Below are 170,954 nucleotides of genomic sequence, written 5' to 3' on the forward strand. Positions count from 1 at the left end.
CCTCATGGAAGTCGCCCTCGCTGGTGCCGCCGTCGCCGACCATGGCGAGCGCCACGACGTCGTCGCCCTTGAGGCGCGCCGCATGGGCCAGGCCCACGGCGTGCGGCAGCTGGGTGGCCAGCGGGGTGCACAGCGGCGCTATGCGGCGCTCCCGCGGGTCGTAGCCGGTGTGCCAGTCGCCGCGCAGCAGCGTCAGGGCTTCGACGGGGTCGAGCCCACGGGCGACGGCCGCGAGGGTGTCGCGGTAGCTGGGGAAGAGCCAGTCGCGCTCCTCGAGGGCCAGCGCCGCGGCGACCTCGCAGGCCTCCTGGCCGGTGCTCGACGGGTAGACGGCGAGCCTGCCCTGCTTGGTCAGCGCGGTCGCCTGCACGTTGTACCTGCGACCGCGCACCAGCTCGGCGTACAGCCGCAGCAGCAGCTGCGGGTCGGCTCCGTCCACCGCGTCCGTACCGAGCACCCGGTACGGCTCGGTGTCCGGGAGCAGCGGCGCGGGGTCGGTACGCGGCCGCCACTCCGGGGGCGGAGTGGGTCGGTAGGCGGCACCCGGCCGCTCCTGGACCGTCATGCTGCTTTTCTTCAACGCGAGCACCTCCTCGTGGGAGCGGGCATAAGCACCCGAGAAGAGGCGCGGAGTGTGTGAGGCGCCTCACCTACCGATTGTTCGGTCGTGGGCGCATTTTGGCTACAGGCACCTTCAGCCTGTGGACAAACGGTTCTCCACAGCCTGGGATAGAAGCAGGTCGTCCACGGCAGAGAGGCGGGGGGACATGACAGCTGAACAAATGGCTGACGACGAGGACCGCACGGTTTACGAGGCAGTGCCCGGAGCCGCGCAGGGCCCGCCGCCCCGCCCCCTCGACGCGATCGACCGGGACATCCTCCGCATCCTCCAGACGGACGGCCGGGCGTCCATCCGCTCCGTGGCCGAGCGCGTGCATGTGTCGCGGGCCAATGCGTACGCCCGCATCAACCGGCTCATCGAGGACGGGGTGATCCGCGGCTTCAGCGCCCGCGTGAACCACGAGCGCGCCGGACACGGCGCGTCCGCCTACATCACGCTCAAGATCGTGCAGAACTCCTGGCGCACGGTCCGCGAACAGCTCCAGGAGCTGCCGGGAGCCGCGCACATAGCGCTGGTCAGCGGAGATTTCGACGTGCTCTTGCTGGTCCACACACCGGATAACCGCACCCTGCGCGAGCTGGTCCTCACCAAGCTCCAGTCGATCCCCGAGGTGCTCTCCACCCGCACCCTGCTGGTCTTCGAGGAGACCGACCTGGACCCGGACCGCTCACGGCAGTAGACGACGGCCTAGTCCCCGGCGTCTGCGGCCCGAAGCCCGTCGAAAGCGAGCCGTACGACGGCGTCGGCCACCTGCTCCCGGTCGTAGCCGGTGCCGGCCTGCGGCCGGTACCACTCCACCAGGGAGTTGACCATGCCGAAGAGCAACCGGGTGGCCAGCCGCATGTCCATGTCGGCCCGCAGGTCACCCTCTGCCGCCGCGGCCTTGAGGAGATCGGCCACCCTGTGGTCGAACTCCCGGCGCCGCTCCATGGCCCAGCGCTCGGTCTTGGTGTTGCCCCGCACCCGCAGCAGCAGGGTCACGTAGGGCAGCTCGGCCATCAGCACTTCCACGGTGCGCCGGGTCACGTACTCGACCCGCTCGATGGCCCGGCCGCTCACCGCCCCCGGCTCGCCCAGGATCCCGAAGAGCCCGTCGAGCGCCCGGCTCACCGCACGGCGCAGCAGCTCCTCCTTGCCCGCGACGTGGTGGTATATCGAGGACTTGGAGATCCCGGCGGCCTTGGAGAGGTGCTCCATGGAGGTGCCGTCGTAGCCGCGCTCGTTGAAGACGCTGACGGCGACGGACAGCAGGGTCTCCGGGGTGTAGGTGTCCCGTCTTGCGGTGGTCATCAGCTCTCCCCGTTCTCCCCGTGCTCCCCATTCTCGCCGCTGTCCGCGAACCGCCGGCGGAGCGTCCCGGGGGACGGAGCGTAGCGGCCGGTGGGATACCGGGCGTGCAGTGTGCCGAGAAGGTCGCAGATCCGCCGGAATCCGACCTCGGCGCCCCACTCCAGGGGGCCTGCGGGGTAGTTCACCCCGAGGCGCATCGCGATGTCGACGTCTTCGGCCGACGCGACGCCCCTGGCGACCGCGTCCGCGGCGACATCCGCCAGCATCGCGACCGTACGGGCCACGATCATGCCCGGTACGTCACCGATCACGGACACCTTCTTGCCGGCCGCCTGGAACAGGCCGATCGCTTCCTGGAGGCTGCCGTCAGAGACCGTCTCCGCAGCGGCCGACAGTGCGACACGGGTCGCCCGCGCGTAGTCGAGCGCCAGATCGAAGTAGATGACCTCCTGCTCGTCGTACTCGAGCGAGGTCTCGCCGTCCGCGAGGCACAGCAGCGCGCCGCCCGGCAGCGTGATGCACCCGTCTCCCGGTTCGCGCCGGACGGTGATCCCGGCGTTCTCGAAAAGCCCGACGAGCGGCTCCGCGGGCCCGAGGTCATTCCCGGCGGTGACCTCCCCGGGCGCCTCGGCGGGAGGCGCCGTGTGCGGCTCCGGCAGGGCGGCGCCCTCCGCGTACGGGAACCAGCCCTGGCCCGTCTTGCGGCCGAGCCTGCCCGACTCGACCAACCGCCGCTGGGCGAGCGACGGAGTGAACTTCGGGTCCTGGTAGAAGGACTCCCAGACCGAGCGGGTCACGGCCTCGTTCACGTCCTGGCCGATCAGATCGGTGAGTTCGAAGGGCCCCATCCGGAAACCGCCCGACTCCCTCAGAACGGCGTCGATCGTCGCGGGGTCCGCGCCGCGCTCCTCGTGTATCCGCAGCGCCTCCGCGTAGAAGGGGCGCGCCACGCGGTTGACGATGAAACCGGGGGTGTCGGCGCAGCGGACCGGGGTCTTGCCCCAGGCCTTCGCCGTCGCGTACGCGCGCACGGCGGCCTGCTCCTCGGTGGCGAAGCCGCTGACGACCTCGACGAGGGGGAGCAGGGGGGCGGGGTTGAAGAAGTGCAGTCCGACGAAGCGGCCGGGCACCCGGAGCGCGCCGGCGATCGCCGTGACGGAGAGGGACGAGGTGTTGGTGGCGAGGAGGCAGTCGTCGGCGACGATCTTCTCCAGCGCGGTGAACAGCTCCTGCTTGGCGTCGAGCCGTTCGAGCACCGCCTCGACGACGAGCGCGGCGTCGGCGAGTTCATCGAGGCTGGCGGCCGGGTGCAGCCGCTCGCATGCCGCGTCCCGTGCCGCCGGATCCAGACGGCCCTTGGCGACCAGCCGGTCAAGACGTGCGGCGATCGCGTCCGACGCCTCCTGCGCCCGCCCTGGCAGGACGTCGTAGAGGCGGACGGGGTGTCCCGCGACCAGCGCGACCTGGGCGATTCCCTGGCCCATGGTCCCGGTGCCCACGACGACGACGGTGCGGTCGGGCCCGACGGCGGCGTTTTCGCCGGTGGCAGCGGTCTCGGTGGCGGTCATGGCTGTGATCCTCCCCTACGAGTTGTCCACAGGTTCTGCGGACCCTCTTGTACCGACCGATCGTTCGGTTACTCTAACTCTGTCCGTCTTTCCCTGCCCAGCTCGACGAGGAGTTGGTCTTTCCATGCAGCTGACCGAGACCCACCGGCCGACGCTCGACCAGGCTCTCGAGGTGATCCGCTCCCGGGCGTACTGGTCGCCTCACCCGGAGCACCCCAAGGCCTACGGCGAGACCGGTGCGGCCGATGGCCTCGCGGCCTACCAGGCCCTGCTGGGCCACCGCTTCGAGCTGGACCAGCCCGGCACCGACGGCTGGACGGGCGGCGAGACCTCGCCCTACGGCCCCGAGCTGGGCATCGAGTACCCGCACGCCGACATCGATGTGCTGCTGCCGGCGATGCGCGCGGGCATGGCAGCCTGGCGCGAGGCCGGGCCCGAGACCCGCGCCCTGGTCTGCCTGGAGATCCTGTCCAGGATCAGCGCCCGCACCCACGAGTTCGCCCACGCGGTGATGCACACCAGCGGCCAGGCGTTCATGATGGCGTTCCAGGCGGGCGGCCCGCACGCCCAGGACCGCGGCCTCGAGGCGGTGGCGTATGCCTATGAGGAGCAGCTGCGCACCCCCGTCGCAGCGGACTGGTCCAAACCGCAGGGCAAGCGTGACCCGCTGGAGCTTCGGAAGTCGTTCACCGCGGCCCCGCGCGGTATCTCGCTGCTGATCGGCTGCAACACCTTCCCGACGTGGAACGGCTTCCCGGGCCTGTTCGCCTCCCTGGCCACGGGCAACCCCGTGCTGGTGAAGCCGCACCCCCGTGCCGTTCTCCCGCTGGCCCTCACCGTGCGGATCGCCCGCGAGGTGCTCGGCGAGGCGGGATTCGATCCGAACCTCGTCGCGCTGGCCGCCGAGCGTCCGGGCGAGGGCATCGCGAAGACCCTGGCCGTCCGGCCCGAGATCAAGATCATTGACTACACGGGCTCCACCGAGTTCGGTGACTGGCTGGAGGCCCACGCGCGCCAGGCCCAGGTCTACACCGAGAAGGCCGGGGTCAACTCCGTCGTCATCCACTCCACCGACGACTACAAGGGCATGCTCTCCAACCTGGCCTTCTCGCTGTCCCTCTACAGCGGCCAGATGTGCACCACCCCGCAGAACCTGCTGATTCCGCGTGACGGCATCGCGACGGACGCGGGCGACAAGACCTATGACGAGGTGGTCGCCGACCTCGGCGCCGCCGTGTCCGGTCTCCTCGGCGACGACGCCCGGGCGAACGCGCTGCTGGGCGCTCTGGTCAATCCCGATGTGAAGACCCGGCTGGAGGCGGCGGCCGGTCTGGGCGAGGTGGCTCTGGCCTCGCGCGCCGTCACCAACCCCGAGTTCCCGGACGCCGTGGTGCGTACCCCGGTGATCGTGAAGCTGGACGGCGCCAAGCCCGACGACGAGGCCGCCTACATGTCGGAGTGCTTCGGCCCGGTGGCGTTCGCCGTGGCGGTGGACTCGACCGCGGACGCGGTGGACCTGCTGCGCCGCACGGTGCGCGAGAAGGGCGCGATGACGGTCGGGGCGTACACGACCTCCGCCGACGCCGAGCGCGCGATCGAGGACGTCTGCCTGGAGGAGTCGGCTCAGCTCTCGCTGAACCTCACCGGTGGCGTGTATGTGAACCAGACCGCGGCGTTCTCCGACTTCCACGGCTCGGGTGGCAACCCCGCGGCGAACGCGGCGCTGTGCGACGGCGCTTTCGTCTCCAACCGCTTCCGGGTGGTGGAGGTACGCCGCCAGGCCTGACGACGGGCCACCCCGCCCGGTCCGTGTCCCGCGCTGGTGCGCGGGGCCGGGCCGGGTGCCCGTGACCGGTACCGGCACGCGCCGGGCTCAGGCGTCCAGGTCCCCGGAGATCTGCGCGTATCGCTGGATCCAGGCGTGCATCGCGATCGCCGCAGCCGCTCCCGCGTTGATCGAGCGGGTCGAACCGAACTGGGCGATGGAACAGACCATCGCGGAGTGTCTGCGGGCCTCCTCGGTCAGCCCGGGGCCCTCCTGGCCGAAGAGCAGCACACAGCGCCGGGGCAGCTCGGTACGTTCCAGTGGCACCGCGCCCGGCAGATTGTCGATCCCGATGATCGGCAGGTCCTCCGCCGCCGCCCAGGCGGTCAGCGACTCCGTGTCGCTGTGGTGGCGCACATGCTGGTAGCGGTCGGTGACCATCGCACCGCGCCGGTTCCAGCGGCGCCGGCCGACGATATGGATCTCCTTCGCCAGGAAGGCGTTGGCGGTCCGCACCACAGAGCCGATGTTGAAGTCATGGCCCCAGTTCTCCACGGCCACGTGGAAGTCATGGCGCCGGGTGTCCAGGTCGGCGACGATCGCCTCCCGCGTCCAGTACCGGTAGCGGTCGACGACATTGCGGCGGTCACCGTGGGCGAGCAGCTCCGGGTCGTAGGGCCCGTCCTCCGGCCAGGGGCGCGGATGAGGGCCGACACCGACCTCGATGCCGTAGCCGTCGTCGTACTGAACCGGTTCCTGGGTCTCGCTACTCACCCGACGAGGGTACGTGCGGGCTGCTCATCGGGCGCACCACGCTGCTCGGGCACCCGTGCTCCGCTGCGGCGCAGCAGCCGGTCCCGGCCCAGTGCGGCCCGGCCTCCGAGCCAGAGCAGGAACGCCGTCGGCAGGAACACCGCGTCGGCCGCGATCATCGCGAGCGAGAAGAACGGCAGCCCGAGCAGTACGGCGATCCCCGCGTGCTCCAGCATCATCGCCACCAGCAGGACGTTCTTGACCGTGCGGTTGAAGAGCGTGAAGGGGAAGGCCACCTGGACGACGACCGTGGCGTAGGTCAGCAGCATCACCATCACCCCGCTGCCGGCGAGGATGTCGGAGAGCGCGGGCCACGGAGTGAAGTAGTCCAGCTTGAGCGGGTAGTACAGGGCGCTGCCGTCCTGCCAGCGGGACCCCTGGATCTTGTACCAGCCCGCGGTGGCGTAGATCAGACAGACTTCGGCCATGATCACGCCGAGCGCGGCGTTGTGAGCGAGGTTGGCGAGCACGTCCAGCAGGGTGCGCAGCTCGCTTCCCGGCGCCTTCCGGTTCACCGCCCACCATGCGCCCTGGGAGAGCCACAGCACCCACAGGAGGGCAGGCAGCCACCACTCACCGCCGACCCGGTCGATCAGCGTTCCCACGACCAGCGCCGCACCGAGCAGCAGCCACAGCGCCGGGCCCACCGCTGCGCCCGCCCGCCCCGGCCTGTCCTCTGCGGCGGCCCTCCGGGCACGCAGGGCATCGAGGGACCACACCTGGGCGCAGCGGGTGAGGACGAGGTAGATCGCCATGAGGTGGATGACGTTGTCCCCGCCGTCCCCCATGAAGATGGAGCGGTTCTGCAGCGACAGCACGCCGATCATGAAGACCACGGACATGGCGCGGGTACGCCAGCCGAGCAGCATCAGCGCACTGGAAAGCACGGCGACCGCGTAGACGGCCTCGAACCAGAGCCCGCTGTCGGACCACATCAGCACGGTGAAGGCGTGGTTGTCCGTGATCAGCTGCCGGGCCATGTCCCAGCCCCACGGGCCCTCGGGGCCGTACAGCTCGTGGCGCTGCGGGTACTCCCAGAGCAGGAACACCAGCCAGGTGAGGGAGAAGCCGATGCGGACGACCGCCGTCTGGTACGGCCCGAGTGCGGTCGCCGTCACACGCTGGATGGCGGCGGCCAGCCGTCGCCCGGGTATTCCGTTCCCCTGCCCCCCAAGGACTTCGGGCTCCTCATGAGCTCCACGCGCCTGGGTCACTTGGCCGCCTCCGTGTCATCCGCGCCGCCCTTGGCCTCATTGCGCGCGTCAAGGGCGAGGTCCGCCTCGGTGACCTTCCACCAGGGGAGCGCCCGGTAGTACGCCCGGGTGTCGGCCTTCTCCTTGCTCCACAGCGGGGCCTCCACAGAGCTGGTCGCGGACCGGACCTGGATGCGCTCGATCCGCCCGTCGAGGTCGCGCCGCTCGAGGCGCAGCATCACTATGCGGCGGACATAACGCTCGGAGAGCTGACCGCGCAAGCCGTTCGGCCGGTTGTCGTCGGTGTGGGAGTTGACGTAGAAGTCCCAGCCGCGGCGGAGCTCGTTCTGGTCGGCGTGGCTCGGAAGGAGATTGCCGCGGATCGCCTCACCGTCCTCGGCGGAGAGGTCGATCCATTCCGTCGTCTCGCGATCGCCCCGGGCGTCCACGACCTCGGCACGCACCTGGACCGCGATGTTCTGCTGGAGCGGATTGGGGGCGAAGAGCTTCCAGTTCTGCTCGAACTCGGGGTAGACCCAGGCGTCGACCGTCTCGCCGTGCTGCTTCGTCAGGGTGTTCGAGGGTGCGACATGGAGGAACACCATGCCCAGGTGGACGCAGGCGAGGGCGCCGACGACGGCAAGGGCCACCGCTGCCACCACTTGGTAGGGGAGGGAGAGGCCGGCTATGCCGCCCGGGGCGCCCCCCTCGTCCGGAGGCGCGTCGGACTCGCGCCTCGCGCCGTCGTTGCCGTACGAGTCCATCCCGCCCCGACTCCCATGGGTCTCTTCGGTCCACCGCGGTTATCCACAGGGTTGACACCTTACGGGCCTCAGACTCACCATTGAAGGGATTCAACCGAACGATCGGTCGGTAGGGAGCCCGATGACGGCAGTGACTGCGGACACAACCGCGGCAACGACGCAGCAGGAGCAGTTCGACGCTGCCGTGGCCGCCGACGAGCGCATCGAGCCGCGCGACTGGATGCCCGATGAGTACCGGGCCTCGCTGATCCGCCAGATGGCGCAGCACGCGCACTCGGAGATCATCGGCATGCAGCCCGAGGCGAACTGGATCACCCGTGCGCCTTCGCTGCGGCGCAAGGCGATCCTGATGGCCAAGGTGCAGGACGAAGCAGGCCACGGCCTGTATCTGTACAGCGCGACGGAGACCCTCGGGGTGGGCCGTGACGAGCTACTCGACAAGCTCCACTCCGGCCGCCAGAAGTATTCGTCGATCTTCAACTACCCCACGCTGACCTGGGCCGATGTCGGTGCGATCGGCTGGCTGGTGGATGGCGCGGCGATCACGAACCAGGTCCCGCTCTGCCGCTGCTCCTACGGCCCCTACGCACGCGCGATGGTCCGTGTCTGCAAGGAGGAGTCGTTCCACCAGCGCCAGGGGTACGAGCTGCTGCTGGCCCTTTCGCAGGGCACTCCGGCGCAGCACGAGATGGCGCAGGACGCGGTGAACCGCTGGTGGTGGCCTTCGCTGATGATGTTCGGCCCCCCGGACGACGAGTCGGCGCACTCGGCGAAGTCCATGGAGTGGAAGATCAAGCGGCACTCCAACGACGAGCTCCGGCAGCGCTTCGTGGACATCTGCGTCCCACAGGCCGAGGCACTGGGCCTGAGCCTCCCCGATCCCCAGCTCCGGTGGAACGAGGCGCGGGGGCAGCACGACTTCGGCCCCATCGACTGGGACGAGTTCTGGCAGGTCCTGAAGGGTGACGGGCCGTGCAACGAACAGCGCATCTCCCAGCGCCGCCGGGCCCATGAGGAAGGTGCCTGGGTCCGTGAGGCAGCTGCGGCGTACGCCGCGAAGAAGGAGGCGACGGCATGAGCAGCTCGACCGACTGGCCACTGTGGGAGGTGTTCGTGCGCTCGCGCCGCGGGCTCTCGCACACCCACGCCGGCAGCCTCCACGCCCCGGACGCGGAGATGGCGCTGCGCAATGCCCGCGATCTCTACACCCGGCGCAGTGAGGGCGTCTCCATCTGGGTGGTGCCTTCCGCGGCGATCACCGCTTCCTCGCCGGACGAGAAGGACCCCTTCTTCGAGCCCGCCGCCGACAAGCCCTACCGGCATCCCACCTTCTATGAGATCCCCGAAGGGGTGAAGCACCTGTGACGGCCGCACTCGCACTCGGCGACGACGCCCTCGTGCTCTCCCAGCGGCTCGGGGAATGGGCAGGCCACGCCCCGGTCCTCGAGGAGGAGGTCGCGCTGGCCAACATCGCGCTCGACCTGCTCGGACAGGCCCGGACACTGCTGTCCCTCGCGGGCGACGAGGACGAGCTGGCGTATCTGCGCGAGGAGCGGGCCTTCCGCAACCTCCAGCTGGTCGAACAGCCGAACGGCGACTTCGCGCACACCATCGCCCGCCAGCTGTACTTCTCCACCTTCCAGCGGCTGCTCTTCACCGAGCTGGCCGCGGGACAGAGCGAATTCGAGGGGCTCGCGGCCAAGGCGGTCAAGGAGGTGGCGTACCACCAGGACCATGCCGAGCAGTGGACCCTGCGCCTTGGCGACGGCACCGAGGAGAGCCATGAGCGGATGCAGCGGGCGTGCGATGCACTGTGGCGGTTCACCGGGGAGATGTTCCAGCCGGTCGAGGGCCTGGAGGTGGACTGGGAGTCACTGCGTGCGCGGTGGCTGGAGTCGGTCACGGCCGTGCTCGGGCGGGCCACGCTGACCGTGCCGGACACGGCGGACACCGGAGCCTGGTCGGCCGGTGCCGGCCGGCAGGGTCTGCACACCGAGTCGTTCGGGCGGATGCTGGCCGAGATGCAGCATCTGCACCGCAGTCACCCGGGGGCGTCATGGTGACCGACACCGCGCTGGAGACCGAGCTGCGCAGGCTCGCGGGGTCCGTGCCCGACCCGGAGCTGCCCGTGCTCACCCTGGAGGAGCTGGGTGTGCTCCGGGGCCTGCAGATCCTCGGGCCGGGTCGGGTCGAGGTGGAGCTGACCCCCACCTACACGGGCTGCCCCGCCATCGAGGCGATGTCCTCGGACATCGAGCAGGTGCTCCACGACCACGGCGTCGCCGAGGTGTCGGTGGTCAAGGTGCTCTCCCCCGCCTGGTCGACGGATGACATCAGCCCCGAGGGGCGGCGCAAGCTGGCGGAGTTCGGGATAGCGCCGCCGCGCCACGGTGCGGCCGCGGGGCCGGTGCCGGTCACGCTCACCGTGCGCTGTCCGCATTGCGGGTCCATGGACACGGAGCTCCTCAGTCGCTTCTCCTCCACAGCCTGCAAGGCGCTGCGCCGCTGCACAGCCTGTCGCGAACCGTTCGACCACTTCAAGGAGTTGTAGATGTTCCATCCGCTCCGGGTCACCGAGGTCGAGCGGCTCACGGACGACTCGGTGGCCGTCACCCTCGCGGTCCCCGCCGAGCTCCACGACGCCTTCCGGCACACCCCCGGCCAGCACATCACCGTCCGCCGTACGGGGGCGAACGGCGAGGAGATCCGACGTACGTACTCGATCTGCGCCCCGGCCGCCCCGACCGGCGGCGCACCGGTGCTGCGAGTGGGCATCCGCCTTGTCGACGGCGGGGAGTTCTCCACCTTCGCCCTCAAGGAACTCGCCGTGGGACACACGGTCGAGGTCATGCAGCCGATGGGCCGGTTCGTGCTGGCACCCCGCCCCGGGCACTTCGCGGCCATCGTCGGCGGCAGCGGGATCACTCCCGTGCTGTCGATAGCGGCGACGCTGCTGGAGCGGGAGCCGGAGGCCCGGTTCTGCCTGATCCGCAGCGACCGGACGGCGGCCTCGACCATGTTCCTGGAGGAGGTGGCCGACCTCAAGGACCGCTATCCCGAGCGGCTTCAGCTCGTCACCGTGCTGTCGCGGGAAGAGCAGCAGGCGGGGCTGCCGTCCGGTCGGCTCGACCAGGAGCGGCTGACCGGTCTGCTGCCCTCGCTGCTTCCGGTGGCGGAGGTGGACGGCTGGTTCCTGTGCGGCCCGTTGGGGCTGGTCCAGGGCGCCGAGCGGGCGCTGCGCGATCTTGATGTGCAGCGGACTCGTATCCACGAGGAGATATTCCATGTGGACGAGGTCCCCGCACCTGTTCCCGCTGCGGCGCCTGCGGGCGCCACACTGAGCGCGACGCTGGACGGCCGCTCGGGCAAGTGGCCTGTGCAGGAAGGGGAGTCGCTGCTGGAGACGGTGCTGCGAGCCCGTTCCGACGCTCCGTACGCCTGCAAGGGCGGCGTCTGTGGGACCTGCAGGGCGTTCCTGGTGTCCGGTGAGGTGCGTATGGACCGCAACTTCGCGCTGGAGCAGGACGAGACGGAAGCGGGCTATGTGCTGGCCTGCCAGTCGCATCCCATGACCTCCGAGGTGGAGCTGGACTTCGACCGCTGAGCCAACGGGTGGGCTGGCGGCGGTCGCCGGCCCCGCCCGCGGCATTCCCTTCCGCGTCGGGCTGCTCTATCTTGACGGTCCGTCAGATCTGATGGGTCGGACGGATACAGCGGCCCGGTGCGCGGAGGGACGGGACAGTGGACTTCACCTTCAGCGAGGAGCAGCAAGCCGCCGTCGAGGCGGCCAGGGCCGTCTTCTCGAGCGTGGCTCCTGACGCGGCGCCGAGCCCGGCGCTCACCCCGGGCGCGGTGGCGGAGGAGTTCGACAGGCTGCTGTGGGCCAGACTGGCGGGAGCCGATCTGCTGAGTCTGGTGCTCGCTCCGCAGTACGGCGGAGCGGGCCTCGATCCACTCGCGCTCTGTCTGGTGCTGCGCGAGTCGGCGAAGGTGCTGGCGCGGGTGCCCCTGCTGGAGACCAGCGCGGTCGCCATGGCCGTGGAGCGTTTCGGCGGCCCGGCGCTGAGTGCCGAGCTGCTGCCCCGGGTCGGCCGCGGGGAGCTGGTGCTGACGGTGGGGGCCAACGGCCGCACCGGTCACGATCCCGCCGAGCTCGGCGTCCGGGCCCGCGAGGACGGCGGCGCCTGGATCCTCGACGGAGTGCAGACCGGGGTGCCCTGGGCTTACTGCGCCGACCTGATCGCGATCCCGGCGCACACCGACGACGGGGGAGCGGTCCTCGCCCTGGTGCCCCGCGGGCAGGAGGGACTGTCACTCACCGAGCAGTTCTCCACCAGCGGAGAGCTCTTCGCCGAAGTCTGCCTCGACCATGCGCGGGTCGGCGGTGAGACGCTGATCCGGTCGGAAGGTGCCTGGGAATGGCTGCGCGGGCTGCTCGCCACCGGCACGTGTGCACTGGCCCTGGGGCTCGGTGAGCGGGTGCTGTCGATGACCAGCGAGTACACCGGGAAGCGCGAGCAGTTCGGGTTCCCTGTCGCGACCTTCCAGGCCGTGGCTGTCCAAGCCGCCGACCGGTACATCGACCTGCGGGCGATGGAGGCGACCCTCTGGCAGGCCGCCTGGCGGATCAGCAGCGAAGCGAGCGGTGCACTGCCCGCTTCCGGTGATATCGCGGTGGCGAAGATCTGGGCCTCCGAGGGCGTCCGCCGCGTCGTCCAGACCGCGCAGCACCTCCACGGCGGTTTCGGCGCCGACACCGACTACCCGCTCCACCGCTACCACGCCTGGGCCAAGCAGCTTGAGCTGACCCTCGGCCCGGCCGCGGCCCATGAGGAGGCATTGGGCGATCTGCTGGCGGCCCACCCGCTCGGCTGAGCTGAGAGATCGGGCCCGCGCTACAGCACGAACGCCGGGCTGCCGTCCTCGGTGACCATCGGACGACCGGCGGACTGCCAGGCGAGCATTCCGCCGTCGATGTTCACGGCATCGATGCCCTGCTGGACCAGATACTGGGTGACCTGAGCGGAGCGTCCGCCCACCCGGCACATCACATGGGCCCGGCGGCCATCGGCCACGGCCTCGGTGACCTCACCGAAGCGGGCCACGAAGTCGCTCATCGGGATGTGCAGGGCCCCCTCGACATGGCCGGCCACCCACTCGTCGCCTTCCCGGACATCGACCACCAGACCGTCGGCCGGCACGGACGCGGCTTCGATCGAGGGCAGCGGGGCGAAATTCATGGGTAAGGGCCTTCTCTCGTACCTACAGGGACGTCCCCGGGAAACCTACTGCACCATGCCGGCCAGCTCGGCTTCCCGCTGCGAGACCTGTGCCAGCAGCTGTTCGGCGATCTCGTCGAGCAGCCGGTCAGGGTCGTCCGGAGCCATCCTCAGCATCGCGCCGATCGCGCTGTCCTCCAGCTCCTTCGCGATCACCGTCAGCAGCTCCTTGCGCTGCGACAGCCATTCGAGGCGGGCGTAAAGCTCCTCGCTCTCCGCGATCGGCGAGGCCTCCGGCACCGGTCCGGCGTCCCACTCCCGAAGCAGCTCACCCAGCTCGGCCTCGTCCCCACGGCCATAGGCGGCGTTCACCCGAGTGATGAACGCCTCTCTGCGGGCCCGCTCCTTGTCCTCCTGCGCCAGATCCGGGTGGGCCTTGCGGGCGAGCTCCCGGTACAGCTTGCGCGCCTCGTCACTGGGCCGCACCCGCTTCGGCGGCTGCACCGACTGGTGGTCGGTCAGCATCGCGGCAGCCTCCGGCGAGAGCCCGTCCGAGTCGATCCAGTCATGGAAGAGCTCGTCGACCCCGGGCATCGGAAGCACCATGGCCCGCGCCTCCTGCGCCCTGCGCAGATCCCCCGGGTCGCCGGTACGGGCCGCGTGAGCCTCCGCGATCTGGGCGTCGAGCTCGTCGAGCCGTGTGTACATCGGCCCGAGCTTCTGGTGGTGCAGCCTGGAGAAGTTCTCCACCTCGACCCGGAAGGTCTCCACCGCGATCTCGAACTCGATCAGCGCCTGCTCGGCGGCACGCACCGCGCGCTCCAGCCGCGCCTCTGGTCGCTCACCACCAGCCGCCGTCTGGGCCGACGGGTCAGCCGACGGGTCACCGGGCACGGTCCGCGCGCCATCGGCGCCGTGCTCATCCACGCTGCTCTGCTCGTCCACGCGATGGTCGCCTTGCTCGTCGTCGGCCGGGATCGTCGGCATCCCGGGAGGGTCCTCGGTCACCCGCCCAGCGTATGGCAGACCTCAGCCCGTCCGGCCCAAGGCCGTGTTTCGCACCCCCGCCTCTGACGCCGTGGGCCGACCCGCAAAGATCGCCCGGGCAGGGCATGGCGGCGCAGCACGGCCAGCGTGCGACCGGTCACACGCCCAGCTCCGCGGCTATCCGCCCGCTGCGCACCGCGGCCGTCAGATCGGCGTGGTCCGCCTCCGTGCGGTCCGCGTAGAGCACGGCGAAGGCGGCCACCGCCTCGTCCAGCTCCTCGTTCTTCCCGCAGTACCCGGCGAGCAGTCGCGGATCGGCACTGTGGGCGTGGGCCCGGGCCAGCAACGCGCCCGTCATCCGGGCATAGTCGTCCACCTGGTCGGCCGCGAGGGCGGCCGGGTCCACGCTGCCCTTGCGGTTCCTGAACTGCCGCACCTGGAAGGGCCTGCCGTCGACCGTCGTCCAGCCCAGCAGGATGTCGCTGACCACCTGCATGCGCTTCTGGCCCTGCACCACCCGCTGCCCCTCGTGCACCGGCTCGGGCAGCTTGAAGCCCGCGGCCTCCAGATGCGGCAGCAGCGCCGAGGCACGCGCCTCCTTGACCTGGAGCACCAGCGGCTCGCCCCGGTGGTCGATCAGCAGCACCACATAGGACCGGGTCCCCACACTGCCGGTGCCCACGACCCGGAACGCCACATCGTGGATCGCGTACCGGGCCAGCAGCGGCAGCCGGTCCTCCGAGAGCGTCCGCAGATACTCCCCGAGCGACGCCGCGACGGCACTCGCCTCCCCGTCCGGCACCCGGCGCAGCACGGGCGGTGCGTCGACGAAGTGACGGGCACCGTCAGGGCCTGTGGTCGTCGCCTTCGCCGCGAACCGCGCACTGGTGTTGCTCCTGGCCCGCTCCGAGACGCGCTCCAGGGTGCCCACCAGATCGCGGGCGTCGGTGTGCGAGACCAGTTCCTCGTCCGCGATCGCGTTCCACGCGTCCAGCACGGGCAGCCTGGCGAGCAGTCGCATGGTCCGCCGATACGCCCCGGCCACGTCGAACGCGGCCTTGCGGCAGGTGTCCTCGTCGGCACCGGCCTCACGGCCGGCGAGGACGATGGAGGCGGCGAGCCGCTTGAGGTCCCATTCCCAGGGGCCTGTGACGGTCTCGTCGAAGTCGTTCAGATCGATGACCAGGCGTCCCCGCGCATCGCCGTACAGCCCGAAATTCGCCGCGTGCGCATCGCCGCAGATCTGCGCCGCGATACCGGTGACCGGGGTCGCTGCCAGATCGTGGGCCATCAGTCCCGCCGCACCGCGCAGAAACGCGAAGGGTGTCGCGGCCATCCGCCCCACCCGGATCGGGGCGAGCTGGGCCACCCGCCCGCGGCTGGACTCCTCGACGGCCCGCACCGCGTCCGGCCGCCCCGCGGTGATGATCAGGGTGTCGTGCGACGAGCGCGGGATCCTGTCCCGCAGCGCCTTACCCGCCTGCTTGGCGGTCTCCCGCCCACCGCCTCCTGACCGCACGAAACCGGACACGTCCGGGATCCGCACCCCTCCGGGAGCCGGCCGCTGCACCGGTACCACCGCTTCGATCTCACCCATGGCGGGACCGCCTCCCCCGTCGTCGTACACCAGCGAGTCACCAGCGACTCAACAGCACCTGAACGTCGACCCCGCCTCGATGACCGGCGTCGATGACCTAGAAGGTACCGGCGCGCCAGACGGCCGTCTCCCCCTGTGGACAACCGGCTGTGGACAACCCGGGTCACGGTGGCTCCGCGGCATGAACGCCTGCTCAGCAGCCCCCGTCGACACCGGCGCCACCGGGCAGATGGGCGTCCGCCCACCGCCCCAGCTCCTTCAGAGCGGGTCCAAGCGCGGCCCCTGCCTCCGTGAGCCGGTACGAGACCCTCAGCGGCGGCCCTTCGTCCACCTCGCGCACGGTCAGCCCCGCGGCGCCCAGCTCGGTCAGCCGGTCCGACAGCATGCGCTCGCTGATGCCCGGGATCGCCCTGCGCAGCTCGACGAAGTACACGGGCCCCTGCATCAGCACGGACACGATGGGGCCGGTCCAGCGCTTGCCGAGCAGTCCGAAGACACGCGTGATCGACCCGTCGACCTGCTCGCACGCCGCCGCACACGCGTCGCTGCTGTGATCCGCCATGCCATCAGGGTACTGCCCACTCGTGCGGGGGTGAAAAAAAGTAAGCGAGTATGTTATTCATAGTTACGCACGGAACTTATCGGCACCGTCCGTGCCCTTCGAAGTCTTGCCCCACCCCCTTGTCTGTCGTTGCCGTCTTTGGAGAAACGTCATGGCCACGCTGCTGCACCTTGATTCCGCCCTCTTCCCGCAGGGCTCCGCGTCCCGCGACGTCACCGCCGCGTTCGTGAAGTCCTGGCTGGAGGCCCACCCGGAGGGCAAGGTCGTCTACCGCGACCTGGCAGCGCACCCGCTGCCCCATCTGGATGCCGGCGCCGTGTCCGCGGGGGTCGAGCACCCGCTGCGCGCCGAGCTCGCCGCCGAGCTCGCCGAGGCGGACGCCGTGCTGATCGGCGCCCCGATGTACAACTTCACGATCCCGTCCACGCTGAAGGCCTGGCTGGACCAGGTGATCATCGTGGGCCACAACGCGGGAGTGCCCGACGGCCCTGTGGCGGGCACCCCGGTCACCGTGGTCGCCAGCCGGGGCGGCTCCTACGCGCCCGGCACCCCGCGCCAGGACTTCGAGTTCGTTCAGAACTACCTGGAGAAGGTGTTCACGGGGATGCTCGGCGCGACAGTCGACTTCATCGTCCCCGAGATGACGCTGGCGCCGGTCAAGCCGGAGATGGCCCAGTTCATACCGATCGCCGAGGCATCCCGGGCCCAGGCCCTCGACCAGGCCTCCCAGAAGGCCAGGGACCTGGCCCAGCGCCTAGCCGTCTAGGCCGGACCGGGCTGCGCCGCGAACACCCCAGCCCGGAACGCCAACCCCTCAGAACCCCACCGCGCAGAACCGCACCGCGCAGAAGCCCACCGCGCAGAACCCCACCGCGCAGAACCCGGCCGGGCGCGGGCGCCGAAGGCTAAAGCCCGGCGTCCCGCGCCAGGAGGGCCGCCTGCACGCGGTTCTCGCACTCCAGCTTCGCCAGGATCCGGCTCACATACGTCTTCACGGTGGCCTCGCTCATATGCAGCCTGCGCCCCGCCTCCGCATTGGAGAGCCCCTCACCGAGCAGCGCGAGCACCTCCTGCTCACGGGCACTCAGCCCCGCCACCCGCACCCTGGCCCGCTCACCCCGCGCCGCGGCCCGCCCGGAGGCGAGCTGGTCCACCACATGCCGTGTCGCACCGGGCGAGAGGTAGGCGTCGCCCGCGACGGCCGCGCGCACGGCCCGGATCAGCTCCGCGGGTGCGGTGTCCTTGAGCAGGAACCCGGCACCCCCCTGCTCCAGCGCCCGCAGCACGTTCTCGCGCTCGCCGAAGGTCGTCAGCACGACGACCCTGGTGTTCGGCGCCACCCTGCGCAGTTCGGAGAGTGCGGTCAGACCGTCCATGACCGGCATCTGGATGTCGAGCAGCATCACATCCGCGGCGTGCGTCCGTGCCAGCTCCACGGCCTCACGGCCGTTCGCCCCCTCCGCCACCACTTCGATGTCCGGGTCGGAGGTGAGGATCATCCGGATCCCGGCGCGGATCAGCGGCTCATCGTCGACGATCACCACTCTGATCGGCGTCCCCTGGGACCGGGTCACAGCGTCTCCCCCCGTGCTCACAGCAGTGCAGGCAGCCGGCTAGCGCTTGGCCTCGTACGCCCGCTTCTCCACCAGCTTGCCGTCCTTGAAGCAGAACCGGAAAACCGGTTCGGTCTCCATGCTCTCCCCCGTCTGGGAGGACATGAGCACAAGACAGGACGAGCCGGACGGCCGCTTCGGCCCGGTGCCCTGGAGCCCCATCGTCGCGAAGGTGTCGCCGTCCGGGAGCTGGTTGCGTACGGCCTCCTCCGACATCCCCACGTCGACGGCGTCGTACTCCTCGGGGTCGATCATCCCCTTGTCCAGCGACCCCATAAGGAAGAAGGCTCCGAAGAGGCTCGCCACCACCAGCACCGCGACGGCGGCCACGGCGATCCCGCACCCGATCGCCACCCCGCTGGTTCTGCCCCGGCCCCCGATCCTGCCACCCATGGCCAACTCCCTCTCCGTGACGGTCCAGTCCATGACCGGGACACCGTTGCTGAGAGGGACCGGCGGCTGCTGCCCCCGAAAGCCTTCCACCGTACCGACGATCGGCGCGGCTTCCACCACGCCGTAAGGCAGCACCCCCGCCACCCGGAAGCCGCCGCCGCCGAGCGGCCCCGCGTGCACCATTCCGCCGACCAGCCGGGCCCGTTCGTGCAGCCCGGTCAGTCCCTGGCCGCCGCTGACGACCTCCCCCACGGCGTCCACGGCATCCGTAGCGGGGGCGTTGGCGATCTCCACCACGAACGAGTCCGGCTCATAGCGCAGTTCCACGGCGATCGACGCACCGGGAGCGTGCTTGAAGGCATTGGTCAGCGCCTCCTGGACGATGCGGTACGCGGCGTGGTCCGCCGCCGCAGCGAGCGGTCTTGTCTCGCCCAGTTGCCGCAGCTCCACCTCGTAGCCGGAGCCCACCGCGGAGCCGGGACCCGCCGCCCGAGCCGACTCGACCAGCTCCGCGATACCGGCCGTCCCCCGCGCGGCCCGTCCGGACTCGTCGGTCGCGGGCGCGGACGCCTCGATCCCGTCCCGCAGAATTCCCACGACCTCGCGCAGTTCGTGCATGGCGGTCACCGAGGCGTCCCGCAGCACCCCGACGGCCTCCCGCTGCCGGTCGGTGAGCTCACGGTCCACCTCGAGCGCCCCGGTGTGCACGGCGATGAGCGCGAGCTGGTGCCCCAGGCTGTCGTGCATGTCCTGGGCGATCCGCTGCCGCTCCTTCAGCCGCGCCTGCCCTGCCACCATCTCCCGCTCGCGCAGCAGTCGGACATTGCGGTCCTGGAGGGTTTGCAGCAAGGTCCTGCGCTGGAACCAGTAGCGGCTGGCCAGGCCCGGCACGACCGTCGTCGCCAGGAAGAGCAGGGTCGTCAGCAGCACCATGGTCAGCAGGTAGCTCTTCGTCCAGCCGCCCTCGGCGAGGGTCACGCCCAGACAGAGCAGATAGGCACCGGTGAACGCGGCGAGTGCGCGGCCCGCCCCCGGGATCCGCCGTCCGGCGGACCAGCCCACGATCGCCATCAGCGGGAGGAAGCCGTCGATGACCGGGGTCAACCCGGACACCACGACCAGCCCGCTCACCGGCAGACGGCGCCGCAGCAGCGACAGGACGACAGCCGCGCCCCCTCCGCCGTACACCTCGCCGGCGGACTGCCCCACCAGATCTCCGAGGCACACCACGAGCAGCCCCAGGGTGAACGCGAGAACGGCTTCCCCCGCGATCCTGCGCCGGGACCACTGTCCGGGCTGGGCGAACCAGCGCCAGCCCACGGCTATCGGGGACCGCACCCCGGAAGGTATCCGGGCCGCCCAGGATTTCGTTGACGCGTCCACGCCCGAACCCTAGTCGCCGGTATTCGCGCCCCGCGGCCCACTTTCGTCGCTGCCCCGTTCAACCTTGGTCGCACTCCGACCGATCAGATCCCCACCCGGGAGCCTGAGGTGTCCACTGGCCGCCGGCTCCGTACGACGGGGGCGCCCCTGGACTCGACGTCCCAGACCCAGCCGTCATCGCGCGAGGTGAGGGAGACCGCTGACAGAGCGGGCACGTCCAGATGCCAGAAGGCGGTCGCCGGTACGGACATCGCGTTGACGAGCAGGGCGCGGACGACGGCCGGTTCGGCGATGACCAGGGTGTGCGCGTCAGGGGCGCCGGAGCGAGGAGCGGACGGCAGGCCGCGCAGCCAGGGCAGCGTCCGCCGGCACAGCTGCCGCACGGACTCGCCCCCTGGCGGCGTGGCGTCCGGGTCCGTGAACCATGCGCTGAGCCCGTAGGGATCGGCATCGGCGATATCGCCGATGGTGCGCCCGCGCCAGGTGCCGTGGTCGAGGTCGCGCAAGGCGGGTTCGGGTACCGACTCCGCCTCCAGACCGAGCGCGGCGGCGGCCTGCGCACAGCGCGTCGAAGGGCCGCGGATGACCGCCTCGTACGGGGGCAGCACTGCTCCGCCGATGTCTCCTGGGTCCAGGGGACCGTCGCCGAGGACGGTGTTCCTGGTGGCCCTCCCGGCCGTGGCGTACAGCGTCAGACGAACCGTCATGGAACTGCCTCCTTGGTCAGGTGACCAGCCGAGCCGGCCGGGTGGCGGCGTGCACCAGGTACTCCAGCGGTCCGCGCCGGAACCGGCGCGTCCAGGCCATGGCGAACAGCATGGTCACCACGCTGAAGCAGAGCAGGAGCAGCAGGGCCGCGGAGTTCGAGAACTCGTCGAGATCGTCGATACCCAGCGCCCAGATGGCGATGATATGACCGACATATGCGGTCAGAGCGATGGAGCCGACCGCCGCGACGGGGGCGGACAGGCGCCTGAAGTACGCGGACCGGTCCGCGCCTATGAAGCAGACGGCCATGATCACGAGAGCGAGTCCGGTGCTCCCCAGAATCGACCAAGTCGTCTGGCTGTGCGGTGCCCCCACCAGCAGCCAGTACGGAGTGAGGGCGACGGGATCGCCGACGGTGTCGGACCACCACGCCGAGGAGGCCGAACCACCGTCGGTCGCCGCTGCCACGGCGGACTGCGCACCCGGGACCAGGTGCAGAGCCAGCCAGGAGCCCCCGTACCCGAGCACGGTCAGCGCGCACCCGGTAACGGCGATCTTTGGGATCACCCCACGCCTGGTGAGGTCGAGTTTCGCCACGGCCATGCCCGCGAGAATGAAGGGAAGCCAGGTCAGTACGGGGTACTCGCCGTCGACGAACAGCTCGATGAAGCCGTCGGAGCCGGTGATCCGGGCCAGCGGATCGATGGCGATCACGGTGTCCGCCCAGCTACCGCCGTCGACCACGGCCGCCAGCAGATACCGGACCGGCGGCATGACGAGCGCGGTCAACGCGGCGATGACGGCCAAGGCGCCCGCGGAGAGTCGGTACAACGGCAGGGCGAGGACGAAGAGCATCCCGTAGGCGGCGAGGATCACATCGATCGGTGTGTCCAGGGCGGTCAGGGCGAACCCCATCACGATCAGCACCGCGGACCGGATGAGCACCCGCACCACGGCCTGCCGCCCGGCACGCCCGGTCCTCGACTCCGGCCGACCGGTGAGGATGACCAGGGAGAACCCGGCCAGCACGGCGAACAGGGTGGCGGGTCGGCCGCGCGCCATCTCCAGCGCCCAGCCCTGCACACCTCCCATGGCCGGATCGGGACCCAGATGGGCCGTGAACATCCCGAGGACCGCGAGCCCACGGGCCACGTCGAGACCGATCAGCCGCCCCGTGGAGGACACCCCGCGGGAAGTGGCGCGCTCCGTCCCCGCCCCGGGCTCCTCCCGGGACAAAACGGCCTCCGCTTCCCGCTGCGCCATACGCCTCACGGTCCCCGACCGGCCCCGCACACAACCATCCGGCGACCGTCCGGACCACCCCCGCCACCTGGCTGCCCCACCCCCGCCGCCCGGCGGCCCACCGGCGTGGCCGTCCGCGTGACACGCCGGACCACCGCACGACCCAGGACCACCGCCGAGCCGCAAGCCGGACCACCAGAGCACCCGGACCACCAGAGCACCCGGACCACCACAGCACCGCCCGACCACAGCAGTGCAGACTCGGCACCCCGACCACCACAGCGACCGCGGATCACAGGCACCCGGATCACCGCGGCGCCGGCGGATCACCGCAGCGCCGCCGCCACCAGTCCGCGGATCTCCTGCTCGGACACCCCGCCACCGCCCACCAGGCGGTCGAAGACCAGTCCGTCCACGCACGTCAGCAGAGTGACGGCGCGTGCCGCCGCGTCAGCGAGGCCTTGCGCCGCGAGGAAATCGTGCACGACCTGCCTCCCCGCGTTCTCGCGCGGTACGAGGATCTCCCGCAGTTCGGGTTGGTGGACGCTCTCGATGGCGCACGCGTAACGCGCGAGGGAGCGCCGGCGCCCCTCCCCGGTGAGCCGCTGTTCGACGAGGGCGGCGATCCCGGCCACCAGTTCGTCGGCGCTCCGCGGGACGGGGGTCCGGCTGCCGGCTTCCTGGAGTTCCGCCTGGTCGAGCGCGACCAGGCGCCGGACCAGTGCGGTGAGCAGCGCCTGGCGGGTGCGGTAGTAGGCGGACGTGGTGCCGGGCGGCAGTTTCGCCGCCCGGTCCACCGCACGGTGGGTCAGTCCTCGTATCCCGGCTTCGGCGAGCACGCCGATGGCGGTGTCGGCGAGGAGGGTACGTCGATCGTCAGGCACCCCTCCTTTCTACACCTGTAGAGAGCAGCGTTACTCTCCTTCTACATCCGTAGAAGGAGAGTGCAGGCATGAGCGGAAGTGCCGTCGTGGTCGGGGGAGGCATCGGCGGGCTGGCCACAGCCGTGGGCCTGCGCCGGATCGGCTGGGAGGTGACGGTCCTCGAACGCGCTCCCGTCCTGGCCGACGTGGGCGGAGGCATCTCCCTCCACGCCAACGGAATCCGGGCCCTGGAAGCCCTCGGCGTCGGCGCAGCGGCCCGCACGGCCGCCCGGCCCCAGTACACCGGGGGCACCCGCACTCCCGGCGGCAGCTGGCTGACCCGGTTGGACGGGGCCGCACTCGAGCGGGCTCTCGGTGCGCCGGTCGTCGGCATCCGCTGGGCCGCGCTGCACCGCCTGCTGCGCGAGGCGCTGCCTTCCGAGTGCCTGGTCATCGGCACCGAAGTGGCCGCCCTCGACTCCTCGATCCCGGGCCGGGTGCGGGTGCCGGTCGGGGACAGCGCCCTGGAGGCGGACCTGGTGGTGGTGGCCGACGGAGTGCACAGCCGACTTCGCGGGCGACTCTTCCCCGACCACCCCGGCCCGGTCTACAGCGGATCGACGGTGCTGCGAGGCCTCACCGAACATCCGGTGCCGCTGGCCTCCGACCTCGAACTGACCTGGGGCAAAGGCGCCGAGTTCGGACACATCACCTTCGCCGACGGCCGTGCCGAGTGGCACGCGGTGATCAAGGCACCGCCCGGCATACGCCATGCCGACACCCTTGCCGCGATGCGCAGCCGGTTCGGCCACTGGCACGACCCGATCCCCGCACTGCTGGACGCGACCCTGCCGGACGCCGTCCTGCACCACGACATCCATGAACTGGCAACCCCCTTGCCCGCGTTCACCGCAGGCCGGGTCGTGCTTCTCGGTGACGCGGCACACGCCATGACCCCGAACCTCGGCCAGGGCGCCAGCCAGGCCCTGGAGGACGCGGTCACCCTGGCCGCCGCACTCGCCACCGAGCCCACGGTCGAGTCGGCACTGGCCCGTTACGACGCCGAGCGCCGCCCACGCAGCCAGTCGGTTGCCCGGGCCGCGCGCCAGGCCGGCCGGTTGGGACCGCTGCTGACCCACCCCCTCGCCATGGCACTGCGCAACACGGCCGTCCGGCTGGCACCGTCCGGCGCGACGATCCGGGCCGTCCTGCGGTTCGCCGACTGGACACCGCCGAGCCTGGGCTGACAGCACCCGCCGCACCTTCGACGCGTGTCAAAGAACGAGAACGCGACATCGATCCCGCCTCGCCGAAGCGGCTGCCAGGGAACCCGCCGCCGCGGCGCGTTCATGAGGGGGTCGAGGGCGCGAACAGACAGGTCGGGTGGGCGGCGCAGCAGGTGGGTGTGAGGTATCTCCCCGGACGCACGGCCGGGGGCGATCGACTTCGTCCTCATCCGCGATCGGCACGCCATGGTCCGACCCAGGGAGGGGAGCCGACCGAGAGGGCAAAGCAAAACGGTCGGCATCGTGATCACGATGCCGACCGCTTCATCTGTGCGCGAGGGGGGAGTTGAACCCCCACGCCCTTTCGGGCACTGGAACCTGAATCCAGCGCGTCTGCCTATTCCGCCACCCGCGCATTGGGTGTTGCCGCCTCACCCTCACCTGTCCGGTGCGAGCGCCTTGCGACATGCAGAACATTAGCACGCTGCCCAGGGTCCCCTCACATGCGTTTGTTTCGGCCCCCACCGGTCGAGGAGACGAAGGAAGGAAGAGCGGTGAGACACGAGAGAGCAGGGAGAGACAGGCAGACGGAGAGTGGTCGGGCGGGGGCAGCCGGTGCGCGGGCCGCACGGGAGGGTTTGCCACCTCACACCCGGGGAGCTTCGCGGGTGCGGGACACTGTGAGGAGGCCGCCTCTACGATCCGTGTGACGGTCCGTGTGAGAGGTGACACTCATCGACGGGGCAGACAAGGGGAACCAGCCGATTCCCCCACGCGTGGATACGATCAGTAAGCAGTACCAGGACGGCAACGACGGAGGAGGTGCCCCATGGGAGTCCTGAAGCGTTTCGAGCAGCGACTCGAAGGCCTGGTCAACGGCACCTTCGCCAAGGTCTTCAAGTCAGAGGTACAGCCCGTCGAGATCGCGGGCGCCCTCCAGCGTGAGTGCGACAACAACGCCACGATCTGGAACCGCGAGCGGACTGTCGTCCCCAATGACTTCATCGTGGAGCTGAGCGCGCCCGACTTCGAGCGCCTCAGCCCGTACTCGGGCCAGCTCGGCGACGAGCTCTCCAGCATGGTCCGGGACTACGCCAAGCAGCAGCGGTACACCTTCATGGGGCCGATCAAGGTCCATCTGGAGAAGGCCGACGACCTCGACACCGGTCTGTACCGGGTCCGCAGCCGTACGCTCGCGTCGAGTACGTCACAGTCGCCCGACCGCAGCCCCGCTGGTGGGCCCGTCGGCAGCCCCCAGGGCTTTTCCACAGGCGCCCCGCAGGGCGGGGGTTACGGTTACCCTCCTTCTGCGGCACCTCCCATGCCGTCGGCACCGCCGGCCGGGGCAAACCGGCCGGGCCCAGCGCCCGGACGCCCGGTGGGATCAGTGCCGGGTGCCCAGGTGCGCCGCTGGATCGAGATCAACGGCAATCGCCACCAGATCTCCCGCCCGACGCTGGTGCTGGGCCGCAGCACCGACGCGGACGTGCGGATCGACGACCCCGGCGTTTCCCGCCGCCACTGTGAGATCCGGACCGGCACGCCCTCGACGATCCAGGATCTCGGGTCCACCAACGGCATCGTGGTGGACGGGCAGCACACCACCCGCGCTACGCTCCGCGACGGCTCGCGGATCGTCGTGGGCAACACCACCATCGTTTACCGGCAAGCCGAAGGGTGAAGCGGGGGCAATGTCAGAGCTGACCCTGACGGTCATGCGGCTGGGTTTCCTGGCCGTTCTGTGGCTGTTCGTGATCGTGGCCGTCCAGGTCATCCGCAGCGACCTGTTCGGTACGCGCGTCACCCAGCGCGGCGCGCGCCGGGGCGCTGAAGCGCGCCCGCAGCAGACCGGGCGCCAGCAGCCCGCCGCGCCCCCACAGCAGCGCCAGCAGCAGGCCACCCGCCAGCGCCGCGGGGCGCCGACCAAGCTGGTGGTCTCCGAGGGCAGCCTCACGGGCACCACCGTCGCGCTCCAGGGGCAGACCATCAGCCTGGGCCGGGCCCACGACTCGACCATCGTGCTGGACGACGACTACGCGTCGAGCCGGCATGCCAGGATCTATCCCGACCGTGACGGACAGTGGATCGTCGAGGACCTGGGGTCGACCAACGGCACCTACCTCGACCGGGCCCGCCTCACCACCCCGACCCCGATTCCGCTGGGCGCGCCGATCCGTATCGGCAAGACCGTCATCGAGCTGCGGAAGTAGTACGACAATGAGCGAGCGGAGCGAGCGAACCGCTGCGGTCCCCACCGGGACCGCAGCGGTACCGGCACTGGGCCGGGCCCGGCGGCTCCCGACCGGAGGGTGGGCAGTGTGGCTCGAGACCGGCTGTACCCCGAAGCAGCGTCGACAGGGCAGGTGCGCATGAGTCTGTCACTGCGCTTCGCCGCCGGATCGCACAAGGGCATGATCCGTGAGGGCAACGAGGACTCCGGTTACGCCGGCCCGCGCCTGCTCGCCATCGCCGACGGCATGGGCGGCCAGGCCGCCGGTGAGGTCGCCTCGTCCGAGGTGATCTCGACGCTGGTGCAGCTCGACGACGACGTCCCGGGCTCCGACATCCTCACCTCGCTCGGCACCGCCGTGCAGCGGGCCAACGACCAGCTGCGTGCCATGGTCGAGGAGGACCCCCAGCTCGAAGGCATGGGGACCACCCTCACCGCGCTCCTGTGGACCGGCCAGCGCCTCGGGCTCGTACACGTCGGCGACTCCCGCGCGTATCTGCTCCGCGACGGGGTGCTGACCCAGATCACCCAGGACCACACCTGGGTGCAGCGCCTCGTGGACGAGGGCCGTATCACCGAGGAAGAGGCCACCACCCACCCGCAGCGCTCCCTGCTGATGCGCGCTCTGGGCAGCGGCGACCATGTGGAGCCCGATCTCTCCATCCGCGAGGTCAGGGCCGGCGACCGCTACCTCATCTGCTCGGACGGACTGTCCGGCGTCGTCTCCCACCAGACGATGGAGGACACCCTCGCCAGCTACCAGGGCCCGCAGGAGACCGTCCAGGACCTGATCCAGCTGGCGCTGCGCGGCGGCGGCCCCGACAACATCACCGTGATCATCGCGGACGTCCTCGACGTCGACGGCGGTGACACCCTCGCGGGCCAGCTCACCGACACCCCCGTCATCGTCGGCGCGGTCGCCGAGAACCAGATGCCGCTCGGCGACAACGGCGCCATGCAGACCCCCGCGGGACGCGCCTCCGGCCTCGGCCGCCCCGTCCCGCCGCCCGCCGGCGGCTTCGGCCCCCCCGGCAGCGGCGACGACGCGGGCTACGGCGGAATGCCGCCGGAGGGCAGCTTCGGTTCCTACGCCGACGACGACTTCGCCAAGCCGCGCTCCGGCCGCAAGTGGCTCAAGAGATCCCTGTACGGCACGCTGGCGCTCGCCGTGCTCGGCGGCGGTCTGTACGGCGCCTGGCGCTGGACCCAGACCCAGTACTACGTCGGCAGCAACGGCCAGCACATCGCGCTGTACCGCGGCATCAGCCAGGACCTCGGCTGGGTCTCGCTCTCCGATGTGGAGAAGGACCACCCCGAGATCGAACTCAAGTACCTGCCGCCCTACCAGCAGAAGCAGGTCAAGGAGACCATCGCCGAGAGCAGCCTCGGATCCGCGCGCAACAAGATCGTCGAGCTCTCCACCCAGGCGACCGCCTGCAAGAAGGACGAGCAGCGCCAATCCGCGGCGGACCGTACGCCCAGTACACCTCCCGGCGAGGGGCAGGCCGGTGGCACCACCGGCACCCAGCCCTCCAACCAGTCCGCCCAGACCAAGCCGAACGCAGCCGCTCCCTCTCCGGGCCCCACCCTCTCGGAGGAGGAGCAGAAGCTCGCCACGAACTGCGGCAAGCAGTGAGCGGTACAGCGGTAGACCCGTAGGGGGCCCTTCTCCACCATGAGCGTTGTCACCAACACGACCACCATCGGCGCGATCGAACTGCCGAGCCGCCGCAACACCGAGCTGATGCTGCTCGGCTTCGCCGTCGCGATCCCGGTGTTCGCATACGCCAATGTGGGCCTCGCGCTCACCGGCAAGCTCCCCGCGGGCATGCTCGGATACGGGATCGGCCTCGCGCTGCTCGCCGGCGTCGCGCATCTCGTGGTGCGCAAGTTCGCCAAGTACGCCGACCCGCTGATGCTGCCGCTGGCGACACTGCTCAACGGCCTCGGCCTGGTGCTGATCTGGCGCCTCGACCAGTCACCCCGGCTGAACGCGCTGCCCAGCTTCTCCCCGCAGGCCACCAACCAGCTGATGTACTCGGCGCTGGGCGTCGCGCTCTTCGTCGGCGTACTGGTGCTGCTGAAGGACCACCGCGTCCTCCAGCGCTACACCTACATCTCGATGGCGGCGTCGCTCGTCCTGCTGCTGCTGCCGCTCGTCCCGGGCCTCGGCACGGATGTGTTCGGCGCCAAGATCTGGATCCGGGTCGGTGGCTTCTCCATCCAGCCCGGTGAGTTCGCGAAGATCGTCATCGCGGTCTTCTTCTCCGGCTACCTCATGGTGAAGCGGGACGCACTCGCGCTAGCGAGTCGCCGCTTCATGGGGCTCTACCTGCCGCGCGGCCGGGACCTCGGGCCCATCCTCACCATCTGGGCGATGAGCCTGCTCGTCCTGGTCTTCGAGAACGACCTCGGCACCTCGCTGCTGTTCTTCGGCATGTTCGTGATCATGCTGTACGTGGCCACCGAGCGCACCAGCTGGATCGTCATGGGTCTGCTGATGTCGGCCGGCGGCGCGGTCCTGGTCTCCCAGTTCGCCACTCACGTCCAGTCCCGGGTCGCCGCGTGGCTCGACCCCTTCGAGTGCCTGAAGACGGCACCGCCGAACAGCAACATGGCCTACGCCTGTGACCAGATGACCGAGGTGCTGATGTCCTTCGGCTCGGGCGGCACTCTCGGCACCGGTCTCGGGCAGGGCGACTCCGACCTCATCCTGTTCGCCGCCAACTCCGACTTCATCTTCGCCACAGTCGGCGAGGAGCTCGGACTGGCCGGGGTGATGGCCTTCCTGCTGCTCTACGGTCTGATCATCGAGCGCGGCGTGCGCACCGCCCTCGCCGCCCGGGACCCCTTCGGCAAGCTGTTCGCGATCGGCCTGACCGGAGCCTTCGCGCTCCAGGTCTTCGTGGTCGCCGGCGGTGTGATGGGCCTCATCCCGCTGACCGGTATGACCATGCCGTTCCTCGCGGCGGGCGGCTCGTCCGTGATCGCCAACTGGGCACTGATCGGCATCCTGATCCGGATCAGCGACACAGCGCGGCGTCCCGCGCCCGCTCCCGCCCCGAACCCCGACGCCGAGATGACCCAGGTGGTCCGACCGTGAACAAGCCCCTGCGCCGGATCGCGATCTTCTGCGGCCTCCTCGTCCTCGCGCTGCTGATCCGGGACAACTGGCTCCAGTACGTCCGGTCCGAAGAGCTCAGTAGTCACAAGAGCAACACGCGTGTCCAGATCGAGCGCTATGGCTCCGAGAGCGGCAACATCATTGTCGACGGCAAGCCGATCACCGGCTCCAAGCTGACCGATGACACCTACTTCAAGTACAAGCGCACCTACCTCGACGGTCCGATGTGGGCTCCCGTCACCGGCTATGCCTCGCAGGCCTTCGGCTCCTCCCAGCTCGAGAACCTCGAGGACGAGATCCTCAGCGGCAACGACGACCGGCTCTTCTTCGACCGCACCATGGCGATGTTCACGGGCGACAAGAAGCAGGGCGGCAATGTCGTCACCACGCTGAACGGCAAGGCCCAGAAGGCGGCATTCGAGGGCCTGGGGGACAAGACAGGCGCGGTCGCGGCCATCGACCCCCGTACCGGCAAGATCCTGGCACTCGCGTCGACGCCCTCGTACGACCCCTCCTCCTTCGCCGGCCGTCAGAACGCGGACGGCAAAGCCTGGCAGAAGCTGAACGCCGACAAGGCCAAGCCGATGCTGAACCGCGCGCTGCGCGAGACCTACCCGCCCGGCTCCACCTTCAAGGTCGTCACAGCCGCCGCGGCACTGGAGCACGGCGTCGTCAAGAACATCGACGATCCGACCGACACTCCCGAGCCGTACCTGATTCCGCTCTCGCGCACGCCGATGAAGAACCAGCACGGCGGCTGCGAGAAGGCCAGCCTGAACGACGCTTTGAAGGTCTCCTGCAACTCCGTCTTCGCCAATCTCGGCGACAAGGTCGGCCGGGACAACATGGTCGAGACGGCACAGAAGTTCGGCTTCAACGACCCGAAGATCTTTACCCCGGTGCGTGCATCGGCCTCCGTCTACAACACGAACATGGACCGCGGTGGCAACGCCCAGTCGGCGATCGGCCAGTTCGACACCAGGGCCACCCCCCTCCAGATGGCCATGGTCACCGCGGCGATCGCCAACGACGGCAAGCTGATGAAGCCGTACATGATCGACCAGCTGGAGGCGCCCAACCTGGACGTGCTCGAGCGGACCGATCCGGAGGAGATGAGCCAGCCGCTCTCGGAGGAGAACGCGCAGCTCCTCCAGCAGATGATGGAGAACGTCGTCGAGAAGGGCACCGGTTCGAACGCCAAGATCGACGGTGTCACGGTCGGCGGCAAGACCGGCACCGCCCAGCACGGAGAGAACAACAAGGAACGTCCCTACGCCTGGTTCATCTCCTACGCCAAGACCGACCAGGGCTCCCCGGTCGCCGTGGCCGTGGTGGTCGAGGACAGCTCGGGCACGTCACGTGACGACATCAGCGGCGGCGGACTCGCCGCCCCCATCGCCAAGAAGGTGATGGAGGCGGTGCTCAACGGGAAGCAGTGACGCATGTCACTGATCGACCTGTCACCCCGCCTCATGGGCGCACAATGCGGTACCGGTCGCATATCAGGTCCCGGGCTTGGGCCTATTCCATGCGGCGTGGCCGGTAGCGTATGCGCGAACAGCACACCGCCGGACCACACACACGGGTGCGGTCGGGACTGACGGAGAGGGCTGGAACTGTTATGGAAGAGCCGCGTCGCCTCGGCGGCCGGTACGAGCTGGGCTCGGTGCTCGGCCGCGGTGGCATGGCCGAGGTGTACCTCGCGCACGACACCCGGCTCGGCCGCACCGTCGCCGTGAAGACGCTGCGGGCCGACCTCGCCCGTGACCCGTCCTTCCAGGCCCGGTTCCGCCGTGAGGCCCAGTCGGCCGCCTCGCTGAACCACCCGGCGATCGTCGCGGTGTACGACACCGGCGAGGACTACGTGGACGGGGTCTCCATCCCGTACATCGTGATGGAGTACGTGGACGGCTCCACGCTCAGAGAGCTGCTGCACTCCGGCCGCAAGCTGCTGCCCGAGCGCACCCTGGAGATGACCACCGGCATCCTCCAGGCCCTCGAGTACTCGCACCGCAATGGCATCGTCCACCGGGACATCAAGCCGGCGAACGTCATGCTGACGCGCACCGGCCAGGTCAAGGTGATGGACTTCGGCATCGCGCGCGCCATGGGCGACGCGGGCATGACCATGACCCAGACCGCGGCCGTCATCGGCACCGCCCAGTACCTCTCCCCGGAGCAGGCCAAGGGCGAGCAGGTCGACGCCAGGTCCGACCTCTACTCGACCGGGTGCCTGCTGTACGAGCTGCTCACCGTACGTCCGCCGTTCGTCGGCGACTCCCCGGTGGCCGTCGCCTATCAGCATGTCCGGGAAGAGCCCCAGCCGCCGAGCAACTTCGACCCCGAGATCACGCCCGAGATGGACGCGATCGTGCTGAAGGCGCTGGTCAAGGACCCCGACTACCGCTACCAGTCGGCCGACGAGATGCGCGCCGACATCGAGGCCTGCCTCGATGGCCAGCCGGTCGCCGCGACGACGGCGATGGGCGCGGTGGGCTATGGCGGCTACGGCGGTCAGCGCCCCGAGGACCAGCCGACCACGGCGCTGCGTGCCACCGACCCGGGCGGGCAGACGTCGATGCTGCCGCCGGTGAACCCGGACGACGGCGGATACGGCTACGACGACCGCCCGGACCGCCGCCGTCAGAAGAAGTCGAACACCTCGACGGCCCTGCTCGTGGTGGCGGGCATCCTGGTGCTCATCGGTGCGATCCTCATCGGCAAGGAGATCTTCAGCCAGGACGGCGGCGACGGCAAGGTCAGCGTCCCGAACCTGGTCGGCAAGCCCTTCACCGAGGCCCAGCGGCTCGCGACCAACTCGAACGTCAAGGCCGTACGGGGGGGCACCGCCCGCTGCGACGAGCCGAAGGGCAGCGTGTGCAGCCAGGACCCGGCTGCCACCGACGGCGCCAAGATGAATGAGGGCGAGACCATCAAGGTCCTCCTCTCGGAGGGCGCGCCGCTGGTGGAGGTGCCCGATGTCACGGCCTCCCAGGAGGAGACCGCCACCACGCGCCTGGAGAAGGACGGCTTCGACGTCAAGGTCGAGGAAGTCGAGTCGGAGGAGACCCCCGGCACGGTCATCAGCCAGGACCCCGAAGGTGGCACCAAGGCCGAGAAGGGCACCCAGGTCACCCTGAAGGTCGCCAAGCAGGCCAAGGAGACAGTGCCGCCTGTGGTGGGTCAGCAGTTCGACGCCGCGAAGAGCCAGCTGGAAACCCTCGGCTTCACCGTGGCACGCACCGATGTCGACTCCGACAAGCCCGCGGGCGAGGTCGTGTCGCAGGACCCGGCGGGCGGCTCCAAGCAGGCCAAGGGCGCCACGATCACGCTCCAGGTCTCCAAGGGTCCGCAGCAGCAACCTCAGACGCAGGTCCCCGAGGTACGGGGCAAGCGTCTGGGTGAGGCCAAGCAGATCCTGGCGGGGTTCGGCTTCACGAACATCACGCTCGCCAACGGCAGCTCCCAGGACGACAACGCGCTCGTCGTCCAGATGGACCCGCAGCCCGGCACCCAGGCCGACCCCGCGGCGACGTCGATCACTCTCCAGACGCTCGGCGGAGGCGGCAACCAGCAGGGCGGCAACAACAACGGCGGAGGCTTCGGCTTCGGCGGTTAGCAGCAGCGGAGTGTTCGGCCGTAGGGGCCGTCCGCCCCGGCCGCAGCACAGCACAGAGCCCCGGCAATCCCTACCGGATGCCGGGGCTCTGTGCTGTGCTGCCGCGCTACTGCGGCGTTCTGACGAGGGTAGGCCCGTCAGCGCAGTTCCCGGGGCCTCGTACGGGCGCTGTCGACCTTCTCCGTGCGCTCCAGCTCGCCCCAGACCACATACCGGTAATCGGAGGTGTACAGAGGCGTGCAGGTCGTCAGGGTGATGTAGCGGCCGGGAGCGGTCCTGCCCGACTCCTTAGGCACCGGCTGGAGCACGTCGACGTTGAACTTCGAGGTCTGCTTCAGGTCCTTGAAGACCCGGTAGACGTACCAGGTGTCCCTGGTCTCGAAGACGATCGGGTCCCCGGTCCTGATCTGGTGGATGTTGTGGAACTTGGCGCCGTGGCCGTCGCGGTGGGCGGCAAGGGTGAAGTTCCCCCGCTTGTCGGTGGGCAGCGCCGACTTGATGGGGTCGGTGTAGTAGCCCGCGACACCGTCGTTGAGGGTCTCGGGGTCGGTGCCCTTCTTCACCAGCACCTCACCGCCGCCCATGGCAGGGACGTGGAGGAAGCCGATGCCGTCCTTGGTGTCCAGCTCGCCCGGCCCCTGGGGGACGGCCCAGTTGTGGCGCACCCGGTCGCTCTCCTTGGTGGCCGCGCGGTCCGCGAGGACGTTGGTCCACCAGAGCGAGTAGACGACGAAGAGCGCGAGCAGCACTCCCGCGGTGATCAGCAGTTCGCCGAAGACACTGATGACGCCGGCGATCCGGCTGCGCGCACGTGCCACTGCACCTGCCCCTGTTTCCTGTCGTTCTGGAAATCCGGTCCGGTCACGCCTCAGCCGACGAGCGCATCGGGCTTGCCCTTGCTCCGCGGGCGTTCGTCGACCATCTTGCCCCACACGATCATTCGGTACGTACTCGTGAATTCGGGCGTGCATGTCGTGAGGGTGATGTAGCGGCCGGGGTCGGTGAATCCGGAGCCATCCGGCACCGGAGCGATCACGCTGGTGTTCGAGGGGGCGGTCTGCGGGAGAATGCTCGCCATCTTGTAGGTGTAATACGCGTCTTGGGTCTCGACGACGATCGGATCCCCGGGCGCGAGACGGTTGATGTAGCGGAACGGCTCACCGTGGGTGTTGCGGTGACCGGCGACTGCGAAGTTGCCCTGCTTGTCGGACGGCATGGCCGTCTTGAGGGCCCCGTCCGCGTAGTGACCGACCATGCCCCTGTCCAGCACCGAGTGCTTGTCGATGCCTTCGGCGATCGGGACGACGACATCGAGCTTGGGGATATGCATGATCGCGAAGCCCTGCCCCGGCTCGAAAGCACCCGGCGCACGGCCCTTGGCCCAGTCATCCTGGATCTGGTTGGCGGCGGCATTGGCCTGCTGTCCGGCGAGGATGTTCGTCCACCACAACTGGTAGGTGACGAACAGCAGCATCAGCACGCCGACGGTGATGAAGAGTTCACCGAAGACCCGGCTGGCGACGACCGCGGGGCTGTCCTTCAGGGCCCGGGCGCGCCGGCGCGCCTCGACCCGGGTGAGCGGGGCGCCCTCCTCGCTCGGCACCTGGCCGGTCGCAGTGGACGCCGGCGCGCCGCCGGCCCTGCGCCGACCCTTCGCGGCACGCCGGCGCTCGGCCCGGCCGCCCGGAGGCCGCTCGGGCGACCCGGCTGGGGACTCGGGTACGGACGCGGGCACCTCTGACGTCCAGGGACTGGAACCGGGACCGGCCCGGTGCGCGGCGTGCCTGCCGTGTCCCCCGGTGGTCCGGTGCGCCGCCGCCTCGTCGGCGGGGGCGTACTGCTGCCCGTACCAGTCCTGTTCGTAACCCGGGGAGTCCTCCGTGGCGTACCGGCCGTATCCGGTCCAGTCCCACTGCTCCGGGGCCGGGGAATGCCCGGGAACGCTCCCGTCCCGGAGCCACGGCGCACCCCCCTCGCCGTTCATGCCAGGGCCTTGCCGCCCACCACCGGCGCGAGCCCTGCCGAGCGGCCGACCGCGCCCGTGTCGCCACATTGCTCAAGCCAGTTGGCGAGCATGAGATGACCGTGCTCCGTGAGGACGGACTCCGGATGGAACTGCACGCCCTCCAGTGCCAGTTCACGATGGCGCAGCCCCATGATGATGCCGTCCTCGGTACGCGCCGTGACCTCCAGCTCGTCCGGGACCGTCGTCGGCTCCGCCGCGAGCGAGTGGTAGCGCGTCGCCGTGAACGGCGAGGGCAGCCCCGCGAAGACGCCCTTGCCCTGGTGCAGTACGAAGGACGTCTTGCCGTGCAGCAGCTCCGGCGCCCGGTCGACGACCCCGCCGTAGGCCACCGCCATCGACTGCATACCGAGGCAGACGCCGAAGACGGGCACTCCGGTCGCCGCGCAGTGGCGGACCATGTCGATGCAGACCCCGGCCTGTTCGGGAGCACCCGGCCCAGGGGACAGGAGCACCCCGTCGAAACCGTCCTGCGCGTGTGCGGTCGACACCTCGTCGTTGCGCACGACCTCGCACTCCCCACCCAGCTGGTAGAGGTACTGGACGAGGTTGAAGACAAAGCTGTCGTAGTTGTCGACGACGAGAATGCGCGCGCTCACTGGCCGTCCACCGTCACATCGTTGAACGGAAGCAGCGGCTCCGCCCAGGGGAACACGTACTGGAACAGCACATAGACGACCGCGAGGGCCAGCACGAGCGAGATGAACGCCCGCGCCCATGCGTTGCCCGGCAGATGCCGCCAGATCCAGCCGTACATGCTGTCCCTTTCTTTTCCTCGTACGGAACCAGACTAAAGGGCGTAAGGGGCCCGTGGGTCAGCTGTGGAAAGCTTCCGGCTTGCCATCCGTCACAGGCCGGGTGCCGTCGAGGTATGCCCATACGATCAGCCGGTGGCTGCTTCCCCACTCCGGATCACAGGTGGTCAACGTCAGGTAGCGCCCCGGACCGTCGAACCCCGACCGCTTCGGTACGGGGTCGATGACCGCGACATCACTGGGTACGGTGCGAAACGGCTCCCGTTTCACTCGATAGGTGAACCAGGTCGTCCCGTCCGTGAGGATCACCGCGTCCCCCGGCCGCAGCCTGGGAAAGTCCTTGAACGGGTCCCCATAAGTGCGGCGGTGGCCTGCCACCGCGAAGTTCCCGGTCTCACCCGGACGAGCACTGCCCGGATAGTGACCCAGGCCCTTCTTCAGGGTGCCGGCGGAGGTGCCCTCCAGCACGGGCCAGTCCCATTCCGCCCCGAAGCGGGGTATGTACAGCACGGCGAAAGGCTTGCCCGGTTCGTACCCGCGGGACGGAGCCGAGGGCGCCGGGGTGGTCGACGGTGGCGGTGAAGGCGACGGTTCGAGGGGAAGCCGGGTCCATTCCTCCTGGAGCCGGACGATCTCGTCGTCCGAGGCGTCGGCGGCCTTCACTCCGGTCCAGAGCAGCAGATACGCCACGAAGAGCACGATCACGGCGCCGGCCGTGACGCAGATCTCGCTGAGGGTCCTGACGATCAGTCGCAGCGATCCCGCTCGCACCGGCCGCCCCTCCCCGCTCCCCGGGAGCAAGGTCCTGTCCCGCCCTAGGGGACCGGCTCCGCGTAATGCAGATCCACTGTGCCCGAATAGCCGGGAAGAGTCACCGCATCGCGCTCGTCCACTTTCCAGCCGAGGCCGTACGCCTGCACATAGAGCTGGTAGTTCTGGATCGCGGGCGACGCCGTCAGCGACCGCTTGAGCCGATCCGGGTCGCCTACAGCGGTGATCTTGTACGGGGGTGAGTAGACGCGGCCCTGGAGGATGAGCGTGTTGCCTACACACCGTACGGCGCTGGTGGAGATCAACCGCTGGTCCATGACCTGGATACCCTCGGCCCCGCCCTGCCACAGCGCGTTCACCACGGCCTGGAGGTCCTGCTGGTGGATGACCAGGTCATTGGCCTGGGGCTCCGGATAGCCAGGGGCTGCCTGGGCGTTCGCGGGAGCATCATTGAGGGTGACGGTGACGGCCCGGCCCCGGACCTTCTCGGTCCCCGCGTCCTTCTCAAGGGCCTGGAACCGCTCGTCCTGGGCCTTGGTGGACCCGTCGTCGCGACGGGCGAGTGCGTCGACATCACCGCGGACCGCCGCGGTGGACCGGTCCAGCTCGGCGTTCTTCTCGCTGCGCTGCTGGATCAGGTCGGAGAGCTTCAGCAGCGAGTCGTCGGTGCGGAGGTTGGTGCCCTTGGCGGTGTTGAAGCTGGTGACGAAAATCAGCCCGGCGAGCGCGAAAACGGCAGCGGTCAGCAGCCGGACCGGCCGCGGCGCGAAACGGCGGACCGGCCCTGGGGGAGTGTCGGCGGAATTGCTCAACGTACCCTTACTCCTACGGTGACCGCGGAAGCACTACGCTAACGGACGCCCGGGGGAGGCCGTGAGCCCCCTCGCCCCCGCCCCGGCGCCAGCCACATTTCCCCTGCGCGGTCACGCAGCGCATCGACAGGAGAGTCCCTCGTGCCGAAGTCACGTATCCGCAAGAAGGCCGACTTCACACCGCCGCCGGCGGCGAAGCAGGCGACGAGCATCAAGCTGACGAACCGCAGCTGGGTGGCGCCGGTGATGCTGGCGCTGTTCCTGATCGGGCTCGCCTGGATCGTCGTCTTCTACGTGACCGACGGCCGGCTTCCCATTCAGTCCTTCGGCAACTGGAACATCGTGGTCGGCTTCGGCTTCATCGCCGGTGGCTTCGCCGTCTCCACGCAGTGGAAGTAGCCGCGACCTAGCCGTCGGGGAACCGCCGGGGGGAGCCGCAGAGGGCAGATGTCAAGCTCTGCCCCGACCTTGTCCACAGAGTTATCCACAGCAGTGGGAAAGGTCAGACGATCTGTGGATAACTCTCATCGGACGGTGACTCCAATGTGACTGCGGCGGCCATTCCGGGGAACGGCTCTCCGCCCGCGTGCCCCTTGCCCCTCCTGGGAAATCCCAGATCAGGGACAAGGGGCACAGCTGTTCCCGACAGCCCGCACAAGATCCGCCACACGCTGTGGACAACCATGGGGAAATCTCGCTCAGGTGAGCGACTGGGTCCTCAGGACCACGGTGACGATGATCGCCATCAGCACCAGCGCACAGGTCCCGAACTGCACCAGGGATCGGCGCCGGGCCGGGGCGTGCACCATGCCGAAGGCGATGACTCCGCCTGCGACCAGCCCGCCGATATGGGCCTCCCAGGCGATCCCGCTCCAGGTGAAGGTGAACAGCAGATTCAGCGCGAGCAGCGCGATCACCGGGCGCAGGTCGTAATTCATCCGGCGCATCAGCACGATGGTGGCGCCGAGCAGTCCGAAGATCGCACCGGACGCCCCGAGTGCGCCCTGGTTCGGCGCGGCCAGCAGATAGGTGAGGGCGCTGCCCGCGAGCCCGGAGAGCATATAGAGCGCGAGGAAGCGCACCCTGCCGAGCGCTGCCTCCAGGGGCCCACCGAGCCACCACAGGCCGAGCATGTTGAAGGCGATGTGCCAGATCTCCTGATGCAGGAACATCGAGGTCACCAGGCGGTACCACTCGCCGTCGGCGACACCGACCACCTGCCCGAGCTGCGGACTGAACGCGGCACCCACGAGATCGAGCCGCAGGACCAGGGTCTTGTCGGCGAGCACCGCGAGGAAGACCGCGAGGTTGACGCCCAGAAGGATCTTGGTGACGAGACGGGGGTCACCTGAAATGACGGCGCTTCCCGTGATCGTGCGTGGCCGGCTGGCGGTCGCCGCGTGTCCCGTACCGGATCCGCTGCGCACGCACTCCGGGCACTGGAAGCCGACCGAGGCGCTGACCATGCACTCCGGGCAGATCGGGCGCTCACAGCGCGTGCAGCGGATGCCCGTCTCCCGGTCCGGGTGGCGGTAGCAGCTCGGCAGCCCCTGGGCCGCCTGGTGCTGGTCCGGGCTTCCTGGCGCCTGATCCATGAGGTCCCCTCATCTTCTGGCCCTCGTCCTGCGGGGCCTGCGCAACGCATCGCGCCCCGCTCGTCTTACGGACGAGCGGGGCGGAAAGGTTCCCGTGCGGGAGCCGGGCGCTCCATACGGGCGCCCTGGCCGGTTCAGCCCTCGCGGGTCTCGATCACGACGGACTCGATCACGACGTCGTTGACCGGGCGGTCGGTGCGCGGGTTGGTCTGGGCGGTGGCGATGGCGTCCACGACCTTCTTGCTCGCATCGTCGGCGACCTCGCCGAAGATGGTGTGCTTGCGGGTCAGCCAGGCGGTCGGCGACACGGTGATGAAGAACTGCGAGCCGTTGGTGCCCGGGCCTGCGTTGGCCATGGCCAGCAGGTACGGCTTGTCGAAGGCCAGGTCGGGGTGGAACTCGTCGGCGAACTCGTAGCCGGGGCCGCCGGTGCCGTTGCCCAGCGGGTCGCCGCCCTGGATCATGAAGCCGCTGATCACCCGGTGGAAGACCGTGCCGTCGTACAGCCTGTCCGTGGACTTCTTGCCGGTCGCCGGGTTCGTCCACTCGCGCTGGCCCGTGGCGAGCTCGGTGAAGTTCTTGACCGTCTTCGGCGCGTGGTTCGGCAGAAGCCGGACGTTGATGTCGCCGTGGTTGGTCTTCAGGGTGGCGTAAAGCTGCTCGGCCACGATGTGCCTTCCTTGAGTCTTCTCTGACGTCAACCGATCCTCGCACGGAAGTGCCGTCGGTATGGAAACCGTGACCCAGATGCCTGTCCCGCATGCCGAGTGGGCGCCTGGCAGGCATGATTTCGAAAAGGGCGGAAAGGCGAACTGTGCCCCGCCAGGGACACCAAACCCCTCAACCTGCCACGACCGCCACCGAGGAGGAGGATCCCGTGACCCGCATGGAAAGCGTGCGTGCCGCGACCGATACGGCCAAGGAAGGCGTGCTGCACGCCGCGGAAGTGGTGGCGCCCTACGCCGAAACGGCGAAGGACCAGGCCGCGCAGTACGCGCACGAGGCCCGCGTCTATCTCGCCCCCAGGGTCTCCCGTGCCACCCAGCAAGCCCGTCAGCAGTGCCGCACCCAGTACAAGGCCCATGTGGCCCCGCATGTGCCGCCGAAGGTCGACATCGCCGCTCACCGGGCCGCCGTCATGACCCGGAGTGCCGCGCGTCAGGCGGCGGACTACACGAAGCCCCGGCTCGAGCACGCCGTCGCGGTGGCCCAGCCCGTGGGGCAGGAGGCCGCGGCCCGATCCACAGCTGCCCTGGCCGCGCTGCGCGGCCAGGTGTCGGCGAAAGAGGTCCGGAAGCTGGTGAGGAAGCACGAGCGGCGCGCGAAGGCGGGCCGTGTGGCCAAGGGCGTGGGTCTGCTCAGCGTGGTGGCCCTGGGGCTCTTTGCCGCCTGGAAGTGGTGGGACAAGCAGGCCAACCCGGACTGGCTGGTCGAGCCGCCGGCTCCCACCGAGGTCTCGGCCGACTCCGGCGCGTCCTTCACCTCGGACGACAGGAGCGGCAAGGCGGCGCTGGATCCCGAGGTCCAGGCCAAGGAGGCGGACTCCGAGTCGGGCGGCGAGGACCGTCGCTGACTCCGGCTGACGCCGAGGTCATGGGCGCCGGGAAGGCGGAATGCTTCCCGGCGCCTCATGCCGCCGGGGTGGCGAGCGCCGCGCCGGGCACCGGCAGTGGGCCCTGGAGCAGCGCCAGGCCGTCCGGCGGCTCTGCGCGATAACGCACCGACGGTGAGGTGCCATGGGCCTCTGCCCCGATGCGCTGCTTGATCGTCGGCGGCAGCGACCGGTCCCGTGGCGCCCGTTGCGGTGTCGCCCCCTGCCTTGGTACGCGCCCCGCGCCGGGGGTCTGTGGCTCATATGTCTGTTGCGTCCTTCGCGTCTGTCGCGTCTGTCGCGTCTTTCGCGGAGTGACGCGCTCCCCCGTCTCCACCCGCACCGGCAGCGCGGGCCGCTTGCGGGAGGCGGATGCGGAGCCGGTCAGCCCCAGTGAGGCGAACAGCGCGGCAAGCAGGGAGATGAGAGCGGTCCACAGACTTGTGACCTTGACGGCGGCCATGACCCCTCGCTTTCGGGATAGGGCGTTTTACATACCTTCCTCATGATGTGGACGCATCTCGAGAAGTCGGGGATCTACGCCACGAGTCGAGCGATCTTCAGATGAACACCACCCGTCCGGCCTACGCTCCCCCGCCACCACCGCACGGGTCGAGCATTCCCGCGAGCCCTTCCCCAGGCCCCGTGAACCCCTTGACCTCATTGGCGAGTACGGCTCCTAACACCCCCGCACCACGGGTGCAACCCGGAACGGAGACGGCGTGCTGCGCCGAACGCGGCACGGGCGACGCAGAGGCGACGCAGAGGCGCACAAGGGCGCGAAAAAGCCCCTCCGGCTTACGTTTCCGCAAGTCGGAGGGGCTTTCATCCGGTGGAGCCTAGGGGAGTCGAACCCCTGACATCTGCCATGCAAAGACAGCGCTCTACCAACTGAGCTAAGGCCCCGGAACAGGGAACAGAGTACCGGGTCACCCCCCTGATCCTGCAAAAGGATTGGGACTCCCGGTATCCGACCACTCTCCGTAGGATGCTCGTCAGGTTCGCGGCAGCGAAGCCGACGCATGGGGAAGCGATGGGGAGACGCACATGGACGCAGCACAGCAGGACACGACCGCGAGAGCGAGAGAGCTTCAGCGCAGCTGGTACGGAGAGCCTCTGGGGGCGCTCTTCCGCAGGCTGATAGACGATCTGGGGCTCAACCAGGCGCGGCTCGCGGCAGTGCTCGGGCTGTCGGCACCAATGCTCTCCCAGCTGATGAGCGGGCAGCGGGCCAAGATCGGCAACCCTGCGGTGGTCCAGCGCGTCCAGGCCCTTCAGGAACTGGCCGGGCAGGTGGCCGACGGCAGCGCCAGTGCCGCCGAGGCCACGGCCCGGATGGACGAGATCAAGAAGTCGCAGGGCGGGTCCGTACTCACCAGCACCGGGCAGACCACGACCAGCTCCGGAGCTCCGACCGTGCGCCGGGTGGTCCGGGAGATCCAGTCGCTGCTGCGCTCGGTGGCGGCGGCCGGGGACATCATCGACGCGGCGGACACCCTCGCAGCGACGCACCCCGAGCTGGCAGAGTTCCTCAGGGTGTACGGCGCGGGGCGTACGGCCGACGCGGTCGCCCACTACGAGTCGCACCAGAGCTGAGGACGAGGTCCGGGGGCGCCGAAGCCCCCGGGCAGGGCACGGCATCGGAACAGGGAACCGGGGGCGGGCGCGGCACAATGGGTGAGGTCTTCGCTGGTCGGTACGAGCTGATCGACCCGATCGGCCGTGGTGGGGTCGGCGCGGTCTGGCGCGCCTGGGATCAGCGGCGGCGGCGCTACGTAGCCGCGAAGGTCCTCCAGCAGAGCGACGCCCACACACTGCTGCGCTTCGTGCGTGAGCAGGCGCTGCGCATCGACCATCCCCATGTCCTGGCCCCGGCGAGCTGGGCCGCGGACGACGACAAGGTGCTGTTCACCATGGATCTGGTGAGCGGCGGTTCGCTGGCCCACCTGATCGGGGACTACGGCCCGCTGCCGCCGCGCTTCGTGTGCACCCTGCTCGACCAGCTGCTGTCCGGGCTCGCGGCGGTGCACGCCGAGGGGGTCGTGCACCGAGACATCAAGCCGGCCAACATCCTGCTGGAAGCCACCGGGACCGGACGGCCGCACCTGCGGCTGTCCGACTTCGGTATCTCCATGCGCAAGGGCGAGCCCCGGCTGACCGAGACGAGCTATGTCGTGGGGACGCCCGGCTATCTCGCCCCCGAGCAGATGCTGGGTGCCGAGCCGGACTTCCCCGCCGACCTCTTCGCGGTCGGCCTTGTCGCCCTCTATCTGCTCCACGGCCAGAAGCCCGACGCCCGGGCTCTGGTCGAGCACTTCGCCGCACACGGGACTCCGGGCGCTCCCCAGGGCATCCCCGAGCCGCTGTGGCAGGTACTCGCCAGTCTGCTCCAGCCGGACCCGCAGACGCGGTTCCGTACGGCCACGGGGGCGCGCAAGGCGCTGGCCTCCGCCGTGGAGCTGCTGCCCGAGCCGGGAACCGACGACGAACCGGTCGAGGTCTTCGACCAGATCGGGCCGCTGCCCAGCGGCTTCGGCCCCGAAGGCCCCGAGCGGCCCGCACACCCTGAGCGGTCCGCGCCCACGACCGCGCCCACGACTCCGTCGGCACCGCCGGCGGCTCCCGCCGAGGGCCAGGCCCCCGTGGTCGGCCCGTCGCACACCGGTTCCGCGACGACCGGCTCCGCGGCTGCGCCCGCTCCGCACAACGCGACCGGCCGGCAGCAACCCGTCGACCACGGCCCGCACACACCGCCGCCCGCACCGCCGGCGCCACCCATGCCCGCACCCTCCGAGACGGGTTCCTTCCATCTCGCGCCGCCGCCCGCGCAGCAGACGGCGCAGACCGTGCCGGTGACCTACGGACAGACTCCGACGCGCCCCTACACCGCCGAGGCCCCGCGCCCGCCCGCGCCCATGCCCGTCTCCCCGCCCCCGCGCGTCGACAGCCGCGAGCCCTCCCCGCACGTGCGCCCGGGACCACCCCCGAAGGTGGCGATCCCGGTGCTGCTGGTGGCCCTGGTCTGCTTCGCCGTGGGCATCTGGGCACTCACCCAGGTGTGACGCCCGCCGTCCGGTCCTCAGGCTGCCGGGCGGTGTCTCCGCGCCAGGACCCTCCAGCCTCCGAGAACCAGCAACAGCACGGTCCCGGCCCCGATCCCGGCCACCGCGACGAGCTTCATCGTGTCGCTCCTGGCCGCCCCGGGGCCGCTGACCCCCTTGGCCACCGCGTCCCGGTCGTCGTCGGTGACGGCGAATATCCCGGGCTGTCCGTCGTAGCCGGGACCCTGCTTCGCCTGCCGCGTCACATTCACCCGCAGCGTCAGTGGCACGGCCTTGTCGCCGTACTTCTCCGCGAGTGCCGGACTGAGCGCCGCCGACACGTAGTACCAGCCGGCGAAACGCATACCGCTCGCGCTCTCATTGCTGTCGAAACGGTTCTCGTAGGCCACCGGAGGCAGTGACTTCAGCCCCAGCGACGAGGGCTTTCCGTCGTACGGCCCCGCCGCCTGGAGCACGTAGCCGCGGGCGGGATTGTGCAGTGCCACCACCAGGGCGTCGCTGACGTAGTCGGTGCTCGCCGTGCTCGAGCCCAGGTCGGCGGCGACGAAGAGCTGCTGACCCCAGTCGACCGGCACCCGGAAGTAGCGTGTCTGCCCGGGCTTGATGTCGTCGCGCCACTCGCCCTGCCCGATGCTCATGGCGTCGTTGAAGCCGGTACCGCCCGCCCGCTTCTGCGGGCCGCCCGCGGGCGGTGCGGGGGAGGCCGATGGCCAGTCCTCGGGGGCTTCGGTGGGCCCCGCGGCCTTGAGTGGGGGCTCCTCGTCGTAGCGGATCTCCAGATCCCAGTCGTCCGGTGTGGACGTCGGTTTCGTGGTCCGCTCGACGAGCACGTAGTACGCGCCGCGCTCCTGGCAGTTGGTGCTGTCCGGCTCGATCATCCGATGCGCGTAGGCGGCGATCGGGCGGGTGAAGGTGCCCCCCTCGAAGGACGCGTCCTGCGTGCTGCACTGGGAGTCCGTGCCGCTCTTGAGGCTCACGGTGATGCCGTCGCCGTACTCCACCTTGCCGCCCGCCCTGGGTACGGCCACCACCGAGACATAGGCGTTCGTCCTGGCGTCGAGATCGAGGCGGTAGTAGAGCTTGCCGTCCTTCTTGATGCGATCCCGGTAGACGGAACCGGGCGTGAGCCGCTGGGCGTTGCTGTTGACGGTGGCGCCACGGACCGGCTTGGCCTTGCTGTCGAAGGAGTACGAGCCGGGCGCGTCCGCCGCCTGCGCCGTACCGCCCGGCAGCGCCATCACGGCGCACAACGCCGCGCACCACGCCGCCGTCATCCTGCCCCGGCTGTGGCCCCGGCCCTTGCCGCGCTGCCTCATCGCGCCCTCCCCCATGTCGTGTCCGTGCGGCCGTTCCTGCCCCGCGACGCCCGTGTGCGTACGAGAGCGAAAACGATCCCGGCGATCAGGACGACCGCGCCACCCGCGACCATCGCGGTCATGGTGCCGGTCCATCCTGCCCCGCCCGTCCCGGCGCTGTCCGCGCGGGTGGCCGGCTTCTTCACCGCCACCGGCGCGCCGTACTGCGGCCCCGACTTCGCCTCGCCGAGCACTGCCACTCGCAGCACCACACCGACCTGCGGGTTCTCCGCGATCTCGGCGGCCCGGGAGCCGAGTGTGACGGCGATGTAGTAGTCGCCGTCCTGGTGCACGGGAATGACATTGGGGTGGTGCTCATAGCGGTTGGTCCAGGAGACCGGGACCGTGCCCATCTTCAGCGCGGCCGGCCGTCCGTTGTAGACCGTCCGCTGCCCGAACTCGATGGTGCCGCCGCCCACCGGCGCCCGCGCCGGAGTGAACACGTCCGTGGCACCGTACGACCAGTTCCCCGAGGTTCCCGAAGTTCCCGAAGTTCCCGAAGTTCTCCCGACAGTTGGCTCGTTCGCGAACTCCACGTCGTAGCGCAGCTGCTGCCCCCAGCCGACGTGGACCTTGTACCAGCGTGTCTGCGAAGGAAGTATCCGGTCGCGCCACACGCCCTGACCGATCTCCCTGGCGTCGTTGAATCCCGTGCCCCCCGCCACGTCCTCCGGGTCGCCCAGCGGCATGACCGCGCCCTTGTCGCCCTTGCCGTAGTCCGGTCGCGACTCGGCCGGTGTGACGCCGCGCGCGAGCGGCTTCTCGACTCCGTATGTCAGCTCGAGCGGCCAGCGGGTGGAGTCCGAGCCCGGTGCGCTCTTCCGCTCGACCACAAGCCAGTAACGCCCCGCCCTGTCACAGGTATTGCCACCTCTCGCACTGGGCACTCGTGCGACCGCCGAGGTGAGCGGGGTGGCTCCCTCCACCTGGAAGAAGTGCTCGGTGCTGGACTCGCAGGAGCTGAAAGAACTGCCCGAACCCCCGCTGTCGTACTCGATCCTGGTGCCCAGGGCGTCGAGCTGGTCGATGGCCGACCCGGGTTGCGGCACGGCCGTCGCCGAGAAGTCCGCCGTGGAGACCGCGTCGAGGCCGACCGCGTAGTGCCTCTTCTCGCCCGGCCCGAGGGAGTCCAGGTACTGCCCCGGCGCGAGCACGGGTGCGGCGGCACGCCCCGGTGTGCCCTCGACCGGTTTGCCGCGCAACCGGTAGCCGTCCGCGGACAGCCGCGCGGAGCGTTGCAGCTGCCGGGCCAGAGCCTCGGCGTCGGGTGCCTCGTAGTAACGCCCGTTGCCGGCTTCGGCGATGCACTCCAGTTGCCTGCGGGCGGCGCCGCGCACCTGGAAGCCCACGGTGTCGATGCGCAGCCCGGCCCCCTCGTCGGCGAGCTGCTTCGCGACCTCGCAGGGCTCCGGTGTGCCGCAGGTGTCCTCGCCGTCCGAGACCAGCAGGATCGTGCGGGTGCCGATCTCCCCGCCCGTGGGCTCGGGAAGGTCCTGGGCGGCCTTCTGGAGCGAGAGGCCGATGGGAGTGTCCCCCTTGGGCCGCACGGACCCGACCGCCTGCTTCAGGGCCGCCCGGTCGAGCGCCCGCACGGGCCGGACGAGACGGGTGTCGGTGCAGCCCCGGGGCTGGTCCGCACCGTAGACCCGCAGACCGGTGGGATGCCCGTCGGGGAGTGCGTCCACAACACCGGCGACCGCCGACCGGGCGGCCTCCATCCGCGTCCGCCCCGTGCCGTCGTCATCGGCCATCGAGCCGGACGAGTCGAGAACCATGACAAGTCCGCCGGCCCCGCCCGCCTCCGGCGCCGGGGCTCTTTCGGCGCGTGCTCCCGACAACGCGGCGGCGGGCGGCACTGTGATCGCCAGGGCGAGCAGCGCTCCGGTGGTGAGAAGTGCCGTACGCGTACGGCGCCAATGCCTGGAATGCATCCGCCGATCCCCCTCCACACCGACATCAACTTTGCATACGCAAGCTATTCATTCGCGAAGGTGAACACAAGGCCACAGCGTCACGATCAGGCAACAGAGCGCGCGCACCCCATCCCGCCCCCTGCACCGGAAACAGCGCGGAGCCCCGGCCGCTCAGCGGCCGGGGCTCCGTCACTTCGTTCTTGTCTGGGGCTCACACACCCGAACCTGCGGGCACGGAGTCGGTCGCCTCCGTCCACAGATCCTGCTCGGCGCGATCCGCCTGGATCTGGCGGTACACGAGGAGCCCGCCGATGGCGGCCAGTGCGACCAGGAGAAGCTTCTTCACCGCGCGACCTCGTCTTTCCTTGACGTATGAGGACCTCTGGCGCCCGACTATACACACCGACCGATACCGTTCGGTGACCTGAGTCCGCACCGGCTCCCGGCCAGCGAGCCGCCAATTCCACGGCGGCGACGAGCAGTCGGCCCGACCGACCCGTGGACCGGGAAAGCGGCAGGGCACGCCGGAGAGCCGACGGACGTGCCACTGCACCGGGCACGGGGCGTGGGCCGGCATCCGCGCGGACAGACAGGCGCGCTACTTCGTCAGCTGGTCCGTCAGGTCCTGGACGAGACGCCAGTCGTCGCCGTCCCGCTCGAAGACGAACACGTGGGACCCCACATAGGGCAAGTCCGGACTCAGCTTCCTGCCGTACGTGTCGGAGGTGTACGGAGTGGTGATCTCATTGACGTTCACAATGAATTGGCCGCCTTTTCTCTCCACCCGGCTCACGATGGCTCTGGCATCGGCCTGATTCCAGACCCTGCCGGCCGGCGGGGCTTCCTTCCGCCACAACGCCCCAGGCGCATCCCACGCCGCTGGAAGAACTCCTCGGCAGCCTGCTCGAGAGAATTCCGTTCCGCCTCCCGCTCGGCCGCCGCTGCCTGGCTCTTCACCACCAGCCCGCCGGGCACCGCCACAAGCACCGCCGCGGCCGCGGCCAGTCCCACCTTGTGCTTCTTCTGCACGTTGCTCCCCCACCCCCAGATGCATCGACATATCGATGCATCAATCTCCCGGGAGAGTAACAACGATCAAACCTCCCGCCTCGACAAATCCGCAGGTAGGAGGCTTGATGGCGCGAGCTTGGCCAGCTGAGATCACGTGAGGTCGGCGTTGCGGCTTCGGAGTCGGGCAGTCTGCGGACCTACGGATCCGCCCACCGGCTGATGTCAGCCGGCGACGTCAAAGGCCCCCAACCAAGATCGGTTGGGGGCCTTTGCACTGGTGGGGCTAACAGGATTTGAACCTGTGGCCTCATCCTTATCAGGGATGCGCTCTAACCAACTGAGCTATAGCCCCTCCGCGCTGCGCGCTGACTCCTGAAGGTTAGCGCACGTGGGGGGTAGTCCCAAAATCGGTTACCTACCCCCCGGACCCTCCGCTACTCGTCCTCCGCAAGCGTGAGCTCGATGCCGCCCACGAACCCGGCCGAGATGTTGTAGATGAAGGCTCCCAGCGTCGCCAGGGCAGTGGCGAGCACCACATCGATGACCGCGATCACCGAGGTGAAGACGAGTACGCGCGGCAGCGACAGGAACGCCTCGAGGTCGAAACCGCCGCTCTCCCCGGCATCGCTGACCGTGGTCGCCTCGCTGATCGTGCCACCGACCTCCGAGAAGACACCCATGGCGTCCATGACCATCCACAGCACCGCGGAAGCGACGATCGTGCAGATGCCGATGGCGATGGAGAGCAGGAAGCTCACCTTCATCACCGACCACGGGTCGGCCTTGGCCACGCGCAGCCGTGCCTTGCGCGTCCTCGGCTGAGTGGTCGCTCCCGTACGCGGGCGACGTACCGCGCCCGTGCTCCCGCCCGAGGGGGCCGTCTGCCCGGCCGCCGTGGCCGGCTGCCGACCTTCCTCAGTACCCGGTTCGCCCTGAGGCGAGGGGTACGCCTGGGGTGGGTGGTATGGCTGCGTTCCCTGCTGCTGCACCGGCTGCTCCTGCTCCCCGCCATCGCTCTCGTACGGGGGCTTCGGCCCCCCGGTGTCCGTCACGGTAGCCCCCCGGGGGCCGCCCGGGGAGCCGGGGGCGCCGTTCGGTCCGGCGGCCCCGGCAGCGGCAGCCGAACCGGCGCCCTCGGCTCCACTCACGTCCTACTCCTCGTGCTCGCCGGCCGCGTCGGCCACCACGGCAGCGTCCTCGACCTCGTCGGCGCCATCAGCGCCGTCGACTGCCTCGGCCTCGCGCCCCGCCTCGGCGTTACGCGCGATACCGACCACGGCGTCCCGCTTGCCCAGGTTGATCAGCTGGACGCCCATGGTGTCACGGCCCGTCTCCCTGACTTCGTTGACTCGCGTACGAATCACACCGCCGGACAACGTGATGGCGAGGATCTCGTCGGTCTCCTCGACCACCAGCGCGCCCACGAGCGAACCGCGGTCCTCCACGATCTTGGCGGCCTTGATACCGAGGCCACCCCGGCCCTGGACGCGGTACTCGTCGACGGCGGTCCGCTTCGCGTATCCGCCGTCGGTGGCGGTGAACACGAACGTACCGGGCCGGACCACGTTCATCGAGAGCAGCTCGTCACCTTCGCGGAAGCTCATGCCCTTCACACCGGAGGTCGCCCGGCCCATCGGCCTGAGGGCCTCGTCCGTGGCAGTGAACCGGATCGACTGCGCCTTCTTGCTGATCAGCAGCAGATCGTCATCGGCCGACACGAGCTCGGCACCGATCAGCTCATCGTCGCTGCCGTCCTCCGTCTCCCGCAGGTTGATCGCGATGACTCCGCCGGAACGCGGGGAGTCATAGTCCTTCAGCGGGGTCTTCTTCACCAGACCCCCCTTGGTGGCGAGCACCAGATACGGCACGGCCTCGTAGTCGCGGATCGCGAGGATCTCGGCGATCTGCTCGTCCGGCTGGAAGGCCAGCAGGTTGGCGACATGCTGCCCACGGGCATCGCGGCCGGCATCCGGCAGCTCGTACGCCTTGGCCCGGTAGACCCGGCCCTTGTTGGTGAAGAACAGCAGCCAGTGGTGCGTGGTGGAGACGAAGAAGTGGTCGACGATGTCGTCTTCCTTCAGCTTCGTGCCGCGTACACCCTTGCCGCCGCGCTTCTGGGAGCGGTAGTCGTCGGTCTTGGTGCGCTTCACATAGCCGCCACGCGAGATGGTGACGACGATGTCCTCCTCGGCGATCAGGTCCTCGATGGACATGTCACCGTCGAAGGGCACCAGCTTGGAGCGCCGGTCGTCGCCGAACTTCTCCACCAGGGTGGCGAGTTCCTCGCTGACGATCCCGCGCTGCTTCTCCGGCGAGGCGAGGATCGCGTTGTACTCGTTGATCTTCGCCTGGAGCTCGTCGTGCTCCTGCACGATCTTCTGCCGCTCCAGGGCTGCCAGCCTGCGGAGCTGCATCTCCAGGATCGCGTTGGCCTGGATCTCGTCGATCTCCAGCAGGTCCATCAGCCCACCGCGCGCGATCTCGACCGTGTCACTGCGCCGGATGAGCGCGATGACCTCGTCGATGGCGTCGAGCGCCTTGAGCAGACCGCGCAGGATATGGGCCCGCTCCTCGGCCTTGCGCAGCCGGAACTTGGTCCTTCGGACGATGACCTCGATCTGGTGCGTCACCCAGTGGCGGATGAACGCGTCCAGCGACAGGGTGCGCGGCACACCGTCGACCAGCGCCAGCATGTTGGCGCCGAAGTTGGTCTGGAGGTCGGTGTGCTTGTAGAGGTTGTTGAGGACGACCTTCGCGACGGCGTCCCGCTTGAGCACGATCACCAGCCGCTGGCCGGTGCGGGACGAGGTCTCGTCGCGCACGTCGGCGATGCCGCCGACCTTGCCGTCCTTCACCAGGTCGGCGATCTTCTGCGCGAGGTTGTCCGGGTTCACCTGGTACGGAAGCTCCGTGACCACCAGGCACTGGCGGTTCTGGATCTCCTCGACCTCGACCACCGCGCGCATCGTGATGGAGCCGCGGCCGGTGCGGTACGCCTCCTCGATGCCCTTGCGGCCCACGACCAGCGCACCGGTCGGGAAGTCAGGGCCCTTGATCCGCTCGATCAGTGCGTCGAGGAGCTCCTCGTGGCTGGCCTCCGGGTGCTCCAGCGCCCACTGGGCACCGGCCGCAACCTCGCGCAGATTGTGCGGCGGGATGTTGGTGGCCATACCGACGGCGATACCCGCGCTGCCGTTGACCAGCAGGTTCGGGAAGCGGGACGGCAGGACCGTCGGCTCCTGGTTACGGCCGTCGTAGTTGTCCTGGAAGTCGACGGTGTCCTCGTCGATGTCCCGGAGCATCTCCATCGACAGCGGCGCCATCTTGCACTCGGTGTAGCGCATGGCGGCGGCCGGGTCGTTGCCCGGGGAGCCGAAGTTGCCGTTGGAGTCGACGAGCGGCAGACGCATCGACCACGGCTGCGCGAGACGGACGAGCGCGTCGTAGATGGAGGAGTCGCCGTGCGGGTGGTACGTACCCATGACGTCACCGACGACACGGGCGCACTTGTAGAAGCCCTTCTCGGGCCGGTAGCCGCCGTCGTACATCGCGTACAGCACGCGGCGGTGCACGGGCTTGAGGCCGTCCCGTACGTCCGGCAGCGCACGCGAGACGATGACGGACATCGCGTAGTCCAGGTAGGAACGCTGCATCTCCGTCTCGAGCCCGACGGGCTCGATCCGCATCGGCGGGCCTTCCACCTGGGCTTCGGCGGCTTGGTTGGCTGCGGGGGTGGCAGGGGTCTTCTCGTCGGCCATTGCTGGTCTTCAGTCCTTTCGAGCGGTCAGCTGAGACCGACTCAGATGTCGAGGAAGCGGACGTCCTTGGCGTTGCGCTGGATGAAGGAACGCCGTGCCTCGACGTCCTCGCCCATCAGCACCGAGAACAGGTCGTCCGCCTGTGCCGCGTCGTCCAGGGTGACCTGGCCGAGGACACGGTGCTCGACGTCCATCGTGGTGACACGCAGCTCCTCGGCGTTCATCTCGCCGAGACCCTTGAAGCGCTGGATCGAGTCTTCCTTGATCCGCTTGCCCTGCTGCTTGCCCAGCTCGACGAGCGCGTCCCGCTCACGGTCCGAGTACGCGTACTCGAAGTCGTCCCGGCCCCACTTGATCTTGTAGAGCGGCGGGCGGGACAGGTACACATGGCCCGCCTCGACCAGCGGCCGCATGAAGCGGAAGAGGAAGGTCAGCAGCAGGGTGTTGATGTGCTGGCCGTCGACGTCGGCGTCCGCCATCAGGATGATCTTGTGATAGCGGAGCTTCTCGATGTCGAAGTCCTCGTGGATACCGGTGCCGAAGGCCGAGATGAGGGCCTGGACCTCGGTGTTCTGGAGGATCTTGTCGACCCGGGCCTTCTCGACGTTCAGGATCTTGCCGCGGATGGGCAGGATCGCCTGGTACATCGGGTTCCGGCCGGACTTGGCCGAGCCGCCGGCGGAGTCACCCTCGACGATGAAGATCTCGCACTTGATGGGGTCGTTGGACTGGCAGTCGGACAGCTTGCCCGGCAGCGAGGCGCTCTCCAGCAGGCCCTTGCGGCGGGTGAGGTCGCGGGCCTTGCGTGCGGCGACGCGGGCCGTGGCGGCCTGGATGCCCTTGCGGACGATGTCCGAGGCCTCATTGGGGTTGCGGTCGAACCAGTCGGTGAGGTGCTCGTGGATGATCTTCTGGACGAAGGTCTTGGCCTCGGTGTTGCCCAGCTTGGTCTTGGTCTGGCCCTCGAACTGGGGCTCGCCGAGCTTGACCGAGATGATCGCGGTCAGACCCTCGCGGATGTCCTCACCCGTGAGGTTGTCGTCCTTCTCACGCAGCAGCTTCTTGTCGCGTGCGTAGCGGTTGACCAGACCCGTCAGCGCGGAGCGGAAGCCTTCCTCGTGAGTACCGCCCTCGTGGGTGTGGATGGTGTTCGCGAACGAGTACACACCCTCGCTGTACTGCGAGTTCCACTGCATCGCCACCTCGACGGAGAGCAGCCGATCCTTGTCCTCCGCCTCGATGTCGATGACCGTGGGGTGGATCAGCTCCCCCTTGCGGGAGTTGAGGTACTTCACGAAGTCGACGATGCCGCCCTCGTAGTGGTACGTGACGGTGCGGGCCTTCGGCTCCTCCGCGGCCTCGGCGTCGGGGTCGTCGGCGCCGACCGTCGCCTTCGCCGACTCACGCTCGTCCGTCAGGGTCAGGGTGAGGCCCTTGTTCAGGAAGGCCATCTCCTGGAAGCGGCGCGAGAGCGTCTCGAACGAGTACTCGGTGGTCTCGAAGATGTCCCCGTCGGCCCAGAAGGTCACCGTCGTGCCGGAGTCCTCGACCGCTTCGTGCTTCGCCAGCGGCGCGGTGGGCACGCCCAGCTTGTAGTCCTGGGTCCAGCGGAAGCCGTCGCGCTTGATGTCGACCGAGACCTTGGTCGACAGCGCGTTCACCACGGACACGCCGACGCCGTGCAGGCCGCCGGAGACGGCGTAGCCGCCACCGCCGAACTTGCCGCCGGCGTGCAGCACGGTGAGCACGACCTCGACGGCGGGCTTCTTCTCCACCGGGTGGATGTCCACGGGGATGCCACGGCCGTCGTCGACCACGCGCACACCGCCGTCGGCGAGGATCGTGACGTCGATCCTGCTCGCGTGGCCCGCCAGGGCCTCGTCGACGGAGTTGTCGACGACTTCCTGGACAAGGTGGTGGAGTCCACGCTCACCGGTCGAGCCGATGTACATGCCAGGCCGCTTGCGAACCGCGTCCAAGCCCTCGAGGACGGTGATCGCGCTGGCGTCGTACGACGAGGATGCCTCGCCGTTCCCGCCGGCAGCTGTGGACGGAAGGTTCTCGTTGGGGTTGCCGGAATCGGCCACGAAGCGCCCTTTCTGGCACAGCACGAGCCGTTCTCCGGGCTTTCGGGAGCGGCTGCGTCGTTCGGCATTAATCGACTGTCCCGCCTACACGGCGGGATTACCCACCAGTCTACCGGTATCGCCGACATGAATGGGGGTTTGCGGGTACCTGAGTCCGCATGTGCCGCCCTCAACGGGCGCCGACCGACTCCCCATATCCAGGAAGGGGCTCCAGGAGGCTCACACCGGCGTTGAGCGCTTCGGCCTGTCAACCCGTGGCTACGGTGAGGGACACCTCATGTGCCTCGTAGGTTTCGGGTGGCCTGTCCGGCTGCGGGAAGCCCGTGAAACCCGGCCCGCCTCGAAGCCTCCGAGGACGTCAGGGAAGCCTGAGACGGACACCCGGACACCCGGACGCCGGCAACGGGGCGTGGCACACCGCGAAACCGCCCGCGCCACGGCTGCCGGCAGGCACGCGGGACGCGAGCACCGGGATGCGGGACACCGAGAACCGGCACCGCGCGGAGCGCGGTCTCAGCCGTAGGTGTCGCCCGGCCCCGTACTTCCCGGCGCCCTCAGCGCCCCATAGCGGCGGGCAGGGCCGCCAGGGCCAAGGACCTTGATCAGGCGGACCGTGCCCTGGCCCAGGTCCTCGTTCAGGCGGGCGACCAGCCGGGGCGCCAGCAGCCGCAGCTGCGTCGCCCACGCCGTCGAGTCGCACTGCACCGTCAGCACGCGCTGGTCCGGGTCCTCGTCGTACCGCAGTGGTACGCAGTGCTTCGCCAGGTCCTCGCCCACGATCTGCGGCCAGCGGCCCATCACTCCGCCCACCGCCGCGGGCGTCTCCCAGCCCCGCTCGGTGATCAGCCGGTTGATCGCGGCGCCCAGCGGCAGCGGGTCCCGGCCGTCCGCGCGGGCTCCGGAACGCAGGCCGCCACCCCGCCTGGCCTGCCGTTTCTCCTGGGCCGCCGCACCCCGTGCCCGGGCCTGTTCCTTGGCCGCGCGCAGCGCCACCCGTGCCAGGTCCACACCCGACAGCTCGGGTCCACCGGCAGCCCCGGGCACTCCCGGCGCCTCGTGCTCGCTCATACGCGCTCCACCGCGCCATCCGCCACCACACAGCGCGCCCCGGACAGCACCCCGGGTACATCGTCTTCCACCGCCGCCGTCACCAGGACCTGCTCTCCGGGCGCGACCAGCTCCGCCAGCCGCTCGCGTCGCCGGGCGTCGAGTTCGGCGAAGACATCGTCGAGCACCAGCACCGGCTCGTTGCCCTCCGCCCTCAGCAGGTCGTACGAGGCCAGCCGCAGCGCCAGCGCATACGACCAGGACTCACCGTGGCTCGCGTACCCCTTCGCGGGCAGCTCGCCCAGCTTGAGCAGCAGCTCGTCGCGGTGCGGCCCGACGAGCGTGACACCCCGCTCGATCTCCTGCTTGCGCACCTCGCCGAGCGCGGCGCGCAGCTGCTCGTACAGCTCCTCACGGCCGTGCACTCCACTGCCCGCCGAGCCGCGGTACTCCAGCGCCACCGGCCCGCCCCCCGGGGCAAGCTGCTCATACGCCTTGTCCGCGAGCGGCTGGAGAGTCGCGATCAGATCCAGCCGCTGGGCCAGCAGCTCCGCCCCGGCACTCGCCAGATGCTGGTCCCACACGTCAAGGGTGGACAGATCGGCCCCGCGCCCACCGTGGCGCCGGGCCATCGCGGCCGTCTTCAGCAGGGTGTTGCGCTGCTTGAGCACCCGCTCGTAGTCCGAGCGCACCCCCGCCATCCGCGGCGACCGCGCGGTGATCAGCTCGTCCAGGAAACGCCGCCGCTCTCCCGGGTCGCCCTTCACCAGCGCGAGGTCCTCCGGTGCGAAGAGGACGGTCCGCACGATCCCGAGCACATCACGCGGTCTGACCTGCGAGGACCGATTGATCCTGGCTCGGTTCGCCTTGCCGGGATTCAGCTCCAGCTCGATCAGCTGAGAACGCTCGCCCTGGGTGACGGCAGCGCGGATGATCGCGCGATCCGCCCCCATCCGTACCAACGGCGCGTCGGACGCGACCCGGTGGCTGCCGAGGGTGGCGAGATAGCCGACGGCTTCGACCAGATTGGTCTTGCCCTGCCCGTTGGCCCCGACGAAGACGGTGACGCCCGGGTCGAGCGGGACCTCGACCCGGGCGTACGAGCGGAAGTCGGCCAGCGACAGATGCGTGACGTGCATGTGGTGCGCCGACCTCCCCCGGCTCCTGCTCCGTGCTCATCGACAGGCCGTGCGCAGAAGCGCGCACACAGCCTGTGGATTACTTCTTGACCTCGACCGCGTGCCCGCCGAACTGGTTCCGCAGGGCGGCGATCATTTTCATCTGCGGCGAGTCCTCCTGGCGGGACGCGAACCGCGCGAACAGCGACGCCGTGATCGCGGGCAGGGGCACCGCGTGGTCGATGGCGGCTTCCACAGTCCACCGGCCCTCACCGGAGTCCTGTGCGTAACCGCGGAGTCCGTCCAGGTGCTCGTCCTCGTCCAGCGCGTTGACCGCCAGGTCGAGCAGCCAGGAGCGGATGACCGTGCCCTCCTGCCAGGAGCGGAAGACCTCACGGACGTCCGTGACCGAGTCGACCTTCTCCAGCAGCTCCCAGCCCTCGGCGTAGGCCTGCATCATGGCGTACTCGATGCCGTTGTGGACCATCTTCGCGAAGTGGCCGGCGCCCACCTTGCCCGCGTGCACGGCTCCGAAGTCGCCTTCGGGCTTCAGCGCGTCGAAGATCGGCTGGACCTTGGCGACATGCTCCTCGCTGCCGCCGTACATCAGCGCATAGCCGTTCTCCAGGCCCCAGACACCGCCCGAGACACCGCAGTCGACGAAGCCTATGCCCTTGATGCCCAGCTCGACCGCGTGCCGCTCGTCGTCCGTCCAGCGGGAGTTGCCGCCGTCCACGACGACGTCACCGGGCGACAGCAGCCCCGCCAGCTCGTCGACGACGGCCTGGGTCGCGTGCCCCGCGGGCACCATCACCCACACGACCCGGGGGCCCTCGAGCTTGGCCACCAGCTCCTCGAGGCTGTGGACATCGGCGAGGTCCGGATCGCGGTCGTAACCGATCACGGTGTGGCCTGCGCGGCGGATCCGCTCGCGCATGTTGCCGCCCATCTTGCCGAGGCCGACGAGACCGAGCTCCATCAGTGATTCCTTCAGGTCGTGTGCAGTTCTGTACCCGCGTCCGAGCCTACGCCCGGACGCGGGTGCACACCTGTGGGGTCAGACGCTCGTACGAGGGGCCCCAGGAGTCGGCATCTTCCGGCAACCGCGCAGGTCAGCCGTGATCAGCCGCTGAGCCGCACCGGCATGATCAGGTACTTGTAGGCCTCGTCCGCTTCCGCGTCCACGCCCGGCTTGCCGCTGAGCAGAGCGGGCTTGGTGGAGGTGGTGAAGGAGAGCTGGGCGACCGGGGAGTCGATCGCGCTCAGTCCGTCCAGCAGGAAGTTCGGGTTGAAGGCGATCGAGATGTCATCGCCGTCCAGCCGGGCGTCCACCCGCTCCACAGCCTGTGCGTCGTCGCTGGAACCGGCCTCCAGGATCAGCACGCCCTGCTCGAAGCTGAGCCGCACCGGGGTGTTGCGCTCGGCGACCAGTGCCACGCGCTTGACCGCCTCGACGAACGGAGCGGTCTCGATCACCGCGACCGAGTTGAACTCCGTCGGAAAGAGCGTCCGGTACTTCGGCAGGTCGCCCTCGAGCAGCCGGGTGGTGGTACGGCGCCCGGCGCCCTCGAAACCGATCAGGCCCTCGCCGGCGCCGGAGCCGGACAGCGCCAGCGTGACGGTGTCACCACTCGTCAGTGCCTTGGCGGTGTCCAGCAGCGTCTTGGCGGGCACCAGCGCTACGGCAGAAGCGTCGGGGGACTCGGGCTTCCACAGGAACTCACGGACCGCGAAGCGGTAGCGGTCGGTGGACGCCAGTGTGACGGTGTCGCCCTCGATCTCGATCCGTACACCCGTCAGCACCGGCAGGGTGTCGTCGCGTCCGGCGGCGATGGCGACCTGGGCAGCGGCGGAGGCGAAGACCTCGCCGGGGACCGTGCCGGTCGCGGTCGGCATCTGCGGCAGCGCCGGGTACTCCTCCACGGGCAGGGTGTGGAGGGTGAAGCGGGACGAACCACAGACCACCGTCGCCCGTACACCGTCTGTGGAAATCTCGACAGGGCGGTTGGGGAGAGCGCGGCAGATGTCGGCGAGGAGCCGGCCGGAGACGAGGACCGTGCCGTCCTCCTCGATCTCCGCCTCGACGGAGACCTTCGCGGAGACCTCGTAGTCGAAGCTGGAGAAGCTGAGCGCGCCGTCCTCCGCCTTCAGAAGAAGGCCCGCGAGAACGGGCGCCGGCGGACGGGCCGGGAGGCTCCGGGCCACCCACGCCACCGCCTCCGCGAGTACATCGCGCTCCACCCGGATCTTCACCGGAACCGCCTCCTGCTGTTGCTCGCTCGCCCTGCTGGTCTTCGTGGTCGGCACGGTCGCCGGCCGGAGAGCCGGGTTGCTGCCGGAGACCAGTCTGACGCACCACACCGACACTCGGTGCGGCTCGTGGTCAAGTCGAGACAAGCGATGGCCAGGGGTCCGGCCCCGAGTTGTGCACAGCACCCACTTCGAAGCGGATTCCGGGCTAACTCTAAGTGGGAGTAGTAGTAGGGCCTGTGGAAACCGTGGATAACCCCGTCTGCCCAGGTCAGACCCAGAATTTTGTCCACCGGCCCTGTGGGTGGAGCCCGTGGACAACTGGGGTCGTCTGTGGACGCGCGAAAGTTCTGCACACCCGATACACAGGCCATGGGGAGTTCTCCCCAGCGCTGTCCCCAGCTTTACCCGGGTTCCCCACAGCCCAACCCGGCAGCTTGATGTGACGCCTTTCACTCGGTCCGGTGAGCTCGGGCGTTTCGTTGCCGAACAGTGGACAGGGCTGTGCACAAGTTGTGGGCAACCCGGCCGAGCCTGTGGGCAGGGTGGGGACAAGCCAGATCGCGGCCTGTGGACGCCTGGGTAATCCACAGTCTGTGGACGCCACTTGGCCACAATTCCACAACCAGCTGACCTGGTGTGATGAAGTGTCGGGCATCTCGGCTGTGGACACAATCTGGACAACTTGGGAGTCCCCAGGCTGTGGACGGTGGATCTTCGGTACTTCTGTGGAGAACCGAGCTGCGCCGATGCGTATTCGAACAGCGCCTGGCCGCGCCGAGCGCTCGGGGCGCACCCCGGTCGGGCTCCCGTCCGGGCCGGCGAGGTCCGTTCCTGGCCTCACCCCGTTCCCCGGTCCTGCCCCGGGAACGCCGAAGGGCGCCCCGGGACGGATCCCCGGGGCGCCCTTGGTCGCCGTGCCGCCCCACCCCCTGAGCGGCGGTGCGGCGGCGCTGTCAGCCGTTCTTGATGCGGTTGGTGAGCTCAGTGACCTGGTTGTAGATCGAGCGTCGTTCCGCCATCAGCGCGCGGATCTTCCGGTCCGCGTGCATCACCGTGGTGTGGTCCCGCCCGCCGAACTGTGCCCCGATCTTCGGCAGCGACAGATCCGTGAGCTCACGGCACAGATACATCGCGATCTGGCGTGCCGTGACCAGTACCCGGCTGCGCGAGGAGCCGCACAGGTCCTCCACCGTCAGCCCGAAGTAGTCGGCGGTCGCCGCCATGATCGCGCTCGCGGTGATCTCCGGTGCCGAGTCCTCACCGCCCGGGATGAGGTCCTTGAGGACGATCTCGGTGAGCCCGAGATCGACCGGCTGCCGGTTGAGACTCGCGAAGGCCGTCACCCGGATCAGCGCGCCCTCCAGCTCACGGATGTTGCGTGAGATCCGGGACGCGATGAACTCCAGCACCTCCGGTGGCGCGTTGAGCTGCTCCTGGACGGCCTTCTTACGGAGGATCGCGATCCGCGTCTCCAGCTCCGGAGGCTGCACATCGGTGGTCAGACCCCACTCGAAGCGGTTGCGCAGCCGGTCCTCGAGGGTCACCAGCTGCTTGGGCGGCCGGTCCGACGACAGCACGATCTGCTTGTTCGCGTTATGGAGCGTGTTGAAGGTGTGGAAGAACTCCTCCTGCGTCGACTCCTTGCTCGCAAGGAACTGGATGTCGTCGACCAGCAGGATGTCCACATCGCGGTAGCGCTTGCGGAAGGCGTCGCCCTTGCCGTCGCGGATGGAGTTGATGAACTCGTTGGTGAACTCCTCGGAGCTCACGTACCGCACCCGCGTGCCCGGGTACAGGCTCCGCGCGTAGTGCCCGATGGCATGGAGCAGATGGGTCTTGCCGAGACCTGATTCCCCGTAGATGAACAGGGGGTTGTACGCCTTCGCGGGCGCCTCGGCCACCGCGACGGCCGCCGCGTGCGCGAACCGGTTGGAGGCGCCGATGACGAAGGTGTCGAAGAGGTACTTGGGGTTCAGCCGTGCGTGCGGCTCGCCGGGGCCGGGCGCCGGGGCCGGCTGGGCGCCCAGCGGTCCGGGCGCGCCGCTGCCGGGCCTTCCCGCGATCCCGGCCCCGCCCGGGCCACCGTGCCTGGGGGCCGGAGCCTCCGGCCGCTCGCGGTGCTCGCCGCGCGGCTGGTCGTAGGGTCCGTGGTCGGTCACCGGAGAGCGGTAGTCGTGCCGCTGCTGCTGGGAGTGGGGCCCGGCGTACGGCTCGCGCCACTGCTCCGCCGGAGCGTCGCGGTCCTGGAAGGCGCCGAGCCGCGGCTGCTGCCAGGAAAGGTCCTCCTGGCTGCGCGGCCAGGCCCCTGCTTCGGGGCGCTGCTGGTATTCGGGGTAGGCGGGGCGGACGGTCGGCAGACCGTCGTCGGGCCCTGGCCGGTGCCCGTAGTCCTCGTACCGGTGCTGCGGGACGGGAGGACCCGAGGGAGCCTGCGGGGTCGCGGGTTCGGCCACTGAGTCGTCCACGGTGATCGCGATACGGATCGGGCGGCCGCACTCACGGCTGAGGGTGTCGCTGATCAGCGGGGCCAGCCGACCCTCCAGGACCCGCTTGCCCCACTCATTGGGGACGGCCAGGAGTGCGGTGTCGGCCACCAGCGCGAGCGGCTGGCAGCGCTCGATCCACTGCTTGTCCTTGGGCTCGATGGCCTGTTGGCCGTCACCGAGGAGTTGGTCCAGCACTCGTGGCCACACTGCGGCAAGATCGGCAGGTACGTCAGCCACAAGGCACGCTCTCTCACAGGTCCCACGATTGTGCGGTTCTCGGGACGGGTCGGTCAGGTCCGGCAGGCGGTATGGATGGGAAGGACGGGCACGAAAGGATTTCGAGTCCAGTCACGGTAGTCAGGCGCCCCCGCGCGTTCAAGTTGTTGTCCACAGCCTGTGTACAGCCAGTCTGCCAGTCTGCGTACCGCCCGCCTCGCGATGACCCTGGTTTGACCGAATGGCGTAGTCGCGCGTACCGTAACCAGGTCGAGTTGTCGATGGCTGCTGCCGCCTGCCTCCGATGGGCAAAAGTCACGATCAAGTAGATCATGATCGGTGATTGTGAAGCGGTGCACTCGGGCGTATTGCGAGCTACTCGTGGGCGCACGGTGACAGCCAGGCGATACCCCGCCACCACCCGATTCATTACTGGAGCCCCCGAGTGAGCAAGCGCACCTTCCAGCCGAACAACCGTCGTCGCGCGAAGACCCACGGCTTCCGGCTGCGTATGCGCACCCGTGCCGGCCGCGCGATTCTCGCGTCCCGCCGCAGCAAGGGTCGCACCAACCTGTCCGCCTGATCGCTTACAGGTCATGACGTGCTGCCTACCGAGAACCGGCTGAGGCGGCGCGAGGACTTCGCGATCGCGGTACGGCGAGGACGCCGGGCAGGACGCCCGCTACTCGTCGTCCATCTACGCAGCGGTGCAACGGACCCGCACGCGCCTGGGGAGAGCGCTCCCCCGACGCGTGCGGGTTTCGTCGTGAGCAAGGCAGTGGGTGGTGCGGTCATACGCAACCAGGTGAAGCGGAGACTGCGCCATCTGATACGCGAACGACTCGCCGTGCTGCCCCCCGGTAGCCTGGTGGTCGTACGGGCGCTGCCCGGAGCGGGCGACGCCGATCATGCACAGCTGGCCCGAGACCTGGACGCCGCTCTTCAGCGGCTGCTGGGAGGGGGTGCGCGATGAAGTACCCGCTGCTGGCTCTGATCAAGCTTTACCAGTGGACGATCAGCCCGTTGCTCGGGCCTGTCTGCCGGTACTACCCGTCGTGTTCTCACTACGGATACACAGCTATAGACCGGCATGGCGCGGTGAAGGGCACAGCCCTCACCGCCTGGCGCATCCTGCGGTGCAATCCGTGGTCGCCCGGCGGCGTGGACCATGTCCCTCCAAGAAAACGACCTCGTTGGCACGAGCTGCTGCGCGACTACCTGCGCGGCGGCAAGGGCGGGCAACCCGCTGAGACCAGCCCGGCCGCAGAGACCTCGCCCAATGCTCAAGGAGCCTGATTAGTGGACACGATTGCCAGTCTCTTCAGCTTTATCACCACACCCGTTTCCTGGATCATCGTCCAGTTCCACTCGTTGTACGGGGCGGTCTTCGGCCCGGACACGGGCTGGGCATGGGGATTGTCCATCGTGTCCCTGGTGGTGCTGATCCGTATCTGCCTGATCCCGCTCTTTGTGAAGCAGATCAAGTCGATGCGGAACATGCAGGCGCTCCAGCCGAAGATGAAGGCGATCCAGGAGCGCTACAAGAACGACCGACAGCGTCAGTCCGAAGAGATGATGAAGCTGTACAAGGAGACGGGTACCAACCCGCTCTCCTCGTGCCTGCCCATCCTGGCGCAGTCCCCGTTCTTCTTTGCCCTGTATCACGTACTGAGCAACATCGCTTCGGGCAAGACCATCGGTGTCCTCAACCAGACACTGGTGGACAGCGCGCGGCAGGCCGAGATCTTCGGTGCTCCGATCGCCGCGAAGTTCACCGACTCCGAGGAGAAGGTCGCGGCGCTCCATGCCTCGTTGACCGATGTCCGCGTGGTCACCGCGATCATGATCATTCTGATGTCGGCGTCGCAGTTCTACACGCAGCGCCAGCTGATGCAGAAGAACGTCGACCTCTCGGTCAAGACGCCGTACATGCAGCAGCAGAAGATGCTGATGTACATCTTCCCCCTGATCTTCGCCGTCATGGGCATCAACTTCCCGGTCGGTGTCCTCGTCTACTGGCTGACCACCAACGTGTGGACCATGGGCCAGCAGATGTACGTGATCAACCAGAACCCGACCCCGGGCTCGAAGGCTCAGGACAGCTACCTCCAGCGCCTGCTGAAGAGCGTCGGCGCCCATGGCGAGGTGCGTGGCCGCCGCAGGCGCAACATCGTGCAGGCCATCGTGGCCAAGGGCCCGGACCGCAATGAGAACGAGCGCCGGTTCATCGCCGGCCTGGCCAAGGCGGGTTACACCGCCCAGGCCGACGGCACCGTGCTCAAGGGCGACACCGTCGCCGCCGAGGCCGAGAGCGCTTCCGGCGCCCGGCGTCAGCAGCCCAAGCGCCAGAGCAAGTCCCAGCGCCAGTCCGGTGGTGCCACCGCGCAGGCCACGGAGACGAAGACGTCGCTGGAAAAGCAGGACGAGTCGCCGAGTGACGCCAAGCCCGAGGGCAAGGCAGCCTCCGCTTCTTCCGCCCGCCAAGCCAAGTCCGGACAGCGCAAGGGCCAGCAGCGGCCCAAGCACCCGTCGTCCAAGAAGTAAGAAGGAGTCCATCCGTGACGGAAGGCACCACCTCCTCTGCCGCCGAGGGTGGCGACACCCTCACCCGCCTGGAGCAGGAGGGGGAGATCGCCGCTGACTACCTTGAGGGCCTGCTCGATATCGCCGATCTCGACGGCGACATCGACATGGACGTCGAGGCGGACCGGGCCGCGGTCTCCATCATCAGTGACGCCAGCAGCCGTGATCTGCAGAAGCTCGTGGGCCGGGACGGCGAGGTGCTGGAAGCGCTCCAGGAGCTGACCCGACTCGCGGTCAACCGGGAGACCGGGGATCGCAGCAGGCTGATGCTGGACATCGCCGGCTTCCGTGCCCAGAAGCGTTCCGAGCTTGCCGAGCTCGGTGCCAAGGCGGCGGATGAGGTCAAGAGCACCGGTGAGCCGGTGAAGCTTGAGCCGATGACTCCGTTCGAGCGCAAGGTCGTGCACGACGCGGTGGCCGCAGCCGGTCTGCGCAGTGAGTCCGAGGGCGAGGAGCCTCAGCGCTTCGTCGTCGTACTCCCTGCCTGACCTCCCTGCTCCGTCGGCCCCGTCTGTTCGCAGACGGGGCCGAATTTTGTCAGCCTGTAACTCAGCACCACTGCGCGGTTGCGCGGCACGGAAGGACGGTTCCGGTGACGGAGGCATCAGAGCTTCCCCAGGCACCTGAAGAGGCGAGGGCGGTATTCGGTGAGTTCTTCCCCGAGGCTGTCCGCTACGCAGAGCTGCTCGCAGATGCGGGGGTCAAGCGCGGTCTGATCGGTCCGCGCGAAGTGCCGCGGCTGTGGGAGCGGCACCTTTTGAACTGTGCCGTGCTGTCCGAGGTGGTTCCTGAAGGGGTCACCGTCTGCGATGTCGGCTCCGGGGCCGGCCTGCCCGGTATTCCGCTGGCTCTTGTGCGGCCCGACCTCAAGATCACACTTCTGGAGCCGCTGCTGCGGCGCACCAACTTCCTGCAGGAGGTGGTGGAGCTGCTGGGTCTTGACCATGTGACGGTGGCGCGCGGCCGTGCGGAGGAGATGCTCGGCACGCTGCCGCCGGTTCATGTGGTCACGGCACGTGCGGTGGCTCCGCTGGACCGGCTCGCCGGGTGGGGCGTTCCTCTGCTCCGTCCCTACGGGGAGATGCTCGCGCTCAAAGGCGACACCGCAGAGGAGGAGATCAACGGTGCCCGCGCGGCCCTGACCAAACTCGGTGTGGTGGAAACCTCCATTCTCCATGTCGGGGAGGGTGTGGTGGATCCGCTGTCCACTGTGGTGAGGGTCGAGGTCGGAGAAAGCCCTGGTGGGGTTCGGTTCGCCGCGAAGCGGGCCAAGGCTGCCCGGGCCGGACGCGTCCGCCGCCGCCGCTGATCTGTCGTCTGCCGTCGATCCCGGCGATTACTTCCGCCTGGATCCCCTTACGTACGCATTTCGGAGTGTCGTAACGGTGTGACCCTGTGGCGCGGGCATCGTGTTTCACGTGAAACGTCGCTCACTGCTCCAGGGAATCATCAGCCGCGGTCGTGCTGCTACGCCGCGCGACCGTAAGCCCCTCCTTAGGGTCACGGGCTTGTCCACAGAGGTGGAATTCTCCACAGATCCACCGAGCGCGCTGGTTCGCGACCCCGAAACCATGGCAGGCTCTGCACATTGCGAGCCTGAAGTCGAGGAGAGTGAATCCTTGCGGTCCGACGCCAACATCGCGGGACCGATGACCGATCCGGTCCCTGGTCCCCGTACCGAGTCGGCGGGGGAGGATGTTTCACGTGAAACACCGCCCCCGATGGACGACACCCCCATTGGCCGTGCCGCCCAACTGGCGGTGGAGGCTCTGGGACGTGCCGGTGAGGGTCTTCCCCGACCTGAGCAGACACGCGTCATTGTGGTCGCCAACCAGAAGGGAGGCGTCGGCAAGACCACCACCACGGTCAACCTTGCGGCTTCGCTCGCGCTGCATGGCGCCCGGGTTCTGGTGGTTGATCTGGATCCGCAGGGAAATGCCTCGACGGCCCTGGGGATCGATCATCACGCCGAGGTTCCCTCGATCTATGACGTCCTGGTCGAGAGCAGGCCCCTCTCCGATGTGGTCCAGCCGGTCCCGGACGTGGAAGGTCTCTTCTGTGCTCCCGCCACGATCGATCTCGCTGGTGCGGAGATCGAGCTGGTGTCCCTGGTGGCCCGGGAGAGCCGGCTTCAGCGCGCGATCCAGGCCTATGAGCAGCCCCTGGACTACATCCTCATCGACTGTCCCCCCTCACTGGGACTGCTGACGGTGAACGCCCTGGTGGCGGGTGCGGAAGTGCTGATCCCTATCCAGTGCGAGTACTACGCGCTGGAAGGGCTTGGTCAGCTCCTCCGCAATGTCGACCTGGTGCGCGGCCACCTCAACCCGACCTTGCATGTGTCCACCATCCTGCTCACGATGTATGACGGCCGGACGCGACTGGCCTCACAGGTGGCGGAGGAGGTGCGCACTCACTTCGGCGACGAGGTGCTCCGCACGAGCATCCCGCGGTCGGTGCGTATCTCAGAGGCGCCCAGCTATGGGCAGACGGTCCTCACCTATGACCCTGGATCCAGCGGCTCGCTGTCGTATCTCGAGGCGGCGCGCGAGATTGCCCTGCGGGGCGTCGGAATCCACTATGACGGCCGGTCCGCGCATGTGGTCAGCCAGAACAACCAGCAGCAAAGCGTGTCGGAGGAGATCCAGTGAGCGAGCGACGTAGAGGGCTTGGGCGTGGGCTCAATGCGCTGATCCCAGCCGCTCATTCCCCGGCCGCGGGACTCCTGCCTCCCGAGCAGCGCACTGCCGAGCCTGAGCCCGACGCACTGCCCGAGACCGCCCCGCCCGCGGTGGCGCATTTCGCCGAACTGCGGCTGGACGCCATCACGCCCAATCCCCAGCAGCCGCGCGAGGTTTTCGACGAGGACGCGCTCGCCGAACTGGTCACGTCCATCCAGGAAGTCGGCCTCCTTCAGCCGGTGGTCGTACGGCAGCTGGGCGTGGATCGCTATGAGCTCATCATGGGTGAGCGCCGCTGGCGGGCCTGCCGAGAGGCGGGCTGGGAGCGCATTCCCGCGATTGTCAGGGCCACGGAGGACGAGAAGCTCCTGCTGGACGCCCTTCTGGAGAACCTTCACCGGTCTCAGCTGAACCCGCTGGAGGAGGCGCATGCCTACGAGCAGTTGATCAAGGATTTCAACTGCACGCATGACCAGCTGGCCGACCGGATCGGTCGTTCTCGTCCGCAGGTGTCCAACACCCTGCGTCTGCTCCGCCTTTCTCCCCCGGTCCAGCGCCGTGTGGCTGCTGGTGTGCTCTCCGCCGGGCACGCCCGGGCACTGCTGTCGGTGGAGGACTCCGAGGAGCAGGACCGACTGGCGCATCGCATCGTGGCCGAAGGGCTGTCGGTGCGAGCCGTCGAGGAAATCGTGACCCTGATGGGCTCGCGCCCCTCGAGTACCTCGAAGGCCAAGGGCGGCCCTCGGGCGGGCAGCAGGGTCTCTCCGGCACTCAGCGATCTGGCCTCGCGCCTCTCGGATCGCTTCGAGACCCGGGTCAAGGTGGACCTCGGCCAGAAGAAGGGAAAGATCGTCGTCGAGTTTGCCTCGATGGAGGATCTCGAACGGATTCTGGGCACCCTTGCCCCGGGCGAGGGGCGCGTCATGGAGAAGAGCCTCGCGAGCCTTACGGATGAGGCTGGGGAAGACGGCGAGGCATAGGCTCCACTCAGTCCCAGGGCGGATCGTGTCCGGCAGTCGGCGGAACACGGTCCGCCCTTTGCCGTCTCACGGTAGGCGTGTCCTCGCTGGGTGGATACGATGCGTTCTGGTATGGCGCATCCACCTTTACCCAACTCAGAGGAAGGCGAGCGATGCGATCGCTTAGCCGTAGCCAGCTAGTGACAGCCGGCCTGGGCATTGGCGCGGTCGGCGGGTTCATCGGCAGCTTGCTCCGGGAACGGAGCGCGTTGTCCGCTGCCCTTGGCGCGGCAGTCGAAGGAAGTGAGGAGCAGCCTTCATGGGGCGTCGGCTCGTACCGCTCACCCTGGACAACCTTTCAGACCTCCCCAAACGCTGCCGAGCGTGTGTCTTCTGGGAGCTTGATCCGGTCAGCGGAGAAGCGGCGGTAAAGGCGGGCAGACCCGAGCTGGAGAAGGAAGCCTGGATCTCCGCCGTTCTGCTGGAGTGGGGCTCCTGCGGACGCGTGATCTATGTGGACGAGGTACCAGTCGGGTTTGTGCTCTACGCTCCGCCCGCCTACGTCCCGCGGTCCACGGCTTTTCCCACGAGTCCTGTCTCGCCGGACGCGGTGCAGCTGATGACTGCCTGGATCACCCCGGGATACCAGGGGCAGGGTCTTGGCCGGGTGATGGTGCAGACCGTTGCCAAGGATCTTCTGCGCCGGGGCTTCAAGGCGATCGAGGCGTTCGGGGACGCCCGCTGGACCGAGCCCGCTTGCATGCTTCCTGCCGATCATCTGCTGGCGGTCGGCTTCAAGACCGTTCGTCCGCACCCCGCACATCCGCGGCTGCGGCTGGAGCTGCGCACCACGCTTTCCTGGAAGGAAGACGTGGAACTGGCATTGGACCGGCTGCTGGGGGCGGTCCAGAAGGAGCCGGCGTTGCGGCCGTTGTGAGTCCCTGCAAAAGATGGACGGGCCAGTCCCTCTGGGGGTTGGCCCGTCCATGTTTCACGTGAAACGAAGCGTGACGCCTCAGGCGGGGGAGACCTCGTCGCTGATGTAGGCATCGAGCTCGCGGAGAAGCATGGCCTTCGGCTTGGCGCCGACGATGGTCTGTGCGACCTCACCGTTCTGGTAGACGTTGAGCGTCGGGATCGACATCACGCCGTACTTGGCTGCCGTGGCCGGGTTCTCATCGATGTTGAGCTTGACGATCTCGAGCTTGTCACCGTGCTCGGCAGCGATGGCCTCCAGCGACGGGGCGATCTGGCGGCACGGACCGCACCACTCGGCCCAGAAGTCCACGAGCACGGGCTTCTCGCTCTTGAGGACTTCCTCATCGAAGTTGGCGTCGGTCACAGTCTTCAGGGCCACGATGGCCTCCTCATCTTGCGGGTGGTGTGGGGTGGGGAAATGGGAAGTCGTTGAGGCAGCGGATGGTCAGACCGTCACCGCGGCCGCGGCCTTCTCCTCGTCCGCCAGGACGGCGAGGTAGCGCTCGGCGTCCAGGGCCGCGGAGCAGCCGGTGCCCGCTGCAGTGATCGCCTGGCGGTAGGTGTGGTCCACCACGTCGCCCGCGCCGAACACTCCGGTCAGGTTGGTGCGCGTGGAAGGCGCCTCGACCTTCAGATAACCCTCTCCGTCCAGCTCCAGCTGCCCCTTGAAGAGCTCGGTGCGGGGGTCATGGCCAACGGCGATGAACAGCCCGGTCACGGGGAGGGCGGAGGTCTCGCCGGTCTTGGTGTTGCGCAGGGTCAGACTGGAGAGCTTCTGGTCGCCGTGGATCTCGGCGACCTCGCTGTCCCAGGCGAATGTGATCTTCGGGTCGGCGAAGGCGCGCTCCTGCATCGCCTTGGACGCACGCAGGCTGTCACGGCGGTGCACCACCGTCACGGACTTGGCGAAGCGCGACAGGAACGTGGCTTCCTCCATCGCGGTGTCGCCGCCGCCCACCACGGCGATGTCCTGGTCCTTGAAGAAGAACCCGTCGCAGGTGGCGCACCAGGAGACACCGCGTCCGGACAGAGCGTCCTCGTTGGGCAGCCCCAGCTTGCGGTGCTGGGAGCCCGTGGTAGCGATGACGGCCTTGGCGCGGTGGACGGTACCCGACGTGTCCGTGACGGTCTTGATGTCGCCGGTGAGGTCCACGGCGATGACGTCGTCCGGGATGAGTTCGGCACCGAAGCGCTCGGCCTGAGCCCGCATGTTGTCCATCAGCTCCGGCCCGATGATGCCGTCACGGAAGCCCGGGAAGTTCTCCACCTCCGTGGTGTTCATCAATGCGCCACCGGCGGTGACAGAGCCTTCGAACACCAGCGGCTTCAACGAGGCGCGCGCGGTGTACAGCGCCGCGGTGTAGCCGGCCGGCCCGGAGCCGATGATGATCACGTTACGGACGTCGCTCACGGGTAATTTCCTCGTCTCTGGGGACTGCCTACTGCCTGCGGGGAGCGCCTTCGACCGCTCACCCCACCCAACGGATCCTAAGGGGCAGGCATTCCCGCGAGGTCCGAGGCGCGTCCACGGCCCGGAGCCGTCGGTGGCACTCAGGGACGGGGATAGGCGTGCATCAGCAGGAGCTCACCCCTGCCCGAGGGCGCGGCCTCGACACAGGACGCGTCGACGACGTAGGCCTGCACCTGTGTGTCGTCTCCGGACTTCGGGAGCACCACGACGAAGGCCTTGGTGCCGTCGAATGTGCTCTGCTCCACCGCCAGCGGTGGCTCGCTGCGACCGGTGCCCCTCTGGATACAGGCAGGCACGTCCACGCCTTCCGGGGTGCGCATCGGCTGCATACGGGGCCCGGGCTTGGTGACGCCCGGTGAAGCCTCCTGCGCCGTGGCGCCGGAGGCGAGCAGCTGCTGAACGCGGGCCTCCAAGGTGCTCTCGGAGAGTCCACTGGCGGTGTCACTGGCACTGAGCCCGGTCTCGGCCTTCTCGGCGCTGTCGGTGCCGGTCCCAGCGCTCCGGAGAAGGAGAACGCTCATCCCTGCGGCCGCGAGGCCCAGAGCGGCACCCAGGACAGCGGTACGGCGCCGACGCCGGACCGTGTGGCCCCGGCCGGGTCCCGTGGCCGCACGAGGCCGTCCCGCCGGACGATCCGCTGGAGCGGTCTCAGCCGTCTGGGGGCGGTCCGGTGTTTCACGTGAAACTTCGGCGGGCTCGGCCGGCTCGGTGTGGGGCGTGCTGGCGCTGAGGAGTGCCTCAGCGGCCAGGGCGGCGTCGATACGCCCCGCGATGTCGTCCGGCATTCGCTGGGCACCCGGAAGGGTGCCGAGAAGGCCACGGATCTCTTCGAGGGACTCGCGTACCTCCGAGCACAGGGAGCAGCCGTCGAGATGGCTTCTGACCTCGGCCTGGCGGGAAGGGGGCAGTAGACCCTCGGTGAGATCGGCGATCTCTGAGACATCCGGGTGCTGACTCGTGCCGGTCATCGAGGTCACGCGCGCCCACCTCCGTCCTTCACACCGGCAGGATCATTCGGCCCTGCGTCCTTCGGTCCCATCGCCGGTGGGACGGATGTCCCTGGCGTCCGGTTCCTTCCCCCGTTGCGGCCTTCGTTATCCCTGCTCTCACCAGCGGTTTGTCCGGAACCGGCACGCAGATGGGTGAGCATCGGCAGCAGCCGTGCACGACCGCGGGCACAGCGGCTTTTCACCGTCCCCGTGGGCACATCCAGCATCGCCGCGGCCTCTGCCACCGGGTAGCCCTGCATATCGACCAGCACGAGCGCGGCGCGCTGATCCACAGGGAGCCTGGACAGGGCCGCCACGAGCTCTCGGTGAAGATCCTGACGCTCGGCGGGCGCCTCGGCGGACTCATGGGGCTCGAGCAGCTGCTCGAGACGCTCGGTGTCATCGACGGGAGAAGTCCTACGGGAAGCGGCCTTCCGAACCCGGTCGAGACAGGCGTTGACCGTGATCCGGTGGAGCCAGGTCGTCACGGCGGACTGGCCGCGGAAGGTATGAGCCGCCCTGAACGCGGAGACAAAGGCGTCCTGCACCGCGTCCGCGGCCTCCTCGCGGTCGCCCAGCGTGCGCAGGGCAACGGCCCAGAGCCGGTCACGGTGCCGTCGTACGAGCTCACCGAAGGCGTCCGGATCGCCGGCGACATGACGATCCAGAAGTTCCTGGTCGCTTGCGCTGCCGAGAGCGGTGTTGTCCAACGGTGAGCCCCCTCCCCTGATTCGGTGTGTCAGCCCTTGAACGTCACGTCCGTGATGGCTTGCTTGTGGCCCTCGCCGCTAGGTCCGTCCTGACCGGAGTAAGGCATGGCTGTGATCCACATCAGCACGTAGCGACTGTGCCCGGGTTTCTTCATCGTCAGCTGCGCCACCTTGCTGTCGGTCTGCACCGTAGCGATCTTCTGCATCGACTCCACCGGACCGTCAGGCGACATGCTGTCCACGGCGTAGAGCGAAACCGTGGTGTGGGGCCCTCCGTAGCGCAGCGCTATCGACGCTGTAGAGATGTCTTTGGCGTCCCCGAGGTCGTAGACGATACCGAGGCCCTTTTTGACCGTGGGTTCCAGATCGGGACCGTCGATGTAGTACTTGGTGCGCCAGAACGACGAGCTGTCGTCGTCGAAGGTGTTGTCGACGCTGTCAGCGTCCTGCGGGGTGCCGTCCGGGGCGAATTCCTTGGCGTCCTTGATCTTCAGTTCTACGGGTGCCTTCGGCTTGTCGTCCTGCTTCTCGCCGGTGTCCTGACTGTTCCCCGGGGTCTGGGGTGTCCCCTTGTCCTTGTCGAGCAGCTTGTCGGCGATCTGCCAGCTGCCGAGCCCGAGCGCGGCGATGAGCAGGGCGGCGACGGTCCATTTGAGGGCCTTGCCGGTGCGGCTCTCCAGTGGTGCGGGAGGCACCGGGGCCTGCTGCGCGGGGGCGGCCCCGGGACGGGTTCCCGGACGGCTGTAGGTGCCCTGCTGGTACGTCGTGCGCTGGTACTCAGGGAGCGGGGCGAAGACCGTCTCCGGGGGCCGGATGCGCGGCATCTCCCCGACCGCCTTGGCGAGCTCGTCAGGGGTCGCGCAGGGCTGCTCCTGCCGGGACGCCGTTGCTCCGTCGTTGACCAGTGCCCGCATCGCCAGCTCCGCGAGGCCCCGGTGAACGCCCGCACGCACCTGGTCGGGGGGAATGATCCCCACGCCCTTGGGGAGGCCGGAGAGGCCGTAGGCATCGGTCTCGTAGGGCCATCGCTGGGTGAGCGCCGCGTAGAGCAGGGCACCGATGGCCTCGGTGTCGGTGCGCTGCGGACGGTCCGTGCTGATGCCGCGCAGCGCCGCGTTCACCGCCAGACCGCGGATGCGGTACTGGCCGGTGGAGCTGCGCAGTACGGCATTCGGGGTGAGTCTCAGATGCGCGAGGCCCTCGCGATGGGCGGCGGCCATGGCCTGGGAGAGCTGGCTGACCATCTGATACGCGTCGTGCGCCTCCATGGGCCCGGCGTTCAGCAGCGCTGAGAGTTCGGTGGCGTCGGGCAGCCACTCATGCACGACGTACACGATGTCGCTGTCCTCGACGGCGTCGAGGACCTGCACGAAACGGGGGTCGCCGAGGAGCGCGGAGGACCGGGCGGCCGCGAGCACGGACCGGGCGCGCGGATGGTCGGCCGGAAGGATATGGACGCCGACCGCACGGCGCAGCTTCTCGTCGACCGCACGCCAGCTGCTGAATCCGTCCAGACGGGTGACGCATTCTTCGAGCCGGTAGCGATCGGCGAGTTTATGGCCGCTGTGCACCTCGGGCGTCTTGATGGAGGACAGCTCGCTCTTCTCGCGCTCGCTGCCCATGTCCTCGGCGCTCATCTCCGCCGTGTCGTCGGCTTGCGCCGCCCCGTCGGTCGTGGCCTTGCCCGCCTTGGCGGTCAGCGGGTCGTCACCGCTGTTGTCGGCCACGTCGACGGCAGCCGTGCTACGTTCCGCCACCGTCGTTCCCTGCCTCCCCATCCGTTGCGCATATCCAACAGCCATGCCAATTGTGCCCACAGTCCGGCGCTATGCACGACACGCGGTGGTGGACGATGGTTGTGCGCGAGACCGCCGTTTGTACGCCGTTCAGCGCCCGAGACGACCGCGCACCATGCCGACCATGGCGTTGAGTTCCTCGATACGCATCTTCCTCGCTGCGACGAAGAAGATGCCGAGGAGGACCACACCACCGGCGATCAGTGCCACCAGCGACCCCAGGGCCCCTGCACCGAGCGTTCTCAGCAGCAGGAAGCCCACGGCACCGGCCGCGAGGGCCCCGGGGAGGGACGCCAGGCTGAGCCGTGCGTAGGTGCGAACCACATGCGTCCCGTCCAGGTCACCGCCCAGCCGGTTGCGCAGCCGGCGCCAGGCGACCCCGACCCCCACCGCGTAGGCCAGCCCGTACGAGGCCGCCATTCCCACCACGGCCCACGCGGGAGGGAGGAGGAGGTAGCAGACGGCTGAGGCCGCCGCGTTCACCGCGGCCACGATGACGGTGTTGTAGAAGGGTGTGCGGGTGTCCTCGTAGGCATAGAAGCCCCGCAGCACCACGTACTGCACCGAGAACGGGATCAGGCCCAGGCCGAAGGCCATGAGGATAAAGCCCATGGACCGTGCGGCCTCCTCACCGGCGGAGGCGTACAGCAGGGTGCACATCGGCACACCCAGGGCCAGGAACGCGAACGCGACCGGCACGATCGCGACGGCGGAGTTCCGCAGTCCCTGGGAGATGTCGTCGCGCACGGCACCGGAGTCCTCGTCGTGAGCGGCCCGGGAGATCCGGGGCAGCAGAGCCGCCATGACCGACACCGTGATGATGGCCTGCGGCATGCCCCAGATGAGCTGTGCGTTGGAGTACGCGAGGAAGCCGGCCCCGTCCTTCCCGGACGCCGCACCGGCCGCGGTGGACAGCTGAGTGACAACGAGCACCCCGGCCTGGTTCGCCAGGACGAACAGCACGGTCCACTTGGCGAGCTTGACCGTCTTGCCGAGTCCCTTGCCCTTCCAGTCGAAGCGGGGCCGGAAGCGGAAACCCGTCTCGCGCAGGTAGGGGATCATCGCGAGGGCCTGGACAGTCAGACCCAGAAGTGTGCCGATGCCCAGGAGGCGAACGCCCTCCGGCGGGATGGTCTGCACGCTCATCTGCGTTTCCGCCGAGGTGCCGTAGACCCCGATGAAGAGCCCGAAGGTGGCGATCATGACGATGTTGTTGAGGACCGGGGTCCACATCATCGCGCCGAACTTTCCCCGGGCGTTCAGGATCTGACCCATCACCACATGCACGCCCATGAAGAAGATCGTGGGCAGGCAGTAGCGGGCGAAGGTGACCGCGACGCTGTTCGCCGGGGGGTCGCCCGCGATGGTGGGTGACATGGCGGCGATCAGTAGTGGCGCGCCGAACACCGCGATGACGACGATCGCGCCGAGGGCGACCATGACCAGCGTCAGCAGACGGTTGGCGTAGGCCTCGCCGCCGTCCTCGTCGTTCTTCATGGCGCGGACCAGCTGAGGCACGAAGACCGAGTTGAGACCGCCGCCGACGGTGAGGATGTAGATCATCGTCGGCAGGGTGTAGGCGACGGTGAACGCGTCACCGAGCAGAGCGGCACCGAGGGCGCCGGTGATCACGAGACTGCGGACGAATCCGGTGATGCGGGACACCAGAGTGCCCGCCGCCATCACCGCGCTGGACTTGAGCAGACCGGCTGCCCGGCCGCCGGCCTTCGCCGGGGCGGGAGCAGGGTCGGGCTCCGGCTCCGTCTGGACCTGGGTACGGGCCGCGCCCTGCTGCTGGTCGCGGTAGAGGTGGGCGAACGCGTCCGGTTCCGTCTCGTCCTCGCCCGCGCCGGTCACGAGTTCGTCGACACCCGTGAACTGCACGGTGCGGGTGTCGTCTCCGTACGGCAGGTGACGCGACGGGCCGTCCGGCTCGGGTGGCGGGGTCTGGGCCCAGATCCGCGGATCGGGGGCGTGCTGCTGCACCGGAGGCTGCTGGTACAGCGGTTGTGGCTGAGGGTAGGAGCCGGGCGGCGGCGGCGGGTGTGCCGCACGGTCGTACAGGGCCTCCGCAACCGGGTCCTGGGCGGAGAGGTCCTGGGACCGGTAGGGATCGTGTGCGTAGGTGTCCTGCACATACGGGTCGGGGGCGGGCTCAAGGGCAGGCTCGTGCGCCGGCTGGGGCACATGGCCCGCAGCCGGGGATTCCGCTGCCCGGGGATCGGGCGACGGGTACCCGGCACCCGGGGTGGGCGCGGCGTTGCCCGTGCCTTCCCCGCGGTCACCGTCGTACGGCGCGTTCATTGGTTACCCCACCTCATCGTCCCCGGCCGGCCGGCCGCGCCATCGCTCAATGCTCCACCTTCTCACCCGCGTCCGACGCGTCCCCGCTTTCCGGAAGGGTGTCCGGCGCAGGGTCACTCGGCTGCTGCCCGGCGCCGCCTTCCGCGGTGTCATCGCCTGCGGTGTCATCGCTCGCGTTGTCGTCGGCTGCGTCGGAGTCAGCCTCGGTGGGCACCTCGCGGGCGGCGGCGCGCTTGCGCTGGGTGTACATCCTTACCCCGGCGAGGACGAGCAGGAGCACGCCGCCGGCAATGACGAGCATCACGGTGGGGGTGACCTCGGAGACCTTGACCGTGAAGGTCATCGGGTCGCCGTAGGGGATCCCCTCCTCGGTGTAGAGCTGGGCGGTCACCTGGACCGGGCCATTGGCGTTGGCCGCGGCGGCGAACTTCACGGACTGGCTGTGCCCGCCCTCGACCTTGATCCGCTGTTCTGCCACATCACTGCGGTCATCGAGCTTCAGACGGGTCGGGTTGGCGGACTTCAGCCTGAGGACCAGGTGGTCGACTCCCTGGAGCAGCTTGTTCTGCACCGTCACCGGGATCGTGGCACTGCGGCCCGAGAGCGTCACCGCGGACTTCTGGATCAGCCGGACCTCAGCCCTGAGGTTCTCCAGGAAGGTCTGCACCCCTCTGCGGTAGTCGGCCGCCGCACCGGGCTTGCCCCGCCAGGACGTGGACATCTCCCGGTCGAGCGCGTTGCCGAATGGGGTGACCACCCGGTCCTGCGCAGTGAGGATGACCTTGAAGTTGTTCAGAGTCTCCTGCGTGGTCCGGATGTCCTGGAAGGTCTGGACCGGCAGTTCCTGGGCGCGAAGCCTGCCGGGGTAGCTCTTGGCGGCCGGAACGTCGGTGGTCGCGTCGGGATCCGGCTTCGCGGCCGCCGCCGCGATGAGGTCCACGGGCTGGGTCCAGCGCTGATCGGACAGGGCACGCAGGGCGCTCGCCATCGTCTGCGCCTGGGACGCCGACGGCATCCGCTGCGGCGCGACCACGATGGTGCGCTGTTTGTTGGGGGCCTGAAGGGTCAGGGACAGCGTCTGAGCGAGGAACTTCTGGACCGCGAGGGTGGAACCGTCCGCCGTGGACAGGTCCCCCTGGAAGGCCGTGGAGAGCCGCGCGTCCGCGACGACCGCCGTGGTCCCGCCGCCGATGGGCCGTGCGGAGGACGGGGTGTACGAGACCGAACCGGTCTCCCGGAAGCTGTCACTGCGAGCGATGATCTTGTCGGCGCCAGCTGATGTCGCGACATCGACGATCGACGGGTCGATCGCACCCTCCACCGGCCAGGCGAAGTCTATGGACGGCTTCACATGAAGGATCGTCTCCACGGTGCTCTCGGCGACCGTGGTGGCCGGCTGGAGCTGGCTGAGGGACCCGGAGACGTCCTTGCCCCGATGGGCGAGGGAGGCCAGATCGGGATCACCGAACGGCAGCGCGACGACCTTGCTCCCCTGTACCGCGTTCTCCAGCGAGCTCAGCCACTTCTTGGCGACGGCCTGGTTCCGGCCGGGAACCGTGGTGTCGGGCCCGGTCCTGACCTTGTAGTCGCCGGTCATGGCCTCGACCGTGGCGAGCAGGTCGGGGTCGATGACCCAGGTCACAGGAAGTTCGCTGCCCAGTGAGACGAGCTGCTCCAGCCTGCCGCCGGGGGCCAGCTCCTCCGCCAGGGTGTCGTCGCTGAAGATCGGGCTCTGCTGATCGTCCGTGTCGGTCTCCGCAGACAGACGCGTCGAGGAGATCAGCGGCCACAGGTAGGCAGCCTGGGTCTTCGTGTCCGCGGGCTCCGGCTGCCAGGGCAGGAAGGTCCGCTCGATGCCCAGGACCTGCTCGTACTGCTCACTGGAGGTCTGGCCGGAGACGGCCACCCCGAGCTGGTACACACCGGTCTCGTCCTCGTCGAGGCCGAGCTTGCTGACCGGGACGCTCAGGGAGAAGTCCTCACTGAGCCCGGCCGCCACGGTCGGGAGCTTGACGGTGTACGGGGCGCCCAGCTTGTCGCCGTCGCTCCCGGGGGAGTAGTCGCCGCGCTTGGCCACATCGTCGATGTCGGAGCGCCCGTCCAGACGGGGACCCATCAAGAGATCGACCTCGGTGTCGGTGACCGCTTCCTTGCCCTTGTTGGTCACCGTGCCGGACAGGGTGAGCGTGTCCCCCTCCACCGGAGCGGCCGGGGCCAGGGTGTCCAAGGACACATCGACGCTTGTCGATGCGGCGGCCTTCGGGGCGGCGTGCGCAGGCTGCGCCGCCGGTCCGCCGATCAGAGCGGCCAGGAGTGGTGCTCCCGCGATGAGGGCGGCTGTACGCCGCAGCCACCGGGGGGCAGGAGAGGTACCCATCCCCTGGAATTCTGCCGCCTCGGCCACGCGCTCGTCCGTCCTTGTCGTCGTCGTTTGCTGCCGTTGGTGGGTGGTATCAGTGCCCTGACCGCACCGGCCGTATCCAGGCATGGTAACGAGGTGCGCCATGACGAAGTGCCGCGGACCGCTCTACATGATCGGCGGGTCCGGGCCCGGGGACCTGGGCTGGGTCGGACGGACGGGAAACAGGGAAGCCCCCGTCTGCGCGGGCACGTACCCTGTGCTGTTGTGCCGAACGCCAACGAAGACAACCAGACCGCACTGAGTCAGGCGCAGCACCGCGCGGTCAGTGAACTGCTGCGGGTGTCCCCTGTCGCCGATGAGCTTGCTCACCGCTTCCAGCAGGCGGGGTTCCGCCTTGCCCTGGTCGGCGGATCGGTCCGGGACGCGCTGCTGGGGCGGCTCGGCAATGACCTCGACTTCACCACGGACGCCCGTCCTGAGGACGTGCTGAAGATCGTCCGGCCTTGGGCGGACTCGGTATGGGAGGTGGGGATCGCGTTCGGCACCGTGGGCTGCCAGAAGGACGCCCGTGTCGGGGACGCCGTTCAGCGCTTCCAGATCGAGGTCACCACCTATCGCTCCGAGGCGTACGACCGGACCTCGCGCAAGCCCGAGGTGTCCTACGGCGACTCCATTGAGGAGGACCTCGTCCGCCGGGACTTCACGGTGAACGCGATGGCGCTCGCCCTCCCGGAGAAGGAGTTCATCGACCCCCACGGCGGCCGCCAGGATCTGGCTGCCCGGGTGCTGCGTACCCCGGGAACCCCCGAGGAGTCGTTCTCCGACGACCCGCTGCGCATGCTGCGGGCCGCGCGTTTCGCCGCTCAGCTCGACTTCGAGGTGGCCCCCGAGGTCGTCGGCGCGATGGAGGACATGGCGGACCGGATCGAGATCGTCTCCGCCGAGCGCATCCGTGACGAGCTCAACAAGCTGATCCTTTCGCGACACCCGCGAAAGGGCCTGGCGCAGCTCGTCGACACAGGTCTCGCCGAACACTTCCTCCCTGAGCTGCCCGCGCTTCGCCTGGAGAGTGACGAGCACCACCGTCACAAGGATGTGTACGAGCACTCACTGACCGTGCTGGACCAGGCGATCGATCTGGAGAAGGACGGTCCGGATCTGGTGCTGCGCCTGTCCGCGCTGCTGCACGACATCGGCAAGCCCAGGACTCGGCGCTTCGAGTCGGATGGCCGGGTCTCCTTCCACCACCACGAAGTGGTGGGAGCCAAGATGGTCAAGAAGCGACTGACGGCGCTCAAGTACTCCAACGACATGGTCAGGGACATCGCGAGGCTGGTGGAACTGCATCTGCGCTTCCATGGCTATGGCGACGGTGAATGGACCGACTCGGCGGTGCGGCGCTATGTGCGGGACGCAGGGCCCCTGCTGGAGCGCCTCCACAAGCTGACCCGCTCGGACTGCACGACTCGGAACAAGCGGAAGGCGAGCGCGCTCTCCCGCGCCTATGACGGGCTTGAGGAGCGCATCGCCGAGCTGAAGGAACAGGAAGAGCTGGACTCGATCCGTCCGGATCTGGATGGCAACCAGATCATGGAGATTCTCGGTGTCGGTCCTGGGCCGGTCGTCGGCAAGGCTTACAAGGCGCTGTTGGAGCTGCGTCTGGAGCACGGGCCGATGGAGCATGAAGCCGCCGTGGCCGCACTCAAGGAGTGGTGGGCGGCACAGAGCTGACTCTGTCCGGAGTGTCGCAGCCGTCATGTTTCACGTGAAACACCGCACTCGCGCATAGCCGGAAGGCTGTGTTTCACGTGAAACATCAAGCCCCGTTCCTGCGCCAGCGCGCCATGGCGAGCGCGACGGCCGCATAAAGCAGGGCCACCAGGACCACCAGCGGCCCGGACTTGCCGTCGGGGGGCAGGATCAGCGCGGCCATCCCTACCGCCGCCACGAAGGCGACATTGAAGAGCATGTCGTAGAGGGAGAAGACGCGGCCGCGGTAGGCGTCATCGACGTTGGTCTGGACGACCGTGTCCGTGGCGATCTTTGCTCCCTGGGTGATGACCCCCAGGACGAACGCGGCAGCGAGCATGGGTGCGGGTGTGAACGGCAGACCGAGGGCAGGCTCGAGTACGGCCGCGACTCCCGCGCATGTCGCCATCCAGCCGTACGGCCCTAGCCGGTTCACGGCCCATGGTGTGATGACGGCCGCAGTGAGGAAGCCGGCCCCGGAAACGCCCACAGCCAGCCCCAGCAGGGCCAGCCCTTCCTTCTCGGTCGTCGACCAGGCGTGTCGGCACAGGGTCAGCACCATGACGGTCAGTGCGCCGTAGCAGAAGCGGAGCAGAGTCATCGATACGAGGGCTCTGGTGGCGTTCCGGCGTTCGGCGAGGTGACGTAGCCCGCCGATGAGACCGCGGGCGGTCGAGGCGAGCGCCGCGGCAAGGCGCGGTTGCAACTGCTCTGGATCGGGGCCGAGTAGTGCGCGCGCCATCCGCAGCGAGGCGAGTCCGGCGCAGAGGTAGAGCACGGCGCCGAGGAGGACGACCGCTGCATCGGAGTCGGCCACGGCCACACGTACGGCGAAGGCGAGTCCGCCGCCTGCTGTCGCGGCGAGTGTTCCCGCGGTCGGTGAGACGGAGTTGGCCATCACCAGCCGGTCCTCGTCGACCACCCGTGGCAGGGAGGCGGACAGCCCCGCCAGGATGAACCGGTTGACGGCCGTCACACAGAGGGCCGAGACATAGAAGAGCCAGTCCGGGAGGGCGGCGGTGATCAGCAGCGCCGTGAGGGCGGCGAGCGCCGCACGCAGCACGTTGCCGTAGAGGAAGACCTGGCGCCGCTGCCAGCGGTCCAGGAGTACTCCGGCGAAGGGGCCGACGAGCGAGTACGGCAGCAGCAGCACGGCCATGGCCGAAGCGATCGCGGTCGGCGAGGTCTGCCGCTCCGGTGAGAAGACGACATAGGTGGCGAGCGCGACCTGGTAGACCCCATCAGCAGACTGGGACAGGAGACGCACCGCCAGCAGACGGCGGAAGCCGGAGAAGCGCAGGAGTACGCGCAGATCACGTACGACAGGCATGTGCGCAAGCGTCACACAGGACGAGGGCCCCCGGGCAGATGCCACGGGGACCCTCGGGTGTCCGGCAGGACGGTGTGCGCTGGTGCTTAGCGCTCGACCTCGCCCTTGATGAACTTCTCGACGTTCTCGCGGGCCTCGTCGTCGAAGTACTGGACCGGCGGGGACTTCATGAAGTACGAGGACGCGGAGAGGATCGGGCCGCCGATGCCGCGGTCCTTGGCGATCTTCGCGGCACGCAGGGCGTCGATGATGACACCGGCCGAGTTCGGGGAGTCCCAGACCTCGAGCTTGTACTCCAGGTTCAGCGGGACGTCACCGAATGCGCGGCCCTCGAGGCGCACGTACGCCCACTTGCGGTCGTCCAGCCAGGCCACGTAGTCCGAAGGGCCGATGTGGACGTTCTTCTCGCCGAGGTCGCGGTCCGGGATCTGGGACGTGACGGCCTGGGTCTTGGAGATCTTCTTGGACTCCAGGCGCTCGCGCTCGAGCATGTTCTTGAAGTCCATGTTGCCGCCGACGTTCAGCTGCATCGTGCGGTCCAGGATCACACCGCGGTCCTCGAACAGCTTCGCCATGACGCGGTGCGTGATGGTGGCACCGACCTGGGACTTGATGTCGTCACCGACGATCGGCACACCGGCCTCGGTGAACTTGTCCGCCCACTCCTTGGTGCCGGCGATGAAGACCGGGAGCGCGTTGACGAAGCCGACCTTGGCGTCGATGGCGCACTGCGCGTAGTACTTCGCCGCGTCCTCGGAGCCCACCGGCAGGTAGCAGACGAGCACGTCGACCCGCTGGTCCTTGAGGACCTGGACGATGTCCACGGGAGCCTCGGCCGACTCCTCGATGGTCTCGCGGTAGTACTTGCCCAGACCGTCGAGGGTGTGGCCGCGCTGGACCTTCACACCCGTGGTCGGCACGTCGCAGATCTTGATGGTGTTGTTCTCGCTGGCACCGATGGCGTCCGCGAGGTCAAGGCCGACCTTCTTCGCGTCGACGTCGAAGGCGGCAACGAATTCGACGTCCCGGACGTGGTAGTCGCCGAACTGGACGTGCATCAGCCCCGGCACCTTGGCGGCCGGGTCGGCGTCCTTGTAGTACTCGACGCCCTGCACCAGCGAGGCGGCGCAGTTGCCCACGCCGACGATGGCTACGCGAACCGAACCCATTCCGGTTGCTCCCTGTTTGTTCTCGTACGAGACCTGCGTGTCCGCGGGTCTCACTTGGTGGTGTCATCGGACGGATCCGGCTGGTCGGGCGCCCCGGAAGGGCTCCCTTCGGGGGGCGCTGCACCCCGGTGCCGGGGCAGGTCGCCCGCTTCTCCAGATGTGGTGTCCTGCCGAGCGTTGTCCTCGGCGGAAGGGGACCGCTGGTCCCGCCCCGCCCGCTCGCTCTCGATGAGCTCGTTCAGCCAGCGCACCTCGCGCTCCACGGACTCCATGCCGTGGCGCTGGAGCTCAAGCGTGTAGTCGTCGAGGCGCTCGCGCGTACGGGTGAGGGAGGCGCGCATCTTCTCCAGCCGCTCCTCGAGCCTGCTGCGTCTGCCTTCCAGCACACGCATCCTCACCTCGCGCTCCGTCTGCCCGAAGAAGGCGAAGCGAGCCGCGAAGTGCTCGTCCTCCCAGGTGTCGGGGCCGGTGTGGGAGAGCAGCTCCTCGAAGTGTTCCTTGCCCTCGGCGGTCAGACGGTAGACGATCTTGGCCCGTCGTCCCGCCAGTGAGGCGGCCAGGGCGTCCTCGGGCGCGCTGCCCGGCTCTTCGATCAACCATCCGTTGGCGACCAGCGTCTTGAGGCAGGGGTAGAGCGTCCCGTAACTGAACGCCCGGAAGATGCCCAGCGACGTGTTGAGCCGCTTGCGCAGCTCGTATCCGTGCATCGGAGCCTCACGGAGCAGGCCGAGGACGGCGAACTCGAGGATGCCGGAGCGTCTGCTCATCGATCCCCTCCTCCGTCCTTCCCGGCTCCGGTGCTGATCGTCCCGGTGTTTATGCCGCTCTGATGTATCGACTCGATACATCCAGACGATAGAGGGGTAGCCCTGTGGCGACAAGTGGGACTCTCGTGACCGGCGTCACACCGCCAATTCACAGCAGTGGACTTGCCGGTTTAGGGGTGAATTTCCCGTTTAAGTACGTTTTGCCCATGCGTAGTCTGTGCGGATGCAGACCACCGGGAACCAAGCGACGTCTTCAGACGTCGTCCTCCCGGATGCATCGCGGATGAGCCCGGCGACGGGCTGGTCCGTATTCATTGCGGGGGGACCGGATCTCAACTACCGCTTCCAGGCGTTTATGCCTGCCCGAGGAGTAGTCGTTCGATGAGCGAGCACCGTCGCAAACCGCCCCAACCGCAGGGTGGCGGACGTGCAGCGGCCAGGCGCGCCGCCCAGCAGCCGACAGGCCGCCGAGCAGCCCCGCACGGGGGCACCGGCACCGGATCCCCCTCAGACGGGTACGGACAGCAGTCGTCGTACGGCGGCCGCGCCGAGGCCCGGCGCGCCGCCCAGAGCGGCGGCGGTGGGCGCAGAAGAGCCGCCGAGGCAGGCGGAGCGGGCCACGGAGGTCACGGCGGCCGTCGTGGCGGCCGCGGCGGAGGTCAGGGCGGTCCCGGCGGTGGCCGGGGCGGCGACCCCGGCAAGCGGCGGCTGATCGACTACCCGCGGCACAACAAGTACGGCTGGCGGCGCTGGGTGCCCTCATGGAAGCTCATGACGGGTCTGGCGCTCGGGTTCGTCGGCAGCCTGATGGCGGCGGGCACCATCGCCTACGCGATGGTGGTGGTACCGAATCCCGACGACGCCGCCTCGGCGCAGAACAACGTCTACTACTGGAAAGACAAGACCCAGATGGCCGCCACGGGCGGCGAGGTCAACCGGCAGATCCTCACGCCCGAGAACATCCCGCTGGACATGAAGAACGCCGTGATCTCCGCGGAGAACAAGACGTTCAAGACCGACTCGGGCATCGACCCGATGGGCATCGCCCGCGCCGTCGTCAACATGGCGAGGGGCGGCGAGACCCAGGGCGGCTCCACCATCACCCAGCAGTACGTCAAGAACGCCATGCTGAGCCAGGAACAGACCTTGAACCGGAAGTTCAAGGAGCTCTTCATCTCCATGAAGGTGGGCACGGATCTCTCCAAAGAAGAGATCATGGCGGGCTACCTGAACACCTCCTACTACGGGCGCGGTGCCTACGGGGTCCAGGCGGCGGCGCGCACGTACTTCGGCAAGGACGCGAAGAGCCTCGACGCGAGCGAGTGCGCCTTCCTGGCGTCGCTCCTGAAGGGCGCCACGTACTTCGACCCGGCCGGTGCCACGGCGATCGACCCTGCCGCCACCGAGAAGGAGAACACCCGGCGCGTCACCGAGCGCTGGAACTGGATCCTCGGCGAGATGGTCAAGGACGGTCACCTCACAGCTGCGAAGCGCGCTGAGTTCACCAAGTTTCCCAAGGTCCTGAGGCCGAAGAAGGACGCCCAGCTGAGCGGGCAGACCGGCTATCTCGTGGACCTGGCCAAGGCCAACTTCATCAACAACAACGACCAGGGCATCACGGCCGAGGATCTGTCCAAGGGCGGCTACGAGATCTACACCACCTTCGACAAGAAGAAGGTGACGGCGCTCAAGGACTCGGTCAAGAAGGTCTACGACAAGAACATCGACCCCAAGCAGCGCCCGGACAAGGACACCCACGTCCAGTTCGGTGGTGCCTCGGTGGATCCGGAGAGCGGCGCGATCGTGGCCATCTACGGCGGCGCCGACGCGACCAAGCACTTCACCAACAACGCCGACGAGACCGGTGCCCAGGTCGGATCGACCTTCAAGCCCTTCGTCCTCGCCGCGGCCATGGACGTCGGTGTGCGCGACCCCTCCCTCGGTGAGAGCCAGACGGCGGACACCCGCACCCTGGTCGACCCCGACCGGAGCAAGTACAGCGGCCTCAACAAGCTCAAGATCAGGAATTACGACGGCACCGTCTGGCGCAACGAGAAGAACGAGGAATGGCTCCAGACCAACGACGGCGGTGAGTCCTACAAGAACATCTCCCTGCGCGAAGCCATGATCCACTCGGCCAACTCGCCTTATGCCCAGCTGGGCATGGACATCGGCATCGACAACGTGCGGCAGACCGCGGTCAAGGCCGGTCTCAGGGAGGACAGCCTGGTCAAGGGCGAAGTCCCGTCGTTCTCGCTCGGTATCTCCAGCCCCAGTGCCATCCGTATGGCGGGTGCGTACGCCACGTTCGCCTCCAACGGCAAGCAGCGTGACCCGTACTCCGTGACCGAGGTCAAGAAGGGCGGCAAGACGGTCTACCAGCACGAGAGCAAGACCAAGACGGCCTTCTCGACCGCCATCGCCAGCAATGTGACCGACGTGCTCGCCGATGTCGTGAAGAAGGGCACCGGCACCAACGCCCAGCTTCCGGGACGCGATGTCGCGGGCAAGACCGGTACCACCGACGGCAACAAGTCCGCCTGGTTCGTGGGCTACACACCGCAGCTGGTGACGGCCATCGACATGTACCGGATGGACGACAACGCGGAGAACAAGAACCGCAAGTTCCTCGAGATGTACGGGACCGGCGGGCAGCGGAAGATCCACGGTGCGTCGTTCCCGTCCGAGATCTTCAAGGACTACATGACGGACGCCCTCAAGGGTGCGAAGGCGATTCCGTTCCCCGAGCCGGAGCCGCTGGACGCCGAAGCCGTCTGCGGAGGCGGGAAGGCCTGCTCCTCGCCGTCGGCGTCCCCGTCCACCTCGCCTTCCGAGGAACCATCGGAAAGTCCGTCGGCGAGCCCCTCCGTGTCGCCCTCCGAGTCGCCGGAGCCCAGCGAGAGCTGCGGGCGCTTCGACTGGAACTGCGACCCCGTGGGCGGCCAGGACGGCGGAGGCGGCAGCGCCGGCAACGACGCGGGGGGTACGACCGACGGTGGCAACACGGACGGTGGGGTGCCCACCAGTCCGTCACCGCCACCGGGAACCAACGGCAACGGGGGCAACAACGGCGCCGGAGCCAATGACAACGGCGGCATCTTCGGGGGACCGGACGGCTGACGCCCCCGCCCACCCCCGTGAGTACGGCCACGAGGGCCGCCGCGCTGAGACAGTCGGCGCGGCGGCCCTCGCCGCTGTCGCCGCTTGTCCACAAGGTGCTTGTCCACAGGCCGTTGACGCCGTCGTCCCCGTTGTCCACAGGAGCGCCGCTCTGACAGGGTGGTGCGGCAGGATGTGCCCTATGCCGAGCCCACAGAAGACCAGCGTGCACCAGGAACAGCCCGTGGTGCCGCCCACGCGGCGGGACGAGGTCGCAGCCGCCGGCAGCGAGCTGATCGGCGGTCCGCTGGGCCGTGCCGCCTGGGTCGGCAGAAGCTGGTTCACGCCGGTGCGGGTCATCGCGCTGGTCGCGATCGGGATGTTCGCCCTGGGCATGGTGCAGAAGCTGCCCTGCTACAACTGGGCGTGGTTCCGGGGCTCCAGCTCCCAGTACACCCACGCCTGCTACTCGGACATCCCCCACCTCTTTCTCGGGCGCGGTTTCGCCGACGGGCTCGTCCCGTACTTCGACCGGCTGACCGGTGACATGGAGTACCTCGAGTACCCGGTCCTGACGGGCCTCTTCATGCAGATCGCCGCCTGGCTCACGGCGCCCTTCGACGGGGACCTCCAGTACCGCGAGCAGATGTACTGGCTGGTCAACGCAGGCATGCTGCTTATCTGCGCCGTGATCATCGCGGTCTGTGTCACCCGGACCCAGCGCAACCGCCCCTGGGACGGGCTGCTGGTCGCCCTCGCGCCCGCCTTCGCCCTCACCGCCACCATCAACTGGGACCTGCTGGCCGTCGCGCTCACGGCCGCGGCGATGCTGATGTGGTCCCGTGGGCGGGTGCTGGTCTTCGGCGTGCTCATCGGGCTGGCCACCGCGGCCAAGCTCTACCCCGTGCTGCTGCTCGGGCCGCTGCTGGTGCTGTGCTGGCGGGCGGGCAAGTACCGCGAGTACGGAGCGGCCCTGCTCGGCGCGGCCGGAGCCTGGCTGGTGGTGAACGTGCCGGTGATGCTGCTCGCACCCGAGGGCTGGAAGAAGTTCTACACCTTCAGCCAGGAGCGGCAGGTCGACTTCGGTTCGTTCTGGCTGATCATCACCCAGCGCACCGGCGAGGAGCTGGACGTGGAGCTCGTCAACACGTACGCCACGCTGCTGGTGATCCTGGCCTGCGCGGGCATCGCGGGGCTCAGCCTCACCGCGCCGCGCAGGCCCCGCGTCGGCCAGCTGGCCTTCCTGGTCGTGGCCGCGTTCATCCTCACCAACAAGGTCTACTCACCGCAGTACGTGCTGTGGCTGATCCCACTCGCGGCGCTCGCCAGGCCCCGCTGGCGGGATTTCCTGATCTGGCAGGGCTGCGAGGTCGTGTACTTCCTCGGGATCTGGATGTACCTCGCCTACACGACCAGCGGGGACAAGCACCAGGGGCTGCCGCCCGAGGGCTATCAGCTGGCCATCGCCGCACATCTGCTGGGGACGCTGTATCTCTGCGCGGTGGTCGTCAGGGACATCCTGATGCCGGAGCGCGACGTGGTACGCCAGGACGGGTCCGACGACCCCGCGGGGGGTGTGCTGGACCGGGCGCCCGACGTGTTCGCGCTGGGCCGTGCGGCGCATCCTGGGCGTCACACCGTCCAGACGGCGGAGGGGCCTCGGGTGGAATGGGGCACCGGCGAGCCCACGTCGGGCTGACCCGGACGGCTCACGCCTGGACAGGGCCAAGGCCGGGTGTGAGGACTCCCGCCTGGCTCGCGACGCCTGGCACGCACACTCGCTGCGTTGTCGAATCGCCCTGGCACGCCCAGTACGAGGACGACCTCCCCCTGCCTCCGGCGGGGGAACCCCCACCGCCTTGCGACTGCACGCACCGGACGCCGCGAGCCCCGCCCTTCGGGCGGACGACGCCAGTTCTCCACACGGCCTAGCAGTCGACCAGGCGGTCGTACTGGGTGGTCGTGTGACGCAGGTGGGCGACCAGCTCGTCACCGACCTTCGGCTCCTGCGCGTCCGCAGGGACGAACAGGATCGAGACCTGCATGTGCGGAGGCTCCGCGAACCAGCGCTGCTTGCCCGCCCAGACGAACGGCGAGAGATTGCGGTTCACGGTGGCCAGGCCCGCCCGGGCCACACCCTTGGCGCGCGGCATGACCCCGTGCAGGGCCTTCGGCGCCTCCAGGCCGACCCCGTGGGACGTACCTCCGGCCACCACGACCAGCCATCCGTCCGACGCGGCCTTCTGCTGGCGGTAGCCGAACCGGTCCCCCTTGACCACACGCGTCACATCGAGGACGGAGCCGCGGTACTCGGTGGCCTCGTGGTCGCCGAGCCACAGCCGGGTGCCGATCCGTGCGCGGAACCGGGTCTGCGGGAACTGCTGCTGCAACCGGGCCAGTTCATCGGCACGCAGATGGCTCACAAACATGGTGTGCAACGGCAGCCGGGCGGCACGAAGCCGGTCCATCCAGCCGATGACCTCCTCGACCGCGTCCGAGCCATCCGTACGGTCGAGCGGCAGATGCAGGGCGAAACCCTCGAGCCGTACGTCATCGATGCCCGCATGCAGCTGGCTCAGGTCCTGCTCGGAGACCCCGTGGCGCTTCATGGAGCTCATGCACTCGATGACGACCCGTGCGCCCACCAGGGCGTGCACACCGTCGACCGATGACACGGAGCGGACGACCCGGTCCGGCAGGGGCACGGGCTCCTCGCCCCTCCTGAAGGGAGTGAGGACGAGCAGGTCACCGCTGAACCAGTCCTTGATCCGTGCCGCCTCGTAGGTCGTGCCCACGGCCAGCATGTCCGCCCCGAAGCGGGTCGTCTCCTCGGCGAGCCGCTCGTGGCCGAAGCCGTAGCCGTTGCCCTTGCAGACCGGGACGATGCCCGGGAACTGGTCGATCACCGACTTCTGGTGCGCCCGCCAGCGCGCGGTGTCTACATAGAGGGAGAGCGCCATGGCCGGGACCGGGACCTTTCTGGGGGGTCGGTGTGACGGTGCACGTGGGGTCGGACATACGAGCGACAGCTCGGCTGTACGGGTGAGACTTGAGACTACGGAAAGATCAAAGGATCAGCGGCGGGACATGTACATGTCGAGCGCCTTGTGCAGCAGCTTGTTGAGCGGGAAGTCCCACTCGCCGACGTACTCGACGGCCTCGCCACCCGTGCCGACCTTGAACTGGATGAGACCGAAGAGGTGGTCGGTCTCATCGAGCGAGTCGCTGATGCCACGCAGGTCGTAGACCGTGGCCCCCATGGCGTAGGCGTCCCGCAGCATCCGCCACTGCATCGCGTTCGAGGGACGTACCTCGCGGCCGATGTTGTCGGATGCGCCGTAGGAGTACCAGACGTGCCCCCCGACGACGAGCATCGTCGCGGCGGACAGGTTGACGCCGTCATGCCGTGCGAAGTACAGACGCATGCGGTTGGGGTCCTCGTTGTTGAGGACGGTCCACATGCGCTGGAAGTACGAGAGCGGGCGGGGCCTGAAGCGGTCGCGCACGGCCGTGATCTCGTACAGCCGCTGCCACTCGGCGAGGTCCTCGTAGCCGCCCTGGACGACCTCGACGCCGGCCTTCTCGGCCTTCTTGATGTTCCGGCGCCACAGCTGGTTGAAGCCCTTGAGGACGTCGTCGAGCGAACGGTTGGCGAGCGGCACCTGGTAGACGTACCTGGGCTGGACGTCGCCGAAGCCGGCGCCGCCGTCCTCGCCCTGCTGCCAGCCCATCTTCCGCAGCCGGTCCGCCACCTCGAACGCGCGCGGCTCGACGTGCGTCGCCTGGACATCGCGCAGGCGCTTCACATCCGGGTCCTGGATGCCTGCCTTGATGGCCGGGGCGTCCCAGCGGCGGATGACCACCGGCGGGCCCATCTTCACCGAGAAGGCGCCCTGGTTCTTGAGGTGGGCCAGCATCGGCGTCAGCCACTCGTCCAGGTTTGGCGCGTACCAGTTGATCACTGGGCCCTCGGGCAGGTACGCGAGATACCGCTTGATCTTGGGCAGCTGGCGGTACAGCACGAGGCCCGCCCCGACGAGCTCGCCGCTCTTGTCGAACCAGCCGAGGCTCTCGGAGCGCCACTCCGTCTTGACCTCCGCCCACGCGGGGACCTGGCAGTGGCTCGCCGACGGCAGGCTCTGGATGTACGCCAGATGCTGCTCTCGGCTGATGGTCCTCAGGGTCAGGCTCATGCGGGGCGCTCCTTGGCAGGTGTGTCCCCATGGGTACAGGGGTTCCGGCTCTCGCCGGAAGCCTACTGGGCCAGGGCGGCGCCCCGCGTGGCCGCGGGGTGGCGGAATCGCTGGTGGAACGGGGAGCTAGTAGCCGATCAGGCCGCCGAAGAGCCCTCCGCGGGCCATCCCGAGGAAGAAGCCGACGCCGGCTGCGCCCAGTCCGACGATCGTGAGGAAGCGCTCGCGGGTCGTGACGGAGATGAACTGACCGTAGCCGCCGGTCAGGATTCCGATCAGCCCGGTCCATGAAGCGAGCAGATGGAGGCCGTCGAACTGGGCTGTCACGAACGACACCACACCCAGCACCAGGGTGGCCACCATCAGGGTGTCCTGGAGCGGATGGGGTTTCCCGTCCGTGGCGAAGAGGGAGCCTGTGGGATTCGATCGCATTGTCTGTGCCATGAAGCACCTCCTGGCGTCCTGCGGTCCCGCATTCCCGGAGGGCGGCGTACTGTGACGCCGCCCCACTCGATGTGTACAGGGTGCGGCCTGGGACCGCCGGATTTCAACCGGAAGTGGGTGTGCGGGTACTGTGTACCGCTGCACCGGTGTCTGCCCAGGCCAGCACTCGGATTCTCGGTTCTCGAGCCCGATTGTCAGTGGCGCCTGTTTTACTCGTAGACATCGATGCTTACGCATCACGACCCTCCTGCCACGGAACGACCGTGGCCGCTGAGTCCAAAGGAGGTGGGTTCCACATGCGTCACTACGAGGTGATGGTCATCCTCGACCCCGATCTCGAGGAGCGCGCTGTCTCCCCGCTGATCGAGAACTTCCTCTCCGTCGTCCGTGAGGGCAACGGAAAGGTGGAGAAGGTCGACACCTGGGGCCGTCGTCGTCTCGCTTACGAGATCAAGAAGAAGCCCGAGGGCATCTACTCGGTCATCGACCTCCAGGCTGAGCCTGCGGTCGTCAAGGAGCTCGACCGCCAGATGAACCTGAACGAGTCGGTCCTCCGGACCAAGGTCCTCCGTCCCGAGACCCACTGAGCGCCTAGCTCAGAGGTCATCGGGTTCGAGTAGCAGCAAGCAGCCAGAAGCAATCCCGCCGAGAGGTTCACCCATGGCAGGCGAGACCGTCATCACGGTCGTCGGCAATCTCGTCGACGACCCCGAGCTGCGCTTCACCCCGTCCGGTGCGGCGGTCGCGAAGTTCCGTGTCGCGTCGACTCCCCGTACCTTCGACCGCCAGACCAACGAGTGGAAGGACGGCGAGAGCCTGTTCCTCACCTGCTCGGTCTGGCGCCAGGCGGCGGAGAACGTCGCCGAGTCGCTCCAGCGAGGCATGCGCGTCATCGTGCAGGGCCGGCTGAAGCAGCGGTCGTACGAGGACCGCGAGGGCGTGAAGCGCACGGTCTACGAGCTGGACGTCGAGGAAGTCGGCCCCAGCCTCAAGAACGCCACGGCCAAGGTCACCAAGACCACGGGTCGTGGTGGCCAGGGTGGCTACGGCGGCGGCCAGCAGGGCGGCGGCAACTGGGGCGGCGGCCCCAGCGGTGGCCAGCAGGGCGGCGGCGGTGCTCCCGCCGACGACCCCTGGGCCAGCAGCGCGCCGGCCGGTGGCCAGCAGCAGGGTGGCGGTGGCAACTGGGGCGGAAGCTCCGGAGGCGGCTACTCGGACGAGCCTCCCTTCTAAGGCCCGGTCCCATCGGGACTGGCCTGCGGGGCAGCTCGTACCCCCACTTCTTGATCACACAGGAGAAACACCATGGCGAAGCCGCCTGTGCGCAAGCCTAAGAAGAAGGTCTGCGCGTTCTGCAAGGACAAGACCGCGTACGTGGACTACAAGGACACGAACATGCTGCGGAAGTTCATTTCCGACCGCGGCAAGATCCGTGCCCGCCGCGTTACCGGCAACTGCACGCAGCACCAGCGTGACGTCGCCACGGCCGTCAAGAACAGCCGTGAGATGGCGCTGCTGCCCTACACGTCCACCGCGCGCTAAGGGAGGGTGACTACGAAATGAAGATCATCCTCACCCACGAGGTCTCTGGCCTCGGTGCCGCTGGCGACGTCGTCGACGTCAAGGACGGTTACGCTCGCAACTACCTGGTCCCGCGCGGTTTCGCGATCCGCTGGACCAAGGGTGGCGAGAAGGACGTGGCGCAGATCCGCCGCGCCCGCAAGATCCACGAGATCGCCACCATCGAGCAGGCCAACGAGGTCAAGGCCAAGCTCGAGGGTGTCAAGGTGCGTCTGGCCGTTCGCTCCGGCGACGCCGGCCGCCTGTTCGGCTCCGTCACTCCGGCTGACATCGCTTCGGCGATCAAGTCCGCCGGTGGTCCGGACGTCGACAAGCGTCGTGTTGAGCTCGGTTCGCCGATCAAGACCCTGGGCTCGCACCAGGTGTCCGTACGTCTGCACCCCGAGGTCGCCGCGAAGCTCGGCATCGAGGTCATCGCCGCCTGAGCGACTGCTCGTAGAGCCTGAAAGGGCCGCACCCGCTGGGGTGCGGCCCTTTTCGTCGTCCTGGCCGCACGCGGAGCTTCACACTGTTGTCGCCGTTTCACGTGAAACGGCGCGTCAGCGTGGGGGTCGCCGGGTCAGCGGGTGGCGCCGGTCACGATCCAGCGGCCGGAGCGCATCCGCAGCCACAGGGTCAGCATGCGCACGGTCATCATCAGCGCCATGGCCCACCAGAGCGCGGTGAGGCCACCGCCAAGGGCCGGGACAAGCAGGGCCACGGGGGCGAAGACCGCCAAAGTCAGCAGCATCGCCACCGCCAGATAGCGTCCGTCACCGGCGCCCATCAGCACGCCGTCCAGGACGAACACCACCCCGGCCACGGGCTGGGAAAGGGCCACCACCAGTAGCGCCGGCAACAGTGTGCTGTGCACCGCCTGGTCGCCGGTGAACAAGGGAATGAACAGCGGCCGGGCCAGGACGAGCAGAGCACCCAGCACCACGCCCGAGACGATGCCCCACTGCACCATGCGACGGCAGGCCTGCCGCGCGCCGTCGGGGTCGTCGGCGCCGAGATAGCGGCCGATGATCGCCTGGCCCGCGATGGCGATCGCGTCCAGAGCGAAGGCCATCAGGGACCAGAGGGACAGGATGACCTGATGTGCGGCAATCGAGGTGTCGCCCAGGCGCGCAGCCACAGCTGTGGCGATCAGCAGTACGGCGCGCAGCGAAAGCGTCCGCACCAGCAAGGGAGCACCGGCCTGGGCGCTGGCGCGTATCCCCGCCGCGTCGGGCCGCAGGGAGGCACCGTGACGGCGGGCGCCCCGGACCACGACCACGAGGTAGGCGGCGGCCATTCCGCACTGGGCGAGCACGGTGCCCCAGGCGGACCCGGCGATGCCGAGCTCGGCGCCGTAGACCAGCCCGGCGTTGAGCGCAGCGTTGGCGGCGAAGCCCGCGATGGCCACATAGAGAGGGGTCCGGGTGTCCTGGAGGCCCCGCAGAATCCCGGTGGCTGCCATGACGACGAGCATCGCCGGGATCCCCAGGCTCGATATACGCAGATACGTCGTGGCATAGGGTGCGGCGGTGTCCGAGGCGCCGAAGAGTTCGACCAGCCAGGGAGCGCCGGGCAGCACAACGGCGATGACGCCCGTGCCCAGCACCAGGGCGAGCCAGATCCCGTCCATCCCCTGACGGATGGCGGCGCTCAGCTCACCGGCCCCGACGCGTCGGGCGACCGCCGCGGTGGTGGCGTAGGCGAGGAAGACGAACACGCTGACCGCGGTCATCAGCAAGGCGGCGGCGACTCCGAGGCCGGCGAGTTGAGGCGTGCCGAGGTGCCCGACGATGGCGCTGTCGACCAGCACGAAGAGCGGCTCGGCGACAAGGGCTCCGAACGCGGGAACGGCGAGCGCGACGATCTCGCGGTCATGCTGTCGGCGGCTGTTCTGCGGCGCCACGGCGGCCTGGGTCATGCGGGCAATCTAATCTTCCACAGGTAAGGAATACAAGCCCATAGGGATCCTTACCAAGGGCTGAGACGGGGCTTCGGCTGTGCGCCGTTTGTTCTGATCTTGGTCCGGCTGGGAAAGTTTTTCTCCCCCACAGCCAGTGGATGGAAAACATGCAGGTCGGAGTGGATGTGGAGGCGGAGTGGCCGACTTGTCCACAGTGCTGTCCCCCGGTCCGTGCACAGGTTCCGCCGAGTTCTCCACAGCATCTCGTCCTTCGTCCACATGGCCTGTGGATAACCAGATTGGCTGACGGTGCCGACAGCCCTAACGTGGACCGGCGCCCGATGCGCCGGAGACGGAATCGGGCCATGCGTTTTTGTCAGTGCCGTGCCGTAGAAATGGGACACGGCGAGGTCCGCGGAGCGGACGGGAGGGAGGCGGCCGGTGACCATTCCCGAGCCCCTGGACGAGCCCTGGGCCGACGTCGGTCCGGGCGCTCGGCTGCCCGTCTCCCGCCAGCGGCGCGGCGAGGGTCGCGGGCGGGGCCGCGAGGAGCAGCACGAGCGGGGCCACGAGAGCGGCCCGTGGGACGACGGCGCCCCCGGTGGCTTCGAGCGGGTCCCTCCGCAGGACCTCGACGCCGAGCAGTCCGTCCTCGGCGGCATGCTGCTGTCCAAGGACGCCATCGCGGACGTCGTCGAGATCCTCAAGGGCCATGACTTCTACCGGCCCGCGCACGAGACCGTCTACCAGGCGATCCTCGACCTGTACGCCAAGGGTGAGCCCGCCGACCCCATCACGGTCGCGGCCGAGCTGACCAAGCGCGGCGAGATCACCCGAGTCGGCGGGGCCTCGTATCTCCACACGCTGGTGCAGTCGGTGCCGACCGCGGCCAACGCGTCGTACTACGCGGAGATCGTCCATGAACGGGCGGTGCTGCGCCGCCTGGTCGAGGCGGGCACGCGTATCACGCAGATGGGATACGCGGCGGACGGCGACGTCGACGAGATCGTGAACTCCGCCCAGGCGGAGATCTACGCCGTCACGGAGCAGCGCACCAGCGAGGACTATCTGCCGCTCGCCGACATCATGGAGGGCGCCCTCGACGAGATCGAGGCGATCGGCTCCCGCAGCGGCGAGATGACGGGCGTACCGACAGGCTTCACCGACTTCGACTCGCTCACCAACGGTCTGCACCCGGGCCAGATGATCGTGATCGCCGCACGTCCCGCCATGGGTAAGTCCACACTGGCGCTTGACTTCGCACGCGCCGCGTCGATCAAGAACAATCTGCCCAGCGTCATCTTCTCCCTCGAGATGGGCCGCAACGAGATCGCGATGCGTCTGCTGTCCGCCGAGGCGCGGGTGGCCCTGCACCATATGCGCTCGGGCACGATGACCGACGAGGACTGGACCCGCCTGGCCCGACGCATGCCGGATGTCTCCCAGGCCCCGCTCTACATCGACGACTCCCCGAACCTGTCGATGATGGAGATCCGCGCCAAGTGCCGCCGCCTCAAGCAGCGCAACGATCTGAAGCTCGTCGTGATCGACTACCTCCAGCTGATGCAGTCAGGTGGCTCCAAGCGCGCGGAAAGCCGTCAGCAGGAGGTCTCGGACATGTCCCGAAACCTCAAGCTGCTCGCCAAGGAGCTGGAGGTCCCCGTGATCGCGCTCTCCCAGCTGAACCGTGGACCGGAGCAGCGCACGGACAAGAAGCCGATGGTCTCCGACCTGCGTGAGTCCGGCTCCATCGAGCAGGACGCGGACATGGTCATCCTGCTCCACCGTGAGGACGCCTACGAGAAGGAGTCGCCCCGTGCCGGCGAGGCCGACCTGATCGTCGCCAAGCACCGTAACGGTCCGACAGCCACCATCACCGTGGCCTTCCAGGGCCACTACTCGCGGTTCGTGGACATGGCGCAGACCTGAGGCCAGGCGGTGTAGGGTCTCGCGGCTGATGTCGTAGTCCACGGGCCGTGTCGTACCGATGTCGTCTACGACATCACCGTGAGACTGGCGCGTGGGTGCTGCTGCTCAGCGTCTCGTCTCGTACCTGGTCAGGACCACGCCGCCGGGAAACGTCCGCGTCTCCACCAGGTTCAGGTTCACCCAGCTGTCCAGCGCGGTGAAGAACGGCGTGCCGCTGCCCACCAGGACCGGATAGGCAGCGATCGCGTACTCGTCGATCAGCCCGGCGCGCATGGCCGCCCCGGCGAGCGTTGCGCCGCCGATGTTCATTGGGCCGCCGTCCTCGGCCTTGAGCCGGGTGATCTCGGCGATCGCGTCGCCGGTGACGAGGCGGGTGTTCCAGTCGACCTTGTCGATCGTCGAGGAGAACACCACCTTCGGCGTGTCCCGCCAGTTCCGCGCGAACTCGATCTCCGCCGGGGTGGCGCCCGGCTGCTGGTCGACGGTCGGCCAGTAGGAGCTCATCGTCTCCCACAGCTTGCGCCCATACAGCGACAGGCCACTCGCCTGGTCGTGGTCGAGCCACCACTGGAACAGCTCGTCGCTCGGCGGTCCGCTCCAGCCGATGTCGTCGCCAGCCGCGGCGATGTAGCCGTCCAGGGTCAGGTTCATGCCGTAGATCAGTTTCCGCATGGCCCAGCCTTCCGTCCGTGGGTGTCCGGCGTACAGACCAGCGCGGCGCGGGAAACTCATCGGTGCGCGATCTGGGCTCGCCGATAGCCCTCGTGCTTGGGGTTCAGCGTGGTGCACTCGGCCGACTCGGACAAGCCGCCTGATCGCGACTTCGCCCTCGGCTGTCAGCCCGATTCCGCGATGAAGGTGCGCAGGGTTTCGGAGAGCCGCCGTGGCTGGTCCTCCGCGATCAGGGTGCAGCTGTCCTCGATCTCCACGAGAGCTCCCTGGGGGAGGAGCTCGGCGAGCCGGCGGCCGTGGGCGCGGGGCATCATGCGGTCCTCGGTCGCCCACACCACGAGGGCGGGGCGGTCGAAGTTCCGCAGGCCTTCAGCGGCTTCCAGGAGTTCGTCCTTGCGCACGGCGAGGTTGTAGCGGCGGAAGTCGTGCTGGATGGCCTTGTCGCTGAGGAGCGGGCGCAGCCAGGCGTCGACGATCTCATCGGGCACGGGGCGCTTGGTGAGGGCACCGATACCGACCGGCAGCCGGCGCAGGGGTTTCAGGGCCAGGGTGCGGACGAGGAGGGGGAGGGCGCCGGGGATGCGGCAGGCCAGAGTGATCATCTTGCCGGGGAGGCCGGGCGGGTAGTTGTCGAAGGCTTCGCAGGAGACCAGGACGAGCCGGGCGAGTCGTTCCGGGTGGCGGACGGCGACGGACTGGGCGCGGCCGCAGTCGTTCTCCACGAGAGTGACGTCCCACAGATCGAGGCGTTCAAGGAGCTCCGCGATGAGCGCGATGACGGCATCCGGGCTTAACGGGACGTCCTGGCGCATGGGTGTGCGATGCGAGCCGTACGGAAGGGTCGGGGCGATACAGCGGTGGTCCGGGGACAGATCGGCGATCACCTTGCGCCAGACGCTCGCGTCGTGGACGAGTCCATGGAGCAGGACGACCACGGGGCCGGGACCGCCCGTGTCCTCGTACGCGATGGTTCCTGCGGTGAGTTCGATCTCGGGCACGCCGTCTCCTCAGGTCTTCATCTGTAGTGATCATGCTGCGCGCCCGGGGGCTACCCGGAAACCGCCCAGCCTGCGCTAAAACCAGTTCGGGGTGGGTCAGGTCATCTGGTAGAGCTTGAACGTGACTTCATCGTCTTCCTCACTGCTGCCCAGTACCGAACGGGCTCTCCTGCACCGCATTGCCGTCGGCCAGGCCGAGGGGCGGGCACCTTCGCTCGTCGGGGCGGTCGGCAGGGACGGCCGGCACCTGTGGAGCGGGGGGCGTAGCTGCTTCGTGGATCAGGAGCCGGACGCCGACACCCAATACCGCGTCGGATCCATCACCAAGACCTTCACAGCGGTTCTGGTGATGCGGCTGAGGGATGAGGGGCTGCTGGATCTGGGCGACCCGCTGGAGAAGCATCTGCCCGGCACCGGTGTCGGTGAGGTGACCATTGCTCAGCTCCTCGGCCATAGCGCGGGGCTGGCCGCGGAGAGCCCGCCCCCGTGGTGGGAGCGTACGCCCGGCACGGTCCGGCCCGAGTTGCGGGATGTGCTCGGCGACCAGCCGCTGCTGCATCCTGTGGGCCGTCGCCACCACTACTCCAACCCCGGCTACACACTGCTGGGTTCACTGGTCGAGGCGGTTCGCGGGGAGCCCTGGGAGGTCGTGCTGCGGCAGGAGATCCTCGAACCGCTCGGGATGCACCGGACGAGTGCCCAGCCACAGGAGCCGCACGCGGGTGGCTGGGCCGTGCACCCCTGGGCTGATGTGCTGATGCCCGAACCCGCCCAGGACCTCGGGCTGATGGCCCCTGCGGGGCAGTTGTGGTCCACCGCGTCCGACCTCTGCCGCTTCGGGGCCCTCCTTGCCGACGGTGACGAGCGGGTGCTGAGTGCCGATTCCGCTCGGGAGATGCGCACGCCTTCCGCACCGCCGGAGTCCGGCGAGTGGGAGAGCGGCTACGGACTGGGTCTTCAGCTGGTGCACAGGGACGGGCGTACGCTCATCGGCCACTCCGGCTCGCTGCCCGGATTCGTCGCCTGCCTGTTGGTGAGCGTGGAGGAAGGTGTCATCGGGGTCGCGCTCGCCAACGCCACTTCGGGTCCGCTGACCGCTGCTGTAGCGGGCGATCTCGTCCGGATCGTGGCCGACGCCGAGCCGAGGTTCCCCGAACCCTGGCGGCCCATGCCGGCGGTGGACGAGTCCCTGCTGGAGCTTGCCGGGCCCTGGTACTGGGGTACCCACGCGTTCGGACTGAAGGTGGTGGCCGACCGCGGCCTTGAGCTGCATCCGCTCACGGGGAAGGGGCTTGGAGCGCGGTTCCTTCCCCAGGAGGTCGGCGCCGGCTGGGTCGGGCTCGACGGCTACTTCGCCGGCGAGACGCTCACCGTGCAGCGGCGGCTTGACGGCGCGGTGGACCATCTCGACGTGGGGTCCTTCGTCTTCACTCGCGAGCCCTATGACCCGGCGGCCGACGTCCCGGGAGGAGTGGACGCGCGCGGCTGGCGCGGACTCCCGCAGTGACCCGGTGATTTCGTGGCCTTGTGACTGCGGGACTGCGGGACTGCGGGACTGCGGGACTGCGGGACTGCGGGACTGCGTGACCCGGCAATCGGGAGTCCGTGTTTCACGTGAAACGGGTCGGCGCCGCGCCCGGTCAGAGTCCCCGCTTGAATCCCACATGGGAGGCCTCGAAGCCGAGACGCTCATAGAAACGGTGGGCGTCGGTACGACTGACATCGCTCGTCAGCTGTACCAACTGGCAGCCCCGACGACGCGATTCATCCACGGCCCATTCGATGAGCTGGCTGCCCAGGCCGCTGCCGCGCTCATCGGCGTGGATACGCACCGCTTCGATGATCGACCGGGTGGCGCCCTTCCGGGAGAGGCCGGGGATGAGGGTGAGATGCAGCGTGCCGATGACCCTGCCCTCGCGCTCGGCCACGACCAGATGCTGGTTGGGGTCGCCCTCCAGCCGCTCGAACGCGCCGAGGTACGGGGTGAGGTCGTCGGGGGACTCACGCTGGGCGCCGAGCGGGTCATCCGCGAGCATGGCCACGATGGCGGGGATATCGGCCGGGGAAGCGGGGCGTATCTGGAGATCGCTCATGATCCCCAGCCTATGACCTTCATACAGAGGTCTGGGCGACGGGAAGAGCCTCGAGAGCCCTGACCAGGGGTGTCAGCTCAGGGTTCTTCGCCGCCTCGTCGAGCGCTTCGCGCAGCGCGGTGTCATTCGTCGGCCGCGCCGCGGCCAGCAGCTCAAGACCCGCTTCGGTGACATCGGTGTAGATGCCCCGGCGGTCGGTGACGCAGAGATAGCGGGTGAGCAGTCCACGGTCCTCGAGCCGGCTGACAAGCCGGGTGGTGGCGCTCTGGCTGAGCACGACGGCGTCGGCGACCTGCTTCATCTGGAGATGTCCGCCGGGACCGCTGTGCTGGCGGCTGAGGACGTCAAGCAGTGAGTACTCGCGCACGCTCAGATCGTGCTTGGACTGGAGGGCTCGCTCGACATGGGCCTCGATCCGGCCATGCAGCAGGGAGAGGGCGCACCAGCCCTGGGCGAGGGCGGTGAGTGCGGGATCCGTCGCTGCCATCGGTCTCTCCTTCACTGCTGCCACCACTGCTACCGCCAGGATAGACGACTCCTGCAATAGCCCGCGCTTGCGAATAAGCGGCGTCTGCAATTATTGTGAACGCTCGTAACATGCATGCGCAATCTTCTGGGAACTGCTGGGAAGGTGAGAACCCATGCCACTCGCGCTCCTCGCCCTGGCCATCGGGGCATTCGGTATCGGCACCACCGAATTCGTGATCATGGGGCTGCTCCCCGAGGTCGCGGACGACTTCCAGGTGTCCATCCCGACCGCCGGCTATCTCGTCACCGGCTACGCACTCGGAGTCGTCATCGGTGCCCCTCTGATGACGGTCCTCGGCACCAGGGTTTCCCGTAAGCGGATGCTGATGCTGCTGATGGGCCTGTTCATCGCCGGTAACGTGCTCTCCGCCGTCGCGCCGGCCTTCGGCGCGATGCTCGCGGGCCGTTTCGTGGCCTCGCTCGCGCACGGCGCCTTCTTCGGCATCGGCGCGGTGGTCGCCGCCGATCTGGTCGCCCCGGAGAAGAAGGCCGGCGCCATCGCCACGATGTTCACCGGTCTGACGGTCGCCAATGTCGTGGGCGTCCCCCTCGGCACCTTCATCGGCCAGAGCATCGGCTGGCGCGCGACGTTCTTCGTCGTCGCGGGTCTCGGGGTGCTGGGGCTTCTCGGTGTGGCCAGGCTGGTGCCGGAGCAGCCGAGGCCCGAAGGGGTCCACCTGCGGCATGAGCTCGGCGCGTTCCGCAATGTGCAGGTGCTGCTGGCCATGGCGATGACCGTGCTCGGCTTCGGCGGTGTCTTCGCCGCGATCACCTACATCACCCCGATGATGACCTCGGTCGCCGGATTCGCCGACTCCTCGGTGACCTGGCTGCTGGTGCTCTTCGGTCTCGGCATGGTCGGCGGCAACCTGATCGGCGGGAAGTTCGCCGACCGGGCCCTGATGCCGCTGCTGTACGTGTCGCTGGGTGCGCTCGCCCTGGTGCTCGGGCTGTTCACGCTCACGGCCCACAACAAGATTGCCGCCGCGGCCACCATCGTCCTCGTCGGCGGGCTGGGCTTCGCCACGGTGCCGCCGCTCCAGAAGCGCGTGCTGGACCAGGCGTCCGGCGCCCCGACGCTGGCTTCCGCCGTGAACATCGGAGCCTTCAACCTCGGCAACGCACTCGCTGCCTGGCTGGGTGGCGTGGTGATCGCCGCGGGTCTGGGCTTCACCGCCCCGAACTGGGTGGGTGCGCTCCTCGCCGCATCGGCGCTGGGCCTCGCCGTACTCGCATCCGGGCTGGAGCGCCGTGACGGTCGCCGGGAGGGCCGGATCGTGACCGGTGCGCAGGGCGGGGCAGCGGGAAAGCCCCTGTCGAGCGATGTGTCCCGGTCATTCCAGAACTCCCGGAACTCCCGGACGTCCCAGGCATCCCGCACGTCCGCACGGTGAGCGGGGCCTCGGGGATCCCGGGGCCCGCCCGGCTCGGCGGCCCGTCCGATCAGCCCGCGGCGACCGTCAGAGGCGCGAAGCGACGGCTCGCGTCACCGGGGAGATCCCCGGCGCCCCGGAGCATCACGGTGTTGAAGGCCACCGTCGACAGGCCGCATGCCCTCAGCCAGTCGAGCAGCTCCTCGTGGCGCACGTCGATGTCCGTCCGGAGCGGCCGGTCACTGGACTCGGCCAAAGAGGCGACCAGGGACTTCGCCGTGTCCGTGTCACGGGCGACGAGCGGGCCCACCACATGGGTTTCCATGTTGGGCCAGGCCGCCGCATAGCCGGTGAGGGCACCGCCGGACTCCGCGACCCTGAGCTGGTCGGCGAAAGCGGGAAGCCTTGTGATCATGTGGGTGCGATCCTGGCCGAAGACCTCGGCGTCCAGACGCAGGATGGCGGGCAGGTCCTCGGCGGTGGCCGGGCGGGTGACGGCTCGTGGTGCCGGTCCGGTGAGCTGGAAGAACCCCCGGACCATTTCGGCGCGGCCGACGGTCCCGAAGCCCAGTTCCTCGTACAGCGGCCGGCCGTACGGCGTGGCATGCAGGGTGACCGGTGCCTCGCCCGCCTCCGTGATGACCTGCTTCATCAGCCGCCGCCCCACGCCCTGGCGGGCGTACCGCTCGGCCACGAGCACCATGCCGATGGCGACGAGCTCGCTGCGCTGCTCCGGCCCCGGCCCGTAGCGCGTCACGACGCAGGCGGTCACGAGACCTTTGCCGGAAGGGTCGTCGATGCCGTACCCCGTGCCCGCCGCGAGCAACAGACCCCATTTGTGCTCCTCGCGGGGCCAACCGCGGTCCTCGGAAAGGTCGGCGCAGAGGGTCACGTCTGCCTTGGTCAGACGCCGGACGGGGAGCTCGACAAGCGGTGTTGACATGGGGTCAGGCTGTCGGACCAGCTGATCGTTCGTCCAGCGCTTTACCGGAACTGGCCGAGACGAGTCCGGGTTCTCGGAACCCGGATACGGGCATGGGGCAATGCAGCCTAACGGGAGAGCGGCCGCGGACACCCGGACTTTCCGCTCTTTGTCCCTGCGGGGGTCTCCGCCTGGCATGCTGCGGCGGAGGTGTATCGAACAGTGTCACAGTTCAGTCCCACTCGTCCCGATTCCCGCTTGGCAATGGTGAGTGTGGGCCAGCAGTGCTCTTGGAAGCATGAGTGCAGTGCGGGGATTTGAGGCACGTTCCGGGGCAGTGGGAAGTGCGTAGACCGACCCAAAGACGCTCTAGGCGAGGCACACAATGGACGCTCCGACCACCGCGTGGGCGGACAACGGCACTTCAGATGAGAACGGCGGGCACGGCGCGAACCGGGGGAACGGCGGCGACTGGTTCCTACCTCGCAAGCGAGGCGCCGCGAGCCCATCGGCGCCCCGTGCGGACGGTGGCGGTGTCGGCGGTGCCGTCGGTGCCCCGGGCGGCGAGGGACGGACAGCCGGGCCGCGCCGCCCCGTTGCCGCGATACGGCCGGTCGGGACCGGGGCGGCGAGGGCCGCGGCGATGCCTGAGCAGCCAGGCGCCCCGGGAGTGCACCCGGCGGGTGTGCCGGGAATGCCGCCTCCCGGCACCGCGCCGATGCCACCGCCCGACGTCCCTGCCGCCCGTATGGCGGCCGCCCCTGCGCCCGACTCCCGTACACGGGCGGCCTCTACGTCCGTCGCGTCTTCCGGGCCCCCTGCGTCGCCCGACGCCACCCTGGTGCGCCGGACCATGGAGGAGATTGCCCCCGTCGCCGACAAGGTCACCTCCTACTTCTACGCGCTGCTCTTCGTCCGCCACCCTGAGCTGCGTGCTCTCTTCCCCGCGGCGATGGACGCCCAGCGGGACCGGCTGCTGAGGGCGCTGCTCACGGCGGCGGAGCACATGGACAACGCCGAGGTGCTCATCGACTACCTGACGCATCTCGGCCGCGGCCACCGTAAGTACGGCACCCAGCCCGCGCACTACCCCGCCGTGGGCGAGGCGCTCATCGGCGCGCTCAGCCGCCATGCCACGAACACCTGGAACGCCGAGACCGAGGCCGCCTGGGTCCGCACCTACACGACGATCTCCCAGGTCATGATCGACGCCGCCGCGGAGAACGAGCAGCACGCTCCGGCCTGGTGGCATGCCGAGGTGGTCTCGCACGACCTCAGGACCCCTGACATAGCGGTCATCACCGTGCGCCCCGACCAGCCCTACTCCTTCCTGGCCGGTCAGTACACGAGTCTGGAGACCCCGTGGTGGCCCCGGGTCTGGCGGCACTACTCGTTCGCCGGTGCCCCGCGCACCGACGGGCTGCTGTCCTTCCACGTCAAGGCCGTCCCCGCGGGTTGGGTCTCGAACGCGCTGGTGCACCACGCCCGCCCCGGCGATGTGCTCCGTCTCGGAGCCCCTGCGGGGTCCATGACCGTCGACCACAGCTCCGACAGCGGGCTGCTGTGCCTGGGCGGCGGGACGGGAATCGCCCCGATCAAGGCACTGGTCGAGGATGTCGCCAAGCATGGTGAGCGCCGTCCCGTGGAGGTCTTCTACGGCGCGCGCAGCGATCACGACCTCTATGACATCGACACGATGCTGAGGCTTCAGCAGAGCCATCCATGGCTTCAGGTGCGTCCTATCGTCGACGACAAAGCCCAGTTAACGGACGTCGTGCGCGCGTACGGTCCCTGGAACGAGTACGACGCGTATCTGTCGGGACCGATCGGCATGATCCGCAACGGCGTGCACACGCTCAGGGGGATCGGCATCCCCTTCGAGCGGATCCGCCATGACTCGCTGGAGGACCTCGTGGCCGCGGCGAAGTAGCGCATGGGCCGATCGGCGCTGCGGCCCGGCGTCAGCCCAGGTCGGGCGCGTGCATGGCCCGTACGCCCTCGATGTTGCCGTCCAGGTAGTGCCGCAGGGACAGCGGTACGAGATGCACGGCCGCGATTCCGACGCGGCTGAAGGGCACCCGGACGATCTCGTACTCGCCGAGAGGTTCGTCCACCTCGGGGCCATGGCGCCGTGACGTGTCCATCGACACCAGGCGGCACACGAAGAAGTGCTGGACCTTCACGCCCGCGACCCCTCCGTCCACGATGTGCTCGACGGTGTCGACGAAGCAGGGCACCACGTCGACGATCTTGGCGCCGAGTTCCTCGTCCACTTCACGGTGCAGGGCTTCCACGACGGTGGCGTCCGTGGGCTCGACTCCGCCTCCCGGGGTGACCCAGTACGGATTGATGCCCGGCTTGGTGCGCTTGATCAGGACGAGATCGTCGCCGTCGAGCAGGATGGCGCGTGCGGTGCGCTTGACCACTGGCCGTTCGGTCATGGCAAGAGAGTGGCCCGCGATAGCCGGTCTGAAACGCCTGTCCGCTCTGTCGTCGCTCGCTGTCGGTTTCCGATCACGCCGACGTCACCAGTCGGCGGCGGCGCGCAGCAGTTCCTCGTGCGCGCGGGCGATGTGCGGCAGCGCGAGCGTCCCGGCGCGGACGACGAGGAAATACGTACGCAGCGGCGGTACGTCGGGTTCCAGCAGGGCGACGATCCGGCCGCTCGCCAGATCCCGCTCGCACAGATACCGGGGCAGCACGGCGAGCCCGGCGCCGGCCGCCGTGGAGTCCCGTACCGCCCGTAGATCCGGCGCGATGACGGTCGCCGCCGCTGCCGGAGGGCTGTCGAAGACGGCGGACCAGTAGCGCGTGACAAAAGGCAGGGACTCATGGACCTCGACCACCGGCAGCTGCTCCAGTACGCGGGAGTGCCTGCCGCGGCGCAGCTGGGGCGCGAGCCGCGCCGCCCAGCCGGGTGCGGCGACCAGGACGTGCTCCTCGTCGCAGAGCGGAGTGGCGGTGAGCAGTCCCCCGCGCGGGCGGGCCGTCGCGATGGCCAGATCGTGATGCCCGGCCGCGAGTCCTTCCAGGGTCTCCCCGGCATTGCCGGCGAAGGAGGTCCGTAACGCGAGGCCCTGCCCTATCAGCGGGGTGAGCGCCGGAAGCACCCGGAGTGAGGTGAACTCGGGCGGTCCGGCCAGATGCAGCGTACGGGCGACGCCCGACTCCTCGTCGAGGTCGAGCCCTGCCTCGGCGATCTCCACGAGGGCGTCCAGATGCGGGGCGGCCCGGTGGGCGAGCTCGTCGCCCATGGTGGTGGGCGTGACACCGCGCGGCTGCCTCAGGAAAAGCGGCCGTCCCAGCTGTCGCTCCAGCGTGCGTATCTGGCTGGTCACCGCAGGCTGGGAGAGACCGAGCAGTGTGGCGGCGCGGGTGAACGAGCCGGCCCGGTGCACCGTGACGAATGTGCGCAACAAGGCCAAGTCCATCGTCCAACTATAAATAAGTCGATAGCTCGCTGTCTTTGGTGTGATTGGACACTGACGCAGAGTCAACTAGCCTTGTTCGGGCGGATCACCGCAGCGGAACCGGACGGTCCGAGCCACGAGGGGGGAGGCTCGGACCGTCCGCTCCTCCCGTTCGTCGGCGGTGCTGTTCCTCAGAACGCCTGCAGGTAGACCCGGGCCTGATCGCCCTTGAGCCGCTGGACGTGGACCTCGATCCACTGGACCTTCTTCCGGCGGTCATCGTGCACGCACGGGGGACACACGCCTGCCCAGCGCGCGCCCTTCAACGTCTGCGGTTCGGGCAGTCCGAGGTGCCCGAACCGTTCTCCCTCCGGGGCGAAGTCCTTCGCCCGCGCCTTCAGGGGCTCTTGCGGGCGCAGATCTTCCGCAATGCCTTCGGCGTTCTTCTCGCTGGTGACGAAGGAGAGGTGATAGACGTCCTCCTGCGGATTGACCTGGACGGCACCCTTGGCCTGGGTCGCGTCCCCGGGCACTGCCACGTTCATGAACGCGGATGCCTCGACTGCACCCGCCTTCGTGTCCCAGTGCCAGTCCCGTCCCTCGACAACGCGACCGTCGTCCCCGTCCCGCCCGGAGCACGAGGCGAGCAGAAGGACCGCTACCGCGGTCACGCAGAGCCGGGCACCACGTCGGAGCATCAACTATCCAGGGCGCGCAGTACGTCCGCCACCAGATCGGCGACGTCCTCCGCACCGGCCGAGAAGCGGATGAAACCCTCGGGCACGGCGTCACCGCCCCAGCGGCCACGGCGTTCGGCGCTGGAGCGGACGCTGCCGAAGCTCGTCGCGTCGTCGACGAGCCGCAGACCGGCCAGGAACCGTTCGGCGTGCGCGCGGTCGGGGAGGGTGAAGGAGAGCACGGAGCCGAAGCGGTGCATCTGGGCCGCCGCGACCGGGTGCGAGGGGTCGTCGGGCAGCCCCGGATAGCGCAGCCCGGTCACCTCCGAACGGCCGGTCAGTGCCTCGGCGACGGCGAGCGCGTTCGCGCACTGGCGGTCGGTCCGCAGATGCAGCGTGGCGAGGGACCGGTGCGCGAGCCAGGCTTCCATCGGGCCGGGGATGGCGCCGACGATCTTGCGCCAGCGCCGCACCCGGGCCGCCGACTCGGCGTCGCGGCAGACGACATAGCCGAGCAGGAGATCCCCGTGGCCGGTGAGGCCCTTGGTGCCGCTGGCCACGGAGAAGTCGGCGCCGAGCTCCAGCGGGCGTTGGCCGAGCGGGGTGGCCAGGGTGTTGTCGACCGCGACCAGGGTCCCTCCGGCGTGTGCCGCCTCCACGAGGCGCCGTACGTCGCACACGTCGAGCCCCGGGTTGGACGGTGTCTCGATCCACAGCAGCTTCGCCCCGTCGAGTACGGAAAGCTGCGCGTCGCCGCCCGTCGGGGCTGTGCGGACCTCGACTCCGTAGGCCTCGAGCTGCTCGCGTACGAGAGACAGGGCCTGGTAACCGTCGTCCGGGAGCACGACGGTGTCGCCGGCCTGCGCGTGGGACAGCAGCACCGCGGAGATCGCCGCCATACCGGAGGCGAAGACGACGGTCTCGGCATCGTCGGCGGGTGCTTCGAGCTCGCCGATGGCCCGTTCCAGCAGGGTCCAGGTCGGGTTGTCGTCCCGTCCGTAGGTGTACGGACCGGTCGGCTCACCCGGCAGGTGGTAGTGGGCGGCGAACACCGGGCCGGGGAGGGCCGGCTCGTACTTCCTCGCCTCGGGAAGACCCGCCCGTACGGCCCTGGTGCCCTCGCCCATGCCGTCGATGCCGTTGATGCCGTTCATGGAGGGGTTCAGTCTTTCTCGGGAAGCACGACGTTCAGCGCCCACGACACGATGGAGATGATGAGACCTCCCAGGACGGCCGTCCAGAAGCCCTCGACATGGAAGCCGAGGTCCAGCTTGTCGGCAAGCCAGGAGGTCAACAGCAGCATCAGGGCGTTGATCACCAGGGTGAAGAGCCCCAGTGTGAGCACGAAGAGCGGGAACGTCAGCAGGTTGGCGACCGGCTTGACGAAGAAGTTCACCAGACCGAAGAGCAGGGCGACGAGTATCAGCGTCAGGGTTTTCTGTCCCGTGCTGTCACCGGTGAGTGTTATGTCCTGGATAAGCCAGATCGCCACGGCCAGGGCTCCGGCGTTGGCGATCGTCTTGACGAGGAAATTCATCATGTGTCTGATCGTGGCAGACGCGATGGGACCAAGTGCAGGGGCGGGTAGGTACAGACTGCGATGAAGGCATTCCGACTGGATGAGCTGGAGGCGGAGCGAGCCGCCAACGACGGGGCGTATTTGCAGTTTCTGCGTGAACGGAACATGTCGGCCGGCTTGTACGCGCTGGACGCCGGTGAGCGCGACCCTCAGAGTCCGCACGGTCAGGACGAGATCTACTTCGTGGTCAGCGGGCGGGCTTCGATTACGGTCGGGATGGAGACCACGCAGGTCGGGCGGGGGAGCGTGGTCTACGTGCCGGCCGGAGTGGCCCACAAGTTCCACCACATCACCGAGGATCTGCGGGTACTCGTGGTCTTCTCTCCGCCTGAGAGCTGACCTGTCGCCCCAGGATTCCCTAGGGGGCGGTTCAGGGGAGTCCAAGGGCTGCCGGGGCCCCGCGGCGCCTCTCTCCCGTCCTAGCATCAGAGTCAGGACAACTCATAGAAGCGAGGTAGGGACGATGGCGGTGCAGGAAATGCTTTCGGGGATGCCCTGGTGGGTGAAGTGGGTCGCGATCCCCTTGATCGCCATCGTGGTATTCGGTGGGCTCATCGCGTCCGTGATCGGGTTCGTCATAGGACTGCTCTTCAAGGTGCTGCTGTTCGCAGCTCTGGTCGGTGGACTCGTTTACGTCGTACGGAAGTTCATGGGCTCCTCCTCGTCATCGCACAGCGAGTGGTAGCGCGTACGAGCGTTAGCCCGCCCGGGGGAAGGTGAACGGGCAGGCATACGGTCGAATGCGGGCCGCGTGAGAGTGGTGTGCATTGACCGTCCGGCGCGCGTGGCACCCACCCCGCGGGTGCTCTCTGTCAGTATCTGAAAAATCACTCCTTGTGATCTCCAGGCATGTGCAGCACGATGTCGGGCAAGAGGGCCAAGGCAAAGCATTCCTTGGCCGTTTTCATCTACTGCGGGGTACTGATGCGCGAGTCTGTTCGGGCCGAGGTCCTGATGAGTTTCCTGGTTTCCGAGGAGCTCTCCTTCCGGATCCCGGTGGAACTCCGATATGACACCGAGGATCCGTATGCCGTCCGGATGACCTTCCATCTGCCCGGCGACGCTCCTGTGACCTGGGCCTTCGCACGTGAGTTGCTCCGGGACGGCATCGGTGCGCCCAGCGGTGACGGCGATGTGCACATCGCCCCGACCGACGCGGAAGCGGTCTCCGAGGTCGGCATCCGGCTTCAGGTCGGCACCGAGCGGGCCCTGTTCCGGGTGAGCGCAGCGCCCCTGGTGGCCTTCCTGGACCGCACGGACACGCTGGTACCGCTCGGACAGGAGCACAGGCTCGGCGACTTCGAGGAGCATCTGGAGGAGACACTCGGGCGCATCCTCGCTGAGGAGAACGCCGGCTGAGGATGCGACCGCCGTTCAGGTGCGGCGACGGCGGCCCCTGCCGCCGCGTGCCGGTGCTGCTCCGGTGGCGGCTCCCGAGCGGTCGGCGGAGACGACCAGGGCGGCCAGCGCGGTGGTCAGCGGCACCGAGGCGACCAGGCCGATCGACCCCACCAGTGTGCGTACGATCTCCTCGGCCACCAACTCGCTGTTGGCGACGGTCCCCACGCTGGACTGCGCGATCGAGAAGAGCAGCAGCAAGGGCAGTGACGCACCCGCGTAAGCGAGTACGAGTGTGTTGACCACCGAGGCGATATGGTCCCGGCCGATCCTGATCGCTGACTGGTACAGCCTGCGCGGACCCATCGTGGGATCCGCCTGGTGCAGCTCCCACACCGCCGAGGTCTGGGTCACCGTCACATCGTCCAGCACACCCAGCGAACCGATGATCACGCCCGCGAGCAGCAGGCCGGACATGTCGATCTCCGGGTAGAGGCCGTGGATCAGGCCGGTGTTGTCGTCCGTGTTCCCACCGAGCACCGCCCACCCGATGAACAGCGAGCCGAGCAGCCCGATCAGCAGCAGCGAGATCAGGGTGCCCAGCACCGCCACTGAGGTACGGGCGGAGATGCCGTGGCACATATAGAGCGCGATCAGCATGATCGCGCTCGCCCCGACCACCGCCACGGCCAGTGGATTGGAGCCCTGCAGGATCGCGGGCAGGATGAACAGGGTGAGCACCGCGAAGCTCGCGGCCAGCGCGATCAGTGCCATCACCCCGCGCATCCGTCCCACCAGAACCACGGCGAGCGCGAACAGCCCGGCGAGCAGCGCCATCGGGAGGCCCCGGTCCACATCGGTGACCGAATACTGGAGATCGCGCGGCGCGTCGGGCGCGTACGCCACCACCACGCCCTGGTCGGCGCGTAGTTGCCGAGAGGCGTCGGGCTGCACGACCTCGATGAACGTACGGCCCTTGTCCTTGCCGGTCGTGACCTCGACGGTGGCCTTTCCGCAGGTGCCCTGCGGCGAGTTGGCCGCCTCAGGCTCTTCGGGGGTGGTGGTGTTCCCGGTCGGCGGGACCTGTGCGGCGTTCACGTCTCCGCAGTCGACCTGCTCGACCTTCACGACGCGGCCCTGCTCGGTCTGCCGGTCGAAGCCGACACCGGTGCGTTCGTGCTCCGGCGAACCGCCCGGCCACAGGACGACCAGACCCACCGCGACGGCGGCGGCGAAGGGGATCACCACCGCGGCGATGACCCGCCGCAGATGACGGGAGACGGGCGCGGCGGGACCGTGCGCATGGCTGTGCGTGTGCCCGTGGGCAGGGGCATGCGCAGGGCCGTGGGCCCCGGCCGGCTGGTCGTCGGGTTCGTGGGGCTGCGGCGAGGAAGTCACCGCCCGATCATCCCAACCGGGGAGGGGGCCCACTGTTCAGCACGCCAGACGGGGCGCTAGCGTGGTGACACCTTTGCACACGCGGGAGCTCGGAGCACCGGGCTGAGAGGGCGCTGAGCAGCTGCGCCGACCGCCGAACCTGTTACCGGGTAATGCCGGCGTAGGGAGTAGGTCACGATGACCGTTCAGGACACACGCATGCCCGCCTCCGGCCCGAACGAGGGCGAAAACGGGGGCGGGAGGTCCATCGGCTGGCACAAGGGGTACATCGAGGGCTCGCGGTCCGATATCCGCGTGCCGGTCCGTCAGGTGCACCTCACCAATGGCAAGGACGTGACCCTGTACGACACGTCCGGACCGTACACCGATCCGCACACCGAGACCGATGTCCGGCGTGGTCTGCCGCCGCTGCGCGAGAACTGGATCATCGCGCGCGGGGACACCGAGGAGTACGCCGGCCGCCCCGTCCGCCCCGAGGACGACGGGATCAAGCACACCTCGCCGCGCGGAGGGCTGCGCAACCTCGACGCGGTCTTCCCCGGCCGCCCGCGCCAGCCCCGCCGTGGCCGCGGCGGACAGGCGGTGACCCAGCTCGCCTACGCCCGCCGTGGCGAGATCACGCCGGAGATGGAGTACGTGGCGATCCGGGAGAACGTCTCCCCCGAGGTCGTGCGCGAGGAGATCGCCGCCGGACGTGCCGTGCTGCCGGCGAACGTCAACCACTCGGAGATCGAGCCGATGATCATCGGCAAGCGGTTCCTGGTGAAGGTCAACGCCAACATCGGCAACTCCGCCGTGACCTCCTCCATCGAGGAGGAGGTGGAGAAGATGACGTGGGCGACCCGCTGGGGCGCGGACACGGTCATGGACCTCTCCACCGGCCGTAACATCCACACCACCCGCGAGTGGGTGCTGCGCAACTCCCCCGTGCCGATCGGCACCGTGCCGCTCTACCAGGCGCTGGAGAAGGTCGACGGCAGGGCCGAGGAGCTGACCTGGGAGATCTACAAGGACACCGTCATCGAGCAGGCCGAGCAGGGCGTCGACTACATGACGGTCCACGCCGGAGTGCTGCTGCGGTACGTGCCGCTGACCGCGCGCCGCAAGACCGGCATCGTCTCGCGCGGTGGCTCGATCATGGCGGCCTGGTGCCTCGCGCACCACAAGGAGTCGTTCCTGTACGAGAACTTCGAGGAGCTCTGCGAGATCCTCGCCGCGTACGACGTGACGTACTCGCTCGGCGACGGCCTGCGGCCCGGCTCGATCGCGGACGCCAACGACGAGGCGCAGTTCGCCGAGTTGAGGACGCTCGGTGAGCTCAACCAGATCGCCAAGCGGCACAACGTCCAGACCATGATCGAGGGCCCGGGGCATGTCCCGATGCACAAGATCAAGGAGAACATCGACCTCCAGCAGGAGATCTGCGAAGAGGCGCCGTTCTACACCCTGGGTCCGCTGACGACGGACGTGGCGCCCGCCTATGACCACATCACCTCGGGCATCGGCGCCGCGATGATCGCCTGGTGGGGCACGGCCATGCTCTGCTACGTCACCCCCAAGGAGCACCTGGGCCTCCCCAACCGGGACGACGTCAAGACCGGCGTCATCACCTACAAGATCGCCGCCCACGCCGCCGACCTCGCCAAGGGCCACCCGGGCGCGCAGGAGTGGGACGACGCCCTGTCCGACGCCCGCTTCGAGTTCCGCTGGGAGGACCAGTTCAACCTGGCCCTCGACCCGGACACGGCCCGGGAGTTCCACGACGAGACGCTGCCCGCAGAGCCGGCGAAGACCGCGCACTTCTGCTCGATGTGCGGGCCGAAGTTCTGTTCGATGAAGATCAGCAGAAGCATCACAGAACAATTCGCCCCGGATCTCGCTGTGACCGGCGATGACGACGTTGAAGCGGGCATGCTCGCCAAGTCGAAGGAGTTCGCGGAGGCGGGCCACCGCGTCTACCTGCCGATTGCGGACTGATCCTCTGAGTCTCAGCGTCCCCCGGCATACGCTCCGGGGGACGTTGTCGTCTCTCACGAACCGTGACCAGATCACCGTCCATGAACCGTCCGATCAAGCCGGACACGAAGAAAGTGCCGCGCTCCGAATCGTTCGGCGAGTCGGGCCCGTCCCTCGCACGATCCGGTAGCGCGGCTCTGAGAACCGGTTCGATGCTGCCGGGCCGTTTCGGCTCCGTCCAACGATGGGGCGGCTGTCGGCTCACTCCAGGACGGCGAGGTGGTCGGCGGCGCCCCCGCGCCACTCGATCAGGAAGAGGGTCGCGTCATCACTGGTGCTCCCGCCCCGTTCCTCCTTCAAGGTATGGGAGAGCGCGCGCACCACCGCACGCACTCCCTCCTCGGTCTGCTCGATGCGGTTGACCCAGTGGATGAGTTGTTCCTCGCCGAACTCCTCTTCGCCGGCTTCGTGTTCCTCGATCAGGCCGTCGGTGAAACACAGCACCCGGTCGCCGCGCTGGAGCATCTGCTCGCTCACCTGGGGCTCCTCACCCCCGAAGCCGACCGGGAAGGTGGTCGGGCTTTCCAACTGCCGAAGCACCTGGTGGTTGCGGATCAGCAGAGGGGTGGGATGTCCCGCGTTGACCCACTGCAGGTGGCCCGTTGCGACGTTCAGGCGCATCATCTGCGCGGTGACGAAGTGCTCGGGCCCGAACTGCTCGTCGATGGCCCGGTCCATGAAGGCGTAGATCTCGGACAGGCCGATGCCGGCACGTCTGGAGTGCCGGTAGGCGCCGATGGCGACGGTGGCCATCGTGGCGGCGTTCAGGCCGTGGCCCATCGCATCGAGCACGGCCACGTGCAGGATGTCGTCGTTGAGCGCGTAGTCGAAGCTGTCGCCGGCGACGTTGTAGGCGGGTTCCAGGATTCCGGCCACCGCGACCTGGGGGACGGACATCGCCAGCGGCGGTAGCAGAGACCACTGGATCTCCGCGGCCACGCTCATGGGTTCGCGGCGCCGGGTGAGGAAGAACTGGTCGGTGTAGCTGTGCTTGGTGACCAGTATGTCGGCGATCAGGCCGGCGAGCCGGCGCAGCAGGCGCCGGTCGTCGTCATCGATGGTCTTCAGGGTGAGGGCCAGGACTCCCACCTGGTCGCTGCCGTCCAGCAACGGCAGATACACCCGTAGGCCGTCGGCCTGCGGTACCTCGACTGGGGTCGCGTTCAGGAATGCCGTGCCGGCATGGGAGTCACCGATCGGCTCGGGCTCGCCGGCGGCCAGCCCTCTGCCCGGCAGCGGCACCAGTAGTAGCTGTGCGTAGTCCTGCAGGAGGATCGAGATGTCACGGCCTCCGACCCGGGCCACCTCTTCCGCGATCAGCGGGGCGATCAGCTGCGGCGGCATCTCGTGTGCCCGGTCCAGCAGCACGCCAAGCAGCCGCTCACCGAAACCCTCCGACCGGTCCACCGCGTCCGTGCCGGGCTGCCGAACACCCTCTGCCATAGCCGTGCCCTCTCACGTCACCAGCCTGCTTTCGGCTTCGCCTGTCGAGCCGGCTGTCTCCGACGAGTGGGTCGCAGGGCAGCCGTGTGATTCTTTTCGGTGGCCGGCCGGCCGCCGCACGTGCCGCGACTCGCTCGTTCTCCGCCGTCGCGCCGACCGTGCGCAACGGCCCCGGCGTATACACACCGGGGCCGCCCTTCCGGGTCGGTTGCACGTGAGAGTGCACCGGCCCAATCATCATGCTATGCCTGTGCCGCCTTTCCGGCAGAAGAGATCCTTCGGGCAATTTGCACTCCGTGGTCGGACGGGCTCAGCGCCGTATCAGCCGCGTTCCACCTCTTCGGCCTCTGAGCCGGATTCCCTGCTGCGCCAGCGTGACCATTGCGGGTGCGCACTCGGGCCCTGGGCCCGCGCCGCGCAGGTGAGCCCGGACGTGGGCACACGGAGTACGGTGAAACCGGCAGCCGCGCCGACGTCCTCCCAGGCGATCAGCTAGCGCATGCCGAACACAGACGGGTGGGCACACCATGTCCGACACCGACACCCCGCGTGAAGCGAAGCTTCTGCCGGACGCGATCCACAAGATCGTGAAGCCTGGAACCGCCCTGCTGCGGCTGGAGACGACGCATGCCCGTCAGGGAATTCTCGACGGTGCGTGGTGGCCGCGTTCCCGCGACATCGGTGCCGAGCTGCCGAGCCTCATCATCGCGCTGACCGAGCACCTCGGACCCGTCACGCGCGTCGGCCTGGACTCCAGTGCCTGGAAAAGCCTACCGACGCGGCTGATCATCGACGACCGCGTCGTGCACATCGACTCCTTTCCGGTCGGGGACGACACCGTCCTCATCACCCGAGGCGATCGAGACCACTTCTCCCTGCTGGTGATCCCACCGGATACGACTCCCGACGCGGCACGCGCAGCGATGGCCCGGGCCGTCAGCGCCGACAACGCCACGGCCGAGCAGATCCTCATCGACACAGGCACCGGCCGGACACGCCCGATCGCCCGGTAGGTGGAATCCGGATGGCGACGAGGGCGTAGCCGTCAGGCACCGGGATGCCCTGGATGGCTTCGGGTCCACTCCTCCTGGGTGAGCGGCCCGGGAGAGTACCGTGGGAGGCAGCCGAGGACACTCCGTACACCGGTATCAGCGCCAGTGTCGCCCTGGGTCACGATGGGTCCCTCGTGGACCGGACGGGCGGCTCCGCATGATGCCGATCCCCCTCCCTATTCCTTCCGCTCCCGGGCCATGGCCCGATGCCCCGCTGCTGCCGCGCCTGGTGCTGGAACCGACCATGTCGAGGGAGGGCGTCTTCGACGGCGCCTGGTGGCCCCGCTCCCACCACGTACTCGCCGAGCTGCCGGACCTGATCACCGCGCTCGGCGCTCACCTCGGGCGCATCATCCGGATCGGCCTGGACACCTCGGCCTGGGACGGTGTGCCACGGTCCGTGGTGGTGAACGGCGTGATGGTCAGGGTCAATTGGTTCGCCGGCAGCGATGCGACGATCAGCGTCACCCGGGGTTTCCAGGACCACTTCCTGTTGCTGGTTGTTCCGCCCGGCACCGCACCGGACACAGCCGCCTCGGCGATGACCGGAGCCTCAGCGACCGGAAACCACACCCCGGCAGCCGAGCTCCTGCTCGGCTGACCCACAGCCGCGTCGCGCCCCGCTCGATTCATGGCTGAAGCGGTCCTCGATGAAGATCTCCCAGGACATCCGCCGGGAGCACGGCGGGACGGCGGACGAGATCGAGGCCGGTATGGCCGAGAAGTCCAAGCAGTTCGCGGAGTCCGGGAACAGGGTGTACCTGCCGCTGGCCGACTGACCCGCCTATGGCGCGGCCGGAATGGCCCCCGCAGCACTCCGCCCGCTATTCCGGCTGGTGCTCCGGGGGCCCGAAGTCGGGACTGGAGAAGTCCGGGCTGGTGAACGCGGGGCGGGACGAGGTCGACGAACCCTCGTTGGGGCTGGTGAAGTCGGGGCCGCTGTAGCCCACCTTCGGGATGCGGTTCAGCGGGCCCGGCGCGCTGGATGAGGGGCCGGGGCCGGGGTCGGCCAACGCCGAGCGGAGGAACGGGATGACGCCCCGTTCCAGGAGTGCGTGGCGCCAGGCTTCGCGGGCGCGGGCGACTTCCGCCACTTCCTCCGGCATCGCTCCGCTCGTCTCGTCGGCGGGCAGCTCCGTCGCGCTGTTGCGCAGTGCGGTGATCAGCAGCCCGACCACCGCCGCGAGCAGGCTGACCGCGGTGAGCGCCCCGAAGAACCAGCCCGCCGCCAGCAGGGTCTGTGCGAAGGAGGGTTCGGGCTTGAGCGCCTTCAGCACATAGCCCACGAAGAGGAGGATCACCGCGGCGGTACCCGCCAGCACGGGGGCCAGCACGGTGAGCACCGCGCCGAGGCCCGCGCCTGAGCCGGGGGCTGACAGGTCGGCGGACGCCTGGTCCTCCGGGGCCCCACGGGCGGCTGAGGACGCGGTGGGTGAGCGTAGTTCTTCGCGGACCTTGACGAAGTGGTCGTACTCGGCCGCAGCCGCGCTGGTGATCAGCGCCGTGGCGTTGAGCGCCATGGTGCGCAGCTGTTCGGCGTTGAGCCGGTCTCCGACCGCGGAAAGATCCGGGCGGTCGTGTGCCTGGCGCAGCACTTCGTCGAGGATGCGCTCGTATGCGGCGCGATCCTCGGACAGCAGGTGCGGAGCGCTTTTCATCTGCATCCCCCGATGCTCCGTAGGGCCGGATCGCCCGCTTGGGTGGGCGGTTGGGCGGAAACGGAGGAGAGCCTGCTACGGATAAGCCGATGGTAGAGCGGTCACGGCACGGGGTGACAGGGGGTTTCCGGAAATGGCATGTACCGTCTCGGCTCGGTCAGGGCCTCAGTCGGCGAGCGGAAGCTCGACGACCAGCAGTTTTCCGGCCATGGTCACCCCGCCGTCCATCGCGATGGCCAGTCCGTCCGCATACACATGGGGGCCGTCGACGACCGGGTCCGAGCTCTCTTCGCCGTCGGCGGCGTCCTCGGTCCCGACCTGCCCGAGCAGATACGGGATGGGGCTGTGGCCGTGGACGACGCGACTGCCGCCGTATGCGCCGAGCAATTCGCGCACGGCGTCCGCGCCGTCCTCGTCACGGAAGGAGAAGCGCTTGGTGAACTTGCGGAACAGGTCCCAGCACTCGTCCGCGTCGTTCCGGTTGAGGATCTCGTGGACGGTGTCGTTGACGTCCTCGATGGTGGTGCCGTAGTCGAGGTAGGCGGTCGTGTCGGAGTGCAGCAGCAGGTGCCCGTCCTCCTCCACCACGGCGTCCAGCCGGGACATCCACTGGAGGTGGACGTCCTGGAGCCGGTCCATGTCGCTCTTCTGGCCCCCGTTGAGGAGCCAGGCCGCTTGGAAGGTGGCGGTTCCGGCACCGGAGTTGACGGGGGTGTCGGAGAAGCGCTTGGCGCCGATCAGCAGGAGTTCGTGGTTGCCCATCAGGGCCTTGCAGTAACCGCCCGCCGCCGCGGCCTCCGCGGAGAGCCGCATGACGAGGTCGATGACGCCGATCCCGTCGGGGCCGCGGTCGGTGAAGTCGCCGAGGAACCACAGCCTGGTGTTGCCCGCGGCCCAGTTGCCGTCGGCGTCGATCAGGCCCTTCTCGGTGAGGGCGGCGACGAGTTCGTCGAGGTAGCCGTGTACGTCGCCGACGACGAAGAGGGGGCCGGGCCCGTCGGTGACCTGCTGTGGTGTCTCGACGGGGGTGAGCTCCACCTGCACGGTGTCACCGCGGCGGCCGATGATCGGCAGATCCCGCTCGGTCGGGGTGTAGCCGTCCGGCAGTTCCTCGTCGGGATGCGCGTCGCCCGGGTGGACGGCTGGGGGAGCGCCGGGAGCGGCGGTACGGGGGTCGTCAGCGGGCGCGGGCGCGCTCATGGCGTCCGCAGGCACCGTCTGCCGGGCCGGGGCCTGCTCCTGATGCACGGGCACGGGCACCGGATCCGTCACCGGCATCTGCTCGGGCAGCGCGGTCGGCGCCGGCGGGGTCTGCGGGTCCTGAGACTGCACCGGGACCTGCGCGTACGGGGGCACCCGGAAGTCGCGCACCGTATCCGTCCGCACCACGGGTCCCTGACCGGCCCCCTGAGTCATCGACCCCTCCACCACCGTCGCGCCGCCGTACACCGTCGGACCGTCCTGGTCGGGGAGCTCCGCGGTGTCGTGCGCCCATCATAGGAATGCGGCCCGTGTTGTGTGATGCACCAGGGGTGCTGAATCCGGGTACACCCCGGGTTCGCTGACTGGTTCACCCCGATTTGGGAGCTCTCAGTCCTGTGCGGGTGAGCGTGGCGGGCTCACCGTGGTCCGGGGGGAGCGCCGCTGCGACGAGGTGCGGACGATCAGCTCTGTCGGTATCACCTGCTCGATCGGCCCCCCGCCGCCGACACCCTCGATGGCGTCGATGAGCAGTTGGACGACGGCGGTGCCGATGCGCCGCGGCTTGAGCGAGAGGGTGGTGATGGGCGGTTCGGTGCTGGCGTACACCGCCGACTCGCTGCAGCAGACCAGCAGCAGGTCGTCGGGAACGCGCAGTCCGTAGCGCCGGGCGGCGGCCAGCAGGTCGGTGCCGTTGGGGTCGAAGAGTCCGTACACCGCGTCGGGGCGGTCGGGGCGGGCGAGCAGCCGGTCGGCGGCGACGGCGCCCGCACAGGGGTCGTGTGCCGGGTAGGCCTCGTAGACCGGTTCCTGGCCGACCCGCTCGCACCAGCCGAGGTAGGCGGTGGTGGACAGCCGGGTGTAGGTGTCCGTGCTGGTGCCGGTGAGCAGGCCGATCCGGCGCGCCCCGGCCGCCGCGAGGTGGTCCAGCAGATCGAGTACGGCCGCTTCGTGGTCGTTGTCGACCCAGGCGGTGACGGGCAGGGTGCCCGCCGGGCGGCCGTCGGAGACCACGGGCAGGCCCTGGCGGACCAGCTCGGTGACCACGGGGTCGTGGTCGGAGGGGTCGATCACCACGGTGCCGTCGAGGGCGACGTTGGACCAGACGTCATGGCGCGAGGTCGCCGGGAGGATGACCAGGGCGTAGCCACGGGCCAGCGCCGCGGAGGTCGCGGCCCGCGCCATCTCGGCGAAGTACGCGAACTCGGTGAAGGTGAAAGGTTCATCCCCGTAGGTGGTCACGGTCAGGCCGATGAGGCCCGACTTGCCGGTACGAAGGGTCCGAGCGGCGGCCGACGGGCGATAGCCCAACCGGTCGGCGACCTCGCGGACGTGGCGGCGGGTGGCGTCCGGGAGTCTGCCCTTGCCGTTGAGCGCGTCGGAGACCGTCGTGATGGAGACACCCGCCGCGGCGGCCACGTCCCGGATGCCCGCCCGACCTTGCCGGCGGCCCCGGCGCGCTGTCTCTGTCCGGCTCACCTGGTGCTTCCCTGCTGCTGTCATGGCGAGCCGATAGTAGGGCGATGACGAGCGGTTGGTCCGGTCGCATATGCACCTGTTGACAGGCACGTTTCTGCATGGCACTCATGGGTCAATGGCCTTGGAAATAAAGGCAGTTGGGGGCTGTCGCGGTGGTCTTGTGGCTGTCGATGGGGATAGGCCTGTCGATGGCGCGATGTTGCGAAGAGGTCTCAACTCACTACTACGGGTGATGCGCGCCACGGAGTGAGCCACCGGCGCGCGGTCTTGGAAAAGCGCCCCCTCTGCTCCTCGTGGGGCTCCCCCTGTTCCAGGGGAACGGCATTCCCCCATTCGCAGGGGCCGGGAATCCTCATATGGTGAGCAGTATTGGTGAGTGATTGTGTGTACGACGGTCGAGGAGGACCTGCGGTGAGCGAGACAAGCCCCAAGCTGCGCGCCGAGCTGGACGGCATCCCCACCTACAAGCCGGGAAAGCCCGCAGCGGCAGGTGCTGACGGGCCTACCGCCTTCAAGCTGTCCTCCAACGAGAACCCGTATCCGCCCCTGCCCGGGGTGATGGAGTCGGCGGTCGCCGCGGCGGCGGACTTCAACCGCTACCCGGACATGGCCTGCACCGGTCTGATGAACGAGCTCTCGGACCGCTTCGGGGTCCCGCTGTCGCACCTGGCGACCGGCACCGGCTCGGTCGGGGTCGCCCAGCAGCTGATCCAGGCCACCTCGGGCCCTGGTGACGAGGTCATCTACGCGTGGCGCTCCTTCGAGGCGTACCCGATCATCACGCGGGTCAGCGGTGCCACGCCGGTCCAGGTGCCGCTCACCCCGGGTGATGTGCACGATCTGGACGCCATGGCGGAGGCGGTGACCGACCGGACGCGGCTGATCTTCGTCTGCAACCCGAACAACCCCACCGGCACGGTGGTGCACCGTGAGGAGCTGGAGCGGTTCCTGGACCGGGTGCCGTCCGATGTGCTGGTGGTGCTGGACGAGGCGTACCGCGAGTTCATCCGGGACACGGAGGTGCCCGACGGGCTGGAGCTCTACCGGAACCGGCCCAACGTCGCCGTGCTGCGCACCTTCTCCAAGGCCTACGGACTGGCGGGTCTGCGGGTCGGATTCGCCGTCGCGCACGAGCCGGTCGCGGCGGCCCTGCGCAAGACGGCGGTGCCCTTCGGGGTGAGCCAGCTCGCGCAGGACGCCGCGGTCGCGTCGCTGCAGGCCGAGGACGAGCTGCTGGGGCGGGTCGGCTCGCTGGTCACCGAGCGCAGCCGCGTGTACGAGGGCCTGGTGAAGCAGGGCTGGACCGTGCCGGCGACCCAGGCGAACTTCGTCTGGCTGCGGCTCGGCGAGCGCACGGTCGACTTCGCGGCGGCGTGCGAGCGGGCCGGTGTCATCGTGCGGCCGTTCCCGGGGGAGGGCGTGCGCGTCACCATCGGCGAGTGCGAGGCGAACGATGTGTTCCTGCACACGGCGGAGGCCTTCCGCAAGGAGATGTAGCCAGGTGGAGCCCCGCGGCTGAAACGCGGGAAGCCCTGGTGAGCCCCCGTGAGCGCCTGCTCGCGGGGGCTCACTCCATGTCGCTCACAGGGGTGGGCCCCCGCCCACCAGTGCGGTTTTGGGATGGGGCATAATGCTTGTGAATGTGAACGCGTTCACAAGCTCGCCCGCAAGGAGGACGATGTGGACTCAGCCCTGGCTCTGGCGCCGGAGACTCTGGCGCGCTGGCAGTTCGGCATCACCACCGTCTATCACTTCCTCTTCGTCCCTCTGACGATCTCCCTGGCCGCCCTGACGGCAGGCCTCCAGACCGCCTGGGTGCGGACGGAGAAGGAGAAGTACCTCAAGGCGACCAAGTTCTGGGGCAAGCTCTTCCTGATCAACATCGCCATGGGTGTGGTCACCGGCATCGTGCAGGAGTTCCAGTTCGGCATGAACTGGTCCGACTACTCGCGCTTCGTCGGCGATGTGTTCGGCGCCCCCCTCGCCTTCGAGGCGCTGATCGCCTTCTTCTTCGAGTCGACCTTCATCGGTCTGTGGATCTTCGGATGGGACAAGCTCCCCAAGAAGATCCATCTCGCCTGCATATGGATGGTCTCGATCGGCACCGTCCTCTCGGCGTACTTCATCCTGGCGGCCAACTCCTGGATGCAGCACCCCGTCGGCTACCGGATCAACAAGGAGAACGGGAGAGCGGAGCTCACCGACTTCTGGCTGGTGCTCACGCAGAACACCGCACTCTCCCAGGCCTTCCACACCCTCGCCGCGGCCTTTCTGACCGGCGGCGCGTTCATGGTCGGCATCGCCGCCTTCCATCTGAGGCGCAGGAAGCACATTCCGGTGATGAAGACCTCGCTGCGGCTGGGGCTGATCACCGTCGTCATCGCGGGGCTGCTCACCGCGCTCAGCGGCGACTTTCTCGGCAAGGTCATGTTCAAGCAGCAGCCGATGAAGATGGCCGCGGCGGAAGCGCTGTGGGACGGGGAGCAGCCGGCGCCCTTCTCCGTGTTTGCGTACGGCGATGTGGACAAGGGCCACAACAAGGTCGCGATCGAGATCCCCGGCCTGCTGTCCTTCCTGGCCAACGACGACTTCACCTCGTACGTACCGGGGATCAACGACACCAACAAGGCCGAGCAGGAGAAGTACGGACCCGGCGACTACCGGCCCAACATCCCCGTCACCTACTGGGGATTCCGCTGGATGATCGGCTTCGGCATGGCCTCGCTCACCCTCGGCCTCGCCGGACTCTGGCTGACCCGCAAGAAGTTCCTGCTCCCGGCCGCGCTGAGGGTGGGTGACGACGAGGTGCCGCATCTGGTGCTCTTCAGGAAGCCGCTCGGCGCGAAGCTCAGCGGGCTCTACTGGCTCGCGGCGGTCTGGACCCTCGGCTTCCCGCTGATCGCCAACTCCTGGGGATGGATCTTCACGGAGATGGGCCGCCAGCCCTGGGTGGTGTACGGCGTGCTGCGCACCAGTGACGCGGTCTCTCCCGGTGTCTCCCAGGCCGAGGTGCTCACCTCGATGATCGTCTTCACGGCGCTGTACGCGGTGCTGGCCGTGATCGAGGTCAGGCTGCTGGTGAAGTACGTCAAGGCAGGGCCTCCCGAGCTCACCGAGGCGGACCTCAATCCCCCCACCAAGATCGGCGGCCATGACCGCGACCCCGACCGGCCGATGGCCTTCTCGTACTGAGCCCGCGACTGAGACTGGAACTGGGAGCTGAGGTATGGAACTCCACGACGTCTGGTTCGTCGTCATCGCCGTGCTGTGGACCGGCTACTTCTTCCTCGAGGGCTTTGACTTCGGGGTCGGCATCCTGACGAAGCTGCTCGCCCGGGACCGGGCCGAGAAGCGTGTCCTCATCAACACGATCGGACCCGTCTGGGACGGAAACGAGGTGTGGCTGCTGGCGGCCGGCGGCGCCACGTTCGCCGCTTTCCCCGACTGGTACGCCACACTCTTCTCGGGCTTCTATCTGCCGCTGCTGGTCATCCTGGTGTCCCTGATCGTGCGGGGTGTCGCCTTCGAGTACCGGGTGAAGCGACCCGAGGAGCGCTGGCAGCGCAACTGGGAGCACGCCATCTTCTGGACCTCGCTGGTGCCTGCCGTGCTGTGGGGCGTGGCCTTCGGCAACATCGTGCGCGGAGTGAAGATCGACGCGGAGATGGAGTACGTCGGCACCCTCGGCGATCTGCTGAACCCGTATGCGCTGCTCGGCGGTCTGGTCACGCTGTCCCTGTTCACCTTCCACGGAGCGGTGTTCGCCGCGCTCAAGACCGTGGGGGACATCCGGGGGCGGGCGCGGGGTCTTGCGCGCAAGCTCGGGGTGGTCACGGCGGTCCTGGCCCTCGGGTTCCTGAGCTGGACGCAGGCGGAGAAGGGCGACGGCGCCAGCCTGGTCGCGATGATCGTGGCCGTGCTCGCGTTGCTCGGGGCGGTCGGGGCGATCCGGATGGGCCGTGAGGGATGGTCGTTCGCGCTGTCGGGCGTCACCATCATGGCCGCGGTGGCGATGCTGTTCCTGACGCTCTTCCCGAACGTGATGCCGTCATCGCTCAACGAGGCATGGAGCCTGACGGTGACCAATGCCTCGTCGAGCCCCTACACCCTGAAGATCATGACGTGGTGTGCGGCGATCGCCACCCCGCTGGTGATGCTCTACCAGGGCTGGACGTACTGGGTGTTCCGGAAGCGGATCGGCACGCAGCACATCGCAGATCCGCACTGACGTGCACTGGTCCGCACCGGCTCAGCTCACCACAAGCGAGGGATGTTTCACGTGAAACCCGTCGACCCGCGTCTGCTCCGGTACGCACACGCCACCCGCCGCTTCATGGTGGCGGTGGTGGTGCTCGGCGCGATCGGAGCGGCGCTGGTCGTGGCCCAGGCGATGCTCATCGCCGAAGTGGTCGTCGGGGCGTTCCAGAAGGAGCTGGCCGTCTCCGGGCTGGGGACGCAGCTGGCCCTGCTGGCCGCAGTCGCGGTCGGGCGGGCGCTGGTGAGCTGGCTGACGGAACTGGCGGCGCACCGGGCGAGTGCGGCGGTCAAGAGCGAACTGCGGATGCGGCTGCTCGAGCGGGCGGCAGGGCTGGGCCCGGGCTGGCTGAGCCGGCAGCGCACGGGCTCGCTTGTCGCCCTCGCCACGCGCGGAGTCGACGCCCTCGATGACTACTTCGCGCGCTATCTGCCGCAACTGGGTCTCGCGGTGGTGGTGCCCGTGGCGGTGCTGGCGCGGATCGTCACCGAGGACTGGGTGTCGGCGGCGATCATCGTGGGGACGCTGCCGCTGATCCCGGTCTTCATGGTGCTGATCGGCTGGGCCACCGAGTCGCGAATGACGCGTCAGTGGGCGCTGCTGTCCCGGCTGTCCGGGCACTTCCTGGATGTGGTTGCGGGGCTGCCGACGCTGAAGGTGTTCGGGCGGGCGAAGGCGCAGGCCGAGTCGATCCGGACGATCACGGGCGAGTACCGGCGGGCGACGCTGCGAACGCTGCGTATCGCGTTCCTGTCGTCGTTCGCGCTGGAGCTGCTGTCGACGCTGTCGGTGGCGCTGGTGGCCGTGGGTATCGGTATGCGGCTCGTCCACGGCGACCTCGACCTCTACACCGGTCTGGTGGTGCTGATCCTCGCGCCCGAGGCGTATCTGCCCATCCGGCAGGTCGGCGCCCAGTACCACGCGGTGGCGGAGGGGCTGTCGGCGGCGGAGGAGATCTTCGACGTGCTGGAAGTCCCCGCCCTTGTGAATGGCACGGGTGCGGTACCGGGCCCGGGCGGGATCCGGCTGGAGCTGGACTCGGTGACCGTGCGGTACGAGGGCCGCCCGGCACCCGCGCTGGAGAGTGCCTCGCTGACCGTACGGGACGGTGAGACCGTCGCCCTGGTCGGCCCGAGTGGGGCAGGCAAGTCGACCCTGCTGGATGTGGTGCTGGGGTTCGTCCGCCCGGACGAGGGCGCGGTACGGATCAGTGCCGCTGATGCCGCGGCGGTGGACCTGGCCGAAGTCGACCTCGACGCATGGCGGGAGCGCATCGCCTGGGTGCCACAGCGGCCGTATCTCTTCGCCGGAACCATCGCGGAGAACGTACGGCTCTCCCGGCCGGACGCGACCGACGCGGAGGTCGCCACAGCGCTGCGGGACGCCGGGGCCGAGGACTTCGTGGCCCAGCGGCCGGGCGGTGTGGAGAGCGTGCTCGGTGAGGACGGGGCGGGCTTGTCGGCGGGGCAGCGGCAGCGGCTCGCGCTGGCTCGGGCTTTCCTGGCCGACCGGCCGTTGCTGCTGCTCGACGAACCGACCGCCGCGCTGGACGGTGAGACCGAGGCGGGCGTCGTGGAGGCGGTGAGGCGGCTGGCGCAGGGGCGGACCGTGCTGCTGGTCGTGCACCGTCCCGCCCTGCTGGCGGTGGCCGACCGGGTGGTGGAGCTGCGTCCGGGCCGGCCGACGGGAGGCGTTGGTGCGCGCGTCGGCCAGGGGACGCACGGCCTGGTGGCGGACTCGAAAACTGGCGCCTCGATGCCGTCTGACGGCTCGTCGGGTTCGGGCTCATCGGACTCGGGCGCATCTGGATCACTGGCCGAGGCGGGCCCCGGGCTGTCCGCGGGGACCCCGGGCGGCGTGCTGGGGAGGGTGCGTGCGATGGCCGGAGGGCTGCGCGGGCGGCTCGTACTGGCGCTATTGCTCGGGAGCCTGGCGCTCGGGTCCGCCGTGGGCCTGATGGCGGTGTCCGGATGGCTGATCTCCAGGGCGTCCGAACAGCCGCCGGTGCTCTATCTGATGGTGGCGGTGACGGCGACGCGTGCCTTCGGGATCGGTCGCGCCGTGTTCCGGTACGCCGAGCGGCTGGTGTCCCATGACGCCGTGCTGTCGATGCTCGCCGAGCTGAGGGTCACCGTGTACCGGCGACTCGAGCGCATCAGCCCGGCCGGGCTGCGCGACACCCGGCGTGGTGATGTGCTGTCCCGGCTCGTCGCCGATGTGGACGCGCTCCAGGACTACTGGCTGCGCTGGCTGCTGCCGGTGGGGGCGGCCGTCATCGTGGGCGCCGTATCAACTGGTTTCACGGCCTGGCTGCTGCCCGAGGCCGGTGCCGTACTGGCCGGAGGGCTTCTGGTCGCCGGAGTCGCGGTGCCGGTGGTCAGCGGTGCGTGGGCGCGGCGGGCCGAACACGCCATGGCCCCGGCGCGCGGTGTTCTCGCGACCCGGATCGTGGATCTGCTCCGCGGTACCGCCGAGCTGAGCGTGGCCGGAGCACTCGGCAGCAGGGTGGACGCGGTACGCGAGGCCGATGCCCGGCTTACCCGGATCGCCTCGCGCACCGCGTCAGCGGGAGCACTCGGCGGCGCGCTCTCCGCCCTGGCCAGCGGGCTGACCGTGGTGCTCGCGGCGTATGCGGGCGTGATGGCCGTGCACTCGGGTCGCATCGAGGGCGTGGAGCTCGCCGTGGTCGTGCTGACCCCGCTCGCCGCATTCGAGGCGGTCACCGGTCTGCCGCTCGCCGTGCGGTACCGCCAGCGGGTGACGCGGAGCGCCGAGCGGGTCTTCGAAGTGCTCGATGCACCGGTGCCCGTGCATGAGCCCGAGAACGCGGCGCCTGCGCCCGCCTCCGTCTTCCCGCTGAATGTCCGCGGGCTCGCGGCCCGCCACGCGGGTCAGGAGGGTGACGCCCTCAGCGGTTTCGAGCTGAGCCTCACCGAGGGCAGGCGGGTCGCCGTCGTCGGCACATCCGGCTCGGGCAAGACGACACTCGCCCAGGTGCTGCTGCGCTTCCTCGACGCGAGAGAGGGCAGCTACACCCTTGGCGGGACGGATGCGACCCGACTGGACGGGGACACGATCCGTCGTTTCGTCGGACTCTGCGCGCAGGACGCCCATATCTTCGACAGCTCCATCCGGGAGAACCTCCGACTCGCCCGCACCGACGCGTCCGAGGCCGGACTGCGCACGGCACTCGCCGGGGCGCGGCTCCTGGAGTGGGTGGACGGCCTGCCCGACGGACTGGACACCCTGGTGGGCGAGCACGGTGCCCGGCTCTCGGGCGGTCAGCGGCAGCGCCTCGCCCTCGCCCGTGCGCTGCTCGCCGACTTCCCCGTACTGCTCCTCGACGAACCGGCCGAGCATCTGGACCTGGCGACGGCGGACGCTCTCACGGCCGATCTGCTGGCGGCGACACAGGGGCGCACCACTGTGCTGATCACCCATCGGCTCCGCGGTCTCGAGGCTGTCGACGAGGTCCTGGTGCTGGACGAGGGCAGGACCGTGCAACGCGGGCCGTACGCCGAACTGGCCACGGTGGACGGGCCGCTGCGGCGCATGCTGGAACGCGAGCACGCCGCCGAGCCGGTGGGCGTTCCGCACCGCTGAGCGGCTTGACCCGGCACACCGCTGAATGGGCCGGTTGGTGGTACGACACCGAGGAAATGCCGCACATCAGACAAGTGTGGTGTGACGATCCGTGAATGGGCCACCACCACCACGACCGTTGCCGGATGCTGCTCGTGGCGCTGGCCTGCCTGGTGCTCCTCCTTCCCGCGCCGCCGGCCGCCGCCAGCGACGGCCCCACCGTCAGCGCCCAGGTGGCGCGGCTGTATGAGGAAGCGTCAGAGGCCGCCGCGTCGTACGAGCAGGGCAGGCGCGCCGCGGATGCCGAGCGGGCTCACACCGAGGAGCTCGAGGAGCGGTTGTGGCAGGCGCGCCGTGAACTCGGGCGGCTCCACGGCCGGATCGGGGCGGTCGCCCGCGCCCAGTACCGAAGCGGCGGATCCCTCGCCGTCGCGGCGAAACTGCTGCTCGCCGACGACCCCGACGAGATGGTCCGCGGATGGCAGTTGGCCTGGCGGATGCAGCTGACCGTGAACCGGCTGCTGGACGATGCCAAGCAGGCCGAGCACCGCAGCGCCGAAGCCGAGCAGAAGGCGCAGGAAGCGCTGCTCGAACTCGAGGCGCAGGCCGCGCGGCTGGCCGAGATCAAGAAGGGGATCGAGACCAAACTCCAGGCGGCGCAGTGGATGCTCCAGGACAAGGCCAACCGCAGCGCCGCCGCCGGCCAGTGCGCGGGAGCGGTGCGCCTGGACCAACCGGAGCCGCCGGATGGCCCCCAGTGGGTGGCGCCGGTGCAGAACTACACGCTCTCGGCCGGTTTCGACAAGGCGGGCGAACGCTGGGCGAAGCGCCACACCGGCCAGGACTTCGCCGTCGGTATCGGCACGCCGGTGCGGGCCGTCGGCGACGGCCGGGTGGTCTCGGTGTCCTGCGGCGGGGGCTTCGGGATCGAGGTCGTCATCCAGCACGAGGACGGCTGGTACACGCAGTACGCGCATCTCGCCGCGGTCACCGTCGACCAGGGGGAGTGGGTGCGCGCCGGGCAGTGGATCGCCCAGTCGGGGACCACCGGGAACTCGACCGGGCCGCATCTGCACTTCGAGACGCGGGTGACGCCTTATCTGGGTTCGGGGATCGACCCGGTGGGCTGGCTGGCGGACCGCGGCGTGTTCGTCTGAGTGAGGCCCTGTCCGGGCGATCCCGTCGGGCCCGCGACGCCGGCCGCGGACCGTGCCGGTACGGCCTCATGGCCACGGGGACTACGAGACGGCCTTCATCGAGGCGAGGATCTCCTCGATGACGACCGCGACCCCGTCCTCGTTGTTGGCGACGGTGCGCCCGGAGGCGGCGGCCACGACCTCGGGGTGGGCGTTGCCCATCGCGTACGAGCAGCCCGCCCAGGACAGCATCTCCACATCGTTGGGCATGTCCCCGAAGGCCACGACCTGGTCCGACGAGATTCCGCGCTCGGCGCAGCAGAGCGCGAGTGTGGACGCCTTGGAGACGCCCTTGCCGCTGATCTCCAGGAGGGCGGTGGGGCTGGAGCGGGTGAAGGAGGCGAGCTCCCCTGCGGCGGTCCTCGCCAGGGCGAGGAAACCGTCCGGGGTCAGCTCGGGATGCTGGGCCAGCAGTTTGAGCACGGGGGCGGCGGAGTCCGGACTTTCGGCGCCGAGCAGCTTCTCGGCGGTGGCGGTGGTGGCGCCGGGGTCGAGGTGGAAAGGCGGGTAGTCCGGCTCGTAGTGGATCCCGGTGCTCAGCTCGACCGCGAAGGTGGTGCCGGGGGCAGCGTCACGGAGCGTCCTGACCACGTCGAGCGCGGTCTTCCGCTCCAGCGGCCGTGCCTGGACCAGCTTGCCCGCGTGCAGATCGACGACCGCGGCGCCGTTGGCGCAGATCGCCAGGCCGTGACCATGGACATGGTCGCTGACCACACCCATCCACCGGGCCGGCCGGCCGGTGACGAAGAAGACCTCGATCCCCGCCTCCTCGGCGGCGGCGAGCGCGGCGACGGTGCGGTCCGAAACGGACTTGTCGTCCCGCAGCAGGGTGCCGTCGAGGTCGGTGGCGATCAGCCGGACAGCGGGGGGCAGCGGCAGGGGATCGTTAGCTGAGGTCACGCAGGCATTCTCCCGCACTCGCCGCACGTGCGTGCGGGAGGGTGCACATATGAGTAGGCACATCGGGACGCAGCGTGTTCGACCTGGCCATGGGCTCTCGGGCGGGTGTACGGGCATGTGCGGGGGCGACGTAGGCTCGGGTCCATGAGCCTGCGCCTGAGCACCGTGATCCTCCCCGTCGACCGCTGGCGTGAGGGGGCCCGCGGGAAGTGGCAGCGGGCGGAGGAGCTCGGTTTCCACGCCGCCTACACCTACGACCACCTGTCCTGGCGCAGCTTCCGGGACGGACCGTGGTTCGGCGCTCTGCCCACGCTCACCGCTGCCGCGACGGCCACCGACCGGCTGCGCCTGGGCACGCTCGTGACCTCGCCCAACTTCCGGCACCCGGTCACGCTCGCCAAGGAACTGATCTCCCTGGACGACATCTCGGACGGCCGGATCACTCTCGGCATCGGGGCGGGCGGCAACGGCTTCGACGCCACGGCGCTGGGGCAGGAGTCGTGGACGCCGAAGGAGCGGGCGGACCGGTTCGCCGAGTTCGTGCCGCTGCTCGACCGGCTGCTCACCGAGGACGCCGTCAGCGCGCAGGGCACCCACTACGCCGCCGTCGAGGCCCGCAACATCCCCGGCTGCGTCCAGCGCCCCCGGCTCCCCTTCGCCGTGGCGGCCACCGGCCCGCGCGGTTTGAAGCTGGCCGCCCGGTACGGGCAGGCGTGGGTGACGACGGGCGACCCGAAGCTGTACGAGGAGGGCACCCCGGAGCAGTCGGTGGCGGCGATCCGCGGCCAGGCGCAGAAGCTCGCCGAGGCCTGCGACGGCATCGGGCGGGACGTGGCCGAGCTCGACAGGATCCTGCTCACCGGCTTCACCCCGGACCGGGGCCGTCCCCTGGAGTCCCTGGACGCCTTCGTGGACTTCGCCGGGCGCCACCAGGAGCTGGGCTTCACCGAGATCGTGATCCACTGGCCCATTCCTGATTCGGACTTCGCCGCGGATCAGGCCGTCTTCGAGAAGATCGCCACCGAGGCAGCCGCCCAGCTCGGCTGAGCCGCGGGCCGCGGGCCGCGGGCCTCGCCGTGGCCGGTGGGCCTCGCCGTGGCCGGTGGGCCCGGCCAGCGCCGGTCAGCCGGGGAAGCGCAGGAATTCCGGTGGCACCGCATCCGCGAGCCAGACGCCGTTGGCGCTGACGTGGAACACATGACCGGCCCGGTGCATGGCGCCCGCGTCCACGCTGAGGACGACCGGGCGGCCACGGCGTGCGCCGACCCGGGTGGCGGTCTCGCGGTCGGGTGACAGGTGCACATGGTGGCGCGCCATGGGGCGCAGGCCCTCGGTGCGGATCGCGGTCAGATGGCGGGCCACGGTGCCGTGGTAGAGGTACGGGGGCGGTTCGGCGGCCGGTAGTTCCAGGTCGACCTGGACGGTGTGGCCCTGGCTGGCCCTGATCCGGTCGCCGTCGATCGTGTAGCGCCGCTTGTCGTTGACGGCGACGACATGGTCCAGCTCGTCCCGGGTGAAGGTGAAGCCGTGTGCGGCGGCTGCGCGGATCAGCTCGTCGATCGCGACCCAGCCGTTCGCGTCGAGGGTGATGCCGATCCGCTCGGGCTGGTGCCGCAGATGCTTCGCGAGGTACTTCGACACCTTCACGGTGCGTCTTTCGTCCATCTCGTCCATCCCGTCAGCGTGCCCGGGCAGTCGATCCGCCGCCATGGGATTTCATCCGGACGATAGCGATCCACATGTTTGTTCCACAGCCAAGTCCGTTATCCACAAGGGGAATTGACGTATCTGTGGACAACCCAGGCTGGGTTCATATTGTTTGATCAACATCGCCCGATGTGTGCCGTATTGGAGCCAATGCCTCCAATGTCCGAGTGTGCAGCTCGCGTTCGACCGCAGAGGCGATGAACACGGACGTGCTCTCCGTCCCAACGAGCCGCTCCACGGCATGAACTGTGGCGGCAGGAAGCATCACCGAGCGCGCCTCCTCTTCGCGCTCCGGCGAGCTGTCCGCCCTCAGGTGATGATCGAGCTCCCGGGTGGCGAACATGTGCATGGCCCGGGCGAGTTCGGCGTCCACGGTCTGTTGTGCCAGTGGTCTCAGCCGTCGCACCAATGCCGCCGCTTCGGCGGCATCCGCGTCTGTCGGCGGACGCTGGCCCAGACTGGGGGCGAAGACGTGTTCGGTCGTGAACTCCATGAAGCGGGACGCTATGTGTTCGATATGGCCGCGAAGTTCCCGCAGATGAACGGCGATCGCCGCAAGGGGCACACCCGCCGCGTGCAACTCGACGGCCACTGAAAGCTCCTGGGGACTCGGCACCAGAAACTCATCGTCCCTGTCGGGGATACGCTCCAGGACGCCGAGCTCCAGCGCCTCGGCGATGGCCGCATCGCCCGGTACCGCCGGGAACCTCTCGGCCAGTTGGGCGCGGGTGATGCGGTCGGCGACCTCGTCGGTCCACGGCCCCTGGACCTCGGCGACCAGCCCCAGCACTCCGCTGAGCCCTCGGCCCGTGTCCCATGCCTCCAGCAACTCCTTGATCGACGCCAGCGTGTAGCCCCGGTCGAGGAGCTCGGCTATCTGCCGCAGTCGGGCAAGATGTGCGTCTCCGTACACATTTGAGCGCCCGCGCCGCTCCGGCTTGGGCAGCAGCCCCCGGTCCTGGTAGGCGCGTATCGTCCGGACCGTGGCACCGCTGTGGTGCGCCAGGTCCTCGATGCGGTACTCGGCCCGGTAACCGGCCGACTGCTGCCCGGACATGCTCACAGCCGTGGCTCCCAGCGGGCCATCGCACGCAGCGTCCTGGGAGCGACGCGGGACAGGAAGCGGACCCCGCGGGCCTCCGGGGTCACCGGAACGACTGCCTCGTTCCGCACCACCGCGCGCAGCACCGCGTCCGCGACCTTCTCCGGGGGGTAGTTGCGCCGCTCGTACAGCCGTGACGACTTCTGCCGCCGGCGTCGCTGCTCCTCGTCCGACACCCCGGCAAAGCGCGTGGCGGCTGTGATGTTCGTGTTCACGATGCCCGGGCAGATCGCCGAGACTCCGATGTCCTGGCCCGCCAGCTCCGCGCGCAGGCACTCGCTGAGCATCAGCACACCGGCCTTGGACGTGGCATACGCGGACAGCGTCCGGGACGGCTGAAATGCTGCGGCCGAGGCGATGTTGACGATATGGCCGCCCTGGCCGCGCTCCACCATCTGCCTGCCGAAGATCCGGCAGCCGTGGATGACGCCCCACAGATTGACGTCCAGCATCCTGCGCCAGTCCTCGTCCGTGGTGTCGAAGAACGAGCCCGCGAGCCCGATCCCCGCGTTGTTGACCAGCACATCGACCATGCCGTAGTCGGCCGCGACCCTCCCGGCGAGCTTCTCCATCGCCTGCTCGTCACCGACGTCCGCCGACTCTCCCCAGGCCTCCGGGGAGCCGAGCCGCCGGGCCTTGGCGGCGGTCCTGCCGACTCCTGCGGCATCCACATCGACGGCGACGACCCTCGCCCCTGCCTCGGCGAAGGCCAGCGCGGTGGCTCGTCCGATCCCGCTCGCTGCGCCCGTCACCAGTACCAGCTGTCCACCGAAGCGCTCGGCGGATGTGCGGTGCCGCCGCTGCTTCGCCTGGGAGAGGGAACGGGTCCGGGTCGCTGTCGGAGGTGCGGCATCCGTGCCCGCTTCCCGGGCGTTGACGAAGTCCGTGATCCAGACGCCCAGTTGGTCCGGCCGGGTGCGGGGCACCCAGTGCTTCGCGGGCAGGGTGTGCCGCACCAGCCGGGGCACCCACTGCCCGAGGTCGTCGTAGAGCCGCTCGGACAGGTAGGCGTCCCCGGTCGGGGTGATCAGCTGCACCGGTACATGCGCGTACGCGTCCGAGCGGGGGCGGCGCAGCCGGGCGCGCACGTTGTCACGGTAGAGCCAGGCGCCGTGCGCGGCATCGGACGGCAGTGACGCCGTCGGGTAGTCCCCGCCGGGTACCTTCTCCATCCGCTGGAGGATCTTCGGCCACCGCCTGCCGAGCGGGCCGCGCCACGCCAGCTCGGGCAGCGCGGGTGTGTGCAGCGCGTACACGTACCAGGACTTTGCCCCCTGGCCGAGCACCTGGCCCACCCGGCGCGGAGTCGGCCGGGTGAGGCGCTGCTTGATCCAGTGCCCGAAGTGGTCGAGCGACGGTCCGGACATCGAGGTGAAGGAGGCGACCCGGCCCCTGGTCCGCTCGACCGTGACGAACTCCCAGCCCTGGACGGACCCCCAGTCGTGCCCGACCAGGTGCACCGGGCGGTCGGGGCTGACCGCGTCCGCGACCGCCAGGAAGTCGTCCGTCAGCTTCTCCAGGGTGAAGCCGCCGCGCAGCGGCAGCGGGGCCGTCGAGCGGCCGTGCCCCCGGACGTCGTACAGCACCACATGGAAGCTCGCGGCCAGCCGGGACGCGACCTCGGACCACACCTCCTTGCTGTCCGGATAGCCGTGCACCAGCACCACCGTCGGCCGGGTCTCGTCACCCAGCTCGGCGACGCACAGCTCGATCCCGCCCGTCCGTACCCGTCGTTCGCGCGCGCCCTCAAGACTCATGCTCACACCGCCCCTCGACGATCCGTCCCGCGTCGCATGCGCTGCGTGTCCGCGATGTGACAGTGATGAATGTGACAATGCCCGGCGGCTGCGTCAAGGGCAGTGCGCAAGCCTGTGGACAACCCCGGGGTGATACCCGGGCGACGTCCCTGGTCGCCCCCGGTCGTCTGCGTTCGTCTGCGTTCGTCTCCTCCTTCGGCGCTGGGGCCCCTACGGGTCCGTACGCCTCGAGTCTGATGCGGAACAACCGTCAGGGCTGACGCGGGCTGTGTGCTGCGCCACTACGGTCGAAGTGTGACTGTGATCGTGACCGAAAGCCTGAGCAAGCGGTTCCCCCGGGTGACCGCGCTTGACCGGCTCTCCCTGGACATCGGGCCCGGTGTGACCGGACTGGTGGGTGCCAACGGGGCCGGCAAGTCCACACTGATCAAGATCCTGCTGGGTCTGTCCCCCGCCACGGAAGGCCGCGCAGAGGTGCTCGGCCTGGACGTCGCCACCTCCGGCGCCGCCATCCGCGAGCGCGTGGGCTACATGCCCGAGCACGACTGCCTGCCGCCGGACGTCTCCGCCACGGAGTTCGTCGTCCATATGGCGCGCATGTCCGGACTCCCGCCGACCGCCGCCCGTGAGCGCACCGCCGACACCCTGCGCCATGTCGGCCTCTACGAGGAGCGCTACCGCCCGATCGGCGGCTATTCGACGGGCATGAAGCAGCGGGTCAAGCTGGCCCAGGCACTGGTGCACGATCCCCAGCTCGTGCTGCTCGACGAGCCGACCAACGGCCTCGACCCGGTCGGCCGTGACGAGATGCTCGGCCTGATCCGCCGTGTCTACACCGACTTCGGCATCTCCGTGCTGGTGACCTCCCATCTGCTGGGCGAGCTCGAGCGCACCTGCGACCACGTGGTGGTCGTGGACGGCGGCACCCTGCTGCGCTCCAGCTCCACCAGCGACTTCACCCAGTCCACGACCACCCTCGCGGTCGAGGTCACCGACAGCGACGCCCACCCCGACGGCGCGGCGGCGCTCCGCAAGGCCCTGACGGCCGCGGGCATCACCCTGCACGCCGGGGTCGAGGAGGGCCTGCCGGGCGCCGGCCACATCCTCCTGCTGGAAGCGACCGGCGAGGAGACCTACGACATCGTCCGCGACACCGTCGCCGCACTCGGCCTCGGACTCGTACGGATGGAACAGCGCCGCCACCACATCGCGGAGGTCTTCCGCCCGCAGGCAGTGGCCCAGCCCATGGAGGTCCCGGCGCGATGAGCACCCCGACACCCCGCACCGTGGACGACCGTCGCGACACGACACGCATCCACAACATCGGCTACCGCAACTACGGCGGCGCCCGGCTGGGCCGCGCCTACGCCCGCCGCTCGCTCTACTCGCAGTCGCTGCGCGGCGCGTACGGACTCGGCCGCAGCGCCAAGTCCAAAGTGCTGCCGATGATCCTCTTCGCGGTGATGTGCGTACCCGCGGCGATCATCGTCGCCGTAGCGGTCGCCACCAAGATGACGGATCTGCCGCTCGACTACACGCGCTACGCGATCACCATGCAGGCCGTGATCGGCCTCTTCCTGGCCGCGCAGGCGCCGCAGTCCGTCTCCCGCGACCTGCGGTTCAAGACGGTGCCGCTCTACTTCTCGCGGCCGATCGAGCGCGTGGACTACGTGCTCGCCAAGTACGGTGCCATGGCATCGGCGTTGTTCGTCCTCACCGGTGTGCCGCTGCTGATCCTCTACATCGGGTCGCTGCTCGCGAAGATGGACTTCGCCGACCAGACCAAGGGACTGGCCCAGGGCCTGGTGTCCGTGGCCCTGCTGTCGCTGCTGTTCGGCGGTCTGGGTCTCGTCATGGCGGCCCTCACACCCCGCCGCGGCTTCGGCGTCGCTGCCGTCATCGCCACCCTGACCCTCTCCTACGGTGCGGTGTCCACGGTCCAGGTCATCGCAGGCGAGACCGGATCCACCGACGCGGTGCAGTGGCTGGGGCTGTTCTCGCCCATCACGCTCATCGACGGAGTGCAGACCGCCTTCCTCGGCGCGACCACCGCCTTCCCCAGTGGCCAGGGGCCCGGCACCGGTGCCGGGGCGGTCTATCTGCTGGTCGTCCTCGCGCTGATCCTCGGTTCCTACGCCGTACTGATGCGCCGCTACCGAAAGGTCGGGCTGTGAGCGCCCACCCGTCACCCGCCACCACCCCTCTAAAGAATGGGCTGCGCCCATGAGTACTCTCTCCATCGACCACACCTCTCGCTGGTTCGGCAACGTCGTCGCCGTCAACGACGTGACCATGGAGATCGGTCCGGGAGTCACCGGACTCCTCGGCCCCAACGGCGCGGGCAAGTCCACGCTCATCAACATGATGGGTGGTTTCCTCGCCCCCTCCACGGGCACCGTCACCCTCGACGGGCAGCCGATCTGGCGCAATGAGACGGTCTACCGGCAGATCGGCGTCGTGCCCGAGCGCGAGGCCATGTACGACTTCCTCACCGGCCAGGAATTCGTCGTCGCCAACGCCGAGTTGCACGGACTCGGCGCCAAGGAGGCCCAGCAGGCGCTGGCGACGGTCGAGATGGAGTACGCGCAGGACCGCAAGATCGCGACCTACAGCAAGGGCATGCGCCAGCGGGTCAAGATGGCCTCCGCCCTGGTGCACCAGCCCAGCGTGCTGCTCCTCGACGAGCCGTTCAACGGCATGGACCCGCGCCAGCGGATGCAGCTGATGGACCTGCTGCGGCGGATGGGCGCCGAGGGCCGTACGGTCCTGTTCTCCTCGCACATCCTGGAGGAGGTGGAACAACTCGCCTCGCACATCGAGGTCATCGTGGCCGGACGGCACGCCGCGAGCGGCGACTTCCGCAAGATCCGGCGCCTGATGACGGACCGGCCGCACCGCTATCTGGTCCGCTCCAGCGACGACCGGGCGCTCGCCGCCGCGCTGATCGCCGACCCGTCGACGGCGGGCATCGAAGTGGACCTGCGCGAAGGCGCGTTGCGGATCCAGGCGATCGACTTCGGCAGGTTCACCGAACTCCTCCCGCGGGTCGCCCGCGAGCACTCCATCCGGCTGCTCACGGTCTCGCCGTCGGACGAGTCCCTCGAATCGGTCTTCTCGTACCTCGTAGCGGCCTGAAAGGAGCCATCGACATGTACAACCCCACCGTCGCCCGGCTCACCTACCGGGCCCTCCTCGGCCGCCGCCGAGCCGCGGTCCTCTTCGTACTGCCCGGACTGCTGCTGCTGATCGCCGTCATGGTCAGGGCATTCAACGGAGTGGATGACCAGATCGCCTCCGATGTGCTGGGCGGTTTCGCCATCGCCACGATGGTGCCGCTGATCGGTGTGATCGCCGGGACGGGCGCGATCGGGCCGGAGATCGACGACGGTTCGATCGTCTATCTGCTCGCCAAGCCCGTGAAACGCCCGACGATCATCACCACCAAGCTGATCGTGGCGATCGCCGTGACGATGGCCTTCTCCGCCGTCCCCACGCTGCTTGCGGGCCTCATCCTGAACGGAAACGGACAGCAGATCGCGACGGCGTACACAGTCGCGGCCCTGGTCGCCTCGATCGCGTACAGCGCGCTCTTCCTGCTTCTCGGCACGCTCAGCCGGCATGCCGTGGTGATCGGACTCGTCTACGCCCTGGTGTGGGAGACGCTGTTCGGCAGCCTGGTGTCGGGTGCGAAGACGCTCAGTGTCCAGCAGTGGTCACTGGCCCTCGCCGAGAAGATCGGCCCCGAGGGGATGATCGCCTCGGACGTGGGCATGCCCGTGGCCGTGTCGCTGCTGGTGGGCGTGACGCTGCTGGCGACGGTGTACGCGGGGCAGAAGCTGCGGACACTGACCCTGGCCGGAGACGAGTGACACGAGCGATATGCGTCGAGGCCCCCGGAATCTTCCGATTCCGGGGGGCCTCGGCGTAATTCGGTGGCGTCGAACTGTCCCGCACGGCAGAGTGGTTGAGGCATCGCACAGAAGTGCGATGCGGAACGTGACGACGCACCGAGACCGGGGAGGAGCGCGGCGATGACCGAGAGTACGAGTCCGCCAAGCTCCCTACAGGGCAGCGCGCGGCAGGCTTCGGAGTAATTCATCGGACTCCGTAGAGCCGCCCGCACACTGCCCGGGTGGCCGCTTCGAGCGCGCGAGAGCGCGGGCCGCCCTCCCGGAGGATTGGCCGAGTGGTAAGGCACCGGCTCGCGCTGGTTCCGGTCAGAAGCGAGCCGAGGTCGGGGTCATCCCCCGCGCGCGTTCGATCCGCGCATCCTCCGCAACACATTCACCCAGCCCACGGCCGAACTCAGCCGGCCAGCAGCTCCTCGATCACCACAGCGATGCCGTCATGGTCGTTCGACGCGGTGATCTCCCGTGCCACCGCCTTGAGTTCGTCATGGGCGTTGGCCATCGCCACACCATGCGCCGACCAGGCGAGCATCGGGATGTCATTGGGCATGTCCCCGAAAGCGATCGTCTGCGCGGCCTTCACACCCAGTCGGCGCGCGGCCAGCGAAAGCCCTGTCGCCTTGGTGAGCCCCAGGGGCAGCATCTCGACGATCCCCGCCCCCGCCAGCACCACATCGACCAGACCGCCCACCGTCTCACGGGCGATCCGCGTGAGCGTGTCGTCGTCGAGCGCCGGATGCTGGAGATAGAGCTTGGTGAGCGGCGCCGACCAGAGCTCGGCCAGATCGGTGGCGGCCACGACCGGAAGCTCATAGCCCTGGAACTCATAGCCGGGCCCCAGCACCACCTTGCCGTCCAGGCCGTCCCGGCTCACGGCGAGCGCGAGCGGCCCCACCTCCGCCTCGAGCTTGGCGACGGCGATCCCGGCGAGCTGCCGGTCCATGGTCACGGAAGTCAGCAGCCGGTGCTCACCCGCGTGGTAGACCTGGGCTCCCTGGCCGCAGACCGCAAGACCTTGGTAGCCCAGATCGTCCAGTATGTGCCGAGTCCAGGGCACGGCTCGGCCCGTGACGACGATATGCGCCGCGCCCGCCGCCGTGGCGGCGGCGAGCGCTTCGCGCGTACGCCCGGAAACCGTCCCGTCGGAGCGCAGCAGGGTCCCGTCGAGGTCCGTGGCTATCAGACGGTAGGGAAGAGGGCTGGAGCTCACTTGCCGACCGGCTCCAGGACCTCACGGCCGCCGAGGTAGGGCCGCAGCATCTCGGGCACCCGCACCGAACCGTCCGCGAGCTGGTGGTTCTCCAGGATCGCCACGATCGTGCGCGGCACGGCGCACAGCGTGCCGTTCAGCGTCGCGAGCGGCTTGACCTGCTTGCCGTCCCGCACACGCACCGACAGCCGACGGGCCTGGAAGCCGTCGCAGTTGGACGCGGAGGTCAGCTCGCGGTACTTGCCCTGAGTGGGGATCCACGCCTCGCAGTCGTACTTACGCGAGGCGGACGAGCCCAGATCGCCGGAGGCCACGTCGATCACCTGGAACGGCAGCTCCAGGGCGTTCAGCCACTGCTTCTCCCACTCCAGGAGCCGCTTGTGCTCGTTCTCGGCGTCGTCAGGGTCGACGTAGGTGAACATCTCGACCTTGTCGAACTGGTGGACGCGGAAGATGCCACGGGTGTCCTTGCCGTACGTGCCGGCCTCACGCCGGAAGCAGGGAGAGAAGCCCGCGTACCGCAGCGGCAGCTTGTCGGCGTCGATGATCTCGTCCATGTGGTACGCCGCGAGCGGGACCTCGGAGGTGCCCACCAGATAGAAGTCGTCCTTCTCCAGGTGGTACACGTTCTCCGCGGCCTGGCCGAGGAAACCGGTGCCCTCCATGGCACGCGGGCGGACCAGCGCCGGGGTCAGCATCGGGATGAAGCCGGCCTCGGTGGCCTGGGCGATCGCCGCGTTGACCAGCGCGAGCTCCAGCAGGGCGCCGACACCGGTCAGGTAGTAGAAGCGCGAGCCCGAGACCTTCGCACCGCGCTCGACGTCGATGGCGCCCAGCGCCTCGCCGAGCTCCAGGTGGTCCTTGGGCTCGAAGCCCTCGGCGGCGAAGTCGCGGATCGTGCCGTGCGTCTCCAGGACGACGAAGTCCTCCTCGCCGCCGACCGGCACGTCCGGGTGGACCAGATTGCCGAGCTGGAGAGCCAGCCGACGGGTCTCCTCGTCGGCCTCGTTCTGCTCCGCCTCCGCGGCCTTGACGTCGGTCTTCAGCTGCTCGGCCTTCTTCAGCAGCTCCGCGCGCTCGTCGGGCGATGCCTTGGGGATGAGCTTGCCGAGCGACTTCTGTTCGGAGCGGAGTTCGTCGAAGCGGATGCCGGACGACCTGCGCCGCTCATCGGCTGAGAGCAGGGCGTCGACGATGCCGACGTCCTCTCCACGGGCACGCTGGGAGGCGCGAACACGGTCGGGGTCCTCACGGAGCAGGCGAAGGTCAATCACCCCACCAGGCTACCGGTGTGGACTACCGCCTCCCCACCCAGTTGTTATCGCATGCGTGTCACTTTTGCCCTAATTGCCAGAGATGATTGAAAATGCCGGATATGAGGAAACCGCCGGTGAATCCGGAACGGCATCGGTCGATGAACGGCATTCCGGACTTCGTAAGGGTGCGGGCCGGGCTGCGTGCTTGACTCCCCCGAGGCTCGGAGGCGGCGGGACGGGGGTATGGAGCTCCGGTTGTCCACAGGGTGGGGTGCTCTGGCTGAGTTATCCACAGGGTGCCCCCGGTGTCTGTGGATTATGGAGGAGATCGTTCCGGAGTGAGTCTCCGTCGGGTTCAAGGGTCATCAAGTTTGAGGCGAAGCTTCTTTCAAACCTGTTTCATGCACTCTTTCGAGTGGGAATTCCTGGATCTCTTGAGATGATCAAGGGGCTTGATGCGGCGAGGTCGCCGGGATGCGCTGTGGATGCATGTGAGGCGACAAGAGCGATTTGTCGACTATGGCGATCGGCTCATATCGACTTGTCCCCAGGTCGGGAGGCCCCCTGTGGATAACTCTGTCCGGGGTCACGGACAGTAGGAAGAGCAAGGGCCGGGGGAGCACCGCAACCAGCCGGCGACGGCACAGCGGGGCACCCGGGACCCGTCCAAAGGAAACTCTGGGTTACGGGAAAGAGGGCGGCCCCACCTGATTACGGGAAGGCCTACGCGCGGCCGTCCTGGCAGCGTGCCAGCCATTCCGCGGCATCGACGAACTCCGCGTCCGACGGCCCCGGGCGAAGCGTCTCTCCCCGGGGGACCGGTGGCGACACACCGGCCTGCGGGTACGACCCGAGAAACCGCACCTTCGGGCAGATCCGCTTCAGCCCCATCAGCGCCTCGCCGACCCTGCGGTCCGAGATGTGGCCCTCGGCATCGATCGAGAAGCAGTAGTTCCCGATGCCCGCGCCCGTCGGCCGTGACTGCAGCAGCATCAGGTTCACCCCGCGGACCGCGAACTGCTGGAGCAGCTCGAGCAGGGCACCCGGGTGGTCGTCGCGCTGCCAGATGACCACCGAGGTCTTGTCGGCCCCGGTCGGTGCGGCCGGCCTCGCGGGCCGTCCGACCAGTACGAAGCGGGTCTCCGCGTTCTCGGCGTCGTGGATCTCGGTGACCAGCGGCTCGAGCCCGTACGTGGCCGCCGCGAACTCCCCCGCGAAGGCGGCGTCGAAACGCCCCTCCTGCACCAGCCGTGCACCGTCCGCGTTGGACGCTGCCGACTCCCACAGGGCATCGGGGAGATGGGCCCGCAGCCAGTTCCGCACCTGCGGCTGGGCGACCGGATGTCCGGTCACCGTCTTCACGTCGGACAGCTTGGTGCCGGGCCGCACCAGCAGCGCGAACGTGATCGGCAACAGCACCTCGCGGTAGATCATCAGCGGTTCGCCCGACACCAGCTCGTCGAGGGTCGCGGTGACCCCGCCTTCCACCGAGTTCTCGATCGGCACGAACGCGGCAGCGGCCTCCCCGCTGCGTACGGCGTCGAGCGCGGCCGGTACGGACACCATCGGGACGAGCTCCCGGGTCGCTGCCTCGGGGAGGGTGCGCAGGGCCGCCTCGGTGAAGGTGCCCTCGGGACCGAGATAGGTGTAGCGCGTGGCGGACATACCCGTCACCCTAGTGCGCTCGCACGCTCCGCCGCGTCCGTGATCACGCCTCGAGAAGCCGCTGCCCCACGTACTCGCCCTCCTTCGGCCCGCCCGGCACGGCGAACAGCCCGCTCGCCTCGTGCCGGATGAACGGGGACAGCGCGTCGCCGCGGTCCAGCTTGCGCTGCACCGGGACGAAGCCCTTCAGAGGGTCCGCCTGCCAGCAGACGAACAGCAGCCCGGCGTCGGGGGTCCCGTCGGCGGCGATGCCGTCGTGGAAGGAGAAGGGGCGTCTCAGCATGGCCGCGCCGCCGTTCTGCTCGGGGGCGGAGATCCTGGCGTGGGCGTTGTCGGGGATGATCAGCTTCCCGTCGGGGCCCGTCTTGTCGAGTGCGAGTTCGGTGGTCTCACCGCCGCCCGTCAGGGGGGCGCCGTCCGCCTTGCGCCGGCCGATCACCCGCTCCTGTGCCGTCGGGGACAGCCGCTCCCAGTCGTCGAGGAGCATCCGGATCCTGCGGACCACCGCGTACGAACCGCCCGCCATCCACGCGGGCGTGCCCTCGGCCGGTACGAAGATCCGCTGGTTGAAGTCCTGGTCCGTCGGCTTCGGGTTACGGGTGCCGTCGACCTGGCCCATCAGATTGCGGGCCGTCATGGGCTGCGCGGTGGCGCCGGGCGAGCGGTTGAAGCCGTTCATCTGCCAGCGTGGCCTCGCCGCCTCGCCCGCGTCCTTCTGGATCGCCCGCAGGGCGTGGAAGGCGACCAGCGCGTCATCGGCGCCGATCTGCACCCACAGGTCCCCGTCCGAGCGCCGGGTGTCGAGCCGGTCGGATGAGAAGGGCGGCAGCGGGTCCAGCTCGGCCGGGCGCTGCGCGGTCAGACCGGTGCGGTCGAAGAAGCTGCGGCCGAAGCCGAACGTGATCGTGAGCGAGGAGGGGCCCGCGTCCAGGGCGACGCCCGTGTCGCCCTCGCCCGTGGGTTTTCCCGCCATCAGCAGGGCCGTCGTCGTGGACCAGCGGCGCATCAGCGCGGCGGCTTCCTTGCGTCCCGCGCCCGGGGCGAGGTCGAAGGCGATGAGATGGCCGCGGGAAGAGAGGGGGGTGGTGATGCCCGCCTGGGGCCCGAAGGAGCCGGTGGCGTGGAAACGTACGGACGCGGAGCCGACCGCGGCCAGCGGGGTCGGCGCCTCACCGGCCGCGGCGGCATGGGTCGCGGCGCCGGCGACGCCCCCGAGCGCGAGGCCTGCGGCCCCGGCCGCGCCCGCCGTGCCGAGCAGCCGCCGCCGCGAGATGCCGCTGGGGCTGTTTGCGGTGTCCTGGGTGGTGCCGTCGTTCATGACCCTCGTCAGCCGATCTTCACGTTCTTCTCGACGGACGTCTGGTCGATGTCGGACGTCCGCACGGTGAGCAGGATCTGCCACTCGCCCGGCAGCGGGATCTGGATGTTGTCGGCACCCCACCGGCCGGGCGCGGCACGGTCGAGGCGGGCCGGGAGGGGCCCGATCGCCTGGTCCTTGAGCGTGAAGGAGACCTTCACTTCGGGAACGTCCAGAGGGCGCCCATCAGGGCCGTTCACCTGGATCCGCAGCCCGTTGGCGCCGGAGCGGCCGGGGGTGACGTTCATGTGGACCGTGCCCTTGCCGTTCTCGCCGCCTGTATCGAAGTTCAGGGTGAAGTCGACCGGCTTGCTGGGGGCTGTCTCGGCTGACGACTGGGAGCCGTTGGCCTTTGCCGCGCTCTCTGCCGTGCGCCCCGGTTCGGTGGACGTCAGTACGGTCGTGACGGCGAGGAGGACGACGGCGACGCCCGCCTCGGCCAGCACCGAGCGCCGCAGTCCGGTGCGCGAGGGGTCCGCGTCCCTGAGCCGCTTGCGCCGGGCGGTCGCCAGTGCGACCTGCTGGCGGGAGAGTTGGGCGGCCCGCTCGGGGGCGACTGTCTCCGGCTCCGGCTCGTCCCCGGTCCTGGGCTCGGTCCTGGCCTCGCTCTCGTGCTTTTTCTCGCCCTCGCCCTCGCCCTCGCCCTCGCCCTCGCTCTCGCCCTGCCTGTCCTCCTTGTCCCCCTCGCGCTCCTCGTCCTCGGGCGTGCTGCTTTCCGCGAGCCGCGTCGTCCAGCGGCGGGAGATCGCCGCGACCCCCACGAGCACGGCCACCAAGCCCACCTTGATCAGCAGCAGTTGTCCGTACGAGGTCCCGGTCAGGGCAGACCAGGAGCCGACCTGGCGCCAGGACTGGTACAACCCCGTCAGCGTCAGGACGATCACCGAGACGAAGGCGAGCCGTGAGAAGCGGAGCACCGCGCCACGGTCCAGCGATGGGGTCCGGTACAGGGCCACCACCACCGCCACCAGGCCGCCGAGCCAGGCGGCGACGGCCAGCATGTGGAGCACGTCCACCGGCATCGCGATGCCCGGCTGGAGGCCGGTCGAGGCGTGCTCGGAGAGCGCCCAGCTGCCCGCGATCCCGGCCGCGACGACCGTGCCGCCGATGCCGAGCCCGAAGGCGAGGTCGCTCTCACCCTTGTCCGTTCGGCCCGGCTGCTCGGCCTGGTCCGTTTCTGTGCCGCGCCTCGCGTACGCCCCGAACAGCACGGCCAGGAACAGTGCCGCCGCTCCGAGCAGCAGCAGCCGGGAAACCAGCGCCGCCCCGGTCTTGGTCTCCAGGACCGCCTTGAGACCGCTCAGATCGAGCGCGTCGGCCAGCTCTCCCGATCCGGTGTAGGGGTTGCGCAGCAGCAGCATGGCCAGCGTCGCCGCGACGAGCGTCACCCAGCCCCGCACGATCAGCCGCTGCAACGGCCGTTCGCCCGCGCCCTTCCGCCAGCAGGCGAGGATGAACGCCGCGCCGCCCGCGAGCACGATGAAGCCCCCGTAGGCCACGTACCGCGCGATCCCGTAGAGCGTCCCGACGAGCCCGCCCCCCGCTTGCTGCTTCGGCAGAGTGACCGCGGTCTGCGAGGGGGCGCCGATGGAGAAGGTGAAGGCGCCCGCGACCGGATGGCTGTCTGCCGACACCGCCTGCCAGGCCACGGTGTAGGTGCCCTTCGCCAGGCTGCCGGGCTGAAGGGAGACGCCGTACTGGACGACGGCCCCGCTGGACAGATCGCGCAACTGGGCGGTGTCGACCCGCTTGCTCTTGGGGTCGAGCACCCGGATCGAGTCGTTCCCCATGGCGACCTGCTCGGAGAAGGTGAGCGTGACGTCCCTGGGCGCGGTGGCGAGCACCGCCCCGTCCTTCGGGTTGCTCCCGGTCAGCGCGGCATGGGCGCTCGCCGGCGTGGCGCCCGCGAGCAGGGTGCCGAGCAGGGCGGCGGTGACGAGCAGCAGCCGGACCAGGGGGGTGCCCAGGGTCCCGAAGCGCGGGGCGGTGGCCGTCATGGTGTGTTCCCTCGGTGCATCAGTTGCGTCAGTGCGTCAGTGGTGCTTCGGGTTGTACGTGGCTTCCTTGACCGGAAGCTCAACCTTGACCTGGCCGGACTTCTCGAAGTGCAGCTCCACGGACACGTTGTCGCCTGCCTTCAGCTGTCGCTTGAGACCCATGAACATCATGTGACTCGCGCCGCGTTCGAGGTTCAGCTCGCCGTTCGCGGGGACGTCGAAGGACGTCACCCGCTGCATCTTCTGGTCCTTGGTCTCGTGGATGGTCACCTCGTCGGCTATCTCGCTGGTGACCGAGGTGAGCTTGTCCCCCTCACCACCGCTGTTGGCGACGGTGAGGAACCCGGAGGCCATGTCCCCGACGGGCTGGGGCATGAACGCCCCGCTGACCTTTATGTCAGGACCGCCCGACCCGGAGCCGGACGAGCACCCCGTCAGCGCCACGCCGCTCGTCGTGACGGCGATGGCCGCGGTGAGGGCGGCAGCGCTGCGGCGGTTCACGGCTGCTCCCCCTTGATGAGTTTCGGCAGGTCCTTGGCGTAGTCGTCGGCGCTGGTGTCCTCCCCGTACAGGACGTAGCCCTGGTCGGTCTTCGGGGAGAAGGCGATCACCTGCGCTCCGTGCATGGAGACGACGGAGCCGTCCTTCTCCTTCTTCGGCGGGTCGATACCGATGCCGAGCTGCCGTGCCCCCGCCTGGATGGTGGGGAAGTCACCGGTCAGGCCGACGAACGAGGCGTCGCCGGCCGACGGCAGCCACTTGGCGAGCTCGGCCGAGGTGTCCCGTTCGGGATCGGTGGTGACGAAGACGACCTGGAGCTTGTCCTGGTCGGCCTTGGGCAGCTTCTTCTTGGCGATGGCGATGTTGCTCATCGTCAGCGGACACACATCCGGGCAGTGGGTGTAGCCGAAGTAGACGAGCGTCGGCTTGCCCTTGGTCTGCGCGCGGAAGTCGTAGGTCCTGCCCTTGGTGTCCTTCAGGACGAGGTCGGGCTTCGCGAAGGGGCGGTCGAGCACCGTCGCCGCCTTGGTCTTCGGCTGGGCGGAGACATCGCCGAAGCCGTTGCCTCCGGCCGGTGCCGGGTCGTCGGTGGGGCCGCAGGCCGAGAGTGCCAGGGCGGCGGCCACCGCCAGGGCGACGGCCGTCAGCTTCTTCGTGTGTGTGGTGTGCGTGGTGTGCATGGAGGAATGTCCCAGTGGTGACGTGACGGGTGCCGGTACTCGGGTCAGGAGGCGCGGCGGCGGCCGGCCAGCACGCCGAACGCGACCCCCGCGACGCCGACCGCGATGCCCACGACGGCCAGGACACGGGCGGTGGTGTCGCTGCCCGCCGAGTCGGCAGCCGCCTCGGAGGTGTCATCACCGTGCCCGGCGTCATGCCCGGTCTTGGCGTTCTTGTCGTCGCTCGCGGCGCCACCACCGTGGTGGTCACCCGTCGCGGCGGACAGGGTGAGCACCGGCGCGGGGTTCTCCGGCTCGGCCGCGCCTTCCTTCGGCTCCTCGATCCAGCGCACGACCTCCTTGTTGTCGTACGTCTGGAGGGCCTTGAAGACCAGCGATTCGGTGTCCTCGGGCAGCTGGCCGAGCGAGACCGGGAACTGCTGGAAGCGCCCGGGCTCGATCTTGCCGCCGTCGGCGGTCCAGGTGATCTTGGTGACGGCCTCGGTGATCTGCTTGCCGTGCACGGAGAGCGGCTTGGCGAGCTTGCTCTTGGTCGTCTCGACCTTCCAGCCGGGTACGGCCTGCGGCATCACGGAGGACAGCGGGTGCTCGGTGGGGAGGGTGACCTCGAGCTTCACCGTGGAGGCGTTGTCGCGCTCGTTGGGGACCTTGAAGTTGACCGTGGCGTAGCCGCCCTTGGCCGCCTCGCCCTGCGGCTGCACGCTGACGTGGGCGAAGGCGGGGACGGAGAGCAGCAGCACGGAGGAGGCGGCGATACCGGCGGCGACGGTGAGACGAGACAGGGCGTTCATGGTGAAGGACACTCCACGGAGCAGAAGCTGAAAGGTGATCGGTCCGTACGCGGGTACGCGCGGACGCTGCGGCACCACTCCTGTCGAGTGGTCCGCGTCAGGCTGCGAGTACGAGCACGCAGGCGGCCGGTGGACCGCGCCTGATCACCGTGTGGTGGAGTGCCCCGGCCGCCGGTGGCGGGGGCGCGTCGGGAACGACGGGCAGGGCGCGCGAGGCCCGTCCGGGCGCCCCGGACAGCCCGGCGAGCAGCGCCCGTACGAACACGAGGGCTACGCGCAGGGCCCGTGCCCGTGTCTCCTCGACGAAATCGGCGACGCCGCGCGCCGACAGCCGGGCCAGCCGGAACAGCGCGATCTCACCGCGGCGCAGCAGCCAGCCCACCGTGAGGGCGGCCAGCAGATGACCGAGCACCATCGGGAGGCTGGGCAGCAGCCCGGTGGCCTCCGCGGGGGCGAGGGCCGGATGTTGATGGGCCGCGTGGGCCGCCCCGGCGGCGGATTGGGCGGAGTAGGCGGAGTGGAGACTCGCCGGGTCGATCCCTGCGCGGGTCACGATCCGGTGGGCGTCGGCGGGACTCAGAGCGGTGGCTCCGGATCCGCACAGCAGCTTCGCCGCCGTCCTGATCAGGGCGTCGTCCGCGGTCGGCGCCAGGGTGAGCTGGCGCTGGCCGAGACCGAAGAGGGTGTGCAGGGCGAGTTGCCCGCCGGTCAGCGCGGTGGCGATGACCGGCATCGACCGCTCACGCCCGGCGAGCGGTGTGACCACGGCGAAGACGCCGAGGAAGCCGGCCACCAGCGTCCACCATGGGACCGCCGCGCAGGACGCCATGACGTGCCCGAGTGCGGACAGCACGACGCAGACCGCGGCGAACACCGCGGCCCTCAACAGCCGCAGACCGGCTCCGGCGTGTGCGATCGAGGGCTCGACCGACGGTTGGGCAGACATGGCCGGGTCATCATCCCACTGTGTCCCCGGCAGCCGGGCGGCAGGTCCGGAAGGTCGCTTTGCGGCTGCTTCACGCGCCCCTCGTGATGGTGCCAGCTCGGTGTTCACGCGCCCCAGGTGCTTCCGCGCCCCCTCGTACACCGGCGCACTTCACCACCGCGTCGGCCGAACGAGGGGGAATGCCGACTCTCGGCCGACGAGGCGCTTACGAACGGCGCTGTGCGGCAATACGTATCGGTATGTCGAGCCGCGGCCAGGAGGCTGGAGCATGAGCATCTGGTGGTCCCTCCACTTGCGGCGCGAGGCTGCGAGCGTTCCGCTCGCCCGTCGGCTCCTCCTCGGCACGATGGAGACCGCGGGCGTCGACCCGGACATCTCCTACGACCTCTCGGTCGCGCTGAGCGAGGCCTGCGCCAACGCCGTCGAGCACGGCGGCGACACACGGACCGGTGTGCCCTCGGCGGCGTACCGGGTGACGGCGTATCTCGACGGGGAGAAGTGCCTGATCGAGGTGGCGGACTCGGGCCCGGGCTTTCCCGACGGCCGCGCGACGGCCCCGTACGCGCCTCTCTCCAATGCAGCATCGCTGTCCGCCGAGCACGGGCGGGGGTTGTGTCTGATCGAGCAGCTCGCCGACCACGTCCACTTCGGGAACAGGCCGGGGTGTGGCGCGGTGGTGAGCTTCGACAAGATCCTCAAATGGCGGGAGGACGCCCTGCTCAGGGTGACCTGAGCGGACGTCCTCCGGAGCCGGCGGGCCTCGGGCCGGGCATCAGCCCGTCGGCCCTCAGCCCTTGAGCTGCGCCATCCACGCCTCGACCTCGTCGGCGTCCCGGGGCAGCGCCGCCGACAGGTTCCGATTGCCGTCCTCGGTGACGAGGATGTCGTCCTCGATCCGGACGCCGATGCCGCGGTACTCGGCCGGCACGGTCAGATCGTCGGCCTGGAAGTACAGCCCCGGCTCCACGGTCAGGCACATGCCCGGCTCCAGGGTGGCTTCCACATAGGCCTCGGTCCGCGCGGCGGCGCAGTCGTGCACGTCCATGCCGAGCATGTGACCGGTGCCGTGCAGGGTCCAGCGGCGCTGGAGGCCGAGCTCCAGCACCTTCTCCACGTCCAGGTCGCCGAGCAGCCCCCACTCCACCAGTCGGGTGGCGAGCACACGCTGGGCGGCGTCGTGGAAGTCGCGGAAGGCGGCGCCGGGGCGCACCGCGGCGATTCCGGCCTCCTGAGCCTCGTGGACGGCGTCGTAGATCTTGCGCTGGAGCGGGGTGAAGCGGCCGTTGATCGGCAGCGTGCGGGTGACATCGGCGGTGTAGAGCTCGGTGGTCTCGACGCCCGCGTCGAGCAGGAGCAGCTCACCGGGCCGGACCGCACCGTCGTTGCGCACCCAGTGCAGGGTGGTGGCGTGCGGTCCCGCGGCGCAGATCGAGCCGTAGCCGATGTCGTTGCCCTCGACGCGGGCGCGCAGGAAGAACGTTCCCTCGATGTAGCGCTCGCTGGTGGCCTCGGCCCGGTCCAGGACCCGGACGACGTCCTCGAAGCCGCGGGCGGTGGAGTCGCAGGCCTTCTGGAGCTCGGCGATCTCGAACTCGTCCTTGATCAGCCGCGCCTCGGAGACGAAGACCCGCAGCTCCTCGTCGCGCTCCGCGGTGACCTTGTCGGTCAGGGCCGCCTGGATGGCGGCGTCATGGCCCCGGACGGCGCGGACCGGCCCGGTGGCCTCGCGCAGCTGCTCGGGCAGCTTGCGTACGTCCTTCGCCGGGATGCCCAGGAGCTGCTCGGCCTCGGCCAGCGAGTGGCGGCGGCCGACCCACAGCTCGCCCTGGCCGTCCAGCCAGAACTCGCCGTTCTCACGGTCGGAGCGGGGCAGCAGGTAGATGGTCGCCTCATGACCGCCCGAGCCGTCCGTGCCCTTCGCGCCGGCCACCGGCTCCATGACCAGGACGCCGTCCTCGCTCTGGTCACCGGTGAGATACGCGTACTCGGTGGAGGCACGGAAGGCGTACTCGGTGTCGTTGGAGCGGGTCCGAAGGTTTCCCGCGGGGATGACGAGGCGCTCGCCGGGGAAGCGGGCGGACAGCGCGGCACGGCGGCGGGCGGTGTGCTCAGCCTGCGCGATCGGCTCCAGGCCGTGCAGTTCCGTGTCGGCCCAGCCGGACTTCATGTTCTCGGCGAGCTCGTCCGAGACTCCCGGGTACAGCCCGTTCTTCCGCTGCTTGATCGGCTCTTCGCCCGACTCCTCCGGGGTCTCCGGGGTGAGCTCCTCTGCCACGGGTAGGCCTCCTTTGGTCCCTATGGGTTACGACATCGAACCCTCACCCATCGTACGGTCGTGCGGAAGGGCGCCCCTCCATGAGCCCGGGCACGGCTCGACGGCCGACAGCGCCGCTCACGCGAACCAGGCCGCCAGCATCACCACGTCATCCGCGTCACCAGGCCCGTCGGCGTCCCCGGACCCGTCGGTGTCGACCCCCGGCAGCACCGTCCGCAGCACATGGGCGACGACAGCGGCCGGGTCGTCCCGCAGGGCTCTGGGCACACCCGCCGCCGCCGCGTGCAGCCGGGCGAAGGCCCGGTCCATGGAGTCCCCGGTGCGTCTGAGCAGCCCGTCGGAATAGAGAAGCACCGTTTCTCCGGGAGCCGGGGAGAACTCCACGCTCGGCGCCTCCCAGCAGGCCAGCATGCCCAGGGGTGCCGACAGCGAGGTCTCCACGAACTCGGTGCGCCTGGTGCCGGTGATCAGCGGCGGGGTGTGCCCGGCACCGGCCAGGACGACCTTGCGTAGCGCGGGCTCGCAGTAGGCGAACAGCGCGGTCGCGGAACGGGCCGGTTCCGTCAGCCGCAGGAGCAGCTCCAGGTCGGACAGCACGGCGACGGGGTCCTCGCCCTCCATCACCGCGTACGCACGCAGGCTCGCCCGTAGCCGTCCCATCGCGGCCAGGGCGCTCGGGCCCGACCCGGAGACCGCGCCGACGGCGAGCCCCAGCGCCCCTTCGGGCAGCGGCAGCGCGTCGTACCACTCGCCACCCCCGCGGGGGCCGCTCAGCTGGCGGGCGGCCAGTCGTACTCCCGGCACCCGGGGCAGCCGGCTGGGCAGCAGCTCCTCCGTGATGGTGGCCAGCCGCCGTCGTGCCCGGTCCAGTTCGAGGAGCCGGGCCAGGTGCTCGGTGGCATAGCGCCCGTAGAGGCCGACGAGATGGCGCTGCCGCTCGAGCGGTTCCGCGGGTTCGTCGTAGAACCAGACGGCGACGCCCAGTTTCCCCGCCTCCTTGGTGGCCAGCGGCAGGGCGTAACTCGCCGCGTAGCCGAGGCGCGCGGCGACCTCGCGCAGCCGGGGGTCCAGGCCCTCGTCGCGGAAGAGGTCGGCCTGGGCGACCGCGCCGGGAATCGTGGCCGGGGCCCCGTCGAGGATGCGGCCGTGAGGGGTGGCGCTGCGCGGGACGGTCTCGATGTGGCCGAGGTCGGCATGAGCGAGGCCCAGACCGGTGGTGATGGCGGGGCCGCGGCCCTCGGGGGGTTCGAGCACGACCATGCCCCGGCGGGCGCCGACCAGGGCGGCGCCCGCGCGCAGGAGTTCATGGAGGGCGTCGTCCAGAGTCGCGGTCCTGGCGAGGCGCTCGGTGAGTTCGTGGAGTGTGGTGAGGTCGGAGACCCAGCTCGCGAGCCGGTCCTGGATCAGAGCGCCGGGCCCGATGGCCGGGACGGGGCCCGGGTCACCGGCGGCGAGGGCTGCCGCAGTGTGCGCGGAACCGGGAGCAGCTGAATTGATTCCAGCCACTTTCGGCAGGTGAGGGGTGCTCATGGCTGCCGGCCTTCCGGCTGGTGTGTTTCGGCCAATAGCATCGCAAACCCCCATGTCGCGCTGCTCCGCTATCAATGCATCCACATCTACACGTACTCGCAAGGGGATGTCCAGCATTGTCCTTGCGGAATCGCCGGTGTCAACGGGGTGTTCGAGGGGTTGTCGATTGGGTGGGACTGCGGAAAACTTGTCCAAAAAGTGCCCCCGGAGGCCGTCTTTTGCGGTCGACTGAGGGCGTTCGAGAGGCCAAACCTCCCGGAGCGGACACCGAGGGCCGTGCTCCAGGAGGAGCGTCTTTCCGAGTGCGTTGGGTACGTACATGGTGATGGCCAGGGGCAGTTGGGACAGCCCTGGAACCTGGCGGGGAGCCCGGGCGTCTTAGCCGCCGAGGCCACCGCGCCCCATCCCGAGTGGCGGACCGGATCCACGGGACAGTAAAGCGCCATGCACGCGCCACCCCTCGCCATGCGTTTAATGGACACAGCCCATCCCGTTCGGCCCTGCGGCGCTCATTGCCGCAGCTCATGCCTGTGGCAAGTCCACGGTGCGGAGCGGTGGGCGGAGGGCGTGAACGCGCAGTGAGTCGTATGGACACGTACGGACGTACAAGCGGTAGCGGTACAGCGGTACAGCGGTACGCGAGTAAGGCGCAGAGCGAAACGCGACGAGATGCACCCGAGATGAACAGCGGTACGCACGGCAGTTCGCATGGCAGCACGTACAGCAGTACGCACAGTGATGAGACGTATACATGGTGTGATGTGGCCCTCGGCGTTCAACGGAAAGGAACGAGCGCTCATGCGCGAGATCCCCGGAAGGCGACGCAGGCTCCGGTTCCGGCGGGACCAGCGGAACCAGAAGAAGGGGGCGCCTGCCCTGCTCGATACGGCGCTCGTCTGCGCCACGGACTGGCACTGGCCGGTGCTCCCCGGTGTGGGCCTCGGGCCCGAGGGGCGCGGCGGACGGGCACGTGGCTGCGCCTGCCCCAATCCCGAGTGCGTCGTTCCCGGCGCGCACCCTTTTGACCCTGGAATCCTGGCGGCGACCACCGACGGGCGCATGGTGCGCTGGTGGTGGACCAATCGGCCCAAGGCCCCGATCGTGTTGGCGACGGGAGGTCCGGCGCCCTGCGCGGTGAGTCTGCCCGCCGTGGCTGGGGCACGGGCGCTGGCGGCGTTGGACCAGATGGGAATCCGGCTCGGTCCGGTCGTGGCGACGCCGACCCGGTGGTCGCTGCTGGTGGCGCCGTACTCGATGGAGCAGCTCGGCGAGCTGCTCCACACCAAGGACTGGGTGCCCGGTTCGCTCCGCTTCCATGGGGACGGCGGCTATCTGGTGCTGCCCCCGTCGGAGGCCGGTACGGGGCAGGTCCACTGGGTGCGCGCACCGCTGCCCGGGTCGGCGCGGCCCTGGCTGCCCGATGTGGAGGCGGTCGTCGACGCACTGGTCGAGGCGAGTGTGAGCACGCCCGCCGACGGGTTCAGTCCCCCGGAGGCGGGCGAGGGGGCGTGGCTCACCTACTGAGGGGCCGCCCACTGAACTGAGGCCTGGCTCGTCTACCGAGCCCGGTACGGGGTTCGCAAGGGGGCGTGGCAGTCGCGAATTCTGGCTGGAATCGATATCCCGCTATGCCGCGCTGCTCTGCGGAAGCGGTGGGATGAACAGAACGGCGAACGATTCGCAGTGGTGTCGGCCCATGACCGGCACCACTGCGCGTCGGCTGAGATCACCTGAGAACACCTTGTGTGAAGCGATGTCTATGTGCCGGTCATCGAGTTCCCGGCGTTGAAGAGTTCGGCGCTCAGTTCGGGGCCGGGGGCGCTCTTCCAGGTTCTCGGACCAGAGTCGCTCTGCTGCGCTCCGTGATCAACTTGCGTTCCGTCGGGACGAGTTGATGGAAGCGGATGTCCGCCGATGTGGTGGGGACGTAATCCGGAAATAGCAACGCCCGGTCGCTGGCGACGGGGGATGCACCAGCGACCGGGCTGTCAGAACCGTAACAAGAGATCGGCTGTTCGCAAATTCGATCTCGGGTATTCGGACACCGAATTACCGGTCCGTAGGGGTGTTTGTGACCGGAATCACCTTTCGGCTGTCAGGGCGGGCAGGAATAGCGCAGCCTGCACACACCGACCGCACGGTCGGTCAGTCAGCGGATCACTCCGGACAGGACCTAGCTGAGCGTCACCTGGCGGTTGGTGAGGCCACCCCGCGCACGGCGCTCGTCCGCCGTCAGCGGAGCATCGGATGCCAGCGCCTCGGCGAGCCGCTCGGCGAGCTCGGCGGCCGGCTTCTCGCACTCCTCCGCGCCCATCCCGCTCGGCAGGTCCCAGACCGGGACCATCAGCCCGTGTGCGCGGAACGAGCCGACCAGGCGGGTGCCTTCGCCGAGGCTGGACGTGCCCGCGGCATGCAGCCGGGCGAGGCCGTCGAGCAGCTGCTCCTCCGGGTGCGGCATGACCCAGCGCAGGTGATTCTTCTCAGGCGTCTCGCACCAGTACGCCGCGTCCACGCCGGACAGCTTGACCGTGGGGATCGCGGCGGCGTTGGCGCGCTCCAGTGAAGCGGCGACCTCCGGGTTCGCGTTCTCGGCGGCGTCCGGGATCCAGAACTCGAAGCCGCTGTGGACCACCGGCTCGAAGGGCGCGTCCAGGTCGAGCAGGTCCTGGAGACGCGGTCCGTCCGCCGGTACCCGCTCGCCCGCGATCGGGGTGCCGGGCGCGGCTGTGAGCGCACGGCGCAGCGTGTGCGCCATGTCGCGGCTCAGGTCGCCGGACGAGGTGTCGTTCTGAAGCGCCAGCAGTACGGACCCGGAGTCGCGGCGCAGCGCGGGCCATGCCATCGGCAGCACGGTCGCGAGCGTCACGGACGGTACGTCGTCGGGGAGTCCGCCCTTCAGGGTCAGCTCGACCGTGGCCGCGGGGACCAGCTCGCGCAGGGCGACCCAGTCGCATTCGCCGGGGAGCCCCTCGAAGGGGCGCTGAACCAGTTCGGTCACCGCGTGCGCGGCGGCGCGGCCGTGACAGGCCTTGTAGCGACGGCCCGAACCGCAGGGGCAGGGCTCGCGGGCCCCGACCACCGGGATCTCGCCGTCGGTGATCTGCGGTGTGACGGCCTTCGTCTGGGGGCGCTTCTTGGCCATGGTGTGGCTTTCTCCCGAGGGCTGCGGTGCTGTGTCGTGCCTTGGTCTCGGGCGCGAGCCTAGCCGTTACAGGACGTGCGCAGGCCGCAACCGGCGCTTCGTCGCCCTTCGGCGTCACCGCGGGCTGGTCTGGAAGGCCACCTGGACAGCGCTCCGGGTCCGGGCAGGGCCCTAAAGGCCGTGCTGCAAACTCCCGCCTGGCTCGCGGCGTCTGGCACGCGCACGCGCTGCGTTGTCGAATCGTCCGAGTACGCCCCGTACGAGGACGGCCTCCCCCTGCCTCCGGCGGGGGAACCCCCACCGCCTCGCGATCGCACGCACCGGACGCCGCGAGCCCCGGCCTTCGGGCGGACGACGCCAGTTCTCCAACACGGCCTAGGCGTGCTCGTGCGGCTCGTCGTACGCGTCCGTGAGCTCGAAGGCCGACCGGCTGCCCGGTACCCCCGGGCCAGTGACGCGCGTAGCGAAATCGTCGTGGTGGTGCCCCCCGTGTACAAGCGCCCACACGGTGACCTCGCCGGCCGCGCTGTCCCGTACACCCCAGTCGTGGGCGAGTGCACTGATGATGTTGAGCCCCCGGCCGCCGCGCGCGGTGACCGAAGGCGTGGCCGGAACCGGGCGGGTCGGACCACCCCCGTCCGTCACCTCGACGGTCAGGCTCCCTGCCGGGTCGACGTGCCAGGCCGCACGGATGGCGCCGTCCCCGATCTCCGCCTGTCCCAGCGGCCTGCCGTGCCGGCAGGCATTGCTGAGCAGTTCGGAAAGGATCAGAACGGCATCGTCGACGACCGCTTCCGACACCCCGCCGCGTCGTAGCTGCTCACGCATCCGGCGCCGTGCCTCGCCCACGCCCGCAGGGCCATGGGGAACGGCCATGCTCGACGACGCGGGCACCTCCTGTGCCACCACCAACGCCACCCCCGAGACCTCCTTCACCCCACGCCACGGTGTGGATGCCCCAGTGGACTGGGCCGGAAACCGGCCAATGCTCGTCTGGTGACGCACTCGTCACATCCGGATACTCTCCGAACGCGCCGGTGCACTCCCTGTAGTTGCGCGGGGCGCTCAGCTGCGGCCCAGCTGCTCCAGGACCTGCTTCGGCCGGTTGGTGATGATCGCCTCGACACCGAGGCCCACGCAGAATTCGACGTCCTCGGGCTCGTTGACCGTCCAGACGTGCACCTGGTGACCGGCCGCGTGCAGCCGCTCCACATAAGAGGGGTGGTTGCGTACGAGGCGGATACCCGGTCCGGCGATCCGCGCTCCCGCGGGGAGGCGGGCCTCGCGGGCACGCAGCGGCAGGAACTGCATCAGCGAGACCGTCGGGATCTGCGGTGCCGCGGCGGCGATCCGGTGCAGCGAACGCGCCGAGAAGCTCATGACGCGCACCGGGGACTCCTCGTGCGCGGAGGGAGCGTCCAGGCCGAACCGCTTCAGCAGGTGGACCAGGCGCTCTTCCACCTGGCCCGCCCAGCGGGTGGGGTGCTTGGTCTCGATGGCCAGTTGGACCGGCCGCCCGGCGTCGGCGACCAGCCCCAGCAGGCGCTCCAGGGTCAGCACGGAGGTGAACTCGCGATCGCCCCAGTCGGGGCTCTCCTCGCTGTCCTTCCAGGATCCGAAGTCGAGGGCGGACAACTCGGCCAGCTCCAGGGCGGAGACGGCCCCGCGGCCGTTCGACGTACGGTTGACACGACGGTCGTGCACACAGACGAGGTGCCCGTCGGCGGTGAGCCGGACATCGCACTCGAGGGCGTCGGCCCCGTCCTCTATGGCCTTCACATACGCGGCCAGGGTGTGCTCCGGAGCGTCCTCCGATGCGCCTCGATGGGCGACGACCTGAATCGGGAGTTGTGTCACCGCGTCATGGTGTCACTGTCTGAAAGACGCCATCACGCCGCGCCGCGCCCCTGCCCGCAATGTCCGTGATAAGGGTTGCGCGGATATGCACAGGTCCTGCTTACAGTGGCCTGACAGGCAGTGGGAAAAGCTGTGCACCTGACACTGACACGCATATCGAGGAGACAGCTGTGAGCACCGAGAACGAGGGCAACGAGGGCACCACGGGCCCCGCGGGTCAGACCGCCCCGTCCGTACCTCCCATGCCCCCTTCAGTGCCGTCGGCCGCTCCCGACCACTCCGGTCACGCGGATCACCGTGGCCACGCCGACCACTACGGCCAGCCTGGCCGGCCCGGCCCCGCGGCCACGGAGGCGCCGACGCAGCAGATGCCGCCCGCGCCGCCGACTCATCCGACGCAGCAGATGCCGCCTGTGCCGCCGGCAACGCCCCCCGCGGCCGGCCACGCTTCCGGGGGCTGGCCGCCACCCGCCGCGCCCTGGGGGGCGGCGGCACCGGGCGGCGTACCCGCGTCCGGACCGAAGGGCCGTGGCAGTGGTCTCGTCGCGGCCGTGATCGCCGCCGCGCTCATCGCCGGAGGCGTGGGCGGCGGCGTCGGCTACTGGGCCGCGGAGCACAGCGACCGCAGCGGTGTCTCGACGACCGTCTCCGCGGGCGACGCCCCCGCCGACTTCAAGCGCGAACCGGGCACGGTCGCCGCCGTCGCCGGCAAGGCGCTGCCGAGCGTCGTCACCATCGAGGCGAAGTCCGGGAGCACCCAGGGCGAGGGCGGCACGGGCACCGGCTTCGTATACGACAAGGAAGGCCACATCCTCACCAACAACCACGTGGTGGCCTCCGCGGCCGAGGGCGGTGAGCTCACGGCGACCTTCTCCGACGGGAAGAGGTACGACGCCCAGGTCGTCGGACGCGCCCAGGGCTACGACGTCGCCGTGCTGAAGCTGAAGAACGCCCCCTCGGGCCTCAACCCGCTGGCGCTCGGCAACTCGGACCGGGTCGCCGTCGGCGACTCCACGATCGCGATCGGTGCGCCCTTCGGGCTCTCCAACACCGTCACCACCGGCATCATCAGCGCCAAGAACCGCCCGGTCGCCTCGGGTGACGGCTCCAGCGGCAAGAACTCGTACATGAGCGCCCTCCAGACCGACGCCTCGATCAACCCGGGCAACTCCGGTGGCCCGCTGCTCGACGCGAGCGGTGCGGTGATCGGCATCAACTCCGCGATCCAGTCCGCGGGCGGCAGCGGCCTCGGTCAGTCGCAGGCCGGGTCCATCGGCCTCGGCTTCGCCATCCCGATCAACCAGGTCAAGAACGTGGCCGAGCAGCTGATCAAGACGGGTCAGCCGGTCTACCCGGTGATCGGCGCCACGGTGAACATGAGCGACCAGAAGGGCGCCGTGATCGCCGCGCAGGGCTCCGGTGGCTCGTCCGCGGTCACCCCCGACGGGCCGGCCGCCAAGGCGGGGCTCAAGGCAGGCGATGTGATCACCAAGTTCAACGGAAAGCCGGTCGACAGCGGCCCGACCCTGATCAGCGAGATCTGGAACCACAAGCCGGGCGACAAGGTGAGCGTCACGTACCAGCGCGACGGCAAGGAGTCGACGGTCGACCTCACGCTGGGCGAGCGCAAGGGCGACAACTGAGGCTGACGCTGAGGTGATGTGACATGCGGAGGGGCTGCCGACCGGGTCGGCAGCCCCTCTCGCCTCTCTTCCTCTCCACTCCAGGTCAGGTGTTCGGGTGCAACACGACCTTGGTGTAGCCCTCGATCCGCTTGTCGAACTTGTCGTACGCCGACGGCGCCTGGTCCAGCGGCAGTTCATGGGAGACGACGAAGCTGGGCTTCGCCCTGCCCTCGATGATCATGTCCCTCAGATAGCGGTTGTAGCGCTTGACATTGCACTGGCCGGTGCCCATCCGCAGGCCCTTCTCGAAGAGCTTGCCGATCGAGACCAGCAGCATCCCGTGCTTGGCCTGCTCGTCGGGTCCTCCCGGGTCGGCGGGTACGTAAAGCCCGGGTACACCCAGTGCGCCGGTCGCCCGTACCGTGCCGACCAGCGAATTCAGCACGGTCGCCGGCTCTTCCTTGTCCTTGCCGTGCGCCATCGCCTGATAGCCGACGGCGTCCACGCCCTTGTCCGTACCGATGCCCTCCGTCTGCTCCTTGATCTGCTCGACGGGGTCGCCCTCGGCGAAGTTGATCGGTATCGCCCCGATCTCCTCTGCCTTCTGCAGACGCTCCGGGACCCGGTCCACGACGAACACCTTCTTCGCGCCGCGCAGCAGAGCGGAGTAGGCGGCCATGAGCCCGACCGGCCCGCCTCCGTACACGGCGACGCTCTCGCCGGGGCGCACCTGCGCGAGTTCACAACCGTGGTACCCGGTGGGGAAGATGTCGGCGAGCAGCATGAAGTCGGTCTCGTGCTCGTTGCCCGGCGGCAGCTTCAGGCAGTTGAAGTCGGCGTAGGGCACCCGCAGGTACTCCGCCTGGCCACCCATCCACGGCCCCATCGCGACATAGCCATAAGCGCCGCCGGCGAAGCCCGGGTTGACGGTCTGACAGAATCCGGTGAATCCCTCGACGCAATTGGTACAGAACCCGCAGGCAACGTTGAAGGGCATGACCACACGGTCGCCCTCCTTGAGCGCGGTGACGCCCTGGCCGACCTCCTCGATGATCCCCATGTTCTCGTGCCCGAACACGATGCCGGGCTCCGCCGCTGTGCGGCCTTCGTACATGTGCAGGTCGGAACCGCATATCGCGGTGGACGTGACCCGTACGATCACGTCGTTCGGGTGCTGGATCTGCGGTTTCCCGACATCCTCGACCGCGACGGTGAACGGTCCCTTGTAGACGACGGCCTTCATGCCTGCCACCTCCGTTCGGCGATGCATGTGTGCTTGCCGCCCCCCGCCCGCGTCCCGCCCGCGCCCGCGCTTCGCGTGACCCATCTCTCATGATTCTCCGACCTTCCGTAACGGACAACCCGGTAATGTCGGAATGAATCCCAGAAGCCCTGGTGAGTCCGGCTATGTACCGAGGAAACGGAAAGTGAGGGCGAGGAGTGGCAGCACAGAGACTCGGGACCCTGCTCGTCCCCGTCCCCGGCCTGTCCGGTACCACCTACCCACCCGGCACGACGGTGACGGTCCGTGGCCGCGGCGCCACGGTGGACGCCTTCGTCAACGGTGACTGGCTCCCCCTGTCGTGGTGGGAGTTCTCCGACGGCCTCCGCGAGGACATCGCCGACCGTTGACCAAGCCCCACGCACGGTGCCCCAGCCGGTAGGCTGTAGCCCGCTCCGCAGCAGGTGATGCGGGGCTTGGGTGGGTTGCCCGAGCGGCCTAAGGGAACGGTCTTGAAAACCGTCGTGGCAGCGATGTCACCGTGGGTTCAAATCCCACACCCACCGCAGGTGATCGGCCCTTGACCAGGCATCTCGGTCAGGGGCCGTTCGCTATCGTCTACCCGCCGGTGACCGCCTGTTCCCCGCTGCTTCCCGGTCGAACGGGCACGGGAAGGGCACGGCCACCTCTAGTCCGCTGGACGTTGGCCGGCCCGGGGTGCCGTGCGCAGGACGCCACTGCGTGCAGTTCGACGGGCTCGGATCGACCGGTGTGGAGTTGCGCTTCTCGTTTGGACTGGTGACGGCGACTGACGGCCGAGCACCGAGCAGTGCGGTAGGAGTTCGCGGTCTCCCCATGGCGGGTTGCAGTCGCGGTGCCAAAGGATTGCGGTGATCCTGTCAGGGGAGCGTGGCTGGCTTCGCATGGGCGTTGTGAGTCGGTGGCCGCGCTGTACAGGAAGGCGGCGGCCATGGCAGCGACGCCGAACGAGACACGGCGAGGGCACGGCGGGCCCGACAGCAGCGAAACTGTCAATGATGCGTCCCTGTTCGCCGGGACCATGCTCATGCTCAGCGGGCCGCTCAGCATTCTCATGGGGGCAGCCGGCATCGCACAGGGCACCGTGTTCTCCGCGTCCCGGTACATCTACCGGTTCGACCTAACCGCTTGGGGCTGGATTCACCTTGTGGTCGGAGTGGCGCTCATCATTGCTGGCCTGGGGATCTTGACAAACAAGAGCTGGGGTCGCGGGGCCGGTGTAGCGACGGCAGGGATCAGCCTGATCACCCAGTTCATGTTTGTTCCTTACTATCCGGCGTGGTCCATCCTCGTGATGGCACTTGACCTCCTGATCATGTTTGCGCTGACGAGGTCCCATGTCGGAACCAGCGGCGGTCGGTGAACCCAGACGGGACCACTGCCGGTGGGAACCATGACGGGCGAGAGCCGATCCAGCCCATCGTGTTGGCCGTTCCTGATACTGGTGGGCTTGCCGCGTACATCGTGGGTGCGTTGCTGCGACATGTCGGTGGAGCGGCTTTGGGCGGGAGCTGCCATGGGGCGAGAGATCATGGCCCCTTACGCTGACCCGCGAATCGGGCTGGCTCCTCGCCGCCTTCTGCGAGAAGCGCACCCCCGACTGGACGGCCAGGACCCGGGCAGATGCCACGTTGCGCGTATCGGTCTCGGACTGAACCCGGTTCAGGTCCAGTGTGTCGAATGCCCACTGCAGCAAGGCGTGCGCGGCCTCCGTCGCGTAGCCGTGGCCCCACATCGCATCGTCGAGGACGTAGCCCAATGACGCGCTGCGGTAGTCCGGGTTCCATCCGGTCAGACCGCACCAGCCGACGAAGGCCCCGTCCGAAGCACCGTCGATGGCCACCCGTGCCCCGGTGCCTTCGTCCGCCATCTTCCGGCACATCGCGATGAAGCGCTCGGCTCGGGCCCGTTCGTTCCACGGCGGGGAGTCCCAGTAGCGCATCACGTAGGTGCTGCTGTGCAGCGCGAAGAGGGGGTCCGCGTCGGCGTCGGTGAAGGGGCGCAGTCGCAGGCCAGCGGTGTGCAGTAGGGGGGTGGCCAGAGTCATGCGCACCATCGTGCGCCCTTATGGGGCGGGCAGGGTGCCGAATTCTCGGTCCCGGTCCGGTCCGAACGACCGTACTTCTGTCACCCGGCCCCAGGTCCGGTCGCTGTCGACGTGAGGCGCCACTCGGTCGTCGTTCAGCCCCGTCCGGATGAGCGCGTTCGCGCGGGGCTGCTGGACTTCTTGGCGGACCGTTTCGCGGGTTTCCGGCTGGGGACGGCGGGGGTGCTCCTTCGCCTGGCCCCGGCCCCCTCCGGGGTTGCCGCCGCTTTTGACGGCGCTGGTCGGGCGGCCCGAGCGGTAGGCCACTTGAATTCGATCTCCAGCTCGATGCCCTCACTGCTGACCTCGACCTCTATCTCGCTTCGAAGATCGTCGGGGATCCGCAAGCTCAGCTTCCCGGGGCCGAGTTCCAGCTCGGCGTCCTCGCCCTGCCGGAGGGCGGCCGCGAGCGACTCGAGTTGATCAGCTGCCTCGTGGCGGGACAGCGAGCGCTTCTGCTCAAACTTGAGGTCCTTCATCGTGTCTCCGATGCAGCCTGGACAGCCGGTACTGCCAATTTTCCCGCCATGTGACGAATCGGACATCTCGATGGCCGGTGCTGGTCATGGCGCGGCTCAACGGGGCTGGGTCGCCGGGATCCGCGAGGTGAAGAACAGCGCGAGGACGGAGGCGAGCGCGAGGACGGCGAGTGCGGCACGCAGGCCGTCGAGCCTTGCCTCGGCGTTCGCGTCCAGCGCCGCCGTGGCCACGTCCTCGCTCAGGCCTGCCTTGTCGAGAGCGGTCTGGAGCTGGGCGTCGGACATGAAGGTCACACCGCTTTGGAGTTCGACCGCCGCCTGGCTCTTGACCTCGGGCGGGACCGCCGGATTCTGCTGGACGCTGCTCAGGAAGGACGATGTGAGCGCGGCGATCAGGATCGATCCCGCGAGCGCCGTACCGATCGAGGCACCGAGGTTGGTGACGGCGTTCTGGATTCCGCCCACTTCCGCGCTGCGCTCGTCCGGCACCGCGGACACCGTGACCGACCCGAGCTGGGACGCCAGCGCACCCATGCCGAGCCCGATCAGCAGGAGGGGGATCGTGACGATCTCCGCCCCCGCGTCCGCGTCCAGCGCCGCCATCAGGACGACCGCGCCCGCGAGCAGCGCGAGGATCCCGAGCCGCACCACCCGCCGAGGTGAGACGTCGGGGAGCAATCGGGGGATCAGAGTCGCGGCCGCCAGCAACGACAGGGAGAGCGGCAGGAGCCGGGTGCCGGTCGCGAGTGCGGACAGGCCCAGGGCGACCGACAGATAGAGCGGTACGACGAAGAACACGCCCATCTGCACGAGGTACTGGAAGAAGAACATGGTCAGGCCGCCGGTGAGCTGTCTGTTTCCCAGCATGGCCGGGTCGATGAGCGGCTCCTTGCGCCGCTTCGTGAGGCGGGCCTCCCAGCGGAGGAAGAGCCAGACCAGGAGCAGACCTGCCAGCATCAGCCATACGACCAGCGAGACACCGAGCCAGGCAGGTGCGCCGGGCTTCGGCCTGAACCAGCCCCATTCGTCCGATCGGAGCACGCCGTAGACGAAGGCGCCGAGCCCGAGGGCGGACAGTACGGTGCCGACGAGGTCGATGTGCGGGCGTTCGGCGCTCGTGACGTCGGCGATGCGGCGGGCGAGCACCAGGATGCCGAGCACCACGAGCACCTCACCCGCGAACACCCAGCGCCAGGAGAAGTACGTCGTCGCCACACCCCCGATGAGCGGCCCGAGCGCGATCGCCACGGCGCCCGCGGCCGCGACGAGTCCATAGGCGGCGGGCCGGCGTTCGGTCGCGAAGTTGGCGGCCACGAGCGCCACGATCGCGGGGAGGATGAGAGCTGCCCCGATGCCCTCCAGGAGCGCCCAGCCGAGCAGCAGCACGGGCAAGTTCGGTGCGAGCGCCGTGGTGAGGGAGCCGCAGCCGTAGATGCAGCAGCCGGTCATGAAGGCGCGTCTGCGTCCGATCAGCGCCCCGATCTTCCCCCCGGGGATCATGAACATCGCCATGACGAGCGTGTAGGCGGTGATGGCGCCCTGGATCCCGGTCACCGTCGTCCCCACGTCGACGGCCACCGTCGCGATGGAGACGTTCATGACTGAGCTGTCGAGCGCCATGAGGAACTGGCCCGCCGCGAGCGTCAACAGGACCAGTCGTGCCCTCGCAGGTCCCGCGGCGGCACCTGCCCTGGTTGTCATGGGTGAATCGTCCCAGCCACGCGGGAGACGGGTCCCCGACCCGCCACAGAGGTCAATCGCTTGGCGGGCATGTGCCCGGTGGCCGTTGCGTTGCGGCGGCCGCGCGAGCTCTACCTCTGGGGTTGCTCCTGCGGCTGACAGAGGCGGTCCCTGTTCGGGTAGTCCGAGTCCTCGTGAGCCACCGGGAGGGGCCGGTGGCCCTCGGACCAGTGGTTGACCCAGCCGCAGACGGGACACGCGTAGCGGCCGTCGATGCCGAACACCTCGGTGCCACAGCGCTTGCAGTCGGTGCGGGTGATCTCTGGGCCGGTCCCGTCGATGTCGAGGGCGGGGCCTGGCAGCCGTCCGGTCATGCGCGTGACTGTACCCGTGCGGGGTGGAGTCGTGGGCGTCCGTCACTGTTCGGCGGTGAGTGCCCAGTGGACCGTGGTCGGAGCGGTGATCTGGATGGCCGCCGCCTCGGCGCGGGCCCGCTTCAGATGGATCTGGTTGTAGACGCTGTTCACCTCGTTCCCGCAGGTGAGAGGGAAGCTGAGGCCGATGGGCGCGACGGCCACCGTGAGCGTGCCCTTTCCCTGGCAGTTGACCTGCACGGCCAGCTTGCCGGTGCCGATCGGCTTCAGGGGCAGGGTGGCGTTGCCTGTGCGCGAGGCCGCCTGGACCACGGCCTTGCCTTCGTGGGGTGTGGGTGCCCGGGTGACGGTCTCGCCGTCTGTGTGTTCCGCATGCTCCGCCCGGTGGCTCTTCGGGGACGGGGCGGCACCTGCAGGCGGCCCTGCGCCGTCGCCGGTGCAGCCGCTGACGCCCCACAGAAGAGCGGCCATCAGCAGGCCCGTGGCGCTGAGGCGCGAACGCTCTCTGGCGGTGGTTTCCATGTGAGTCCCCCTCAGCGGCCGAGCCGGCCGCTTCTGAGCAAGTCTGAGGTGTCCGGTCTGATCAGCGGGAGCGGGCGACGCGGAAGCCGACGTCGTCGACCCGGAAGGTCGGGTGGCTGCGGCGGCGGGCGGAGGCCCGGCAGCTCCAGTGCTCGTCGAACCAGCCGCCGCCGCGCAGGACCCGGTAGGCGCCGTAGACCTCGGCGTCGTAGATGTCCCAGCACCAGTCCCATGCGTTGCCGAGCATGTCGTGGAAGCCCCAGGGGTTGGGCCGCTTGCCGCCCACCGCGTGGATGCGTTCCCGGGAGTTCGCGCGGTACCAGGCGATGTCGTCCAGTGGTCCGTAACGGGGCCCGGTGGTGCCCGCGCGGCAGGCGTGCTCCCACTCGGCCTCGGTCGGCAGCCGGTAGCCGTCGGCGGATGCGTCCCACTCGATGCCGTCACCGTCGAGCTGGTAGGCGGAGGTGAGTCCTTCGTGCGCGGACAGGGCGTTGCAGAACCGGACCGCGTCCCACCAGGACACCCCCTCGACGGGCAGTTCGTCCCCCTGGGAGGCACTCGGCCGCAGGCCGGTGACCCGGGCGTACTGCTCCTGGGTGACCGGGTGCGCCGAGAGCTCGTACGGCGCGAGTTCGACCGGCCAACTGCGCTGTGTACGGCGGTCCGACAGCGTGATCCGCCCTGGCGGGACGGCGATCATGTTCCCCGTGGTCGTGTCCATGCCTACATGATCGCTTGCTCGGTCGCTCAGGAGTAGGTCATCGGGCAGCCATGGCTCAGCGCGTGCCGCGCGGCCTGCCGGTACACCGCCACATAGAACGCCGCGTCCAGGTCCTTGCTCCAGGGCCCGGGCCGGGCGGCGGCCAGTTTCTCCGCCGAGCCGTTCGTACGCCACGCCGTCAGGGCCAGGGTGGCGCCCGGTGCCGGGATCTCCGGTGGCAGGGCCATGACTGCCGCCAGCCGTTCCATGTGCCCGAGTATCTGAGGGGCTCCCACGATCACGGTTTCGTCGTCCATGTCGTTCGCGATCGGTAGCACGATCTCCGTGTCGAGGGAGAGCGGTACCAGCACCGTCCAGTTGCCGACCGCGTAGCTCTCGCGCGGTGACAGGTGCTCCTCGCACAGTGCGCTGAATCCGTCCATGGGCGGGGACAGCTTCTCCTCGAAGGCGGGGCCCCGCCCGGGCGCGGGCTCGTACCGCGGCAGCCCGCGCCGCCCCAGCTCGTGGTTCAGCGCCGAGGCGACCTCGGCCCATCCGCCTTCCTGGTCACCGGACCAGTGCTCCGCACCGAGGTCGTACAGATAGATGCCCATGGCCGCAATGTAGGGCGCGCCTCTGACACCCGGGACACGTGTGCCGATCGCCGCCGTACGGGCGAGGCGGCTTCAGGATCCGTCGCCGTGTGCCGATGACAGGAACGGACAGGCAGCGTGTCCTGGCAAACGGGTGAAGCGAAACCGCACGTCAGAGCGGTGATCATGACGGGTGTGCGACTCCGTGAGGTCGGCGGCTGTTACAGAGATCCGGGCCGTCCGAGCGCGATGCCCTTAGGCCATTTGTGGCACTTTGGGGCAGTTGGTAACCGCTTGTTGTTGATTACTCAACGGGTCGATGTAACGCGCAGCGAACCCCTGGTAAGGGGTTGATGGCGATCGATGCCAGATGCAGGTGAGAGTTACGGAGATGTCCGGTTTTTGTCATCAGGGTCGATTTGGTGGCGGATGTCGGCGCCCGCCCGTCAGAGTTTGGGTCCTCGGCACCAGCCGGGAACCTGATCTCCCCTCAACGGCCCTGAACAGGGCTTTGCGGGCACGCTTTTGAGAGGGCACTTCATGTCTGCTTCTCGCCTTACCCGTCGTATCGTCGCCACCGTCCTCGCATCCGGCGCGCTCGTCGCCGCGGCAGCGCTGCCCGCGGCGGCCGACGGTCACCACCGCGTCGGCCGAGGCGGTGGCCTCAGCCACCTTGCCGACCTCGGGCGCCACCACGACGGTGGCCGGGACCACGACCGCGGTCGGGACCACGACCGTGGTCGGGACCACGACCGCCGCTCCCCGATTGTCATCGGCGACGTCCGGCACGACGGCTTCGGCCGTGACAACCGTTCCAACCGTGCCCTGAACTCCGAGTGGGTCGAGGTGAAGAACGTCGGCCGGCACCCGGTGAACCTGCGCGGTTACACCCTCTCCGACCGGGACGGCAACACCTACCGCTTCCGCAACCTGCGGCTGGACGGGCGTTCGAGCGTCAAGGTCCACACGGGGCGTGGTTTCGACAACCGGCACGACGTCTACCAGGACCGTCGCCGGCAGGTCTGGGACGAGCGTGACACCGCCACGCTGCGCAACGACAACGGCCGTGTCCTCGACCAGACGTCCTGGGGCCGTGGCCGCGACCACCGCTGAACCGCCGCACCACTGGAGTACTGAACCGCTGGACTGCCGAATGCTGATCCGACTCCGCTGATCTGATCCGCTGAACCGACGGTCACGTCGGCCCACGGCAAGGGGCGCCCCGCAAGGGCGCCCCTTTTCCGTGCGTCAGCCCCTGGCCGGCTTGCGCCGGCGGGACACGAGGATCGTCCCGCCACCGAGCACGACGGCCCCGCCCGCCGCGGCGGCCACCGCCGACAGTGCCGAGGGCGAACCGGTCGACGCGAGGGCACCGGAGCCGGAGTCCACCGAGGCGGTCGGGGTCGTGCCCTGGGCCTCGGTGCCGGAGTTCTGCGCCGGCGTCCCGTCTCCCGAGGTCCCGGCGCCGTCGGTGCCGCCGGTCGCGGCAGCCGTGCCCGGCGACCCCGTCGCGGTGGTCGCCTCCGTCGTGCTGGGCTTGCTGCCGGCCACGAGGAGCTCGAAGGGATACAGGGTGACGGCATTGCCCCCGCAGGAGCCGTCGCCGTTCTCGTAGTCACCCTCGACGAAGACATCGCCCTTGTCTGCGGGCGCCTTGGCGTCGATCTTCAGTCGCAGCTTGAGGTCCATCCGGCCGCCCGGCTTCAGCGCGCCGATCGAGCCGGTGTACTCGCCGTTCCTGACGGCCTGCCACTTCGGGGAAGCCGCCGTGGACCACTGCAGGGCGAGGTGGCTGTCGATGATCTTGTAGCCGGTCTTCTCCATGGAGTGGAAGGAGATGCGCGGCAGGACCTCGTCCAGCGTCTTTGTCCTGCTGCCGTTGGTCACGCGCACCGAGAAGTCGGTGGTCGTACCGGCCACCAGCTGGGCCGGCAGCCCCTTAAGGATGGTGGTCAGCTGTCCCTCGAAGTCGCACTGCTTCTCCAGGGCCGCCCTGGCTTCGGCGAGTGCCTTGTCAGCGGCGAGCATCGCCTTGACGGCCTCGGCCAGGGCGCGCTTCGCCGCGGCGGCCTTCTCGTCGGCGGCGCGGCGGAACTCCTCAAGGGCCTGAACGGTCTGCTCCGCCTGCTTGTCCGCGGCGGTTTCGGCGGCGGCGGCGGCCTGAGCGGCCGCTTCCGCGTCGGCGAGGGCCTTCTCCGCTGTGGCCTTCTCCCCCGGGGTGGCGGCCTCGGGCAGCGCGGTGACCACGGCCTTGGCGAGTTCGACCGCCTTGTCGGCCTGCTTCCTGGCGGCGCCGGCGTCGGCGGCCGCCTTCGCGGCGGCCCTGGCCGTGCCGGCGAGAGGCGTGTCGTCGGAGTGGGCGGCCAGTGCGGCGGACGACGCGCTCCGCTCGGCGGCGAAAGCTGCGATGTGCGCCTGGTGCGACCGCCAGGCGGCCTCCTCGAGTTCCCCGATGGAGGGCCCGTCCGTCGGCTGCGCCGCCACCGCCGCCACCGCTGCTGCCGAAGCCACTGACGGGGCGGCGAGCGCGGGAGTGGTGGACAGGAGAGCGACGGGAGCGGTCACGGCGGCGACGACGGCCGTTGCCAGCATGCTGCGGTTCTTCAACGATTTCCTCTGTGGTCCGGCGGCCAGGGGCGGGAAGTGCGAAGTGCGGGAGGTACGGAGTGCGGGAAGTGCGGGAGGTCCTGTGCGGCCACGGCGGAAACACTCACGCGGGCGCGCTGCCGGGTGATCGTATGACCGAAAATGCGGATACAGGAAGCGAGTTGTCCCGATCAGATCCACGGCGCCGCATGTACTCACCGTGGGCATAAACGATCAAAAGGCGCAGTTGCTTTCCGTGATCCCGGCGCTTCTGTGATCCATGTCATGTGCGGCCCCCGGCCCGCAGCCGTGCCGCTGATGCGATCGTCGCGCGGGCTTCACGCTCGCTGAGGCCGGCGCGGACCGCCGCGCCGACGAGGGCGCCTGCGAGGTCGTCGCCGATGCCGTTCTCGAACGCGCGGCAAGCCGCCCAGAACAGCCGGGTGTTGCGCTGGCCCTCGTCGGCGGCGCCGACGAACCGGACCAGTCCCTCGCCTCGGGGTGCCCGGTCGCCGGGCGCCGTCCGGCCGTGCGGGTGGCGCGCCGGTGGCATGAGCAGCCCCAGGAGCTCCCGAGGGCAGGGCGCGGGCGGCAGTGCGGCTGTGCCGGGAGCGAATCGGTAGGCGCCGTGGGCGGACACCGAGCCCGGTCCGACGAGATAGCCGCCGCTGCCCCGGACGTCGATCCCGGGCGCGAGCCGGCCGGCCGAGTTCGGTACGACGACGCCGGGCGGTCCGGTCAGCCACAGATGGCGGCCTCCGCTGGGCGTGAGCACGGTGATCGTCTCCGGGATCGTGAAGAGGTGCTGGAGGGCCAGCTGCCGCAGCGCGCCGAGCGAGTCCACGGCGCCGCCTGCGCCGGGACCGCCGCCCGTCGCCGCGCTCTTGGTGTCGAGGTCGATCCCGATGAGGTGGTACGGCGGCCGGCCGCAGGCGATTCCGTAGCCCGTGGCCCAGGGTGCGGCGGCGAAGAGCGCCCGTACGGCGGCGGGGTCGGTCGTGGCGTCGTGCACGCCGTGCCCCGGGCGGCCGCACTCACCGTGGCACGGAGCCGGAGCCGGAGCCGGAGCCGGAGCCGGAGCCGGAGCCGGAGCCAGGGCCCGAGCCGGAGCTGTGGTCGTGGCGGTGGCCGGGACAGGAGCCGGAATCGGGATCGGGACCGATTCCCGGGTTCGGCGGTGGGGCGAGGGGATCGCCGGGAGCTTGGTGGGAGACAGCGGGATCACGGGGAACCCGCGCTCGGCGGCGCAGAGCGCGTGGGCGAGGGCCAGGCTGGCAGCGCGGCGGACAGTGGTGGCCATGCCTTCCATGTTCGTACTGGTATTCGAATATGGGAAGGGTGAGTGTGTGGTGGTGCGGGTTGGGCGAAGGGCGCTGGAACGCTTCTTCATCTAAAGGGGGTTTATCGACTTGTCCTCACGCTTGAGGGGGAATCGGGTGCTCCGGGGTGGTTCGCCGGGGATTCGCTGGGCAACTCTGGACTCGCGACGTCGTGCACCACAGCAAACGCGACCGAAGCACGACGGGGGTGGTCGGCCAACTGCCTTGGTATCGGCCGCACTTCGATCTTCCGACTTCCGTCTTCTGTCTCTGCAATTCCGGTCCCTGGAGGAAATGACATGGCAAGCACCCGTACCGCTCGTACCGTCCGTGCCGCCCGTGCCGTCGCCGTTGTCGCCGCCCTGCCCCTCGCCGCCGCCCTGTTCACCGGCGTGGCCCACGCGGACAACGGTGCGATCGCGAACAACGGGTCGAACGCGGCGGTGGCCGGGGTGGTGGGCAGCGGTGTCGGTGGCGACAACCGCGGGAATTCGACGACCACCCAGCAGGTGGCCACGGGCGCGGGCGCGTCCAACCAGAACCACACCGCGAGTGTCAACGGATCGGGCCTCACCGCCATCGACCAGTCCACGGACAACATCGCGGTGTTCTTCAGCAGGCTCTGGTAGGCCGGCCCGAGGGGGGTTCGGCCGGGGGTTGGAGGGATGCGGG

General features: G+C 69.1%; 156 protein-coding genes, 5 tRNA genes, 1 pseudogene and 1 riboswitch (1 of these 163 only partly in view). Of the genes and pseudogenes, 66 read left to right on the forward strand and 96 right to left on the reverse strand.

Annotated features, from left to right (window positions below; genetic code table 11):
- A protein-coding gene (gene pdhA / locus ACFV6V_RS03555; protein ID WP_385558874.1) for a pyruvate dehydrogenase (acetyl-transferring) E1 component subunit alpha crosses the window boundary here: on the reverse strand, window positions 1-565 show its 5' portion. The gene continues 596 nt to the left of window position 1, outside the view; only the first 565 of its 1,161 coding nucleotides appear in the window; its start codon is at window positions 563-565; the stop codon falls past the left edge of the window.
- Between the two features lie 217 nt (window positions 566-782).
- Between pdhA and ACFV6V_RS03560 the strand changes: the two genes are divergently transcribed.
- Window positions 783-1,301: an Lrp/AsnC family transcriptional regulator gene (locus ACFV6V_RS03560; protein WP_385558877.1), complete on the forward strand. Its 519-nt coding sequence runs from the start codon at window positions 783-785 to the stop codon at window positions 1,299-1,301.
- A gap of 8 nt (window positions 1,302-1,309) precedes the next feature.
- Here the strand turns inward: ACFV6V_RS03560 and ACFV6V_RS03565 are convergent, their stop codons facing one another.
- On the reverse strand, window positions 1,310-1,912 hold the full coding sequence (locus ACFV6V_RS03565) for a TetR/AcrR family transcriptional regulator (protein WP_385558486.1): 603 nt from the start codon (window positions 1,910-1,912) through the stop codon (window positions 1,310-1,312).
- On the reverse strand, window positions 1,912-3,480 hold the full coding sequence (locus ACFV6V_RS03570; protein WP_385558488.1) for a 3-hydroxyacyl-CoA dehydrogenase: 1,569 nt from the start codon (window positions 3,478-3,480) through the stop codon (window positions 1,912-1,914). Before ACFV6V_RS03570 ends, ACFV6V_RS03565 begins: the two co-directional genes overlap by 1 nt.
- 124 nt (window positions 3,481-3,604) lie before the next feature.
- Here ACFV6V_RS03570 and paaN point away from each other — a divergent pair, with 124 nt between their 5' ends.
- Complete coding sequence (gene paaN / locus ACFV6V_RS03575) at window positions 3,605-5,266, forward strand: phenylacetic acid degradation protein PaaN (protein WP_385558490.1); 1,662 nt, start codon at window positions 3,605-3,607, stop codon at window positions 5,264-5,266.
- A gap of 87 nt (window positions 5,267-5,353) precedes the next feature.
- On the opposite strand, the gene ACFV6V_RS03580 is transcribed toward paaN, so the two are convergent.
- The 3 genes from ACFV6V_RS03580 to ACFV6V_RS03590 are packed head-to-tail and all read right to left on the reverse strand — an operon-like array spanning window position 5,354 to window position 8,015.
- Window positions 5,354-6,019 (reverse strand): TrmH family RNA methyltransferase, encoded by a 666-nt coding sequence (locus tag ACFV6V_RS03580; protein ID WP_385558493.1) that lies wholly within the window; start codon window positions 6,017-6,019, stop codon window positions 5,354-5,356.
- Complete coding sequence (locus ACFV6V_RS03585; RefSeq protein WP_385558879.1) at window positions 6,016-7,212, reverse strand: HTTM domain-containing protein; 1,197 nt, start codon at window positions 7,210-7,212, stop codon at window positions 6,016-6,018. Before ACFV6V_RS03585 ends, ACFV6V_RS03580 begins: the two co-directional genes overlap by 4 nt.
- Before the next feature lie 56 nt (window positions 7,213-7,268).
- Window positions 7,269-8,015, reverse strand: a complete 747-nt coding sequence (locus ACFV6V_RS03590; protein ID WP_385558496.1) for a DUF5819 family protein — start codon at window positions 8,013-8,015, stop codon at window positions 7,269-7,271.
- A 121-nt stretch (window positions 8,016-8,136) separates the two neighbouring features.
- On the opposite strand from ACFV6V_RS03590, the gene paaA reads away from it, so the two are divergent.
- The 6 genes from paaA to ACFV6V_RS03620 all read left to right on the forward strand — a co-directional run bounded on the left by paaA (window position 8,137) and on the right by ACFV6V_RS03620 (window position 12,890).
- Window positions 8,137-9,093 (forward strand): 1,2-phenylacetyl-CoA epoxidase subunit PaaA, encoded by a 957-nt coding sequence (gene paaA, locus ACFV6V_RS03595; RefSeq protein WP_385558499.1) that lies wholly within the window; start codon window positions 8,137-8,139, stop codon window positions 9,091-9,093.
- Window positions 9,090-9,380 carry a 1,2-phenylacetyl-CoA epoxidase subunit PaaB gene (paaB, locus tag ACFV6V_RS03600; protein WP_267241764.1) on the forward strand — a complete coding sequence of 97 codons (291 nt, stop codon included), beginning with the start codon at window positions 9,090-9,092 and terminating at the stop codon, window positions 9,378-9,380. Before paaA ends, paaB begins: the two co-directional genes overlap by 4 nt.
- Window positions 9,377-10,078: a 1,2-phenylacetyl-CoA epoxidase subunit PaaC gene (paaC, locus tag ACFV6V_RS03605; protein ID WP_385558503.1), complete on the forward strand. Its 702-nt coding sequence runs from the start codon at window positions 9,377-9,379 to the stop codon at window positions 10,076-10,078. Before paaB ends, paaC begins: the two co-directional genes overlap by 4 nt.
- Window positions 10,072-10,566, forward strand: a complete 495-nt coding sequence (paaD, locus tag ACFV6V_RS03610; RefSeq protein WP_385558506.1) for a 1,2-phenylacetyl-CoA epoxidase subunit PaaD — start codon at window positions 10,072-10,074, stop codon at window positions 10,564-10,566. The genes paaC and paaD overlap by 7 nt, the downstream gene beginning before the upstream one ends.
- On the forward strand, window positions 10,567-11,619 hold the full coding sequence (locus tag ACFV6V_RS03615) for a 2Fe-2S iron-sulfur cluster-binding protein (RefSeq protein ID WP_385558509.1): 1,053 nt from the start codon (window positions 10,567-10,569) through the stop codon (window positions 11,617-11,619).
- Between the two features lie 137 nt (window positions 11,620-11,756).
- A complete protein-coding gene (locus tag ACFV6V_RS03620) occupies window positions 11,757-12,890 on the forward strand; it encodes an acyl-CoA dehydrogenase family protein (RefSeq protein ID WP_385558512.1) in 1,134 nt (377 codons plus the stop codon).
- A 20-nt stretch (window positions 12,891-12,910) separates the two neighbouring features.
- Here ACFV6V_RS03620 and ACFV6V_RS03625 read toward each other — a convergent pair whose 3' ends face one another.
- From ACFV6V_RS03625 to ACFV6V_RS03640, 4 genes are all read right to left on the reverse strand, one after another.
- On the reverse strand, window positions 12,911-13,255 hold the full coding sequence (locus ACFV6V_RS03625) for a rhodanese-like domain-containing protein (RefSeq protein ID WP_385558515.1): 345 nt from the start codon (window positions 13,253-13,255) through the stop codon (window positions 12,911-12,913).
- A gap of 45 nt (window positions 13,256-13,300) precedes the next feature.
- Window positions 13,301-14,242, reverse strand: a complete 942-nt coding sequence (locus ACFV6V_RS03630) for a J domain-containing protein (protein WP_385558518.1) — start codon at window positions 14,240-14,242, stop codon at window positions 13,301-13,303.
- A gap of 136 nt (window positions 14,243-14,378) precedes the next feature.
- Window positions 14,379-15,818 (reverse strand): DUF2252 domain-containing protein, encoded by a 1,440-nt coding sequence (locus tag ACFV6V_RS03635; RefSeq protein WP_385558521.1) that lies wholly within the window; start codon window positions 15,816-15,818, stop codon window positions 14,379-14,381.
- Window positions 15,819-16,011: 193 nt separating this feature from the next.
- Complete coding sequence (locus ACFV6V_RS03640; protein WP_385558524.1) at window positions 16,012-16,380, reverse strand: winged helix-turn-helix transcriptional regulator; 369 nt, start codon at window positions 16,378-16,380, stop codon at window positions 16,012-16,014.
- A 151-nt stretch (window positions 16,381-16,531) separates the two neighbouring features.
- On the opposite strand from ACFV6V_RS03640, the gene ACFV6V_RS03645 reads away from it, so the two are divergent.
- A complete protein-coding gene (locus tag ACFV6V_RS03645; protein WP_385558527.1) occupies window positions 16,532-17,146 on the forward strand; it encodes an FMN-dependent NADH-azoreductase in 615 nt (204 codons plus the stop codon).
- A 139-nt stretch (window positions 17,147-17,285) separates the two neighbouring features.
- Here ACFV6V_RS03645 and ACFV6V_RS03650 read toward each other — a convergent pair whose 3' ends face one another.
- From ACFV6V_RS03650 to ACFV6V_RS03670, 5 genes are all read right to left on the reverse strand, one after another.
- Entirely contained in the window at window positions 17,286-17,954 is a 669-nt protein-coding gene (locus ACFV6V_RS03650) for a response regulator (RefSeq protein WP_385558530.1), read from the reverse strand.
- A 39-nt stretch (window positions 17,955-17,993) separates the two neighbouring features.
- On the reverse strand, window positions 17,994-19,712 hold the full coding sequence (locus ACFV6V_RS03655; RefSeq protein ID WP_385558881.1) for a sensor histidine kinase: 1,719 nt from the start codon (window positions 19,710-19,712) through the stop codon (window positions 17,994-17,996).
- A gap of 140 nt (window positions 19,713-19,852) precedes the next feature.
- Complete coding sequence (locus tag ACFV6V_RS03660; RefSeq protein ID WP_385558533.1) at window positions 19,853-20,476, reverse strand: histidine phosphatase family protein; 624 nt, start codon at window positions 20,474-20,476, stop codon at window positions 19,853-19,855.
- Between the two features lie 16 nt (window positions 20,477-20,492).
- On the reverse strand, window positions 20,493-21,740 hold the full coding sequence (locus ACFV6V_RS03665) for a DUF418 domain-containing protein (RefSeq protein ID WP_385558536.1): 1,248 nt from the start codon (window positions 21,738-21,740) through the stop codon (window positions 20,493-20,495).
- 305 nt (window positions 21,741-22,045) lie between these two features.
- A complete protein-coding gene (locus ACFV6V_RS03670) occupies window positions 22,046-22,603 on the reverse strand; it encodes a TetR/AcrR family transcriptional regulator (protein ID WP_385558539.1) in 558 nt (185 codons plus the stop codon).
- 68 nt (window positions 22,604-22,671) lie between these two features.
- Between ACFV6V_RS03670 and ACFV6V_RS03675 the strand changes: the two genes are divergently transcribed.
- Window positions 22,672-23,829 carry an FAD-dependent monooxygenase gene (locus ACFV6V_RS03675; RefSeq protein ID WP_385558542.1) on the forward strand — a complete coding sequence of 386 codons (1,158 nt, stop codon included), beginning with the start codon at window positions 22,672-22,674 and terminating at the stop codon, window positions 23,827-23,829.
- Window positions 23,830-24,139: 310 nt separating this feature from the next.
- Here ACFV6V_RS03675 and ACFV6V_RS03680 read toward each other — a convergent pair.
- Window positions 24,140-24,223 (reverse strand) — tRNA-Leu (locus ACFV6V_RS03680).
- A gap of 414 nt (window positions 24,224-24,637) precedes the next feature.
- Between ACFV6V_RS03680 and ACFV6V_RS03685 the strand changes: the two genes are divergently transcribed.
- From ACFV6V_RS03685 to pknB, 6 genes are all read left to right on the forward strand, one after another.
- A complete protein-coding gene (locus ACFV6V_RS03685) occupies window positions 24,638-25,489 on the forward strand; it encodes an FhaA domain-containing protein (RefSeq protein WP_385558545.1) in 852 nt (283 codons plus the stop codon).
- 10 nt (window positions 25,490-25,499) lie between these two features.
- The gene (locus ACFV6V_RS03690; protein WP_361281117.1) at window positions 25,500-26,018 is read left to right on the forward strand and encodes an FHA domain-containing protein; all 519 of its coding nucleotides are present in this window, start codon (window positions 25,500-25,502) and stop codon (window positions 26,016-26,018) included.
- A gap of 159 nt (window positions 26,019-26,177) precedes the next feature.
- Window positions 26,178-27,674, forward strand: coding sequence for a Stp1/IreP family PP2C-type Ser/Thr phosphatase (locus ACFV6V_RS03695; protein ID WP_385558548.1), 1,497 nt, complete (start codon window positions 26,178-26,180; stop codon window positions 27,672-27,674).
- 39 nt (window positions 27,675-27,713) lie between these two features.
- Window positions 27,714-29,141 carry an FtsW/RodA/SpoVE family cell cycle protein gene (locus tag ACFV6V_RS03700; RefSeq protein WP_385558551.1) on the forward strand — a complete coding sequence of 476 codons (1,428 nt, stop codon included), beginning with the start codon at window positions 27,714-27,716 and terminating at the stop codon, window positions 29,139-29,141.
- Window positions 29,138-30,601 carry a peptidoglycan D,D-transpeptidase FtsI family protein gene (locus ACFV6V_RS03705; protein ID WP_385558554.1) on the forward strand — a complete coding sequence of 488 codons (1,464 nt, stop codon included), beginning with the start codon at window positions 29,138-29,140 and terminating at the stop codon, window positions 30,599-30,601. The genes ACFV6V_RS03700 and ACFV6V_RS03705 overlap by 4 nt, the downstream gene beginning before the upstream one ends.
- Window positions 30,602-30,783: 182 nt before the next feature.
- A complete protein-coding gene (gene pknB, locus ACFV6V_RS03710; RefSeq protein ID WP_385558557.1) occupies window positions 30,784-32,781 on the forward strand; it encodes a Stk1 family PASTA domain-containing Ser/Thr kinase in 1,998 nt (665 codons plus the stop codon).
- Between the two features lie 137 nt (window positions 32,782-32,918).
- Here the strand turns inward: pknB and ACFV6V_RS03715 are convergent, their stop codons facing one another.
- The 6 genes from ACFV6V_RS03715 to ACFV6V_RS03740 are packed head-to-tail and all read right to left on the reverse strand — an operon-like array spanning window position 32,919 to window position 37,142.
- Window positions 32,919-33,599, reverse strand: a complete 681-nt coding sequence (locus ACFV6V_RS03715; protein WP_385558560.1) for a class E sortase — start codon at window positions 33,597-33,599, stop codon at window positions 32,919-32,921.
- 50 nt (window positions 33,600-33,649) lie between these two features.
- On the reverse strand, window positions 33,650-34,834 hold the full coding sequence (locus ACFV6V_RS03720; protein ID WP_385558562.1) for a class E sortase: 1,185 nt from the start codon (window positions 34,832-34,834) through the stop codon (window positions 33,650-33,652).
- On the reverse strand, window positions 34,762-35,403 hold the full coding sequence (locus ACFV6V_RS03725) for an aminodeoxychorismate/anthranilate synthase component II (protein WP_385558565.1): 642 nt from the start codon (window positions 35,401-35,403) through the stop codon (window positions 34,762-34,764). The genes ACFV6V_RS03720 and ACFV6V_RS03725 overlap by 73 nt, the downstream gene beginning before the upstream one ends.
- Entirely contained in the window at window positions 35,400-35,561 is a 162-nt protein-coding gene (locus ACFV6V_RS03730; protein ID WP_361281098.1) for a hypothetical protein, read from the reverse strand. The genes ACFV6V_RS03725 and ACFV6V_RS03730 overlap by 4 nt, the downstream gene beginning before the upstream one ends.
- 58 nt (window positions 35,562-35,619) lie before the next feature.
- Entirely contained in the window at window positions 35,620-36,330 is a 711-nt protein-coding gene (locus tag ACFV6V_RS03735; protein ID WP_385558568.1) for a class E sortase, read from the reverse strand.
- Between the two features lie 44 nt (window positions 36,331-36,374).
- Entirely contained in the window at window positions 36,375-37,142 is a 768-nt protein-coding gene (locus ACFV6V_RS03740; RefSeq protein WP_385558571.1) for a DUF881 domain-containing protein, read from the reverse strand.
- A gap of 141 nt (window positions 37,143-37,283) precedes the next feature.
- Here ACFV6V_RS03740 and crgA point away from each other — a divergent pair, with 141 nt between their 5' ends.
- Window positions 37,284-37,541, forward strand: a complete 258-nt coding sequence (crgA, locus tag ACFV6V_RS03745) for a cell division protein CrgA (protein ID WP_385558574.1) — start codon at window positions 37,284-37,286, stop codon at window positions 37,539-37,541.
- Window positions 37,542-37,840: 299 nt separating this feature from the next.
- Here crgA and ACFV6V_RS03750 read toward each other — a convergent pair whose 3' ends face one another.
- Together ACFV6V_RS03750 and ACFV6V_RS03755 are read right to left on the reverse strand one after the other, a co-directional pair.
- The gene (locus tag ACFV6V_RS03750; RefSeq protein ID WP_385558577.1) at window positions 37,841-38,737 is read right to left on the reverse strand and encodes a rhomboid family intramembrane serine protease; all 897 of its coding nucleotides are present in this window, start codon (window positions 38,735-38,737) and stop codon (window positions 37,841-37,843) included.
- Between the two features lie 134 nt (window positions 38,738-38,871).
- The gene (locus ACFV6V_RS03755) at window positions 38,872-39,405 is read right to left on the reverse strand and encodes a peptidylprolyl isomerase (RefSeq protein ID WP_361281085.1); all 534 of its coding nucleotides are present in this window, start codon (window positions 39,403-39,405) and stop codon (window positions 38,872-38,874) included.
- 209 nt (window positions 39,406-39,614) lie between these two features.
- Here ACFV6V_RS03755 and ACFV6V_RS03760 point away from each other — a divergent pair, with 209 nt between their 5' ends.
- A complete protein-coding gene (locus ACFV6V_RS03760; protein WP_385558580.1) occupies window positions 39,615-40,310 on the forward strand; it encodes a DUF5324 family protein in 696 nt (231 codons plus the stop codon).
- A 55-nt stretch (window positions 40,311-40,365) separates the two neighbouring features.
- Here ACFV6V_RS03760 and ACFV6V_RS03765 read toward each other — a convergent pair whose 3' ends face one another.
- A complete protein-coding gene (locus ACFV6V_RS03765) occupies window positions 40,366-40,791 on the reverse strand; it encodes a DUF6344 domain-containing protein (RefSeq protein WP_385558583.1) in 426 nt (141 codons plus the stop codon).
- Window positions 40,792-41,161: 370 nt separating this feature from the next.
- Window positions 41,162-41,234, reverse strand: a tRNA-Ala gene (locus tag ACFV6V_RS03770).
- 141 nt (window positions 41,235-41,375) lie between these two features.
- Between ACFV6V_RS03770 and ACFV6V_RS03775 the strand changes: the two genes are divergently transcribed.
- Entirely contained in the window at window positions 41,376-41,924 is a 549-nt protein-coding gene (locus ACFV6V_RS03775) for a helix-turn-helix domain-containing protein (RefSeq protein ID WP_385558586.1), read from the forward strand.
- Between the two features lie 77 nt (window positions 41,925-42,001).
- Window positions 42,002-43,390 (forward strand): serine/threonine-protein kinase, encoded by a 1,389-nt coding sequence (locus ACFV6V_RS03780; RefSeq protein WP_385558589.1) that lies wholly within the window; start codon window positions 42,002-42,004, stop codon window positions 43,388-43,390.
- 17 nt (window positions 43,391-43,407) lie between these two features.
- Here ACFV6V_RS03780 and ACFV6V_RS03785 read toward each other — a convergent pair whose 3' ends face one another.
- The 13 genes from ACFV6V_RS03785 to dnaA all read right to left on the reverse strand — a co-directional run bounded on the left by ACFV6V_RS03785 (window position 43,408) and on the right by dnaA (window position 60,655).
- Window positions 43,408-44,706 carry a hypothetical protein gene (locus tag ACFV6V_RS03785; protein WP_385558592.1) on the reverse strand — a complete coding sequence of 433 codons (1,299 nt, stop codon included), beginning with the start codon at window positions 44,704-44,706 and terminating at the stop codon, window positions 43,408-43,410.
- Window positions 44,703-46,676, reverse strand: coding sequence for a VWA domain-containing protein (locus ACFV6V_RS03790; RefSeq protein ID WP_385558595.1), 1,974 nt, complete (start codon window positions 46,674-46,676; stop codon window positions 44,703-44,705). Before ACFV6V_RS03790 ends, ACFV6V_RS03785 begins: the two co-directional genes overlap by 4 nt.
- A 193-nt stretch (window positions 46,677-46,869) precedes the next feature.
- A complete protein-coding gene (locus tag ACFV6V_RS03795; protein WP_003958712.1) occupies window positions 46,870-47,004 on the reverse strand; it encodes a DLW-39 family protein in 135 nt (44 codons plus the stop codon).
- 252 nt (window positions 47,005-47,256) lie between these two features.
- Complete coding sequence (locus tag ACFV6V_RS03800; RefSeq protein ID WP_385558597.1) at window positions 47,257-47,415, reverse strand: hypothetical protein; 159 nt, start codon at window positions 47,413-47,415, stop codon at window positions 47,257-47,259.
- 529 nt (window positions 47,416-47,944) lie between these two features.
- Window positions 47,945-48,021: transfer RNA gene (locus ACFV6V_RS03805), tRNA-Ile, on the reverse strand.
- A gap of 82 nt (window positions 48,022-48,103) precedes the next feature.
- The gene (locus ACFV6V_RS03810) at window positions 48,104-48,721 is read right to left on the reverse strand and encodes a DUF3566 domain-containing protein (protein WP_385558884.1); all 618 of its coding nucleotides are present in this window, start codon (window positions 48,719-48,721) and stop codon (window positions 48,104-48,106) included.
- Between the two features lie 99 nt (window positions 48,722-48,820).
- Window positions 48,821-51,427 carry a DNA gyrase subunit A gene (gene gyrA, locus ACFV6V_RS03815; RefSeq protein WP_385558600.1) on the reverse strand — a complete coding sequence of 869 codons (2,607 nt, stop codon included), beginning with the start codon at window positions 51,425-51,427 and terminating at the stop codon, window positions 48,821-48,823.
- 41 nt (window positions 51,428-51,468) lie between these two features.
- On the reverse strand, window positions 51,469-53,538 hold the full coding sequence (gyrB, locus tag ACFV6V_RS03820; RefSeq protein WP_385558603.1) for a DNA topoisomerase (ATP-hydrolyzing) subunit B: 2,070 nt from the start codon (window positions 53,536-53,538) through the stop codon (window positions 51,469-51,471).
- 489 nt (window positions 53,539-54,027) lie between these two features.
- Window positions 54,028-54,582 carry a DUF721 domain-containing protein gene (locus tag ACFV6V_RS03825; RefSeq protein WP_385558605.1) on the reverse strand — a complete coding sequence of 185 codons (555 nt, stop codon included), beginning with the start codon at window positions 54,580-54,582 and terminating at the stop codon, window positions 54,028-54,030.
- Entirely contained in the window at window positions 54,579-55,700 is a 1,122-nt protein-coding gene (gene recF, locus ACFV6V_RS03830) for a DNA replication/repair protein RecF (protein ID WP_385558608.1), read from the reverse strand. Before recF ends, ACFV6V_RS03825 begins: the two co-directional genes overlap by 4 nt.
- Before the next feature lie 79 nt (window positions 55,701-55,779).
- Window positions 55,780-56,658: a phosphogluconate dehydrogenase (NAD(+)-dependent, decarboxylating) gene (gnd, locus tag ACFV6V_RS03835; protein WP_385558611.1), complete on the reverse strand. Its 879-nt coding sequence runs from the start codon at window positions 56,656-56,658 to the stop codon at window positions 55,780-55,782.
- A 143-nt stretch (window positions 56,659-56,801) separates the two neighbouring features.
- Entirely contained in the window at window positions 56,802-57,932 is a 1,131-nt protein-coding gene (dnaN, locus tag ACFV6V_RS03840) for a DNA polymerase III subunit beta (protein WP_385558886.1), read from the reverse strand.
- Between the two features lie 953 nt (window positions 57,933-58,885).
- Entirely contained in the window at window positions 58,886-60,655 is a 1,770-nt protein-coding gene (gene dnaA / locus ACFV6V_RS03845) for a chromosomal replication initiator protein DnaA (RefSeq protein ID WP_385558614.1), read from the reverse strand.
- A gap of 424 nt (window positions 60,656-61,079) precedes the next feature.
- Between dnaA and rpmH the strand changes: the two genes are divergently transcribed.
- From rpmH to ACFV6V_RS03890, 9 genes are all read left to right on the forward strand, one after another.
- Entirely contained in the window at window positions 61,080-61,217 is a 138-nt protein-coding gene (rpmH, locus tag ACFV6V_RS03850) for a 50S ribosomal protein L34 (protein ID WP_385558617.1), read from the forward strand.
- 18 nt (window positions 61,218-61,235) lie between these two features.
- Complete coding sequence (rnpA, locus tag ACFV6V_RS03855) at window positions 61,236-61,607, forward strand: ribonuclease P protein component (RefSeq protein WP_385558620.1); 372 nt, start codon at window positions 61,236-61,238, stop codon at window positions 61,605-61,607.
- Window positions 61,604-61,930: a membrane protein insertion efficiency factor YidD gene (gene yidD, locus ACFV6V_RS03860; RefSeq protein ID WP_385558622.1), complete on the forward strand. Its 327-nt coding sequence runs from the start codon at window positions 61,604-61,606 to the stop codon at window positions 61,928-61,930. The genes rnpA and yidD overlap by 4 nt, the downstream gene beginning before the upstream one ends.
- A 3-nt stretch (window positions 61,931-61,933) precedes the next feature.
- A complete protein-coding gene (yidC, locus tag ACFV6V_RS03865; RefSeq protein WP_385558624.1) occupies window positions 61,934-63,178 on the forward strand; it encodes a membrane protein insertase YidC in 1,245 nt (414 codons plus the stop codon).
- A 14-nt stretch (window positions 63,179-63,192) separates the two neighbouring features.
- The gene (locus tag ACFV6V_RS03870) at window positions 63,193-63,705 is read left to right on the forward strand and encodes a protein jag (protein WP_385558626.1); all 513 of its coding nucleotides are present in this window, start codon (window positions 63,193-63,195) and stop codon (window positions 63,703-63,705) included.
- 104 nt (window positions 63,706-63,809) lie between these two features.
- Entirely contained in the window at window positions 63,810-64,526 is a 717-nt protein-coding gene (gene rsmG, locus ACFV6V_RS03875) for a 16S rRNA (guanine(527)-N(7))-methyltransferase RsmG (protein WP_385558629.1), read from the forward strand.
- A 262-nt stretch (window positions 64,527-64,788) separates the two neighbouring features.
- A complete protein-coding gene (locus ACFV6V_RS03880; RefSeq protein WP_385558889.1) occupies window positions 64,789-65,868 on the forward strand; it encodes a ParA family protein in 1,080 nt (359 codons plus the stop codon).
- Entirely contained in the window at window positions 65,865-66,878 is a 1,014-nt protein-coding gene (locus tag ACFV6V_RS03885; protein ID WP_385558631.1) for a ParB/RepB/Spo0J family partition protein, read from the forward strand. The genes ACFV6V_RS03880 and ACFV6V_RS03885 overlap by 4 nt, the downstream gene beginning before the upstream one ends.
- A 298-nt stretch (window positions 66,879-67,176) precedes the next feature.
- Entirely contained in the window at window positions 67,177-67,794 is a 618-nt protein-coding gene (locus tag ACFV6V_RS03890) for a GNAT family N-acetyltransferase (protein ID WP_385558634.1), read from the forward strand.
- A gap of 78 nt (window positions 67,795-67,872) precedes the next feature.
- On the opposite strand, the gene trxA is transcribed toward ACFV6V_RS03890, so the two are convergent.
- The 7 genes from trxA to ACFV6V_RS03925 all read right to left on the reverse strand — a co-directional run bounded on the left by trxA (window position 67,873) and on the right by ACFV6V_RS03925 (window position 77,509).
- Window positions 67,873-68,214, reverse strand: coding sequence for a thioredoxin (gene trxA / locus ACFV6V_RS03895; protein WP_361281048.1), 342 nt, complete (start codon window positions 68,212-68,214; stop codon window positions 67,873-67,875).
- Window positions 68,215-68,280: 66 nt separating this feature from the next.
- Window positions 68,281-69,246 (reverse strand): thioredoxin-disulfide reductase, encoded by a 966-nt coding sequence (gene trxB / locus ACFV6V_RS03900; RefSeq protein ID WP_385558637.1) that lies wholly within the window; start codon window positions 69,244-69,246, stop codon window positions 68,281-68,283.
- 140 nt (window positions 69,247-69,386) lie between these two features.
- Window positions 69,387-70,283 carry a hypothetical protein gene (locus tag ACFV6V_RS03905; RefSeq protein ID WP_385558640.1) on the reverse strand — a complete coding sequence of 299 codons (897 nt, stop codon included), beginning with the start codon at window positions 70,281-70,283 and terminating at the stop codon, window positions 69,387-69,389.
- Window positions 70,280-71,005, reverse strand: coding sequence for an RNA polymerase sigma factor SigM (gene sigM / locus ACFV6V_RS03910; protein ID WP_385558643.1), 726 nt, complete (start codon window positions 71,003-71,005; stop codon window positions 70,280-70,282). The genes ACFV6V_RS03905 and sigM overlap by 4 nt, the downstream gene beginning before the upstream one ends.
- 29 nt (window positions 71,006-71,034) lie before the next feature.
- Window positions 71,035-72,762 carry a protein kinase family protein gene (locus ACFV6V_RS03915; protein ID WP_385558646.1) on the reverse strand — a complete coding sequence of 576 codons (1,728 nt, stop codon included), beginning with the start codon at window positions 72,760-72,762 and terminating at the stop codon, window positions 71,035-71,037.
- 129 nt (window positions 72,763-72,891) lie between these two features.
- The gene (murJ, locus tag ACFV6V_RS03920; RefSeq protein WP_385558649.1) at window positions 72,892-75,105 is read right to left on the reverse strand and encodes a murein biosynthesis integral membrane protein MurJ; all 2,214 of its coding nucleotides are present in this window, start codon (window positions 75,103-75,105) and stop codon (window positions 72,892-72,894) included.
- A gap of 46 nt (window positions 75,106-75,151) precedes the next feature.
- Window positions 75,152-77,509 (reverse strand): DUF6049 family protein, encoded by a 2,358-nt coding sequence (locus ACFV6V_RS03925; protein ID WP_385558652.1) that lies wholly within the window; start codon window positions 77,507-77,509, stop codon window positions 75,152-75,154.
- 222 nt (window positions 77,510-77,731) lie between these two features.
- Between ACFV6V_RS03925 and ACFV6V_RS03930 the strand changes: the two genes are divergently transcribed.
- Window positions 77,732-79,198, forward strand: a complete 1,467-nt coding sequence (locus tag ACFV6V_RS03930) for a CCA tRNA nucleotidyltransferase (RefSeq protein WP_385558655.1) — start codon at window positions 77,732-77,734, stop codon at window positions 79,196-79,198.
- 85 nt (window positions 79,199-79,283) lie between these two features.
- Here ACFV6V_RS03930 and ACFV6V_RS03935 read toward each other — a convergent pair whose 3' ends face one another.
- The 3 genes from ACFV6V_RS03935 to ACFV6V_RS03945 form a co-directional block, all read right to left on the reverse strand.
- On the reverse strand, window positions 79,284-80,546 hold the full coding sequence (locus ACFV6V_RS03935; RefSeq protein ID WP_385558658.1) for an MFS transporter: 1,263 nt from the start codon (window positions 80,544-80,546) through the stop codon (window positions 79,284-79,286).
- Window positions 80,547-80,632: 86 nt separating this feature from the next.
- Window positions 80,633-81,715, reverse strand: a complete 1,083-nt coding sequence (locus tag ACFV6V_RS03940) for an inositol-3-phosphate synthase (protein ID WP_385558661.1) — start codon at window positions 81,713-81,715, stop codon at window positions 80,633-80,635.
- A 50-nt stretch (window positions 81,716-81,765) separates the two neighbouring features.
- Window positions 81,766-82,482: a helix-turn-helix transcriptional regulator gene (locus ACFV6V_RS03945; RefSeq protein WP_385558664.1), complete on the reverse strand. Its 717-nt coding sequence runs from the start codon at window positions 82,480-82,482 to the stop codon at window positions 81,766-81,768.
- Between the two features lie 381 nt (window positions 82,483-82,863).
- Between ACFV6V_RS03945 and ACFV6V_RS03950 the strand changes: the two genes are divergently transcribed.
- Together ACFV6V_RS03950 and ACFV6V_RS03955 are read left to right on the forward strand one after the other, a co-directional pair.
- Entirely contained in the window at window positions 82,864-85,602 is a 2,739-nt protein-coding gene (locus ACFV6V_RS03950) for a transglycosylase domain-containing protein (protein WP_385558667.1), read from the forward strand.
- Window positions 85,603-85,783: 181 nt separating this feature from the next.
- Complete coding sequence (locus tag ACFV6V_RS03955) at window positions 85,784-87,280, forward strand: glycosyltransferase family 87 protein (protein ID WP_385558669.1); 1,497 nt, start codon at window positions 85,784-85,786, stop codon at window positions 87,278-87,280.
- A gap of 229 nt (window positions 87,281-87,509) precedes the next feature.
- Here ACFV6V_RS03955 and ACFV6V_RS03960 read toward each other — a convergent pair whose 3' ends face one another.
- From ACFV6V_RS03960 to ACFV6V_RS03970, 3 genes are all read right to left on the reverse strand, one after another.
- A complete protein-coding gene (locus ACFV6V_RS03960; RefSeq protein ID WP_361281029.1) occupies window positions 87,510-88,541 on the reverse strand; it encodes an alanine racemase in 1,032 nt (343 codons plus the stop codon).
- 114 nt (window positions 88,542-88,655) lie between these two features.
- The gene (locus tag ACFV6V_RS03965; RefSeq protein ID WP_385558672.1) at window positions 88,656-89,774 is read right to left on the reverse strand and encodes a lipid II:glycine glycyltransferase FemX; all 1,119 of its coding nucleotides are present in this window, start codon (window positions 89,772-89,774) and stop codon (window positions 88,656-88,658) included.
- 126 nt (window positions 89,775-89,900) lie between these two features.
- Window positions 89,901-90,218 (reverse strand): hypothetical protein, encoded by a 318-nt coding sequence (locus tag ACFV6V_RS03970; protein WP_385558675.1) that lies wholly within the window; start codon window positions 90,216-90,218, stop codon window positions 89,901-89,903.
- 296 nt (window positions 90,219-90,514) lie between these two features.
- Between ACFV6V_RS03970 and rpsF the strand changes: the two genes are divergently transcribed.
- From rpsF to rplI, 4 genes are all read left to right on the forward strand, one after another.
- Complete coding sequence (rpsF, locus tag ACFV6V_RS03975) at window positions 90,515-90,805, forward strand: 30S ribosomal protein S6 (protein WP_004950685.1); 291 nt, start codon at window positions 90,515-90,517, stop codon at window positions 90,803-90,805.
- Window positions 90,806-90,878: 73 nt separating this feature from the next.
- Entirely contained in the window at window positions 90,879-91,451 is a 573-nt protein-coding gene (locus tag ACFV6V_RS03980; RefSeq protein WP_385558678.1) for a single-stranded DNA-binding protein, read from the forward strand.
- A gap of 72 nt (window positions 91,452-91,523) precedes the next feature.
- Window positions 91,524-91,760, forward strand: a complete 237-nt coding sequence (rpsR, locus tag ACFV6V_RS03985; protein ID WP_005315025.1) for a 30S ribosomal protein S18 — start codon at window positions 91,524-91,526, stop codon at window positions 91,758-91,760.
- Between the two features lie 17 nt (window positions 91,761-91,777).
- Window positions 91,778-92,224: a 50S ribosomal protein L9 gene (gene rplI, locus ACFV6V_RS03990; RefSeq protein WP_385558681.1), complete on the forward strand. Its 447-nt coding sequence runs from the start codon at window positions 91,778-91,780 to the stop codon at window positions 92,222-92,224.
- Window positions 92,225-92,358: 134 nt separating this feature from the next.
- Here the strand turns inward: rplI and ACFV6V_RS03995 are convergent, their stop codons facing one another.
- The gene (locus tag ACFV6V_RS03995) at window positions 92,359-93,696 is read right to left on the reverse strand and encodes an MATE family efflux transporter (protein ID WP_385558684.1); all 1,338 of its coding nucleotides are present in this window, start codon (window positions 93,694-93,696) and stop codon (window positions 92,359-92,361) included.
- 423 nt (window positions 93,697-94,119) lie between these two features.
- Between ACFV6V_RS03995 and dnaB the strand changes: the two genes are divergently transcribed.
- Complete coding sequence (dnaB, locus tag ACFV6V_RS04000; RefSeq protein ID WP_361281023.1) at window positions 94,120-95,607, forward strand: replicative DNA helicase; 1,488 nt, start codon at window positions 94,120-94,122, stop codon at window positions 95,605-95,607.
- A 105-nt stretch (window positions 95,608-95,712) separates the two neighbouring features.
- On the opposite strand, the gene ACFV6V_RS04005 is transcribed toward dnaB, so the two are convergent.
- On the reverse strand, window positions 95,713-96,279 hold the full coding sequence (locus ACFV6V_RS04005) for a dihydrofolate reductase family protein (RefSeq protein WP_385558688.1): 567 nt from the start codon (window positions 96,277-96,279) through the stop codon (window positions 95,713-95,715).
- A gap of 164 nt (window positions 96,280-96,443) precedes the next feature.
- Window positions 96,444-97,277 (reverse strand): alpha/beta fold hydrolase, encoded by an 834-nt coding sequence (locus ACFV6V_RS04010; protein ID WP_385558691.1) that lies wholly within the window; start codon window positions 97,275-97,277, stop codon window positions 96,444-96,446.
- A gap of 121 nt (window positions 97,278-97,398) precedes the next feature.
- On the opposite strand from ACFV6V_RS04010, the gene ACFV6V_RS04015 reads away from it, so the two are divergent.
- A complete protein-coding gene (locus ACFV6V_RS04015) occupies window positions 97,399-98,784 on the forward strand; it encodes a serine hydrolase domain-containing protein (RefSeq protein ID WP_385558694.1) in 1,386 nt (461 codons plus the stop codon).
- A gap of 133 nt (window positions 98,785-98,917) precedes the next feature.
- Here ACFV6V_RS04015 and ACFV6V_RS04020 read toward each other — a convergent pair whose 3' ends face one another.
- Window positions 98,918-99,370, reverse strand: coding sequence for a GNAT family N-acetyltransferase (locus ACFV6V_RS04020; RefSeq protein WP_385558697.1), 453 nt, complete (start codon window positions 99,368-99,370; stop codon window positions 98,918-98,920).
- Between the two features lie 19 nt (window positions 99,371-99,389).
- Window positions 99,390-99,857 carry a MarR family winged helix-turn-helix transcriptional regulator gene (locus ACFV6V_RS04025; RefSeq protein ID WP_385558700.1) on the reverse strand — a complete coding sequence of 156 codons (468 nt, stop codon included), beginning with the start codon at window positions 99,855-99,857 and terminating at the stop codon, window positions 99,390-99,392.
- Between the two features lie 154 nt (window positions 99,858-100,011).
- Here ACFV6V_RS04025 and ACFV6V_RS04030 point away from each other — a divergent pair, with 154 nt between their 5' ends.
- Window positions 100,012-101,292 (forward strand): MFS transporter, encoded by a 1,281-nt coding sequence (locus ACFV6V_RS04030; RefSeq protein WP_385558703.1) that lies wholly within the window; start codon window positions 100,012-100,014, stop codon window positions 101,290-101,292.
- Between the two features lie 49 nt (window positions 101,293-101,341).
- Here ACFV6V_RS04030 and ACFV6V_RS04035 read toward each other — a convergent pair whose 3' ends face one another.
- The gene (locus ACFV6V_RS04035) at window positions 101,342-102,214 is read right to left on the reverse strand and encodes a GNAT family N-acetyltransferase (protein ID WP_385558706.1); all 873 of its coding nucleotides are present in this window, start codon (window positions 102,212-102,214) and stop codon (window positions 101,342-101,344) included.
- A 364-nt stretch (window positions 102,215-102,578) separates the two neighbouring features.
- Between ACFV6V_RS04035 and ACFV6V_RS04040 the strand changes: the two genes are divergently transcribed.
- On the forward strand, window positions 102,579-104,123 hold the full coding sequence (locus tag ACFV6V_RS04040) for a globin domain-containing protein (protein ID WP_385558709.1): 1,545 nt from the start codon (window positions 102,579-102,581) through the stop codon (window positions 104,121-104,123).
- A 31-nt stretch (window positions 104,124-104,154) separates the two neighbouring features.
- On the opposite strand, the gene ACFV6V_RS04045 is transcribed toward ACFV6V_RS04040, so the two are convergent.
- From ACFV6V_RS04045 to ACFV6V_RS04065, 5 genes are all read right to left on the reverse strand, one after another.
- On the reverse strand, window positions 104,155-104,634 hold the full coding sequence (locus ACFV6V_RS04045) for an NUDIX hydrolase (RefSeq protein ID WP_361281013.1): 480 nt from the start codon (window positions 104,632-104,634) through the stop codon (window positions 104,155-104,157).
- Between the two features lie 84 nt (window positions 104,635-104,718).
- Entirely contained in the window at window positions 104,719-105,624 is a 906-nt protein-coding gene (locus ACFV6V_RS04050; RefSeq protein WP_385558713.1) for a LysR family transcriptional regulator, read from the reverse strand.
- A 170-nt stretch (window positions 105,625-105,794) separates the two neighbouring features.
- Complete coding sequence (locus ACFV6V_RS04055) at window positions 105,795-106,274, reverse strand: hypothetical protein (protein ID WP_385558716.1); 480 nt, start codon at window positions 106,272-106,274, stop codon at window positions 105,795-105,797.
- Between the two features lie 26 nt (window positions 106,275-106,300).
- The gene (locus ACFV6V_RS04060) at window positions 106,301-107,434 is read right to left on the reverse strand and encodes a cystathionine gamma-lyase (protein ID WP_385558719.1); all 1,134 of its coding nucleotides are present in this window, start codon (window positions 107,432-107,434) and stop codon (window positions 106,301-106,303) included.
- An 8-nt stretch (window positions 107,435-107,442) separates the two neighbouring features.
- Window positions 107,443-107,820, reverse strand: coding sequence for a phage holin family protein (locus ACFV6V_RS04065; RefSeq protein ID WP_385558722.1), 378 nt, complete (start codon window positions 107,818-107,820; stop codon window positions 107,443-107,445).
- A 60-nt stretch (window positions 107,821-107,880) separates the two neighbouring features.
- Here ACFV6V_RS04065 and ACFV6V_RS04070 point away from each other — a divergent pair, with 60 nt between their 5' ends.
- From ACFV6V_RS04070 to ACFV6V_RS04080, 3 genes are all read left to right on the forward strand, one after another.
- A complete protein-coding gene (locus ACFV6V_RS04070; RefSeq protein ID WP_385558725.1) occupies window positions 107,881-108,198 on the forward strand; it encodes a cupin domain-containing protein in 318 nt (105 codons plus the stop codon).
- Window positions 108,199-108,322: 124 nt separating this feature from the next.
- Window positions 108,323-108,544, forward strand: a complete 222-nt coding sequence (locus ACFV6V_RS04075; protein WP_385558728.1) for a DUF5326 family protein — start codon at window positions 108,323-108,325, stop codon at window positions 108,542-108,544.
- A 239-nt stretch (window positions 108,545-108,783) separates the two neighbouring features.
- The gene (locus tag ACFV6V_RS04080) at window positions 108,784-109,218 is read left to right on the forward strand and encodes an SsgA family sporulation/cell division regulator (protein WP_385558731.1); all 435 of its coding nucleotides are present in this window, start codon (window positions 108,784-108,786) and stop codon (window positions 109,216-109,218) included.
- A gap of 15 nt (window positions 109,219-109,233) precedes the next feature.
- On the opposite strand, the gene ACFV6V_RS04085 is transcribed toward ACFV6V_RS04080, so the two are convergent.
- The gene (locus ACFV6V_RS04085; RefSeq protein WP_385558734.1) at window positions 109,234-110,595 is read right to left on the reverse strand and encodes a YibE/F family protein; all 1,362 of its coding nucleotides are present in this window, start codon (window positions 110,593-110,595) and stop codon (window positions 109,234-109,236) included.
- 71 nt (window positions 110,596-110,666) lie between these two features.
- A riboswitch (TPP riboswitch) is annotated at window positions 110,667-110,779 on the forward strand.
- Between ACFV6V_RS04085 and thiC the strand changes: the two genes are divergently transcribed.
- A complete protein-coding gene (gene thiC / locus ACFV6V_RS04090) occupies window positions 110,773-112,572 on the forward strand; it encodes a phosphomethylpyrimidine synthase ThiC (RefSeq protein ID WP_385558737.1) in 1,800 nt (599 codons plus the stop codon). (Overlaps the previous riboswitch by 7 nt.)
- Window positions 112,573-112,812: 240 nt before the next feature.
- On the opposite strand, the gene ACFV6V_RS04095 is transcribed toward thiC, so the two are convergent.
- Window positions 112,813-114,054, reverse strand: coding sequence for a PP2C family protein-serine/threonine phosphatase (locus ACFV6V_RS04095; RefSeq protein WP_385558740.1), 1,242 nt, complete (start codon window positions 114,052-114,054; stop codon window positions 112,813-112,815).
- Between the two features lie 527 nt (window positions 114,055-114,581).
- Here ACFV6V_RS04095 and ACFV6V_RS04100 point away from each other — a divergent pair.
- From ACFV6V_RS04100 to ACFV6V_RS04110, 3 genes are all read left to right on the forward strand, one after another.
- Complete coding sequence (locus ACFV6V_RS04100; protein ID WP_385558743.1) at window positions 114,582-115,067, forward strand: DUF5994 family protein; 486 nt, start codon at window positions 114,582-114,584, stop codon at window positions 115,065-115,067.
- 199 nt (window positions 115,068-115,266) lie between these two features.
- Window positions 115,267-115,707, forward strand: coding sequence for a DUF5994 family protein (locus ACFV6V_RS04105; protein ID WP_385558891.1), 441 nt, complete (start codon window positions 115,267-115,269; stop codon window positions 115,705-115,707).
- 49 nt (window positions 115,708-115,756) lie between these two features.
- A complete protein-coding gene (locus ACFV6V_RS04110) occupies window positions 115,757-115,885 on the forward strand; it encodes a hypothetical protein (RefSeq protein WP_385558746.1) in 129 nt (42 codons plus the stop codon).
- 45 nt (window positions 115,886-115,930) lie between these two features.
- Here ACFV6V_RS04110 and ACFV6V_RS04115 read toward each other — a convergent pair whose 3' ends face one another.
- The 3 genes from ACFV6V_RS04115 to ACFV6V_RS04125 all read right to left on the reverse strand — a co-directional run bounded on the left by ACFV6V_RS04115 (window position 115,931) and on the right by ACFV6V_RS04125 (window position 119,467).
- The gene (locus ACFV6V_RS04115; protein ID WP_385558749.1) at window positions 115,931-116,770 is read right to left on the reverse strand and encodes a hypothetical protein; all 840 of its coding nucleotides are present in this window, start codon (window positions 116,768-116,770) and stop codon (window positions 115,931-115,933) included.
- 159 nt (window positions 116,771-116,929) lie between these two features.
- Complete coding sequence (locus ACFV6V_RS04120) at window positions 116,930-118,180, reverse strand: metallophosphoesterase (RefSeq protein WP_385558751.1); 1,251 nt, start codon at window positions 118,178-118,180, stop codon at window positions 116,930-116,932.
- 174 nt (window positions 118,181-118,354) lie between these two features.
- Window positions 118,355-119,467 (reverse strand): LacI family DNA-binding transcriptional regulator, encoded by a 1,113-nt coding sequence (locus ACFV6V_RS04125; RefSeq protein WP_385558754.1) that lies wholly within the window; start codon window positions 119,465-119,467, stop codon window positions 118,355-118,357.
- A gap of 387 nt (window positions 119,468-119,854) precedes the next feature.
- On the opposite strand from ACFV6V_RS04125, the gene hisC reads away from it, so the two are divergent.
- From hisC to ACFV6V_RS04150, 5 genes are all read left to right on the forward strand, one after another.
- The gene (hisC, locus tag ACFV6V_RS04130; RefSeq protein WP_385558757.1) at window positions 119,855-120,940 is read left to right on the forward strand and encodes a histidinol-phosphate transaminase; all 1,086 of its coding nucleotides are present in this window, start codon (window positions 119,855-119,857) and stop codon (window positions 120,938-120,940) included.
- A 123-nt stretch (window positions 120,941-121,063) separates the two neighbouring features.
- Window positions 121,064-122,635 carry a cytochrome ubiquinol oxidase subunit I gene (locus tag ACFV6V_RS04135; protein ID WP_385558760.1) on the forward strand — a complete coding sequence of 524 codons (1,572 nt, stop codon included), beginning with the start codon at window positions 121,064-121,066 and terminating at the stop codon, window positions 122,633-122,635.
- Between the two features lie 34 nt (window positions 122,636-122,669).
- Window positions 122,670-123,671 (forward strand): cytochrome d ubiquinol oxidase subunit II, encoded by a 1,002-nt coding sequence (gene cydB / locus ACFV6V_RS04140; RefSeq protein ID WP_385558763.1) that lies wholly within the window; start codon window positions 122,670-122,672, stop codon window positions 123,669-123,671.
- 42 nt (window positions 123,672-123,713) lie between these two features.
- The gene (gene cydD, locus ACFV6V_RS04145) at window positions 123,714-127,301 is read left to right on the forward strand and encodes a thiol reductant ABC exporter subunit CydD (RefSeq protein ID WP_385558766.1); all 3,588 of its coding nucleotides are present in this window, start codon (window positions 123,714-123,716) and stop codon (window positions 127,299-127,301) included.
- Between the two features lie 95 nt (window positions 127,302-127,396).
- Window positions 127,397-128,437 (forward strand): peptidoglycan DD-metalloendopeptidase family protein, encoded by a 1,041-nt coding sequence (locus ACFV6V_RS04150; protein ID WP_385558769.1) that lies wholly within the window; start codon window positions 127,397-127,399, stop codon window positions 128,435-128,437.
- 81 nt (window positions 128,438-128,518) lie between these two features.
- Here ACFV6V_RS04150 and ACFV6V_RS04155 read toward each other — a convergent pair whose 3' ends face one another.
- Entirely contained in the window at window positions 128,519-129,376 is an 858-nt protein-coding gene (locus ACFV6V_RS04155) for a Cof-type HAD-IIB family hydrolase (protein ID WP_385558772.1), read from the reverse strand.
- A gap of 144 nt (window positions 129,377-129,520) precedes the next feature.
- Between ACFV6V_RS04155 and ACFV6V_RS04160 the strand changes: the two genes are divergently transcribed.
- Entirely contained in the window at window positions 129,521-130,423 is a 903-nt protein-coding gene (locus tag ACFV6V_RS04160) for an LLM class flavin-dependent oxidoreductase (RefSeq protein WP_385558775.1), read from the forward strand.
- A gap of 75 nt (window positions 130,424-130,498) precedes the next feature.
- Here the strand turns inward: ACFV6V_RS04160 and ACFV6V_RS04165 are convergent, their stop codons facing one another.
- The 3 genes from ACFV6V_RS04165 to ACFV6V_RS04175 form a co-directional block, all read right to left on the reverse strand.
- A complete protein-coding gene (locus ACFV6V_RS04165; protein ID WP_385558894.1) occupies window positions 130,499-131,041 on the reverse strand; it encodes an RNA 2'-phosphotransferase in 543 nt (180 codons plus the stop codon).
- Between the two features lie 145 nt (window positions 131,042-131,186).
- Window positions 131,187-132,140 (reverse strand): MerR family transcriptional regulator, encoded by a 954-nt coding sequence (locus tag ACFV6V_RS04170; protein ID WP_385558897.1) that lies wholly within the window; start codon window positions 132,138-132,140, stop codon window positions 131,187-131,189.
- 2 nt (window positions 132,141-132,142) lie between these two features.
- The gene (locus ACFV6V_RS04175; protein WP_385558778.1) at window positions 132,143-133,942 is read right to left on the reverse strand and encodes an SDR family oxidoreductase; all 1,800 of its coding nucleotides are present in this window, start codon (window positions 133,940-133,942) and stop codon (window positions 132,143-132,145) included.
- Window positions 133,943-134,242: 300 nt separating this feature from the next.
- Between ACFV6V_RS04175 and ACFV6V_RS04180 the strand changes: the two genes are divergently transcribed.
- From ACFV6V_RS04180 to ACFV6V_RS04200, 5 genes are all read left to right on the forward strand, one after another.
- Window positions 134,243-135,208, forward strand: coding sequence for an ABC transporter ATP-binding protein (locus ACFV6V_RS04180; RefSeq protein WP_385558900.1), 966 nt, complete (start codon window positions 134,243-134,245; stop codon window positions 135,206-135,208).
- Window positions 135,205-136,116, forward strand: coding sequence for an ABC transporter permease (locus ACFV6V_RS04185; RefSeq protein ID WP_385558781.1), 912 nt, complete (start codon window positions 135,205-135,207; stop codon window positions 136,114-136,116). The genes ACFV6V_RS04180 and ACFV6V_RS04185 overlap by 4 nt, the downstream gene beginning before the upstream one ends.
- A gap of 49 nt (window positions 136,117-136,165) precedes the next feature.
- Window positions 136,166-137,077 carry an ABC transporter ATP-binding protein gene (locus ACFV6V_RS04190; RefSeq protein WP_385558782.1) on the forward strand — a complete coding sequence of 304 codons (912 nt, stop codon included), beginning with the start codon at window positions 136,166-136,168 and terminating at the stop codon, window positions 137,075-137,077.
- A 14-nt stretch (window positions 137,078-137,091) separates the two neighbouring features.
- Entirely contained in the window at window positions 137,092-137,811 is a 720-nt protein-coding gene (locus ACFV6V_RS04195) for an ABC transporter permease subunit (RefSeq protein ID WP_385558784.1), read from the forward strand.
- A gap of 303 nt (window positions 137,812-138,114) precedes the next feature.
- A tRNA-OTHER gene (locus tag ACFV6V_RS04200) sits at window positions 138,115-138,218 on the forward strand.
- Between the two features lie 29 nt (window positions 138,219-138,247).
- On the opposite strand, the gene ACFV6V_RS04205 is transcribed toward ACFV6V_RS04200, so the two are convergent.
- From ACFV6V_RS04205 to ACFV6V_RS04245, 9 genes are all read right to left on the reverse strand, one after another.
- Window positions 138,248-139,060, reverse strand: a complete 813-nt coding sequence (locus ACFV6V_RS04205) for a Cof-type HAD-IIB family hydrolase (RefSeq protein ID WP_385558786.1) — start codon at window positions 139,058-139,060, stop codon at window positions 138,248-138,250.
- Window positions 139,057-140,334, reverse strand: a complete 1,278-nt coding sequence (gene serS / locus ACFV6V_RS04210) for a serine--tRNA ligase (protein WP_385558789.1) — start codon at window positions 140,332-140,334, stop codon at window positions 139,057-139,059. Before serS ends, ACFV6V_RS04205 begins: the two co-directional genes overlap by 4 nt.
- A 705-nt stretch (window positions 140,335-141,039) precedes the next feature.
- The gene (gene pheA, locus ACFV6V_RS04215) at window positions 141,040-141,981 is read right to left on the reverse strand and encodes a prephenate dehydratase (protein WP_385558791.1); all 942 of its coding nucleotides are present in this window, start codon (window positions 141,979-141,981) and stop codon (window positions 141,040-141,042) included.
- Window positions 141,982-142,024: 43 nt separating this feature from the next.
- Window positions 142,025-143,299, reverse strand: a complete 1,275-nt coding sequence (gene efeB, locus ACFV6V_RS04220) for an iron uptake transporter deferrochelatase/peroxidase subunit (protein WP_385558794.1) — start codon at window positions 143,297-143,299, stop codon at window positions 142,025-142,027.
- A gap of 8 nt (window positions 143,300-143,307) precedes the next feature.
- Entirely contained in the window at window positions 143,308-145,335 is a 2,028-nt protein-coding gene (locus ACFV6V_RS04225) for a copper resistance protein CopC (protein ID WP_385558797.1), read from the reverse strand.
- A 36-nt stretch (window positions 145,336-145,371) separates the two neighbouring features.
- Complete coding sequence (locus ACFV6V_RS04230) at window positions 145,372-145,836, reverse strand: copper chaperone PCu(A)C (protein WP_385558799.1); 465 nt, start codon at window positions 145,834-145,836, stop codon at window positions 145,372-145,374.
- Window positions 145,833-146,516 carry an SCO family protein gene (locus ACFV6V_RS04235; protein ID WP_385558802.1) on the reverse strand — a complete coding sequence of 228 codons (684 nt, stop codon included), beginning with the start codon at window positions 146,514-146,516 and terminating at the stop codon, window positions 145,833-145,835. The genes ACFV6V_RS04230 and ACFV6V_RS04235 overlap by 4 nt, the downstream gene beginning before the upstream one ends.
- A 44-nt stretch (window positions 146,517-146,560) precedes the next feature.
- Window positions 146,561-147,307 carry a DUF1775 domain-containing protein gene (locus ACFV6V_RS04240; RefSeq protein WP_385558804.1) on the reverse strand — a complete coding sequence of 249 codons (747 nt, stop codon included), beginning with the start codon at window positions 147,305-147,307 and terminating at the stop codon, window positions 146,561-146,563.
- Window positions 147,308-147,404: 97 nt separating this feature from the next.
- Window positions 147,405-148,253 (reverse strand): hypothetical protein, encoded by an 849-nt coding sequence (locus ACFV6V_RS04245; RefSeq protein ID WP_385558806.1) that lies wholly within the window; start codon window positions 148,251-148,253, stop codon window positions 147,405-147,407.
- A gap of 268 nt (window positions 148,254-148,521) precedes the next feature.
- Here ACFV6V_RS04245 and ACFV6V_RS04250 point away from each other — a divergent pair, with 268 nt between their 5' ends.
- Window positions 148,522-148,986, forward strand: a complete 465-nt coding sequence (locus ACFV6V_RS04250) for an ATP-binding protein (RefSeq protein ID WP_385558808.1) — start codon at window positions 148,522-148,524, stop codon at window positions 148,984-148,986.
- A 54-nt stretch (window positions 148,987-149,040) separates the two neighbouring features.
- Here the strand turns inward: ACFV6V_RS04250 and ACFV6V_RS04255 are convergent, their stop codons facing one another.
- Complete coding sequence (locus ACFV6V_RS04255; RefSeq protein WP_385558811.1) at window positions 149,041-150,528, reverse strand: aminopeptidase P family protein; 1,488 nt, start codon at window positions 150,526-150,528, stop codon at window positions 149,041-149,043.
- 117 nt (window positions 150,529-150,645) lie between these two features.
- Window positions 150,646-152,175 carry a PP2C family protein-serine/threonine phosphatase gene (locus tag ACFV6V_RS04260; RefSeq protein ID WP_385558814.1) on the reverse strand — a complete coding sequence of 510 codons (1,530 nt, stop codon included), beginning with the start codon at window positions 152,173-152,175 and terminating at the stop codon, window positions 150,646-150,648.
- Between the two features lie 681 nt (window positions 152,176-152,856).
- Here ACFV6V_RS04260 and ACFV6V_RS04265 point away from each other — a divergent pair.
- Window positions 152,857-153,582: a bifunctional DNA primase/polymerase gene (locus ACFV6V_RS04265; RefSeq protein WP_385558817.1), complete on the forward strand. Its 726-nt coding sequence runs from the start codon at window positions 152,857-152,859 to the stop codon at window positions 153,580-153,582.
- Window positions 153,583-154,231: 649 nt separating this feature from the next.
- On the opposite strand, the gene ACFV6V_RS04270 is transcribed toward ACFV6V_RS04265, so the two are convergent.
- From ACFV6V_RS04270 to ACFV6V_RS04280, 3 genes are all read right to left on the reverse strand, one after another.
- The gene (locus ACFV6V_RS04270) at window positions 154,232-155,200 is read right to left on the reverse strand and encodes a DUF5926 family protein (RefSeq protein ID WP_385558820.1); all 969 of its coding nucleotides are present in this window, start codon (window positions 155,198-155,200) and stop codon (window positions 154,232-154,234) included.
- Between the two features lie 375 nt (window positions 155,201-155,575).
- Window positions 155,576-156,205 carry an ATP-binding protein gene (locus ACFV6V_RS04275; RefSeq protein ID WP_385558823.1) on the reverse strand — a complete coding sequence of 210 codons (630 nt, stop codon included), beginning with the start codon at window positions 156,203-156,205 and terminating at the stop codon, window positions 155,576-155,578.
- 60 nt (window positions 156,206-156,265) lie between these two features.
- Entirely contained in the window at window positions 156,266-157,057 is a 792-nt protein-coding gene (locus ACFV6V_RS04280; RefSeq protein ID WP_385558826.1) for a glycerophosphodiester phosphodiesterase, read from the reverse strand.
- Window positions 157,058-157,227: 170 nt separating this feature from the next.
- Here ACFV6V_RS04280 and ACFV6V_RS04285 point away from each other — a divergent pair, with 170 nt between their 5' ends.
- On the forward strand, window positions 157,228-158,700 hold the full coding sequence (locus tag ACFV6V_RS04285) for a S1C family serine protease (protein WP_385558829.1): 1,473 nt from the start codon (window positions 157,228-157,230) through the stop codon (window positions 158,698-158,700).
- Between the two features lie 85 nt (window positions 158,701-158,785).
- Here the strand turns inward: ACFV6V_RS04285 and ACFV6V_RS04290 are convergent, their stop codons facing one another.
- Entirely contained in the window at window positions 158,786-159,925 is a 1,140-nt protein-coding gene (locus ACFV6V_RS04290; RefSeq protein WP_385558832.1) for a glutathione-independent formaldehyde dehydrogenase, read from the reverse strand.
- Window positions 159,926-160,122: 197 nt separating this feature from the next.
- Here ACFV6V_RS04290 and ACFV6V_RS04295 point away from each other — a divergent pair, with 197 nt between their 5' ends.
- The 3 genes from ACFV6V_RS04295 (at window position 160,123) to ACFV6V_RS04305 (ending at window position 161,306) form a co-directional block, all read left to right on the forward strand.
- A complete protein-coding gene (locus tag ACFV6V_RS04295) occupies window positions 160,123-160,314 on the forward strand; it encodes a hypothetical protein (RefSeq protein WP_030931808.1) in 192 nt (63 codons plus the stop codon).
- Between the two features lie 69 nt (window positions 160,315-160,383).
- Window positions 160,384-160,470, forward strand: a tRNA-Ser gene (locus ACFV6V_RS04300).
- A gap of 404 nt (window positions 160,471-160,874) precedes the next feature.
- Entirely contained in the window at window positions 160,875-161,306 is a 432-nt protein-coding gene (locus ACFV6V_RS04305) for a hypothetical protein (protein ID WP_385558835.1), read from the forward strand.
- A gap of 225 nt (window positions 161,307-161,531) precedes the next feature.
- Here the strand turns inward: ACFV6V_RS04305 and ACFV6V_RS04310 are convergent.
- The 7 genes and pseudogenes from ACFV6V_RS04310 to ACFV6V_RS04340 form a co-directional block, all read right to left on the reverse strand.
- Window positions 161,532-161,990: pseudogene (locus ACFV6V_RS04310) on the reverse strand (GNAT family N-acetyltransferase); the annotation flags it as partial.
- Window positions 161,991-162,124: 134 nt separating this feature from the next.
- A complete protein-coding gene (locus ACFV6V_RS04315) occupies window positions 162,125-162,508 on the reverse strand; it encodes an amphi-Trp domain-containing protein (protein WP_385558838.1) in 384 nt (127 codons plus the stop codon).
- A 96-nt stretch (window positions 162,509-162,604) separates the two neighbouring features.
- The gene (locus ACFV6V_RS04320; RefSeq protein WP_385558841.1) at window positions 162,605-164,209 is read right to left on the reverse strand and encodes an MFS transporter; all 1,605 of its coding nucleotides are present in this window, start codon (window positions 164,207-164,209) and stop codon (window positions 162,605-162,607) included.
- A 110-nt stretch (window positions 164,210-164,319) separates the two neighbouring features.
- Entirely contained in the window at window positions 164,320-164,562 is a 243-nt protein-coding gene (locus ACFV6V_RS04325; RefSeq protein ID WP_385558844.1) for a hypothetical protein, read from the reverse strand.
- Between the two features lie 42 nt (window positions 164,563-164,604).
- Window positions 164,605-165,084, reverse strand: coding sequence for a hypothetical protein (locus ACFV6V_RS04330; protein WP_385558847.1), 480 nt, complete (start codon window positions 165,082-165,084; stop codon window positions 164,605-164,607).
- A 61-nt stretch (window positions 165,085-165,145) separates the two neighbouring features.
- Window positions 165,146-165,805, reverse strand: coding sequence for a formylglycine-generating enzyme family protein (locus ACFV6V_RS04335; protein WP_385558849.1), 660 nt, complete (start codon window positions 165,803-165,805; stop codon window positions 165,146-165,148).
- A 26-nt stretch (window positions 165,806-165,831) separates the two neighbouring features.
- On the reverse strand, window positions 165,832-166,398 hold the full coding sequence (locus ACFV6V_RS04340) for a hypothetical protein (RefSeq protein ID WP_385558852.1): 567 nt from the start codon (window positions 166,396-166,398) through the stop codon (window positions 165,832-165,834).
- A 519-nt stretch (window positions 166,399-166,917) separates the two neighbouring features.
- Between ACFV6V_RS04340 and ACFV6V_RS04345 the strand changes: the two genes are divergently transcribed.
- Window positions 166,918-167,490, forward strand: a complete 573-nt coding sequence (locus ACFV6V_RS04345; RefSeq protein WP_385558855.1) for a lamin tail domain-containing protein — start codon at window positions 166,918-166,920, stop codon at window positions 167,488-167,490.
- A gap of 135 nt (window positions 167,491-167,625) precedes the next feature.
- On the opposite strand, the gene ACFV6V_RS04350 is transcribed toward ACFV6V_RS04345, so the two are convergent.
- Window positions 167,626-168,969: a peptidase gene (locus ACFV6V_RS04350; protein ID WP_385558857.1), complete on the reverse strand. Its 1,344-nt coding sequence runs from the start codon at window positions 168,967-168,969 to the stop codon at window positions 167,626-167,628.
- A 277-nt stretch (window positions 168,970-169,246) separates the two neighbouring features.
- Window positions 169,247-170,263 carry a bifunctional DNA primase/polymerase gene (locus tag ACFV6V_RS04355; protein WP_385558860.1) on the reverse strand — a complete coding sequence of 339 codons (1,017 nt, stop codon included), beginning with the start codon at window positions 170,261-170,263 and terminating at the stop codon, window positions 169,247-169,249.
- A 318-nt stretch (window positions 170,264-170,581) separates the two neighbouring features.
- Here ACFV6V_RS04355 and ACFV6V_RS04360 point away from each other — a divergent pair, with 318 nt between their 5' ends.
- Window positions 170,582-170,911, forward strand: coding sequence for a hypothetical protein (locus tag ACFV6V_RS04360; protein ID WP_385558863.1), 330 nt, complete (start codon window positions 170,582-170,584; stop codon window positions 170,909-170,911).
- The last annotated feature ends 43 nt before the right edge of the window (window positions 170,912-170,954 follow it).

The sequence above is a fragment of the Streptomyces sp. NPDC059828 genome (assembly GCF_042731955.1).
Classification (GTDB): domain Bacteria; phylum Actinomycetota; class Actinomycetes; order Streptomycetales; family Streptomycetaceae; genus Streptomyces.

What these genes read in the sequence shown, in the direction of transcription:
- ACFV6V_RS03560 (WP_385558877.1), top strand. Translation starts at nt 783, where the DNA reads ATGGCTGACGACGAGGACCGCACGGTTTACGAGGCAGTGCCCGGAGCC.
- ACFV6V_RS03565 (WP_385558486.1), bottom strand. Translation starts at nt 1,912, where the DNA reads ATGACCACCGCAAGACGGGACACCTACACCCCGGAGACCCTGCTGTCC.
- ACFV6V_RS03570 (WP_385558488.1), bottom strand. Translation starts at nt 3,480, where the DNA reads ATGACCGCCACCGAGACCGCTGCCACCGGCGAAAACGCCGCCGTCGGG.
- paaN (WP_385558490.1), top strand. Translation starts at nt 3,605, where the DNA reads ATGCAGCTGACCGAGACCCACCGGCCGACGCTCGACCAGGCTCTCGAG.
- ACFV6V_RS03590 (WP_385558496.1), bottom strand. Translation starts at nt 8,015, where the DNA reads ATGGACTCGTACGGCAACGACGGCGCGAGGCGCGAGTCCGACGCGCCT.
- paaA (WP_385558499.1), top strand. Translation starts at nt 8,137, where the DNA reads ATGACGGCAGTGACTGCGGACACAACCGCGGCAACGACGCAGCAGGAG.
- paaB (WP_267241764.1), top strand. Translation starts at nt 9,090, where the DNA reads ATGAGCAGCTCGACCGACTGGCCACTGTGGGAGGTGTTCGTGCGCTCG.
- paaD (WP_385558506.1), top strand. Translation starts at nt 10,072, where the DNA reads ATGGTGACCGACACCGCGCTGGAGACCGAGCTGCGCAGGCTCGCGGGG.
- ACFV6V_RS03615 (WP_385558509.1), top strand. Translation starts at nt 10,567, where the DNA reads ATGTTCCATCCGCTCCGGGTCACCGAGGTCGAGCGGCTCACGGACGAC.
- ACFV6V_RS03625 (WP_385558515.1), bottom strand. Translation starts at nt 13,255, where the DNA reads ATGAATTTCGCCCCGCTGCCCTCGATCGAAGCCGCGTCCGTGCCGGCC.
- ACFV6V_RS03635 (WP_385558521.1), bottom strand. Translation starts at nt 15,818, where the DNA reads ATGGGTGAGATCGAAGCGGTGGTACCGGTGCAGCGGCCGGCTCCCGGA.
- ACFV6V_RS03640 (WP_385558524.1), bottom strand. Translation starts at nt 16,380, where the DNA reads ATGGCGGATCACAGCAGCGACGCGTGTGCGGCGGCGTGCGAGCAGGTC.
- ACFV6V_RS03645 (WP_385558527.1), top strand. Translation starts at nt 16,532, where the DNA reads ATGGCCACGCTGCTGCACCTTGATTCCGCCCTCTTCCCGCAGGGCTCC.
- ACFV6V_RS03660 (WP_385558533.1), bottom strand. Translation starts at nt 20,476, where the DNA reads ATGACGGTTCGTCTGACGCTGTACGCCACGGCCGGGAGGGCCACCAGG.
- ACFV6V_RS03665 (WP_385558536.1), bottom strand. Translation starts at nt 21,740, where the DNA reads ATGGCGCAGCGGGAAGCGGAGGCCGTTTTGTCCCGGGAGGAGCCCGGG.
- ACFV6V_RS03675 (WP_385558542.1), top strand. Translation starts at nt 22,672, where the DNA reads ATGAGCGGAAGTGCCGTCGTGGTCGGGGGAGGCATCGGCGGGCTGGCC.
- ACFV6V_RS03685 (WP_385558545.1), top strand. Translation starts at nt 24,638, where the DNA reads ATGGGAGTCCTGAAGCGTTTCGAGCAGCGACTCGAAGGCCTGGTCAAC.
- ACFV6V_RS03690 (WP_361281117.1), top strand. Translation starts at nt 25,500, where the DNA reads ATGTCAGAGCTGACCCTGACGGTCATGCGGCTGGGTTTCCTGGCCGTT.
- ACFV6V_RS03695 (WP_385558548.1), top strand. Translation starts at nt 26,178, where the DNA reads ATGAGTCTGTCACTGCGCTTCGCCGCCGGATCGCACAAGGGCATGATC.
- ACFV6V_RS03700 (WP_385558551.1), top strand. Translation starts at nt 27,714, where the DNA reads ATGAGCGTTGTCACCAACACGACCACCATCGGCGCGATCGAACTGCCG.
- pknB (WP_385558557.1), top strand. Translation starts at nt 30,784, where the DNA reads ATGGAAGAGCCGCGTCGCCTCGGCGGCCGGTACGAGCTGGGCTCGGTG.
- ACFV6V_RS03720 (WP_385558562.1), bottom strand. Translation starts at nt 34,834, where the DNA reads ATGTGGCGACACGGGCGCGGTCGGCCGCTCGGCAGGGCTCGCGCCGGT.
- ACFV6V_RS03730 (WP_361281098.1), bottom strand. Translation starts at nt 35,561, where the DNA reads ATGTACGGCTGGATCTGGCGGCATCTGCCGGGCAACGCATGGGCGCGG.
- ACFV6V_RS03750 (WP_385558577.1), bottom strand. Translation starts at nt 38,737, where the DNA reads ATGGATCAGGCGCCAGGAAGCCCGGACCAGCACCAGGCGGCCCAGGGG.
- ACFV6V_RS03765 (WP_385558583.1), bottom strand. Translation starts at nt 40,791, where the DNA reads ATGGCCGCCGTCAAGGTCACAAGTCTGTGGACCGCTCTCATCTCCCTG.
- ACFV6V_RS03775 (WP_385558586.1), top strand. Translation starts at nt 41,376, where the DNA reads ATGGACGCAGCACAGCAGGACACGACCGCGAGAGCGAGAGAGCTTCAG.
- ACFV6V_RS03780 (WP_385558589.1), top strand. Translation starts at nt 42,002, where the DNA reads ATGGGTGAGGTCTTCGCTGGTCGGTACGAGCTGATCGACCCGATCGGC.
- ACFV6V_RS03785 (WP_385558592.1), bottom strand. Translation starts at nt 44,706, where the DNA reads ATGAGGCAGCGCGGCAAGGGCCGGGGCCACAGCCGGGGCAGGATGACG.
- ACFV6V_RS03790 (WP_385558595.1), bottom strand. Translation starts at nt 46,676, where the DNA reads ATGCATTCCAGGCATTGGCGCCGTACGCGTACGGCACTTCTCACCACC.
- gyrA (WP_385558600.1), bottom strand. Translation starts at nt 51,427, where the DNA reads ATGGCCGACGAGAAGACCCCTGCCACCCCCGCAGCCAACCAAGCCGCC.
- ACFV6V_RS03825 (WP_385558605.1), bottom strand. Translation starts at nt 54,582, where the DNA reads ATGAGCGAGCACGAGGCGCCGGGAGTGCCCGGGGCTGCCGGTGGACCC.
- recF (WP_385558608.1), bottom strand. Translation starts at nt 55,700, where the DNA reads ATGCACGTCACGCATCTGTCGCTGGCCGACTTCCGCTCGTACGCCCGG.
- gnd (WP_385558611.1), bottom strand. Translation starts at nt 56,658, where the DNA reads ATGGAGCTCGGTCTCGTCGGCCTCGGCAAGATGGGCGGCAACATGCGC.
- yidD (WP_385558622.1), top strand. Translation starts at nt 61,604, where the DNA reads ATGAAGTACCCGCTGCTGGCTCTGATCAAGCTTTACCAGTGGACGATC.
- ACFV6V_RS03880 (WP_385558889.1), top strand. Translation starts at nt 64,789, where the DNA reads ATGGCAGGCTCTGCACATTGCGAGCCTGAAGTCGAGGAGAGTGAATCC.
- ACFV6V_RS03890 (WP_385558634.1), top strand. Translation starts at nt 67,177, where the DNA reads ATGGGGCGTCGGCTCGTACCGCTCACCCTGGACAACCTTTCAGACCTC.
- murJ (WP_385558649.1), bottom strand. Translation starts at nt 75,105, where the DNA reads ATGAACGCGCCGTACGACGGTGACCGCGGGGAAGGCACGGGCAACGCC.
- ACFV6V_RS03935 (WP_385558658.1), bottom strand. Translation starts at nt 80,546, where the DNA reads ATGCCTGTCGTACGTGATCTGCGCGTACTCCTGCGCTTCTCCGGCTTC.
- ACFV6V_RS03940 (WP_385558661.1), bottom strand. Translation starts at nt 81,715, where the DNA reads ATGGGTTCGGTTCGCGTAGCCATCGTCGGCGTGGGCAACTGCGCCGCC.
- ACFV6V_RS03945 (WP_385558664.1), bottom strand. Translation starts at nt 82,482, where the DNA reads ATGAGCAGACGCTCCGGCATCCTCGAGTTCGCCGTCCTCGGCCTGCTC.
- ACFV6V_RS03950 (WP_385558667.1), top strand. Translation starts at nt 82,864, where the DNA reads ATGAGCGAGCACCGTCGCAAACCGCCCCAACCGCAGGGTGGCGGACGT.
- ACFV6V_RS03955 (WP_385558669.1), top strand. Translation starts at nt 85,784, where the DNA reads ATGCCGAGCCCACAGAAGACCAGCGTGCACCAGGAACAGCCCGTGGTG.
- ACFV6V_RS03960 (WP_361281029.1), bottom strand. Translation starts at nt 88,541, where the DNA reads ATGGCGCTCTCCCTCTATGTAGACACCGCGCGCTGGCGGGCGCACCAG.
- ACFV6V_RS03965 (WP_385558672.1), bottom strand. Translation starts at nt 89,774, where the DNA reads ATGAGCCTGACCCTGAGGACCATCAGCCGAGAGCAGCATCTGGCGTAC.
- ACFV6V_RS03970 (WP_385558675.1), bottom strand. Translation starts at nt 90,218, where the DNA reads ATGGCACAGACAATGCGATCGAATCCCACAGGCTCCCTCTTCGCCACG.
- rpsF (WP_004950685.1), top strand. Translation starts at nt 90,515, where the DNA reads ATGCGTCACTACGAGGTGATGGTCATCCTCGACCCCGATCTCGAGGAG.
- ACFV6V_RS03980 (WP_385558678.1), top strand. Translation starts at nt 90,879, where the DNA reads ATGGCAGGCGAGACCGTCATCACGGTCGTCGGCAATCTCGTCGACGAC.
- rpsR (WP_005315025.1), top strand. Translation starts at nt 91,524, where the DNA reads ATGGCGAAGCCGCCTGTGCGCAAGCCTAAGAAGAAGGTCTGCGCGTTC.
- rplI (WP_385558681.1), top strand. Translation starts at nt 91,778, where the DNA reads ATGAAGATCATCCTCACCCACGAGGTCTCTGGCCTCGGTGCCGCTGGC.
- ACFV6V_RS03995 (WP_385558684.1), bottom strand. Translation starts at nt 93,696, where the DNA reads ATGACCCAGGCCGCCGTGGCGCCGCAGAACAGCCGCCGACAGCATGAC.
- ACFV6V_RS04005 (WP_385558688.1), bottom strand. Translation starts at nt 96,279, where the DNA reads ATGCGGAAACTGATCTACGGCATGAACCTGACCCTGGACGGCTACATC.
- ACFV6V_RS04020 (WP_385558697.1), bottom strand. Translation starts at nt 99,370, where the DNA reads ATGAGCGATCTCCAGATACGCCCCGCTTCCCCGGCCGATATCCCCGCC.
- ACFV6V_RS04025 (WP_385558700.1), bottom strand. Translation starts at nt 99,857, where the DNA reads ATGGCAGCGACGGATCCCGCACTCACCGCCCTCGCCCAGGGCTGGTGC.
- ACFV6V_RS04030 (WP_385558703.1), top strand. Translation starts at nt 100,012, where the DNA reads ATGCCACTCGCGCTCCTCGCCCTGGCCATCGGGGCATTCGGTATCGGC.
- ACFV6V_RS04035 (WP_385558706.1), bottom strand. Translation starts at nt 102,214, where the DNA reads ATGTCAACACCGCTTGTCGAGCTCCCCGTCCGGCGTCTGACCAAGGCA.
- ACFV6V_RS04040 (WP_385558709.1), top strand. Translation starts at nt 102,579, where the DNA reads ATGGACGCTCCGACCACCGCGTGGGCGGACAACGGCACTTCAGATGAG.
- ACFV6V_RS04045 (WP_361281013.1), bottom strand. Translation starts at nt 104,634, where the DNA reads ATGACCGAACGGCCAGTGGTCAAGCGCACCGCACGCGCCATCCTGCTC.
- ACFV6V_RS04050 (WP_385558713.1), bottom strand. Translation starts at nt 105,624, where the DNA reads ATGGACTTGGCCTTGTTGCGCACATTCGTCACGGTGCACCGGGCCGGC.
- ACFV6V_RS04060 (WP_385558719.1), bottom strand. Translation starts at nt 107,434, where the DNA reads ATGAACGGCATCAACGGCATCGACGGCATGGGCGAGGGCACCAGGGCC.
- ACFV6V_RS04065 (WP_385558722.1), bottom strand. Translation starts at nt 107,820, where the DNA reads ATGATGAATTTCCTCGTCAAGACGATCGCCAACGCCGGAGCCCTGGCC.
- ACFV6V_RS04070 (WP_385558725.1), top strand. Translation starts at nt 107,881, where the DNA reads ATGAAGGCATTCCGACTGGATGAGCTGGAGGCGGAGCGAGCCGCCAAC.
- ACFV6V_RS04075 (WP_385558728.1), top strand. Translation starts at nt 108,323, where the DNA reads ATGGCGGTGCAGGAAATGCTTTCGGGGATGCCCTGGTGGGTGAAGTGG.
- ACFV6V_RS04080 (WP_385558731.1), top strand. Translation starts at nt 108,784, where the DNA reads ATGCGCGAGTCTGTTCGGGCCGAGGTCCTGATGAGTTTCCTGGTTTCC.
- thiC (WP_385558737.1), top strand. Translation starts at nt 110,773, where the DNA reads ATGACCGTTCAGGACACACGCATGCCCGCCTCCGGCCCGAACGAGGGC.
- ACFV6V_RS04095 (WP_385558740.1), bottom strand. Translation starts at nt 114,054, where the DNA reads ATGGCAGAGGGTGTTCGGCAGCCCGGCACGGACGCGGTGGACCGGTCG.
- ACFV6V_RS04100 (WP_385558743.1), top strand. Translation starts at nt 114,582, where the DNA reads ATGTCCGACACCGACACCCCGCGTGAAGCGAAGCTTCTGCCGGACGCG.
- ACFV6V_RS04105 (WP_385558891.1), top strand. Translation starts at nt 115,267, where the DNA reads ATGCCGATCCCCCTCCCTATTCCTTCCGCTCCCGGGCCATGGCCCGAT.
- ACFV6V_RS04110 (WP_385558746.1), top strand. Translation starts at nt 115,757, where the DNA reads ATGAAGATCTCCCAGGACATCCGCCGGGAGCACGGCGGGACGGCGGAC.
- ACFV6V_RS04115 (WP_385558749.1), bottom strand. Translation starts at nt 116,770, where the DNA reads ATGCAGATGAAAAGCGCTCCGCACCTGCTGTCCGAGGATCGCGCCGCA.
- ACFV6V_RS04120 (WP_385558751.1), bottom strand. Translation starts at nt 118,180, where the DNA reads ATGACTCAGGGGGCCGGTCAGGGACCCGTGGTGCGGACGGATACGGTG.
- ACFV6V_RS04125 (WP_385558754.1), bottom strand. Translation starts at nt 119,467, where the DNA reads ATGACAGCAGCAGGGAAGCACCAGGTGAGCCGGACAGAGACAGCGCGC.
- ACFV6V_RS04135 (WP_385558760.1), top strand. Translation starts at nt 121,064, where the DNA reads ATGGGGCATAATGCTTGTGAATGTGAACGCGTTCACAAGCTCGCCCGC.
- cydB (WP_385558763.1), top strand. Translation starts at nt 122,670, where the DNA reads ATGGAACTCCACGACGTCTGGTTCGTCGTCATCGCCGTGCTGTGGACC.
- cydD (WP_385558766.1), top strand. Translation starts at nt 123,714, where the DNA reads ATGTTTCACGTGAAACCCGTCGACCCGCGTCTGCTCCGGTACGCACAC.
- ACFV6V_RS04150 (WP_385558769.1), top strand. Translation starts at nt 127,397, where the DNA reads ATGGGCCACCACCACCACGACCGTTGCCGGATGCTGCTCGTGGCGCTG.
- ACFV6V_RS04160 (WP_385558775.1), top strand. Translation starts at nt 129,521, where the DNA reads ATGAGCCTGCGCCTGAGCACCGTGATCCTCCCCGTCGACCGCTGGCGT.
- ACFV6V_RS04165 (WP_385558894.1), bottom strand. Translation starts at nt 131,041, where the DNA reads ATGGACGAAAGACGCACCGTGAAGGTGTCGAAGTACCTCGCGAAGCAT.
- ACFV6V_RS04170 (WP_385558897.1), bottom strand. Translation starts at nt 132,140, where the DNA reads ATGTCCGGGCAGCAGTCGGCCGGTTACCGGGCCGAGTACCGCATCGAG.
- ACFV6V_RS04175 (WP_385558778.1), bottom strand. Translation starts at nt 133,942, where the DNA reads ATGAGTCTTGAGGGCGCGCGCGAACGACGGGTACGGACGGGCGGGATC.
- ACFV6V_RS04185 (WP_385558781.1), top strand. Translation starts at nt 135,205, where the DNA reads ATGAGCACCCCGACACCCCGCACCGTGGACGACCGTCGCGACACGACA.
- ACFV6V_RS04190 (WP_385558782.1), top strand. Translation starts at nt 136,166, where the DNA reads ATGAGTACTCTCTCCATCGACCACACCTCTCGCTGGTTCGGCAACGTC.
- ACFV6V_RS04195 (WP_385558784.1), top strand. Translation starts at nt 137,092, where the DNA reads ATGTACAACCCCACCGTCGCCCGGCTCACCTACCGGGCCCTCCTCGGC.
- pheA (WP_385558791.1), bottom strand. Translation starts at nt 141,981, where the DNA reads ATGTCCGCCACGCGCTACACCTATCTCGGTCCCGAGGGCACCTTCACC.
- efeB (WP_385558794.1), bottom strand. Translation starts at nt 143,299, where the DNA reads ATGAACGACGGCACCACCCAGGACACCGCAAACAGCCCCAGCGGCATC.
- ACFV6V_RS04225 (WP_385558797.1), bottom strand. Translation starts at nt 145,335, where the DNA reads ATGACGGCCACCGCCCCGCGCTTCGGGACCCTGGGCACCCCCCTGGTC.
- ACFV6V_RS04235 (WP_385558802.1), bottom strand. Translation starts at nt 146,516, where the DNA reads ATGCACACCACGCACACCACACACACGAAGAAGCTGACGGCCGTCGCC.
- ACFV6V_RS04240 (WP_385558804.1), bottom strand. Translation starts at nt 147,307, where the DNA reads ATGAACGCCCTGTCTCGTCTCACCGTCGCCGCCGGTATCGCCGCCTCC.
- ACFV6V_RS04245 (WP_385558806.1), bottom strand. Translation starts at nt 148,253, where the DNA reads ATGTCTGCCCAACCGTCGGTCGAGCCCTCGATCGCACACGCCGGAGCC.
- ACFV6V_RS04250 (WP_385558808.1), top strand. Translation starts at nt 148,522, where the DNA reads ATGAGCATCTGGTGGTCCCTCCACTTGCGGCGCGAGGCTGCGAGCGTT.
- ACFV6V_RS04260 (WP_385558814.1), bottom strand. Translation starts at nt 152,175, where the DNA reads ATGCTGGACATCCCCTTGCGAGTACGTGTAGATGTGGATGCATTGATA.
- ACFV6V_RS04265 (WP_385558817.1), top strand. Translation starts at nt 152,857, where the DNA reads ATGCGCGAGATCCCCGGAAGGCGACGCAGGCTCCGGTTCCGGCGGGAC.
- ACFV6V_RS04270 (WP_385558820.1), bottom strand. Translation starts at nt 155,200, where the DNA reads ATGGCCAAGAAGCGCCCCCAGACGAAGGCCGTCACACCGCAGATCACC.
- ACFV6V_RS04290 (WP_385558832.1), bottom strand. Translation starts at nt 159,925, where the DNA reads ATGAAGGCCGTCGTCTACAAGGGACCGTTCACCGTCGCGGTCGAGGAT.
- ACFV6V_RS04305 (WP_385558835.1), top strand. Translation starts at nt 160,875, where the DNA reads ATGGCAGCGACGCCGAACGAGACACGGCGAGGGCACGGCGGGCCCGAC.
- ACFV6V_RS04315 (WP_385558838.1), bottom strand. Translation starts at nt 162,508, where the DNA reads ATGAAGGACCTCAAGTTTGAGCAGAAGCGCTCGCTGTCCCGCCACGAG.
- ACFV6V_RS04320 (WP_385558841.1), bottom strand. Translation starts at nt 164,209, where the DNA reads ATGACAACCAGGGCAGGTGCCGCCGCGGGACCTGCGAGGGCACGACTG.
- ACFV6V_RS04325 (WP_385558844.1), bottom strand. Translation starts at nt 164,562, where the DNA reads ATGACCGGACGGCTGCCAGGCCCCGCCCTCGACATCGACGGGACCGGC.
- ACFV6V_RS04330 (WP_385558847.1), bottom strand. Translation starts at nt 165,084, where the DNA reads ATGGAAACCACCGCCAGAGAGCGTTCGCGCCTCAGCGCCACGGGCCTG.
- ACFV6V_RS04335 (WP_385558849.1), bottom strand. Translation starts at nt 165,805, where the DNA reads ATGGACACGACCACGGGGAACATGATCGCCGTCCCGCCAGGGCGGATC.
- ACFV6V_RS04340 (WP_385558852.1), bottom strand. Translation starts at nt 166,398, where the DNA reads ATGGGCATCTATCTGTACGACCTCGGTGCGGAGCACTGGTCCGGTGAC.
- ACFV6V_RS04345 (WP_385558855.1), top strand. Translation starts at nt 166,918, where the DNA reads ATGTCTGCTTCTCGCCTTACCCGTCGTATCGTCGCCACCGTCCTCGCA.
- ACFV6V_RS04350 (WP_385558857.1), bottom strand. Translation starts at nt 168,969, where the DNA reads ATGCTGGCAACGGCCGTCGTCGCCGCCGTGACCGCTCCCGTCGCTCTC.
- ACFV6V_RS04355 (WP_385558860.1), bottom strand. Translation starts at nt 170,263, where the DNA reads ATGGCCACCACTGTCCGCCGCGCTGCCAGCCTGGCCCTCGCCCACGCG.
- ACFV6V_RS04360 (WP_385558863.1), top strand. Translation starts at nt 170,582, where the DNA reads ATGGCAAGCACCCGTACCGCTCGTACCGTCCGTGCCGCCCGTGCCGTC.